The organism is Mesorhizobium sp. J428 (assembly GCF_024699925.1).
Classification (GTDB): Bacteria; Pseudomonadota; Alphaproteobacteria; order Rhizobiales; family Rhizobiaceae; genus Mesorhizobium_A.
Window position 1 is genome coordinate 112,506 of record NZ_JAJOMX010000001.1, and the last position, 225,153, is coordinate 337,658.

205 protein-coding genes, 1 tRNA gene and 15 pseudogenes (1 of these 221 cut by a window edge) are annotated in these 225,153 nt (G+C 65.7%); 101 read left to right on the forward strand and 120 right to left on the reverse strand.

What is annotated here, in order from left to right; genetic code table 11:
- Positions 1-25: 25 nt before the first annotated feature.
- Together LRS09_RS00580 and LRS09_RS00585 are read right to left on the reverse strand one after the other, a co-directional pair.
- Positions 26-241, reverse strand: a complete 216-nt coding sequence (locus LRS09_RS00580; RefSeq protein WP_257803621.1) for a hypothetical protein — start codon at positions 239-241, stop codon at positions 26-28.
- Positions 242-363: 122 nt separating this feature from the next.
- Complete coding sequence (locus LRS09_RS00585) at positions 364-885, reverse strand: winged helix DNA-binding protein (RefSeq protein ID WP_257803622.1); 522 nt, start codon at positions 883-885, stop codon at positions 364-366.
- Positions 886-983: 98 nt separating this feature from the next.
- Between LRS09_RS00585 and LRS09_RS00590 the strand changes: the two genes are divergently transcribed.
- On the forward strand, positions 984-4,637 hold the full coding sequence (locus LRS09_RS00590; RefSeq protein WP_257803623.1) for a hydantoinase B/oxoprolinase family protein: 3,654 nt from the start codon (positions 984-986) through the stop codon (positions 4,635-4,637).
- Positions 4,638-4,643: 6 nt separating this feature from the next.
- Here the strand turns inward: LRS09_RS00590 and LRS09_RS00595 are convergent, their stop codons facing one another.
- Genes LRS09_RS00595 through LRS09_RS00605 form a run of 3 tightly spaced genes read right to left on the reverse strand, consistent with a single transcriptional unit; the run spans position 4,644 to position 5,902 of the window.
- Positions 4,644-5,033, reverse strand: coding sequence for a cupin domain-containing protein (locus tag LRS09_RS00595; protein WP_257803624.1), 390 nt, complete (start codon positions 5,031-5,033; stop codon positions 4,644-4,646).
- Positions 5,034-5,093: 60 nt separating this feature from the next.
- A complete protein-coding gene (locus LRS09_RS00600; RefSeq protein ID WP_257803625.1) occupies positions 5,094-5,573 on the reverse strand; it encodes an SRPBCC domain-containing protein in 480 nt (159 codons plus the stop codon).
- A complete protein-coding gene (locus LRS09_RS00605; RefSeq protein WP_257803626.1) occupies positions 5,570-5,902 on the reverse strand; it encodes a helix-turn-helix transcriptional regulator in 333 nt (110 codons plus the stop codon). Before LRS09_RS00605 ends, LRS09_RS00600 begins: the two co-directional genes overlap by 4 nt.
- Before the next feature lie 158 nt (positions 5,903-6,060).
- Here LRS09_RS00605 and LRS09_RS00610 point away from each other — a divergent pair.
- Both LRS09_RS00610 and LRS09_RS00615 read left to right on the forward strand, forming a co-directional pair.
- A pseudogene (locus tag LRS09_RS00610) lies at positions 6,061-7,303 on the forward strand (DUF3419 family protein).
- Between the two features lies 1 nt (position 7,304).
- The gene (locus LRS09_RS00615) at positions 7,305-7,961 is read left to right on the forward strand and encodes a class I SAM-dependent methyltransferase (RefSeq protein WP_257803627.1); all 657 of its coding nucleotides are present in this window, start codon (positions 7,305-7,307) and stop codon (positions 7,959-7,961) included.
- A gap of 8 nt (positions 7,962-7,969) precedes the next feature.
- Here LRS09_RS00615 and LRS09_RS00620 read toward each other — a convergent pair whose 3' ends face one another.
- Entirely contained in the window at positions 7,970-9,349 is a 1,380-nt protein-coding gene (locus tag LRS09_RS00620; RefSeq protein ID WP_257803628.1) for a serine hydrolase, read from the reverse strand.
- Between the two features lie 198 nt (positions 9,350-9,547).
- On the opposite strand from LRS09_RS00620, the gene LRS09_RS00625 reads away from it, so the two are divergent.
- The 4 genes from LRS09_RS00625 to LRS09_RS00640 are packed head-to-tail and all read left to right on the forward strand — an operon-like array spanning position 9,548 to position 12,726.
- Complete coding sequence (locus LRS09_RS00625; RefSeq protein ID WP_257803629.1) at positions 9,548-10,339, forward strand: glycoside hydrolase family 25 protein; 792 nt, start codon at positions 9,548-9,550, stop codon at positions 10,337-10,339.
- A 20-nt stretch (positions 10,340-10,359) separates the two neighbouring features.
- Entirely contained in the window at positions 10,360-11,583 is a 1,224-nt protein-coding gene (locus tag LRS09_RS00630; RefSeq protein WP_374684892.1) for a lytic murein transglycosylase, read from the forward strand.
- A 10-nt stretch (positions 11,584-11,593) separates the two neighbouring features.
- Positions 11,594-12,010, forward strand: coding sequence for a CidA/LrgA family protein (locus tag LRS09_RS00635; RefSeq protein WP_257803631.1), 417 nt, complete (start codon positions 11,594-11,596; stop codon positions 12,008-12,010).
- Positions 12,007-12,726, forward strand: coding sequence for an LrgB family protein (locus LRS09_RS00640; RefSeq protein ID WP_257803633.1), 720 nt, complete (start codon positions 12,007-12,009; stop codon positions 12,724-12,726). Before LRS09_RS00635 ends, LRS09_RS00640 begins: the two co-directional genes overlap by 4 nt.
- Before the next feature lie 3 nt (positions 12,727-12,729).
- Here LRS09_RS00640 and LRS09_RS00645 read toward each other — a convergent pair whose 3' ends face one another.
- From LRS09_RS00645 to LRS09_RS00665, 5 genes are all read right to left on the reverse strand, one after another.
- The gene (locus LRS09_RS00645) at positions 12,730-13,134 is read right to left on the reverse strand and encodes a hypothetical protein (RefSeq protein ID WP_257803634.1); all 405 of its coding nucleotides are present in this window, start codon (positions 13,132-13,134) and stop codon (positions 12,730-12,732) included.
- Positions 13,109-13,702 (reverse strand): hypothetical protein, encoded by a 594-nt coding sequence (locus LRS09_RS00650; RefSeq protein ID WP_257810092.1) that lies wholly within the window; start codon positions 13,700-13,702, stop codon positions 13,109-13,111. The genes LRS09_RS00645 and LRS09_RS00650 overlap by 26 nt, the downstream gene beginning before the upstream one ends.
- A 346-nt stretch (positions 13,703-14,048) precedes the next feature.
- On the reverse strand, positions 14,049-15,260 hold the full coding sequence (locus LRS09_RS00655; protein ID WP_257803635.1) for a YeeE/YedE family protein: 1,212 nt from the start codon (positions 15,258-15,260) through the stop codon (positions 14,049-14,051).
- 87 nt (positions 15,261-15,347) lie between these two features.
- Positions 15,348-16,268, reverse strand: coding sequence for a sulfurtransferase (locus LRS09_RS00660; protein ID WP_257803637.1), 921 nt, complete (start codon positions 16,266-16,268; stop codon positions 15,348-15,350).
- Between the two features lie 180 nt (positions 16,269-16,448).
- A complete protein-coding gene (locus tag LRS09_RS00665; protein ID WP_257803638.1) occupies positions 16,449-17,672 on the reverse strand; it encodes an alanine racemase in 1,224 nt (407 codons plus the stop codon).
- A gap of 136 nt (positions 17,673-17,808) precedes the next feature.
- Between LRS09_RS00665 and LRS09_RS00670 the strand changes: the two genes are divergently transcribed.
- Positions 17,809-18,747, forward strand: a complete 939-nt coding sequence (locus tag LRS09_RS00670) for a DMT family transporter (RefSeq protein WP_257803639.1) — start codon at positions 17,809-17,811, stop codon at positions 18,745-18,747.
- A 377-nt stretch (positions 18,748-19,124) separates the two neighbouring features.
- Here the strand turns inward: LRS09_RS00670 and metF are convergent, their stop codons facing one another.
- Both metF and LRS09_RS00680 read right to left on the reverse strand, forming a co-directional pair.
- Positions 19,125-20,045: a methylenetetrahydrofolate reductase [NAD(P)H] gene (gene metF / locus LRS09_RS00675; protein WP_257803640.1), complete on the reverse strand. Its 921-nt coding sequence runs from the start codon at positions 20,043-20,045 to the stop codon at positions 19,125-19,127.
- Positions 20,045-21,027, reverse strand: a pseudogene (locus tag LRS09_RS00680) (ArsR/SmtB family transcription factor). The gene metF and the pseudogene LRS09_RS00680 overlap by 1 nt, the downstream one beginning before the upstream one ends.
- 112 nt (positions 21,028-21,139) lie before the next feature.
- On the opposite strand from LRS09_RS00680, the gene tsaA reads away from it, so the two are divergent.
- Together tsaA and LRS09_RS00690 are read left to right on the forward strand one after the other, a co-directional pair.
- The gene (gene tsaA, locus LRS09_RS00685) at positions 21,140-21,667 is read left to right on the forward strand and encodes a tRNA (N6-threonylcarbamoyladenosine(37)-N6)-methyltransferase TrmO (RefSeq protein ID WP_257803641.1); all 528 of its coding nucleotides are present in this window, start codon (positions 21,140-21,142) and stop codon (positions 21,665-21,667) included.
- Positions 21,667-21,990 (forward strand): DUF2293 domain-containing protein, encoded by a 324-nt coding sequence (locus LRS09_RS00690; protein ID WP_257803642.1) that lies wholly within the window; start codon positions 21,667-21,669, stop codon positions 21,988-21,990. The genes tsaA and LRS09_RS00690 overlap by 1 nt, the downstream gene beginning before the upstream one ends.
- A gap of 30 nt (positions 21,991-22,020) precedes the next feature.
- On the opposite strand, the gene LRS09_RS00695 is transcribed toward LRS09_RS00690, so the two are convergent.
- From LRS09_RS00695 to ettA, 6 genes are all read right to left on the reverse strand, one after another.
- On the reverse strand, positions 22,021-22,650 hold the full coding sequence (locus tag LRS09_RS00695; protein WP_257803644.1) for an MOSC domain-containing protein: 630 nt from the start codon (positions 22,648-22,650) through the stop codon (positions 22,021-22,023).
- 47 nt (positions 22,651-22,697) lie between these two features.
- A complete protein-coding gene (locus LRS09_RS00700) occupies positions 22,698-23,822 on the reverse strand; it encodes a beta-ketoacyl-ACP synthase III (protein ID WP_257803645.1) in 1,125 nt (374 codons plus the stop codon).
- A 245-nt stretch (positions 23,823-24,067) separates the two neighbouring features.
- Positions 24,068-24,844 carry a trans-aconitate 2-methyltransferase gene (gene tam / locus LRS09_RS00705; RefSeq protein ID WP_257803646.1) on the reverse strand — a complete coding sequence of 259 codons (777 nt, stop codon included), beginning with the start codon at positions 24,842-24,844 and terminating at the stop codon, positions 24,068-24,070.
- A 15-nt stretch (positions 24,845-24,859) separates the two neighbouring features.
- Positions 24,860-25,126, reverse strand: a complete 267-nt coding sequence (locus tag LRS09_RS00710; RefSeq protein ID WP_257803647.1) for a type II toxin-antitoxin system RelE/ParE family toxin — start codon at positions 25,124-25,126, stop codon at positions 24,860-24,862.
- Between the two features lie 2 nt (positions 25,127-25,128).
- Positions 25,129-25,359: a DUF6290 family protein gene (locus tag LRS09_RS00715; RefSeq protein ID WP_257803648.1), complete on the reverse strand. Its 231-nt coding sequence runs from the start codon at positions 25,357-25,359 to the stop codon at positions 25,129-25,131.
- 62 nt (positions 25,360-25,421) lie between these two features.
- Positions 25,422-27,071, reverse strand: coding sequence for an energy-dependent translational throttle protein EttA (ettA, locus tag LRS09_RS00720; RefSeq protein WP_257803649.1), 1,650 nt, complete (start codon positions 27,069-27,071; stop codon positions 25,422-25,424).
- A gap of 188 nt (positions 27,072-27,259) precedes the next feature.
- On the opposite strand from ettA, the gene LRS09_RS00725 reads away from it, so the two are divergent.
- Positions 27,260-28,480: an MFS transporter gene (locus tag LRS09_RS00725; RefSeq protein ID WP_257803650.1), complete on the forward strand. Its 1,221-nt coding sequence runs from the start codon at positions 27,260-27,262 to the stop codon at positions 28,478-28,480.
- A gap of 13 nt (positions 28,481-28,493) precedes the next feature.
- Here LRS09_RS00725 and LRS09_RS00730 read toward each other — a convergent pair whose 3' ends face one another.
- The 3 genes from LRS09_RS00730 to LRS09_RS00740 are packed head-to-tail and all read right to left on the reverse strand — an operon-like array spanning position 28,494 to position 32,044.
- Positions 28,494-30,032 carry an AMP-binding protein gene (locus tag LRS09_RS00730; RefSeq protein WP_257803652.1) on the reverse strand — a complete coding sequence of 513 codons (1,539 nt, stop codon included), beginning with the start codon at positions 30,030-30,032 and terminating at the stop codon, positions 28,494-28,496.
- Between the two features lie 52 nt (positions 30,033-30,084).
- The gene (locus LRS09_RS00735) at positions 30,085-31,206 is read right to left on the reverse strand and encodes a DUF5938 domain-containing protein (protein ID WP_257803654.1); all 1,122 of its coding nucleotides are present in this window, start codon (positions 31,204-31,206) and stop codon (positions 30,085-30,087) included.
- A 34-nt stretch (positions 31,207-31,240) separates the two neighbouring features.
- On the reverse strand, positions 31,241-32,044 hold the full coding sequence (locus tag LRS09_RS00740) for an SDR family NAD(P)-dependent oxidoreductase (protein ID WP_257803655.1): 804 nt from the start codon (positions 32,042-32,044) through the stop codon (positions 31,241-31,243).
- A gap of 309 nt (positions 32,045-32,353) precedes the next feature.
- Here LRS09_RS00740 and LRS09_RS00745 point away from each other — a divergent pair, with 309 nt between their 5' ends.
- Positions 32,354-33,007 carry a TetR/AcrR family transcriptional regulator gene (locus tag LRS09_RS00745; protein ID WP_257803656.1) on the forward strand — a complete coding sequence of 218 codons (654 nt, stop codon included), beginning with the start codon at positions 32,354-32,356 and terminating at the stop codon, positions 33,005-33,007.
- Positions 33,008-33,136: 129 nt separating this feature from the next.
- A complete protein-coding gene (locus LRS09_RS00750; protein ID WP_257803657.1) occupies positions 33,137-34,408 on the forward strand; it encodes a diguanylate cyclase in 1,272 nt (423 codons plus the stop codon).
- A gap of 7 nt (positions 34,409-34,415) precedes the next feature.
- On the opposite strand, the gene LRS09_RS00755 is transcribed toward LRS09_RS00750, so the two are convergent.
- The 3 genes from LRS09_RS00755 to LRS09_RS00765 all read right to left on the reverse strand — a co-directional run bounded on the left by LRS09_RS00755 (position 34,416) and on the right by LRS09_RS00765 (position 37,189).
- Complete coding sequence (locus LRS09_RS00755; RefSeq protein ID WP_257803659.1) at positions 34,416-35,201, reverse strand: ABC transporter permease; 786 nt, start codon at positions 35,199-35,201, stop codon at positions 34,416-34,418.
- The gene (locus LRS09_RS00760) at positions 35,198-35,986 is read right to left on the reverse strand and encodes an ABC transporter ATP-binding protein (RefSeq protein ID WP_257803660.1); all 789 of its coding nucleotides are present in this window, start codon (positions 35,984-35,986) and stop codon (positions 35,198-35,200) included. The genes LRS09_RS00755 and LRS09_RS00760 overlap by 4 nt, the downstream gene beginning before the upstream one ends.
- Before the next feature lie 177 nt (positions 35,987-36,163).
- Positions 36,164-37,189, reverse strand: coding sequence for an ABC transporter substrate-binding protein (locus LRS09_RS00765; RefSeq protein WP_257803661.1), 1,026 nt, complete (start codon positions 37,187-37,189; stop codon positions 36,164-36,166).
- Between the two features lie 206 nt (positions 37,190-37,395).
- On the opposite strand from LRS09_RS00765, the gene LRS09_RS00770 reads away from it, so the two are divergent.
- A complete protein-coding gene (locus LRS09_RS00770) occupies positions 37,396-38,325 on the forward strand; it encodes an alpha/beta fold hydrolase (protein ID WP_257803662.1) in 930 nt (309 codons plus the stop codon).
- Between the two features lie 53 nt (positions 38,326-38,378).
- Here LRS09_RS00770 and LRS09_RS00775 read toward each other — a convergent pair whose 3' ends face one another.
- Entirely contained in the window at positions 38,379-38,555 is a 177-nt protein-coding gene (locus tag LRS09_RS00775) for a hypothetical protein (RefSeq protein ID WP_257803664.1), read from the reverse strand.
- Positions 38,556-38,704: 149 nt separating this feature from the next.
- Between LRS09_RS00775 and LRS09_RS00780 the strand changes: the two genes are divergently transcribed.
- Genes LRS09_RS00780 through LRS09_RS00790 form a run of 3 tightly spaced genes read left to right on the forward strand, consistent with a single transcriptional unit; the run spans position 38,705 to position 42,195 of the window.
- Positions 38,705-39,889 carry a CaiB/BaiF CoA-transferase family protein gene (locus tag LRS09_RS00780; protein ID WP_257803665.1) on the forward strand — a complete coding sequence of 395 codons (1,185 nt, stop codon included), beginning with the start codon at positions 38,705-38,707 and terminating at the stop codon, positions 39,887-39,889.
- Positions 39,886-40,518 (forward strand): LysE family translocator, encoded by a 633-nt coding sequence (locus LRS09_RS00785; protein ID WP_257803666.1) that lies wholly within the window; start codon positions 39,886-39,888, stop codon positions 40,516-40,518. Before LRS09_RS00780 ends, LRS09_RS00785 begins: the two co-directional genes overlap by 4 nt.
- Positions 40,519-40,545: 27 nt before the next feature.
- The gene (locus LRS09_RS00790; RefSeq protein ID WP_257803667.1) at positions 40,546-42,195 is read left to right on the forward strand and encodes a thiamine pyrophosphate-binding protein; all 1,650 of its coding nucleotides are present in this window, start codon (positions 40,546-40,548) and stop codon (positions 42,193-42,195) included.
- Positions 42,196-42,234: 39 nt separating this feature from the next.
- On the opposite strand, the gene LRS09_RS00795 is transcribed toward LRS09_RS00790, so the two are convergent.
- Positions 42,235-43,170 (reverse strand): helix-turn-helix domain-containing protein, encoded by a 936-nt coding sequence (locus LRS09_RS00795; protein ID WP_257803668.1) that lies wholly within the window; start codon positions 43,168-43,170, stop codon positions 42,235-42,237.
- A 50-nt stretch (positions 43,171-43,220) separates the two neighbouring features.
- On the opposite strand from LRS09_RS00795, the gene pobA reads away from it, so the two are divergent.
- The 5 genes and pseudogenes from pobA to LRS09_RS00820 all read left to right on the forward strand — a co-directional run bounded on the left by pobA (position 43,221) and on the right by LRS09_RS00820 (position 47,262).
- A complete protein-coding gene (gene pobA, locus LRS09_RS00800) occupies positions 43,221-44,393 on the forward strand; it encodes a 4-hydroxybenzoate 3-monooxygenase (RefSeq protein WP_257803669.1) in 1,173 nt (390 codons plus the stop codon).
- 21 nt (positions 44,394-44,414) lie between these two features.
- On the forward strand, positions 44,415-44,813 hold the full coding sequence (pcaC, locus tag LRS09_RS00805; protein WP_257803670.1) for a 4-carboxymuconolactone decarboxylase: 399 nt from the start codon (positions 44,415-44,417) through the stop codon (positions 44,811-44,813).
- 10 nt (positions 44,814-44,823) lie between these two features.
- Positions 44,824-45,565 (forward strand): annotated as a pseudogene (gene pcaH, locus LRS09_RS00810) (protocatechuate 3,4-dioxygenase subunit beta).
- 1 nt (position 45,566) lies between these two features.
- Positions 45,567-46,181 carry a protocatechuate 3,4-dioxygenase subunit alpha gene (pcaG, locus tag LRS09_RS00815; protein WP_257803671.1) on the forward strand — a complete coding sequence of 205 codons (615 nt, stop codon included), beginning with the start codon at positions 45,567-45,569 and terminating at the stop codon, positions 46,179-46,181.
- 19 nt (positions 46,182-46,200) lie between these two features.
- Entirely contained in the window at positions 46,201-47,262 is a 1,062-nt protein-coding gene (locus tag LRS09_RS00820; RefSeq protein WP_257803672.1) for a 3-carboxy-cis,cis-muconate cycloisomerase, read from the forward strand.
- Positions 47,263-47,268: 6 nt separating this feature from the next.
- Here LRS09_RS00820 and LRS09_RS00825 read toward each other — a convergent pair whose 3' ends face one another.
- Complete coding sequence (locus tag LRS09_RS00825) at positions 47,269-47,397, reverse strand: hypothetical protein (protein WP_257803674.1); 129 nt, start codon at positions 47,395-47,397, stop codon at positions 47,269-47,271.
- 123 nt (positions 47,398-47,520) lie between these two features.
- A pseudogene (locus LRS09_RS00830) lies at positions 47,521-47,926 on the reverse strand (CHRD domain-containing protein).
- Here LRS09_RS00830 and LRS09_RS00835 point away from each other — a divergent pair.
- Entirely contained in the window at positions 47,820-48,155 is a 336-nt protein-coding gene (locus LRS09_RS00835; RefSeq protein WP_257810326.1) for a hypothetical protein, read from the forward strand. The pseudogene LRS09_RS00830 and the gene LRS09_RS00835 overlap by 107 nt on opposite strands.
- Here LRS09_RS00835 and LRS09_RS00840 read toward each other — a convergent pair.
- From LRS09_RS00840 to LRS09_RS00855, 4 genes are all read right to left on the reverse strand, one after another.
- Positions 48,148-49,119 (reverse strand): ABC transporter substrate-binding protein, encoded by a 972-nt coding sequence (locus LRS09_RS00840; protein ID WP_257803675.1) that lies wholly within the window; start codon positions 49,117-49,119, stop codon positions 48,148-48,150. The two genes, LRS09_RS00835 and LRS09_RS00840, sit on opposite strands and share 8 nt — an antisense overlap.
- 22 nt (positions 49,120-49,141) lie before the next feature.
- Positions 49,142-50,296, reverse strand: coding sequence for an ABC transporter permease (locus LRS09_RS00845; RefSeq protein WP_257803676.1), 1,155 nt, complete (start codon positions 50,294-50,296; stop codon positions 49,142-49,144).
- On the reverse strand, positions 50,293-51,171 hold the full coding sequence (locus tag LRS09_RS00850) for an ABC transporter permease (protein WP_257803678.1): 879 nt from the start codon (positions 51,169-51,171) through the stop codon (positions 50,293-50,295). Before LRS09_RS00850 ends, LRS09_RS00845 begins: the two co-directional genes overlap by 4 nt.
- A 72-nt stretch (positions 51,172-51,243) precedes the next feature.
- Positions 51,244-52,023: an ABC transporter ATP-binding protein gene (locus LRS09_RS00855; RefSeq protein ID WP_257803679.1), complete on the reverse strand. Its 780-nt coding sequence runs from the start codon at positions 52,021-52,023 to the stop codon at positions 51,244-51,246.
- Positions 52,024-52,212: 189 nt separating this feature from the next.
- Between LRS09_RS00855 and LRS09_RS00860 the strand changes: the two genes are divergently transcribed.
- Positions 52,213-52,623: a cupin domain-containing protein gene (locus LRS09_RS00860; RefSeq protein WP_257803682.1), complete on the forward strand. Its 411-nt coding sequence runs from the start codon at positions 52,213-52,215 to the stop codon at positions 52,621-52,623.
- Positions 52,624-52,626: 3 nt separating this feature from the next.
- On the opposite strand, the gene LRS09_RS00865 is transcribed toward LRS09_RS00860, so the two are convergent.
- The 7 genes from LRS09_RS00865 to LRS09_RS00895 all read right to left on the reverse strand — a co-directional run bounded on the left by LRS09_RS00865 (position 52,627) and on the right by LRS09_RS00895 (position 58,950).
- Positions 52,627-53,013 (reverse strand): hypothetical protein, encoded by a 387-nt coding sequence (locus LRS09_RS00865; RefSeq protein WP_257803683.1) that lies wholly within the window; start codon positions 53,011-53,013, stop codon positions 52,627-52,629.
- Entirely contained in the window at positions 53,010-54,461 is a 1,452-nt protein-coding gene (gene hydA / locus LRS09_RS00870; protein WP_257803685.1) for a dihydropyrimidinase, read from the reverse strand. The genes LRS09_RS00865 and hydA overlap by 4 nt, the downstream gene beginning before the upstream one ends.
- Before the next feature lie 79 nt (positions 54,462-54,540).
- Complete coding sequence (locus tag LRS09_RS00875) at positions 54,541-55,431, reverse strand: hypothetical protein (RefSeq protein ID WP_257803686.1); 891 nt, start codon at positions 55,429-55,431, stop codon at positions 54,541-54,543.
- The gene (locus LRS09_RS00880) at positions 55,432-56,067 is read right to left on the reverse strand and encodes a LysE family translocator (RefSeq protein ID WP_257803689.1); all 636 of its coding nucleotides are present in this window, start codon (positions 56,065-56,067) and stop codon (positions 55,432-55,434) included.
- 4 nt (positions 56,068-56,071) lie between these two features.
- On the reverse strand, positions 56,072-57,322 hold the full coding sequence (locus tag LRS09_RS00885; RefSeq protein WP_257803690.1) for a Zn-dependent hydrolase: 1,251 nt from the start codon (positions 57,320-57,322) through the stop codon (positions 56,072-56,074).
- Positions 57,323-57,331: 9 nt separating this feature from the next.
- Positions 57,332-57,628 (reverse strand): cupin domain-containing protein, encoded by a 297-nt coding sequence (locus LRS09_RS00890; RefSeq protein ID WP_257803691.1) that lies wholly within the window; start codon positions 57,626-57,628, stop codon positions 57,332-57,334.
- A complete protein-coding gene (locus tag LRS09_RS00895) occupies positions 57,625-58,950 on the reverse strand; it encodes an aspartate aminotransferase family protein (RefSeq protein WP_257803692.1) in 1,326 nt (441 codons plus the stop codon). Before LRS09_RS00895 ends, LRS09_RS00890 begins: the two co-directional genes overlap by 4 nt.
- A 241-nt stretch (positions 58,951-59,191) precedes the next feature.
- Between LRS09_RS00895 and LRS09_RS00900 the strand changes: the two genes are divergently transcribed.
- From LRS09_RS00900 to LRS09_RS00910, 3 genes are all read left to right on the forward strand, one after another.
- Positions 59,192-59,851, forward strand: a complete 660-nt coding sequence (locus LRS09_RS00900) for a TetR family transcriptional regulator C-terminal domain-containing protein (protein WP_257803693.1) — start codon at positions 59,192-59,194, stop codon at positions 59,849-59,851.
- 52 nt (positions 59,852-59,903) lie between these two features.
- Complete coding sequence (locus LRS09_RS00905; RefSeq protein WP_257803695.1) at positions 59,904-60,881, forward strand: TAXI family TRAP transporter solute-binding subunit; 978 nt, start codon at positions 59,904-59,906, stop codon at positions 60,879-60,881.
- Between the two features lie 99 nt (positions 60,882-60,980).
- Complete coding sequence (locus LRS09_RS00910) at positions 60,981-63,059, forward strand: TRAP transporter permease (protein WP_257803696.1); 2,079 nt, start codon at positions 60,981-60,983, stop codon at positions 63,057-63,059.
- A 24-nt stretch (positions 63,060-63,083) separates the two neighbouring features.
- On the opposite strand, the gene LRS09_RS00915 is transcribed toward LRS09_RS00910, so the two are convergent.
- The 4 genes and pseudogenes from LRS09_RS00915 to LRS09_RS00930 form a co-directional block, all read right to left on the reverse strand.
- Positions 63,084-63,539, reverse strand: a complete 456-nt coding sequence (locus LRS09_RS00915) for an META domain-containing protein (protein WP_257803697.1) — start codon at positions 63,537-63,539, stop codon at positions 63,084-63,086.
- 78 nt (positions 63,540-63,617) lie between these two features.
- Complete coding sequence (locus tag LRS09_RS00920) at positions 63,618-64,535, reverse strand: DMT family transporter (protein WP_257803698.1); 918 nt, start codon at positions 64,533-64,535, stop codon at positions 63,618-63,620.
- 22 nt (positions 64,536-64,557) lie between these two features.
- Positions 64,558-65,889, reverse strand: a complete 1,332-nt coding sequence (gene preA, locus LRS09_RS00925) for an NAD-dependent dihydropyrimidine dehydrogenase subunit PreA (RefSeq protein WP_257803699.1) — start codon at positions 65,887-65,889, stop codon at positions 64,558-64,560.
- A 338-nt stretch (positions 65,890-66,227) separates the two neighbouring features.
- Positions 66,228-67,584, reverse strand: a pseudogene (locus LRS09_RS00930) (NAD(P)-dependent oxidoreductase).
- A 227-nt stretch (positions 67,585-67,811) separates the two neighbouring features.
- Between LRS09_RS00930 and LRS09_RS00935 the strand changes: the two are divergent.
- Positions 67,812-68,378, forward strand: a complete 567-nt coding sequence (locus LRS09_RS00935; RefSeq protein ID WP_257803700.1) for a hypothetical protein — start codon at positions 67,812-67,814, stop codon at positions 68,376-68,378.
- A gap of 3 nt (positions 68,379-68,381) precedes the next feature.
- Here the strand turns inward: LRS09_RS00935 and LRS09_RS00940 are convergent, their stop codons facing one another.
- The 6 genes from LRS09_RS00940 to LRS09_RS00965 form a co-directional block, all read right to left on the reverse strand.
- Entirely contained in the window at positions 68,382-70,499 is a 2,118-nt protein-coding gene (locus tag LRS09_RS00940) for an ABC transporter ATP-binding protein (protein WP_257803701.1), read from the reverse strand.
- A gap of 10 nt (positions 70,500-70,509) precedes the next feature.
- Entirely contained in the window at positions 70,510-71,709 is a 1,200-nt protein-coding gene (locus LRS09_RS00945; RefSeq protein WP_257803703.1) for an ABC transporter permease, read from the reverse strand.
- A 12-nt stretch (positions 71,710-71,721) separates the two neighbouring features.
- Positions 71,722-72,759: an ABC transporter permease gene (locus LRS09_RS00950; protein WP_257803704.1), complete on the reverse strand. Its 1,038-nt coding sequence runs from the start codon at positions 72,757-72,759 to the stop codon at positions 71,722-71,724.
- 90 nt (positions 72,760-72,849) lie between these two features.
- Entirely contained in the window at positions 72,850-74,451 is a 1,602-nt protein-coding gene (locus LRS09_RS00955) for an ABC transporter substrate-binding protein (protein WP_257803705.1), read from the reverse strand.
- Between the two features lie 266 nt (positions 74,452-74,717).
- A complete protein-coding gene (locus LRS09_RS00960; protein ID WP_257803706.1) occupies positions 74,718-78,878 on the reverse strand; it encodes a translocation/assembly module TamB domain-containing protein in 4,161 nt (1,386 codons plus the stop codon).
- Positions 78,879-78,906: 28 nt separating this feature from the next.
- Positions 78,907-80,820, reverse strand: a complete 1,914-nt coding sequence (locus tag LRS09_RS00965) for an autotransporter assembly complex family protein (protein WP_308240262.1) — start codon at positions 80,818-80,820, stop codon at positions 78,907-78,909.
- A 349-nt stretch (positions 80,821-81,169) separates the two neighbouring features.
- Here LRS09_RS00965 and LRS09_RS00970 point away from each other — a divergent pair, with 349 nt between their 5' ends.
- Positions 81,170-86,641 (forward strand): alpha-2-macroglobulin family protein, encoded by a 5,472-nt coding sequence (locus LRS09_RS00970; protein ID WP_257803708.1) that lies wholly within the window; start codon positions 81,170-81,172, stop codon positions 86,639-86,641.
- Positions 86,638-88,721 (forward strand): annotated as a pseudogene (gene pbpC, locus LRS09_RS00975) (penicillin-binding protein 1C). The gene LRS09_RS00970 and the pseudogene pbpC overlap by 4 nt, the downstream one beginning before the upstream one ends.
- Positions 88,722-88,788: 67 nt before the next feature.
- Here the strand turns inward: pbpC and LRS09_RS00980 are convergent.
- Positions 88,789-89,583 (reverse strand): creatininase family protein, encoded by a 795-nt coding sequence (locus LRS09_RS00980; RefSeq protein ID WP_257803709.1) that lies wholly within the window; start codon positions 89,581-89,583, stop codon positions 88,789-88,791.
- Between the two features lie 34 nt (positions 89,584-89,617).
- Positions 89,618-90,001: a RidA family protein gene (locus tag LRS09_RS00985; RefSeq protein ID WP_257803712.1), complete on the reverse strand. Its 384-nt coding sequence runs from the start codon at positions 89,999-90,001 to the stop codon at positions 89,618-89,620.
- A gap of 286 nt (positions 90,002-90,287) precedes the next feature.
- On the opposite strand from LRS09_RS00985, the pseudogene LRS09_RS00990 reads away from it, so the two are divergent.
- The 8 genes and pseudogenes from LRS09_RS00990 (at position 90,288) to LRS09_RS01025 (ending at position 98,131) form a co-directional block, all read left to right on the forward strand.
- Positions 90,288-91,276: pseudogene (locus tag LRS09_RS00990) on the forward strand (ABC transporter substrate-binding protein).
- A gap of 6 nt (positions 91,277-91,282) precedes the next feature.
- On the forward strand, positions 91,283-92,095 hold the full coding sequence (locus tag LRS09_RS00995) for an ABC transporter ATP-binding protein (protein WP_257803713.1): 813 nt from the start codon (positions 91,283-91,285) through the stop codon (positions 92,093-92,095).
- Positions 92,082-92,936, forward strand: coding sequence for an ABC transporter permease (locus tag LRS09_RS01000; protein WP_257803714.1), 855 nt, complete (start codon positions 92,082-92,084; stop codon positions 92,934-92,936). Before LRS09_RS00995 ends, LRS09_RS01000 begins: the two co-directional genes overlap by 14 nt.
- A 7-nt stretch (positions 92,937-92,943) precedes the next feature.
- Positions 92,944-94,260, forward strand: coding sequence for a cytosine deaminase (locus tag LRS09_RS01005; protein WP_257803716.1), 1,317 nt, complete (start codon positions 92,944-92,946; stop codon positions 94,258-94,260).
- Entirely contained in the window at positions 94,260-95,657 is a 1,398-nt protein-coding gene (locus tag LRS09_RS01010) for an FAD-binding oxidoreductase (RefSeq protein WP_257803718.1), read from the forward strand. The genes LRS09_RS01005 and LRS09_RS01010 overlap by 1 nt, the downstream gene beginning before the upstream one ends.
- An 8-nt stretch (positions 95,658-95,665) precedes the next feature.
- The gene (locus tag LRS09_RS01015; protein ID WP_257803719.1) at positions 95,666-96,247 is read left to right on the forward strand and encodes an NAD(P)H-dependent oxidoreductase; all 582 of its coding nucleotides are present in this window, start codon (positions 95,666-95,668) and stop codon (positions 96,245-96,247) included.
- A 7-nt stretch (positions 96,248-96,254) separates the two neighbouring features.
- A complete protein-coding gene (locus LRS09_RS01020) occupies positions 96,255-96,842 on the forward strand; it encodes an NAD(P)H-dependent oxidoreductase (RefSeq protein ID WP_257803720.1) in 588 nt (195 codons plus the stop codon).
- A gap of 92 nt (positions 96,843-96,934) precedes the next feature.
- On the forward strand, positions 96,935-98,131 hold the full coding sequence (locus tag LRS09_RS01025) for a winged helix-turn-helix domain-containing protein (protein WP_257803721.1): 1,197 nt from the start codon (positions 96,935-96,937) through the stop codon (positions 98,129-98,131).
- Positions 98,132-98,137: 6 nt separating this feature from the next.
- Here LRS09_RS01025 and LRS09_RS01030 read toward each other — a convergent pair whose 3' ends face one another.
- The 5 genes from LRS09_RS01030 to LRS09_RS01050 form a co-directional block, all read right to left on the reverse strand.
- On the reverse strand, positions 98,138-100,186 hold the full coding sequence (locus LRS09_RS01030) for an NADH:flavin oxidoreductase (RefSeq protein WP_257803722.1): 2,049 nt from the start codon (positions 100,184-100,186) through the stop codon (positions 98,138-98,140).
- A 213-nt stretch (positions 100,187-100,399) separates the two neighbouring features.
- Entirely contained in the window at positions 100,400-100,549 is a 150-nt protein-coding gene (locus LRS09_RS01035; protein WP_257803723.1) for a type II toxin-antitoxin system RelE/ParE family toxin, read from the reverse strand.
- On the reverse strand, positions 100,546-100,776 hold the full coding sequence (locus LRS09_RS01040) for a hypothetical protein (protein WP_257803725.1): 231 nt from the start codon (positions 100,774-100,776) through the stop codon (positions 100,546-100,548). Before LRS09_RS01040 ends, LRS09_RS01035 begins: the two co-directional genes overlap by 4 nt.
- A 40-nt stretch (positions 100,777-100,816) precedes the next feature.
- On the reverse strand, positions 100,817-101,275 hold the full coding sequence (locus LRS09_RS01045) for a YbjP/YqhG family protein (RefSeq protein ID WP_257803726.1): 459 nt from the start codon (positions 101,273-101,275) through the stop codon (positions 100,817-100,819).
- A 22-nt stretch (positions 101,276-101,297) separates the two neighbouring features.
- Entirely contained in the window at positions 101,298-102,851 is a 1,554-nt protein-coding gene (locus LRS09_RS01050) for a trimethylamine methyltransferase family protein (protein ID WP_257803727.1), read from the reverse strand.
- Positions 102,852-103,042: 191 nt separating this feature from the next.
- Between LRS09_RS01050 and LRS09_RS01055 the strand changes: the two genes are divergently transcribed.
- Positions 103,043-103,417 (forward strand): DUF305 domain-containing protein, encoded by a 375-nt coding sequence (locus LRS09_RS01055; RefSeq protein WP_257803728.1) that lies wholly within the window; start codon positions 103,043-103,045, stop codon positions 103,415-103,417.
- Between the two features lie 2 nt (positions 103,418-103,419).
- Here the strand turns inward: LRS09_RS01055 and LRS09_RS01060 are convergent, their stop codons facing one another.
- The 3 genes from LRS09_RS01060 to LRS09_RS01070 are packed head-to-tail and all read right to left on the reverse strand — an operon-like array spanning position 103,420 to position 105,209.
- Positions 103,420-103,851, reverse strand: coding sequence for a DUF6691 family protein (locus tag LRS09_RS01060; protein ID WP_257803729.1), 432 nt, complete (start codon positions 103,849-103,851; stop codon positions 103,420-103,422).
- Positions 103,852-103,853: 2 nt separating this feature from the next.
- The gene (locus tag LRS09_RS01065) at positions 103,854-104,282 is read right to left on the reverse strand and encodes a YeeE/YedE family protein (protein ID WP_257803730.1); all 429 of its coding nucleotides are present in this window, start codon (positions 104,280-104,282) and stop codon (positions 103,854-103,856) included.
- A 39-nt stretch (positions 104,283-104,321) separates the two neighbouring features.
- Complete coding sequence (locus LRS09_RS01070; RefSeq protein WP_257803731.1) at positions 104,322-105,209, reverse strand: MBL fold metallo-hydrolase; 888 nt, start codon at positions 105,207-105,209, stop codon at positions 104,322-104,324.
- A gap of 170 nt (positions 105,210-105,379) precedes the next feature.
- Here LRS09_RS01070 and otsB point away from each other — a divergent pair, with 170 nt between their 5' ends.
- From otsB to otsA, 4 genes and pseudogenes are all read left to right on the forward strand, one after another.
- Complete coding sequence (otsB, locus tag LRS09_RS01075; protein ID WP_257803732.1) at positions 105,380-106,165, forward strand: trehalose-phosphatase; 786 nt, start codon at positions 105,380-105,382, stop codon at positions 106,163-106,165.
- Positions 106,162-106,629, forward strand: a complete 468-nt coding sequence (locus tag LRS09_RS29930; RefSeq protein ID WP_308240263.1) for a trehalase-like domain-containing protein — start codon at positions 106,162-106,164, stop codon at positions 106,627-106,629. The genes otsB and LRS09_RS29930 overlap by 4 nt, the downstream gene beginning before the upstream one ends.
- A complete protein-coding gene (locus LRS09_RS01080) occupies positions 106,550-107,965 on the forward strand; it encodes a glycoside hydrolase family 15 protein (protein ID WP_308240264.1) in 1,416 nt (471 codons plus the stop codon). Before LRS09_RS29930 ends, LRS09_RS01080 begins: the two co-directional genes overlap by 80 nt.
- Positions 107,962-109,351: pseudogene (gene otsA / locus LRS09_RS01085) on the forward strand (alpha,alpha-trehalose-phosphate synthase (UDP-forming)). The gene LRS09_RS01080 and the pseudogene otsA overlap by 4 nt, the downstream one beginning before the upstream one ends.
- A 7-nt stretch (positions 109,352-109,358) precedes the next feature.
- Here the strand turns inward: otsA and LRS09_RS01090 are convergent.
- From LRS09_RS01090 to LRS09_RS29940, 9 genes and pseudogenes are all read right to left on the reverse strand, one after another.
- Positions 109,359-109,988: a helix-turn-helix domain-containing protein gene (locus LRS09_RS01090; protein WP_257803734.1), complete on the reverse strand. Its 630-nt coding sequence runs from the start codon at positions 109,986-109,988 to the stop codon at positions 109,359-109,361.
- 97 nt (positions 109,989-110,085) lie between these two features.
- On the reverse strand, positions 110,086-110,424 hold the full coding sequence (locus tag LRS09_RS01095; protein WP_257803735.1) for a hypothetical protein: 339 nt from the start codon (positions 110,422-110,424) through the stop codon (positions 110,086-110,088).
- 113 nt (positions 110,425-110,537) lie between these two features.
- Entirely contained in the window at positions 110,538-111,146 is a 609-nt protein-coding gene (gene fixJ / locus LRS09_RS01100) for a response regulator FixJ (protein ID WP_257810093.1), read from the reverse strand.
- Entirely contained in the window at positions 111,139-112,659 is a 1,521-nt protein-coding gene (locus tag LRS09_RS01105; RefSeq protein ID WP_374684799.1) for a PAS domain S-box protein, read from the reverse strand. Before LRS09_RS01105 ends, fixJ begins: the two co-directional genes overlap by 8 nt.
- 113 nt (positions 112,660-112,772) lie before the next feature.
- The gene (locus tag LRS09_RS01110) at positions 112,773-113,969 is read right to left on the reverse strand and encodes an efflux RND transporter periplasmic adaptor subunit (protein WP_257803736.1); all 1,197 of its coding nucleotides are present in this window, start codon (positions 113,967-113,969) and stop codon (positions 112,773-112,775) included.
- A gap of 3 nt (positions 113,970-113,972) precedes the next feature.
- Entirely contained in the window at positions 113,973-116,336 is a 2,364-nt protein-coding gene (locus LRS09_RS01115) for an ABC transporter permease (RefSeq protein ID WP_257803738.1), read from the reverse strand.
- A gap of 1 nt (position 116,337) precedes the next feature.
- A complete protein-coding gene (locus LRS09_RS01120; RefSeq protein ID WP_257803739.1) occupies positions 116,338-117,045 on the reverse strand; it encodes an ABC transporter ATP-binding protein in 708 nt (235 codons plus the stop codon).
- 73 nt (positions 117,046-117,118) lie between these two features.
- The gene (locus tag LRS09_RS29935) at positions 117,119-117,397 is read right to left on the reverse strand and encodes a hypothetical protein (RefSeq protein ID WP_308240373.1); all 279 of its coding nucleotides are present in this window, start codon (positions 117,395-117,397) and stop codon (positions 117,119-117,121) included.
- Positions 117,398-117,455: 58 nt separating this feature from the next.
- Positions 117,456-117,806, reverse strand: a pseudogene (locus LRS09_RS29940) (phosphoribosyltransferase family protein); the annotation flags it as partial.
- 267 nt (positions 117,807-118,073) lie between these two features.
- Here LRS09_RS29940 and LRS09_RS01130 point away from each other — a divergent pair.
- The 4 genes from LRS09_RS01130 to LRS09_RS01145 are packed head-to-tail and all read left to right on the forward strand — an operon-like array spanning position 118,074 to position 119,776.
- Positions 118,074-118,256: a hypothetical protein gene (locus tag LRS09_RS01130; RefSeq protein ID WP_257803740.1), complete on the forward strand. Its 183-nt coding sequence runs from the start codon at positions 118,074-118,076 to the stop codon at positions 118,254-118,256.
- A 9-nt stretch (positions 118,257-118,265) separates the two neighbouring features.
- Positions 118,266-118,661 carry a hypothetical protein gene (locus LRS09_RS01135; RefSeq protein ID WP_257803741.1) on the forward strand — a complete coding sequence of 132 codons (396 nt, stop codon included), beginning with the start codon at positions 118,266-118,268 and terminating at the stop codon, positions 118,659-118,661.
- Positions 118,662-118,675: 14 nt separating this feature from the next.
- Positions 118,676-118,834, forward strand: a complete 159-nt coding sequence (locus LRS09_RS01140; protein ID WP_257803742.1) for a hypothetical protein — start codon at positions 118,676-118,678, stop codon at positions 118,832-118,834.
- A 45-nt stretch (positions 118,835-118,879) separates the two neighbouring features.
- On the forward strand, positions 118,880-119,776 hold the full coding sequence (locus tag LRS09_RS01145; RefSeq protein ID WP_257803743.1) for an LLM class flavin-dependent oxidoreductase: 897 nt from the start codon (positions 118,880-118,882) through the stop codon (positions 119,774-119,776).
- On the opposite strand, the gene LRS09_RS01150 is transcribed toward LRS09_RS01145, so the two are convergent.
- The 3 genes from LRS09_RS01150 to LRS09_RS01160 all read right to left on the reverse strand — a co-directional run bounded on the left by LRS09_RS01150 (position 119,733) and on the right by LRS09_RS01160 (position 121,911).
- On the reverse strand, positions 119,733-121,127 hold the full coding sequence (locus LRS09_RS01150) for an FAD/NAD(P)-binding protein (protein WP_257803744.1): 1,395 nt from the start codon (positions 121,125-121,127) through the stop codon (positions 119,733-119,735). The two genes, LRS09_RS01145 and LRS09_RS01150, sit on opposite strands and share 44 nt — an antisense overlap.
- A gap of 25 nt (positions 121,128-121,152) precedes the next feature.
- Complete coding sequence (locus LRS09_RS01155) at positions 121,153-121,602, reverse strand: Rrf2 family transcriptional regulator (RefSeq protein ID WP_257803745.1); 450 nt, start codon at positions 121,600-121,602, stop codon at positions 121,153-121,155.
- Between the two features lie 153 nt (positions 121,603-121,755).
- Complete coding sequence (locus tag LRS09_RS01160; RefSeq protein ID WP_257803746.1) at positions 121,756-121,911, reverse strand: hypothetical protein; 156 nt, start codon at positions 121,909-121,911, stop codon at positions 121,756-121,758.
- A gap of 344 nt (positions 121,912-122,255) precedes the next feature.
- Here LRS09_RS01160 and LRS09_RS01165 point away from each other — a divergent pair, with 344 nt between their 5' ends.
- The 5 genes from LRS09_RS01165 to LRS09_RS01185 are packed head-to-tail and all read left to right on the forward strand — an operon-like array spanning position 122,256 to position 127,023.
- Positions 122,256-123,209, forward strand: a complete 954-nt coding sequence (locus tag LRS09_RS01165) for a sulfonate ABC transporter substrate-binding protein (protein WP_257803747.1) — start codon at positions 122,256-122,258, stop codon at positions 123,207-123,209.
- 28 nt (positions 123,210-123,237) lie between these two features.
- On the forward strand, positions 123,238-124,203 hold the full coding sequence (locus LRS09_RS01170) for an aliphatic sulfonate ABC transporter substrate-binding protein (protein WP_257803748.1): 966 nt from the start codon (positions 123,238-123,240) through the stop codon (positions 124,201-124,203).
- Between the two features lie 32 nt (positions 124,204-124,235).
- On the forward strand, positions 124,236-125,408 hold the full coding sequence (gene ssuD, locus LRS09_RS01175; RefSeq protein WP_257803749.1) for an FMNH2-dependent alkanesulfonate monooxygenase: 1,173 nt from the start codon (positions 124,236-124,238) through the stop codon (positions 125,406-125,408).
- Positions 125,405-126,184, forward strand: coding sequence for an ABC transporter permease subunit (locus LRS09_RS01180; RefSeq protein WP_257803750.1), 780 nt, complete (start codon positions 125,405-125,407; stop codon positions 126,182-126,184). The genes ssuD and LRS09_RS01180 overlap by 4 nt, the downstream gene beginning before the upstream one ends.
- An 11-nt stretch (positions 126,185-126,195) precedes the next feature.
- Positions 126,196-127,023 carry an ATP-binding cassette domain-containing protein gene (locus LRS09_RS01185; RefSeq protein WP_257803751.1) on the forward strand — a complete coding sequence of 276 codons (828 nt, stop codon included), beginning with the start codon at positions 126,196-126,198 and terminating at the stop codon, positions 127,021-127,023.
- Between the two features lie 91 nt (positions 127,024-127,114).
- Here the strand turns inward: LRS09_RS01185 and LRS09_RS01190 are convergent, their stop codons facing one another.
- Entirely contained in the window at positions 127,115-128,011 is an 897-nt protein-coding gene (locus tag LRS09_RS01190) for a right-handed parallel beta-helix repeat-containing protein (protein WP_257803752.1), read from the reverse strand.
- A gap of 364 nt (positions 128,012-128,375) precedes the next feature.
- Positions 128,376-128,451, reverse strand: a tRNA-Ile gene (locus LRS09_RS01195).
- A 123-nt stretch (positions 128,452-128,574) separates the two neighbouring features.
- Here LRS09_RS01195 and LRS09_RS01200 point away from each other — a divergent pair.
- Entirely contained in the window at positions 128,575-129,300 is a 726-nt protein-coding gene (locus tag LRS09_RS01200; RefSeq protein ID WP_257803753.1) for an SIMPL domain-containing protein, read from the forward strand.
- A gap of 69 nt (positions 129,301-129,369) precedes the next feature.
- Here the strand turns inward: LRS09_RS01200 and LRS09_RS01205 are convergent, their stop codons facing one another.
- Together LRS09_RS01205 and LRS09_RS01210 are read right to left on the reverse strand one after the other, a co-directional pair.
- Positions 129,370-129,753 carry a hypothetical protein gene (locus LRS09_RS01205; protein WP_257803754.1) on the reverse strand — a complete coding sequence of 128 codons (384 nt, stop codon included), beginning with the start codon at positions 129,751-129,753 and terminating at the stop codon, positions 129,370-129,372.
- A 165-nt stretch (positions 129,754-129,918) separates the two neighbouring features.
- Positions 129,919-130,363, reverse strand: a pseudogene (locus LRS09_RS01210) (YcgN family cysteine cluster protein).
- 173 nt (positions 130,364-130,536) lie between these two features.
- Between LRS09_RS01210 and LRS09_RS01215 the strand changes: the two are divergent.
- The 5 genes from LRS09_RS01215 (at position 130,537) to LRS09_RS01235 (ending at position 136,182) form a co-directional block, all read left to right on the forward strand.
- Complete coding sequence (locus LRS09_RS01215; RefSeq protein ID WP_257803755.1) at positions 130,537-132,753, forward strand: OmpA family protein; 2,217 nt, start codon at positions 130,537-130,539, stop codon at positions 132,751-132,753.
- Positions 132,754-132,896: 143 nt separating this feature from the next.
- Positions 132,897-133,424: a TIGR00645 family protein gene (locus LRS09_RS01220; protein ID WP_257803756.1), complete on the forward strand. Its 528-nt coding sequence runs from the start codon at positions 132,897-132,899 to the stop codon at positions 133,422-133,424.
- A gap of 65 nt (positions 133,425-133,489) precedes the next feature.
- The gene (locus LRS09_RS01225; RefSeq protein WP_257803757.1) at positions 133,490-135,607 is read left to right on the forward strand and encodes a DUF294 nucleotidyltransferase-like domain-containing protein; all 2,118 of its coding nucleotides are present in this window, start codon (positions 133,490-133,492) and stop codon (positions 135,605-135,607) included.
- Positions 135,608-135,655: 48 nt separating this feature from the next.
- Positions 135,656-135,892 carry a type II toxin-antitoxin system ParD family antitoxin gene (locus LRS09_RS01230; RefSeq protein WP_257803759.1) on the forward strand — a complete coding sequence of 79 codons (237 nt, stop codon included), beginning with the start codon at positions 135,656-135,658 and terminating at the stop codon, positions 135,890-135,892.
- Complete coding sequence (locus LRS09_RS01235) at positions 135,889-136,182, forward strand: type II toxin-antitoxin system RelE/ParE family toxin (protein WP_257803760.1); 294 nt, start codon at positions 135,889-135,891, stop codon at positions 136,180-136,182. Before LRS09_RS01230 ends, LRS09_RS01235 begins: the two co-directional genes overlap by 4 nt.
- Before the next feature lies 1 nt (position 136,183).
- Here the strand turns inward: LRS09_RS01235 and LRS09_RS01240 are convergent, their stop codons facing one another.
- The 4 genes from LRS09_RS01240 to LRS09_RS01255 all read right to left on the reverse strand — a co-directional run bounded on the left by LRS09_RS01240 (position 136,184) and on the right by LRS09_RS01255 (position 138,115).
- Entirely contained in the window at positions 136,184-137,056 is an 873-nt protein-coding gene (locus LRS09_RS01240; RefSeq protein ID WP_257803761.1) for an NAD(P)-dependent oxidoreductase, read from the reverse strand.
- A gap of 55 nt (positions 137,057-137,111) precedes the next feature.
- Positions 137,112-137,507 carry a cupin domain-containing protein gene (locus tag LRS09_RS01245; protein WP_257803762.1) on the reverse strand — a complete coding sequence of 132 codons (396 nt, stop codon included), beginning with the start codon at positions 137,505-137,507 and terminating at the stop codon, positions 137,112-137,114.
- 16 nt (positions 137,508-137,523) lie between these two features.
- Positions 137,524-137,808, reverse strand: a complete 285-nt coding sequence (locus tag LRS09_RS01250; protein WP_257803763.1) for an HlyU family transcriptional regulator — start codon at positions 137,806-137,808, stop codon at positions 137,524-137,526.
- Positions 137,809-137,890: 82 nt separating this feature from the next.
- A complete protein-coding gene (locus tag LRS09_RS01255; RefSeq protein ID WP_257810327.1) occupies positions 137,891-138,115 on the reverse strand; it encodes a hypothetical protein in 225 nt (74 codons plus the stop codon).
- 178 nt (positions 138,116-138,293) lie between these two features.
- Between LRS09_RS01255 and LRS09_RS01260 the strand changes: the two genes are divergently transcribed.
- Positions 138,294-138,632: a hypothetical protein gene (locus tag LRS09_RS01260; RefSeq protein WP_257803764.1), complete on the forward strand. Its 339-nt coding sequence runs from the start codon at positions 138,294-138,296 to the stop codon at positions 138,630-138,632.
- A gap of 150 nt (positions 138,633-138,782) precedes the next feature.
- On the opposite strand, the gene LRS09_RS01265 is transcribed toward LRS09_RS01260, so the two are convergent.
- Entirely contained in the window at positions 138,783-139,208 is a 426-nt protein-coding gene (locus LRS09_RS01265) for a VOC family protein (RefSeq protein WP_257803765.1), read from the reverse strand.
- Positions 139,209-139,279: 71 nt separating this feature from the next.
- Here LRS09_RS01265 and LRS09_RS01270 point away from each other — a divergent pair, with 71 nt between their 5' ends.
- On the forward strand, positions 139,280-139,870 hold the full coding sequence (locus LRS09_RS01270) for a TetR/AcrR family transcriptional regulator (RefSeq protein ID WP_257803766.1): 591 nt from the start codon (positions 139,280-139,282) through the stop codon (positions 139,868-139,870).
- Positions 139,871-139,878: 8 nt separating this feature from the next.
- Here LRS09_RS01270 and LRS09_RS01275 read toward each other — a convergent pair whose 3' ends face one another.
- From LRS09_RS01275 to LRS09_RS01305, 7 genes are all read right to left on the reverse strand, one after another.
- A complete protein-coding gene (locus LRS09_RS01275) occupies positions 139,879-140,178 on the reverse strand; it encodes an XRE family transcriptional regulator (protein WP_257803767.1) in 300 nt (99 codons plus the stop codon).
- A gap of 67 nt (positions 140,179-140,245) precedes the next feature.
- Positions 140,246-140,668 (reverse strand): secondary thiamine-phosphate synthase enzyme YjbQ, encoded by a 423-nt coding sequence (locus LRS09_RS01280; RefSeq protein WP_257803768.1) that lies wholly within the window; start codon positions 140,666-140,668, stop codon positions 140,246-140,248.
- Positions 140,665-141,285, reverse strand: a complete 621-nt coding sequence (locus LRS09_RS01285; RefSeq protein ID WP_257803769.1) for a GyrI-like domain-containing protein — start codon at positions 141,283-141,285, stop codon at positions 140,665-140,667. The genes LRS09_RS01280 and LRS09_RS01285 overlap by 4 nt, the downstream gene beginning before the upstream one ends.
- 122 nt (positions 141,286-141,407) lie before the next feature.
- Complete coding sequence (locus tag LRS09_RS01290; protein WP_257803770.1) at positions 141,408-142,676, reverse strand: TRAP transporter large permease; 1,269 nt, start codon at positions 142,674-142,676, stop codon at positions 141,408-141,410.
- Position 142,677: 1 nt separating this feature from the next.
- Positions 142,678-143,163 carry a TRAP transporter small permease gene (locus LRS09_RS01295; RefSeq protein WP_257803771.1) on the reverse strand — a complete coding sequence of 162 codons (486 nt, stop codon included), beginning with the start codon at positions 143,161-143,163 and terminating at the stop codon, positions 142,678-142,680.
- An 18-nt stretch (positions 143,164-143,181) separates the two neighbouring features.
- The gene (locus tag LRS09_RS01300) at positions 143,182-144,171 is read right to left on the reverse strand and encodes a TRAP transporter substrate-binding protein (RefSeq protein WP_257803772.1); all 990 of its coding nucleotides are present in this window, start codon (positions 144,169-144,171) and stop codon (positions 143,182-143,184) included.
- A 50-nt stretch (positions 144,172-144,221) separates the two neighbouring features.
- Complete coding sequence (locus LRS09_RS01305) at positions 144,222-145,355, reverse strand: Xaa-Pro peptidase family protein (RefSeq protein WP_257803773.1); 1,134 nt, start codon at positions 145,353-145,355, stop codon at positions 144,222-144,224.
- A 373-nt stretch (positions 145,356-145,728) separates the two neighbouring features.
- Here LRS09_RS01305 and LRS09_RS01310 point away from each other — a divergent pair, with 373 nt between their 5' ends.
- Positions 145,729-146,100: a winged helix DNA-binding protein gene (locus tag LRS09_RS01310; RefSeq protein WP_257803774.1), complete on the forward strand. Its 372-nt coding sequence runs from the start codon at positions 145,729-145,731 to the stop codon at positions 146,098-146,100.
- 36 nt (positions 146,101-146,136) lie between these two features.
- Here the strand turns inward: LRS09_RS01310 and LRS09_RS01315 are convergent, their stop codons facing one another.
- Positions 146,137-147,225 carry a citrate synthase/methylcitrate synthase gene (locus LRS09_RS01315; RefSeq protein ID WP_257803775.1) on the reverse strand — a complete coding sequence of 363 codons (1,089 nt, stop codon included), beginning with the start codon at positions 147,223-147,225 and terminating at the stop codon, positions 146,137-146,139.
- Positions 147,226-147,300: 75 nt separating this feature from the next.
- Here LRS09_RS01315 and LRS09_RS01320 point away from each other — a divergent pair, with 75 nt between their 5' ends.
- Positions 147,301-148,509, forward strand: a complete 1,209-nt coding sequence (locus LRS09_RS01320) for a citrate synthase family protein (RefSeq protein WP_257803776.1) — start codon at positions 147,301-147,303, stop codon at positions 148,507-148,509.
- Here LRS09_RS01320 and LRS09_RS01325 read toward each other — a convergent pair.
- Complete coding sequence (locus tag LRS09_RS01325; protein ID WP_257803778.1) at positions 148,506-148,829, reverse strand: helix-turn-helix domain-containing protein; 324 nt, start codon at positions 148,827-148,829, stop codon at positions 148,506-148,508. The two genes, LRS09_RS01320 and LRS09_RS01325, sit on opposite strands and share 4 nt — an antisense overlap.
- Before the next feature lie 95 nt (positions 148,830-148,924).
- On the opposite strand from LRS09_RS01325, the gene LRS09_RS01330 reads away from it, so the two are divergent.
- Positions 148,925-149,323, forward strand: a complete 399-nt coding sequence (locus LRS09_RS01330) for a hypothetical protein (protein ID WP_257803779.1) — start codon at positions 148,925-148,927, stop codon at positions 149,321-149,323.
- A 64-nt stretch (positions 149,324-149,387) separates the two neighbouring features.
- Here LRS09_RS01330 and rpoD read toward each other — a convergent pair.
- Positions 149,388-151,411 (reverse strand): annotated as a pseudogene (rpoD, locus tag LRS09_RS01335) (RNA polymerase sigma factor RpoD).
- A gap of 375 nt (positions 151,412-151,786) precedes the next feature.
- On the reverse strand, positions 151,787-153,697 hold the full coding sequence (gene dnaG / locus LRS09_RS01340) for a DNA primase (protein WP_257803781.1): 1,911 nt from the start codon (positions 153,695-153,697) through the stop codon (positions 151,787-151,789).
- A gap of 209 nt (positions 153,698-153,906) precedes the next feature.
- Here dnaG and LRS09_RS01345 point away from each other — a divergent pair, with 209 nt between their 5' ends.
- Positions 153,907-155,091, forward strand: a complete 1,185-nt coding sequence (locus LRS09_RS01345) for an MFS transporter (RefSeq protein ID WP_257803782.1) — start codon at positions 153,907-153,909, stop codon at positions 155,089-155,091.
- 52 nt (positions 155,092-155,143) lie between these two features.
- Here LRS09_RS01345 and LRS09_RS01350 read toward each other — a convergent pair whose 3' ends face one another.
- The gene (locus LRS09_RS01350; RefSeq protein ID WP_257803783.1) at positions 155,144-155,485 is read right to left on the reverse strand and encodes an RcnB family protein; all 342 of its coding nucleotides are present in this window, start codon (positions 155,483-155,485) and stop codon (positions 155,144-155,146) included.
- A gap of 292 nt (positions 155,486-155,777) precedes the next feature.
- Here LRS09_RS01350 and LRS09_RS01355 point away from each other — a divergent pair, with 292 nt between their 5' ends.
- Positions 155,778-157,436, forward strand: coding sequence for a Na/Pi cotransporter family protein (locus LRS09_RS01355; protein WP_257803785.1), 1,659 nt, complete (start codon positions 155,778-155,780; stop codon positions 157,434-157,436).
- 217 nt (positions 157,437-157,653) lie between these two features.
- On the opposite strand, the gene LRS09_RS01360 is transcribed toward LRS09_RS01355, so the two are convergent.
- Entirely contained in the window at positions 157,654-159,042 is a 1,389-nt protein-coding gene (locus LRS09_RS01360; RefSeq protein WP_257803786.1) for a PLP-dependent aminotransferase family protein, read from the reverse strand.
- A gap of 111 nt (positions 159,043-159,153) precedes the next feature.
- Here LRS09_RS01360 and LRS09_RS01365 point away from each other — a divergent pair, with 111 nt between their 5' ends.
- The 6 genes from LRS09_RS01365 (at position 159,154) to LRS09_RS01390 (ending at position 161,538) form a co-directional block, all read left to right on the forward strand.
- A complete protein-coding gene (locus LRS09_RS01365; protein ID WP_257803787.1) occupies positions 159,154-159,540 on the forward strand; it encodes a DUF983 domain-containing protein in 387 nt (128 codons plus the stop codon).
- 104 nt (positions 159,541-159,644) lie between these two features.
- Entirely contained in the window at positions 159,645-159,968 is a 324-nt protein-coding gene (locus LRS09_RS01370) for a helix-turn-helix transcriptional regulator (protein WP_257803788.1), read from the forward strand.
- Positions 159,965-160,375, forward strand: a complete 411-nt coding sequence (locus LRS09_RS01375) for an SRPBCC domain-containing protein (protein WP_257803789.1) — start codon at positions 159,965-159,967, stop codon at positions 160,373-160,375. The genes LRS09_RS01370 and LRS09_RS01375 overlap by 4 nt, the downstream gene beginning before the upstream one ends.
- A gap of 44 nt (positions 160,376-160,419) precedes the next feature.
- The gene (locus LRS09_RS01380; RefSeq protein ID WP_257803790.1) at positions 160,420-160,629 is read left to right on the forward strand and encodes a hypothetical protein; all 210 of its coding nucleotides are present in this window, start codon (positions 160,420-160,422) and stop codon (positions 160,627-160,629) included.
- A 10-nt stretch (positions 160,630-160,639) separates the two neighbouring features.
- Positions 160,640-161,098, forward strand: a complete 459-nt coding sequence (locus LRS09_RS01385) for a DUF1801 domain-containing protein (RefSeq protein WP_257803791.1) — start codon at positions 160,640-160,642, stop codon at positions 161,096-161,098.
- An 11-nt stretch (positions 161,099-161,109) separates the two neighbouring features.
- Positions 161,110-161,538: a DUF1801 domain-containing protein gene (locus LRS09_RS01390; protein WP_257803792.1), complete on the forward strand. Its 429-nt coding sequence runs from the start codon at positions 161,110-161,112 to the stop codon at positions 161,536-161,538.
- Between the two features lie 46 nt (positions 161,539-161,584).
- On the opposite strand, the gene LRS09_RS01395 is transcribed toward LRS09_RS01390, so the two are convergent.
- Positions 161,585-162,034, reverse strand: a complete 450-nt coding sequence (locus LRS09_RS01395) for a GatB/YqeY domain-containing protein (RefSeq protein WP_257803793.1) — start codon at positions 162,032-162,034, stop codon at positions 161,585-161,587.
- A 285-nt stretch (positions 162,035-162,319) separates the two neighbouring features.
- Between LRS09_RS01395 and carA the strand changes: the two genes are divergently transcribed.
- The gene (gene carA / locus LRS09_RS01400; RefSeq protein ID WP_257803795.1) at positions 162,320-163,522 is read left to right on the forward strand and encodes a glutamine-hydrolyzing carbamoyl-phosphate synthase small subunit; all 1,203 of its coding nucleotides are present in this window, start codon (positions 162,320-162,322) and stop codon (positions 163,520-163,522) included.
- Positions 163,523-163,592: 70 nt separating this feature from the next.
- Here carA and LRS09_RS01405 read toward each other — a convergent pair.
- The 3 genes and pseudogenes from LRS09_RS01405 to LRS09_RS01415 form a co-directional block, all read right to left on the reverse strand.
- Positions 163,593-164,515 (reverse strand): annotated as a pseudogene (locus tag LRS09_RS01405) (neutral zinc metallopeptidase).
- A gap of 155 nt (positions 164,516-164,670) precedes the next feature.
- Positions 164,671-167,310 (reverse strand): EAL domain-containing protein, encoded by a 2,640-nt coding sequence (locus LRS09_RS01410; protein WP_257803796.1) that lies wholly within the window; start codon positions 167,308-167,310, stop codon positions 164,671-164,673.
- Positions 167,311-167,508: 198 nt separating this feature from the next.
- A complete protein-coding gene (locus LRS09_RS01415; protein WP_257803797.1) occupies positions 167,509-167,694 on the reverse strand; it encodes a hypothetical protein in 186 nt (61 codons plus the stop codon).
- A 144-nt stretch (positions 167,695-167,838) separates the two neighbouring features.
- Between LRS09_RS01415 and LRS09_RS01420 the strand changes: the two genes are divergently transcribed.
- Both LRS09_RS01420 and LRS09_RS01425 read left to right on the forward strand, forming a co-directional pair.
- Positions 167,839-172,110, forward strand: coding sequence for a caspase family protein (locus tag LRS09_RS01420; RefSeq protein ID WP_257803799.1), 4,272 nt, complete (start codon positions 167,839-167,841; stop codon positions 172,108-172,110).
- A gap of 5 nt (positions 172,111-172,115) precedes the next feature.
- Positions 172,116-174,959, forward strand: coding sequence for a caspase family protein (locus LRS09_RS01425; RefSeq protein ID WP_257803800.1), 2,844 nt, complete (start codon positions 172,116-172,118; stop codon positions 174,957-174,959).
- A 9-nt stretch (positions 174,960-174,968) separates the two neighbouring features.
- Here LRS09_RS01425 and LRS09_RS01430 read toward each other — a convergent pair whose 3' ends face one another.
- Together LRS09_RS01430 and LRS09_RS01435 are read right to left on the reverse strand one after the other, a co-directional pair.
- On the reverse strand, positions 174,969-176,453 hold the full coding sequence (locus tag LRS09_RS01430; protein WP_257803801.1) for a hypothetical protein: 1,485 nt from the start codon (positions 176,451-176,453) through the stop codon (positions 174,969-174,971).
- 2 nt (positions 176,454-176,455) lie between these two features.
- Positions 176,456-177,868 (reverse strand): MBOAT family protein, encoded by a 1,413-nt coding sequence (locus LRS09_RS01435; protein ID WP_257803802.1) that lies wholly within the window; start codon positions 177,866-177,868, stop codon positions 176,456-176,458.
- A gap of 244 nt (positions 177,869-178,112) precedes the next feature.
- Here LRS09_RS01435 and carB point away from each other — a divergent pair, with 244 nt between their 5' ends.
- The gene (gene carB, locus LRS09_RS01440) at positions 178,113-181,607 is read left to right on the forward strand and encodes a carbamoyl-phosphate synthase large subunit (protein WP_257803803.1); all 3,495 of its coding nucleotides are present in this window, start codon (positions 178,113-178,115) and stop codon (positions 181,605-181,607) included.
- 217 nt (positions 181,608-181,824) lie between these two features.
- On the opposite strand, the pseudogene LRS09_RS01445 reads toward carB, so the two are convergent.
- Positions 181,825-183,162: pseudogene (locus LRS09_RS01445) on the reverse strand (TIR domain-containing anti-phage reverse transcriptase); the annotation flags it as partial.
- 297 nt (positions 183,163-183,459) lie between these two features.
- Here LRS09_RS01445 and LRS09_RS01450 point away from each other — a divergent pair.
- From LRS09_RS01450 to LRS09_RS01465, 4 genes and pseudogenes are all read left to right on the forward strand, one after another.
- A pseudogene (locus LRS09_RS01450) lies at positions 183,460-184,568 on the forward strand (IS3 family transposase).
- 497 nt (positions 184,569-185,065) lie between these two features.
- Positions 185,066-185,464 carry a hypothetical protein gene (locus LRS09_RS01455; protein WP_257803805.1) on the forward strand — a complete coding sequence of 133 codons (399 nt, stop codon included), beginning with the start codon at positions 185,066-185,068 and terminating at the stop codon, positions 185,462-185,464.
- Between the two features lie 208 nt (positions 185,465-185,672).
- Entirely contained in the window at positions 185,673-186,083 is a 411-nt protein-coding gene (locus LRS09_RS01460; RefSeq protein ID WP_308240265.1) for a hypothetical protein, read from the forward strand.
- 43 nt (positions 186,084-186,126) lie between these two features.
- Complete coding sequence (locus LRS09_RS01465; protein WP_257803806.1) at positions 186,127-186,456, forward strand: hypothetical protein; 330 nt, start codon at positions 186,127-186,129, stop codon at positions 186,454-186,456.
- Between the two features lie 14 nt (positions 186,457-186,470).
- On the opposite strand, the gene LRS09_RS01470 is transcribed toward LRS09_RS01465, so the two are convergent.
- On the reverse strand, positions 186,471-186,989 hold the full coding sequence (locus LRS09_RS01470) for a hypothetical protein (RefSeq protein WP_257803807.1): 519 nt from the start codon (positions 186,987-186,989) through the stop codon (positions 186,471-186,473).
- 72 nt (positions 186,990-187,061) lie between these two features.
- Entirely contained in the window at positions 187,062-187,805 is a 744-nt protein-coding gene (locus tag LRS09_RS01475) for a lytic transglycosylase domain-containing protein (RefSeq protein ID WP_257803808.1), read from the reverse strand.
- Between the two features lie 544 nt (positions 187,806-188,349).
- Here LRS09_RS01475 and LRS09_RS30175 point away from each other — a divergent pair.
- Complete coding sequence (locus tag LRS09_RS30175; protein WP_374684800.1) at positions 188,350-188,607, forward strand: methylated-DNA--[protein]-cysteine S-methyltransferase; 258 nt, start codon at positions 188,350-188,352, stop codon at positions 188,605-188,607.
- A gap of 139 nt (positions 188,608-188,746) precedes the next feature.
- Here the strand turns inward: LRS09_RS30175 and LRS09_RS01485 are convergent, their stop codons facing one another.
- The 9 genes and pseudogenes from LRS09_RS01485 to LRS09_RS01525 form a co-directional block, all read right to left on the reverse strand.
- Positions 188,747-189,055: a hypothetical protein gene (locus LRS09_RS01485; protein ID WP_257803809.1), complete on the reverse strand. Its 309-nt coding sequence runs from the start codon at positions 189,053-189,055 to the stop codon at positions 188,747-188,749.
- Positions 189,056-189,414: 359 nt separating this feature from the next.
- The gene (locus LRS09_RS01490; RefSeq protein WP_257803811.1) at positions 189,415-190,437 is read right to left on the reverse strand and encodes a sensor histidine kinase; all 1,023 of its coding nucleotides are present in this window, start codon (positions 190,435-190,437) and stop codon (positions 189,415-189,417) included.
- Between the two features lie 70 nt (positions 190,438-190,507).
- A pseudogene (locus tag LRS09_RS01495) lies at positions 190,508-191,571 on the reverse strand (sn-glycerol-3-phosphate import ATP-binding protein UgpC).
- 8 nt (positions 191,572-191,579) lie between these two features.
- Entirely contained in the window at positions 191,580-192,428 is an 849-nt protein-coding gene (gene ugpE / locus LRS09_RS01500) for a sn-glycerol-3-phosphate ABC transporter permease UgpE (RefSeq protein ID WP_257810099.1), read from the reverse strand.
- A 73-nt stretch (positions 192,429-192,501) separates the two neighbouring features.
- Positions 192,502-193,389: a sn-glycerol-3-phosphate ABC transporter permease UgpA gene (ugpA, locus tag LRS09_RS01505; protein WP_257803812.1), complete on the reverse strand. Its 888-nt coding sequence runs from the start codon at positions 193,387-193,389 to the stop codon at positions 192,502-192,504.
- A gap of 64 nt (positions 193,390-193,453) precedes the next feature.
- Positions 193,454-194,767, reverse strand: coding sequence for a sn-glycerol-3-phosphate ABC transporter substrate-binding protein UgpB (gene ugpB, locus LRS09_RS01510; RefSeq protein WP_374684801.1), 1,314 nt, complete (start codon positions 194,765-194,767; stop codon positions 193,454-193,456).
- A gap of 141 nt (positions 194,768-194,908) precedes the next feature.
- On the reverse strand, positions 194,909-195,544 hold the full coding sequence (locus LRS09_RS01515) for a glutathione S-transferase family protein (protein WP_257803814.1): 636 nt from the start codon (positions 195,542-195,544) through the stop codon (positions 194,909-194,911).
- A gap of 94 nt (positions 195,545-195,638) precedes the next feature.
- Entirely contained in the window at positions 195,639-196,490 is an 852-nt protein-coding gene (locus LRS09_RS01520) for an EAL domain-containing protein (protein WP_257803815.1), read from the reverse strand.
- Positions 196,491-196,594: 104 nt separating this feature from the next.
- Entirely contained in the window at positions 196,595-197,422 is an 828-nt protein-coding gene (locus LRS09_RS01525) for an EAL domain-containing protein (RefSeq protein ID WP_308240266.1), read from the reverse strand.
- 235 nt (positions 197,423-197,657) lie between these two features.
- Between LRS09_RS01525 and LRS09_RS01530 the strand changes: the two genes are divergently transcribed.
- The 6 genes from LRS09_RS01530 (at position 197,658) to LRS09_RS01555 (ending at position 205,653) form a co-directional block, all read left to right on the forward strand.
- Complete coding sequence (locus LRS09_RS01530) at positions 197,658-198,857, forward strand: pyridoxal phosphate-dependent aminotransferase (protein ID WP_257803816.1); 1,200 nt, start codon at positions 197,658-197,660, stop codon at positions 198,855-198,857.
- 151 nt (positions 198,858-199,008) lie between these two features.
- Complete coding sequence (locus tag LRS09_RS01535; RefSeq protein ID WP_257803818.1) at positions 199,009-199,266, forward strand: SemiSWEET family sugar transporter; 258 nt, start codon at positions 199,009-199,011, stop codon at positions 199,264-199,266.
- Between the two features lie 72 nt (positions 199,267-199,338).
- Positions 199,339-201,525: a caspase family protein gene (locus LRS09_RS01540; protein WP_257803819.1), complete on the forward strand. Its 2,187-nt coding sequence runs from the start codon at positions 199,339-199,341 to the stop codon at positions 201,523-201,525.
- The gene (locus LRS09_RS01545; protein WP_257803820.1) at positions 201,522-202,211 is read left to right on the forward strand and encodes a tetratricopeptide repeat protein; all 690 of its coding nucleotides are present in this window, start codon (positions 201,522-201,524) and stop codon (positions 202,209-202,211) included. The genes LRS09_RS01540 and LRS09_RS01545 overlap by 4 nt, the downstream gene beginning before the upstream one ends.
- A 43-nt stretch (positions 202,212-202,254) precedes the next feature.
- Entirely contained in the window at positions 202,255-204,885 is a 2,631-nt protein-coding gene (locus tag LRS09_RS01550) for a caspase family protein (protein ID WP_257803821.1), read from the forward strand.
- 138 nt (positions 204,886-205,023) lie between these two features.
- Positions 205,024-205,653: a hypothetical protein gene (locus LRS09_RS01555; RefSeq protein WP_257803822.1), complete on the forward strand. Its 630-nt coding sequence runs from the start codon at positions 205,024-205,026 to the stop codon at positions 205,651-205,653.
- Positions 205,654-205,713: 60 nt separating this feature from the next.
- Here the strand turns inward: LRS09_RS01555 and LRS09_RS01560 are convergent, their stop codons facing one another.
- Entirely contained in the window at positions 205,714-207,288 is a 1,575-nt protein-coding gene (locus tag LRS09_RS01560) for a hypothetical protein (RefSeq protein ID WP_257803823.1), read from the reverse strand.
- Between the two features lie 184 nt (positions 207,289-207,472).
- Here LRS09_RS01560 and uvrB point away from each other — a divergent pair, with 184 nt between their 5' ends.
- From uvrB to LRS09_RS01610, 10 genes are all read left to right on the forward strand, one after another.
- Entirely contained in the window at positions 207,473-210,460 is a 2,988-nt protein-coding gene (uvrB, locus tag LRS09_RS01565; RefSeq protein WP_257803824.1) for an excinuclease ABC subunit UvrB, read from the forward strand.
- A 6-nt stretch (positions 210,461-210,466) separates the two neighbouring features.
- A complete protein-coding gene (locus LRS09_RS01570) occupies positions 210,467-211,066 on the forward strand; it encodes a YdeI family protein (protein WP_257803825.1) in 600 nt (199 codons plus the stop codon).
- Positions 211,067-211,074: 8 nt separating this feature from the next.
- Positions 211,075-211,671, forward strand: a complete 597-nt coding sequence (locus tag LRS09_RS01575) for a DUF922 domain-containing Zn-dependent protease (RefSeq protein ID WP_257803826.1) — start codon at positions 211,075-211,077, stop codon at positions 211,669-211,671.
- Positions 211,672-211,709: 38 nt separating this feature from the next.
- On the forward strand, positions 211,710-212,051 hold the full coding sequence (locus tag LRS09_RS01580) for a hypothetical protein (protein ID WP_257803827.1): 342 nt from the start codon (positions 211,710-211,712) through the stop codon (positions 212,049-212,051).
- A gap of 43 nt (positions 212,052-212,094) precedes the next feature.
- The gene (locus LRS09_RS01585; RefSeq protein ID WP_257803828.1) at positions 212,095-212,781 is read left to right on the forward strand and encodes a spermidine synthase; all 687 of its coding nucleotides are present in this window, start codon (positions 212,095-212,097) and stop codon (positions 212,779-212,781) included.
- Between the two features lie 37 nt (positions 212,782-212,818).
- Positions 212,819-214,012 carry a DNA methyltransferase gene (locus LRS09_RS01590; RefSeq protein ID WP_257803829.1) on the forward strand — a complete coding sequence of 398 codons (1,194 nt, stop codon included), beginning with the start codon at positions 212,819-212,821 and terminating at the stop codon, positions 214,010-214,012.
- A 217-nt stretch (positions 214,013-214,229) separates the two neighbouring features.
- Positions 214,230-214,442 carry a cold-shock protein gene (locus LRS09_RS01595; RefSeq protein WP_257803830.1) on the forward strand — a complete coding sequence of 71 codons (213 nt, stop codon included), beginning with the start codon at positions 214,230-214,232 and terminating at the stop codon, positions 214,440-214,442.
- A gap of 166 nt (positions 214,443-214,608) precedes the next feature.
- Positions 214,609-215,046: a hypothetical protein gene (locus LRS09_RS01600; protein WP_257803831.1), complete on the forward strand. Its 438-nt coding sequence runs from the start codon at positions 214,609-214,611 to the stop codon at positions 215,044-215,046.
- A 299-nt stretch (positions 215,047-215,345) separates the two neighbouring features.
- Positions 215,346-215,552 carry a cold-shock protein gene (locus tag LRS09_RS01605; RefSeq protein ID WP_257810100.1) on the forward strand — a complete coding sequence of 69 codons (207 nt, stop codon included), beginning with the start codon at positions 215,346-215,348 and terminating at the stop codon, positions 215,550-215,552.
- Between the two features lie 116 nt (positions 215,553-215,668).
- On the forward strand, positions 215,669-215,965 hold the full coding sequence (locus LRS09_RS01610) for a hypothetical protein (protein WP_257803832.1): 297 nt from the start codon (positions 215,669-215,671) through the stop codon (positions 215,963-215,965).
- Between the two features lie 6 nt (positions 215,966-215,971).
- Here LRS09_RS01610 and LRS09_RS01615 read toward each other — a convergent pair whose 3' ends face one another.
- The 3 genes from LRS09_RS01615 to LRS09_RS01625 form a co-directional block, all read right to left on the reverse strand.
- Positions 215,972-216,610: an MBL fold metallo-hydrolase gene (locus LRS09_RS01615; RefSeq protein WP_257803833.1), complete on the reverse strand. Its 639-nt coding sequence runs from the start codon at positions 216,608-216,610 to the stop codon at positions 215,972-215,974.
- 124 nt (positions 216,611-216,734) lie between these two features.
- Positions 216,735-217,031 (reverse strand): hypothetical protein, encoded by a 297-nt coding sequence (locus LRS09_RS01620; RefSeq protein WP_257803834.1) that lies wholly within the window; start codon positions 217,029-217,031, stop codon positions 216,735-216,737.
- 153 nt (positions 217,032-217,184) lie between these two features.
- Positions 217,185-218,078: a branched-chain amino acid aminotransferase gene (locus LRS09_RS01625; RefSeq protein WP_085466018.1), complete on the reverse strand. Its 894-nt coding sequence runs from the start codon at positions 218,076-218,078 to the stop codon at positions 217,185-217,187.
- 248 nt (positions 218,079-218,326) lie between these two features.
- Between LRS09_RS01625 and LRS09_RS01630 the strand changes: the two genes are divergently transcribed.
- The 3 genes from LRS09_RS01630 to LRS09_RS01640 all read left to right on the forward strand — a co-directional run bounded on the left by LRS09_RS01630 (position 218,327) and on the right by LRS09_RS01640 (position 220,994).
- Positions 218,327-218,851, forward strand: a complete 525-nt coding sequence (locus LRS09_RS01630) for a MarR family winged helix-turn-helix transcriptional regulator (protein WP_257803835.1) — start codon at positions 218,327-218,329, stop codon at positions 218,849-218,851.
- Positions 218,852-218,855: 4 nt separating this feature from the next.
- Positions 218,856-219,563, forward strand: a complete 708-nt coding sequence (locus tag LRS09_RS01635; protein WP_257803836.1) for a response regulator — start codon at positions 218,856-218,858, stop codon at positions 219,561-219,563.
- 135 nt (positions 219,564-219,698) lie between these two features.
- Entirely contained in the window at positions 219,699-220,994 is a 1,296-nt protein-coding gene (locus LRS09_RS01640; protein ID WP_257810101.1) for an ATP-binding protein, read from the forward strand.
- Between the two features lie 19 nt (positions 220,995-221,013).
- Here the strand turns inward: LRS09_RS01640 and LRS09_RS01645 are convergent, their stop codons facing one another.
- The 3 genes from LRS09_RS01645 to LRS09_RS01655 all read right to left on the reverse strand — a co-directional run bounded on the left by LRS09_RS01645 (position 221,014) and on the right by LRS09_RS01655 (position 222,489).
- Positions 221,014-221,364: a tRNA-binding protein gene (locus LRS09_RS01645; RefSeq protein WP_257803837.1), complete on the reverse strand. Its 351-nt coding sequence runs from the start codon at positions 221,362-221,364 to the stop codon at positions 221,014-221,016.
- Positions 221,365-221,368: 4 nt separating this feature from the next.
- Positions 221,369-221,869, reverse strand: a complete 501-nt coding sequence (locus LRS09_RS01650) for a YbjN domain-containing protein (protein WP_085466023.1) — start codon at positions 221,867-221,869, stop codon at positions 221,369-221,371.
- 314 nt (positions 221,870-222,183) lie between these two features.
- Positions 222,184-222,489, reverse strand: a complete 306-nt coding sequence (locus LRS09_RS01655; protein ID WP_257803838.1) for an accessory factor UbiK family protein — start codon at positions 222,487-222,489, stop codon at positions 222,184-222,186.
- 133 nt (positions 222,490-222,622) lie between these two features.
- Here LRS09_RS01655 and lgt point away from each other — a divergent pair, with 133 nt between their 5' ends.
- Positions 222,623-223,462, forward strand: a complete 840-nt coding sequence (gene lgt, locus LRS09_RS01660; RefSeq protein ID WP_257803839.1) for a prolipoprotein diacylglyceryl transferase — start codon at positions 222,623-222,625, stop codon at positions 223,460-223,462.
- On the forward strand, positions 223,459-224,550 hold the full coding sequence (locus LRS09_RS01665; RefSeq protein ID WP_257803840.1) for a class I SAM-dependent methyltransferase: 1,092 nt from the start codon (positions 223,459-223,461) through the stop codon (positions 224,548-224,550). The genes lgt and LRS09_RS01665 overlap by 4 nt, the downstream gene beginning before the upstream one ends.
- On the opposite strand, the gene LRS09_RS01670 is transcribed toward LRS09_RS01665, so the two are convergent.
- Positions 224,540-225,153: the 3' portion of a hypothetical protein gene (locus LRS09_RS01670; RefSeq protein WP_257803841.1), read on the reverse strand. Its footprint extends 277 nt past the window's final position; only the last 614 of its 891 coding nucleotides appear in the window; its start codon lies off the right edge, out of view; it ends in the stop codon at positions 224,540-224,542. The genes LRS09_RS01665 and LRS09_RS01670 overlap by 11 nt on opposite strands.

Genomic DNA, 225,153 nt, shown 5'->3' on the forward strand with positions numbered 1-225,153 from the left:
GCCCTGTCGGTCATGGCGCCCGCCGTTACTCGCTCGGAGCGGGCGTAGTGGGCGTCGCAGGCTGCATCTCTTCAGCAGGTGCCTGCGGAGCCGGTGTCGGCGTTGCAGCCGGATCGGACGGAGCCGGGGTGGTCTGCGCCGGCGGATCGACGCTCTGCGTCGTCGTGGTGTCGGTATCGCTGCAGGCGGCAACGCCGAACAGGGCGACAGCGGCGGCGGAAGCAAGGATCAGTTTCTTCATCGTCCATCTCCTTCAGAAAACGACTTTCTTTCGGTGAGACGCCCCTTCGGGCAGTCGAGATGGGAACGCCGGCCTCGGAACGAGGTTTCGTAACGTTGTGTGACGGATGGTAACGTTTGTCGTCACATGCTGGAGGCGGCGCGGGCAGCCTGGTCATACTGCCCGGACAGCGCGCGCATCAGCGCCGCAATCGCGGAGAGTTCGCCGCCGTCGAAATTGAGCCGCTGGACGCTGTCGACCAGAAGCGCCTCGCGGATGTCGCGGTAGCGGCGGCAGGTCTCGGCGCCGGCCGGCGTGACCTTGGCCGTCCGCTCTTTGCCCCGCCTGCCGCCGGCGACGAGGCCGAGGCCCTCGAGCTTCTTCAGCGCATAGGCGACGATGTGGGTGTCCTCGATGTTGAACATCATGCACAGGTCCGCGAGCGTCTTCTCGCGGTCGCGATGGTTGACAGCGTGCAGGATCAAGACCTCGATCGGCGTCAGTCCCGGCACGCCGGCAGCGGCCATGCCGCGGACCATCCAGCGCTGGAACGCGTTGGAGACGATGGTCAGCGCAAATTCGACCTCGGAGAGCGGCGGCAGCGCGCCATCCGCGAGATGCGCCGCCGAAACAACGGGACCGATTGTCTGCTTGCCTGCTGTCATTCGAGTCTCACATTCATAAGATGTCGATAAAATATCGATGACATGACCATATTCTCGCGATATGACGATGGCAAGCGTGACCGAGGGAGAATACCGCCATGCAGGAGAGCTGGGATTTCTGGATCGACCGCGGCGGCACGTTCACCGACGTCATCGGCCGGGCGCCCGACGGCTCGCTGCACCCGCGCAAGCTGCTGTCCGAGAACCCCGAGGCCTATCGCGACGCCGCCGTGCAGGGCATCCGCGACCTGCTTGGTCTGAAGCCCGGAGAAGCGATCCCCGCCGGCTTGATCGGCGACGTCAAGATGGGCACGACGGTCGCCACCAACGCGCTTCTGGAGCGCAAGGGCGACCGCGTGCTCCTGCTCGTCACCAAGGGCTTCCGCGACGCGCTGCGCATCGCCTACCAGGCCAGGCCCGACATCTTCGCCAAGCAGATCATCCTGCCCGAGCAGCTCTACGAGCGCGTCGTCGAGGTGCCCGAGCGGGTGCGCGTCGACGGGACACTGGAAACAGCGCTCGATCTCGATGCGGTACGCGACGAGGTCGCCGCCGCGAAAGCCGACGGCATCGACGCCGTCGCCATCGTCTTCATGCATGCGTGGAAATATCCCAACCACGAAAGCCGCGCCGAGGCGCTCTGCCACGACATCGGCTTCAGCCAGATATCGGTCAGCCACAAGGTCTCGCCGCTGATCAAGCTGGTCGGCCGGGGCGATACGGCCGTCGTCGACGCCTACCTGTCGCCGATCCTGTCGCGCTACGTGCAGAGGGTGGCGGGGGAGCTTGGCACGACGTCAATCTCCCTCCTTGAGGGGGAGATTGGCCAACCACAATCCCCTCGCCTCATGTTCATGATGTCCTCCGGCGGCCTGACCGCCGCCGACATGTTCCAGGGCAAGGACGCGCTGTTGTCCGGCCCGGCTGGCGGTGTGGTCGGCATGGTCGAGACGGCCAGGCTCGCCGGCTTCGACAGGGTCATCGGCTTCGACATGGGCGGCACCTCGACCGACGTCGCGCATTACGACGGCGAGTATGAGCGCGCCTTCGACACCGAGGTGGCGGGCGTCAGGGTGCGCGCGCCGATGATGCGCATCCATACGGTTGCAGCCGGTGGCGGCTCGATCCTCCACTATGCCGACGGGCGCTTCCAGGCAGGCCCGGATTCGGCCGGCGCCAATCCCGGCCCTGCCTGCTATCGCCGCGGCGGCCCGCTCGCCGTCACCGACGCCAACGTCATGCTCGGCAAGCTGCAGCCGGATTTCTTTCCGGCGATCTTCGGCCCGGACCAGAACGAACCGCTCGACACGGACGTGGTGCGGGCGAAGTTCGCCGACCTGGCCGCCAGAATCGGCGACGGCCGCACGCCGGAAGCGGTGGCCGAGGGCTTCATCACCATCGCGGTCGAGAACATGGCGAACGCGATCAAGAAGATCTCGGTCCAGCGCGGCTACGACGTCACCGAATATCTGCTCAACTGCTTCGGCGGCGCGGGTGGCCAGCACGCCTGCCTTGTCGCGGATGCGCTCGGCATGGAGGCAGTGCTGGTGCATCCATTCTCCGGCCTGCTGTCAGCCTACGGCATCGGCCTCGCCTCCGTGTTCGCCTCGCGCCAGCAGGCGCTGATCAAGCCACTGACGCAGGACTCGGTGGCGGAGATCGATGCGCTTATCGGGAGCCTCGGCGAGATGGTGTTCGAGGAACTGCGGGCGCAGGGCGTCCCGGACGACGCCATCGCTTGGCGGCCCGTCCTAATGATCCGCTACGACGGCACCGACACCGCGCTGCCGATCAACTTCGCGGAGCGCTCGGTCGAGAAGGCCCGCGCCGACTTCGAGGTGGCGCACAAGGCGCAGTTCGGCTTCGTCTACGACAACAAGCCGATGATCGTGGAATCGATCGACCTGCAGGGGCATGATGGCCGCGTGGCCGGCCGGGACGAGACCGCGCGCGAGATCGTGGACGAGACCCTCGCCGCCCGCCTCACCCGGCCGGTCTTCGCGGAAGGCGAATGGCGCGACGCCGGCATCTTCCGCCGCGACGAGCTGAAACCCGGCAACCGCGTCGCCGGGCCGGCGCTGATGATCGAGAGCCACCAGACCATCGTGATCGAGCCCGGCTGGCAGGCCGAGATCACCGCGCAGGACCACGTGCTCCTGCGGCGCACGATCAAAAAGCGCCGCAAGGCCGCACTCGGCACCGAGGCCGATCCGGTGATGCTGGAAGTGTTCAACAACCTGTTCATGGCAATCGCCGAGCAGATGGGCGTCACGCTCCAGAACACCGCCTATTCGGTGAACATCAAGGAGCGGCTCGACTTCTCCTGCGCCGTGTTCGACCGCACGGGCGCTCTGGTGGCGAACGCGCCCCACATGCCGGTGCACCTCGGCTCGATGGACCGCTCGGTCGAGACGATCATCCGGCTGAACGAGGGCGACATCCATCCGGGCGACGTCTTCGCGCTGAACGCGCCCTACAATGGCGGCACGCACCTGCCCGACATCACGGTGGTGACGCCGGTGTTCGACCCGGCCGGCGAGGAGATCCTCTTCTTTACCGCCTCGCGCGGCCACCACGCCGACGTCGGCGGCACAGCCCCCGGCTCCATGACGCCGCTCGCCACGACCGTGGACGAGGAAGGCGCGTTGTTCGACAATTTCCGCATCGTCGACCGCGGCCGCTTCCGCGAGAAGGAGCTGCACACCCTCCTGACAGACCACCCTTACCCGGCCCGCAATCCGCATCAGAACATCGCCGACCTGAAGGCCCAGATCGCCGCCAACGAGAAGGGCGTGGCGGAGCTGCGCAAGATGGTCGAGCATTTCGGGCTCGACGTGGTGGAGGCCTATATGGGCCATGTGCAGGACAATGCCGCCGAGAGCGTGCGCCGCGTGCTGCTGTCGCTGCCGGACGAGTCGACCTACGACTATCCGACGGACACCGGCCAGACGATCAAAGTGAGGATCACGGTCGACCGCGACAAGCGCGAGGCGACAGTTGACTTCACCGGCACCTCGCCGGTGATGAAGAACAACTTCAACGCACCGGAGCCGGTCGCGCGCGCGGCCGTGCTTTACGCCTTCCGCGTCATGGTCGAGGCCAACATCCCGATGAATGCCGGGTGCCTGCGGCCGATCAACATCATCATCCCTGATGGCTGCATGCTGCGCCCGACCTACCCGGCCGCCGTGGTGGCCGGCAATGTCGAGACCTCGCAGCACGTCACCAATGCGATGTTCGGCGCCATGGGCGCGCTGGCCAATGCGCAAGGGACGATGAACAACCTGACCTACGGCAACGAGACGTATCAATATTACGAGACGATCTGCTCCGGCTCGCCGGCCGGCCGCTTCAACGACGGCACGGGCTTCCACGGCACGTCGGGCGTGCACACGCATATGACGAATTCTCGTCTGACCGACCCGGAAATCCTCGAACTGCGCTTCCCGGTCCTGCTGGAGGACTTCCACATCCGCAAGGAGTCCGGCGGCAAGGGCAACTGGAACGCCGGCGACGGCACCAGGCGCACCATCCGCTTCCTGGAGACGATGGAATGCGCGATCCTCTCCTCGCACCGCGGCGCGCCCCCACGTGGCGTGGCGGGCGGCGGCGACGGCCAGGTCGGCAAGACAGAGGTTCGGCGCCTCGACGGCCGGATCGAAACGCTGCGCGCCTGCGACCAGACGGTGCTGGAAGCCGGCGAGGCCGTCATCGTCACCACGCCGACGCCGGGGGGATTTGGATCAGTTTGACCGACCCTACTCCAGATTGGTCTGGATCCACCTCGGCGAGTGGTGGATATCGATCGTCTGCAACCGCCCCGGGCCGAGGTTGACGAAGCGGTGCGGCACGCCGGCGGGCCCGAGCACCGTATCGCCGGCCGCGGCGTCGATCACCTGGTCGCCGACGAAGAAGCGGGCCCGGCCCTGCGTGATGACGAACACCTCGTCATAAGGGTGGATGTGAAGGACCGGACCGAGGCCCGGTTCGTCATTGCCATAGGTCAACACGGTCACTGCCGCGCCGAGGGCCTCGCCGTTCACCGAACCGCGATACGGACCGACCTGCGTGCCGTCAAACAGGCGCGCCTTGGCGGGCGGGCGACCGTCGGGCGTGACGGTCGCGGGGTCGAAGTCGCGTCGAACCATTTGTTCCTCCTGTCAGAACGGGAGGATGGTCGAGACCTTGCGTGGACGCAAGGCGGACGCCTACGCCGGGGCGCCCGCCAGCATCTCCTCCATCCGCGCATAGCTTGCCTCCATGCCGTGTTCCATGCCGGAGGCGAGCATCGCGGCTCGGGCTTCGGCATCGGGCAGTGTCATACGCATGGTGAGCAGGGTGCCCTGTCCGTCGGCCTTGAAGTCGGTCTCTACATGGTTGTCGGGGGTCGGGTCGGGCAGGAACATCCGCTCGACATGGACGGTGCGGCTGTAGGGCTCGACGGCGATGTATTCGCCGGTCAGGTAAAAGCCGCCGCCCTTGCCGTCGCTCCACTCGCAGCGGATCCTCCCGCCAGGCTTCGGCTCGCTGATGCAGACCGGCATGGTCCAGCCCTCCGGCCCGAGCATCCATTTCTGCATCAACTCTGCCTCGGTGTGTGCCCGGAACACGGCCTTCGGCGCGGCTGCGAAGCGGCGGGTGACGACGACATGGGTGTCGCCCTCGATCTTTAAACTCAGTCTGCTCATCTCTCTCCCTTTCCGTCATCCATCGTTGCCAGAAGCGCGTCGAGCCGCGCGTAGTTCCTCGAAAGCGTGTCGCGCAGCCCGATCAGCCAGCGATCGAGTTCATCGATCGCCTCGGGCGCGATGCGGCAGTGCCGCTTCGTGCCCTCCGCCCGGCGCATCACCAGGCCGGCCTCCTCCAGCACCTTGATGTGCCGCGAGATCGCCGGCTGGCTCATCGCGAAGGGCTTCGCCAGTTCCATCACCGTCACCTCCCCGCTCGCCAGCCGGGCGAGGATCGCCCGCCGGGTCGGGTCGGCGAGTGCCGCAAACCCCGCATCGAGATCCCTCATCCATTACGTCTCCTTTATATAAACAACTTGTTATATAGAAGATCGCCTATCGTCAAGCGGTTTTCGACAACGCCGTCATCGTCGCGTCATCGAGGCGTCAACCGCGCGTCATCAGACCTTCATAGGCACGGGATCACCGCTCAGCAGGGATTCGCGCCATGACCGACATTTCCGCAGGTTCCGGCATCGCCACGCGGCGCCATGTCGGCCGCGCCGTCTACCAGCACAAGGCACTCAGCAAGGACGGCCTGTCGGAGCGCCTGTTCGCGCTGCTCTTCTCCGGCCTGGTCTATCCGCAGATCTGGGAGGATCCCGAGATCGACATGGAGGCGATGGAGCTCGGTGCCGGCCATCGCGTCGTCACGATCGCCTCGGGCGGCTGCAACATGCTCGCCTATCTCACCGCCTCGCCGGCGCGCATCGACGTGGTCGACCTCAATGCCGCCCATGTCGCGCTGAACCGGCTGAAGCTCGCCGCCGCCCGGCATCTGCCCGGCCAGCAGGATTTCGCCCGCTTCTTCGGCGCCTCGGGCGCGGACCACAACGCGCTCGCCTACGACCGCTTCGTCGCGCCGCATCTGGACGCCGCGAGCCGCGCCTACTGGGAGAAGCGCGATCTGCTCGGCCGCCGCCGCATCTCGGTGTTCGACCGCAACTTCTACCGCACCGGCCTGCTCGGCTTCTGTATCGCACTCGGCCATCGCGCGGCGAAGCTGCACGGCGTCGACCCGGCCGGCCTGATGCAGGCCAAGACGGTTGCCGACCAGAAACGCTTCTTCCGCGAGCAGCTCGCGCCGCTGTTCGACCGGCGGCTGATCCGCATGGCAACGGCGCGAAAGGCCTCGCTGTTCGGCCTCGGCATTCCGCCGGCGCAAGTACGACGCACTGGTGACGGCGGGCAAAGACGGCATGGCCGGCGTGCTGCGCGACCGGCTGGAGAAGCTCGCCTGCCACTTCCCGCTCGCCGACAACTACTTCGCCTGGCAGGCCTTCGCCCGCCGCTATCCGGCGCAGGGCGAGGCTGCCCTGCCCCGCTATCTCGAGCCGCGCCATTTCGCGGCGATCCGCGCCAATACCGAACGCGTCACGGTCCACCACGCCAACTATATCGACCTGCTCGCCGGCAAGCCGGCCGCCAGCGTCGACCGCTACATCCTGCTCGACGCGCAGGACTGGATGACGGATGCCCAGCTCAATGCGCTGTGGAGCGAGATCACCCGGACCGCGGCACCCGGCGCCCGCGTCATCTTCCGCACGGCGGCCGCGCCGACGCTGCTGCCGGGCCGCGTCTCGTCCGCGATTCTCGACCAGTGGGACTATCGCGAAGAGCAGTCGCGCGAGCTTTCCGCACGCGACCGCTCGGCGATCTATGGCGGCTTCCACCTCTATGCGAAACGCTGACATGGCCGTGACCGAGACCCACGCCGCGCTGATGGACGACGTCTATCGCTGGCAGCGGCACGTCTACGACCTGACCCGCAAATACTACCTGCTCGGCCGCGACAGAATGATCGATCGGCTCGACGCCGGGCCAGGCACCACGGTGCTGGAGCTTGGCTGCGGCACCGGCCGCAATCTCGCGCTCGCCACGCGCCGGCACCGCCAGGCGCAGCTCTTCGGCCTCGACATTTCGGCGCAGATGCTTGAGACGGCGCAGGCCTCGCTTACCCGCGCCGGCCTCGGCGACAAGGTGCGCCTCGCCGAGGCGGACGCGACGGACTTCGATCCGCAGGCGCTGTTCGGCCGCGCCGCCTTCGACCGCGTCTATATCTCCTATTCGCTGTCGATGATCCCCGACTGGAAGCGCTGCGTCAGCCAGGCGATGCGGGTCCTCGCGCCGGGCGGTTCGCTGCATATCGTCGACTTCGGCCGGCAGGAACGCCTGCCGGGATGGTTCCGCGCCGCACTTCGCGCGTGGCTCGCCAGATTCCACGTCGCCCCGCGCGACGACCTGCGCGAAGTGCTTGAATCGATCTCGCGGCAAACCGGCGCAAGCCTCGAATATGAATCGCTATTCCGCGGCTATGCAGTGCATGCGATCGTGGGCCTACCCCGCTGACCGTATGCCTAAGGCAAAGCCTTGACCAGCGCTGCCAAAATCGCCTGCGACTTATAGCCGAGCTTCGAGGGCGTGAGCCCCAGCCGCACGACGACGAGTTGTTTCGACGGCACGATTGCCATCGACTGTCCGTCATGGCCGAGCGCCCAGACGGTATCGGCCGGCAGGTCGAAACCGGCATCGGGGTCCTGGCCGTCCGGCGTTCCGGCCGAGGGACCGTTCAGCCACATCTGGCCCTGGGTGTATTCCGCCGGCGCAGCGCTCGACGGCGCGCGCATCATCGCGGCGTAACCGGCCGGCAGGACCGCCTCGCCGTTCCACAGCCCGTCCTGCAGCAGTAACTGGCCGAAGCGGGCCCAGTCGCGCGCGGTGGCGTAGAGGTAGGACGAGCCGACAAAAGTGCCGCGCGCATCGGCCTCCAGCACGGCGCTGCGCATGCCGATCGGATCGAACAGCTCGCGCCGCGGCCAGGCGAGCGCATCGGCGCCGGCCGCGTTCTGCCAGATGCGCGACAGCATCACCGTGGTGCCGCTGGAATAGGAGAATACCTTGCCGACCTCGTGCGCCAGCGGCTTGGCGGCGGCGAAGGCGGCCATGTCCGGCTCGAGATAAAGCATGCGCGTGACGTCGGTCACGTCGCCATAGTCCTCATTGAACTCCAGCCCGCTCGACATCGACATCAGGTCGCGCAGCTTGATCGCGCCGCGGCCGTCAGCCTTCCAGGCCTCGAACAGGCCGGTGTCGTCGAGGCTCAGTTTTCCCTCGCGCACCAGCGTGCCGATAATGGCCGCCGTCACCGTCTTGGTCATCGACCAGCCGAGCAGAGGCGTGGTCTCCGAGAAGCCCTCGCCATAGCGCTCACCGACAATCCGTCCGTTCTTGACTACAACTACGGCGCGCAAGCCCGGCCCCATCATGCCGGGATCGTCGAGGATCGCCGTGACGGCAGGATCCTGCGACGGCTCGACCGTCTCGCCTTCCGGCCACAGCGCCTGCGAGGCCTCGCCCGCCGCGGCCGGCACGGGCGCCAGCTTCGCCGCGGCCTCGTCGCCATCCGGCACCGAGGCACAGCCGGCACCTTCGCGCGCCACGGCAAGTCCGCCGCCGAACATGCCGAGAAGGCTCGCATGTGCGCTCTTGGCCTCGCGATCGACATTCATCGCGATGAGGCCGAGAATCGGATGGCCAGGCGCCTGCACGTCGACCTTCAGCACCTCGTGCTGGTCGCGGTCGGCGATGAAGACGTTGGAGCAGACGATCTTGGCGGAATAGCCCGCCGCCACCTGGATCAGCGCGGGAGGCGCAACGTAGAGCCAGCCGGCAAAGACCACCACGATCACCGCCGCCAGGATCGCCAGCCATTTGAGCAGCTTGCCGATCAGCCTCATATCCCGCCCCCTGCCTTGGATTTGCCGAACTCGCGCCCGATCCGTGGCGGCAAGTCTTGGGCGCGGCACGGGGAAAAATCAATGGCGTGCGGATCGGGCCAATCGGCCGAAGTCCTTCCGGCCAGTTTCGCACAATCCCGGCTATCCATTGTGTTGGCCGCTGCGGCCGATCCGCGGCTGCCTCGCCTCGGAGTATCCATGCGCCGTCTCGCGGCCCTCTTCGTCATTGCAACGCTCGCTGCCTGCTCGGGCGGCGGACTGCAGGATCTTGCGCCCGGTTCAGCGGACACGCCGGTCGTGTCCGGCCCGCGCTTCGGCGACCGCGACCCACATGACTGGCAGGCGCGCAAGCCCTGGGACTACGCGGTCCACGGCACGGACGTCTCCAAATACCAGAACAAGGTCGACTGGCACTCCGCCAAGGGAAAGGGCATCTCCTTCGCCTTCGTGAAGGCGACCGAGGGCGGCGACCGCGTCGACGACAAGTTCCAGGAGCACTGGGCGAATGCGCGCGCGGCCGGCGTGCCCCGCGGCGCCTATCATTTCTTCTATTTCTGCCGCCCGGCCTCCGAACAGGCCGAATGGTTCATCCGCAACGTGCCGAAGGAGCGCGGCGCGCTGCCTCCGGTGCTCGACATGGAGTGGAACCACCTCTCGCCCACCTGCCGGCTGCGGCCGCCGCCCGAGACGGTGCGCGCGGAGATGCGCGTCTTCCTCGACATGGTGCAGAAGCACTACGGCAAGCGGCCGATCATCTACACCGACCCCGCCTTCTTTGACCGCAACGGCCTGTCGGCCTTCCGCGGCTATCCATTCTGGCTGCGCTCCACCGCCGGCCATCCGACCGAGAAATACGGCGACCACCCCTTCGTCTTCTGGCAGTATACCGGCACGGGCACCGTACCCGGCATCCCGGGAGACGCCGACATCAACGTCTTCAACGGTTCTGCTTCGTCCTGGCGCAAATGGCTCCAGGAGAATGCGCATTGATTGGCGGCCATGCCGCATTTATGCCCGGACCGCATGCTGTCACGCACGCAGCAACCCGGAGACGACCCATGATGAGACACGCCCTCGCGGCTGCCACGGCCCTTACGCTGCTTGCCGGCCCCGCCTTCGCCCAGACCTGCGGCGGCGACTTCAACGCCTGGCTGGACGGGATGCGCGCGGAAGCGCAAACGGCGGGCGTCGGCGAACGCGGGCTCGAGGCCCTTGCCGGAGTGCAGATGGACACGAGAGTCCTCTCACGCGACCGCGCGCAGGGAGTGTTCGCTCAGAATTTCATCGAGTTCTCCAGCCGCATGGTCTCGGGCTACCGCCTGAAACAGGGTGCCGCGAACCTGAAGAAATATGCCGATGTCTTCGCCCGCGCCGAGGCCGAATACGGCGTGCCCGGCCCGGTCATCGCCGCCTTCTGGGCGCTGGAGACGGATTTCGGCGCCGTGCAGGGCGACTTCCACACGCTGAGCGCACTCGCGACACTTGCGCATGACTGCCGCCGGCCCGAACTCTTCCGCCCGCAGATCGTGCCGCTCTTGACCCTGATCGACCGCGGCGTGCTGCCGGCCGACGTGCAGGGCGCCTGGGCCGGCGAGCTCGGCCAAACGCAGATCCTGCCCTCCGACTACCTCGAGAAGGGCCGCGACGGCGACGGCGACGGGCTCGTCGACCTGCGCAACGACCCCGCCGACGTGATCATGACCACGGCCAACTTCCTCAAGTCGATGGGCTGGCGCGCGGGCGAGCCCTGGATGCAGGAAGTGCGCGTCCCAGCCGAGATGGACTGGGCCGACAGCGGCCGCGAGAACCAGCATCCGCGCTCGCACTGGGCCGCGGCCGGCGTCACCGCCCGCGATGGCTCGCCGCTGCCGGCCGACGCCCAGCCGTCGAGCCTCGTCCTGCCGATGGGGCGGAAGGGTCCGGCCTTCCTGATCTATCCGAACTTCGACGTCTATCTCGAATGGAACCAGTCCTTCGTCTACACGCTGACGGCCGGCCATCTCGCCGCCCGCTTCGCCGGCGAACCCGCCTACGACAAGCGCAATCCGGACCGGGCGCTGACCATCGAGGAGATGAAGCACTTGCAGGAGAAGCTTGCCGCGCGCGGCCACGACGTCGGCAAGATCGACGGCGTGCTGGGCACTGGCACGCGCACCGCGCTGCAGAAGGTCCAGGCCGAGCTCGGCCTGCCCGCCGACGGCTGGCCGACGCAGCAGCTCCTCGTCATTCTCTGAGAACGGCGCGATGACCGCCGGCGGCGATCCCTCTCCTCCTCCCGCCGCGCCGCTCAACCTTCCCCGCGCGATCCTCGCGCTGCTTGTGTGCCAGCTGGCCGGCGAGACGATCGTTCTGGTCGCCCGCTCGGTCTATCCGGCAATCGCCTTTCCCGGCCCGGTCGTGGGCATGGCGCTGATGTTCGTCCTCCTCGTCTGGCGCAAGGGACCGGACGACGGGCTGGACGCAGCATCGGGCGCGATCCTGCGCAACCTGTCGCTGCTCTTCGTGCCGGCGGCGGTCGGCATCGTGCAATACGGCCCGGTGCTGCGCGATTTCGGCCTCACGCTCGCCGTCGCCCTGATCGCGTCGACCGTGCTGACGCTGCTGGTCACGGTCGGCGTCTTCCTCCTCGTCGCCCGGCTGCAGGGGAAGGATGCGGAATGAGGCCAGACATCGTCTCGATCTGGGTCTATCTTTCCGCCTCGCCGCTGACCTGGCTGACGGCGACGCTCGCGGCCTATGTCGCGGCCGACTGGATTGCGGCGCGCCTCGGCAGGCGTCCGATCGCCAATCCGGTCGTGATCGCGGCGGCGATCCTCGCCGTACTCCTGATCGCCACCGGAACCGACTACGCCACCTACTTCGAGGGCGCGCAGTTCGTGCATTTCCTGCTCGGCCCGGCGACGGTGGCGCTTGCGATCCCGCTCTGGCGCAACCTCGCCATGGTCCGCCGTGCATTGCTGCCGATGGCCGCGGCACTCCTCGCCGGTTCGGTGACGGCGGCCGTAAGCGCGGTCGCCATAGCCTGGACGTTGGGCGCGCCGGCCGACGTGCTCGCCTCGCTCGCACCGAAATCGACGACAGCGCCGATCGCGATGGAACTGTCGAAGAGCCTCGGCGGCATTCCGGCGCTGACCGCCGTGCTCGTCGTGATGACCGGCATCATCGGCGCCGTCGTCGTGACACCCTTGATGAACGCGCTGAAGATCACGAACTACGCCGCGCGCGGCTTCGCCGTCGGCGTGGCCTCGCACGGCATCGGCACGGCGCGCGCCTTCCAGGTGTCGGAGATCGCCGGCACTTTCGCCGGCATCGCCATGGGTCTCAACGGCGCGCTGACCAGCCTTCTGGTGCTGGTCTGGCTGGCGCTGCTCGGCTGAGCCTCAGTCGGCGTCGCATTCCCATTCCATCTCGGACACGAACACGCTTTCGGTGACGACGTCGCCGCTCGGATCGATCAGGTCGCCGATCAGGTAATAGTCGCCGTCCTCCCCCTGCTCCTCGCCGATAAGATCGAGCGACCAGGAAAGCCCGATCCGGCTGCCGTCGCTCCAGTCGGGATGGATGTCCTCATAGTCCGGCGACGCGAGGATTCGCGCGCTGCTGGAGATCGGCGAACAGGTGGCGGAAGTGCGGGCGACGCGGCGAAGGCGAGCAGGACGGCAAGGGCCAGGCGCATGGGCACTCCAGGGGTTTGCGGCCGCGCTGCGGCGACCAGACAGGCGGGTGCAGGATAGATCGCCGTGCGGCGGGATTGAGGCGTCAGGCCGCCGCAGGCTGAAAGACAAACTCCGACGTCACTTCCAGCGCGTGGTCCTGGCGGGCAGGCGTGTCATCCTGGGGCCGATGGCCCGAGATCGCCGCATCCCGCGCATGGATCAGGTCCGCGATCCGCTCCTCGTGCGCAACGAACATCGCGGTCAGCCAGTGGTTGACGAGATAAGACGGCCTCGGCATCTGCACGTCGAAGCGCGACAGCAGCGCGATCGTGGGTTCCGCGTCCAGCCAGTCGTCGCCGACCACCCACTGGTTGACGGTAAAGATCCGCAGTGGCCTTCCGTAGGCATCCACGCCGATCGCCGCGAGATGATGGATCGGACCGCCAACGCCATCAGGGCGCACAAAACAATGGAAGTGGCCGTGCTCAGCGGCGCCCTCCTCGGCGGGATGGCAATGATAGAACCACTGCGACCCCGTCGCGGGATCGAACACGTCGCCCGGCGGATAGTGCTCCCATGCCGTGATGCCGTCGACCTCGCGGAACGTTTCCGACAGGACGTTCAGGCCCGCCTTGGCGAGCACCCCCTCGCAGAAGGCGATCTCGGCCAGCGCCCGGTCCCGCGCCTCGGCACTCATCCGGATGTTCCCGGCGGCTGGACGCCCGGCGGCGGCGGAGGCGGCAGTTTCTTCGCCGGCGGCGGAGGTGGAGCGAGCTTCTTGGCCGGTGGCGGCGGCGGTGCGAGCTTTGCCGGCTGGGCGGCGGAACATGGCGCGCCCGCCGCACAGGGCGCTGCTGCAGGAGCTGCAGCCGGCGCGGACGGTGCGGCGGCGGCGCACGGTGCGCCGGCAGCACAGGGAGCCGCGCCCGAACTCGCGGCAGCGGGAACGGCAGCGCGCTGGACCGGATGGTTATAGTGATCGACCGCCACCGCAGCGGTCGCTGCTGCGAGTGCCGCGCCGAACAGGATCGTGTTGCGCCCGCTCATTTGCGGAACCCGTCGAGGCCGAAGGCGGGGCGCAGCCACACGCCCACCAGAGATCCGCCGAAGGCGGCCGCGAACCACACCCAGCCATGCACGCTGCCCGAGGCGATGCCGCTGAACAGCGCGCCGATGTTGCAGCCGAAGGAGAGCCGAGCGCCATAGCCCATCAGCAAGCCGCCGATGATCGCCGCCATCAGCGAGCCAATTGGCAGCTTGGCCTGCGGTGCGAAGCTTCCGGCAAGGCTTGCGGCAAGGCCGGCACCAAGGATGATGCCGAAATCCATCACCGAGGTGACGTCGTCCAGCACGCTGGAATTCAACGCCTTCTGCGGCCCGGGCCAGTTCCAGAACGCCCAGGTCTCGACCGGTATGCCGATGCCCTGCGCGATCTTGGCGCCCCACAGGCCGAAGCCGAACGTCACCGACCAGGGATGGCCGGCGAGCAGCAGCGTCACGATATTGAGGATCGCCAGTGCGAGACCGGCGCCGACCAGCGGCCACGGGCCGTGCACCAGCCACGTCCAGCCAGGCCGCTTCGGCGCAGGCTCGCGCTCGATGTCGCCATGCATGCGCCGCTCGACCAGCGCCGAGACCAGCGCGACAAGGCCGAGTCCCACCAGCGTCATCAGCACCGCCGTCGCGACACCGAAGGTTTGGCCGAGGCTGATCGCAGGCCAGGACGGCAGTTCCAGCCACCACGGCAGGTGCGCGGTGCCGATCACGGCGCCGATGACGAAGAAGGCAAGCGTGACCAGCATCCGCGCCGACCCGCCGCCCACCGTAAACAGCGTGCCCGAGCCGCAACCACCGCCGAGTTGCATGCCGAGGCCGAAGATCGCCGCTCCCACCAGCACCGAGACGCCGACCGGCGCCAGCGCGCCGACCAGCGGCTGCCCGCCGAGGCTGCCGGCCGACAGGAGCGGGATCATCGCCACGGTGGTCACTGCGATCATCAGCATCTGCGCACGGATCGCCCTGCCCCGGCCCTCGACGACGAAGCGGCGCCAGCCGCCGGTGAAGCCGAACGACCCGTGATACAGCGCCACGCCCAGGCCCCCGCCAACGAGGAACAGCGCGGCCTGTCGCAGGTCGACCAGCCAGGCGATGGCGAGGAAGCCGACGACGAAGGCGGCCCCCGCCACTTTGGCCGGCGCGCCGTCGATCGTGACGGGCGGAAGATACTTGGGCGGCGCGGCCGCGATGTCGGTCATGCGATACAATCCACGTCAAACGAAGGATGCCCGGATCGCTCCGGACATCCTTTCCTTATCGTCGGGAATGAAGTGCGGGCAAGTCGCTCAGGAGCCGGTCTTGTCCTCAAGCGGACGCGCCGGGTCCGAGGCCCACTCGGCCATAGAGCCGTCATACATGCGGGTGTTCTTGTTACCGAGGATCTCGCTCAGGCCGAACCACGCCACCGAGGCCCAGTGGCCGGTGTTGCAAAACACGATGTTCTCCTGGTCCTTGGCCAGGCCAACCGCTTCCGACAACGCCTTGATCGTCTCAGGCGTCGCATATTCCGCGTTCTCGGCGCTGTAGAAGTCGCTGTGCTTGATGTTCACGGCGCCTGGCAGCGTGCCTTCGGCGCGCACGATCGGGCTCTTCGACTTTCCCTCGTACTGCTCGGTCGGGCGGCCGTCGATCAGCTTGGTGCCGGCCTTGAGGGCGGCCTCCACATCGGCGGTGGTGGCGCGGATCTTGTCGTTCAACGACACGGTGAACGTGGCGGCCTCGGGCTTCGCGGCTTCCGCCACGCGCTCGCCGCCGGCGGCGTCATACTGGCGCCAGCCGCCGTCGAGGATCGAGACCTCTTCATGGCCGAGATATTTGAACGTCCAGTAGACGCGGGTCGCGCCGCCGAACTCGGTCGAATCGGTGCCCCACGGCACGATCACCACATGGTCGTCATTGTCAATGCCGAGATCGCCGATCAGCTTGGCGAGGTTCTCGACCGGCGGCAGCATGCCGGGGATGCCCTGCACCTCGGTGCGCCAGCCGGCCGTGGCGTAGGGAGCGACGACCGCGTTCGCCAGATATGGCTTGTCGCCGAGCTCCGTCTCCGCGACCTTGTCGCGGATGTCGATGATGACGACGTTGTCCTTGCCCGAATGTTCCTTGACCCAGGCGGCGTCAACGAGAGGCGTGATCGCCTCCTGGGCAAGGGCGGGCGCGGCAGCGCCCAACAGGGCGAGTGCGACGGTGGCGAATACGAGGCGCATGACGGGACTCCCAATGGAATACGACCGGGGTTCTATCACGTGCAGAAAGAGGCCTCACGGCACGAGCGACCGCACCGCTACAATGTATGGAGAAAAATGTTCCCGCTTAGAGTCGGCGGATAGATTGTCATTCCGGAATGTCGGAAACAAGACATTCCGGACACCCGTTTTATCCTGTTGTCAGCTCGCAGCCATCGTCTCAAGGCTGGCAAAACCTTCCGGCTTGCCGCCCTCGTGGAACGGCGTCGCGACCTCGACAAAGGTGTCGGGATAAAAGCCGTTGAAGCGGGTGCGCAGCGACAGAGAATAGGCGCCGATGTGGCCGATCTCGATCCAGTCGCCGGTGTCGACGGTCTCCGGCAGCCAGAACGGACGCGACAGGATGTCGACGGAATCGCAGGTCGCCCCGCAGACCTTGAACGGCACGATGTTCGACACGTCGCCGTTGCGGCTGCGGATCGCGGGATCGGGGATGAAGCGGGCGGGCAGCGTGATCTTGCCGGTCCACGAATCCGACAGCGACGCCCAGATGCCGTCGTTGATATAGAGCCGCCGGCCCTTCCTCAACAGCACGCGGACGATCAGCGAGAACGCGCGGGCGACGATCACGCGCCCGGGCTCGGCCACCAGCGGCGTGTCGCCGAACCCCCATTCGCGCAAGTCGCCGCGGAAGCGCGACATCAGTTGCGACAGCGACGGCATGCTGGGCGCCTTGCGGTTCGGATCGTGGCCGTATTCGGCCGGAAAGCCGCCGCCGACGTCGAGCCCGCACAACTCGACGCCGGCGCGGTTGCGCACCCAGTCGGCGGTCTTCAGCGCCCGGTCGTAGGTGTCAGGGTCCTCGATCTGGCTGCCGACATGGAAGCAGATGCCGACCTTGTATCCGGTGCGCGCCAGTCGCTGCAGCAACTCTACCGCCTGTGCTGGCCCCGCGCCGAATTTCTTCGACAGCTCGTAGGCCGCATGTCCCTTGGTCTGGATGCGGACATAAACCTCGACAGAGCCCGGGTCGATATCGAGCGCGCGCACGATGCGCGTCAGCTTGACGATCTCGTCCTCGTGGTCGACCGCGATCACGCGGATGCCATAGGTCTCCAGCGCCAGCCGGATGTCCGACTGCGCCTTGACCGGGTGCATGTAGAGCATCTCCGCCTCGGGCGCGACGGCGCGCACGGCGGCGAACTCGCCCGGCGAGGCGACGTCGAACGCCTTCACGCCGGCTTCGGCCAGCGTCTTGAGGACGATCGGTTCGCCGTTCGTCTTGACCGCATAGGCGGTCTTGCCCGGGAACATCGCCATGAAGTCGCGCGCATCGGTCTTCAGCACGTCCGGATGGAAGCAGTAGACCGGCTCATCCGGACGCAGTTCCAGCGCGGCGGCCTTGGCGGTCTCGAATCTCTGCATCGGCGGTCCCCGTTTTCGCGCGAAGCTATCAGCGGCGCGTGGCAGGCGAAAGCGGTGCCCGGTCCGAAGGTTCCGGAAACGGGTGGCGAAGGTCGTGGAACCGGACTATCGATGCCTGCCCATCTTGGATATCCGCATGAGTCTTGCCTCGCCTGCCGCACCGCAGAACCCCTCAATGACAGCCCGCATGTGGGCCCTACTCTTCCTTCTCGGCATCATCTGGGGCGGCTCCTTTTTCAGCGTCTCCATCGCCGTCAAGGAAATCCCGCCGCTGACGCTCGTTCTGCTCCGCGTGGCGATCGCAGCGACGGCGCTTCACCTCTATCTGCTGGCCCGCGGCCCCTCCTTCGCGCTCGCCCTCCCCTATGCGGGCTGGTTTGTGCTGCTTGCGCTACTCAACAATGTCGTGCCGTTCTCGCTGATGTTCATCGGCCAGACGGCGATCGGTGCCGGCCTCGCCTCGGTGTTGAATGCGACAACGCCGTTCTGGACGCTGATCCTGGTCGGTCTCGTCTTCCGCATGGAGAAGCCCGGCCTGAACAAACTAGTGGGCGTCGTGATCGGTATTGCCGGCACCGCCGTGATGATCGGCCCGGGACTCGCGGCCGGCATCGGCGGCCCGGTCTGGGCGAAGCTCGCCCTGATCGGCACCGCGCTGTCCTACGCCTTCTCGTTCATCGTATCCCGCCGCTTCGCCGCCTTGCCGCCGATCCTGGTCGCGACCGGCCAGCTGACGGCCTCGACGGTGATGATGATCCCGATCGCGCTCTATTCGGACGGGCTCGATGGCTTCCTGCATGCCGGCGCCGGTGCATGGACGGCTACGCTCGCGCTCGCACTGGTCGCGACCGCCTTCGCCTATCTGATCTTCTTCGAGCTGATCCGGACGGCGGGCCAGTCGAACACCTCGCTGGTGACCATGATCACGCCGGTCAGCGCAGTGCTCCTCGGCGCGATCTTCCTCGGCGAACGGCTGGAATTGTTCGAACTGGCTGGCATGGCCCTGATCGGGCTTGGCCTCGTCACCATCGACGGGCGGCTGTTTTCGCGTCGCAAGGCGGCCACACCGGCCTGAATTGGGCGCCCGGACGCCACCCGGCGAAAAAATGTCGAACTGAAGGCATCGACGAAAGCGGAAGCGTTTTCCTAGGTTTGAGCCGTTCGAAGGCACCGTTTTTGCACAGCCTGTTGCGGCGCAGCAACAAAACCCCTTGTCACTGGCTCAGATACGCATACACTTCTGGCATAGTCCGCAGAGGAGGTACACCTATGGGACTGACACGGCCGATCAATACGATTGTGATTTGTGCTGCGTTCGCCTTTATCGGCGCCATGATCCTGGGAGTGCTGCCATAGGCAGATGAGGGACCCCGGGGGCATTCCTCCAACCTGAGACGACAGATGCAAAAAGGCCGGGTCAACCCGGCCTTTTTCATTGCCTGCGACAGGCGGTCAGGCAGCCGACGCGCTGACCATGGGCGCTTCCTCCGTCGCGCGAATGCCGATCATGTGGCAGATCGCGAAGGCAAGGTCGGCTCGGTTCATCGTGTAGAAATGGAAGTCGCCCACGCCACGCTCGACCAGATCGAGCACCTGCTCGGCCGCGACCGCCGCTGCCACCAGCGCATGCGTCTGCGGGTCGCCCTGCAGTCCGTCGAACCGCTCCGCGAGCCAGGCCGGCACATGCGCACCGCAGCGGCTCGCGAAGTTCGCGACTGCGGTGAAGCTGTGCACGGGAAGGATGCCCGGCACGATCGGGATATAGATGCCCGCTCGCCGCGCCCGCTCGACATACCGCTCGTAGACGTCGTTGTCGAAGAAGAACTGGGTGATGGCGCGGGTCGCGCCATTGTCCACCTTGCGCTTCAGCATCTCGATGTCGGTCGCGAAATCCGGGCTTTCAGGATGCTTCTCGGGATAGGCGGACACGGAAATGTCCTGCGCGCCCTGGGCGGCCAGGGCGGCGACCAGTTCGGCGCCGTTCGAATAGCCGTGCGGATGCGGCCGGTAGCGCGAGCCGACGCCCTCGGCCGGATCGCCGCGCAGCGCAACGAAACGCTTCACGCCCATCGAGAGAAAATCGGAAATCACCGCATCGGACTGTTCGCGGCTCGCATCGACGCAGGTAAGATGCGCCGCGGGCGAAAGAGAGGTCTCGTTCAGGATGCGGCGTACCGTGCGCGCGGTCCGCTCCCGCGTCGAGCCGCCGGCGCCGTATGTGACGGAGACGAAGCTCGGCCGCAGCGGCTCGAGCCGCTTCACCGTCTCCCACAGCCGAGCTTCCATGTCGTCGGACTTGGGCGGGAAGAATTCGAACGAGACGCGGACCTTGTCGCCGATGTCGGGACGTCGGGAAAGCCGGAACTGGGACATTACGCGGTCTCCGTGGCGAGGCGTCGTTCGTGGGTAGGATGGGCAAGCAGGATCCGGCGATCGCGGCCGGACCAGAGCTTCACGGTGAGCCCGCCCTCCACCGACGGAGCGAAGGCCACCGTTTCCTCCTGCTCGAGGCCGGCCTCTTTCATCCACTCGGCAATCTGCCGGTCGGAGAAGCCGAGGCGCGCGTGCGCCTGCTCCTCGCGCAGGAACTCGAAGTCGTGCGGCGCGAAATCGACGATCGCCAGCCGCCCGCCGGGACGCAGCGTCCTGGCCGCCTCTGCGACGGCGAAGCCGGGATTGTCGAGATAATGCAGCACCTGGTGGATCGTCACGAGGTCGAAGGCGTCACGGTCGACCGGCGGCGCATAGACATCGCCCTGCCGCACCTGGGCGTGCGCGACGCCGGCCTTGTCGAGGTTGGCGCGCGCGACGGACAGCATCTCGCGCGACATGTCGATGCCGACGGCGCGCCGGTGCACCAGGGCGCGAAAATCTCCAGCAGGCGACCGGTGCCCGTCCCGAGGTCGAGCATGGCGTTGAACGGCGTCCCGCCGGCGAGCTTCAGCAGCGCCGCCTCGACCGCGTGGTCCGGCACATGCAGGGCCCGCAACTGGTCCCACTGCGCTGCATTGGCGCTGAAATACTCTGCCGCCCGCTCGCGGTTCTTGCGCTTGACGGCCTCCAGCCGCTCCATGTCGCGCAGCACCTGCGGATCGGCCGCGTCGACGCGTCCGACCAGGCCGAGCACGAACTCGCGCGCGGCATCGTTGTCGGACAGGCGGAAGAAGGCCCAGGAACCCTCCTGGTAGCGGCCGATCAGCCCGGCTTCGAGAAGCAGCTTCAGGTGCCGCGAGACGCGCGGCTGCGACTGGTTAAGGATCGAGGTCAGGTCGGAAACTGTAAGGTCGCCGCGCGACAGCAGCACGAGGATACGGAAACGGCTGGATTCTCCCGCCGCCTTGAGCGTATCGACCATCCGGTTCAGATTGACTTTCGGCTGCGCCACGTTCGACCTCGAAGAGACATAAAGATATGTTTATGTGAGGAGCGGCGGGGACGCAAGCGGAATGTCGCACACGGGAAAGAAAATGGCGCTTCCATTCAACGACCGGCCGGAATTCGAGGTGCGCGAAGGCGAAGTGCGCCTTGAGGTCGATCCTACGAGCCTGACGCCCGATGCAGGGCTCGTCTTCATCGGCCGCGTCTCCTCGCCCTGGACCGAGCGATCGCAGTGCCCGAAGAACATGCGCGAGGCGCGCGAGAAAGGCGGCGGTGCCCGGATCACGCTCGATCCGGCCTATCGCGACGGCCTGCGCGGCCTTGGCCAGTGCAGCCACGCCATCCTGCTCTCCTGGTTCAACCGCTCGCCCCGCGACCTGATCGTGCAGAAGCCGCGCCACGCCGAGGCCGCCAAGGGCACCTTCGCGCTGCGCTCGCCGGTCAGGCCCAATCCGGTCGGCGTCCATGTCGTGCGGCTGCTCGCCGTAAATGAGCAGGCCGGAACGGTCGAGCTGGAGGCGATAGACCTCCTCGACGGCACGCCGCTGATCGACATCAAGCCCTATTTTGCCTCGACCGATTCGGTGCCCGACGCGACGCGGCAGGCCGGCACCTGATGGCCGGAACGCAACGCCAGAAGGAGATCGCCAAGGGCCTCACCCTCTTGATCCCGCTCGCGCCATGGGCGGATGCGGAGGCGATCCGCGAAGCGGCCGGCCAGAAGCACCTGAAGGCTCTGCCGCCTTCGGTCGCGCTGTGGCTCGCGACTGTCGCGCATGTCCGCCACCAGCATACCTCCTACGACGCGCTGCTCGCCGACGGCTACGACCGCGACTCTGCGCGCTTCTTCGTCGTTGACGAGATCAACGAGGTGCTGACGCGGTGGCGCGCGAGCCGGCTGCTCGATCCGGACGGGGACGAGGAAGCCGTCAGCGGTTAGGCCGGAAGGCCCTGCTCTCAGGGACGGCGCTCAGGCGCGATAGATCCACTGCTCGGGAACGCGCACCGAAATCTCCTCGCCTTTCGTGATCCGGCCCGGCTTCTCCACCCAGGCGACCAGTCCGCGCAGCCGCTTCGCAGCCTTCGGAAACAAAAGCGCGCCCGCCTCGCGGTCCTCGATGCCGCCCCGCTCCGCAACGCGCCGTCCGGCGAAGCGGCAGGGCGCGTTCTGGCCATCGACCTTCAGCGTCACCCCACCCTTGAAGAACAGCATCGTGCCGGCCGGGAGGAAGGAGAGCATCGGCAGCCCGTCGATCAGCAGGTTTGCACCGACCCATTCCGGGCGGAGGACCGGCAGGTCCATGTTGCGGGCGATGCGCGCAAGCTCGTCCGGCGCCACGATCGAAACCTGCCGCTCGTTCCTGATCTCGGTGCCGCGCGCATACCACGGCTCGCGCCCGCCGGACCGGCGCGTGGAACCGTGGTGATAGTCGCCCGGGATGCCGTCAAAGCCGAGGTCGAGGAACTCGACCTGCCGCGTTTCGAAATCGTCGCCCGCAGCAGCGTAGAGACCGGCGACGCGGGCGGACAGCTTTCGTGCCGGAACGATGTCCGGGTCGGGATCGAGCGGATGGCCGAAGGGCAATGTCGCCTCGCGCATGCGAATTCTCCAGTCAGGGGCGGCCAAGGTCCTGCCCTGAGCGTCGGCTACATCTTGCGGAGAATCGCTCCGCCGATCGAATAGCCGGCACCGAAGGCGCACAGCATGCCGAACTGCCCGGCTTCCATGTCCTCGTGATACTGCTTCAGTGCAACCACCGCGCCGGCGGCGGCCGTGTTGCCGAGCTTCTCCAACACCATCGGGGCGCGGTCGGCATCCGCCTCGTAGCCGAGCGCGAGCTTCATGATCATCGCGTTCATGCGGCCGTTGGCCTGGTGCAGCCAATAGCGCCGCACGTCCTCGACCGTCATGCCGTGGTCGGCCAGGAAGGCGGAGATGAAACGGTGGGCGGCGACCGTGACTTCCTTGAAGACCTTGTTGCCAACCTGCTTGATCATGTTTCCTTCCATGTTGACCACGGAAGTGTCTTCCTGCCCGGCCCGGATCAGGAAGCCGAAGTTCGAGCGAATGTTGTTCGAGAACTGCGTCCAGTTGCGCGTGTCGAGCACCTCGAAGCGGCCGGGCCTCGTCTCACCCTCGCCGATTGCCTCGACCACCATCGTGGCGGAGGCGTCGCCGAAGATGAAATGCGTCTGCCGGTCGCGGAAATTGAGATGCGCGGTGATGATCTCGGGCGAGACCACCAGCACGCGCTTCTGTGCCCCGGTGCGCACAAGATTGGTGGCGATATGCAGTCCGGCAGCGGCGGAAGAGCAGCCGAGATTCATGTCGAAGGCCGCGCCCGAGGCGCCGAGCGCCTTCTGGATCTCCACCGCGACCGCGGGATAGGGCCGCTGCTGGTGCGAGGCGGCGCAGATGACCATGTCCACCGTCGACGGGTCCGTCACGCCCGCATGTTCAAGCGCCCGCTTCGCCGACACCACACCAAACTCGGCCATCACCGACAGCTCGTCATCGCCGCGCGGCGGGATGCGCGGCGTCATCCGCGTCACGTCGAGTATGCCCTCGCGCGTATGCACATGGCGGTTCTTCACTCCCGACGCATAGACGATGAAGTCGGTGTCCGATTTCGCCAGCGGCGGCTCACCGGAGGCAGCGCGCCTGACGTTTTCCAGGTCCACCCATTCGTTGAACGAGGCGACCAATTCTTCGTTCGTGATGGTGGATTCCGGTATCTCGACGCCGATACCGCTGATGATGACACGCTGCATGCTGGTGGTTGTCCTCGACGCCCCGGCCGACGTCGCGACGCACCCTTGGGCGCGTACGGCAAACTAGCCATTGCGCCGAGCCGAATACGCCAAAAGCCGGTTGCTGCCAAGGATCAGACGCGGTCCGCCTACAATTTTGGTTTCCAACGGAAACCATCCGGCACTACCGGGCAAACGCGCTGCTCAAAACCGATCGGAGAGACGCCCGCGACGCCATACAGGGCAGTCGGGTCAATGCCGGCCTGTCAGGCGTCGAGCGGCTTCTGCGCCACCATGAACAGGCGCGGGAAACGCAGCAGCACCTTGCCGTCGGCCGCGGGCGGATAGGCTGCCGCGATCTTCGCCTGATAGCTGGCGAGGAAATCCTGCTGCTCCGCTGGATCAAGCGGATCGAGGAACGGCTTGAGTCCCGTGGACTTGACCCACTCGACGATCGCCGCGGCGTCCGCCAGCGGATGGTTGTAGTGGGTGTGCCAGATGTCCACCCGCGCGGCATGCGGTGTCAGGAGGTCGTAATAGAACGCCACCGGCGGCAGCGGCTGGCGCGCGGCATTGGCCAGCTTTGTCGCGAATCGGTCCTCGGCGGCGACCTCGCGCATCAGGCGATGCGACGGTTCGGCAATGTTGTCCGGCATCTGCACCGCCAGCACACCGCCTGGCGCAAGCTGGCCCATCAGCCGCACCAGCACCGCCGGATGGTCCGGCAGCCACTGGAACACTGCATTGGCGAAGATCACGTCGACCGGCTCGGCCGGAGTCCAGCCGGCCGCATCCTCAAGCGTGAAGGAGAGGCCCGGAAGCCGCTTGCGCGCCTTGTCGATCATGTCGGGCGATGTGTCGAACCCCGACACCTGCGCATCCGGCCAGCGCTCGGCCAGAAGCTCGGTCGAATTGCCCGGCCCGCAGCCGACATCCATCACCCGGCGCGGAGCCTGAAGCGGCACCTGCGCCAAGAGATCGCGCGACGGGCGCGTCCGCTCATCCTCGAACTTGAGATACTGCGCGGCGGACCAGTCAGGCATCAAACACCTTGAGCTTCAGCGATAGATTTCGCGTCGATTGCCGATGCGGACGACCAGAACCGTCACGGTCGCGTCGTCGATCGATGCGATCACCCGGAAATCCCCGACGCGGTATTTCCAATAGTGGCCAAGCGGGCCGTGCAACGCTTCTCCAACTTCACGCGGATCCTCCCGGGCGGCGATCCGGTCGTGGATAAAGCGGGCTATCCGAACACGATCGACAGAGCCGAGACGTTCGAGATCCTTTTCCGCACGCCGTTCAAAGCGCACCTGCCAAGGCATGGCTATGCCTCGTCAGGATTGCCCAGATCGATATCAAGCTTCTGAAGCACCTCATTAAAGCTGATGAACTGCGGGTTGTCCCGCATCCGCTGCTCCGCGAGATACAGGTCCTCCAGGTCGTCGAGATGCTCGAGAATCGCCTCTCGAGCATAGTAGCTCTTCGTCCGGCCCGTCTTGCGGGCCAGATCGTCGAGCCGGTCTTCAATCTCTTTCGGCAATCGCAGTGCGAGCATGACATCCAACCTCTGCTATACATGTATAGCGAAAGCTGGACGCATGCAACGGTGGAGGTCTATTACCGCGTCAGCCGCTTGTGCGCCATGCGATGCGGCACCAGAGCCTCGGGGCCGAGGCGGCGGGCCTTGTCCTTCTCGTATTCCTCGAAGTTGCCCTCGAACCACTCGACATGCGCGTCACCCTCGAAGGCGAGCATGTGGGTGGCCATGCGGTCGAGGAACATGCGATCGTGCGAGATGATGACGGCGCAGCCGGCATAGGCTTCGAGCGCATCTTCCAGCGCGCCCAGCGTCTCGGTGTCGAGGTCGTTGGTCGGTTCGTCGAGCAGCAGCACGTTGCCGCCGTTCTTCAGCATCTTGGCCAGGTGCACGCGGTTGCGCTGGCCACCCGACAGGTTGCCAACCTTCTGCTGCTGGTCGCCGCCGCGGAAGTTGAACGACGAGCAGTAGGCGCGGGAGTTGACCTCGTGCTTGCCGAGCTTGATCACCTCGGCGCCGCCGGAGATCTCCTCCCAAACGGTCTTGTTCGGGTCGAGCGCGTCGCGGCTCTGGTCGACATAGCCGAGCCGCACCGTCTCGCCGAGGCGGATCGTGCCGGCAGTCGGCTGCTCCTGGCCGGTGATCATGCGGAACAGCGTCGTCTTGCCGGCGCCGTTGGGGCCGATGACGCCGACGATGCCGCCGGGCGGCAGGCGGAACGACAGGTCTTCGATCAGCACCTCGTCGGTATAGGCCTTGCTGAGGTTCTCGACCTCGATGACGACGTTGCCCAGGCGCTCGCTCGACGGGATGACGATCTGCGTGTCGGTCGGCTTGCGGTTCTGCGCCTGCTCGAGCAATTCCTCATAGGCCTTGATGCGTGCCTTGGACTTGGTCTGGCGGGCCTTGGGCGAGGATGCGATCCACTCGCGTTCGCGCCAGATCGACTTCTGGCGGGCGTCGTCCTCACGGCCCTCCTGGATCAGGCGCTTGGCCTTGGCGTCGAGATATTTGGTGTAGTTGCCCTCGTAGGGAATGCCGCGGCCGCGGTCGAGCTCGAGGATCCAACCGGTGACGTTGTCGAGGAAGTAGCGGTCGTGGGTGATGATCAGCACCGAGCCCGGATAGTCGCGCAGGTGCTTTTCAAGCCAGCCTGTCGTCTCGGCGTCGAGATGGTTGGTCGGCTCGTCAAGCAGCAGCAGGTCCGGCTGTTCGAGAAGCAGGCGGCAGAGTGCGACGCGGCGGCGCTCGCCGCCCGAGAGGTTGTTGACGTCGGCATCCGGTGGCGGACACTGCAGTGCGTCCATCGCCATCTCGACCTGCTGGTCGAGGTCCCACAGGTTGAGGCGGTCCATCTCGTCCTGCAGGCGGGCGCCCTCGTCCGCCGTCTCGTCCGAGTAGTTCATCATCAGTTCGTTGTAGCGCTCGATGATCGCCGTCTTCTTGGCGACGCCGTCCATGACGTTCTCGCGCACGGTCTTGGCCGGGTCGAGCTGCGGCTCCTGCGCCAGGTAGCCGACGGTGGCGCCCTCCGCGAGCCAGGCCTCGCCCTGGTGCTCCTTGTCGAGGCCCGCCATGATGCGCAGGATCGTCGACTTGCCCGAGCCGTTCGGGCCCAGGATGCCGATCTTGGCGTCCGGGTAGAAGGACAGATGGACGTTATCGAGCACCTTCTTGGCGCCGTAGGCCTTGGAGAGGCCCGACATGTGATAGATGAACTGGCGTGCCACGCGCGCGATCCCTGATCAACGAGTGTTGGAAGTTGCGCGCTATGTAGGCGAACGGGCCGCAAAGGGCAATGTGGCGCACACACTTCCGTGTGCTGGTGCTGGCGCGGTTGCGCCCCACCCGGGAAAATCCTAACTGCACCAGACTTGATTTCGCGACTCGGGAGGTGACGCGACTAGGAGAACCGGACATGACCAGCGCGCTCGACGACCCCATTCGGCCGTCCTCCCTCCCCCTCGAAGGCGCGCCTGCGGTCAATCCCGGCCTGGTCATGCTGGCGCTCGCTATGGGCGGCTTCGCGATCGGCACGACCGAATTCGCGGCGATGAGCCTGCTTCCCTATTTCTCCGCCGGCCTCGGCGTCGACGAACCGACTGCCGCACATGCCATCAGCGCATATGCGCTCGGTGTCGTCGTCGGCGCGCCCATCATCGCGGTCCTCTCCGCCCGGGTTCCAAGGCGCACCCTGCTGATGGTGCTGATGGCGGTGTTCGGCGTGGCCAACTGCCTCAGCGCCATGTCGCCCTCCTACAACTGGCTGCTGGCGTTCCGCTTCATGAGCGGTCTGCCACACGGCGCCTATTTCGGCGTGGCGGCCCTCGTCGCGGCGTCGCTCGTGCCGCAGAACAGACGCGCATCGGCGGTCGCGAAGGTGATGCTTGGCCTCACCGTCGCGACAATCATTGGCGTGCCGGTGGCGACCTGGCTCGGCCAGGCCTTCGGATGGCGCTGGGGCTTTGCTGTCACCGGCCTCCTCGCGCTGATGACCTTCGTCATGGTCGCGGCCTTCGCACCGAAGGACCAGCCCGACGCAGACGCAAGTCCGCTGCGCGAACTCGGCGCCTTCGCCAACCGGCAGGTGCTGCTCACGCTTGCCACCGCGGTCGTCGGCTTCGGCGGGCTGTTCGCCGTCTACTCCTACACCGCCTCGACGCTGCTGGAGGTGACGCAGGTCGAGCCCTGGGTGGTGCCGATCGTGATCGGCCTGTTCGGCGTCGGCATGACGCTCGGCACGATCTTCGCGGCCTGGGCGGCGGACAAGGCACTGCGTGCCACCGCGACCGGCATTATCATCGCCAGCGCGCTGACGCTTTTCGCCTTTCCGTTCTCGGTCGGTAATGTCTGGACGATCTCGCTGGTGGTCTTCCTGATCGGCTGCGCGTCGAGCCTCGGCGTCGTGATCCAGACCTATCTCATGGACGTCGCCAAGGACGCCCAGACGCTGGCGGCGGCCGCCAACCACAGTGCCTTCAATGCGGCCAACGCGCTCGGGCCATGGCTGGCTGGCCTGGCGATCTCCGCCGGCTACGGCTTCCCGTCCTCCGGTTTCGTCGGCTGCGGACTGGCCATCCTTGGCCTTGTCATGTGGCTCGTGACGCTGGCCGACGCACGGCGTTCGCGGCCGAACTGAGGCGGTCCGGCCGTCAGCCGCCGGCGTCCTCGACCAGCTTGGCACGGATGTCGGACTTCAGCACCTTGCCGACCTTGGACCGCGGCAGGTCGGGCCACACCTCGACCTGCTTGGGCGTCTTGACGCTGCCGATCCGGCGCTTAACGAAATCGGTGACCTCGGCGACGTCGATCGCCTTGCCGGCGCGCGACTGCAGCACGGCGACAATCCGTTCGCCCCACTTCTCGTCGGGCAGGCCGATCACCGCGCAATCCTGCACCGCCTCATGCGCCTGCAGCGCCTGCTCGACCTCGACCGAGTAGACGTTGAAGCCGCCGGTGATGATCATGTCCTTGGCCCGGTCGACGATGTAGAGGAAGTTGTCCTCGTCCAGGTAGCCGATGTCGCCGGTGTGATGCCAGCCATACGCCGACGCCTCAGCGGTCGCCTCCGGGTTCTTGTAGTAACCCGCCATAACGAGCGATCCCCGGACGACGATCTCGCCGCGCTCGCCCTGCGGCAGCAGTTCGCCCTCGGAGTTCATGATGCCGACGCTGACGAGTGGCGCGACCCGGCCGGCCGAGGACAGGCGCGCGGTGGCGACCGAGCCGTCCGGCGCGTAATGGTCCGCCGGCCGCATCATCGAGATCATCATAGGCGCCTCTGTCTGGCCGAACAGCTGCGCCATCGGCCCGATGCGCCTCAGCGCCTCCTCCAGCCTGACGGCCGAGATCGGCGCAGCACCATACCAGAAGCATTGCAGCGAACTGAGGTCCGCCGCGTCCAGCCCTGCATGGTCGAGCAGCATGTAGATCACCGTCGGCGGCAGGAATGTGTGCGTGACCCGGTAGTGCTCGATCAGCCGCAGGAACTCGCCGATGTCGGGATGGTGCATGATGACGATCCGGCCACCGAGCGCCATGATCGGAAAGCACAGCACGCCGGCGGCATGCGTCAGCGGCGCGAGTGCGAGATAGGTCGGCCGCCCCTCGAAGGGGTATCCCATCAAGGTCAGCGCGGTCATCGTCTCGATGTTGCGCCCGGTCAGCATCACACCCTTCGGCTTGCCCGTCGTGCCGCCGGTTCCCGGGATCATGGCGAGATCGTCCGGCGGCGCGCGCTCGAAGACGCGACCGTCGATGCCCTCCAGCCAGGTGTCGAAGGACTCCGCGAAAGGCAGTTCCCTGTCGAGGCAGACCAGCACTCTGAGCTTGGGCAGGTTCGCGCGGATACGCTCGACCATCCCGGCGAAGCTGGAGTTGAACAGCAGCAGGCCGCAATCGAAATTGTCGAGGATGAACTGGTTCTCGGCCGCCTCGTTGCGCGGATTGATCGGGCACCAGACCGCGCCCGCGCGTGAGATGCCGAAGACGCAGGAGAAGGCGACTGGATCGTTGCCGGACAGGATCGCGACCTTGTCGCCGGGCGCGATGCCGGAACGGGCGAGGCCCGCCGCGATCCTGTAGCTCAGTGTCTGCACGTCGGCATAGCTGAGATCCGCATCGTCCATCGTCAGGCATGGGCGGCCGGCGCCGAGGGAGGCGCCCTTGTCAAGGTAATCGACCAGTCGCATCGCGTTGCTCCCGTAAGGTGGCCGGGCAGCGGCAAGCCGCCGCCCGCTCAGGTCAAGTGTGGACCGTCAGGATCGGATTCATCACCAGGCCGAAGCTGCGCAGCTGCCCGAGCAACTCGCGATGACCGAAAGCCTGGCAGGCCGAGGCAAAGCCGACGCGCTTCGGCGGCTGCTGCAAAAGCGAGAAGGCGGCATAGGCCTGCAGCATACCGGTCTGCTTGTAGTTGCAGTTGCCGTGGATGACGCAGTGCGCCCGCCCGAGCGGCCCCGACGCGTAGACGGAATCGATCGAGGTGTTGATGCGCGGGTTCTCGCGCGGCGGCATCGTCGCCTGCAGGCTCGCGGCGATGTCGCCGAGCGCCTTCTCCTGCTGGTCAGGCGGCAGCGGCTTGATCTGCTCCTTGACCATCTGCGTGGTCTGGACGACGCCCTCCATCACGGGCCTCGCCAGCACACCGCCCATGACGCGGCAGTTGGAGACGCGCGGGTCGCTCTTGAACCAGACCGGATGCGCGGTGCCGCCCCACGGCACCGCAATCGCGGTCTCGTGCTGGCCCGGCACCGCGACGTCAGCGCGTGCGGTCACGTCCCACTCGACGAACTTGTTCTGCTCCAGATAATACCAGTTCGCCTTGAGGATGGTGAAGATCGTCTGGGTCGAGGCGTAGGTCGGAAAACCCTTCCAGAACACCAGGATGTCAAGCGTGTCGAGCCCGGGTGTCTCCAGGCAGATGTTCGCTGCGATCTCGCCGGTCGTGTACATCTGGGCGTTGTTGGGCGCGAGCAGCAGGCCCTTCTTGGCGAACGCCTCGCCCCAGGTCTTCTGGCAATGCAGCACCCAGTCCTGTTCGCCGGTCGTGTCGGTGTAATGGCAGCCGGCCGCCAGCGCCGCCTCGACCACTTCCGAACCGTATTTGATGAAAGGTCCGACCATGTTCGACACGACCCTGCTACCCTTGAACAGCTTGGTCAGCGCCTCGACCGTATGCTCCACCTCGACCACTTCGTAGTCGGCGGTCTCGATGCCCGGGATCTTGTCGACCACGGCCTGCACCTTGGCCTTGTCGCGCCCGGCGGCGATGAAGGGGATGTTGTATTCCCTGAGATATTCGCAGACCAGGCGTCCGGTGTAGCCGGAGACGCCGTAGACCACGACGGGTCGCTTGTCGCTCATCTGAAATCCTCCCTGTATTCTTGGATGATTGCCGTCACATGCCCATGCCGCCGTCGACCGGCAGGCCGGCGCCGGTGACGAAGCGCGAGGCGTCCGAGCACAGGAACACCGCGGCATCCGCGATGTCCGACACCTCGGCCAGCCGCGCCAGCGGCGTCTGCTCGACCACCATCGCCACGGCGGCGTTGATGTCGGCGGCAAGGCCGACCGAGACCATGTCGGCAGCGAGCTTCATGCCCATCTCGGTCGGCGCGAGGCCCGGATAGAGGCAGTTGACGCGCACCCCATAGCCGAGCTTTCCCGCCTCCATGGCCGCCACGCGGGTCATCCGGTCCACCGCCGACTTGGTGCCCGAGTAGCCGACGATGGCCGGGAAGGCGATCGTCGCGGCGACCGAGGCGATGTTGAGGACCGAGCCGCCCTTGCCGGCCGCACCGCCCGGCCGCATCGCGCGGAAGGCATGCTTCATGCCGAGCGCCACGCCGACAATGTTGACGTCGCACATGCGCCGCAGGTCTTCCGGCTTCACGTCGACGACCAGCGAGGTGATCTCGATGCCGGCATTGTTGACCAGGATATCGAAGCCGCCCAGTTCCGACACGGTCGCCGCGACCGCCTTTTCCCACTGCGCCTCGTCGGTGACGTCGAGCTGCGCGAAGCCGCTCTTCACGCCCGACTTCGCCAGCGTCGCGGCCGTCTCTCGTCCGACATCGGCGAGGATATCGCCGATCATTACCGACGCCCCCTGGGCCGCGAGCGCCTGCGCGATCGCCGCGCCGATGCCCCTTGCCCCACCCGTCACCAGGGCCGTCCGGCCCGTCAGGTTCTTTTCAGCCATGTCTTCCTCCCTGTTTTGCTCGATGCCGGACAAGGCTCCGCCCTCCGGGCCAAACGGCCCGGTGGCGCCAAGCGCGCGAAACACTGTCCAGGTTCGGCATTCCTCCCTGCGCCCGCCCCGACCGTCGGTGCGAGTGCGATACTTTTGACAGATGGCCAAAAATATCATGACAAGCGTCAAACAAAATCTTGACGCTTGTCAAGCGACAAATCTTGACGACTGTCCAGGAAATTGCTTTCGCCTATATGGAATGGCATTGTGCGGTGCCGGCCCGGCGTTCGGCCGGATCGGAAAGCGGAAAGAGGCGACATGGCGCTGCAGGAAATCGAGGCGAGACCAACAGTCACCGGAAAGGCGAGCAGCGGACGGGTGGACCGTCTGCGCGTGGACAAGTTCGCCGCGCGCCGCGTTGAGCTTGCCGAGGCCGCGCTGGAGGCGCTCGGAGAGCTCGGCTACGCCCGCACCAGCCTGCGCGAGATCGCCCAGAAGTCGGAGTTCACGCATGGCGTGCTGCACTACTATTTCACCGACAAGGTCGATCTGATCTGCTGCTGCGTGCGGCACTACAAGGCGAAGTGCGTCACGCGCTACGACCAGGTGACCGCAACGGCGCCGACGCGCGAGGCGCTGCTGGAAGGGTTCCTCGCCAAACTCGGCGAGACCATGAGCACCGAGGCCCCGATGCACCGCCTCTGGTGCGACCTGCGCTCACAGGCGCTGTTCGAAGACGTCTTTCGCGACGACGTCATCGCCATCGACAAGAGTCTCGAGGACATGATCTGGCGGATCGCGTCCCGTTATGCGGAACTCGGCGGAAAGGCGCCGTCAATGCCACGCGGGCCGCTCTATTCGGTGTTCGACGGGCTGTTCCAGAAGCATCTGCTGCGCCACTTGGCTGGCGACGCCGACGCGATTCCGCAGATGCTGGACGACGTCCGCCGCCTGCTGCCGCTGATCGCCTGAGGATCAGCGACCGGGACGACCCTACCGCGATAGCGCAGAGATCTTCGAAACATGCGCTTAACGGTTACGGCCCTATAACAGCTTCGGAAAGGCGGCGACACGCTCGCCGCACAATCGGGTTGTCGTAGCGTGACGAACGCACTCCTGCTCCTTGTCGAAGCGCTCGGCTATTTCGGCCTGATGGCAGTACTGTTCGCCCTGCGCGGCCGTATCGGCCTCGGCGTCTTCATGACGGCGCTGGCCGGCATGCATTTCCTCGAAACCTACCTCGCCAGCGTCTTCTACGTCGCGGCGCCTCTCGGCATTCTCTCGCCCGGTTCGACCGTGCTGTTTTCCGGCAAGCTGGTCATGCTGCTGCTGCTCTACATGAAGGAAGACGCGGCGACCGTGCGCCAGCCGATCTACGGCCTGCTCGTCGGCAATCTGCTGACGCTTGCGCTGGTCGGTGTGCTCCGCTTCCACAGCGTCGAGCCGCTGCCCGGCGGGGCCATGCCGGACATGTCCTTCATCGACGACATGGGCTGGCTAATGGCCTGGGGCACCACCCTTCTGTTCATCGACGCCATTCTCATCATCCTGCTCTACGAGGCGCTTGGACGCGTCCTGCGCGCGAGCCTCTTCCTGAGGATTCTGGCCTCGGTCGCAACGATCCTGAGCCTTGACCAGATCGGCTTCTTCACCGTCCTGCACCTCCTGACTGATGCTCCCTGGTCCGCGTTTTTCGGTGGGTGGGCCGGCAAGATGGCGGCAGCGCTGGTCTACAGCACGCTGACGCTCGCCTATCTGCGCTGGTTCGAGCGCGGCGAGTTGCCGGTGCCGCGCGGCGTCTCCGATGTCTTCGAGGCGCTGACCTACCGCGAGCGCTACAATGCGCTGGTCGAGCACGCCGGGCGCGACGCGTTGACCGGCCTGATGCATCGCGGCCGCTTCAACGAACTGGGGGCGCAGGCGGTCGCAGCGAGCCAAAGCAGCGGCCGGCCGCTGACGCTGCTGATCATAGACGTCGACCATTTCAAGTCGATCAACGACCACCACGGCCACGCCGAGGGCGACCGTGTCCTGCAGACCATCGCCGCCACGCTGGTCAGCCAGGTGGGGCCGAAGGACACGGTCTTCCGTATCGGCGGCGAGGAGTTCGCGGTTCTTTGCCCCTACCCGCATGCGCTGGGGCGGCTTCTCGGCGAGACGATCCGGCAGGTGATCTGCCTTGAGGACGGCAGCGCGCCGCGCTGCACGGTAAGCGTCGGTGTCGCGACGACCGGGCCATCGGTGCAAAGCCTCGAGGAGCTCTTCGCGCTCGCGGACCGGCGCCTCTACATGGCCAAGGACGGCGGCCGCAACCGCGTCGTCGGTGAAGGCCCGGCCGAAGGCTGGACGGGCTCTACCGCGATCTCCTTCTGAGCTTCGCCTACTGCGACATCTGGCCGCGATGCGCCCAGCCGGTGGTGCGCCGCTCGATCCAGGCCATCAGCGCATACATCGCGATGCCTTCAACCGCGAGCATGATCAGGCCGGCGAAGACAAGCGGCACGTTGAACTGCGACTGCGCCGCAGACATCATCTGGCCGAGCCCGGAGTTGGACGCCACCGTCTCCGACACGACCGAGCCGACGAAGGCAAGCGTGATCGCCACCTTCAGAGAGCCGAAGAAATACGGCATCGAGCGCGGGATACCGACCTTCAGCATGATGTCCATCTTCTTCGCGCCGAGCGCCCTCAGCACGTCCTCCGTCTCCGGCTCGATCGTGGCGAGACCGGTCGCGACGTTGACCACGATTGGGAAGAACGAGATCAGGAAGGCGGTAAGCACGGCCGGGATCGTGCCGATACCGAACCAGATGACGAGGATCGGCACGATCGCGACCTTGGGAATGGCGTTGAAGCCGACCATGATCGGATAGAGGCCGGCATAGATCGTCTTCGACCAGCCGACCAACAGGCCGAGCGCCAGCCCGCCGACGACGGCAAGCAGGAAGCCGACGCTGGTCGTGTAGAGCGTCTGCAGCGAGTTCTTCCAGATCGCCGGCCAGAACTCGATGATCGCGTTGAGGATAACGCTCGGCGCGGGCAGCACATAGGGCGCGATGCCGAAGATGCGGACCGCCAGCTCCCACACCACGAACAGACCGATCGTGTAGAGCCAAGGAGCGGCGCCTTGCCAGTCGACACCCTTGCGCGTGCTCGTCTCGCTCATGCCGCGCTCCTTGCTTCCGCGATTGCGCCGCGCAGTTCGTGCACCATGTCGTTGAAGGCCGGTTCGTAGAGCAGATCCAGCTCGCGCGGCCGCGGGAACGGCACCCGCCGCTCCTGCAGGATGCGGCCCGGCCGCGAGCTCATGACGAAGATCTTGTCGGCAAGGAAAGTCGCCTCGCGCAGGTCGTGCGTGACGAGGATGATCGTCACCCCCTGCGCCGCATGCAGGTCGCGAATGACGCACCAGAGTTCTTCGCGGGTGAAAGAATCGAGTGCGCCGAACGGCTCGTCCAGCATCAGCAGCTCCGGCTCGTGGATCAGCGCCCGGCAGAGATTGGCGCGCTGCTGCATGCCGCCCGAGAGCTGCCACGGGAATTTCTGACCGAAACCCTTGAGCCCGACCGTTTCCAGCAGCTTCTCGGCCTTGGCGACATATTCCGCCTTGTTGGCGCGCAGCCGCTTGCGATGCTTCTCGACGATCTCCAGCGGCAACAGGATGTTGTCGAGCGTCGTGCGCCACGGCAGCATGGTCGGGTTCTGGAACGCCATGCCGACGATCGACACCGGCTTGGTCACCCGCTCGCCATTGACGGTGACCGTGCCAGCCTGCGGCATGTGCAGGCCGGTCACCAGCTTCATCAGCGTGGACTTGCCACAGCCGGACGGTCCGACCACGGCCGCGAACTCACCCTTGCCGACATCGAGCGTCAGGTCCTTGACGGCCAGGGTGCCGCCTGCCCCGCCATAGCGCATGTCGACATTGGCGATGGTGACGAGAGGGGTCATCCGAAATACTCGAAGGTTCGCGTTCCTTCACGCCCCCTCTGATCTGCCGGCCATCTCCCCCACGAGTCGGGGGAGATCGGCAGTTCCGAGGAAGCATGTAATCTCCCCCCGTGTGGGGGAGATGGCCGGCAGATCAGAGGGGGGCGCCGCAGAACGCGACGCCGCCTGACCTGCGCCTTACGGCAGCATCCGCTCTTCCTTCGGCGGCAGGAACGAGGCGTCGAAGATCTGGTCGGCCTTCACATTGCCGGCGAGCTTCATCGAGACGGTCAGATACTCGATCGACTTGGTGAGCTTGCCCATGTCCAGACCGCCGAAGCCGTTCTCGACGACGTAGGGCGTCTTGATGTTGAGATCGTTCGCCATCTTGAGTCGCTCGATCTCGATGTCCTTCTTCAAGACCTCGTTGCGCGCCATCACGGCGGCGACGCCTGCTTCCGGATCGGCGACCGCGTCGGCAAAGCCCTTGGCCAGCGCCTTGAGGAAGCCCTTCACCGCATCGGGATTCGCCGCCGCAAAGTCGGTGTTGACCAGGATCGAGTTGCCGTAGAGATCCAGCCCGTGCTCGGCCATCAGGATCATCGAGATGTCGTCCGCGGCCACCCCTTGCGCCTTCAGGTTCAGCACCGAGGAGAAGGCGAAACCGAAGATGCCGTCGACCTGGCCCTGCGCCAACATCGGCTCGCGCACCGGGAATCCGACGCTCTCGATCGTCACCTTGGAAGCGTCGATGCCGGCGGCCTGCACGAAGGCCGGCCACTGCGCGAAGGCGCCGTCCGGCGGCGGCGCGCCGAGCTTGTGGCCTTCGACCGACTTCGGATCTTCAGTGATGCCGAGGCTCTTGCGGCCGATGATCGAGAACGGCGGCCGCTCGTAGATCACCATCACCGCCTTGATCTTCTGGGTCGGGTCGGTGTCGAGGAACTTGATCAGCGAATTGATGTCGCCGAAGCCCATCTGATAGGCGCCCGTAGCTACCCGCGGGATCGCCTCCACCGAACCGTTGCCTGTGTCGATGGTGACGTTGAGTCCCGCTTCCTTGAAATAGCCCTTGTCCATCGCGAGGAAGAAACCGGCCGCCGGCCCCTCGAACTTCCAGTCCAGCGTGAACTTGATGTCTGTCTCGGCCGCAGCCGGCGCGGCGAAGGCCACGGCTCCGGCCAATGCGGCGGCAGCGAGCGAGAACGCTCTGCGATTGATCATGCTTCGACACTCCCCAACGTTTGTCAGAACGGCATCAAACAGGGGCCGGACGGGCTTGGCAAGGCAAATTCTGCACAGACATTCATCACCTGTCGCCCCTGACCGTTTCGTAAGCATTCAACGCCCGGTTGCTCCTGCAACGGGCGTCGCTTGACGAATTTGTCGGCAAAGCGCCAAGTCACCCTGCGGTCGCGCGGGAGGAAAACATGGCTTTCGACAGAACGATCAGCGTCGCCTCGCCGACAGGCGCCACGCTCAACGCCTATGTCCGCCTCGCCGAGGGGTCTCCGCGCGGCGTGGTGCAGATCAACCACGGCCTCGCGGAACACGCCGCGCGCTATGCCCGCTTCGCCGATTTCCTCGCCGCGCGCGGCTTCCATGTCTATGCGCACGACCATCGCGGCCATGGCGCGACGATAGCCCCGGACGCCCCGCCCCGCATCTTCGCGAGGCAGGACGGCGCGGCAAAGGTCGTCGCCGACATCGACGCGATGCACGACCGCATCGCGGCCGACCACCCCGGCCTGCCGGTCGTCCTGTTCGGCCATTCGATGGGCGGCCTGTCGGGTATGAATCACGTGTTGAAGCACTCCGCCCGGCTGCATGCGGCGGTGATCTGCAACGCCAACTTCTCCGCGGGCCTGCCCGGCCGCCTCGCTCAGGCGGTGCTCGCCTTCGAGCGCTTCCGGCTCGGTTCCGACGTGTCTTCGCGCATCCTGCCGAAGCTGACTTTCCAGGCTTGGGCGAAGCAGATCAAGGACCGCCGCACCGAATTCGATTGGCTGTCACGCGACCCGGCCGAGGTCGACAAATACGTCGCCGACCCGCTCTGCGGCTGGGACGCGTCGGTATCGATGTGGCGGGACGTGTTCGACTTCATCTTCGCCGGCGCCGACGACCGCAATTATGCTCCCATTCACCGCGACCTGCCGCTCTATCTGGTCGGCGGAGAACACGATCCCGCGACCGACGGCGGCAAGGCGGTGCGCCACCACGCCGAACGACTGAGGCGAATGGGTTTTTCGAATCTGGTTTCAACGATTTACCCGCAGACCCGCCACGAAAGCCTGAACGAAGTAAACCGCGACCAGGTGATGACAGACTTCGCGGCGTGGCTGGCGCGGATCGTCGCCTGACCACCGAAATCGCTGGTCCCATCCCTGTCGCGCCCTAGTTTATCGTTATGACTTCAGGAGTATCCATCGCCGTCGGGATCGCGCTCGGCGTGGCCATCGGTCTGGCGCTCGACAATATTGCCATGGGAATCGGCATCGGGCTCGCGCTCGGGATAGCCATTGGGCTGATAAGCAAACGGCGCTGAGCCGTCCAATCTCAAACCGATTGTTCGTCCGTCCGCAGCAGCCACGCCTGCACGCCGAGCCTGGCGAAGCCGACCGGCTCCAGGCAGGCCACGTTCCTGCTCCGCCAGAGGGGCACGTGCCGTGTGGCACAAGGCAGGCCCGTGACATCGCTTCCGGCCGCTGCTAGTCAGCCGGCAATCGGAGTCTCTCACGCATGTCCAAGCCACCGCTCTCCGGCATCCGCGTCATCGAGTTGGCCCGCATCCTCGCCGGCCCCTGGGCCGGACAGGTGCTTGCCGACCTCGGCGCGGACGTGATCAAGGTGGAGAATCCGGACGGCGGTGACGACACCCGCAAATGGGGCCCGCCCTTCGTGACGGCCAAGGACGGCGCCAACCTGTCGGCCGCCTATTACCATTCGACCAACCGCGGCAAACGCTCGATCGGCATCGACTTCACCACGCCCGAGGGCGCCGAGACGCTCAGGAAGCTGATTGCCGACGCCGACGTGCTGATCGAGAACTTCAAGGTCGGCGGCCTGAAGAAATACGGCTTCGACTACGACAGCGTGAAGGCACTCAACCCGCGCCTTGTCTACTGCTCCATCACCGGCTTCGGCCAGACCGGCCCCTACGCGCCGCGCGCCGGCTACGACTTCATCATCCAGGGAATGTCCGGCATGATGTCGATCACCGGCGAGGCAGGCCGCGAGCCGCAGAAGGCGGGCGTCGCGATCTCCGACATCTTCACCGGCCTCTATTCCGTCATCGCCATCCAGGCGGCCCTTCGCCATGCCGAAGCGACCGGCGAGGGCCAGCACATAGATATGGCACTCTACGACACGCAGATCTCGGTGCTCGGCAACCAGAACCTCAACTATCTCGTCTCCGGCAAAGCGCCGATCCAGATGGGCAACGCTCACATGAACATCGCGCCCTACGAGGTACTGCCGCTGGCCGATGGCCACTTCATCCTCGCGGCGGGTAATGACGGGCAGTTCCAGCGCTTCTGCAAGGTTGTCGGCCTCGACGAACTGCCCGCCGATCCCGATTTCGCGACCAATCCTGCGCGCGTGGTCAACCGCGCCCGCCTGCGCGAAAAGCTGGTCGCCGCGCTCGCCTCGTGGACCCGCGCCGACCTGCTGCCGAAGCTTGACGCGGCCGCGGTGCCGGCGAGCCCGATCAACAACATCGCCGAGAGCTTCGCCGACCCGCAGGCGATCGCGCGCGGCATGCGGATTGACCTCCCCGACGGCCACGGCGAGACGTTGCCCGGGGTGCGCGCGCCGATGCTGTTCTCGGCGACCCCGATCGAATACTCTCGCCCCTCGCCGAGGCTCGGAGAGCACACGGCGGAAATCCTGGCTGAACTCGACCAAAGCAAGGAACGCGATCGATGAGCGTCTGGACTCTCCTGGCCTTCTCCGCCGTCGCCTTCATCGCCATTGCCACGCCCGGCCCGACGGTGCTGCTGGCGCTTGCCAACGGGTCGCGCTTCGGCTTCCGCCGCGCGGCATGGGGAATGGCCGGGGCCGCGACGTCGGACTTCGTTCTGGTCGGCGCGGCGGCAATCGGCCTCGGTGCGCTGCTCGCCGCATCCGAGTTCTGGTTCGCGGTCGTCAAATGGGTCGGCGTTGCCTACCTCGCCTGGCTCGGCATCCAGCTTCTGCGGTCGCGCGGCAGCCTCGATCCCGCGGCCCTCGCCTCGACAGACCAGCTTCGCGGGTCGCCGCGCGCGCTGTTCGGGAAGAGCTTCTTTGTCGCGGTGACGAACCCCAAGGGATACCTCTTCGTCTCGGCTTTCCTGCCGCAGTTCGTGTCCGCCTCTGGCCCTCAGCTTCCCCAATATGCGGTCCTGGCCATCCTCTTCGCTGCGATCGACGTGGCGGTGATGGCCATGTACGCGGGCTTCGGCGCGCAGGCGGTGCGCGTGCTGACGCGCGGCGGCCTGGTCTGGCTCGACCGCGCCTGCGGCGGTGCGCTTCTGGCGCTTGCCGGCTCCCTCGCCTTCTATCGCAAGGCGGCCTGATATCCGAACCGACCGAGAGGACATCGCATGAAGACCGGCGGACAGCTCATCGTCGACTGCCTCGAAGCCAACGGCGTCGAACGCATCTATTCGGTACCCGGCGAGAGTTATCTCGCCGTGCTGGACGCGCTGCATGACTCGAAGATCGCGAACATCGTCTGCCGCCAGGAAGGCGGGGCCGCGATGATGGCGGATTGCGAAGGCCGCCTGACCGGAAAACCGGGCATCTGCTTCGTCACCCGCGGCCCCGGCGCCACCAACGCATCGGCCGGGATCCACATATCGCGGCAAGATTCCAATCCGGTCGTCATGTTCGTCGGCCAGGTCGCACGCGGCAATCTCGAGCGCGAGGCGTTTCAGGAGGTCGACTACCGGGCCTTCTTCGGCTCGATGGCCAAATGGGTGGTCGAGATCGACGACGCCCGCCGTATTCCCGAACTCGTCACCCGCGCCTTCGCCGTCGCCACCTCCGGACGCCCGGGCCCGGTGATCGTTGCCCTGCCGGAAGATATGCTGACCGACGAGGTGGAAGCGCCGGTGCCCCTGCCCTTCGTGCCGGTGGACAGCGCGCCCGGCGAGGCGGAGATGGCCGCCACCGTCGCCCTGCTGGAAAAGGCCGAGCGGCCCTTCGTCATCCTCGGCGGCACGCGTTGGACAGCCGACGCGGTCAAGGCCATGTGCGGCGCGCTGGAGCGGTGGAAGCTTCCCGCCGGCTGCTCCTTCCGCCGCCAGGCGCTCTGCGACCAGCTTCACGTCTCCTACGCGGGCGACATCGGTATCGGCATCAACCCGAAGCTCGGCGACTATATCAAGAAGTCCGACCTGATCCTGCTCGTCGGCTGCCGCTTCGGTGAAATGCCGTCCGCCGACTACACATTGATGAAGAGCCCCTATCCCGACCAGAAGCTGGTTCACATCTATCCCGACCCGCACGAACTCGGCCGCGTCTATCGCCCGACCGTCGCGATCAACGCCACGCCGGCAGCGTTTGCCCACGCCCTGGCCAGGACTACACCGCGAGCCACGCCGGTCTGGGCGAACCGAACTGCCGAGATGCATGAAGACTACCTCGCATGGTCGACGCCGCCGGCCGACGGCCCCGGTCCGGTCAAGATCGGTCCGATCATGGCCTGGCTGGAGGAACACCTGCCGAAGGATGCGATCATCGCCAACGGCGCCGGCAACTTCGCCACCTGGATTCACAGGTTCCACCGCTTCCGCAGCTTCAACTCGCAGGCCGCCCCCACCTCGGGCTCCATGGGCTACGGCGTGCCGGGCGGCGTCGCCGCCAAGCTGACGTTTCCCGAACGCGAGGTCATTGTCTGGGCCGGCGACGGCGACTTCCTGATGAACGGCCAGGAGTTCGCAACAGCAATCCAGTATGGCGCACCGATCATCGTCGTGATCCTCAACAACGGCATCTACGGCACGATCCGCATGCATCAGGAGCGCGAATATCCCGGCCGCGTCTCCGGCACGACATTGCAGAATCCGGACTTCGCGGCCCTCGCCCGCGCCTATGGCGGCCACGGCGAAACGGTGGCGAAGACGGACGAATTCGCGCCCGCCTTCGAGCGGGCCCGCGCCAGCGGCAAGCCGTCGATTATCGAGATCAAGCTCGACCCCGAAGCGATCACGCCGACGCGCACGCTGACCCAGATTCGCGAAGGAAAGTAGGCGACGCCTTGCGCGCCCCGGGACGCAGGCCGCGCCGGCTCAAGCCGACTCGGGCGGCGCAAGCCGTCCCCTCTCCGTCGCGCGATACGCTCCCGGTGTCAGTCCCGTCTGCCGCCGGAAGAAACGGTTGAAATAGGCTGGATCGGCAAATCCGAGCGATTCCGCGATGCGGTTCACCGGCGTCGGCGTGAAGACGAGGTCGCGGCAGGCCGCCTCGGTGACGCGCCGCACGATCAGCCCCTGCAATGTCTGTCCCGTGACCGCGCGCGCGATGCGGTTGAGCTGGGAGACGGAGACACCCATCCGCTCGGCATAGAACGCCGCCGGCAGGCCGTGACGGTAATGCGCGGCCACCAGCGTCTCCAGCATCTGCGCGCGCGAACTCTGGATGTCGGGCGCCGCTGCGTCGTCGGAGCGCTCGGCAGCCCAGATCCGCGCTAGGCCGACCACAGCGAGCGCCGTCAGTGCCTCCAGCGCCGCCGCGCGTCCGACCGGCCGGTCGCGCATCTCCGAGTCGATGCGCAGGAGGATGTCGTCGATACCATCCGCGACGGAAAGGACACGCACCGCATCCGCAAAGGCTGCGATGTGCCTGTCCGCTGAAGCCAGCGAGACCAGCCGGTCCGCCAGAGCCGTCACGACGATGCCGCCCACCGACGGCGAGAAGCGGAAGCCGTGCACCGCCCCGGAAGGGATGAAGAGAATGCAGGGCGCTGCAAGCCGCGTCACCGAGCGGCCGTCGAGTACCTCACCCTCGCCCTCTGTCACCAGGAACATCTGGAACAGCGACGGGTGTCGGTGCGTGGCGATCTCGAAGCGGTGCAGCCGCGAGCGTTCCGGCAGCGGTTCGCAATGGATCCAGAAGTCGGCCGCCTCCTCGCGCGCCTCGCGATAGAGCCGGTATTCGGGAACGTCGTTGGGAGCTTTCCGGACATCCATGCGCGGATTGTGCAGTCTTATGCCCGAAATGTCCATTGTTTGGCCTTCTGCGTGCGTTCAACGTGCAAGCACCAAGGGAGGAATACTTGCGAACCCAGGTCGCCATCATCGGCTCTGGCCCGTCAGGGCTGCTTCTCGGTCAACTGCTCTCTGATGCGGGCATCGACAACGTCATCCTCGAACGCTCGTCGAAGGCGCACGTCCTTGAGCGCATCCGTGCCGGCGTTCTCGAAGAAGGCACCTGCGATCTACTCGACCGCGCCGGCGCCGGCGAACGCATGCGCCGCGAGGGATTGCCGCATGACGGCTTCGACCTGACCTTCGACGGCAAGCGCCACCGCATCGACCTGCACGACCTGACGGGCGGCAGGCGGGTCATGGTCTATGGCCAGACCGAGGTGACGAAAGACCTGATGGACCGCCGCGAGGCGACCGGCGGCAAGACCTTTTACGAAGCGGCCGATGTCGAGCCCCGCGACTTCGCCGGCGAGCGCCCCTACCTGACATTCAGGCACGGCGGCGTCGAGCACCGTCTTAACTGCGATTTCATCGCCGGCTGCGACGGCTATCACGGCGCCTCCCGCAAGGCCGTGCCGGCGGATGCGATCCAGCTCTTCGAGCGGGTCTATCCGTTCGGCTGGCTGGGCATCATCGCCGAGGTGCCGCCGGTCAATCACGAGCTGATCTACGCCAATCACCCGCGTGGCTTCGCGCTCTGCTCGATGCGCTCGCACACCCGCTCGCGCTACTATGTCCAGGTCGCCTCCGACGAAAAGGTCGAGAACTGGTCGGATGAACGCTTCTGGGACGAGATACGGCGACGGCTGCCGCCTGCGACGGCCGATGCGATGACCATAGGCCCGTCGATCGAGAAGTCGGTCGCGCCGCTGCGCTCCTTCGTCGCCGAGCCGATGCGCTTCGGGAAGATGTTCCTCGTCGGAGACGCCGCCCACATCGTGCCGCCGACCGGCGCCAAGGGCTTGAATCTCGCCGCGAGCGATGTCCATTATCTCTTTGAAGGACTTCGGGAATTCTATCTCGACAAATCGACCGCCGGCGTCGACGCCTACTCGGCACGCGCCCTGTCACGCGTCTGGAAGGCGGAGCGGTTCTCCTGGTGGATGACCTCGCTGATGCATCTCTTGCCGGACAACGGCCCCTTCGGCCAGCGCATCCAGGAGGCGGAACTCGGCTATCTGGCGAATTCCCGCGCGGCATCGACGGCCCTTGCGGAGAACTATGTCGGTCTGCCCTACTAGGCAGCTCGTAGGGAGGAATACATGAGCAATGAGGACGGCAAGGAGGATCGGATCGAAACGGGCATGAAGACCCGCCGTTTGGTGCTGGGTGACGCCTGGGTCGACGCGGCGAATGCGCGCCGCACCGAGTTCGATTCCGACTTCCAGGACTATATCACCGGCATGGCCTGGAACGACGTCTGGTCGCGCCCCGGCCTGACGAAACGCGAGCGCTCGATGATCACCATCGCGCTGCTGGCCGGCCTCGGCCAGTGGGACGAGGTTGCCATGCATACCAGGGCAACGCTGAACACCGGCGCCAGCCGCGACGACCTGCGCGAGGTGATGTTCCACGTTGCCGTCTATGCTGGCGTGCCCGCGGCCAATCATGCGATCAAGGTCATGAAGCAGGTCTTTGCCGAGATCGACGCAAAAGTCTGAGGAGGAACCCATGTCCAACAACCGCCCGGAGACCGGCTCTTTCTTCGCCCGCGACCGCGAATGGCAGCCTCCGGCCTTCACGCCCTGGCTACAAGACTTCGGTGCTGCGTTCGCCGCAAAGGGCGATGATCTCGCTCGACAACACGATTTCAGAGATCACCGGGCCGGTCTTCGGCCACAACATGCTGGGCGCACTCGACGACGACCTGATCCACAATTTCGCCAGCCCGGGCGAAAGCGCCATCGGCCAGCGCGTCATCGTCTACGGCCGCGTGCTAGACGAGCGAGGCAAGGGTGTTCCCGGCGCTTTGCTGGAGTTCTGGCAGGCCAACGCCGGCGGTCGCTACCGCCACAAGAAGGAAACCTACCTCGCGCCACTCGATCCCAATTTCGGTGGCTGCGGCCGCACCATCACCGACGAGGACGGCGCCTACGCCTTCCGGACCATCAAGCCAGGCCCCTACCCCTGGCCGAACGGCCCCAACGACTGGCGGCCTGCCCACATCCACTTCTCGATCTTCGGCCACGGCTTCGCCCAGCGGCTGATCACGCAGATGTATTTCGAGGGCGACCCGCTGATCTGGAAATGCCCGATCGTCAGGACCATCCCCGACAAGGCCGCGATCGAACAGTTGATCGCACCGCTCGACATGGAGGCGACCATCCCGATGGATGCCCGCGCCTACAAGTTCGACATCGTCCTGCGCGGCCGCCGCTCGACCATGTTCGAGAACCGGTTGGAGGGAAACTAGGATGGCCCAGTCGCTCAACCGCCTCAAGGAATCCGCCTCGCAGACCGCCGGGCCATACGTCCATATCGGTCTGACCCCGAATTTCGCCGAGATCACCGGTGTCTATTCCGAGGATCTCGGCATCTCCATGGTCAACGAAAGGACCAGGGGCGAGCGCATTACGGTCAAGGTGCGCGTCATAGACGGCGCCGATACGCCACTGAAGGACGCGCTGGTCGAGATCTGGCAGGCAGATGCCGCCGGCCTCTACAACTCGCCGTCGGAAATGCGTGGCGCCGCCGATCCGAACTTCACCGGCTGGGGCCGTAAAGCCACCGACATGACCACCGGCGAATGCGTCTTCGAGACGATCAAGCCCGGTCGCGTGCCGTTCCGTGACGGCCGCCCGCAGGCGCCGCACATCACCTTCTGGGTCGTCGCGCGCGGCATCAACATCGGCCTACACACCCGGATGTATTTCGCCGACGAGGAAAAGGCCAACGCCGAGGACCCGATCTTCCAGCGCATCGAGCACAAGAACCGCATCCCGACGCTGATCGCGCCGCGGGACGGGAACACCTACACCTTCGACATCCGCTTGCAGGGCGAGAAGGAAACCATCTTCTTCGACATCTGAGCCCGTGCGATAAGGCCGCATGACCGTCTCGCCCTTCGACCACCCGATCCTGTCCGGCTTGCTCGGGGACGCCGAGCTTGCCGGCTTCTTCTCGACCGAGGCCGAACTCGACGCGATGCTTCGCTTCGAGGCGACCCTTGCCGAGGCCGAGGGTGCGGAGGGCATCATCCCGGCCGACGCTGCCAAAGCGATCGCCGCCGTCCTGCCGCGGGCAGCGCTTCACCACGCCGCGCTCCGCGAGGCGACGCAGCGCGACGGTGTGATCGTTCCGGAACTCGTGCGTCAACTGCGTATTGCGGCCGGCCAGGAGCATGGCGTGCATGTTCATGCCGGCGCGACAAGCCAGGACGTCATCGACACCGGCCTCGCGCTGCGGCTTGTCGGCATCCTTTCGATCCTCGATGCAAGACTCGCGGGACTGATCGCGACGCTCGACGCGCTCGGCGCCCGCGACGGCGGGATCGAGACCATGGGCCATACCCGCATGCAGGCTGCGATCCCCGTTCCGGCCGCGCGCAAGATCCTGAGCTGGCGCGACCCTCTGATACGCCATCGCGAACGCCTCGCAGCCGTGCGTGCCGATCTCGAGATCGCGCATTTCGGCGGCGCGGCCGGCACGCTGGAAAAACTCGGCGACAAGGGAGAAGCCGTCGGCCGCCGCCTCGCTGCCGCGCTCGGCCTCGCTTACGTTCCTCGCCCGCGCCACAGCGAGCGCGACGGCATCGCAGCGTTGGCGTCCTGGCTGTCGCTGGTCACCGGCAGCCTCGGCAAGATGGGGCAGGACGTGGCGCTGCTGGCGCAGAGCGAGGTCGCGGAGGTGAGGCTCGCGGGCGGCGGCGGCTCTTCCGCCATGCCGCATAAGGTCAATCCGGTCGGCGCGGAAGTGCTCGTCACGCTTGCCCGCTTCAACGCCACCCTTCTGTCGGGCATGCATCAGGCGCTGGTGCACGAGAACGAGCGCTCGGGCACCGCCTGGACGCTGGAATGGATGCTGCTGCCGCAGATGGTCCTCGCGGCGGGTGCCGCCCTGCGAACGGCGACGACGCTGGTCGATGGCCTGACCTTCGTCCCAAAGGAGTGACCGCCCTTACAGCCCCGCCATCCTGAGCAGGCGGTTCACCTCGGCAATGACCGCATTTGTCATGTGCCAGTTGTTGTACAGCTGCTCGTAGAGGATGTAGAACGTCACGACGACGACGGCGATGACGATGCGCATGGGTGAGGCTCTCCGGTTCCTGGCAGTGAACCTATGCTCACTTTCCTTGCGCGAATGTTTCGCCGTGCCACCAAATGAAAAGGGGCGGTCGCCCGCCCCTTCAGCCGCTGGTTGCGCGCGGGACTACATCGCCGCCTTCGTCACCTGGCCGCGGATTTCGCCGCCCTTGTTCGCCGCCGTATGCAGGTTGATGTAGTATTTTCCTGCCATCAGGTCGGCGGCCTGCGCCTCGGTCAGCGTGGCCGATCCCTTGATCGGGCTGGCGAGATCGCCCTCGAACGGCACCGCGACACCGGCATTGGCGCCCGCATCCGCCGGACCGTGGAAATGTCCCGCGGCGGCAGGACCGCTGAGGCCGGAATATTCGATCGTCCAGTCGAGCTTCCTGGTGTCGGTGTCGAAGGTGAGTTCCGCGGTGCCCCTTGCCATCGGTCGTCACCGGCGGCGATTGCTGCGCGCCGTCGAGCGTTGCCGCCATCTTCACCATTTCGGCGAGCGACGCGGTTCCGGACAGGAGCAGCGCGGTCACCGCGAGCCCGGCCAGGTTCATCGGAAATGTCGAGTGTGTCATGGATGCTTCCTCTACCTTGGCGCGCTTCGAGCGAGGCGCCGCGACGACGCTGCAGGTGCCGTCAGGAAGACAAACGAAATCCGCCAGGCCTGCTTCCCGACCAACTGAAATAATCCGCCCGACAAAAGAAAAAGGGGCGGTTGCCCCGCCCCTTTCGCAGTCGGATCTGTTGCAGATCGTTACTTGATCGCCGCGTCTGTGATTTCCTTCGTCCAGGCGCCCGACGGCTCCTTGGTCAGGATCTTCTGGTCGAGCAGCGCCTTGGCGGTGCGGTCGTAGGCCGCCTCGATCAGCTTGCCATCGGCATTGTCGATCAGCTTGGCGACCTCGCCCATCATGCGCTTCTGGTGGTTCTCGTCCTGGCCGCCGTTCTCGACCACGATGTCGGCCGCCTCGTCGGGGTTCTTCACCGCGTAGTCCCAGCCCTTCATCGAGGCGCGGACGAACTTGACCATCTTCTCCTTGAAGGCCGGGTCCTTCAGCTTGTCCTCGAGCGCGTAGAGCCCGTCCTCGAGCAGGTCGACGCCCATGGCCGTGTAGTTGAACACGATCAGGTCTTCCGGCTTGTAGCCGGCGTCGATGAGCTGCCAGTATTCGTTGTATGTCATCACCGAGATGCAGTCCGCCTGCTTCTGGATCAGCGGCTGCACGTCGAACGACTGCTTCAGCACCGTCACGCCGTCAGCGCCACCTTCGGTCGGGATGCCGAGCTTGTTCATCCAGGCGTAGAACGGATACTCGTTGCCGAAGAACCAGACGCCGAGCGTGTGGCCCTTGAAGTCGGCTTCGGTCTTGATCGGGCCGTCCTTCGGGCAGACGAGTTCCATGCCGGCCTTCTTGAACGGCTGGGCGATGTTGACGAGGCCGACGCCCTTTTCACGGGCCGCCAGTGCGCCGCCCATCCAGTCGACGATCACGTCGGCGCCGCCGCCGGCGATCACCTGTTCGGGCGCGATGTCCGGGCCGCCCGGCTTGATCGTGACGTCGAGGCCTTCCTCGTCGTAGAAGCCCTTGTCCTTGGCGACGTAGTAGCCGGCAAACTGGGCCTGCGTCACCCATTTGAGCTGCAGCGTCACCGCGTCGGCCGCCTGGGCCTGCACGGCGGCCAGCGACACGCCGCCGGCCAGCATTGCGAAGATGAGTTTTTTCATTCTTGTTCCCTCTGAAGAGCGTCTATCCACCACGGACAGACGGATGCCAGAACGTCACGGCCCTCTCGATAAGGGCCAGCAAGCCGTAGAAGATCGACCCAGCCAGCGCCGCCACCGCGATCTCCGCCCAGACCATGTCGACATTCATCCTGCCGACTTCGGTCGAGATGCGGAAACCCATGCCGACCACCGGCGTGCCGAAGAATTCCGCGACGATAGCGCCAATCAAAGCCAGTGTTGAGTTGATTTTCAAGGCGTTGAAGATGAAAGGCGCGGCGGCCGGAAGCCGCAGCTTGAGAAGTGTCTGCCAATAATCGGCGGCATAGGTTCGCATCAGGTCGCGTTCCATATGTCCGGCGGCCGCCAGACCTGCGACCGTGTTCACCAGCATCGGGAAGAAGGTCATGATCACCACGACCGCGGCCTTGGAATGCCAGTCGAAGCCGAACCACATCACCATGATCGGAGCGACGCCGATGATCGGCAGCGCCGAGACCATGTTGCCGATGGGCATGAGCCCGCGCCGGAGGAACAGGAACCGGTCGGCGAGGATCGCGACGGCGAAGCCGGCAGCGCAGCCGATCGTGTAGCCGATCAGCACGGACTTGAAGATTGTCTGGCGCACGTCTGCCATCAGCGTCGGCAGCGAGGCGGCGAACTTCGCACCGATCGCGGACGGCGGCGGCAGGAGGATGAACGGGATTCCCGCGCCGCGCGTGATCGCCTCCCAGATGATCAAGAGCCAGGCGCCGAACAGCGCGGGCACCAGGAGCCGCACCACGGTCGCCATCGTCCGGTCGGCGATCTTCATGGACGAGAGAACGGTCGCCAGCCTCCAGGCACACAGCCATAGCGCAACGAGCATGAACCAGAACCCCGGCAGCGCCTGTCCTTCGGCCCCCGCGATGCCGCTCAGGAGCAGCCAGGTCGCGACATGCACGAGGACGAGAAGCAGAACCGCCTCGATCCACGGCTTCGGCCGCAGGAGCGTTGTCAACACGGACAGGAACGCCAGGCCGAGAATCAGCGGGCCCGTCAGTTGATAGGGATAAGGCGGACCGGACTCCCCGGCCGACAAGGCCTGTATTTCGCTCGTCGTCCAGCCCGGCGCGAACCAGGCCAGCAACACCAGCACAAGGGCGACAGCCGCCTGCCAGGGGACACGCGCGATGCTCATGCCGGGCGCGCCCCCATCAGGCGCTCGGTCACCTTGCCGGCGATGCCGACAAGCGTGACGAGCAGCATCGCGACGACGGAGCCGGCGACGAGGGCAGCGAACATGTCGATCGTCTGGCTGTAATAGGAGCCGCTGAGCAGCTTGGCGCCGATGCCCGCGACCGCCCCCGTCGGCAATTCGCCGACGATCGCGCCGACCAGGCTGGCGGCGACGGCCACCTTCATCGACGTGAACAGGTAAGGCACCGAGGCCGGCACACGCAGCTTCCAGAACACCTGCGATTTCGAGGCATTGTAGGTGTGCATCAGGTCGAGATGGGTGAATTCCGGCGAGCGCAGCCCCTTCACCATGCCCACGGCGACCGGGAAGAAGGACAGATAGGTCGAGATCAGCGATTTCGGGATCAGCCCGGTGATCCCGACCGCCGCCAGCACCACAATGATCATCGGCGCCAGCGCCAGGATCGGAATCGTCTGCGAGGCAATAATCCACGGCATCAGCGAGCGGTCGAGCGTCGTCACATGCACGATACCGACGGCAATCAGGATGCCGAGCACGGTCCCGAAGGCGAAGCCCATGAGCGTCGCCGACAGCGTCACCCAGGCGTGGTAGACCAGACTGCGGTTGGACGTGACCTTCCTGAGGAAAGTGTTCTCGAAGAAATTCTGCGCCACCTGATGCGGCGCCGGCAGTGTCGGCTTCGGCTGCGTCATCGTCTTGACGACGAACTCCCACGTCGTCGGCGTCTCGCCCGCCCGCCGGTCGAGATCGCGCTGGAACGGGGCGTTGAGCGCGTATGAGCCGATGTACCACGCGGCTACGATCAGCGCGAGGATGACGAGAACGGGGAAAGATCGTTCGGCGAAAGATTTCATCTGCGACCCTCACCAAGTCCCCCTCCCCCTTGTGGGGAGGGGTTAGGGGTGGGGATGACCTTTCTAAAGTCCTCAATCCTCATAGCTGTGCCCTGCCCTCAACCCCTCCCGCACCCGCGCGGCGATGGCGAGGAATTCCGGCGTTTCGCGGATGTCGAGCGGGCGCTCCTTGGGCAGCGTCGACTCGATGATGTCGGTGACGCGGCCCGGCCGCGGGCTCATCACCACGATCTTGGTCGAGAGGTAGACGGCCTCGGGGATCGAGTGCGTCACGAAGCAGATCGTCTTGTTCGTCCGCGCCCATAGTTCCAGCAATTGCTCGTTCAGATGGTCGCGCACGATCTCGTCCAGCGCGCCGAACGGCTCGTCCATCAAAAGCAGGTCGGCGTCGAAGGCGAGTGCGCGCGCGATCGAGGCGCGCTGCTGCATGCCGCCCGACAACTGCCATGGGAACTTCTTCTCGAAGCCCGTGAGGTTGACCAGCGCCAAAGTCCGCCTGATCCGGTCAGCCTGCTCGGCTCTCGAAATCCCCATGATTTCCAGCGGCAGTGCGATGTTCTTCTCGATCGTCCGCCACGGATAAAGCGCCGCCGCCTGGAAAACGTAACCGTAGGCCCGCGCCTCGCGCGCCTTCTCGGGCGTCATGCCGTTGACCGTGATCGTGCCGCCGGTCGGCTTTTCGAGGTCGGCGATGACGCGCAGGAAGGTCGTCTTGCCGCAGCCGGATGGGCCGATGAAGGAAACGAATTCGCCCTTGCCGATCTCGAGATTGACGTCGTTCAGCGCATGCACCGGACCGTCGGCGGTCTGAAAGACCAGATCGAGATTACGGGCGGAAATGATTGATTGCATTCAGGTGCCGGGCCGGATTGCGAGGTGCCGAAAGCGCGACGATAGATCGCCGCACTGCAAACACAAGTGGATTCGCAGCCGCTTTCCCCGGCCCAGACGCCGCAGTCTCGCCGCCTTGCGCAACGAACGGGCGCGGTGTTCAATCCGCGTCGCCGGGATTCGCCGCCCGGCCTTCCGGAAGGCTTGTCCATGACCGAGGTGCCCAGACCGACCTGCCGTGTGGTTCGTCCCGCCGATGCCTATGGCGGCAAGCAGGGGCTGAACTATTTCGCCGGAATCGCGGCCGAGACCGTCGGCTCGAAGGGCCTGTGCATGCATGTCGTCACCATTCCGCCCGGCGCCCGCGCCAGGGCGCATCTGCACGAAGCGCATGAATCGGCCGTCTACGTGCTCTCCGGCACGGCACGCACCTGGTATGGCGAGCGACTGGAGCACTATGCCGACATGGGGCCCGGCGAGATGATGTATATCCCGGCCGGCGTCCCTCACCTGCCTGCCAACCTCGGCACCGAGCCCTGCACCGCGATCATCGCCCGCACCGATCCGAACGAACAGGAAAGCGTCGTGCTCTTGCCGGACCTCGATGCGCTGGCGAAGTAAGCGTCACGGACATTTCCGCACCTCGCCCCAGACGTCGCCCGTCGATTGGCTGATGCGCACGAGCGTGGGATCGGCGTGATCCTTCTCTACAATGTAAGTCTCGACGGTCTGATAGCCCTCGCCTTCGTGGCCGCACAGCCCGGTCACGACCTGGGTGCCGTTCGACGCGGTCGATACCTGGACCCATTCGCACAGCGTGACATAGCTCTCGATGCCGCCTGGCTTGAGCAGTATCATGTCATCGTTTTCGTAGAGCCCGTCCTTGGCATATTTGCACCCGGTCGCATTGCCCCAGGTGCCCTCGAGCGTGAGCGTCGCCTCGGCCCTGGCCGCAACCGGCGCGAGCCCGATGAGTACCAGGGCGACGAGCGACAGAGGGCGCACGCTCACACGCCACTCGCGGGGATGCCCGACCGCTCGACCTTGCGCGGCGCGACGAGCTCCTTCCAGGTCGACAGCGCGCGGTTGACGGCGCCCTTCGGCTCGCGGCCGACGAACTGGCCGTGGCCCGGCTTCGCCTCGACCTTGCCGTCGTTCACCGCAAGCTCCCCGCGGGTGAAGACGTAGCGCGGCAGGCCGGTGACCTCGTAGCCTTCGAACACGTTGTAGTCGATCACCGACTGCTGGCTCTTGGCCGCGATGGTCTTCTTCTTCTTTGGATCCCACACGATCACGTCGGCGTCGGCCCCCTCCACGATCGCGCCCTTCTGCGGATACATGTTGAGGATCTTGGCGATGTTGGTGGAGGTCACCGCGACGAACTCGTTCGGCGTCAGCCGACCCGTGTTGACGCCCGCCGTCCACAACACCGGCAGCCGGTCCTCCAGCCCGCCCGTGCCGTTCGGGATCTTGGTGAAATCGCCGACGCCATAACGCTTCTGGTCGGTGGTGAAGGCGCAGTGGTCCGTCGCCACGCACTGCAGCGAGCCTGCCTGCAGCCCGGCCCAGAGCGAATCCTGGTGCAGCTTATTGCGGAAGGGCGGGCTCATCACGCGCCGTGCCGCATGGTCCCAGTCCTTGTCGAAATACTCTGTCTCGTCGAGCACGAGATGCTGGATCAGCGGCTCGCCATAGACGCGCATGCCCTTCTGGCGCGCCCGGCGGATTGCCTCGTGACTCTGCTCGCAGGAGGTGTGCACGACATAGAGCGGCACGCCGGCCATGTCGGCGATCATGATGGCGCGGTTGGTCGCCTCGCCCTCGACCTCGGGCGGGCGCGAATAGGCGTGCGCCTCGGGGCCGTTGTTGCCTTCGGCGAGCAGCTTTTGCGATAGCGCCGCCACCACGTCGCCATTCTCGGCATGCACCAACGGCAGCGCGCCGAGCTCGGCGCAACGCTGGAAGGAGGCCAGCATCTCGTCGTCGTTGACCATCAGCGAGCCCTTGTAGGCCATGAAGTGCTTGAACGAGGTGATGCCCTTGTCGACGACGGTCTGCATCTCGTCGAACACCTGCTTGCCCCACCAAGTGATCGCCATGTGGAAGGAATAATCGCAGGCCGCCTTCGAGGTCTTGTTGTCCCACATCTGCAGCGCTTCGAGCAGCGACTGGTTGGGCGACGGCAGGCAGAAGTCCACCACCATGGTCGTGCCGCCGGCGAGTGCTGCCCTCGTGCCGCTTTCGAAGTCGTCGGCCGAATAGGTGCCCATGAAGGGCATTTCGAGGTGGGTGTGCGGATCGATGCCGCCGGGCATCACGTAGCAGCCGGTCGCATCGTATTCATGGTCGCCATGCAGGTCCGGACCGATCGCCTCGATCTTGCCGTGCCGGATCAGCACGTCCGCCTTCCAGGTGCGGTCGGCGGTGACGATGGTGCCGTTCTTGATGACTTTGGACATTGTGTTCCCCATTTATCAGCCTCGTTCCGGGCGCGGATCGCGAGATTATCGGCCTCTCGCCGGCGCCTTTCAACATTCGTTATGCCCGACGCGCCCGCCCGCGCGCCCGGCGCTCGCGCCAGCGCCGTAGCTCGTCCATCATTTCGTCGAGCGTACCGAAGATCGGCACCAGCACGGCGAAATGCGCCGGCTTCAGGTCGTGCGAGGGCTTGCAGGCCTCGGCGATCCGCCGCTGGTATTCCTGCGGCGCCCAGATGCGCGAGAATTCGAGGAACTGAACGATGACGTCGTGGCGGATCGCGGTGATACGCTCGAAGTTCGCGCGAAACAGTCCGAACGCGGTGTAGAACGCCGTCAGGATCGACAGACCGATGATGGCCATCAGGATGTTCAGGTCGCCCGAATAATTGCCGAACACAAGTGCCACCACCAGGACAATCACGGAGAAAAGCACGAAGGTCTTGGCGATCCGGTAGGCGGTCGCCATTCCCTCGGTTTCCTCGGCGAATTTCTGCTCGATCGCCTCCTCGATCTCGCGCAGCTTTTTCTTGAACTGGTAGAGCCGCTGGTTCTCCTCGTCGGTGTGTTCCTCGCCGCGCGCCTCGCGCAGGATGTCGAAACCGGCGAGCGTCACGTCGTCGTTCGCCTCCCAACCTGACAGTGGGATGATCGCAGGCGGCAGATACTCGCCGACCCGGTCGAACAGGACGTAGATGATGTGGATCGTCGTCAGAAATACGAACAGGATGAGCAAAAGCGCGAAGTCCGACACGCCGAGCACGTCGAAGATGTTTTGGTAGTTCTGCACGATCTCGTTGAGCAGGTCGGCATTGGGCAGGAAGCCCTCGCTGGCCGAGCCGACATCGGTGAAACCCGACGCGACGTAGAACACGACGCCTGCCACCAAGAGGCGCGACGTCATGAAGTTCGAGAAGCGGATGACGCTCTGGAGAAGCCCTTCGACGTCCATCTAGGCCCTCAGCGTCGCAAGCTTGATCCCGAAGCCGACGAACACCGCGCCGGTCAATCCTTTGACGACGCGCTGTACCCGGCCGCTGCGCGCAATCCGCGAGAGCCGGTCGAACAGCAACACCATCGGCCCGAACCAGGCCATGTTCAGCAAAGCATGCACCGCGACAAGCAAAAATGCGGCCGCAGGAGTGGCGCTGTCGTGCGGGATGAACTGAGGAAATGCTGCGATGTAGAACATCGCCACTTTCGGATTCAGCGCATTGGTGAGGAACCCCTCGCCGAATGCCTTCGCCAGCGATCGTCTGTTCCGCGCCGGCGTCACCTCGATAAGCTCTGTGGGCGCGCCGCGAAACGCTCCGATCAGCGCCTTGACGCCGATCCAGATCAGATACGCCGCACCGGCAAGCTTTACGACAAGGAACAGATTGGCCGACTGGAGAAGCAGCACCGAGAAGCCGAAGGTCGCGAAGGCCCCATGAACGAAGAACGCTACCGCGAAACCGGCAATATTGGCGAACCCGGCGGCCTTGCCCGACGTCGGAACGGTCTTGGCGATCAATACCCCATTGGGACCGGGTGACATGATCAGCAATGCCGCCATCGCGGCGAAGGCCAGGACCGTCGCGACTGTCAAGCTCTCACCCCACGATCTCCGCCGTCTCGACCACCGCATGGAACAGCACGTCCGCCCCCGCGGCCGCCCATTCCTTTGAAATCTCCTCGGCCTCGTTGTGCGATAGGCCGTCGACGCAGGGGCACATCACCATGGCGGTCGGCGCCACCCGGTTGATCCAGCAGGCGTCGTGCCCCGCACCGGAGACGATATTGCGGTGCGTGTAACCGAGGCGTGTCGCCGCGTCGCGGATCGCCTTGACGCAGCCCTCGTCGAAGGTGACCGGGTCGAAATGGCCGACCTGCTCGATCTCATATTTAATGTCGAGCGCCTCGCAGATCAGGTCGACGCCCGCCCTGATCCGATGGTCCATTTCGTCCAGCACGGCTTTGTCCGGCGAGCGGATGTCAATGGTGAAGACGCAACGCCCCGCGATGATGTTGCGCGAATTCGGATAGACCTCCATGTGGCCGATCGCGCCGACCGCATCGGGCTGATAGTCCATCGCCACCTCGTGCACCATCTCGGTCACGCGCGCCATGCCGAGCCCAGCGTTGCGGCGCTTGGGCATCGGCGTCGAGCCGGTATGCGCCTCCTTGCCGGTCAGCGTCACCTGCAGCCATTTCAGCCCTTGGCCGTGGGTCACGACGCCGATGTCGATGCCCTCGTCTTCCAGGATCGGCCCCTGCTCGATATGCAGTTCGAAGAAGGCCTTCATCTTGCGCTGGCCGACTTCCTCGTCGCCCTTCCAGCCGATCCGCTCCAGCTCGTCGCCGAAGCGCTTGCCCTTGGCGTCCTTGCGGTCGTAGGCCCAGTCCTGTTCGTGCACGCCGGCGAACACGCCCGACGCCAGCATGGCCGGCGCAAAGCGCGTGCCTTCCTCGTTGGTCCAGTTGGTCACGACGATCGGGTGCTTCGTCTTGATGCCGAGGTCGTTGAGCGTGCGGATAACTTCCAGTCCGCCGAGCACGCCCAGCACGCCGTCGAACTTGCCGCCGGTCGGCTGGGTATCGAGATGCGAGCCGACATAGACCGGCAGCGCGTCCGGATCCGTCCCCTCGCGCCGCGCGAACATCGTGCCCATCTGGTCGACGCCCATGGTCAGCCCGGCATCGTCGCACCAGCGCTTGAACAGATGCCGCCCCTCGCCGTCCTCGTCGGTCAGCGTCTGGCGATTGTTGCCGCCGGCCACTCCCGGCCCGATCTTCGCCATCTCCATCAGGCTGTCCCACAGCCTGTCCGGATTGATGCGCAGATTTTCGCCGGGTGCCGCCATGCAATGCTCCTATTTCAATTCGACTTCGACGAACGCCATCGGTTCGGATCCGCCATTGACGACGTTGTGCTCGACGCCCTCGTCGCGCCGGTATGCGATGCCGGGTTCCATCTCGACGCGCCGTGAGCCGCCGCCGGGTTCTTCCAGCAGGAATTCGCAGCGCGTGATCGTCGTCACGACATAGTCCATCCCATGACGATGCCATCCGGTCTCCGCGCCGGGCGCGAAGTCCCAGCGCGTGACGCGCACCTTGTCGTCATCGATCAGGACGGTCGAGGTTGCGACCTCGCGCGCCCGGAACGTCAATCCACCATCCTCAGGACTTCGCGGACATGATCGATCAACTCGTTAATCTGGCCCTTGGTGATGATCAGCGGCGGCGACAGCGCGATGATGTCACCGGTGGTGCGGATCAGCGCGCCGCGCTCGAACGCCTTCACGAAGGCCTGGAAGGCCCGCTTGGTCGGCTGCCCGGCGATCGGTTCCAGCTCGATCGCGCCGACGAGGCCAATGTTGCGGATGTCGATCACGTGCGGCTCGCCCTTGAGCGAATGCAGCGCCTCTTCCCAATACGGCGCGAGTTCCTCGCCGCGTGTGAGCAGGCCCTCTTCCTTGTAGGTGTCGAGCGTGGCGATGCCGGCCGCACAGGCGATCGGATTGCCCGAATAGGTGTAGCCGTGGAAGAACTCGATCACATGCTCCGGCCCGTTCATGAAGGCGTCGTGGATCTCCTTCTTCACGAACACCGCGCCCATCGGAATCACGCCGTTAGTGATGCCCTTGGCCGTCGTGATGATGTCCGGCGTGACGCCGAAATAGTCAGCCGCGAACGGCGCGCCGAGACGGCCGAAGCCGGTGATGACCTCGTCGAAGATCAGCAGGATGCCGTGCTTGTCGCAGATCGCGCGCAGCTTCTGCAGATAGCCCTTCGGCGGGATCAGCACGCCGGTCGAACCGGCGACCGGCTCCACGATCACCGCGGCGACGGTCGAGGCATCGTGCAGGGTGACGATGCGCTCCAGCTCGGTCGCAATGTCGGCGCCGTGTTCCGGCTCGCCCTTAGTGAAGCTGTTCTGTCCCGGCAGATGCGTGTGCGGCATATGATCGACGCCGGTGAGCAGCGTGCCGAACATCTTGCGGTTGGTGACGATGCCGCCGACGGAGATGCCGCCGAAATTGACGCCGTGATAGCCGCGCTCGCGGCCGATCAGGCGGAAGCGCGAGCCCTCACCGCGCGCGCGGTGATAAGCGATGGCGATCTTGAGCGCCGTGTCGACCGATTCAGAGCCGGAATTGGTGAAGAACACATGTTCCATGCCCTTCGGCGCGATCTCGACCAGCCGGTTGGCGAATTCGAAGGCCAGCGGATGGCCCATCTGGAAGGCTGGCGCATAGTCGAGCTCGCCCGCCTGCTCGCGGATCGCCTCGGTGATCTTCGGCCGGCAGTGGCCGGCATTGACGCACCACAGGCCAGCCGTGCCGTCGAGCACCTTGCGGCCGTCGGTAGTGGTGAAATGCATGTCCTTCGCCGACACGAACATGCGTGGCGACTGCTTGAACTGCCGGTTCGCGGTGAACGGCATCCAGAAGGCGTTGAGGTCGTTCGGAACGACGCGCGAATGATACATGACCAAGCTTTCCCCTTGTTCTGCTGCCCGGGCAGACGTGCCAACGCTTGGTTATTCGGGCGCAGTCGTGCTACGCAGTTTTTGACCGAACGGACAAAGGTTAGCACCGCCTGTCGGGCGGTCAAGCGCTTGATAGACGATATGGCAGGCCCGATGCGCGCTCCACGGCGTCAAAGTAACTGGTCCAGTCCGTTGGTCCAGATCATTCCGCGGTCCGCGGTGATCCGGGCCCTTAACTGACATGGAAGGCTCTGCCGCCCGTCCCCGCACCCGCATCCAGGCGGAGAAGCGCGAAACGATCCTCGAAGCCGCGCTGGAGGTCTTCTCCACCCACGGGTTCCGCGGTTCCACGATCGACCAGATCGCCGCGGCCGCCGGCATGTCGAAGCCAAACCTGCTCTATTATTTCCGGCGCAAGGAAGACATCTTCACCACGCTGATCCAGCGCCTTCTCGACACCTGGCTCGCGCCGCTGCGCGAGCTGGACGAAGAGGGCGACCCGACGACGGAGCTGCGCAGCTACATCCGCCGCAAGATCGAGATGGCGCGCGACTTCCCGCGCGAGAGCCGCATCTTCGCCAACGAGATCCTGCAGGGCGCACCGCGCATCCTGCCGATGCTGGAGGGCGAGCTGAAACAGCTCGTCGACGAGAAGGCAGTGATCGTCCGTGGCTGGATGCGCTCCGGCCGCATCGCCCGCACCGATCCCTATCACCTGATCTTTTCGATCTGGGCGACGACCCAGCACTATGCCGATTTCGACGTCCAGGTCCGCGCCGTGCTCGGACCCGATCGCGGCGGCGACGGCCGCTTCGAGGACGCCGCCCGTTTTCTGGAGCAGCTTTTTGTCGACGGGCTGAAGCCCAAGACGAATACCCCCGGCGAGCCCCAGCGAGGTTGACAAGCAGTTCGTGGGTTTCCAATCTCGCTGGCCTAACCGGGAGAAAAACAAAATGACCCTCACGATCACCCGCCGCGGCCTCGCCATCGGCGCGGCGTTGCTCATCGCCGGAGGAACCGCCTTCGCACAGCAGACCTTTTTCCGGATCGGGACCGGCGGAACGTCGGGCACCTACTATCCGATCGGCGGCTTGATAGCCAACGCGATCTCCGCCACCGGCGAGAACGGCGTCGAAGGCCTCGTTGCCACCGCCGTCTCGTCGAACGGCTCTGTCGCCAACATCAACGCGATCCAGAGCGGCGCCAGCGAATCCGGCTTCTCGCAGTCCGACGTCGCCTACTGGGCGCATTCGGGCACCGGCCTCTACGACGGCAAGCCGAAGGTGGAGGATCTGCGCCTGATCGCGACCCTCTATCCGGAGACGCTGCACATCGTCGCCCGCGCCGATGCCGGCATCAAGTCGGTGGCCGACCTCAAGGGCAAGCGCGTCTCGATCGACGAGCCCGGCTCGGGAACGATCGTCGACGCCCGCCTCGTCCTTGCCGCCTATGGTCTATCGGAAAAGGACATCACGCCAGAATATCTGAAGCCCGGCCCGTCTGGTGAAAAGATGCGCGATGGCGCGCTCGACGCGTTTTTCTTCGTCGGCGGCTTCCCGGCCGGCGCGATCACGGAACTCGCCGCCTCGACTGCCATCACCCTCGTCCCGGTCTCAGGCCCGGAGGCCGAGAAGCTGATCGCCGACAACCAGTTCTTCGCCGTCAATACTGTGCCGGCCGAGACCTACAAGGGCGTCGGCGAAATGCAGACGATCTCGGTCGCCGCCCAATGGGTGACCAGCGCCAAGCAGCCCGACGATCTGGTCTACAATATCACCAAGGCTCTCTGGAGCGACGGCACCCGCAAGGCGCTCGACGCCGGGCACGCCAAGGGCAAGCAGATCACGCTGGAGAACGCCGTGAGCAGCGCCGGTATCCCGTTCCATCCCGGCGCCGAGAAGTTCTACAAGGAAGCGGGCGTCCTGAAGTAGGCCCGTGCTCATCAGAACAGACTGGAGGCGGGAAGCATGCTTCCCGCCTCTGTTCATATCCAAGGGCCGTAAGAACGGCGCCGTGATCGGACGGAACACATGACGCGACCAGACGGCACCGACGGTGAACTTGAGGACGTTCGGCTCGCGCCGATGGAATTGAACGAGGAGGAGGCGCGCGAACTCGAGGAGAAGTTCGATTCCGAGATGCGCTTCCGCAAGCTTTCGCCGGCAACCGCCTGGCTGGTCGGCTCGGCATTGGTCACGCTGTCGCTGTTCCACTACTACACCGCCGGCTTCGGCCTACTGCACGAGATGGTCCACCGCGGCATCCATCTCTCTTTTGTCCTCGCGCTCGTCTTCCTGGTCTTCCCGTTCTGGAAAAGCGGCTACGACCGTCCCGCGACATCGACGCTTCTCACCCCCCTGGGAATCCCGCTCTACGACTGGATTCTGGCCATCGCCGCAGTCGTCGCCGTCGCGCATGTGCCGCTCATCCCGCTGGACGAACTGGCGTTCCGCGTCGGCAACCCGACCCGGACGGACGTGGCGCTCGGCCTGACGTTGATCGTCGTGCTGCTCGAGGCGACCCGCCGCTCGGTCGGCTGGCCGCTTCCGATCATCGCGCTTCTGTTCATGGCCTACGCGCTCTTCGGCCCTTGGATGCCGAGCATCCTGGTTCATCCGGGCAACACGGTCGCGCAGCTCGTCGACCATCTCTATCTGACCACGCAGGGTATCTACGGCATCGCGCTTGGCGTCGTGGCGACCTACGTTTTCCACTTCGTCCTGTTCGGTGTGTTCGCGACCCGCATCGGCCTCGGCCAGCTCTTTCTCGACTGCGCCGCCTGGGTGGCCGGACGCTATGCCGGCGGCCCTGCGAAAGTGTCCATCTTCGGCTCGGCGCTGTTCGGCATGATCTCGGGATCCTCGGTTGCCAACACCGTCACGGTGGGTTCGCTGACCATCCCGGCGATGATCCGCCTCGGCTACAGACGGCCGTTCGCCGCCGCCGTCGAAGCGGCGTCCTCGACGGGCGGGCAGATCACCCCGCCGATCATGGGAGCGGCCGCCTTCCTGATGATCGAGTTCCTCGAACTGCCCTATACGACGATCATCCTGGCCGCGATCGTGCCGGCCTTCATGCATTTCTTCGGCGTGCTCATGCAGGTCCATTTCGAGGCCAAGCGCAGCGGACTGCGCGGCATGCGGCCGGACGAAATGCCGGACCTGTCGGCTGCATTGAAGCGCGACTGGCCTACCATCATCCCGCTCATCGCGCTGATCGGTGTCCTGCTCGCCGGCTATACGCCCTATCTCGCCGCCTTCTGGGGCATCACGCTGTGCATCGTCGTCGGCCTGCTCAATCCACGTCGCCGCATGACGTTCCTTGAGGTGTTCGAAGGGCTGCGTGACGGCGCGAAATACGCTCTGGCCGTCGGCGCCGCGGCGGCGACCGTCGGCATCGTCGTCGGCGTCGTCACCCTCACCGGCGTCGGCTTCAAGGTGTCCTACATAGTCACCTCGACAGCCGCCGAGATGGCAGCCTTCGTCGGCACGATCCTGCCGGTTGACTGGTTCGCGCCGACCACGCTGACGCTTCTCTTCACGCTGCTTATGACGGGCGTGGTTTGCATCCTGATGGGATGCGGCATCCCGACGACCGCCAATTACATCATCATGGTGACGATCGCCGCCCCATCGCTGGTCATGCTGGGCGTCGAACCCATCGTCGCCCACTTCTTCGTCTTCTACTACGGTGTCCTGGCCGACATCACGCCTCCGGTGGCGCTCGCCGCCTACGCCGCCGCCGGCATGGCCGGGGCCGACCCGTTCAAGACCGGCAACCTTGCCTTCCGCCTTGGACTCGGCAAGGTGCTCGTGCCGTTCGTCTTCGTCTTCTCGCCCTCTCTTCTGCTCGTGACGAAGGACTTCACCTGGTCCAGCTTCATCCTCGCCTTCGGCGGCTGCGCATTCGGCATTGTCTGCCTAAGCGCGGCCCTGTCGCGCTACATGCTGGTTCCCACCAGAGCATGGGAGAACATCTTGCTTGTCGTCGCTGCCATGCTAATGATCGCGCCTGAAGGATATTCCACCGCGATAGGAGCAATCCTGGTCCTGCCGGTGCTCTTGCGCCAGTTCGCCGCCTTCAGGGCACCCCCTGCCCTGGCGAGTTAGTCGTCTGCCAACGGGCAGGCAGTCTCAGCGCCCGATCAGCATCAGCGGCTTGCCGGTCGCGTCGAGGAAGACGACGTTCGTGCCGCGCGTCTCGTATCCGGCGACCTTCTGGATTGCATCGGTGAGCTTCTGCTCGGCGTCGCCGATCTCGCCGGGGCATGCCATCTCCGTCGCCATGCCCGGCGCGAAGGTGACGGCGTTGCCCTCGCCCGGCACGATCTGGGTGCCGATGCGGTTACAGCCGACCGAGAGCGAGACGCGCAATTCCTTGTCGACTTCGAAGGTGAGCTTCGCCGCCGCCGGCAAGGGCTGCAGCGCCCCGTCGGGGCCGGCGAGTTCCATCCGCGTCCAGGCGCCCGACCAGTCGAGGCTCGATTGCGCGGCGGAACTCGTCATCAGCGGGGTCTCCGGCTCGTCTGCGAAGGCGGGCAAGGGTGCGGCGACGATGAATGCTGCGAACATCATTGCAAATCGCGACATGGACGCCTCCTGATCTTGATCAGAAGCCGATCATTCCGGCGAATTGCAGCGCGAGTAAGGCTCCGCCGCGATCGCAGCCTAGTCGCCGGCGAAAGCCATGACGAGGAGGCCGAGCACGATGACGCTCGCGCCGGCCACCACCGGCGCGCTCGCCCATCCATGTCCCATCAGACCCTCGTAGAGGATGATGAACACCGGCGTCAGATAGCTGTAGGCGAGCACCTTGGCCGCAGGCAGCCGCATGGAAGCATATTGGGTGAGAAAGAAGGAACCGCCGCTGGTGAAGGTGGCGAGATAGAGGATGGTCACCCAGACTTCGGTCGGCAGGCTCATCCAGTCCGTGGCGACGATGTCGCGCAGCCCCCACGCCGCCAGGCAGAGACCGGTCGCCGCGACCGTCCATAGCGTGAAGACGACCCCTTCCTCTCCCCGGTTGAAGCGCCGGATCAGCGGCCCGTAGGCCGCGTGGCACAACACGCCGGCAAAGAAGATCAGCTCTCCCCTGCCGACCTCGAAGCGCGCGGCCGCCGCGAGGTCGCCCCGGAAGACGACCCACAGCGACCCGACCGCCGCCAAGACAATGCTCACGACGACCGTGCCGCGCGGCACCTGTCCCAGGAGCAGCCAGCCGAAGCCGGCACTGGCGATCGGCATCAAGGTGAACACCGCTCCGCTCGAGACGGGATCGGTGAACCGGAGCGCGACGAACATGGTGACGAAGAACGCCGCCATCAGTGCGCCGAGCACGCCATAGCGCCAGACCGCGCGCGGCCACTCGATGTGCCCGCCCGTCAATGCCATCGCCACCCCCGTCATGACGCCGGTGCCGATCGCGAAACGCACCGCGTTGAGCGCGGCGGGTGCGACATGTGGCGCAGCAATCGCGCCGAACGAGAAAGATCCCGCCACGAAGGCCGCGAATCCGATCATCGCCAGATGGCCCAGCAGCTTCTGCCGGCCGGTGGCGAAAAGCGTATGCCTTGGCGCGACGCTCATCCGTCCGCGGCCGGTGCGCCAGCTACTCCGCCGGCTCGGCCACCTTGGCGGGAGCCTTGGACATCGGGTTGTTCGGGTGCTGCGTCCAGTTGGCATAGTTCGGCTGGACGATCTTGCCCGTCCGCTGGTCGAGCGCCCCCGCCGCAAGCGGCACCATGTCGATGCAGCCTTCGACTGGGCAGACATTGACGCACAGGTTGCAGCCCACGCACTCGTCCTCCATCACCTCGAAATGCCGCACGCCATCAACCATCGAGGTGATCGCCTGGTGCGAGGTGTCCTCGCAGGCGATGTGGCAGCGGCCGCACTTGATGCAGAGATCCTGGTCGATGTGCGCCTTGGTGATGTAGTTGAGGTTGAGATACTGCCAGTCGGTGACGTTCGGCGTGGCGCGGCCGATGATGTCGTCGAGGCTCCGATGGCCCTTCTCGTCCATCCAGTTCTCCAGCCCCGCGATCATCTCCTGCACGATCTTGAAGCCGTAGGTCATCGCCGCCGTGCAGACCTGCACATTGCCGGCGCCGAGCGCCAGGAACTCAGCCGCGTCGCGCCAGGTGGTCACGCCGCCGATGCCGGAGATCGGCAGGCCGCGCGTCTGCGGGTCGCGCGCGATCTCCGCCACCATGTTGAGCGCGATCGGCTTCACCGCCGGCCCGCAATAGCCGCCGTGGCTGCCCTTGCCGTCGATCGACGGCTCGGGCGAGAACGTGTCGAGATTGACCGCGGTGATCGACGAGATCGTGTTGATCAGCGACACCGCGTCAGCCCCGCCCTTGTGCGCCGCGCGCGCCGGATAGCGGATGTCGGTGATGTTGGGCGTCAGCTTCACGATCACCGGCATGCGGGTGTACTGCTTGCACCAGCGCGCCACCATCTCGATGTATTCGGGCACCTGACCAACGGCCGAGCCCATGCCGCGCTCGCTCATGCCGTGCGGGCAGCCGAAATTGAGCTCGATGCCGTCGCACTCGGTCTCCTCGACCAGCGGCAGGATCGCCTTCCAGGACGCCTCCTCGCACGGCACCATGATCGAGGCGACGAGCGCGCGGTCGGGCCAGTTCTTCTTGACCTGCTTGATCTCCTGCAGGTTGAGCTGCAGGGCGCGGTCGGTGATGAGCTCGATATTGTTGAGGCCGAGCAGCCGCCTGTCCGCGCCCCAGATCGCGCCGTAACGCGGGCCGTTGACGTTGACGACCGGCGGACCTTCCTCGCCCAGGGTCTTCCACACCACGCCGCCCCAGCCCGCCTTGAAGGCGCGCTCGACATTGTAGGCCTTGTCGGTCGGCGGCGCGGAAGCCAGCCAGAACGGGTTCGGGCTCTTGATGCCGACGAAATTGTTACGGATATCAGCCATGGCTCTACCTCAGTTGGCGTCGCTAGCTTTGAACGTAGTCGCGCGGTCTATCTGAATGGCTTGGCCTGTCGCACGTATAATGACCCGACAGAGTTCATCCCAAAGCCCTTGCCGATCGATCTCGCGATCCGACCTAGTCGCGAGTTGTTCTGCGACCTCGTCGCATAGGTCCCCCATCGTGATGAGGGGAAGCCTTGTCGACGAGGCGATAGAGACGCGAAAATGCGCATCTATTGCGTCGATCAAATCGTCATCGTCCCCATCTCCAACGAGATAGAGACTGTTTCTCCGCCCGGTCGCTTCAGCCCAGACCTCTTTCAGTCGACCGAGCAAGCTGGTTACCCCACCAACACCCGGTGAATGCTCTCCGCCGCATCGCGGCCGGCCGCGACGGCGGCCACCGTCAGGTCCTCGCGCGCATCGGCGACACAGTCGCCTCCGGCCCAGACCTTGGGATTGGAGGTCCGCCCCTCGGCGTCCACCTTGATGCGACCCCTGTCCATCGCGATGGTCGCACCCGACCCGTTCAGCGGCGCGGCGTCGAAGGATTGGCCGATCGCCTTGAACACCTGGTCGGCTGCAAGCACCACCGTCTCGCCGGTGCCTGCCAGCCTGCCATCCGTCTCCGCGGTGTATTCCAGCTCGATGCCGGCGACCTTGCCGTTTGCGGCGATCACACGCTTCGGCTGCAGCCAGTGCCGGATGGTCACCCCGTTGGCGGCGGCCAGATCCTGCTCGAACTCGGACGCATTCATCTGCTCCTTGCCGCGGCGGTAGGCGACCGTCACCTCTTCCGCGCCCAGCAGCTTCGACTGCACGGCCGCGTCGATCGCAGTCATGCCGCCGCCGATCACCACGACGCGGCGCCCCACCGGCAAGCCGCCGAGGTCGGAGGCCTGACGCAGCTCGGCGATGAAATCGACCGCGTTGTCGACGCCGACTGCCGTCTCGCCTTCCGCCCGCAGCGCATTGACGCCGCCGAGGCCCATGCCGAGAAATACCGCGTCGTGCCGACGCGGTCAGGTCGGCGAGATGATAGTCGCGGCCCAGCGCCTTGCCGTTCTCGATGGTGATGCCGCCGATCGCGGTAACGTAGTCGACCTCCGCCTGCGCGAAACCGTCGACGCTCTTGTAGGCGGCAATCCCGTATTCGTTGAGCCCGCCCGACTTCGGCTTTGCCTCGAGGATGGTGACGTCGTGTCCCTTGACCGCCAGACGATGTGCGGCCGCGAGGCCCGCCGGGCCCGCACCGACGACGGCGATCCTGCGACCGGTCGGCTCGGCACGGTGGTAGAACTGCTTGCCCTGCCCCATCGCGACATCGGTCGCATAACGCTGCAGCCGGCCGATCTGCACCGGCTTGCCCTCGGCGGTCTCGCGCACGCAGGCCTCCTCGCACAACGTTTCCGTCGGGCAGACGCGGGCGCACATGCCGCCGAGGATGTTCTGGTCGAAGATGGTCTTCGCAGATCCGAGCGGGTTGCCGGTCGCGATCTGGCGGATGAAGAGCGGGATGTCGATGGAGGTCGGGCACGCCTGCATGCAGGGCGCGTCATAGCAGAAGTAGCAGCGATCAGCCTCGACCAGCGCCTCGTGATGGTCGAGCGGCGGATGCAGGTCCGAGAAATTGTCGGCGTATTCGGCTGGCGACAGACGGCCCGCGACGATGCCGTCCCTTAGCTGGCCTGTGGCCATTTCAGCAGTTCCCCTTGTTGTTCGTTGGGAAGATGCTAGCACAGGCAATAATTTTATCAATCGGTCAAAAAATCGGCCAAGCCATTGAATTTCCATCCTAAAAACTTGATAATAATACTCATCTTTAGCCAAAGATCGGCATTAGCAATCCATTAACGATCCTTGCAAACGCGGCCTTCACCTTTCGGGGCGAGAACTGCGGCATGGTTCGCGGGCATTTGACTAAAATGGTCCTTGTCGCCCTGGCGCTCGGCCTGTCGGGCTGCGCCACGCGTCCGCACAGCATCAACAATGTCTGCGCCGTCTTCGAGCAACAGGATGGCTGGATCACCAACTGGCAGCGTTCGGCCAAGGCTGCAGAGCGCCAGCATGGTATTCCGATGGCCATCCTCATGGCCACAATCCGCAAGGAATCCGGCTTCCAGTCCAATGCGCGCCCGCCGCGCACGAAGCTTCTCGGCTTCATCCCGTGGAAGCGCCAGTCGAGCGCCTATGGCTATGCCCAGGCGCTGGACGGCACATGGGAGCAGCATAAGCGCGAGCGCGGCGGCTTCTCCGCCAGCCGCTCCAAGTTCGCCGATGCCGTCGATTTCGTCGGCTGGTACCACGGCAAGACAGTCTCGACTTACGGCGTCGCGCCGAACGACGCGCACAGCCTCTATCTCGCTTACTACTCCGGCTGGTCTGCCTTCGGAAAAGGAAGCTGGCGCTCAAACGCCTCGCTCAAACGCACCGCCCGCGACACCGCCCTCATGGCGCAGAGCTACGAGCGGCAGATGGCCAACTGCCGTTAGCGGTCAGGCGGCCTCGCCTTCCGGCGCGAAGGAGATGACGTTCTCCATGCCGGCGAACACCTCGGCCGGCAGATGGCACTTGACTTGGTGGCCGTCGCCGAGATCGCGCACCGGCGGCACCTCGCGCTCGCACAGTCCGCCCGGCACCAGTTTCTTGTAGTTGCACCGCGTCTGGAATGGGCAGCCGGAGGGCGGGTTCATTGCCGAGGGAATGTCGCCTTCCAGCACGACATGCTTCTTCACCACGCTGGTGTCCGCGATCGGGATCGCCGACAGCAGCGCCTCCGTATAGGGGTGGTAGGGCGGCTGGAAGATCTGGTCGGTCGTCCCCTGCTCGACGATATGGCCGAGATACATGACCACCACGCGGTCGGCGATGTAGCGCACCACCGACAGGTCGTGGCTGATGAACAGCATCGTCGTCTTGTTCTTGCGCTGGATGTCCATCAGAAGTTCGGTGACGGCCGCCTGCACCGACACATCGAGCGCAGACACCGGCTCGTCGGCCACCACTACCTTCGCCATGCCGGCAAAGGCGCGCGCCACGCCGATGCGCTGCTTCTGCCCGCCGGAGAGCTGGCGCGGCATGCGGGTCTCAAAGGCGCGGGGAAGCTTCACCAGATCGAGCAGTTCCAGCATCCGCTGCCGTCGCTCCGCCACCGTCTTGCCGACGCCAAACTTCTCCAGCGTGCGGATGATCTGCGACCCGACAGAATGGCTGGGATTGAGCGTGTCAAATGGGTTCTGGAACACCATCTGGATCGACGAGATGGTCTCGACGTCGCGCTTCTCGATCGACGTGTTGGCGATCTGACGATTGCCGAGCGTCACGCCGCCCTCAGTCGCGGTCTCCAGTCCGAGCAGGATCTTGGCGAGGGTCGACTTGCCGCAGCCGGATTCGCCCACGATCGCCACCGTCTCGCTCTCGCGCGCCATGAACGAGATAGTCTCGTTCGCCTTGACCGTCTTCGCCTCCGCACCACCAAATATCTCGTTGGCGGCGACCTTGTAGTATTTCTTCAGCTCCTCGATCTTCAGCATCGGCGCGCCCGGCTTCACCGGCTCCTTCGCCGCCGTCGCGTTGGGCGGCAGCGCCTCCCAGTCGATCTCGTTGAAGCGCACGCAGCGGCTGTAGTGGCCGTCGTGGCCCGCGACCTCGATCATCGGGATCTCGGCGGCGTTGCAGAGCCCTTCGACGAAGTGGTGGCAGCGCGGCCCGAAATTGCAGCCCTTCGGCCGCTCGTGCGGCAGCGGCAGCTGGCCAGGAATCGCCACCAGCGGCCGCGAATTCTTGTCCGCGCCCGGCAGCGGGATCGAGCGGAACAAGCCTTGGGTATAGGGATGCCGCATCCGGTCGAACACATCCCTGATATTGCCGGTCTCGACCGCCTCGCCCGAATACATCACCGTGATGCGGTCGCAGGTTTCGAGGATCAGGCCGAGATTGTGCGACACGAAGATCATCGACGTGCCGAACTGCTCGCCAAGCCCTTTCACCAGCTCGACGATGCCGGCCTCCACCGTCACGTCCAGCGCCGTCGTCGGCTCGTCCAGAAGCAGTAGCGCCGGCTTCGACAAGAGCGCCATGGCGATGACGATGCGCTGCTGCTGGCCGCCCGAGAGCTGGTGCGGATAGGAGTTCATCATCCGCGGCGGATCCGGCAGGCGCACCGCCTTCAGCATCGCCAGCGAGCGCTCGTAGGCCTCCTCCTTCGACACCTTCTCGTGGATGATCGGCACTTCCATCAGCTGCTGGCCGATCTTCATCGCCGGGTTCAGCGAGGCCATCGGCTCCTGATAGATCATCGCGATCTTGTTGCCGCGGATCGAGCGCAGCTCGGCCTCGGACATGTCGCCCATGTCCTTGCCCTGGAATTTTATCCGCCCGCCGACGATCTTCCCGACATTGGACAGGTCGCGCATGATGCCGAGCGACACGGTCGACTTGCCGCAGCCGCTCTCGCCGACGATGCCCATCGCCTCGCCGGGCATCACTGTGCAGGAGAAGTCCATCACGGCGGGAATCTCGCCGCGCTTGGTGAAGAAGGAGATCGACAGGTTCTCGATCTCGATGATCGGCTTGGCGTCTGCGATGGTCGTGGCTTTGACGGCTTCGTTCATCGTCTGCCTCTCAATCTTTCAGTGATTGTTCACGCAGGGCATCGGCCAGCAGGTTGAGCCCCAGGACGAAGCTCATCAGCGCGATCGTCGGCGGGAGCGCGGGATGGATGAAGGAACGCAGCAGCCGGGAGGCGTCCTTGATCGCGGTGCCCCAGTCCGGGCTTTCCGGCGCCAGCCCCAGGCCGAAATAGCCGAGCGTGCCGAGCAGGATCGTGGTGTAGCCGACGCGCAGGCAGGCATCGACGATCAGCGGGCCGCGCGCATTGGGCAGGATTTCCCAAATCATGATGTACCAGGGGCTCTCGCCGCGCGTCTGCGCCGCCGCCACATAGTCGCGCGTCTTGATGTCCATGACCAAGCCGCGCACGATGCGGAACACGCCCGGCGACGAGGCGAACACGACCGCAACAAAGATGTTCAGCGTCGAGGGTTCTATCGAGATCAGGCCGAGCGGGTCGGCGGAGAAGACGAGGCCGAGATAGATCCAGCCGCCGATCAGGATCGTCAGTCCGAGCTGGATCCACAGCCGGTCCGGGCGGTTCTTGAACCGCGTCCAGAACAGCGTGCAGAAGAACACCACCGGGAACAGAAAGAAGAACGCAGCCATCCCGCGCGGGATTGAGACGCCGATACCGGTTGTCTGGCTGAACCAGTTGTCGAAGGTGAGATTGCGGATCTCCGGCGTCACCAGCAGGTAGAACAGCAGGATCACCGGGAAGGCCAGGACGAGGTTGGCGAGGAAGGACAGGACCGAGTCGATTCGGCCACCGTAATAGCCGGCGGGCAGGCCCAGCGTGATGCCGACCATCAGCGCGAACATCGTCGCGAACGGCGCGATCACCAGCACGATCTGGCTGCCGTAGATCATGCGGGAGAAGACGTCCCGCGCGAGCTTGTCGCCGCCGAAATAGTAGACGTCGCTGGTGTTCGGCACGACGGTGCCCGGCATCGCATCCTTCATCACCGCAAGCTGTGTCAGAGGATCAAAGGGCGCGATCACAGGCGCGAAGATCGCCGTGAACAGCCAGAACAGGCAGATGAACACGCCTGCGATCCCGACGGAATTCGAGAACAGCTCGCCGTAGAGACCGAGCCGCTTGCGATAGAAAAAACTCGCCCCCATCACGATCGCCAGCGCCAGCCAGACCGGCCAGAAGCGGCCGATCACCCCGATGAGAACCTGAAACCAGCCGATGTTGTCGAACTGCATCCTGCGTCCCCCTTACTGCACGCGGATGCGCGGATTGAGATAGGCGTAGCCGATGTCCGAGATGAGCTGCGTGAACAGCACGACGAACACGGAGACGAGCGAGCAGCCGAGCAAGAGGTCGATGTCGTTGTTGCCGGCGGCCTCGACCAGCGTGAAACCGAAACCCTGGTAGCGGAACATCGTCTCGACGATGACGACGCCGGTGAGCAACCACGGGAACTGCAGCATGATCACGGTGAACGGCGCGATGAGCGCGTTGCGCAGCGCATGCTTGATGATGACCGTCCTGAAGCTCAGCCCCTTCAGCCGCGCCGTGCGGATATATTGTTGCGTCATCACCTCGACCATCGAGGCCCGGGTCATTCTCGCAATATAGCCGATGCCGTAGACCGCCATCGTCATCACCGGCAGCGTGAAGTTGTAGAAATTGACACCCTGCGAGGTCGCGGACGCGGCGGAGCCGTTCAGCCAGCCCAGCCAGGAGGCGAAGATGACGGTGAAGATGACGCCCGAGACGTATTCGGGTGTGGCGGTGGTCGCGATCGACAGCACCGACAGCGTCCGGTCCGTCCTAGACCCTTCACGCATGCCGGCAAGGATGCCGATCATGAGCGAGATCGGCACCATCGTCACCATCACCCAGAACATCAGCACGCCGGTGGCGCCGAGCGCCGGCCACAGCTTGGCCGCGACGGTGGTCTTGAACTTGGTCGAACAGCCGAAATCGCCCTGCAGGATGCCACCATAATAGGGCTCAGCTGGCTGCTGGCAGGCCTTGTAGCGCAACACCGGGCGCCCGGTTGCCGTATCGACCTCCGGCACGCGCTTCACCACGCCCAGCCATTGGCCGTAGCGAACGAAGAAGTTCTCGCGGAACCCGTTCTTCACCAGCCACTGCTCGATGTGCTCGTCCGACGAGCGCATGTCGAGCTGGCTGATCGACAGCTTTCTCAGGTTCGGCTCGAGATTGACCATGTAGAAGACGACCATGGTCAGGCAGAGCATGGTGATGACCATGGTGCCGAGTCGCCTGATGATGAATGCAAACATGCAAGCCCCTGCCATCTAGGTTGGGGTCACGAAGTCACCCGTCGAAACGTAGGAGGGGCGCACGCGCCCCTCCCGATTTTCCTGCGATGGTCAGGCTTCTTCCAGCCAGACTTTTCCGTAGTCGTGCTCGAAGGTCGGATGCATGCCGTGGTTCTTCACGGCCGGCACCGACGAATTGTAGAGCTTGCGCCAGTAGGGCTGGATAAGGATGCCCGAGTCCTGGATGATCTGCTCGATGTCCTTCATGGCGACCTTGCGCTTCTCGGCATCTGCGATGCCCAGCGCCTCGCCGATCTTGGCGTCGAGATCGGGATTCGAGTAGGCCGCCTCGTTCCACGCCTCGCCGGTGCGATAGGCGATGGCGACGACCTGGATGCCCAGCGGGCGCATGTTCCAGTTCGTCATCGAGTACGGATACTTCGTCCAGTCGTTCCAGAAGGTCGAGCCCGGCAGAACCGTGCGCTTGACCTTGATGCCGGCCTCGCGCAGCTGCGCGGCGATCGCGTCGCCGGTGTTCTTGTGCCAGTCCTCGTCGACCGTGATCAGGTCGTGCTCGTAGTCGGCCTGGCCGGCCTCGGCCAGCAGCGCCTTCGCCTTCGCCGGATCGCGCGCCACCTTCGGCAGCTCGACATATTCGGGATGGATGGGGCAGACGTGGTGGTTTTCGGCCGGCGTGCCGGCATTGCCGTAGCCGAGCTGCAGCACGATCGCATTGTCGACCGCGAGCTGCAGCGCCTGGCGTACCTTCTGGTCGTCGTAAGGCTTGTTGGCGACGTTGGTGCGCGCCACGATCGTGGAGGCGGTGACGACTTCCGACGTGACGCAGCCAACGCCCTCGAGGATCGACACGTAGTCGGCCGAGGTCTCGTGGTTGGTGTGCACTTCGCCGGCCTCGAAGGCCGACACCATCGCCGACGGGTCAGTGCCGTAGTCGATGAACTCGACGCCGTCTAGATAGGCCTCGCCGCCCCACCACTTGCCATCCTCGCGGCGCTTGTAGACCACCTTCTGGCCGACATCGTAGGAGACGAGCTGGAAGGGGCCGGTGCCGATCGGGTCCTTGGCGAAGTTCGCGCCCGTCTCGTCGAAGGAGCGGTGAACGATCAGCGCCGGATAGTCGCACAGGCTCGGGATGAGCGCGATGTCGGGCTTGGTCAGGCTGATCTTCACGGTCATGTCGTCGACCTTGGTCAGCGAGCCCTCGCGCAGCTTGCCCGTGGCCTCGTCGACGATCGTGCCCAGGCGTCCCGGCATCGAGTTGCCCTCGGCCGACTTGTCGGCCCAGCGCGTGAAATTGTAGATCACGTCATCGGCGTTGAACGCGTCGCCATTGGTCCAAGTCACGCCCGGACGGACCTTGAGCGTGTACTCGGTGGCGTCGTCGTTCACCTCCCAGCTCTCCAGCAGGTAGGGCTCGAACGTGTAGTCCTTGGTGTATTTCACCAGCGGCTCGAGCGTCTGGCGCTCGGCATTGGCGATCTCCGACCAGTCGGCCGTGCGCGGATCCTTCGGGTCCTTGATCCACATCGCGACCTTGAGCACGCCGCCCTTCTTGGGCTCCTGCGCGACGGCGGGCGTGGGCGCGGCCAGCCCGATCATGCCGTAGGCCATTGCGGTCGATGCGCCGAACGCGCTGGCGAGCGCCAGGAATTCGCGACGATCGACGCCGCTTTCCCGAACCGATTTCGCCATCTTAACAATGTGATCGGGAACCCGGTCACCATTGCTCCTACATTGTCATGTTGACTCTCCCATTGAGCATTGAGTGGCGTTCTGCCGTTGAGCATTCCGCATCCGGCCACCTTTGTCAAAAAGGGCGACAGGCGCGAAAGTTGGATGACAGTCTGCAACGGGACGTGAGGGAGAGAAGGCGCGATTGCGACAATATTGACGCTATTTTTGCAATCGCGGCGAAAATCAGACTTTTTTAACAATCGGGCGCCGGGCACGGCGAGCGGTTAGTATTCGCGCTCGAAGAAGATGCCGCCCTTTGTCTCGCCGCTGTCCGTCGCCTCGCCGCGCAGCTTCACGCCGCGGCCTACATTGAGGTCGATCGCCGCCTTGCCCGATCCCGGCTGCGAGCCTTTCTCGATCGAGAGATAAGTCCGGTCGTTGAGATATTTGCCGACCGAAACGGACGTGTCGCCCGTCTCCTCGTCGGTCTTCACGTCGATGTCGTCGACCCCGAGCTGACCCTGCAGGTTGTCGAGCAGCGAGGTCGAGCCGCCGACGCCGGCGAGCACGGCCGCCGCCTGGGCGAGCTGTGCGATCTGGACCGCCGACAGGCTGCCCATGGCGCGGCCGAAGACGAGCTGTGCCAGCACCTCGTCCTCCGGCATCGAGCTGGACGACGAGAAGCTGAACTTCGGGTTGGTCGCTTCGCCGCTCACGGTGACCGTGGTGGTCGCGCTGTTGACCGCAGACGTCGCGGTGAAGTCGAGGGTCGGCACGAGCGAGCCCGAGAAGCCGATCGAGCCTTCCGAGAAATCCAGCCGCCGGCCAAGGATGCCGAGACGGCCGCGCCTCAGCGTGAACAGGCCAGTCGCCGACGGCGACGAGGCCGGACCGGTCAGCTTGATCGTCCCGCCGAGTTCCGCATTGAGGCCCCTGCCCTGCACGAACAGCTGGTTCGGTGCATTGACCGACAGATCGAGCATCAGCCCGCCGCCTCCGCCGGAGGAGGTTGCCGGCTTCAGCGCCTCGGCCTGCGCCTTCACCTCGCCGCTCGCATTGCGATGCTGGACGTTGAGGCGCGACAGCGACGGCGACAGCTTCTCCGGGATGGTGATGACGGTGCGCCCGAGATTGATCGTGCCGCCCAGCGTCGGCGCGGAGGTGAGCGGCCCCTTGACCGCGATGTCGCCGCCGAAGTTGGCCGTCACCACGCGGCCGTCGGTGTAGCGCCCGTCTGTCACCTTCACCGACAGGTCGGCCGGGAAGCCCGCCGCCGCGTCGAGACCGACTGTGCCGCTGGCCGAAACCGAGCCGCCGGTCGAGATAGTCCCGGTGAAGCTTCGCAAGGTTGCGCGGCCCGCACCGAGCGCGATGTCGGCATTGATGCCGTCGATGGCGATCCCAGAGCCCGCGTCGACGAAGCGCGCGCCGGACGTCCGCACCGTGCCGCCGATCACCGGCGAACTGGTCGAGCCTGTGACGGCGAGCGAGATGTCCGCCGCCCCGTCGAGCGCCAGCCCCTGCGCGGCCAGACGGCGGGTAAGAAAGCCGAACGGCACCCGGCCGGCGAAGTTCACGTCGAGCGCGCGCGAGCCGCCGGTCTGCACCGTGCCGCCGCCCATCATAGACAGGCCGCCGCCCTCGCCGACATTGGCCTGGAACCGCAGCGTGCCGCCGGCGAAGGTGCCGGTCGAGGCGATCGTCATTGCGCCGAACCCGGCCGAGCGGGTCTGGCTCGTCTCCGCGCCTGCCAGGCGCAGGTCGTAGCCGATCGACGGCGCAGCCGGTGCGCCGGTCACGCGCACGGTTCCGGACACCGTTCCGGCAGCGCCCAGCCCCGGCGAGAAGCCGTTTGCCATCGAGGCGGGAACGCCCGCGAGTTGCACGTTGAGGTCGAGCGCATCGACCGCCGTGCCGTTGATCGTCGCCGTGCCGCCCGAAAGCCCCAGCGCCAGGTTGGTGATCCGCGTCACGCCGCCCGCGTTCACGATGGTCGAAGGCTTCGCGATCGTCGCCGCCACGCCCTGCACCGTCGCACCGCCGCGCGTAAGCTCCACCGTCGCCTCGCCGTTTTCGTATTTGGCACGGCCGGTAGCCTTGGCCGGAATGTCGTTGACGGTCGCGCCGCCGTCGAAGGCCGTCCACACCCCGTCGCGCGACAGCGTCACGTCGACCGCGGTGATCGCAGCGCCCGCATTGACCGCGCCCGCGCGGATGCGGCCGGACACGGCAGGCGCCGCGACGTAGTTGGCGATCTGCGCCTCGATCGAAATGTCCTTGCCGCTCACCGTGTCGCGGGAGAAGGAGGGCACCCTTGCATCGATACGAGCTGACGGGCCTGCTGCGCCCGTATCGAAGGTGATATTGCCCGACGCGCTGCCCGACACCTGCTGCAGCGCAAGGGCGGCCAGCGGCGCGATGTCCGGCAGTTCGAAGGCGATGCTGCCCTTGGGCAGGAAGGCGTCGTCGAGGTCGAGGTCTCCGCTGATGCGGTTCTGCCCCAGCGAGATGTTGAGGCCCGAGAGCGTGCGCCGGCCCGCCGCACTCGACAGTTTCGCGCTGCCGGTGAGCGTCTCGTCGCCGACCTTGCCCGACAGGCTGACATCGGCCGCGGGATTTACCATGTCCGCCTTGCCCGACGCCTTCAGTTGCAGCCCTGTGATGGCGCGGCCACCGCTCTCGATCCGCTCGCTCGACAGCGTCACGGAGAGATCGGGCCCGAACAGCGGCCCGCTGGCAGACAACTCGAAGGACACGGCGCCGGCAACGTCGGCCGCGAGCCGCGACAGGTCGGAAAGTGCGCCATCGAGATCGGCGGTAACCTTGCCGTCGGCAATGCGGATCGACCCCTCGGTCGTCAGCGGCCCGGACGCCACCTTGAGGCCGGAGGCATCGATCGCCCGGTCGGCGTCACGCGTGATGCGGCCGGCAAGCGTAACGCGTTCGCCCAGCACCGCATGTGCCCCCTGAGGCAGCGCGGAACGCGCGACATCGGCGTTCAGGTCGAACCGAGCCTGGCCGTCGACACGGGAAAGCGTTCCGGCGACGGAAGCCTTGAGCACGTCGTTTTCGAGCGATGCCGCGCGCACGTCGATTGCGTCGGCCCCGATCTCGGTGTCGGCCGCCAGTGCGATCTGGCCCACCAGGAACGGCACGAGCGGAGCGATGAGGGTTTCGGCCGCCCCAACCCGGCCGCGCACCATCACGGGTCCGGTGCGGGTGGCCAGGTCGAAGCCGGGCGATGAAAGATCAACTCCGATGTCGCGCAGGGTCGCCTGCGGATGGACCAGCGAGGCAAGCGAGACGGTGGCATCGAGGCTCGGCTTCGCACCGGTTCCCGCGATGCTGCCCTCGGCGCTGCGGATCGCCACCGAGACGAGGTTCTCTCCCTCGCTGAAGGACAGCGCAACCGGCTCGCCTCTTGCCTGGATGTTGAAGGTGAGGTCGCTCACGCCTTGCGGATCCAGGCTGCCGGACGCGTTGCCGGTCAGAGCCGACGAGGCGATCGAGGCCTGCTCGATGGCGATGGCTCCGTCGGTCTTCAGCGTGCCCGCGAAGCTGATATTCGACTGCCCCTCTCCCAGCGTGCGGACGATTTCCGGCAGGAACTGCGCGAATTCTCCATCCGCATTGAGCTCGATGCGGCTGCCGCCCTCGACGAACTGGTGCCGGCCGGTGAACTTCGCCGCGACCGCCTCGTTGACGGCCACGGCGCCCTGGCCGCGCCAGTCGGAGGCCGGGCCGCTGCCCTCGATCGCGATCGACACGGGCGGCGCGCCCGGCAGTCTGAGCAGGTTGGCGACAACGCCGCCCTGGGGTTCGTGCCCCTCGACCTTCACGTCCAGCCGGTTTTCATCCGGCGCGAAGACGAGCGACAGATCGAGGTCGCCCTGCCGCTGGTCGGTGCGCGCGACTTGCGCCCGCGTCTCGATCCTGAGCGGCGAGGCCGTCGCGACGACCTTGGACGTCGCACTCAGCGTCGCTGCCTCGCCTGCCAGGTCGGCACCAAGCGCGATTTCCGGCAGGTCGATCCTGCGGATGTCGATGTCGACCGGAAGCTGGAAGGAGCCGGTCGAGCTATCGTTGGACACAGGTGCGGGCAGAGGTCGCCGCGCGACCTCGATGCGGCCGACACGCAGTGTGTCGGCGCTGACCTTCATCGAGATCAGGTCGAGATAGGAAATGTCGGTGCTGAGATCGCGCAGCGCAAGCCAGGGGCCGTTGGCGTCCTCCACGGTCACGGCGTCGACCGAAAGCGGTCCCGTCCAGATGCCGCGTATGCCCGAAATCGTCACCGTGCGTCCCTCGCCCGAGGCGAGGCTCGACGCGATGGACGCCAGCATGCCGCGGCCGGGCGGCGTCAGCGTCAGCAGGCCGACAGCCACGAGCACGATGGCCAGAAGCGTCAGGATGACGTTTCGAATGATCCGCAGGCTGCGCGGCAATTGACCCCTCCGGGAATCGGCTCTCGGATCAGAATGCCTGACCGATTCCCGCATATATACCGAATGAGGCGTCACCGGGACGCCGGTTGAGCGGCACGGCCGCGTCGACGCGCAGCGGTCCGAACGGAGTGATATAGCGCACGCCGACGCCTGCGCCGACGCGCACGTCGCTGAAGTCGGGGAACTGGTCTTCCGACACCGTGCCGGCGTCGATGAACGGCACCACGCCGAAGCTCTCGGTGACCTGCACGCGCAGCTCCGCCGACGCTTCGGCATACGAGCGCCCGCCGGTCGGCAGGAACTTGTTCGGATTCGCGGGGTCCGGCACGCGTGGGCCGATCGCCTGATAGGCATAGCCGCGCACGGAGCCGCCGCCGCCGGAATAGAAGCGCCGGTCGGCAGGGATGTCGCTCAGCGAAGCGCCGACGATCGAACCGAGCGCGGCGCGCCCCGCCGCGACGACGCGTCCGTTGCCGTCCAGCGCCTGGTAGACCGAGCCCTCGCCCTTGAGCTTGACGAAGGTCGCGCCCGACAGGGCGTCGTAGGTCGGCTCGACATAGGCAAGCGCCCGCCAGCCCTTCTTCGGATTGAGCTTGTCGTCGCGCGCGTCATAGACATATTCGATCGGCGTCGAGATCAGCAGGTATTTCTTGCCGTCCGGATGCAGCGGCTCGTAGCTGATGTCGGTGTATTCGACGCGAAGCTGGCCCGACAGCGTCTGCTTCTTCGTGATCTCGTAGGAAATGCCGGCACCCGTCGAGAACGAGAAGCGGTCGTAGGCTTCAGGGTGCTCCGACACGAGCTTGATGTCGTAGGTGAACTTCGATGCAGGCCCGACCAGCCCCGGCTTCTCGAACAGCAGCGCCGCCTTGTAGTCGAGGTCCTTATAGTCGGCCGTCTCGCCGATCCGGCTGATCGAGCCTTCCAGCCTCAGCTTCTCGGCGCGCCCGAACAGGTTGCGGTGGCCCCAATAGCCCTCGATGCCCGCGCCGTCCGTGCTGGACACCGTCGCGCCGACGCCGAAATAGCGGAACTTGCGCTCGCTCACCCTCACGTCGACCGGGATCGAGCCGTCGGCAGCCAGTTTGTCCTGCTCCCTCACCGTCACGGAATCGAACACGCCGAGCGCCAGGAGCCGCTCCCGCGCCTCCTCGACGTCCTCCGGCGAGTAGGTCTTGCCGCGCTCGATGTCGGCCATATAGGCGGTGAATTCCGCATCGACCGCCTCTGTGCCGTCGACAAGCGTGTCGCCGAATTGTGCGATCGGCCCCGACGCAAAGGCCATCATCACGTCGAGCGTCTTGGTCGCATGGTCGGCGATCACCTCGCGGTCCGCCACGGCCGCGAGCGGCCTGCCCTCTTCCTTCAGCGCGCGGATGATCTGGGTCTCGGCCCGCAGGATCGCGGTCGAACTGGCGTCGCCGCCGGTCACCAGGCCGAAGCTCTCCGGCGAAATGCCGCCGACATCGCCGCGCACGACGACGTCGCCGAGCGTGAACTTGTCTCCGGAACGGACCGCCACCGTGATCGGCACCGGCCGCGACGTGTCGAACACCGCGTCCGGTTCCAGCGTATCGAGCGAGCGCCCGTCGATGGTGATCTCGACCGTGCCGTCGTAGCGCGCCTCCTGATAGAGTGCGGCCACCAAGAGCTCGCGTTCGTTGCGCGCCTTGGCGAGGATACCGAGCGAACCCGACACCGGCCGCTCCTCGTCGGCCACCAGCGTCGAGGCCTTTTCGAGCCGGCTGTGGATGGATTCGTCGGCCTGGCTGAGGTCGAGGCTGACCGTGTAGTGGACGGGGTCGACGATGTCGGCGTCCTCGTCCTTGCCACCGAACAGCTTCATGCCGAAAAGCTCGAAGGCCTGCGCCGGCGCGGGTGCGGCGGCCGCAAGCGCCAGAATGCTCGCCGCCAGCGACAGGCGCAGGCCATCGCGCGCCAACGCGCCGGCCCTCCGCACTCTCGCTACGCAACACAACATGGCCGGGACCCTAGCTCCAATCGTTAAAATTGCGGTGTACGTCGAGAGCTTTTGTTATCCATGCTCGCCGGGACGGCACGGGGCGGATACAAAGGGTGCTTAACACGCGGTCGGAAGCAGCGGCAAATTGAATGCGCCCCAGGGAGGCTCACGCCTTGGACACGTTCATTAAGATTTTGTTATTCCCAACAGAATCCCGCCACGATTCTGGAAAAGCTTACGTAACTGGAACTGAAAGCCCAAGGATCGGCCCGGACGCATCATGATGCACCGGACGCACCGACCGCATTCCACTTCGGGGGAGCATCACATGGCGAAGAGATTTCTGGCGCGCGCCTTCGCGGCGATCGGTCTGATCGCGGGTCTTGCGGGCGGCGCCGCGGCGCAGATGGACACCCGGTCGATCGAAAGGAGCCAGAACTCCGACTATTTCGGCTTCGACCTGCGCACCGTCCAGAACGTCCCGCTTGACCAGTGCGAGGCGGCCTGCCTCGGCGATTCGCAGTGCCGGGCCTTCACCTACAACACGAAGGTGAAGTGGTGTTTCCTGAAGTCCGACTACAACAAGCTCAACGCCTTCGCGGGCGCGGTCGCCGGCAAGGTCGTCACCCGCTCTTCCGATCCCGACATCGGCGCGGCGGAAGCGCTCTCCTTCGTGCCGGCCTATATGCTCGATGAGGCCGTCCGCTACCGTGCCGGCATCGAAAGCGCCACCCAGCCGCCGGAGCGCGGCCTCGCCGGCCTCGTCGAGAGCGCCCAGAACATGGCTGCCGGCGGCGATCCGCGCGGAGCCGCCGCCGCATGGGCCGCCGCAATTTCCATCTCCAAGACCGATCCGGCTCTGTGGCTCGGCCTGACCGACGCCGCAATGGGCATCGTCTCGCTGAACCAGAACGATTCCTGGACCTGGCGCCAGAACGCCACCTCGGCCGGCGTCGTCGCCTACCAGTTGACCCGCACCACCGCGAGCCGCGCCCAGGCGCTCGCCACGCTGGCGAGGGCGCTGGAGGCACGCAGCAACCCGCGTCCCGCGCTCGAAGCCTACAAGGCGAGCCTCGCGTTCGTGGCCGATGCGGGCGTGCAGTCCGCCTTCGATAGTCTCTACGAAAAATACGGCTTCCGCGTCGTCGACCACACCATTGATTCCGACAACCGCACACCGCGCGTCTGCGTCCAGTTCTCCGAGGCGCTGGTGAAGTCGGGCGTCGACTACGCCAACTTCGTCACCGTCGACGGCCAGGACAAGCCGGCCATCGTGCCCGGCGACCGCGAGATCTGCGCCGAGGGCCTGGAGCATGGCAAGAACTACACGATCAGCGTGCGCCAGGGCCTGCCGGCCGCGATCGGCGAGGTGATCGAGCGCCCCGTCACGCTCAACGTCTACATCCGCGACCGTGCACCGTCGGCCCGCTTCACAGGCGAGAACTTCGTCCTGCCGTCGACCGCGCGCCGCGGCATCCCGCTCGTCACCGTCAATGCGCAGTCGGCCAAGCTGTCGCTCTACCGCATCGGCGACCGCGGCCTGGCGGACGCGATCTCCAACGAGCGCTTCCTGCGCCAGATGGACGGCTATGACGCCCAGCGCATCGCCGACGAGACCGGCGAGCCGATCTGGTCCGGCACGATCGACATCCAGTCGAAGCTGAACGAGGAGGTCACCACCTCCTTCCCGGTCGACGAGGCCCTGCCCGAGCGCAAGCCCGGCGTCTACGTCCTCGTCGCCGAGCCGGTGAAGGGCGTGGACGAGGACGACTGGTCGACCAAGGCAACGCAGTGGTTTGTCGTCTCCGACATCGGGCTCGCCACCTATACCGGCGAGGACGGGCTGACCGTCTTCGCCCGCTCGCTCTCCACCGCCAAGCCGCTGGCGAACGTCGAGCTGCAGCTGCTCGCCCGCAACAACGAGGTCCTCGGCAAGGCGACCACGGATGCGGAAGGCCGCGCCACCTTCACGCCGGGCCTGGTGCGCGGCGAAGGCGGGCTGACCCCTGCCCTCGTCGCCGCGCAGGCCGCCGAAGATTTCGTCTTCCTCGACATGACGCGTGCCGGCTTCGACCTGTCCGATCGCGGCGTCGAAGGCCGCGAGACGCCCGGCGCCATCGACGTCTACGCCTGGACCGAGCGCGGCATCTACCGCGCCGGCGAGACCGTCCACGTGCAGGCACTCGCCCGCGACGACCGCGCCAAGGCCATCGCGGACCTCCCGCTCACGGTCATCTTCTCCCGCCCCGACGGCGTCGAGAACAGCCGCGAGGTCACGACCGGCGCCGAGCTCGGCGGCCATCACGCCGCACTCGCGCTGACCGACAACGCCATGCGCGGCACCTGGACCGCGCGCGTCTACACCGATCCCAAGGCCTCGCCGCTGTCGGAAATCTCCTTCCTGGTCGAGGACTTCACGCCCGATCGGATCGAGTTCGACATGTCGAGCGAGCAGGAAGAGGTCGCGGTTGGCGAGCCCGCCACGATCGACATCGACGGCCGCTATCTCTACGGCGCGCCCGCTGCCGGCCTGTCGATGGAGGGCGAGGTCAATGTCTCGACCACCCGCGAAAGGGACGGCTTTGCCGGCTTCCAGTTCGGCCTCGCCGACGAGGAAGGCGACGACGAGCAGTCGACGCGCGTCGATCTCGACGAACTTCCGCTCACGGACGAGGACGGCAAGGCCTCCTTCGAGGTGACGGTCGACGAAGTTCCCTCGACCACCCGGCTGCTCGTCGGCGAAGTGGTCGTGCGGATGCGCGAGGGCGGCGGCCGTGCCGTCGAGCGCAAGCTCGATCTCGGCATCCGCGGCGACGGGCCCGTCATCGGCATCAAGCCGGAATTCGAGGGCGACTCGGCACCCGAAGGCTCGACCGCCAATTTCAAGATCATCGCCGTGAACCCCGAAGGCGAACGCCAGGATCTCGCCGGCATGGACTGGTCGCTGGTCAAGGTCGAACGGAACTATCAGTGGTATCGCTCGAACGACGCCTGGGCCTACGAGCCGGTGACCTTCACCACGAAGGTTGCCGACGGCAAGCTCAACGCGAAGGCAGGCGAGGAAGCCTCACTGGCGCTTCCCGTCAACTGGGGCCGCTACCGCCTCGAGATCACCGCGCCAGACGCGTCGGGGCCTGCCACCAGCGTCGAGTTCGACGCCGGCTGGTATGTCTCCGCCACCTCGACCGAGACGCCCGACGGCCTCGAGGTCGCGCTCGACAAGCCGGCCTACGCGCCGGGCGAAACCGCGCGCCTCAACATCTCCTCGCGCTTCGCGGGCGAGGTGCTGGTGACAGTCGGCGCCGACCGGCTGCTCGCCACCTACACCGCGACCGTGCCGGAAGGCGGCACGACCGTCGACATCCCCGTCAGCGCCGACTGGGGTGCCGGGGCGTATGTCACGGCCGCGCTCTACCGGCCGGGCGATGCTCAGGAATCGCGCATGCCGATGCGCGCCATCGGCCTCAAATGGCTGCAGGTCGACCCGGCCTCGCGCACCATCGGCGTCTCGCTCGAAACGCCGCAGAAGATGGAGCCGCGCGGTCCGCTGGTCATCCCGGTCGCGCTCTCCAACGTGCCGGCCGGCGAGAAGGCCTATGTCACGGTCGCGGCCGTCGACGTCGGCATCCTCAACCTCACCTCCTACACGCCGCCCGATGCTGGCAAGTGGTATTACGGCCAGCGCAAGCTCGGCATCGAGATGCGTGACATCTACGGCCGGCTGATCGACGGTTCGCTGGGGGCGGCGGGCCGGCTGCGCACCGGCGGCGACGGCGGCATGCAGACCACCGGCAACCCGCCGACGGAGAAGCTGGTCGCCTTCTTCTCCGGCATCGTCGAGGTCGGACCCGACGGCCGCGCCTCGGTCTCCTTCGACATCCCGCAGTTCAACGGCACGGCCCGCGTCATGGCGGTCGCCTGGTCGGGCTCGGCACTCGGCCGCGCCCAGGCCGACGTCATCATCCGCGATCCCGTCGTGGTGACGGCCTCGATGCCGAAGTTCCTCACGCCAGGCGACCGGGCGGAGCTCAGGCTCGACATCGCCAACACGGATGGCCCGGCCGGCGACTACAAGCTCGCCCTCAAGGGCACCGGCCTGATCCTCGACGGCGGCGACGAAACGCTGAACCTTGCCGCCGGCAAGAGTCAGACCGTCACCGTGCCGCTCGTCGCCGGCGACGCGGAATTCGCCACGATCGACGTGTCGCTCACCCATGCGAGCGGCCTGACGGTCGAGCAGGCCCTGTCGGCCCCGGTCCGTCCGGCCGTGCTGCCGGTCACGACGCGCCACGTCGTCACACTCGCCCCGAACACTGGCAGCATCACCGTCGACGGCGGTCTGCTGGCCGAGAGCGTCCGGCAGGGCGCAACCGTCTCGGTCGGCGTCTCCCGCTCGGCCGCGCTCGACATCCCGGCCATGCTGATGACGCTCGACCGCTACCCCTATGGCTGCGCCGAGCAGACAACGAGCCGCGCGCTGCCGCTGCTCTACCTGTCCGAACTGTCGGCGGAGGCCGGCATGGAGGACGATCCGGACGTGCGCAAGCGCGTGCAGGATGCCATCGTGCGCGTCCTGTCCTACCAGTCGTCGTCCGGCTCGTTCGGCCTCTGGGGCCCCGGCTACGGCGACCTCTGGCTCGACTCCTACGTCACAGACTTCCTGACCCGCGCGCGGGAGCAGAAATACGACGTGCCGTCCGAAGGCATCGACCAGGCGCTGCGCAATCTCCAGAACGCGCTCTCCTACGACGTCAACATCGAGGAGAAGGGCAACGAGATCGCCTATGCGCTCTACGTGCTCGCCCGCAACAAGAAGGCCTCGGTCGGCGACCTGCGCTACTATTCCGACACGCAGATCGGCCAGTTCCGCACGCCGCTGGCGCGTGCCCACCTTGCGGCCGGCCTCGCGCTCTACGGCGACGCCATCCGCTCGGAAGCCGCCTTCGGTTCGGCCTTCCAGCTGGCGCAGGCAACCGAGGGCAAGTCGCTCGACCGCTCCGACTACGGCTCGGCACTGCGTGACGGCGCCGCAATGCTGGCGCTCGCCGCCGAATCCCGCCCGGCGCCGGCGCTGATCCCGTCCATGGTCCAGCTCGTCTCACAGGAGCGCAACCAGTCGCGCTGGACCTCCACGCAGGAGGAAGCCTGGATGCTGCTTGCCGCCCGCGCCATCAAGGCCGGCAGCAACGACATCCGGCTGAACGTCAACGGCCAGCCGCACACCGGCAACTTCTCGGTGCGCAAGACCTCCGACGACCTCGACGCGGCGCCCGTCGTCATCTCCAACGCGTCGAACGAGCCCTTGGAGGCGGTGCTGACGACGGTCGCGGCTCCCCTCGATCCGCTTCCGGCTGGCGGCGACGGCTTCGCCATCGAGCGCACGTACTACACGCTCGACGGCGAGGAGGCGAACATCACCGAGGCGGCGCAGAACGAGCGCTACGTCGTGGTGCTGAAGGTCACGGAGAAGAACTCGTGGCCGTCGCGCGTGCTGGTCAGCGACCTGCTACCGGCAGGCTTCCAGATCGACAATCCGTCGATCGTCGGCAGTGCCGCGCTCGTCAACTTCGACTGGCTGGGCGACATCGAGCCGGCCCATGTCGAGTTCCGCAACGACCGCTTCATCGCCGCGTTCAACCGCGACGGCTCGTCCGACCGCGAGTTCAACCTCGCCTACGTCGTGCGTGCCGTGACCCCGGGCGACTATGCGCACCCGGCCGCGACGGTGGAGGACATGTACCGTCCGCAGTTCTCGGCGCGCACCGCGACCGGCCGCATGCAGGTGCTGGCAGCGCAATGACGCGCCGCCTGCGCCGAACGCTCTATGCCGCCGCCGGGGCCTGTGCCCTGGCGGTGGCCTGCGCATTCGGCCTCGACCGCCTCGACAAAGCCTACCCGCCGCCGCTGGAAGCGGCGATGGAGCGTTCGGCCGAAGTGGTCGACCGCGACGGCCTGCTGCTGCGCGCCTTCGCCACCAGGGAAGGCCGGTGGCGGCTGGAGCCCGATATGGCCGATGTCGACCGGCGTTTCGTCGACATGCTCACTGCCTTCGAGGACCGGCGCTTCCGCGAGCATTCCGGCGTCGATCTCAGGGCGCTCGCCCGCGCCGCGGTCCAGTTCGCCGCCAATGGCCGCATCATTTCCGGCGGTTCGACGCTCTCCATGCAGCTCGCCCGCCTGATCGAGCCGCGCGAACGCCGCTCGATCACCGCCAAGGTCATGCAGATCGCCCGCGCGGTCCAGATTGAGCGGCGGCTGTCGAAGGACGAGATCCTGCGCCTCTACCTGACGCTCGCGCCCTATGGCGGCAATCTCGAAGGCATTCGCGCCGCCTCGCTTGCCTGGTTCGGCAAGGAGCCGCGCCGGCTGACGCTCGCCGAATCCGCCCTGCTGGTCGCGATCCCGCAGCTGCCTGAACTGCGCCGCCCTGACCGCAACCTCGAAGCCGCGAAAGCCGCCCGCGCTCGCGTGCTTGCCCGTGCAGTCGAGGCCGGAATCGTCGGCGAAGGCGAGGCGAGGCTGGCAGGGCTCGAGCCCATGCCCTCCGTCCGCCAGGCCCTGCCCTCGCTCGCGCCGCATCTCGCCGAAACGGTGAAGCGCACCGAGCCGAACGAGCGCCGCCACGTCGTGACCTTGTCCCGCCCCGTGCAGCAGGGGTTGGAGACGGCTGCGAACGCCGCCGCCCGCACGCTCGGCCCGAAGCTCTCCGTGGCGATGGTGATGGCCGATGCGCAGACGGGAGAGATCCTCGGCGAGGTCGGCTCGGCCTCCTATCTCGACCGCGCCCGCCAGGGCTATGTCGACATGACCCGCGCCGTGCGCTCGCCGGGGTCGACGCTGAAGCCCTTCATCTATGGTCTCGCCTTCGAGGATGGCCGCATTGCGCAGCAGACCGTAATCGAGGACCGGCCGGCCAATTTCGCCGGCTATCGGCCGCGCAACTTCGACATGGAATATCAGGGAGACGTGTCGATCCGCGCAGCCCTGCAGATGTCGCTCAACGTGCCGGCCATCCGCCTGCTCGACGCCGTCGGACCGCACCGCCTGATGGCGCGCTTCCGTGACGCCGGCATCAGTGCGAAAATGCCGAGCGGCAAGGCGGCGGGTCTGGCGATCGGCCTCGGCGGCATCGGGCTCACCTTGCGCGATCTGGTCCAGCTCTACACCGGCCTCTCCAATCGCGGCCAGGCGACGACGCTCTCCAACCGTCCGCGCAAGGAAGGCGAAACGCCGCGCCGGGCGCAGATCCTGCCGGCCATCGCCGCGTGGCAGATCGCCGACATCCTGTCGGGCGTCAATCCGCCGAAGGGCGCCACCCAGCGCGGCATCGCCTACAAGACCGGCACCAGCTACGGCTACCGCGACGCCTGGGCGATCGGCTTCGACGGTCGCCATGTGCTGGGCGTCTGGGTCGGCCGGGCAGACGGGTCCGCCGTGCCCGGCATCTCCGGCTTCGGCACCGCAGCCCCCTTCTCTTCGACGCCTTCGTGAAATCCGGTCTGCCCGTCACGCCGCTGCCCCGCGCCCCGACCGGCGCGCTGCGCCAGGCTTTTTCCGAACTGCCCGTCACGCTGCGCCGCTTCGAGAGCACCGCATCGGAGACGAAGCTGCGCGGTGTCGCCGATGCTGCTCCCCAGATCGTCTTCCCGCCTCAGGGCGCCCGCGTCTCGCTCGCCGACGGCAGCGACGGCTTCTCGCCGCTGGTGCTGAAACTCCAGGGCGGCCGCGCGCCGTTCCGCTGGCTGTCGAACGGCAAGCCCTGGCCCGAAGCCGAACGCCGCCGCACCGCCCGCTGGCAACCCGACGGCGCCGGCCAGCAGACGCTGACCGTGATCGACGCGGCGGGGCGAGCTGCGAGCGTTAGGGTGTTCGTGGAGTAATCACGGGAACAGGCATGCCCGCTCACCGTCTCAGGCTTCATGCGAACGCGCACCCAAGCCGTAAAAACTACGCCAGCCATTCCTCCAGCGCCGCCTGCCTCACATCTTCCAGCAGCCGCACGAAGCCGTCCGCCTGGTGCTCGGCCGTCAGCCGGCCCTTCTCCGCCGTCGCCTTCGAGGCTTCGCCCACCACGCCGTTCGGATTGAGGTCGCTGGCGATCCAGGCGAAGGCGTGCGTGCCGGTGTGGCGCAGCAGCGAGAAGCTCTCCTCGGCCGCCTCCACGCGCGAGACGAAATCCTGCGCCTTGCGCATGTCGACCAGGTCCGGCCGGAAATGCAGCATCAGCGAGGTCTCGACATCGCCGCCATGAATGCCATAGCGGCCTTCGATATTCGAATAGAGCCCGTCCGGCTTGCCGAAGCGCATCCAGCTCGTCTTCACCGACATCATGCCGAACCGCACCCGCAGCTCGCGGCTGACGATCCCCATGATCTCCTCGTTGCCGCCGTGCGAGTTGACGATGACGATCTTGCGCACGCCCGCGCGGGCGACCGAGGCGCCCAGCTCCGTCCACGCCTCGATCAGCGCCGTCGCCGGCAGCGTCAAAGTGCCCGGTGCGTGAAGATGCTCGTTCGACTTGCCGACCGCCTGCACCGGCAGGATACGCACGTCGAGCGCCGCTGGCAGCCGGTCAATGACGGTGGCCAGCATGCCGTTCATGATCGACGTGTCGGTCGACACCGGCAGGTGCGGCCCGTGCTGCTCGATCGCCGCCACCGGCAGCACCGCGATGGTGCCCTCCGGATCGATCGAGGCATATTCCGTCGTGGGGAAATCGCCCCACCAGACGCGGCGCGCCATCTCGCTCTCCTTCTCTGCGGGTCTCGCGCAGGCTTTACGCCGCCGCGATCACCTCGATCTCGACCTTGAATTCCGGCCGCGTGAAGCCGCCGACGATCATCAGTGTGGACGCCGGCGGCGGATCGGCAACCACCCGGTCCCTCACCGTCATATAAGGCCTCATATAGGCACGGTGTGTGACATAGGCGTTGATGCGCACGATGTCGGCCAGCCCCATGCCGGCCTCTCCAAGGATAGCCTCGATATTGGCGAAACAGATCTCCGCCTGCTCCTCGACGCTCTCCGGCACCGTGTCGTCCGCCCTCACGCCGAGCTGCCCCGACACCGCGACGATCCGCTTGCCGGCCGCCACTTCGACGCCATGGCTGTAGCGGGCGAAAGGAGCCCTGATCGTCGGCGGATTGAGCGGGCGGTGCATCGGCGTATCCTGTTGTCGCGGCCAGCTATGCCCCGCGTCCGACGCACATTCAACAATCAACTGTTGGCGACCTGCGACGGCGATGGACAGCGGCCCAATATTTGAGCATCGTGCCCGCCGCAGCACCAGCCCGGGCCGTACCGCCGGCGGCAATCCACCGATCCGCGACCGCATTGGTCGCCAGCGGACCTTGGCATGGGCTTTGCATTTTGATTCTCTGGATTCAGGCCGGCGCATATCGCGGACGGGCTCAACAAAGGGTGGTGTCATGAAGACGAAACTGTTCATGTCGGTCGCTGCGCTGACGGTCCTGGCGGGTTCCGCCGGCCTCGCCGCGGCCCAGGAAAAGGTCACCTTCCAGACCAACTGGTTCGCCCAGGCCGAGCATGGCGGCTACTACCAGTCGGTGGCCGATGGGTACTTATAAGGCTTGCGGCCTCGACGTGACGATCGCCATGGGCGGCCCGCAGGTCTCTGGCCGTCCGCTGCTGCTCGCCGGCAAGATTGATTTCTACATGGGCGGCAACATGTTGCAGGCCTTCTCGGCGGTGCAGGAGAACATCCCGGTCGTCATCGTCGCCGCCTCCTTCCAGAAGGAGCCGCAGGTGCTGATGAGCCATCCGGGCGAAGGCCTCGACACCTGGGAGAGCCTGAAGGGCGCCGAGCAGTACATCCTCGCCGACGAGGGCTTCCAGTCCTACTTCCAGTGGATGATCACCGAGTTCGGCTTCGATGCGTCGAAGCGCATCCCCTACACCTTCAATCCGGCTCCCTTCATCGCCAACAAGAAGTCCGTCCAGCAGGGTTACGTCACCTCCGAGCCTTATGCCGTGGAAAAGGAAGGCGGCTTCGTGCCGAACCAGTTCTTGCTTGCCGACTATGGCTTCGACACCTACGCCACGACGATCGAAACCATGCGCGATACGATCGACAAGCGCCCCGAAGTCGTGAAGTGCTTCGTCGACGGCTCGGCCAAGGGCTGGGCATAACTACCTCTACGGCGACAACAAGGCCGCCAACGAGCTGATCAAGAAGGACAATCCGGAGATCACCGACGAGCAGATCGCGTTTTCGATCGACCAGATGAAGAAGTTCGGCATCGTCGATTCGGGCGACACCGAGAAGCTCGGCATCGGTGCCATGACCGACGAGCGGATGAAGAGCTTCTACGACAAGATGGTCGCGGCCAAGGTCTTGCCTGCCGGCATCGACGTCAAGAAGGCCTACACGCTTGACTTCGTCAACAAGGGCGTCGGCCTCGACCTCAAGAAGTGAGCCATCTTGCCTGACGTGACCAAGCCCGGCGGCGCGCCGCTTCTCATCCTGCGCGCCGTCGGAAAGACCTTTTCCAACGGCGTCACTGCTCTGGACCGTGTCGACCTCACACTGCGCGAGGGCGATTTCCTGAGCCTGCTCGGGCCGTCCGGCTGCGGCAAGTCGACGGCACTGCGGATCATCGCAGGCCTGTCATCGCCCACGACCGGCGTGCTCGACTGGCGCGGCACGCCGATGGGCAAGACCGACATCGGCTTCGTCTTCCAAGAGCCGACGCTGATGCCCTGGGCCAGCGTTTTCGACAATGTGTGGCTGCCGCTGCGCCTCAAGGGCATATCGCGCCGGCAGGCGGAGCCGGCGATCGCGGAGATGCTGGAGCGGGTCCACTTGACGGGCTTCGAGAACGCGGTCCCGCGCGAGCTCTCCGGCGGCATGAAGATGCGCGTGTCGATCGCGCGCGGCCTCGTCACGCGCCCGCGCGTTCTCCTCATGGACGAGCCCTTCGCCGCGCTGGACGAGATCACCCGCTTCAAGCTCAACAACGACCTGCTCGAACTATGGCAGGATCAGCGCTTCACCGTTGTCTTCGTCACCCACAGCGTGTTCGAGAGCGTCTTCCTGTCGAACCGCATCGTCGTCATGGCCGCGCGCCCGGGTCGCGTTTTCGAGGAGGTCGACGTCGACGTGCCCTACCCGCGCAACGAGACGTTCCGAACCTCGCCGGAATACGCGGCACTCTGCCGGAAGACCTCCGACGTCCTGGTCGGCGCGATCAACAGTACCGCGGCATCGAAAGGCGTGCTTGATGGCGTCCTTTGAAGAATCGGCGCCTGTGCCGCTCGACGCCGAGGAGATGCGCCGCCTGCGCGTCGCGCGACTGGAGCGGATCGGAAAATGGGTGCTGCCGATCGCCATCATGTGCGTGGCGATCTTCCTGTGGGACCGCATCGTCGTCTGGAACGAGATTCCGCACTACATCCTGCCGCGCCCAGTCGACGTGCTCCAGGCGCTGATCGACGACCGCGCCCTGCTCTTCTCCTCGCTTCTCACCACGCTGCGCATCACCGGCCTCGGCCTGCTGTTCGCCGTCGTGGGCGGCGTCGGCCTCGCTGTGCTCTTCGCCCAGTCGAAATGGGTGGAGATGTCGTTTTTCCCCTTTGCGATCGTGCTCCAGGTCACGCCCATTGTCGCGATCTTCCCGCTGATCAACATCTATGTCGACAACCAGACGGCCAAGCTGCTGCTCTGCGCCTGGATCGTCGCCTTCTTCCCGATCCTCTCCAACACCACGCTCGGCCTCAACTCGGTCGACCGCAATCTGCGCGACCTGTTCAAGCTGAACGGCGCGACCCGCTGGCAGGAGCTCTGGCACCTCAGACTTCCCGCAGCCATGCCTTACTTCCTCGGCGGCCTGAAGATCGCCGGCGGCCTGGCGCTGATCGGAGCGGTTGTCGCCGAGTTCGTCGCCGGCTCGGCGGGCCAATCCTCGGGTCTCGCCTCGCGCATCATCGAGAGCGGTTATCGTCTGCGCACGGCGCGGCTCTTCGCCGCTTTGATCCTGATCTCGCTCACCGGCATCGTCATCTTCATGACGCTCACCTGGATCTCGCACATGATGCTGCGCCGCTGGCACGAAAGCGCGCTGAAGCAGGAACGGTGAGGTCGACATGACTGCCCTCCCTATCCCCACGAGCGGCTGGTGCGTGCTTGCCGACGCCCGCCTGCACGTCTCGACGGTCGAGCCGCTCTCCGCCCAGCCCGACCGCGACGGCTTCGTCCGCTGCGACATCTCGATCGCCGACGGCAGGATCAAGGCGATCGCTCCCCGCAACGGCCGTCCCCTGCCGCCGCGCGCGGTCGACCTCAAGGGTCGTATCGTCCTGCCCGCCTTCGTCGACTGCCACACCCATCTCGACAAGGGTCACATCTGGCCGCGCATGCCCAATCCGGACGGCTCCTTCATGGGCGCGCTGACCGCCGTCGGCACCGACCGGATGGCATTCTGGAACGCAAAGGACGTCGAACGGCGCATGGATTTCGCCCTGCGCACCGCCTATGCCCACGGCACCCGCGCGATCCGTACCCATCTCGATTCCATCTCGCCGCAGGAGACGATTTCCTGGGACGTGTTCACCGCGATGCGCGAGCGCTGGGCCGGACGCATCGACCTCCAGGCCGCATCGCTCACCGGCGTCGAGACGATCCGCGACGGCGAATGGTTCTCCCGCCTCGCCGACCGGGTCGCCCGTTCGGGCGGCGTGCTGGGCGCGGTCACCTATATGGTTCCCGACGTCGTCGAGATGATCGACCGCGTCTTTTCGACGGCGATGGAACGCGGCCTCGAGCTCGACTTCCATGCCGACGAAACCGACGACGTTGAAGCTGTATCGCTGCGCCTGATCGCGGAGGCGGCCATCCGCCACGGCTTCACGGGCAGGATCCTTGTCGGCCATTGCTGCTCGCTGGCCCGCCAGCCGGATGCGGACGTGCTGCGCACGCTCGACCTCGTGGCGAAGGCCGGCCTGTCGATCGTGTCGCTGCCGATGTGCAACATGTATCTGCAGGACCGCCGCCACGACCAGACCACGCCGCGTTGGCGCGGCGTCACGCTGCTGCACGAGATGAAGGCGCGCGGCATCAACGTCGCCGTCGCCTCCGACAACACCCGCGATCCGTTCTACGCCTATGGCGACCTCGACATGCTGGAGGTCTACCGCATGGCGACCCGCATCCTCCAGTTCGACCATCCGGTGGCCGACTGGCCGCGCACGGTCGGCGCCTTCCCGGCGAAGGCGATGGGGCTGGACGACGCCGGCATGCTCAGGGCCGGCGCGGGTGCGGATCTCGTCATCTTCCGTGGCCGCTCCTGGACCGAATTGCTCTCCCGGCCGGAAAGCGACCGCACAGTGGTGCGCGCGGGCGCTACCATCGATCGCATCATTCCCGATTATTCCGAACTCGACGACGTGGTGGGACAACCCTGATGGACATCGCTGCGCTGAAGGCCGATCTCGCCGGCATCAAGGTCGAGGACAACCCGGCCATCGTCCAGCAGAAGAGCCGCGACTTCTACTGGTACAGCCCCGTCCTGAAGGGACAGCTCGAACACGTCACCGGCGACCTCGTCGTCTCGCCGAAGACGGAAGCCGAGCTGATCCGCGTGCTGAAGGCCTGCTATCGCCTCGGCATCCCCGTCACGCCGCGCGGCACCGGCACCGGCAATTACGGCCAGGCAATGCCGCTTTCCGGCGGCGTTGTTCTGTCGCTCGCCGACATGAGCGAGATCAGGCTGATCGCGCCCGGCCGCGTCGTCACCGGCCCCGGCGCCGTCATTTCGGAGATCGACAAGGCCGCGCGGGCTCATTCCGCGCAGGAACTTCGTATCCACCCCTCCACCTACCATACCGCCTCGATCGGCGGCTTCATCGCCGGCGGCTCCGGCGGCGTCGGCTCGATCAACTGGGGCGGCCTGCGCGACTTCGGCAACATCATCCGGTTACGTGTGGTGACGATGGAGGAGGAGCCACGAATCCTTGAGCTGACGGGGGAAGATCTGCACAAGGTGACACATGCCTACGGCACCAACGGCATCATCTCCGAAGTGGAGATGCCGCTGACAGCCGCGTACGACTGGGTCGACGTCATCGTCGGCTTCGACACATTCATGGACGCGGCCCGCTACGGCAATGCGCTCGGCCTGCAGGACGGTTTGCTCACCAAGCTGATTTCGCCGATCGCGTCTCCCGCCCCCTTCACCTATTTCAAGCGCCACCAGAAGTTCTTCCGCGAAGGCCAGAGCATCTGCCTCGTCACGGTCGCGCCGCACTCGCTCGATGCCTTCCTTGCGTTTACCCGCCGCTGGGGCGCCGAGATCGTCTTCAACGCCGCGACCGAGACCGACCTCAAGGGTCTGCCGCCCAACTTCGAGCTGTCCTGGAACCACACGACGCTGCGGGCGCTCCGTGTCGATCCGGCGATCACCTATCTGCAGGTGCTCTACCCCTTCCCCCACCAGATCGAGCGGATCGAAAAGATCCACGCGCTGATCGGCGACGAGATGATCGGCCATCTCGAATACGTCCGCTTCGACGGCAACGTCACCTGCTTCGGCCTGCCGATGATCCGCTACACTACTCAGGAGCGGCTGGAGGAAATCATCCGCCTGCACGAGGAGAACGGCTGCCCGATCTTCAACCCGCACCGCTACACGCTGGAGGAAGGCGGCATGAAGCAGACCGACGAGATCCAGCTCGCCTTCAAGCGCGAGGCCGACCCGAAAGGCCTGCTCAACCCCGGCAAGATGATCGCCTGGGAGAATCCGGCCTACGACTACAAGTCCGGCAAGCTGTTTCTCTTCAAGGGCTTGCAGCAGGCAGGTTGAATCGGAACATGAGAGCCCTCGTCCTCCACGCCCATCCTGTCGAGACGAGCTACAATGCCGCCCTCCACCGGCTGATCATCGAGCGCCTGTCCGCGCGCGGCTACGAGATCGATGACTGCGACCTCTACGCCGAAGGCTTCGACCCGCGGCTCACCCGCGAGGAACGGCTTGCCTATCACGACATCGGGCCCAATCTCGCCGGCGTATCGGACTATGTCGAACGCCTGCGCCGCGCCGAGGCGCTCATACTTTCCTTTCCGGTCTGGAATTTCGGCTACCCGGCGATCCTGAAGGGCTTCTTCGACCGCGTCTTCGTGCCCGGCGTGGCCTTCCGCATGGTCGACGGAAAGGTCGAGACCTGCCTCGACACGATCCGCAAGGTCGGCACCGTCACCACCTATGGCGGGCCGCGCTGGCGTGCCTTCGTCATGGGCGATCCGCCGCGCAAGCTCGTCACCCGGCTCCTGCGCGCCACGGTGAAGCCCGGCGCGCCCTTCACCTATCTCGCCCATTACGACATGAACCGCTCCACGGACGCGACCCGCGCCACCTTCATGCGCAAGGTCTCAGCCGCGATGGACCGCTTCTGACCGACGCATGCGCATCCTGCTCGTCTACTGCCACCCGGTTCCCGAGAGCTTCGCCGCCTCGATCCGCGACGAGGCGATCGCGTCGCTCGAAGCGCGCGGCCACGAGGTCCGCCTGCTCGACCTCTATGCCATCGGCTTCGATCCGGTGATGGGAGCCGAAGAGCGCCGCCGCTACAACCACCTGCCGGCGGAGCATCACCCACTGCCGGAGCACATCGCGCATCTGCGGTGGGCCGAGGGCCTGGTCTTCGTCTACCCGACCTGGTGGTACGGTCTGCCGGCCATGCTCAAGGGCTGGCTCGACCGCGTCTGGGCGCCTGGCGTCGCCTTCTCGATGCCGGAGCCGAACGCCAAGATCGGCCCGCTCATGACCCATATCCGCCTGCTCGGCGTCATCACCACCTGCGGCGCGCCGATGTGGTGGTCCTATGTCGTCGGCCATCCCGGCCGCCGCACTATCACGCGCGGCATCCGTGCGCTGTGCGCCCGCCGCTGCCGCACCTTCTTCATGGCGCACTACCTGATGGATTCGTCCACCGATACGACGCGGCGGAACTTTCTGGCGAAGGTGCGCAAGAAACTCGCGAAGGTCTGAGCCTGCGGCCTGTAAGCAGTATTTTCAGTCCGGCGCTTTTCGGGTTGCCGCCTGTCGCGCTTTCCTGAAAATCTCTGCCTTCAGGAGATTCCATGCGCGAAAAGCTTTCTCTTGCCACCGCCCGCCGTGTCGCGCTCGCAGCCCAGGGCTTCGCCGAGCCGCGCCCTGACGGCAGCCTCACCCGCCGGCATTTCAACAAGGTTCTCCACCGCCTCGGCCAGTTCCAGATCGATTCCGTCTCGGTTGCCGTCCGCGCGCACTATATGCCGCTGTTCTCCCGTCTCGGCGCCTATCCGATGGCGATGCTGGAGGGCGCAGCGACACCGAAACAGCGGCTGCTCTTCGAATACTGGGCGCATGAAGCGTCTTTCCTGCCGGTCGACGCGTGGCCGCTCTGGCAATGGCAGATGCGCCGGGCCGAGCGCGGCGAGAGCATCTACACGGGCCTCGCGAAGTTTGGCCGCGAGCGCGCCGACCTGATCGCCGAAATGGAGCGCCGCGTCGCAACCGATGGACCGCTCGCCGCCTCCGACATCGAAGGTCAACGCGGCCAGGGCGGCTGGTGGGGCTGGAGCGACGCCAAGGCCGCGCTTGAATGGCTGTTCTGGGCTGGCCGCATAACCGCCCGCGAGCGCAAGCCGAGTTTCGAGCGCGTCTACGACCTGCCCGATCGCGTTATCCCGCAGGCGGTTCGCGACCTGCCGGTGCCCGATGAGGAAGAGGCGCACCGGCAACTGACCCGCATGGCCGCTTCGGCGCTTGGCGTCGCAACGGCCGGCGACCTGCGCGACTACTTCCGCCTCCCCGCCCCGAACTACAAGGATCGCCTCGCCGAACTGGTCGAGGCCGGTCATCTCCTTCCTGTTAAGGTCGAGGGCTGGTCGCAGCCGACCTATCTCTCGCCCGACGCCCGCTTCCCCCGCCGCGTCGAAGCCCGGGCCCTGCTCTCGCCCTTCGACCCGCTGGTGTGGGAGCGCTCCCGCGCCGAGCGCCTGTTCGACTTCCGCTACCGCATCGAGATCTACACACCGGCGGAGAAGCGCATCTACGGCTATTACGTCCTGCCCTTCCTGCTCGGCGAGCGCATCGTCGCCCGCGTCGACCTCAAGGCCGACCGAGCGGCCTCGGTCCTGCGCGTCCAGGCCGCCCACGCCGAACCGCTCGCGCCGCCAGAGACCCCTGCAGAACTGATGGCCGAGTTGAAGCTCATGGCCGAGTGGCTCGGCTTGGAACGTGTCGGGATTGCCGGCGCCGGCGACCTCGCCCCGGCGCTCGCGGCGGTCGGATGAACGCCCTTAGATCCTGATCCCGAAGCGGATTCCGTCATACACTGCCGCATGAATGTTGCGGCTCGCCACAGCGTCTCCGATCCTCAGCAGCTTGAAGGCCGAACCAGCCTCCCTCTCCGGAAACACCTCACCACCCGCGACGAGCCGCTCATAGTCCACCTCGCCCCGGTTCCGCGACAGCGGCTTCAGCGCGAAATAGAGCTCGTCCAGCGGCAGCGTGCCGTGCTCGACCACCACCTGGTCGGCCCGCCGCTCCTCGGCAAAACCCTCGGCGAAGTCTGAGGCGAGCACCGCCACCAGCTTATTGCCTTCGCGCCGCACGGCCTTCAAACGCGTGTTGATGGTGATGCGCACGCCCGTCTCATGGAACGCCTTCATGTAAGGCACGTGGTTCATGCCGCCCATTTCCGGCGCGAAGAAACGCTCAGGCGAGACGAGTTCCACCGCAGCCCCCGCCCGCGCGGCCATCTCCGCCGCCGTCATCCCGGCATGACTGCCGTTGTCGTCGTAGAGCAGCATGCTCTCGGCCGGCTTCACCGCGCCCGACACGATATCCCAGCTCGACGTGACGAGGTCGCCGCCCGCCTCCAGCGGCGGGTTCTGCGGCAGCCCGCCGGTGGCGACGATCACCATGTCGGGGCTAAGCGCTGTCACGTCGCCCGCTTCCGCCCAGGTGTCGTAGCGCATCTCGACTCCCAGCCGCTCCAATTCCGCCACGCGCCAGTCGACGATGCCGATCAGTTCCTTCCGCCGCGGGTTCTGCGCCGCGAGCCGCACCTGCCCGCCGGCCAGGCTCGTCGCCTCAAGCACGGTCACCTTGTGCCCGCGCTCGGCCGTCACCCGCGCCGCCTCCAGCCCCGCCGGCCCGGCGCCGACCACGACGACGTGCTTCAGCGGCCCGTCGGTTCGCGCAATCACGTGGGGGATTGTCGCCTCCCGCCCCGTCGCCGCATTGTGGATGCACAGCGCTTCGCCGCCCTCGTAGATCCGATCGAGGCAGTAGGTGGCGCCGACGCAGGGGCGGATGCGGTGCTCCTCGCCGCCCATCACCTTGCGCATGATATGCGGCTCGGCGATGTGCGCCCGCGTCATGCCGACCATGTCGAGCTTGCCGGTCGCGACGGCATGCCTTGCCGTCGCCACGTCCTGGATGCGCGCCGCGTGGAACACCGGAAACTTCGTCGCCGCCCTCACCTCGCCGGCGAAATCGAGATGCGGTGCCGAGCGCATGCCGGTGATCGGGATCACCCTGGTGAGCGCCGCATCCGTCTCGATCGAGCCGCGGATGATGTTCAAAAAGTCGACCTTGCCGCCCGCCGCCAGTCGCCGCGCGATCTCGACGCCCTCGTCCCGCCCGAGCCCCGATGCAAGATCCTCATCCGCCACCATCCGTATGCCGACGATGAAGTCCGGCCCGACCGCCTTGCGCACCGCATCCAGCACGCGGTTGGAGAACCGCAGCCGGTTGTCCAGCGAACCGCCATACTCGTCGTCGCGCGTGTTCGTCGCCGGCGACCAGAACTGGTCCATCAGGTGCCCGTAGGCCTCGAACTCGATCCCGTCGAGCCCCGCCTCCTGCATGCGCTGCGCGGCCGAGGCATAGTCGGCCACGATCCGGTCGATGTCCCAGTCCTCGGCCGTCTTGGGGAAGGCGCGATGCGCCGGCTCGCGCACCGGCGACGGCGCCAGCACCGGCAGCCAGTCGGCCTTGTTCCAGCCGGTGCGTCGCCCGAGATGGGTGAGCTGGATCATCACCTTGCAGTCGTGCTCGTGGCAGGCGTCCACCAGTTCCCGCATCCAGCGCACGATCTCGTCGCGATAGGCCAGCAGGTTGCCGAAGGCGGCCGGGCTGTCGCGCGAAACGATCGCCGAACCCGCCGTCATCGTCATCGCCATGCCGCCCCTGGCCTTCTCGGCATGATAGAGCCGGTAGCGCGCCTTCGGCATGCCGTCCTCCGAATAGGCCGGCTCGTGGCTGGTCGACATGACGCGGTTCTTGAGCGTCAGGTGCTTGAGTCGGAACGGCTGGAGGAGAGGATCGTTGCTGGCGGTCATGGCTGGCTCCGTATGGCGCACCAGCGTCACCCTCGCGGCAGAAACGCGCAAGCGCCCGCAGCGGCAAATCATTGGATCAGAGCGTCATCTCAGCGTGGACGGGCCGGCATGGAGCGCGGGTTGCGGGCGCCATGGCGGATGGCGACGATTTCGATCTTCTGTCCACGACGCCGGAGGAATATCAGATACGGGAACGGGTGGGTGTTCAGTATTCTAAATCTGGGTCGCGAGCAGTTGCCCGAGGATCTCCGAGAAACGAGCACGGAACTTCTCCGCCGCTTGCGGCGACACGCCCCTCAGATAAGTGAGTGTTCGATCAAGATCGCTCGCGCCTTGCGGTGTGACGCGAACGGTGAAGCTCATGCACGATACTTGTTCAGGATCGCGTTCAACTCGTCTTCGGTAACGAATTCACCCCGATCGGCTTCCGCAAGGCCGGTTTTGATCGCGGCCAGATCCTTCTCGGAAAGCACATAGACATCTTCCTCGCCTCCGTGCACGATCTCCAGGATCGTGCGGGCAAGCTCATCCTGCTCTTCCGGCGAAAGCTGCTTCGCCTCTTCAAATGCAAGTTCGAGAAGCTTGGTCATACGTAGAATTTAGCACGACAGCCGCAATCGGCCTAGCATTCTACCCCTCCGGCAAACACTCCAGCTCGGAAAGCTTCCAGCCGCTCGACACCGATACGATGTCGGCGATCTTCCAAGTCCCGCCTTCCTTCGTCAGCAGCCACTGCATCTCGCGCGTGGCGTCGTCTCCTTCCGGAAACAGCGTGAAGCGCGCCGTCACCGTGGCTTGGTCGCCCTGCACGTCCTCCGACAGCTTCAGCGTCTTCTTGATCGTGTCGTCGTTATAGTCCTGCGCGTCGATGCCCGGGCCGAAGTCGATGCAGCCGATCTCGCCCTCGGGCATCTTGTCGTTGAGGTCGAACAGCTTCTTCGCCGGCCCGGTGAAGCGGTCGCGGAAGTCCGGATCGGCCTCCCACTTCACCGGCACGTAGAAGAAGCGCACCGCGTCCGAAGCCGGGCCGGCGATGGCGGGCAGAGCGTGGAAAGCAAGGATGGCAACGAGAGCGGTCTTGCGGAACATGGCGAATCCTCCGTTTCGGCCCTCAATACCACGCATCGTCCATCGATGCCTTCCTGCGAGCAATGAAATCCCGAAGCGCTTCGTCTATCCCCTCATCCAGCGGCGGCGCCTCGTACTCGGCCAGCATCTTCTTCCATTTGCCGTTGGCGCGCGTCGCAGCGTCGACGCTGCCCGCCGCCTCCCACTTCTCGAACGGCTCGTTGTCGGCCATCTCCGAATCCCAGAAGGCCGTCTCGTAATTCGCCAGCGTGTGCTGCGAACCGAAGAAATGGCTCCCGGGCCCGACCTCGCGGAAAGCGTCGAGCGCGAGCTGGTTGTCGTCGACCCTCACCCCGTCGAGATAGGTGTGCAGTGCGCCGCAGAAGTCGGCATCCATCACGAATTTCTCGTAGGACATCGACAACAGCCCATCGAGGAAACCTGCCGAATGCAGGATGAAGTTGGCGCCGCAGTGCACCGCCGCCAGCATCGACATCGTGCCCTCGTTCATCGCATGCGCGTCGGGCAGCTTGGACGTGGTGAAATTACCCGAGCAGCGCAGCGGCAGACCGAGCCGCCTCGCGAGCTGCCCCACCACCATTGAGCCGATCGCCGGTTCCGGCGTGCCGAAGGTCGGCGAGCCTGAGCGCAGCGACATGGATGAGAGGAAGTTGCCGTAGATCACCGGGCAGCCCTTGCGTTCGAGCTGCGTCAGCGCACAGCCGGCCATGGTCTCGGCATGCGCCTGCGCGATCGCGCCGGCATTCGTCACCGGTCCCATCGCCCCGCCGAGGATGAACGGCACGACCACCGCCGCCTGGTTGGCCCGCGCATAGGCGCGCAGCGCCGTGGTCATCGTCGCGTCCCAGACCAGCGGCGAATTGACGTTGACATTGCCGAGGATGACGCAGTTCCCGTCGACGAAGTCACGGCCGAACACGAGCCGCGCCATCTCGATCGAATCCTCCGCCCGGCTCTCTGCCGTCACCGAGCCCATGAAGGCGCGGTCGGAGTAGCGTATATGGCTGTAGACCATGTCGAGATGGCGCTTGTTTACCGGCACGTCCACCGGCTCGCAGATCGTCCCGCCCGAGTGATGCAGCCAGGGCGAGGCCTGCGCCAGCTTCACGAAATTGCGGAAGTCTTCGATCGTGCCGTAACGGCGGCCTTTGTCCATATCCATCACGAAGGGCGAGCCATAGGCCGGCGAAAACACCACCGATTTTCCGCCGATCTCGACAGAGCGGGCCGGGTTTCGCGCGTGCTGGATGAAGCTCGCGGGCGCGCTCTTCAGGATCTCCCGCAGCATGCCCGGCTCGAACTTCACCAGCACACCGTCGATACTCGCGCCTGCCCGCTTCCAGTGATCGAGCGCGATGGGATCGTCGCGGAACTCGATGCCGATCTCGGCGAGAATCCGGTCGGCCGTCTCCTCGACGCGGATCAAGCTCTCCTCGCCGAGAATGTCATAGGTCGGGATGTTGCGGACGATGTAGGGTCGGCCAAGGCCGCGCGGCCCATGCGCGCGCTGCTCGCGCCGCGCGCCCCGCCCCGCCCGCTCGCGCCTGGGCTGTACCATCTGGTCGAGTGCGTCCATGAGCACCTCCCGTCTTTTGGCAACAGTAGCGTGGCCGCGCGGTTGGCCGAAAGCAGGCGTTGCGTCACCGGCTGGCGCATCTGCGTCTCGACGCGTTGCTCGGAACGAAACGCGCCGGCGGTGCGTTTCGGGTGTTGACCTTCCACCGGCTGGAAGGACTAGCGGTCCTCCATCACGAAAGGAGATCAACCATGTCCACCCCAGCAAACCGCTCCGCCACCCTGGCGCTCGCCGTCGCGCTCGCAGCGCTTTCCCTGCCCGCCCTCGCCCAGATGGATCACTCCAAGATGGCGCATCAGATGAGCTCGGCATCCACCGCCTACATGGACGCGATGGCGAAGATGGATACCGATATGAAGGCGATGCAGATGACCGGCAAGCCCGGCGCCGACTTCGCCATGATGATGATCCCGCACCACCAGAGCGCCATCGACATGGCCAAGGCCTATCTGGAAAGCGGCGAGAACGATCCCGAGCTCACCAAGCTTTCGCAGGACATCATCGCTGCCCAGGAGAAGGAGATCGCCTTCCTCAAGGGCTGGCTCGAAAAGAACGCCGACAAGTAGCCCTACGTCGCGATCAGGCTCGCCGGCCGCGTGCCGGCCAGCCTCGCGGCCCACATGCCGACGAACATCGCCGGCACGAAGACCAGCGTGCCGGGCGCTGCGAGCCCGATCGCCGTCAGCGCCGGGCCGGGACAGAAGCCGGACAGGCCCCAGCCGAAGCCGAAGATTGCCGGACCGACGAAGATTCTTGGCTCGAGATCCGTCCGGCCCGGAATGTGGAACCTCGACCCGACGACGGGCCGGTCGCGCTTCAGCACCAGCCTGTAGCCGAAGAACGCCACGACAACCGCGCCGCCCATCACGAAGGCGAGCGACGGGTCCCATGTCCCGGCGAGGTCGAGGAAGTTCAGCACCTTGGTGGGATCGGACATGCCCGAGATCACCAGCCCGATGCCGAAGAGCAGCCCGAGCGCGAGATTGACGACGAAGGTCATCTTCAGCCTCCGATCAAGTGGCGGGTGACGAAGACGGTGACGAACGCCACGGCCATGAACACGCCCGTCGCCACGGCCGAGCGCAGCGACAGCCGCGACATGCCGCACACGCCGTGCCCGCTGGTGCAGCCATAGCCCCAGACCGAGCCGAACCCGACGATCAGCCCTGCCGCCGCCATCAGCGGCAGGTTGCCGGACACGGTCTGCGTCAACGGCTCGCCCGTCACCGCCTGCATGACGAAGGGCGCCGCGACGAGGCCGATCACGAAGCCCAGACGCGACAGGAACGCGCCGTCGCGATAGGGCGGCAGCAGCCGGCTCGCGATCGTGCTGATGCCTGCGATCCGGCCCTCATAGGCCATGAGGAGGACCGCCGAGAGCCCGATCAGCGCCCCGCCGATAAACGAGGCAAGTGGGGTGAATTCCGTCACGTTCCGTCTCCTTTCAGGCCCGCCCGGCTTCCGGAAGCGTCAGCCCCAGGGACCGCCGGTCAGCAGGTCGAGCGGGATCTTGAGATAGCGCTTCCCGCTCGCCTCCGGCTCCGGCAGCCGCCCGCCGTTGATGTTCACCTGCAACGCATGAAGGATGAGCTTCGGCATCGGCAGCGTCCGGTCGCGCGCATCGCGCACCTCGCAATAGTCTGCCTCGGACTTCGCCTTGGAGATATGGGAGTTCTTTGCTTTTTGTTCGGCAACCGTGGATTCCCATTGCGGTTCACGGCCTCCGGGCTGGTAATCATGTCCGGTAAACAGCCGCGTCTCGTCCGGCAGGGCCAGGATATCCTGGATTGAGCGCCACAGCCGCTTGGAACTGCCGCCTGGAAAATCCGCCCGCGCCGTGCCGGAATCCGGCATGAAAAGTGTGTCGTGCACGAAAGCCGCGTCGCCGATCACATAGGTGATAGAGGCGAGCGTGTGGCCGGGCGAGAACATCACGCGGCCCTTCAGTTCGCCGATCGAGAACGCCTCGCCCTCCGCAAACAGCTTGTCCCACTGCGACCCGTCTGCAGGGAAGTCGGGCCAATTGTAGAAGTCCTTCCAGAGCTTCTGCACCTCGACGATATGGTCGCCTATGGCCGTCGGCGCGCCCGTCTTGGCCTTCAGATACTGCGCGGCGGAGAAATGGTCGGCATGCGGATGCGTGTCGAGGATCCACTCAACCGTCAGCCCCTTCTCGGCGACGTAGTCGAGGATCTTGTCCGCGTTCCAGGTCGCGGTTTGGCCCGACTTCTCGTCATAGTCGAACACCGGATCGACGATCGCACAGCGCTTCGTCGCCGGGTCCGACACGACGTACTGGATCGAGAAGGTTCGTTTGTCGAAGAAGGCTGCGACATCGGGTTTGGCAGTGCTGGTCATGGTGGGTCCTGGTTTGGGCCGGGCTCAACGTCTCCACATTGGCGGCCGCGGAAGAGGGCGATTCCTGCATATTGGCGAAAAAGCGATCCTGCAATCGATGCCGATATGAAATCCTATTCCGAAGCGCATCAGCGGTTGCCATGAGGCTCTCACCGACTATGTTCGGTTCCATGACGGACTTGCAGGCAACGCCAGCGGCGCCCGCCACCCATGCCCCGCGCCACAGGTACGGCGATCTCCCGGCGAGCGTCGAAGGCCGCGCCCTCTTCCTCGACGTCGACGGCACACTTCTCGACATCGCCGACCGGCCCGAGGATGTCCAGGTTCCGCCGCACCTGCTGGACAGTCTCGCACTGCTCTCGGCCCGCCTCGAGGGAGCGCTCGCGCTGGTTTCGGGCCGCAGCCTGGCGCGTCTCAAGCAGTTCTTTCCCGATCTTTCCTGCGGCCTCGCCGGCCTGCACGGCGCGGAAATCGCCTATCCGAACGGAACTCATGCTGCAGTGCAGCGTTCGCCTGAGCTGCAAGGCGCGATCGAGGCGCTGTCGCGCGTTGCGACGACCTGGCCCGGCGTCGAGATCGAGGACAAGGGCGGCGCCTTTGCCGCTCACTATCGCCTCGCACCGCAATTCGCGGCGGCGGTCGAGGTCGAGATGGAACGGTTGGCACGCCGGCTGGGGGATCAGGTGGTGGTGCAGAAAGGGAAATGCGTGATCGAGATCAGGCCGGCGGGGCATGACAAGGGGACGGCGCTGCTGGAATTCATGTCGCAGCCACCTTTCGCGGGCCGCACGCCTGTCGCGGTCGGCGACGACTTGACCGACGAGGCAATGTTCCGGGCCGCCAACGAACTCGGCGGCTTGTCGGTGAAGGTCGGGGCGCAGGGCGACACCCTCGCTCGCGGCATCGTCTCCTCCCCCGGCGACGTCAGGGCCTGGATCGCGGACGTCGCCCGATGAACCCGAAGATGTCTCTCGATCTCGGCGTGATCGGCAATGCCGCCGCGGCAGCGCTCGTCGACCGTGCTGGTTCTATCGTGTGGATGTGCGCGCCACGTATGGATGGCGACCCGGTCTTCTGTAGGCTGCTCGGCGGCGAGGACGGAACGGCGGCCGGCGAAACCGGCGACTGGTCGATCCGGATCGAGCGTATGGCGTCGAGCCGCCAGTCCTATGTGCGCAACACCGCGATCCTGGAGACCGTGCTGGAGGACGAGGACGGCAATGGCCTGCGCATCACCGATTTCGCGCCCCGCTTCAAGTCGGTCGGGCGCATGTTCCGGCCGCTCACCCTCATCCGCATCATCGAGCCGCTGAAGGGCGCCCCCCGCGTGTCGGGCACTCATGCGGCCGAGGTGGAACTACGGCGCGCATGCGCCCGAGACGACGCGCGGCTCGAACCATATCCGCTTTATCCTGGGTGAGCAGGTGCTGCGGCTGACGACGAACGCGCCGGTCGAGTTCGTCCAGCGCGGCACACCCTTTCTCGTCGACCGTGCCTACGCCTTCGTCTTCGGCCCGGACGAACGGCTCGCCGCGCATCCGCTCGACACGGCGCATTCCCTCCTCCGGGAAACGCGTGACTACTGGATCGACTGGGTCCGCAGCCTGCATCTGCCCGCCGACTGGCAGGACGTCGTGATCCGCTCCGCGATAACCCTCAAGCTGTGTTCGTACGAGGAGACGGGCGGCATCGTCGCGGCGCTCACCACGTCCATCCCCGAATATGGCGCGACCGGCCGCACCTGGGATTACCGCTTCTGCTGGCTGCGCGATTCCTTCTTCACCGTGAAGGCGCTCAACGCGCTCGGCGCCACGCGGACGATGGAGGACTATCTCGGCTATGTCTCCAACATCGCCGCCGCCTCGCCGCAGGGCTATCTGCAGCCCTTGTTCGGCATCGGCCTGGAGCGGCGGATCGACGAGGAGATCGCCGGCTCGCTCGACGGCTACCGCGGCCTCGGGCCCGTGCGCCGCGGCAACGCCGCCTATACCCAGGTGCAGAACGACGGCTACGGCTCGGTCATCCTCTCGGTCATCCAGTATTTCTTCGACGAGCGCCTTCCCGGCATGGGCGAGGAATCGCTGTTCCGCCGGCTGGAGCCGCTGGGCGAGCAGGCCTTTGCCCGCTGGGACGTGCCGGACGCCGGCCTGTGGGAATTCCGCACCCGCAATTCGGTGCACACCCATTCCAGCCTGATGTGCTGGGCGGCCTGCGACCGGCTCGCGCGCATCGCTGCAAAGGTCGGCCTTGCCGACCGCGTCGACTACTGGCGCGGCCGGGCCGACACGATCCGCGAGGGCATCCTCGCCCGAGCATGGAACGAGGAACTGAAAGCCTTCGTCTCGACCTTCGAGGGCAGCGATCTCGACGCGAGCCTGCTGCTCATCCCCGAGATCGGCCTCCTGCCCGCTGACGACCCCCGCTTCCTGTCGACGCTCGCGGCCATCGAGAAGCATCTGCGCTTCGGGCATCATCTCTACCGATACCGCACGCCGGACGATTTCGGCGAACCGGAGACGGCTTTCACCGCCTGCACCTTCTGGCTGATCGACGCGCTTGCCCGCGTCGGCAGGGCCGACGACGCGCGCGCCATCTTCGAGGACGTGCTCGCGCACCGCAACCATCTCGGCCTTCTGTCGGAAGGCATCCACGTCGACACGGGCGAACTCTGGGGCAACTATCCCCAGACCTATTCGATGGTCGGCCTCATCAACGCCGCCATGCGTCTGTCGCGGCGCTGGGAGGACATGCTGTGAGCCGGCTCGTCGTCGTCTCGAACCGAGTCCCCATGCCCGGCAAGGGCAAGGTGCATGCCGGCGGCCTCGCGGTCGCTCTCGAGGCTGCCCTTAACGCCAGGGGCGGGCTTTGGATGGGCTGGTCGGGCTCCTCTAGCGGTGCGCGCGAGCCGGGTGCCATGACGATCCGGCAGGAAGGGCCGATCACTTACGCCCTGACCGACCTCAGCAGGAAGGACATAGACGAATATTACGCCGGCTTCGCCAATTCGACGCTCTGGCCGCTCTGCCACTACCGTCTCGACATCACCGACTATGCGCGCAAGGACATGGCGGGATACTTCCGCGTGAATCGCTTCTTCGCCCGCCAGCTCGGCCCTCAATTGGCCGCCGAGGACGTCGTGTGGATCCACGACTACCACCTCATACCGCTTGCGGCCGAACTGCGCCGGATGGGGGTGAAGAACCGCATCGGTTTTTTCCTGCACATTCCGTTCCCGCCGCCCGACGTGTTCTTCGCTCTTCCCGTCTACGCAACTATTCTCGAGACGCTGGCGGACTATGACGTGGTCGGTTTCCAGACGCGGCACGACGCCGATAATTTTACTGCCTGCATCGAGCGCGAAGGCATCGGCCGTCAGATCGAGCGGGGCGTGATCGAGACGCGGAGCGGCTTCCGCTTCAGGGCCGGCGTATTCCCGATCGGCATTGACACCCGCGGCTTCGAGAAGATGGCGGCTGAGTCGGTCGCCAATCCGGCCGTGCGCAAGATCGCCCGCTCACTGCGCGATCGCGAAGTAGTCGTCGGTGTGGACCGGCTCGATTATTCCAAGGGCATACCGCAGCGCATGCAGGCATTTGACCGCTTCCTGCGCGACAATCCGGCGTACTAAAGGCCGCGCGACATTGCTGCAGGTGACGCCTAAGTCCCGTTCGGATGTGCCGCATTACCTCGAGATGCAGCGCGAGGTCGCCGAACTCGCAGGCCGCGTCAATGGCGAGCTCGCCACGCTCGACTGGACCCCGATCCGCTACGTCAATTCCTCGATCAACCACAGCATCCTGGCCGGTCTCTACAGGCTGGCCAAGGTCGGTCTTGTCACGCCGATGCGCGACGGCATGAACCTTGTCGCGAAGGAATACATCGCGGCCCAGGATCCGGCCGATCCGGGGGTTCTCGTACTTTCCCGCTTCGCCGGCGCCGCGCGCGAGATGCAGTCGGCGATCCTGGTCAATCCGTACGATACGGAGGCTGTTTCGCAAGCCATCGCGCAGGCATTGTCCCTGCCGCTTCCCGCGCGCATCGAGCGGCATGCCGCGATGCTCAATCACCTGCGGCGCCACGATATCAGCGCCTGGTGCAGCGCCTTCCTCGACGCCCTGCGGGACAGCAGACCGGCCGGCTGACGCTGCCCTATTCGCAGAGCGCGCGCAGCACCGCCGGCTTCTTGATCTCCACCGTGCGCAGGCTGACCAGCTTGATGACGCCCTGCGCGCGCAGCTTGGAGAACACGCGGGAGACGGTTTCGATCGTGAGGCCGAGATAGTCGCCGATGTCGGTGCGCGACATCGGCAGATCGAACTGCTCCAGCCCGCCCTGCCGTTCGGCCATGTCGAGCAGGAATGCACCGATCCGCTCCACTGCGTTCTGGCGTCCGACCACCAACAGATGTTCCTGGGTGCGCACGAGGCAGCGGACCGCGAACTCCATCACCTCCGGCGTGACGCTGCCGGCGCTGGCGCGCGGCAGGACGCGCAGGCCTGTCGCACCGACCGCATCGGCAAAGAAATGATGCACGCCGTCGGCCTGGAACCCGAAGACTTCACCCGGCAGGTGGAAGGCCGAGATTTGCCTGCGGCCGTCGGCCAGCAGCCTGTAGACGCGCACGGCGCCGAACTCCACGCGGTAGAGCCGGTCCGCCCTGTCGCCCTGGGCGTAGATTTCCTCGCCGGAGGCAAAGAGAACCGGTGCGGGAACCGTGGCGGGGCCGCCCGGAACGGAACCGTGAGCGGGAGAAATCAGGAAGATCGGAGCGGTGGTCATCGCGGTTCCCTCTTGGAGTGACGGGAACATCAATCGCTCAAAACGCGCTGCCGCAGAATCCGGTTACCTCCCTACGGGTTACTACGTAGAGGTCGCGTTATAGAAGGGCGTCGCGGACGGCCTGGACGAGATTCTGGCCGAGGAACGGCTTTTCGACGGTATGGATGGTCAGGTTCACGGGGAGCTCCCGGGTCCGGTCGCACAGCAGGACGATCGCGTCAGCGACGGTCCCGAGACGGTCCCATGCGTCCGGCTCGCCGACGGTCGCATCCTCGTCGACGACCGCGCAGCGCGGATGCGCCGTTCCCGTCGCGTCAGACAGGGGTACGGCCTCATGCGCGCTGACGTCATCCCCTTCCGCTTCCAGCAGAAAGGCGATCGAACGCCGCAGTTCCTTGTCGGGTGCGATGACGAGCACTTTCGCGTCGATTCTCAAGCTCGGTTCCTCGGTGCCACAGACATGGCAGCGATGTGACAACGAGCGAACCTACCGTCGCAGCGCGGACGCCTCCTTGCGGCAAATCAATTCGGGGCTTGCCGATCCCGGGATCACTGGTCGAGGACCCCGGCGGCGATCGCCATGCGCACCAGTTCGGCGAGGCTTCTCGCTTCCATCTTCGACATGATGTTCGCACGGTGCACCTCGACAGTGCGCGGCGAGATGTCGAGGTCGTAGCCTATGGTCTTGTTCGGCAGGCCTGCGACGATGCCCGACAGTACCTCGCGCTCGCGCTCGGTCAGCGTGGCGAGCCGGCTTGAGATCGACTGGACGTCGTTGGACGCCACCTTCTCGATCTCCTCGGCCGCGCGCTTGATGCTGTCGATCAGGATCTGGTCCTCGAACGGCTTCTCGATGAAATCCAGCGCGCCCGCCTTCATCGCCGCGACCGCCATCGGCACGTCGCCGTGGCCGGTTATGACGATCGCCGGGATCCTCCTCCCCTGCTCGCGCAGCCGGCGCAGCAGTTCGACGCCGTCGATATCCGGCATGCGCAGGTCCGTGACCAGGCAGGCATTGCGTATGTCGGGCGCGACCCTGAGAAACGCCGTCGCCGATTCGTGCAGCCGCACCGTGAAGCCCTCGATCGTCAGCAGGAACGCCAGCGACTTCCGCACCGGCTCCTCGTCGTCCACGATGTGAACGACGTAGTCACCTATCGTCATTGCTCTGCGTCTCCCTGTATGCAGGCAGCGTGAAGCGGAACGTCGCGCCGCCATGTTCATTGCGGGCGACGGAAATCTCGCCGCCATGCGCCTCGATGATCCGCCGCGAGATGGACAGGCCGATGCCCATGCCGCCCGACTTGGTGGTCACGAACGGCTTGAACAGCCGCTCGGCGATCTCCTCCGAAATGCCGGGTCCGGTGTCCGCCACCTCGATGACCGCGAAGCGATCGTCCGGATAAGTGCGCACCGTGAGCTCCTTGCGCTCGCTCTCGCGCATCGCCTCGGTGGCATTGCGCATCAAATTGGTCAGCACCTGCTGGATCTGCACCCGATCGGCAAAGACGAAGTCGGCGCCGGTATCGAACTGGAACACGACCCGAACGCCCTGCTCGCGCGACCCCACCAGTGCCAGCGCGCCGGCCTCCTCGACCAGCTTGCGGATGTCCTCGCGCGTCTGCTCAGTCTCCCCGCGCATCACGAATTCGCGCAGGTGCCTGATGATCTGCCCTGCCCGCAGCGATTGGGCTGCGACTTCCTCCAGCGCCTCGCGCAGGCGCATCGCGATTGCATCCGGCGCATCGCGCAGCATGCGCACACATCCCTGCGAATAGTTCGCGATGGTCGACAGCGGCTGGTTCAGCTCGTGCGCGAGCGTGGACGCCATCTCGCCGAGCTCGTTCAGGCGGGCGAGCCGCGCCAGCTCCGACTGCACCTCGCGCAGCCGCGCCTCGGATTCCTCGCGTTCCGTCAGGTCGCGGATGAAGCCCGTGAAGAACAGGCTGTCGCCCGAGCGCATCTCGCCGACCGCGAGCTTCATCGGAAAGGTCGATCCGTCCTTGCGGGATCCGACCACCACGCGGTCGATGCCGATGATGCGCCGCTCGCCCGTGTCCATGTAGCGGTTGATGTAGCCGTCATGCTCGCGCTGATAGGGCTCCGGCATCAGCATGCGCACGTTGCGGCCGACCACCTCGCTCTCGCTGTAGCCGAACTGCCGTACGGCGGCTGCGTTGAACGAGACGATGGTGCCCTTCCGGTCGATCACCACCGTCGCATCGGGCACGGTGTCGAGCACGGAACTCAGATGCGCCTCGCGCAGCCTGAGCTGCCTCTCGGTGTCTGCCATCTCCGCATAGGCGGCGCGCAGCACCTCGCCAAGCCAGGCGATAATTCCGCCGGCTACGGCAAAGATGCCGAGGCCGAGCCAAGGGGCCTCTGCGAATTGCGGCGAGAGATTGATAAGGACATAGGCGCTGGCAAGCGAGGCGGCGACGCTGAACAGGCCGGGGCCCAGCCCACCAACGATCGAGGCGAGCACGATCGCGGGCGCGAAGACGATGAACAGCAGTGGCCCGTTCCAGACCTTCTGGACGAAGACCTGCAGCGCGAACGTCAGCAGGACTGCGACGACCGCGATCACATAGCGCGCGAGCGGGCGATTCTCCCGCGCGAACAAATCCGCCAACAGCCTACCGCTCCGGGAGGCGACGGGCATCAGTTTCATCTATGGACTCTGGCGAGGGCCGTTGGTCTTGCTTGGTTCAGGTGTGACGAATACACCACACTCCGCGCTTTGCGAAGCGCTGATGGAGCGCTACCGGCAGCCGATGCTTCGGTTCAATGTCGCGCCACGGCCGGCGACCCGTCGGCCAGCACGTCCGAGGGGTGCACCACCACCACGTCACCCGGAGAAAGCCCTCTCAGCACCTGGGCTGTCTCGTCGTTCATCCTGCCGATTTCCACCGCGATCTCCGACAGCCGACCCTCGGCCAGCCGGAACACCCGCCACGTATCGCCGGAGCGGAACAATGCGCTGATCGGCACCTGGAGGCAGGAAGGGCAGTCCCAGATCGCGAGCTCCGCCACCACTCGGAAACCGTGCCCCAGCCCAGGAGCGCCCTTGTCCAGATCGAAAACGACGTTGACCCGTTGTTCCTCGATGCCGAGCGCGGACACCTTGGTGAACGCCGCCGGATCAATCTTCCGTACCGTGGCCGACAGCGCCCCCTCGCCTCCCCATTCCAGGATGTCAGCCTTCGTCCCCGGCGCGATCCGCATCGCATCGGCTGACAGAAGGTCCACCACGATCTCCAGCTTCGACGTGTCGCCGATCTCGGCCACGACCGCGCCGGCGGCCACGGCCTGCTCGCTGCGCGTGTGCACGGCCAGCACCGTGCCGTCGATCGGCGCCAGCAGCGTCACGCAGCAGTCTGCCGCATTGCGGCTTGCGCTGTTCGGCTGGAGCAGCCGCGCCTCTGCGCTGGCGAGCTCCGCCTGCCGGTAGCCCACCGTCGCGCGCGCGGCATCGACCGCGGCCCGCTGCAGCGCGACTTCGTTTCTGTTTCGCTGGAGTGTGCTTTCCGAGATCACGCCGGGCCCGAACAGCTTGAGCGCTCGCTCCAGCTCTTCCTCGGCCAACTTGAGCGACGTCTCGGCGCGGCCGAGTTCGCTGGTTGCGATGCCGACACCGGAACGCGCCGCGTCGCGGGCGGCCAGCAGCTCCGCCTCTGTCCGGCGGTCGATCAGCGGCGGGTCGAGCGGATGGATAGCGGCCACGATCGTCTTGCCGGCGACGACACTGTCGCCCTCCTCCAGCACCGTCCGCGACATATGGCCGGCGATCGGAGTCGAGACGGCATAGACGTCGCGGACCCTGGCGATCCCCTCCTCGCGGATGGTCACGCGCATCGACCGCTCCGTCACCGTCGCCACGTCGACCTGCGCCGGCTGCTCGCGCAGCGCCCACCAGGCCGCGCCCGCCACGGCGAGGGCCGCGGCTGCATAGCCCGCTCGTCTCGGCCAGGATCGTTTCATGTCTCAATCCCTCGTTTTCAAAACCCGCACGAGATCGAGCCGATCGATGCGCCGGCGCACGATCAGGGCGGACAGGGTGGCAATAGTAATGACGACCAGGCTGGCGACAGCGAAGGTCGACCGCTCGATCACGAACGGGATGCGGAAGAGATCGCTCTCGAAGCCACGCACCACGGACCACGAAAGGGCCGTGCCAAGTCCCCAGCCCAGCGGCTGGGCGAGCGCCACGATCAGCGCGAGTTCCACGAGAAGGACGCTGGAGACCTCGCCGCTGGTGAAGCCGAGGACGCGCAGGCTCGCCAGCTCCCGCGCCCGCTCGGAGAGCTGGATGCGTGCCGAATTGTAGACGACCCCGAAGGTGATGATCACGGCGAGCGAGATGTAGACGCTGGTCATGATGGTTATGTTCTGTTGGATCGTTTCGCGGAAATGGACCCTCGAAACGGCTTGGAGCGCTATGCCGCCGATCGCCGGCGTCGACTTGACCGCGTCATAGAGCTCGTTGAGCCGTGCATGGTCCAGCGCGACGCGAACGCCGGCGACACGCCGTCCGTCGCCGATGAGGCGGTCGAGCGCGTCCGGATGCATGTAGACCGCGAGCCCGACATAGCTCTGCACGACCGCCGTCACCACGGCGCGCGTTAACCTGCCGCCATATTCGAGCAGTTCGACCTCGACGACGTCGCCCGCGCGGACATCGAGCAGGCGGGCCAGCCGTTCGGGGATGAGCAGTCCCGCCGGCGGCATGGTGACTGGCGCGAGGTCGGTGTCGAGCACCCGCGTCAGGTCCGTGTCGTCGGAGACCGTGGAGATCGACACCCGCCGCTCGCGATGCCCGTGGCGCAGCACGATCTGCGCGGCGCGAAAGCTCTCCGCCCGCGTGACGCCCGGCAGGCGACCAGCCGACTGCAGCGCATCCGTCGCGCGTGGATTGGCGAAGACCAGCGTCGCGTCCTGCCGCTCGGCGCGGAAGAAGACCGTATCGACCATGTAGGCAACAGAATCGTAGGAAAAGAGCGCCGTTATCAGGAGGGCCACCGCCAGCGAGGTTCCGAAGGTGGTGAGCAGCGCTCGAACCGGCCAGCGCACCAGATGGCGCAACGCCATCAGCGTCAGCTGCGATATGTGCCGCGTGATCCCTTCCCGGCCGAGCGCCAGCGACCGGTAGAGCGTCGGTGCGGGAGGCTGCATCGCCACCGCCGGCGGCAGCCGCACCACGCCCATGATCGCACGCACGCTGCCCGCCAACGCCGCCACCGCGCTGATCGCGCCGGCCACGACATAGAGGTCGGCGCTCTGCCGGAACACCAGGAAGGGGAAGGAGAAGAAGTCGCCGTAGATATGCGTGAGCCCGCGGCCGAGATAATAGCCAACGACCGACCCGACGGCCGTGCCGATCGCCGCGATCACCAGCGTGAGCTTCGCGTAGTGCCAGGCGATGGCGAAGGAACCGTAGCCGACGGCCTTCATCAGCCCGACCTGCTCGCGCTCCAGCGAGATCAGCCGCGTCAGGATCATGTTGATCAGGAAGGCCGAAACGAAGAGGAACACCGGCGGAATGACGGCGGCCATCGCCCTCAGCTGGATGAGTTCGTTGTCGAGGAAGGCATGCGAGATCTGGTCCTTGCGCTCGACCGCGCCCGTGCCCCCATACGGCTTCAGCAGGCGGTCGACCGCGTCGATCACGTCGGCCAGGCGCGCGTCGCCCTTGGTGCGGATGACGAGGTCGTTGAACGCCCCTTCCATGTCGAACAAGCCCTCGAGTGCGGTGCGGGGCATGAACATCACGCCGAACCGGCGCTGGTCGGGCACCATGTCGCCCGGCCCGATGGCGTAGACGAATTCCGGCGACAGGACGATCGCAGTGATCGTCAGCACGCGCTTGCTGCCGTTCATGATGGTCGAGAAGCGGTCGCCCGGCTCCATGCCATGCGCCTTGGCGAAGCTCTCGAGCACGGCGACCTCGCCGTGGCGCGCAGCATCGGGCCATTGTCCCTTGCGCAGGTAGAGCCTGTTCACTGCCGGCTCACCCGCATCCGGTATCGAGACCATGACGCCGGCCGCCGGCTCCGCCATACCCTCGATGTCGAGGACAACCGACTTCGACACCCGCAGCTCGACCCCGCTGACGCCGCCGATCCGCGTCAGTTGCTCGCGCAGGCTGAGCGGCGCGCGGGTCGCCCCGGCGAACACCGTGCCGAAGCGGTATCGCTCGTAGAAGGCCGAACGCGTCTCGTCGAGCGAGCGGTAGGCCCCGACCGCGGTGACGATCGTCGCGACGCCGCACGCCATCACCAGCGCGATGGCCAGCACCTGCGCCCACATGCGCAGGAGATCGCGGAAGAGCTTGCGGTCGAGTACCGGCATCCTACCAGCTCACGTCCGAGGGCTGGAGCTTATGGTCGTTCCGCACCGCTTCGACGATGGCGCCGTCGCGGAACGTCACCACTCGGTCGGCGATCTGCCGGATGCCCGCATTGTGGGTGATGATCGCCATCGTCGTGCCGAGGTCGCGGTTGATACGCGACAGGGCTTCGAGCACCAGCACGCCGGTCTTGGAGTCGAGCGCCCCGGTCGGCTCGTCGCAGAGCATCAGCTCCGGCTTCTTGGCAATCGCGCGGGCGATCGCGACGCGCTGTTGCTCACCGCCCGACATCTGGGCCGGGAAATGCTCCATGCGGTCCTGGAGTCCGACCATCGCCAGCGCCTCTTCCGGCGGCATCGGATCGGGCGCGATCTCGGTGACCAGCGCGACGTTCTCCCAGGCGGTGAGGCTCGGGATGAGGTTGTAGAACTGGAAGATGAAGCCGACGTGCTCGCGCCGGAAGCGCGTCAGCTGCCCCTCGGTGCATGCCGTGAGTTCGAGGTCGCGGAACCAGGCCTTGCCGGACGTGGCGCGGTCGAGCCCGCCCAGTATGTTGAGCAGCGTCGACTTGCCGCTTCCGGACGGGCCGAGCAGCACCGTCATCTCGCCGCGGTAGAGTTCGAGGTCGACGCCGCGCAGCGCGAAGATGTCGACCTCTCCGGACCGGTAGATCTTCGTCAGTTGCTGCGCGTGCAGGATCCGTTCGGACACGTCGGTAGCCTCGATACGACATCCTTCCTACCGGATGGACCGCCCCATACCTTGACGCGCGTCAAACGTGCGATCATGCGCGATCGACCGGGCCGGACGACCTGTCCCTGGCCTTCCGCTGCCGCGCGGCCGCCTTCGCCAGAAGGTCGAGCACCTCTGCGTCGTCCAGTTGATGGAACTCGCGGTAATGATAGCCGAGCGCCCTGAAATGCGGCGGCTGCGCCAGGCACACGACACGGTCGGCCTCGTGCGACAGTTCCATCACGGCCTCTTCCGAGGCCACCGGCAGGGCGACAATGATTTCCGCCGGCGAACGCCGCCGCAGCGCGCGCACCGCCACCTTCATGGTCATGCCCCGTCGCTGCGCCGTCATCGACCAGGATCACCGTCTTGCCGCTCACGGACACCGGCCGGCGCGTGCCGAGATAGGCGGCCCGTCGGCGCTCGAGTTCCGGCCTCTCCTGCGCTATCAGCCCGGCCAGTTCCTCTTCCTGCAGGTTGTAGGCCTCGACGATCTCGCGGTTGAGCACCACGTCCGGCGGGTTGCCGTCCACGATCGCTGCTACCGCCAGTTCGCGATTGCCGGGCGCGCCCACCTTGCGCACGATGACGAGATCGAGCCGCGCCCCAAGAGCCCGCGCCACTTCGTCGGCGACAGGCACCCCGCCGCGCGGCAGCGCGAGCACCACCGGCTCTCGCGGGGCGAGCGCTACGACTTCGGCGGCGAGCAGTTCGCCAGCCTCCTTGCGGTCCCGGAACATCGCCTCAGTGCACCGGCCGACGCCGGAGCGGCGCGGCACGGACCCGGTCGCATAGATGCCTCATCTCGCACCTCGTCGGTCACGATCGAAAACGATGCAAGGATTTCCGGTCGCCCGCGGTTCCGCCTTGATACGGATCAAGAGGCTGCCAAAGGCCACCACTGCGGGACTCGGGCTGTCCACGGCTATATTCTACAAACTTAGTAGACATTATTGACATTACGGATCTTTGACGCATACTCACCCTGCACGAGTCAGGAGGTTGAAATGAGGATTTTTTCCTGGCCCCCGTTCCGGGCGCTGACGTCAGCCCTCTTCCCTCGGTTCGAGGAACCGAAGGAGCTTTCGCACATTGCCAGGTCGGACCGTGGCGACCGGGCATCCAGCGAGCGCGAGCCGGAGCGGCTCGACGGCTTCTACTGGACCTGGTCCATGCACGGCCATTGGTAGACGACGGAAATGATCGAGGCGGCCGCTCTTTCGGGACGGCCACGACCTGAGGAGATCGTCATGACGCGTTTGCTTCCCCCGCTGTACGAAGGCCATGCGCCGATTTTCCTGCACCTTGCCTTCGAAGAGGCTCTCGAAGCCTATGACGAATGGGGCCTTGCCCTGCCCGAACCCACCGTGGAATTCGAGGGCCTGCAGGTGCCGATCAGCTCGCTGTTCGGCCGGATGCGCTCCTGTACCGACATCCTGCCCGCCCGGGTGCTCGACCGCGTGAGCGAGCTTCTCGGCCCCGGTTCCATCACCGGTTCCAACCCCACCTATGCCGAGGCGGCGGTCGCCATGCGCGCGGTCTCCGTCGAGCGGCTCAAGGGCGGCGTGCCGCTACGCCTTGCGATGTCGAATTGACGGAGAGAACAGTCATGTCCGTGATTGATCGATCCGACAACCCGCCCCGCAGCCGCCCCGGCCAGCGGACCATTGCCGAGCGCGCCCTGCCGGCAGCCGTCGGCACTGTGCCCTATCTCATGTTCCTTGTGTCGATCGGCTTTGCGGCCGGCATCACCCTGGGTCTCTTCTGAATCTGTAAAGCCGGCGCCACCCCACCCTGAAGGGAGGAGTATGCAATGGAAGCGGAATTCACCTATGTCGACGCGTCCTCGGCCGGACGCGACGTCGCTGACCACACCGGCCGGCTGCTCCACGTCATTGAGGGCGCCGGTTTCGTGAAGGTCATGCCCGCCCCCGGAACAGTGGTCGGCACGACGAGCCCCCTGATCGAGCGCCTGCTCGCCGGGCACGGCGAGGCCATCGCCGGATGGACGCACAGGCCGAATGCCCTCGATCCGATCTGTGCTGCCCGCGACATCGCGGCGATCGACGCGATGAGCGGCGGCCATGTCGAGTTGCGAGTCGAGGCCCATTTCGGCGAGGCGGCCGACCGGTTCGGCCTCGCCAGCCACGTCGCCCGGATGCAGTTCCTCGACGAGTATCTGGTGCTCCTCAAGCGGCTCTGGTCGAACGACAGGCCGTTCGAGCACCAGGGCCGCTATTTCGGCTTCAGCTGCGGCTATGTCCCGCACAAGGGTCCGCGCGGCTCGGCGATCCCGTTGCGTCTCAGTGGCATGACGGGAGCAGCCATCCGCGTCGCCGCTCGCCATGCGAGCGTGGTCGAGATCGCGCCCGTCGCGCCGGATCACGCGCGCCGGCACATCGCCCGCATCCGGGAGATCGCATCGCATTTCGGCAGGGCGAACCGGATCAGGTTCGCACTTCCGGTCTCGCTCGCGGCGCAGGCCGACATCGATGCCGTGCCGCTGTCCGGCAAGCCCGAGGACATCGCCCTCAAGCTGCTCGAATATGCCGATGCCGGCGTCTCCGAGTTCATGATCTCGGGCCTTGGGAATGAGGAGGCGATCGCCGCATTTGGCGGCACGGTCCGGCCGATCGTCGCCAATTCGCTTCGCCGCCTGGCTGCCCCTACGGCGCCGGCCGCGCCTGTGCGCCGGGAGGCGCTGCCGTAGCAGGCTCCGCCAGCCGGCGCGCAAGGGCCGCGCATTGCTGGCGGATTTCCTGGATCGCATCCACCTCGAAGAAGGCGCCGCGCGTCGGCGGACCGGCCGCGAAGATGCGGTCGGACGCGCGGCCGTCGGCGGAAATCAGCGCGCATTCCGCCGTCACGTCGAGCCCGAGCCGCAGCGGATCCGGCCGCGCGAGACCGCGCTCGACCAGGTTGCGGATCACCGGCGACGAGCTCTGCGTGATGTCCCGGATGATGCCGGTGCAGTCGAACACGCGGTCGAAGGCGTCCTCTTCCGTCTGGCGCGCGCCGCGGCGGCGGAAGCGAAGGCGCTTGCGCCCCTCCTGCTCCTCCAGTTCCACGACACGGCCGGCGATCAGCTCAAGCGACCCGTCGCCCAGCGCCTTTTCCGCCCGGTTGCGGATATCCTGCGGGATACGGTGGCGGTGGATGTCCCACCATGCCTTGTAGTGCTGGAGAAAGCGCCTTCTGGCGCTCACCGGCCAGTCCATCCAGATGCGCTGGTTGAAGGGGCGCACGCCGTCGATCACGTCGCGCCAGTTCCGGCCCGTGGCCTCCGCTTCGCTGATCAGCCGCGTGAACCAGCGCACGAAATAGGAGAACTCCGTGCCGAGCGGAATGTCGGCCAGGTCGAGCTGCAGCGGCCGCCTTTCGGCGCTGTGCGGATGCGGCAGCAGGCCGCGGCGCGACAGAACGACGATCCTGCCCCGGTGCCCGCGGCTCGCCAGCGTCAGCCATGCGTCGATCATGCTGAGGCCGGTGCCGAGGATCAGCACGTCGTCATCAGGCTCGGCTTCGAGCTCGTCGGCGATGCAGGGCCGCGCCGCGAAGCCGAACTGCGGCCCCGGTTCCGGATCGTGGCCGACCGCGAGCACAGCGACGTGGCTCGGCAGGCTCACGCCGCTTTCGAGCTGCACGCTGACGCCCGACAGGGTCGGCGTCACACCGATGCAATTGTCCTGCACCACCCGCAGCCGCGCCTTGGCCGTGCCATCGCCGGCCGCCTCGCCGACCAGTTCCGCCAGGTAGCGGCCGTACAGGTGACGCGGCAGGAAGTCGGTGGAGGATTGGCCGCCATCGAGGCCGTTGTTCACGATCCAGTTCCAGAAATGGTCCGGCTGGTCGGTAAAGGCGCCCATGCGCCCGGCGGCGACGTTGAGCAGATGGAGGTCAGTCGAGGTGGAATAGGCCAGCCCCTTCCCGGGGTCGGGTCGCCGTTCGACGAGCGTGACGCGCAGGTCCTCGCGCGTGGATCGCAGAAGATGCAGCGCAAGCAGCGATCCGGTCGCGCCGCCGCCGATGATGGCAATCGAGGTCCGGGCCTGGCCGCTCATCGGCCCTGCCCCGGCTTAGATCGGATCAGGCGAGGATCTGCAGCGCCTGCGGCAGGTCGTCGTTGGCCGCGTCCCGCATCTCGGCGAGGCTGCGTTTGTCCAGCACCTCGGCGATCGCCTGGCGAACGTCGAGCATTATGTGACGGACTTGGCATGTGGCCTCGTCACAATCGTCGCAGGGCTGGTATTGCGTGCGGCTGGCGCAAGGGATCGGCGCGAGCGGGCCGTCGAGGACGCGCACCACATGGCCGACCTTGATCTCGGTCGCGGGGCGCGCGAGGCGGTAGCCGCCGTCCTTGCCCTTCCGGCTCTGGACGAAACCGGCATTGCGCAGCTCGCTGAGTATGGCGTCCAGGAACTTCTTCGGAATATTCTGGTCGCTGGCGATCTCGTTGACGAATGCCAGATCCCCGACCGGCAGCTTCGCGAGATACACGAGCGCCTTGAGGCCGTATTTGCCTTTTCTGGTGAGCATTTCCGATGCTTTTCTACTGCTCGCCGCCCAACGTGGTGCGGTCTGACCGGCGCCTTCGTCCGACGAATCCCAGCCGCGCGCGAAGACGAGCGAGAGATAAATTCTACTGACTTTATATACAAGCCCGGAAACATTGATTTTCCGTTGTTTCTTTTATGTCTTTTGCATGAAGCGCGCAGAAAAATCGGCCCGCCGGCGCAAGGCGACGCTGGGACACGAGATGGCTTCAGCGATACGTCCCGACCTCGACGGGCGCTGCGTGTCCGGCGCAAAGGCCACCGCGAACAGCTTGCGATCGATCGAACCCATCAGCGCATCTCCTCATCAATGTCTATTAGATTAATAGACTATAAGGAGATTGAAAGGGTTTTCTTTTCCACAGCGCCCGGCTTGGGAAAACGCCGCGGATTCCCACGGATCTGCGATGGGCGAATCCCGCTCCCTCGGATCGCCGAACCAACCGCAGCGACCGAGCGACTGATTTCCTCCCTTGGGCGGCTTGGTGAAAGAGAAATCCGAATAGGGGCGATTTCAGCTCAGATTGAGAAATCTCATCCTCAAACCGGCCAAACAAGGAAACTTTTTAACTCTATAGATTCTGTAGATTAACCTAGCTTACGTCTATCGACTTGGCTCGTTCAGTAGAGGGACATATGAGCAGGATCACACGCAGGGCGTTCTCGGCCGCCCTTCTCGCAGCGAGCGCGCTCTGGGGCCTGTCCGGCCCGGCCGCAGCCCTCAGCGAATTGAAGATCGGCTACCAGAAGACCGGGCTTCCCGTCATCGCCCGCCAGCAGAAGCTGATCGAGAAGGCGCTGGAGCCCAAGGGCGTCTCCGTCACCTGGGTCGAGTTCACCGCCGGCCCGCCGCTCGTCGAGGCGCTGAACGTCGGCGCGATCAATGTCGGCTGGGTCGGCGACGCGCCCCCCATCTTCGGCCAGTCCGCGGGTGCCGCGATCGTCTATGTCGCGGCCCTGCCCGGCAATCTCGACGGCGAGGCAATCATCACGAAGGAGGCGTCCGGCATCGCCTCTGTGAAGGATCTCAAGGGCAAGAAGGTCGCCGTTGGCAAAGGTACCAGCGCCCACAACCTGCTGATCGCCGCGCTCGAGGCCAATGGCTTGCAGTTCTCCGACATCGAGGCGGTCTACCTGCCGCCGGCCGATGCGGCCGCCGCCTTCGCCAGCGACAAGGTGGACGCCTGGTCCATTTGGGATCCTTTCCTCGCCATCGCCGAGACCAACTACAAGCCGAAGGCGCTCAGCCGCTCACCGGAGGTGCTGAAGGTCAACACATACTTCCTCGCCAACCGTGACTTCGCCGACGGCAATCCCGAGGTGGTGACTACGGTCGTCAATCAGTTGAAGGAGGCCGCCGCCTGGGCAGACGCCAATCGCGACAAGGTCGCAGCGGCGCTTCACGAGGTGACCGGCGTGCCGCTGGAGGCACAGACGCTGGCCGCCAACCGCGCCAAGTTCGGCGTGTTCCCGATCACCGAGGAAATCGTGGCCAACCAGCAGGCGACGGCCGACCGCTTCTTCAAGCTCGGGCTGATCCCGAACGCGATCAAGGTCTCGGACGCCGTCTGGTCCGCTCCCGGCAACTGATCCGTCTTCCAGAAGGAAAGGCACAGCCATGTTCACGCGACGCATCTTTCTCAACGGACTTTTCGGCGCAGCCCTCGTCACGGGCGCCCTCACCGGCTCCGCAACGCTGGCTGCCGACAGCCCGAAGGAATTCAGGGTCGGCTACCAGAAGGCGAGCGCTATCCTGGTAATCGCCAAACAGCAGGAAGTGTTCGAGAAGCGGCTCAAGCAGCTCGGGGTCGAGAACGTTAAGTGGGTAGAGTTCCAGTTCGGCCCGCCACTGCTGGAGGCGTTGGGAGCAGGTGCCGTCGACATCGGCTTCGTCGGCGACACGCCGCCGATCTTCGCTCAGGCGGCGGGGGCGAACCTCGTCTACGTCGCCAGCGCGCCTGCATCCGCCTCCGCGATCCTGGTGCCGCAGGATTCGACGATCAAGTCGGTCGCCGATCTGAAGGGCAAGAAGGTGGCGATCGCCAAGGGATCGAGCGCCCACAATCTGACAATCCAGGCGCTGGCGCTGAGTGGCCTCGCCTTCAAGGATATCGAGCCCGTCTACCTCGCGCCGGCCGATGCGGTGGCGGCCTTCTCGACGGGCCGGGTAGACGCTTGGACGGTGTGGGACCCCTACTTTGCGATCGCCGAGAACAAGCACAATGCGCGCATCGTCGTCACGACCGACGAGAAGGGGCTGGAGAGCAATTCGTTCTACCTTGCCAACAAGACTTTCGCGACGACTCACCCGGACGTGTTGAAGGCGGTGCTCGAAGAGATTTCGGGCGTGTCGAAATGGGCCTCGGACAATCGCGACAAGCTGGCGCAGATCGCCGCCGACGTGACCGGCGTCGACGTGCAGTCACAGACGATCGCTGCGAACCGCTACGTCATCGAAGTGCAGCCGATCGGTGATGCGGTGATCGCCAAACAGCAGAAGATCGCCGACACCTTCGCCGAACTCGGCCTGATCCCGAAGAAGATCAATGTCCGCGAGATCGTCTGGTCGGCGCCGACCAACTGATTGCCAAACGTCCGTCCACAGGAGGCCGTGACATGACCCTGACCGTCGTTTCCCCCGAGAAGCCGCTCGACTTCTTCTGGTTCATCCCGACCCATGGTGACGGCCGCTATCTCGGCTCGTCCGACCAGCAGCGGCCGCAGGACTTCCGCTATTTCCGCGAGATCGCCCAGGCGGTCGACCGGCTTGGCTTTCCGGGCGTGCTTCTGCCCACCGGGCAGAACTGCGAGGATTCCTGGATCACCGCCGCCGGCCTCGCGCCCTTCACCGAAAAACTGAAATTCCTGGTGGCGCTGCGGCCAGGCGTCGTCTCCCCCGCCTTCGCCGCGAGGCAGACCGCTGCGCTCGACCGCCTCTCCAACGGTCGCCTGTTGCTGAACGTGGTGGTCGGCGGCAATCCGGTCGAACTCGCCGGCGACGGCGTCTTCACGCCGCACGACGAGCGCTACGCCCAGGCCGGCGAATTCTTGGACATCTGGCGCAGGCTCGTGTCCGGCGAGGACGTCACGTTCCACGGCAAGTACTATCGCGTCGAGGGCGGCCGGCTCGACATACTGCCGGTGCAGAAGCCCGTACCGCCGGTCTATTTCGGCGGCTCCTCCGACGCCGGGCAGGACCTCGCTGCCGAACAGGTCGACAAATATCTCACCTGGGGCGAGCCGGTGCACCTCGTCGCCGAGAAGCTGCAGCGTGCGAAGGCGCGCGCGGCGGCACGCGGCCGAAAACTCTCCTTCGGCATCCGCCTGCATTTCATCGTGCGCGAGACAGAGGCCGATGCCTGGGCCGCGGCGGATCGGCTGATCGCCCACGTCACCGACGCCCAGATCGAGAACGCCCAGCAGCGCTTCCTCAAGGAGATGGATTCGGTCGGCCAGCGCCGCATGTCGGAACTGCACGGCGGCCGCCGCGACAAGCTTGTAGTCGCCCCGAACCTGTGGGCCGGCGTCGGCCTTGTGCGCGGCGGCGCCGGCACAGCGCTCGTCGGCACACCGGACCAGGTGGCCGAGCGACTCCGCGAATATCAGGCGGTCGGCATCGACACGGTCATCGGCTCCGGCTACCCGCATCTCGAAGAGGCCTACCGCGTCGCCGAACTGCTGTTCCCGAAGCTCGGCCTCGGCACCGCCAGCCACGCGGTCGGCGAGCACATCGCCAATGAATTCGCCGTCGGCAACCACGGCGCCCGGCGACTGCAGGCCTCGTCGTGAGCGGCATCGCCTCGCGCATCGGCCGCGACAGCATCGGCTGGGCGCTGCCCGCCGCCATCATCGTGGTGTGGGAGCTCGCCTCCCGCGCCGGGCTGATCGCGCCGAACGTGCTGCCCGCGCCGTCGGCCGTGCTCGCCGCCTTCTGGAAGCTGCTCTTGTCCGGCGAGCTGGTGCGCAACATCGGCGTCAGCGCCGCTCGCGCCTTCGCCGGCTTTGCCATCGGCGGCTCGATCGGCTTCGCGCTCGGCCTCGCCAATGGCGTCTCGGCGCTGTCGCGTGGCATCACCGACACGACGCTGCAGATGGTCCGCAACATCCCGCACCTCGCGCTGATCCCCCTGGTTATCCTGTGGTTCGGCATCGACGAGGAGGCAAAGCTCTTCCTCGTGGCCCTCGGCGTCTTCTTCCCGATTTACGTCAACACGCTGCTCGGCATCCAGAGCGTCGACCCGCAACTGATCGAGATGGGCCGCATCTACGGCATGAGCCGAACACAGCTCTTCCTGCGCGTCATCCTGCCCGGCGCCCTGCCCGCGATCTTCGTCGGCCTGCGCTATGCGCTCGGCATCATGTGGCTGACGCTCATCGTGGCGGAAACGATTTCCGCCTCATCCGGCCTCGGCTACATGGCGATGCAGGCGCGCGAGTTCCTGCTCATCGACGTCGTCGTGCTGTCCATCCTCATCTACGCACTGCTCGGCAAGCTGGCGGACAGTTCCGCCCGCTTCCTCGAACGGCTTTCCCTGCAGTGGCATCCCGCCTTTCAGACCAAGTGAGCGAGACGACCATGACCGCGGCAACGATCCTCGAACGACGAACCTTCGACTTCCCGGCTGCCCCCGCGAACCGGCCGAGCCACTCCCCTTCGGCCAGTGCCTTCAGCTTCCGCGGCATCCACAAGCGCTTCGGCGACAAGGAGGTGCTGAAGGGCATCGACCTCAGCCTCGCCAGGGGCCAGTTCCTGGCGGTCATCGGCAAGAGCGGCTGCGGCAAGAGCACGCTGCTGCGCCTTCTCGCCGGGCTCGACCGGCCGACCTCCGGCGTGCTCGACCACGGCCATGGCGTCACCGACCACTCCCGCACCCGCATCATGTTCCAGGAGCCGCGCCTGCTGCCCTGGGCACGCGTCGTCGACAACGTCGCGGTCGGCCTCACCGGCATCGTCGCGGGCAAGGAGGCGAAGGCGCGGGCGCTCGACATGCTGAAGGAGGTCGGCCTCGCCGACCGCGCCGGCGAATGGCCCTCGGTCCTCTCCGGCGGCCAGCGGCAGCGCGTGGCGCTGGCCCGCGCGCTCGTCGGCAGCCCGCAGATCCTCGCCCTGGACGAGCCGCTCGGTGCGCTCGATGCGCTCACCCGCATCGAAATGCAGGCGCTTCTGGAGCGCATCTGGCTGAAACAGGGGTTTACGGCCGTCCTCGTCACCCACGACGTCGCAGAGGCCGTCGCGCTCGCCGACCGCGTGGTGGTGATCGACGCGGGCCGCATCGCGCTCGACCTCGACATTCCGCTTCCCCGCCCGCGCCGCCACGGCTCCGCCGAACTGGCAAGACTGGAAGGCCTCATCCTCGACCAGCTCTTCGGCGGCCAGAAGGACGAGGCGGCGCAGCGGGCATAAGAGCTCCTGCAGGCGCCTGGCATTTGCAAATTCAGGCGCCGCGCCGTGGGCGCGACGCCTGTCGAGCAAGCAGAGTGCTTGCGTTATCCCGTCACAGCGGGTTGACGTAGTCGCCCGAGACGGACGTGCAGTTCAGCAGGCCGAGCGCCGTGCCCAGAAGGCCGGTTCCCAGGATGGTGTTGTCGCGCGACGCGCCGTTGAGGATGAGGCCGTCGCCGCAGCGCAGCCCGGCCTCGCCCGCGACCAGGTTTCCGTCCATCACGATGGTGTTGCCAAAGATGGTGTTGTGGGCGCCGTTCTGGTTCCAGATGCCGCGCCGGGCACCGCTGCCGGCCTTTGCGAGGTTGCGGACGATGTTGCCGCCGACCGTGCTCGCGCTCGAGTTCTCGGTGCGGATGCCATAGGCGTTGCCGTTGGTGGTCGCGGTGGCGATGACACCGTCGACCAGATTGCCGTCGACGTCGACGTCGCCGCTGACATTGATGCCGTGGAAATCCGTCAGGGCGGGAATCGTGCTGCCGCCCGTCGAGATGACCTCGTTGTTGCGGACGGCCGAGCCGTCGCCACTGACGAAGATGCCGGTCTGCCTGTTGAAGTCCAGCACGTTGTTTTCGACCCTATAGGCGCCGTCCGAGAGCTGCACGCCGGTGCGCCAGCCGCGGATACCGCAGTTGCGAACTATGAGATTGTTCCGTCCGGTCGCACTTATCCCGACGGCGGTGCTGCTCGCGCCGGACGCGAGATTGCCGAGCTTGAAGTTGTTGCAGTCGATGGTGACGTTGTTGACGGTAACCGTGATGCCGGTGCCCGATGCGAGGTTCGTGGGCAGATGCTGCTTCAGGCAATATACGCCCTGAGTGCTGATCGTCATCGGAACCGACGTGATGTTGGTACACTCGGTGATCTCAGCCACCGCAGGTGGGACGTAGATGATCCAAACAACAGCGCCGAAACCGATCAAATTTCGTATGTATGCAAACATTTTCATTTCAGTACTCCTCCCAGAGCAAGCTTACTTTGATTCCCTCCGTCCGTTCCCGTAGCAAAATTATATTGCCATTTATTGCTGATGGATGCGAGAGAAACGTTAGATTTAAATACCATTAACTTAGAATATTATTAACCTCTGTTAACGACAGCGAGGAATCGACCTCCGGCAGGCTCGTTGGCCGCACAACCGGTCAGTCGCCCTGGAAGATGAAATAGCCCCGCACGGCAGCGTCATTTGCCGGCGCCGCGGCCGGCGCCATGTAGAGGGAGAACGTCACGACTTGGCCGCCTGGCGACGCACACGGGCGACAACCGCCCCAAGTCGGGCAGCCCGACAAATCGTCGGCCAATTGATTTGATTTTGGTGGGCCCGGAGGGACTCGAACCCCCAACCAAGCGGTTATGAGCCGCCGGCTCTAACCATTGAGCTACAGGCCCCACGGCGGCTGGATTAGTGGCTTTTGCCGTTTCGCACAAGGCGGCCCGAGGCAGCGCCGCAGATTTGCCTTAGAACCGCGCGAACACCCAGCCGCATAGGGCAGAAACGACCACGGAGCCATCATGAAGAAATCCACTCTCAAGGCCGCGCTTGCGGCCCTTGCGCTGCCGGCATTCGCGCATTCGGCCGCTTTCGCCCAGGAGGCGCCGCGGCCCGCGCCGCGAATCATCGTCACCGGCCAGGGCGAGGCGGCGATCGCTCCCGACATGGCGGTGCTGACCCTGGGGGTTATGCGACAGGCCGACACGGCGCGCGCGGCCCTGGACGCCGCGAACGCGGCGATGGCCGAGGTCACCGCGGCGATGAAGGCCGAGGGCATCGCCGATCGCGACCTGCAGACGTCCAACTTCTCGATCTCGCCGGTCTATGTCTACCCATCCTCCGACCAGCAGGGCCAGCCGCCGAAGATCACCGGCTATGAGGTCAACAACACGCTCACGGTCCGCCTGCGCGAGATCGCCAAGGTCGGCGCGGTGCTCGACAAGGCGGTGACGCTCGGCGTCAACCAGGGCGGCGGCATCTCTTTCACCAATGACGATCCGTCCGCAGCCCTCACCGAGGCGCGCGTCAAGGCGGTCAAGGATGCGACGGCCAAGGCCAAGACCCTTGCCGAGGCGGCAGGTGTCGGACTTGGCAAGGTGATCGAGATCTCGGAACAGAGCTACATGCCCCAACCTGTCCCCTATGCGATGAAGGCCCGCGACGCCGCGGCCGCGAGCGTTCCGGTCGAGGCGGGCGAGAACGCCTACCGGGTCGACGTCAACGTCACCTTCGAACTCGGCCAGTAATCGCCGGACACCGCGCATGAAAAAGGCCGGAGGGGTGACCCTCCGGCCTTTTTCATTTCAGCTTGCGGATCAGTAGATCAGCGGGCAGCCCGGGGCGCGGGCGAAGGACACGCGCACGCGCTCGCCATACTTGCGGCCGCGCACGTCGACCGAGCGGCGATCGATGTCGACCACGCGGGCACGGCGAATGCCCATGCGTTCGGCCTTGTAGAGCGCCTCGCCGGCCGAACAGCCGCGCCGGTGCTCCCAGCGCCGGTCGTGACGCCGGTCATGGCGGCGATCGTAACGGCGGTAGGAATGGTCGTTGTCGCCGAACCAGACGCCGACGCTCGGGCCGTGATGGCCGCCGCCGAGACCAAGATAGACGCCCGACTGGGCGGAAGCCGGTGCCGCGCCGAGCGCGCCGAGGCCGATGAGAGCGGAAAGGACTGCTGTCTTGAGGAGGTTGGCCATGGAAATTCTCCGTTTGCTGGCGCTTCGCTGAATTTCGATCGCCGAAGCGATTGCACGAAGATGCGCCGGCCGGCCTGAACGGCAGCGGAATCCGCTGTTCATCTGTCATTCATGGATTATCCAACTGATTTTATAAGGTTTTTTCCGCACGGCCGCGCCGGAAGCTCACGGCTCGTCGGCGAGCATGTGGTCGAAATAGTCCTCCGGCTCGGCCAGATCGCTCTCGTTGGCGGTGACTTTGCCCCGCACGGAGATCCCGGCCTCGTGCACCGTGTCGGCGCGGCCGGAGACAAGCGGATGCCACCAGGCAAGGTCCTGCCCGCTTGCCACCAGCCGGTACGCGCAGGTCGACGGCAGCCAGGGGATCACGCACGTTCTGCGGCGTAAGCTGCACGCAGTCTTCCACTTTCTTCTGCCGGTGGGCGTAGTCGTTGCAGCGGCACGTGCCGGCGTCAAACAGGCGGCAGCCGACGGAGGTGAAGTAGATCTCCCCCGTATCCTCGTCCTCAAGCTTGGACAGACAGCACTTGCCGCAGCCGTCGCACAGAGATTCCCACTGCGCGGCAGTCATCTCCTCGAGGGGAACGGTCTTCCAGAACGGTTGCGACATGGCGCGCATGTGTCCCTTGCCGTCGTCCGGGTCAAGGCCGCCGCCGCAATTCCGGCATGCCCCGCCACATCCTCTCCCACAATTCGCCCCGGTTGGGTGGTGGAAGGAACCAAAGCCCCAGCAGAGGGTTTGCGTGCCGAAGGGCCGTCCATTACGGAAATAAGGAGTCTGCCTTGAACAAGCTCAAAACAAGAATCGCCGCGGCGACCGCGCTTGGCCTCTTGATGGCCGAAGCGGCACCCGTGGCTTTCGCCGCGCAGGCCGGCGGGGAGAACGCCTCTATCGACCGCATCGTCACCGGCCCGGTTCCCCAGGGCACCATTCTTCTCGCGCAGGGTGCGGCTGGACGCTCCGAAGAGAGCGAGCAACTCCCGCCCCGCCAGCGCCAGGAACGCCAGAACCAGAAAGCCCGGCAGGCCGAGCCCGAGCAGGCGGCGGAGGAACCTGCGCCGCGCCGCAGGGGTCAGCAGCAAGACAGCGAGCAGCCGGCGCGCCGTGCCCAGCCGCAGGAAGAGCCTGCCGACCGTCCGGCGCGCCGCGAGGCGCAGCAGCCCGCGGAAGACGCTCAGCCGCGCAACAATCGCCGCGCCCAGCAGCCTGCTGAGCAGCAGGAAGAGCCGGTGATCCGCCGCGCCCAGCCTGAACAGCCTGCCGAGGCGCCGCCGCGCCGCGAGGCGCAGCCCGCGGAAGAGACGCAGCCGCGCAACAACCGCAGGGCGCAGCAGCCCGCCGAACAGGCGGAAGAGCCCGCTGCCCGTCCCGCCAAGCCTGAACAGCGCGCCCAGCCGGAACAGCCGGCAGCGAATGAGGGCGAAGGACAGGCTTCGCGCGAGGAGCGTCTGCGCCAGCGCCGCGAGGCGCTGCAGAAGCTTCAACAAGGTCAGGACAACGGCGCCGATACGGGAAGCTCCGAACAGAAGCCGCCGCAGAGCGCCGAACCTGCCCAGCCCGCGCAACCGGCCCAGCCTTCGCAGGAGGCTGAGCCTCCGCGTCAGGCCCAGCCCGCGCAGCCGGCCGAACCGGCCGAGCCCCCGCGCCAGGCGCAACCGGCCGAGCCGCCGGCCGCCACGCCCGGCACCGGCGAAGCTGAGCAGGCCAGGCCCAACGAGACCGACCGCGAGCGCCGCCTGCGCGAACGCCGCGAGGCGCTGCGCAAGCTGCAGGGCGACCAGCCGGCAGCCGAGGGCAGCACGGTCGAAGGCGGCCCTGCCCGCCAGCCCGGTGCCACGGAGCCCCCGCCCCAGCAGGCAGGCCAGCCCGGCGCCATCGAGGGCGCGCCCGAAAATGCCGCTCCGATTCTCGACAGCCAGAAGCCGCGTCGCCGCGGCGATGGCCGCCGCGATGTCGGTCAGGGCAACGAACCCGTTGCGCCGCCGATCGCGCGTTCGCCGACGCCGCCGCCGGCCAACGACGAGGATGCGCAGGCCAATGCGCCGCGTGTGGACGATCTTCCGTCCGTCCGCGACGAACAGGGCCGTCGCGTCGAGGGCCGTCCGCGTCGCTACGAGCGGCCGGAAGGCGCGGACGTGCTGAAGGAAATCGGCAGCCGCGTCATCTTTGAGCTCGGCAACCAGATCCTGATCGAGAACAACGATCGTTCCCGTCTGACCCGCGACTCGCGCGACGTCTACTATGAGGAACTGCCGCGCGGCCGCACCCGTGAGACGATCGTGCGACCCAACGGCGTGACGATCGTCACCATCCGCGACCGCTACGGCGAGATCATCCGCCGCTCGCGCATCATGCCGGATGGCCGCGAATATGTGCTGGTCTATGTCGACGAGGATCGCCTCGATCGGGGTGGCCGCGGCGAGTGGCGCGATCCGGGCGACGACCTGCCGCCGCTGGTCATCACAATGCCCTACGAGGAGTATGTCTTCGACGCGGAGCGGGTCGATTACAACGACGACGAGGCCTACTACGAGTTCCTCGAACAGCCTCCGGTCGAGAAGGTCGAGCGCCTTTACTCTGTGGACGAGGTGAAGCGGTCGGCCCGCGTGCGCGACAGCGTGCGGCGTATCGACCTCGACACGATCACCTTCGACACGGGCTCGGCTCTCATCGACGACAGCCAGGTGGAGAAGCTGGACGGCGTGGCGAACGCGATGCTGCGCCTCCTGGAGAAGAACCCCGCGGAGACCTTCCTCATCGAAGGCCACACCGACGCGGTCGGCTCCGATCTGTCGAACCTGACGCTCTCCGACGAGCGCGCCGAGGCCGTTGCCTCCGCCCTCACCGAGGTGTTCCAGGTCCCGGCGGAGAATCTCACTACCCAGGGCTATGGCGAGCAGTATCTGAAGATCGATACGCCGGCGGCCGAACGCGAAAACCGTCGCGTCGCGATCCGCCGCATCACCCCGCTGGTCGCCCCGGTGGCGAGCGCGCAGTAACGGGTCCCTGCCCCGTCCCCCTTGAGGTGGACAGGACACCTGCCCGGCCGGCATCCACCGGCCGGGCTTTTTATGTCCAGAATGCTTGAAAGTCTGATGGTGCGACGCAACATGTGCCCGCAGATTCGGGAAGAGCGCGCCGCATGAAACGTCTGGAACTGGTTATCGAGAGCGTCATCCTGGCCTCGCGCTGGCTGCTCGTGGTCTTCTATCTCGGCCTGACGCTGGCGCTCGCCGTCTATGCCGTCTCCTTTGGCGCGAAGCTGTTCTCGTTCATGACCGACATCCTGACCCTCAACGAGACCGACACGATCCTCAAGATGCTCGGCCTCATCGACGCTGCCCTCGTCGCGAGCCTGGTCGTGATGGTGATCATTTCGGGCTACGAGAATTTCGTCAGCCGCTTCGACGACAATGACGGCAAGGTCCACTGGCTCGGCACGATCGACGCCGGTTCGCTCAAGGTCAAGGTCGCCTCCACCATCGTCGCCATCTCCTCGATCCACCTGCTGCAGATCTTCCTCAACCACTCGCAGTACACGCCGGTGCAGCTGATGTGGCTGACCATCATGCACCTCGCCTTCGTCGTCTCGGCACTGTTCCTGGCCTGGATCGACAAGATCTCAGGCAAAGGCAAGGGTGAGGCGAAGGACGACAGTCCCAGCATCTAGCTGCAGCGCATAGCAGGCTTCTTTCCGGCCGCGCCTTTGGCTACTCTCTCCCGAGGGAGGCGCAGATGAGGCCGACGACGGGCGCCACGCCGCTAGCCGCGCTCGACGCGGTGGCGATAGACACTGAGACATCGAGCCTCGACACGTCGGTAGCGCGCGTGATCGAGATCGCCGGGGTGAGGCTTGCCGACGGCGAGGAATTCGCGACGCTGGTGGACCCTGTAGCCGCCATACCCACAGCCTCTTCCGCCATCCACGGTATCAGCGCCGAGACGGTGGCCGGCGCGCCGCCTTTCCGGGAAGCGTATGCCGCCTTTGCCGACTTTGCCGGATCACGCGTCTTGATCGGCCATTCGATCGGCTATGACCTCGCCGTCCTCGAACGCGAGGCGGCCCGCGCCGGCTTGTCCTGGAAGAAGCCGCGCTCATTGTGCGTGCGGCTTTTGTCCGCCCTCGCAAACCCGTCCCTTCCCGATTACTCGCTGGATATGATCGCGACCTGGCTCGGCGTAACCATCGAGGGCCGCCATCGTGCATTGGGCGACGCGAAGGCCACCGCTGCGGTCTTTGCAGCCCTTCTCCCCAGGCTCGCCGATCGCGGCATCCGCACCCTCGCCGAGGCCGAGCGCGCCTGCCTGTCGCTACCGGCCGAGCTCGAGACACATCACCGCGCCGGATGGGCCGAGCCCGTCACCCGGCCCGGCGAGGCATCGACCTCGCTGCGCGCCGTGGACCCCTACGCCTACCGTCACCGTATCGCCGACATCATGTCCGCGCCGCCGATCGTGATGGCATCGGCGGATACGCTGCGCGACGCCATCGCGATCATGTCGGAGCGGCGCATCAGCTCGATCTTCGTCGCGGAGCATCTCCGCAGCGACGCGGCGATCGGGGACTACGGCATCGTGACCGAGCGCGACGTGATGCGCCGCGTTGCCCGCGACGGCGCGGCCGCGCTCGATCACAAGGCCGGAGAGATCGCCACGCGGCCGCTGGTCTCCATACGCGAAGGCGCGTTCGTCTATCGCGCCATCGGTCGCATGTCCCGGTTGAAGATCCGCCATCTCGCCGTCCGCACCGAGGACGGGCAGCTCGCCGGCATCGTTTCGGCGCGAGATCTGCTCAAGCTGCGGGCCAGCGCCGCCGTCAATCTCGACGACGCGATCGAGGACGCGAAGACCTCGGGACAGTTGGCGGCCGCCTGGGCGATGCTGCCGGCGGTCGCCGAAGCGCTCATCGACGAAGAGATCGACGCGCGCCAGATTTCCGGCGTCGTCAGCGAAGAGCTTCGCGCGATGACGAGGCGCGCGGCGGCTATCGCCGAGACCTCGATGGCCACGGAGGGATTGGGCCTGCCGCCCTGCGCGCATACGATCCTCGTCCTCGGATCCGGCGGTCGCGGCGAGAGCCTCCTCGCCGCCGACCAGGACAATGCGATCATCTTCGCCGAAGGCGAACCGCACGGGGCCGAAGACCGCTGGTTCGCAGAGCTCGGCGCGCGCATGGCCGCGTTGCTCGACCAGGCCGGAATACCACTCTGCAAGGGCGGGGTGATGGCCAAGAACCCGCCATGGCGCGGATCGCTCTCGACCTGGCGCGAGCGCGTCCGCGACTGGGTGTCCCGCTCGCGCCCGGAAGACCTGCTCAACGTCGACATCTTCTACGACCTGAAGGCCGTCTCAGGAGATGTCAGCCTCGCCAACGAGATGGTTGACTTCGCCTACACTGAGGGCCACGCGGCGACGGCCTTCGCGAAGCTGCTCGGCGAACAGCTCGACGCGCTCGGCTCGCCCTTCGGCTTCCTCGGCAATCTGCAGTCGGAGGACGGCCGCATCGATCTCAAGAAGTTCGGCCTGTCCCCGATCGTCTCGGGCGCCCGCACGCTCGCGATCCGCCACGACGTCCGCGGCCGCAGCACGCGCGAGCGATTGGAGGGCCTGATCGCCCGCGACGTCGGCGCAGAGGCGGATCTGCGCGCCCTGATCGACGCGCATGGCCTGCTGCTGAGGCTGATGCTCGCTCAGCAGAGCCGCGATCTCCATTCCGGCATCCAGGTCTCCAACCGGGTCGAACTCGCGCGCCTGTCGCGTGAGGAGTCCACCGCCCTTAAGGCGGCCCTAAAGCGGATCCAGTCCGTTCCGGCTATGGTCCGCGACCTTATGTTCAGCGACCGCCATTCTTGACTTCGGCTTTCGTCCGGATACCATCTATTGGTAATTCAGGAGCCGACCATGACGAAGAACACCTCCATCTCCCTCGGCGCGCCCTATCTCGAATTCATCGACCGCCAGATCGCGAGAGGCCGCTTCGCCACCGCCAGCGAAGCCGTGCGCGCCGGCCTGCGCCTGCTCGAAGAGCAGGAAATCGCACTGGAAAAGCTGCGCGCAGCGATCGACGAGGGATATAGTTCCGGCGCACCCGAGCCGTTCGACGTCGAGGATTTCCTAACTGAAATGAACGTTGAATGAAGCGGGCGCTACGCCTCCGGCCCGCGGCCAGGAAGGATATTCGCGAAATCTGGGACTACACGTCTAGAACGTGGAGCCGCGCCAAGGCGAATGAATATGTGAGGATGCTTACCGGCTCATTGAACATGGTCGACGTCAATCCCGGTCTGGCGCGGCCGGCCGGTGTCGGCGACGTGGGCCTGCGCAAGTTCGTCGCCGGATCGCATGTGCTTTATTTTCACATCGAGCCGGAGAGCATCGACGTGGTTCGCATCCTTCATGGCAGCATGGATCCGAAACTCCACCTCTAACCTACCCCGGCAGTGCCCTTGCCACCTTAGTCGGGCTCTTTGCGAACGCCTCGTCCGGCACGAAGAAATCGCCCGCCAGAGGCCCCTTCGCGCCCGGCGCATAGGCCGAGAAGTCGGTTACCCCCTCTTCGCGCAGCACCAGTTCGTCGATGAAGAAATTGCCGGTGCAGTCGCGCGACGGTCTGGTCAGGATCGCATGCGCCGCATCCGCCATGATCGTCGGCAGCCGGCTCATCGAGGCCACCGCCTCGCCGCCGAGCAGGTTACGCACCGCTGCCGTGTCGATCGCGGTCAGCGGCCAGAGCGAATTCACCGCAATGCCGTCCTTCGCGAATTCCGCGCTCATGCCGAGCGTGCACATCGACATGCCGAACTTCGCCATCGTGTAGGCGACGTGGTTCTTGAACCATTTCGCCGCCATGTCCAGCGGCGGCGACAGGTTCAGGATATGCGGATTCTGCGCCTTCTTCAGGTGCGGGATGCAGGTCTTGGAGACGAGGAACGTGCCGCGCGCATTGATCCCGTTCATCAGGTCGTAGCGCTTCATGTCGGTCTCGAGCGTCCCGGTGAGCTGGATCGCGCTCGCATTGTTGATGCAGATATCGATGCCACCGAAGCGCTCGACGGTTTTCTCCACCGCCGCGGCCACCTGCGCCTCCTCGCGGATGTCGCACAGCACCGGCAGCGCCTGGCCGCCTGCCGCCTCGATCTCCTCTGCCGCCGTGTAGATCGTGCCGGGCAGCTTCGGATGCGGCTCCGCGGTCTTCGCCGCGATCGTCACGTTGGCACCGTCCTGTGCCGCCCGCAGCGCTATGGCCAGCCCGATCCCGCGCGACCCACCCGAGATGAAAATCGTCTTGCCTTTCAGCGACATGCCGCCCTCCCCCGATTCTGTCCGCGAACGCCCTGATTCAACGCTTCAAGCTGGCTCAGCCGCCATATTGCACATCCGTCACCGGCTCCAGCCAGTCGACATGCACGCCATCAAGCGTCTCGTGGATAGCGATATGCGCCATCCGTGTCGTGGGCGCTGCGCCGTGCCAGTGCTTCTCCCCCGGCGGAATCCACACCGTATCGCCGGCCTTGATCTCCCGGATCGGCTCTCCCCACACCTGTGCGAGCCCCGCACCGGTCACGACATGCAGCGTCTGGCCGAGCGGATGCGTGTGCCAGTTGGTCCGTGCGCCGGGCTCGAACGTCACGAGCGCTGCGCGCACGCGCGCCGGCTCCGGCGCCTCGACGATCGGCTCCTGCCAAACCGTGCCGGTGAAATAGTCCGCCGGCGGCTTCTTGGATGCGGACGCGCCGCAAGGTGTGATCTTCATGGCTCTGTCCCGCCTCTCAGTCGAACATCCGGTCGCCCTGTTGGTCGATGATCTGCCGGCCTTTGACGATTGCGTGCTCGGCCGCCATGTCCTGCGAGGGAAAGCGGTCGGCGCGGATGAAGCGGTGCTCGCGCACCGTGCCGTCGATCTCGCGGGTAACGATGCCGCTCGTCTGCCACTGCCCATTCTCCTGGAAAGGCGTGGCGCGGATCAGGTAGCCCGCATGCTCCACCTCCTTCGCAGGCGCAGCGGGTGCAGCCGTGCCGCCTCCGCCGCCGAACAATCTCTTCAGAAACGACATGCCCTGTTCCTCGCACGTTTGCTGTGGCGCAAACATAGGGCGGATCGCTGGCAGGCGCGAGTGCCGGAGCGGGCTTCACCGTCTATTTGGATGCGACAGGCTTCTTTCTCACCTTGTCGGGCTCACCGCTCTTGATCGTCGGGCTCGCTACCGCGACCGGGTCGCTTGCTGGAAAACTGTCTTCAAGGCCGCGCTCCAGCTTCTCCTCGGTGGTCTTCTTGCCTTCACGGCGCTGTTCGGCCTGCTCTTTCCGCAGCGACTTCACTGCGGGCGATTTCTCGGTCTTCTTCATCTCGGCGTTCATCATGTCCGGGCCTCCTTCGGACAAACGAAACGGCCGGGCAGGTCGCAGGTTCCTGCCGCGGGTTGACGTAAGGTGAACTCCCGATGAATGCGTGGTTCGAAACCGGTTCAGGCTCGCCGCTCCATACCGTCCTCACTGCCCGGCGAATGGTTCGCAAGGCAGCCAACCAAAGGAGGACTACATGTTCAGCAAGACCAAGACCCTCGCTCTCTCCGCTCTGATCGCGTTCTCGGCCATCGCCGCCGCTCCGTCCGCGGCCAATGCCGGCGACATCAAGATCGACGTCCATTTCGGCACCGGCTTCGGTCCCGGGTTCGGCTACGGGCCGGGCTATGGATACGGCTACAAGCACTGCACGCCCAGCAAGGCCCTCTACAAGGCCAAGTCGATGGGCCTCAAGAAAGCCTATGTCTCCAAGGCCAACTGGAATGGCGTGATCGTGAAGGGCAAGAAGTTCGGCCAGAAGAAGGTCGTCGCCTTCGGCAAGTCGGCGTCCTGCCCGGTCAAATACTGGCAGTAACCACCCCGGCGGTGGTCAATGGGCAAAACTGCCGCCAAGCCCCCGAGGCGCCTGCGCCTGGGGGCTTTGACGTGTCTCGGCGCATCGTCAGATCAAGCCTCAGACGCTGATTGATGATCCGAAGCCGACAGAGAAGCGGCCTTCGCGCCATCAGGAGGGCAACGCCTCGCCGGCATACTGCGCCTCGAACTCAGCGCTCGGCGGGATCGGCTTGATGACGTCGATCAGCACGCCGTTCGGGTCGCGCGTGATGAAATGGCGCTGACCGAACGGTTCGTCGCGCAGCGAGCGCAGGATCGGCAGCCCCGCCGCGACCACGCGCTCGTAGACCGCGTCGGGATCCCTCACTTCGAAATTGATCAGGAGGCCGGATGCCTTGCCCCGGCCCTCCGGCGGCACGGTCTCATGGTCGCCCGCGACGATACCGAGGTTCACGCGCCTGTCGCGGGCCGACTGCAGGTGCACATACCAGTCGCTCTCGAACAGCGGCCGGAAATCGAAATGCTCGACATAGAAGGCGGCCGTGCCGGGCACGTCGTCCGTCATCAGAACCGGATAATAGCTTGTCGTCTTCATCGCTCTTCCCTTTCCCAGTCAACATACATACAATCTGTATGTGGATTTCAATTAACATACAGGCTGTATGTATGCAACATGAGAATGCACGACGCTCGAATGCCGAACGCAGCGAGACGATGCGTGCAACGCTGATCGAGGCGGCCCGCAGGCTCTTCACGGGAAAAGGCTATGCCGCCACCGGAACGCCGGAACTGGTCGAGGCGGCGGGGGTGACGCGCGGCGCGCTCTACCACCACTTCGCCGACAAGCAGGCGCTGTTCGCCGCCGTCGCCGAGGCCGAAAGTGCCGCCGTGGCCGCAGAGATCGAGGCGGCTGCCCCCTCTTCCCTCAAGCCTGTCGACGCACTGGTCGAAGGCTCGATAGCCTATCTGCACACCATGCGTGCGCCCGGCCGCACCCGCCTGCTTTTGCTCGACGGACCGGCAGTGCTCGGGCGCAGCGCGATGGACGAGATCGATGCCCGGCACGGCAACCGGACGCTCCGCGAAGGCCTTGCCGCCGCCATGCGCGCAGGCGCCATCCGCAGGTTGCCGCTTGGGCCCCTCACCTCGATGCTGGGGGCCATGCTCGACCGCGCGGCGCTCGATTGCGAGAATGGCGTCAACGAGCAGGAAGCAAGGCAGGTCGTTGAAGCGCTGTTCGCTGGCCTCGCCGCCTGACCGGGGCGTTATGGCACGTCGTCGTCCGCCGCGATCCCGCCCTCGCTTTCGAGAACCGACAGCCGCCTCGTCTCGGACCGGGTGAACTTCAGGCGCACGCCGGCGCCACCGCCATTCTCCGGAATGAACACCGCGCCGGCAGCTTCGAGCCCTGCTTGCAGCCCTGCCTTCTGCCGCGCGTCGAGCTCTCCCAGGCCCCGCTCGAAGGCGCGGATCGCCTCTGCATCGAGCCCGCACTGCGTGGCAAGCTGCTCGCGGGTCAGTTCGACGAGGGCGCGCGCGGCGCGCGACAAGGGTCCGGTGAGCATCATCCTGCCTCCTGCGGTGTCAGCCCAGTGAGACACAAGGCGGCCGGCATGAAAAGCCCCCTGATGCTCAGGCAGACAGGTGCAGCACGATCTCGCGACGATGCGGCCGGTCGCGGTGCTCGAACAGGTAGATGCCCTGCCAGGTGCCCAGCGCCAGCCGCCCGTCCGTGACAGGGATGGAGATCGACACCGCCGTCAGCGCGGCCTTGATGTGGGCCGGCATGTCGTCCGGTCCTTCCGTCGTATGGACGATCCAACGCATGGACGGATCGTCCGATGGCGGCACGAGACGGCGGAAGAACGCGTCGAGATCGTGCCGCACGTCCGGATCGGCGTTCTCCTGGATCAGCAGCGAGCAGGAGGTGTGACGCACGAACAGCGTCAGCAGTCCCGTCTCGACGCCTGCCTCGCGCACGAAGTCCGCAGCCTCGCGGGTGAACTCGTAGAGTCCCTGCCCGCTGGTCGCGATGAAGATCGTCCGCTGCCTCATGACAGGCGCCGCACCGGCTGCCGCAGGATGGTACGCAGCTTTTCCGGCGCCATCTTGCGCGGATCGCCGAGATAGATCTCGTGATGGTGACCGGTCTCCTTCAGGCCGTGCTGCGGCAGGTATTCGCCATGCAGCTTCGCCAGCACCGGCCCCTCGTCGTCATAGGAGCCTATATGCATGGTTTGCACGCACAGCCCCTCCTCAAGTCGCTCCAGCCGCAGGCTCGCCGGCCGCGGGCCGAGCTTGGCGCTCGCCTTGGCGGCGGCCGCGTCGACCATCTCCGTCGTGATCCAGTCCGGCTGCAGGATCATCATCGTCCACGACCACTTGTCCTTCGCCCGCGTCAGGAAGGTCGACATGTCGTCGGCCCACCACAGTCCTTCCAGCGGCATGACGGCGTAGTCGCGGCCGAGCTCCTTCTTCGAGGCGAACTTGAGCGGATAGCTGACCGAATAGAGCCATTCGACCGCCGACTTGTAGGACGTAGCCGTGTTGGGATCGCCCGCGCCGTCGATCATCAGGTAGGACAGCGGCGGCACATCCACCTCGACGAAGCGCCCGACCGGCGGCGCATAGAGCGCCTTCATGCTCTTCTTGAAATCGATCTTGTCGGCCATCAGGTCCACCCGCGCCACGTCGCTCCCTGCTCGCCACGCGGCTGCGGCTCGGACAAGCACGGGGAGAGGAACGCGACCGCCGGCCCATGCCCCTGGGCCGGCGGTCCTGGTGTGTCATCTCCCTACATGATGACGCCTGGCAGCCAGGTCACGAGACCGGGCAGGAACACGATCGCGATGACCACGAGCAGCATGATCCAGATGAACGGCCAGATATCGACCTTGAAGGCCGAGATCTTCGCGATGTCCGCTGCGATGAAGAGCTGCAGCCCCACCGGCGGGCTGATCGTGCCGAGCAGCAGCGTGATGATGACGATGATCGCGAACTGCAGCTCGTCGACATGGAACGTCTGCACCATCGGCATGAACAGCGGCACGAAGATCAGCATCGCGGCGACGCCTTCGACGGCCAGTCCGACCAGCATGAAAATCGTCACCACCACGAGCAGGAAGCTGGTCGGCCCGGTGATGAATCCCATCAGCCATTCCTGCACCAGCATGCCGAAGCCCGACATGGTCAGCGCGAAGCCGAACACCGAGCTCGCCGCGATAATGTAGACGGGCACCGCCGTCGCCTCGACGGTCTCGACCAGCAGCGGGCCGATATCCTTGAGCTTGAGTTCGCCGTAGACGAAGAAGCCGAGGATCAGGCCGTAGAGACAGGCCACGACGCCCGCTTCCGTCGGGGTCGTCACGCCGGAGAAGATGCCGCCAAGGATGATGACCGGGGCGAGCAGCGCGGGAAGTGCGACGACGATCGGCTTCCATCGCTCCTTCCACGGCATGTATGCGCGCCGGGGATAGCCGCGCCGCGTCGCAAGGATCGCCACCATCACCATGAGCGCCAGGCCGATCAAAAGCCCGGGCACGACGCCGCCGAGGAACAGCGCGCCGACGGAGATGTTCGTCACCCCGCCATAGATCACCATGGTGATCGAAGGCGGAATGATCGCGCCGATCGTCGCGGAGGAGGAGTTCACGCCGGCCGCGAAACCGGGATCGTAGCCTTCCTTGATCATGTGCGGGATCAGGATACGGCCCTGCGAGGCGGCATCCGCAGTAGCGGAACCTGACATGCCTGCGAAGAACACGCTCGCCAGCACGTCGATCTGCGCCGTGCCGCCGCGAAAATGGCCGACGAAGGCGGCCGCAACGTCGAGCAGCCGGTCCGTAAGACCGCCGCGGTTCATGATAACGGCCGCGAAGATGAAGAACGGCACCGCGAGCAGCGTGTAGGAATTGATGCCCGAGAGCATCAGTTCTCCCATCACCGTCAGCGGCATCTTGTTAAGCAGCAGCGAAAGGAATGCGGACAGGATCATCGCGGCTGCCACCGACGTGCCAAGCAGCAGGAGGAAGACGAAGGAAATCAGGAGGGCGGCGAGCTCCATCTCACGCCTCCCGCGAAACGCGCTTCAGCGAACGCACCAGCCAGCGCAGGACGTAGAACAGCCCCAAAGCGGAACCTATCGGCACGGCCAGGTAGAAGACAACCTGCGGCACGTCCGGCATCGTGTAGAACATGTTGTTGCGGTGCCGCCACGCGACGATGATGCCGGAATAGACCAGCACGCCCACCGAGATCGCCTCGAAGAAATGGCGCGCGGGGTTCACGATTGGCATCCACTTGTGGCCGAACTGGTCAATCAGGTCGACGCGGATATGGGAGTTGTGGGCGTAGGCGATCGCCGCGCCGAGGAAGGTGATCCATACGAACAGGTAGCGTCCCACCTCCTCCGCCCAGGATTGCGGGTTGTTGAAGAAATAGCGCAGGACGACCTGCAGCAAGGTGAGGGTCACGGTCGCCGCGACCATCAGGCTGGCGACGATGGTGAGGATCCGGAGTCCGGGGCCCTGGGGCCCCGGTGCCGGCTGCATCAAGGGCCCCTGCTCCATTTACTTGCCCAGCAGCTCGAAGAACTTGTCGGAGCCCGGATTGCGCTCCGCGATCTCCTTTTTCAGCGGGTCGAGCACGGCGCGCCACTCGTCCGGATTTGCCGGCTCGACGATCTTGATGCCCGCCTGCTCGAGCTTGCCGTAGGCGGCCTTCTCGGCCGGGATGTTGACCTCGAGGTCGACATAGTCGCCGGTCGCAGCGGCGATCTTGCGCATCATCTCCTGCTTCTCCGGCGACAGCGCGTCGAACTTGGTCTTGCTCATCGCGAACAGCATCGAGCCGAACATGTGCTGCGTCTTCAGAAGCGAGTTCGTCACCTCGTTGAACTTCATGTCGATCGCGGCCGCCGCCGACGTGTCGAAACCCTGCGCCACGCCGGTTTGCATGGCGGTGTAGACCTCGCCCCAGGTGACCGGAGTGGGCTTCGCGCCCATCAGCTCAAACATGCGGATCCAGACGAAGTTCTCGGGCGAGCGCATCCGCAGGCCGTTCATGCCGGCCAGCGTCGTAGGCGCGTCGCCCTTGAACATCAGGTCGCGGAAGCCGAGGTGGATGAAGCCGAGCACCTCGACGTCGCTGTTCTCGCGCACGCCGGCGATGAGCCCCTGGCCGTGCTCGCCCTTGTAGACGCTGCGGGCATGCTCCCAGCCCTTGAACACGCCCGGCGCCGAGGTCGTCGCCATCGGCGGATAAAGCTTGTCCAGGATCGGGGTCGACGTAATCGAGATGTCGATCGCGCCCTGGTTGACGAGGTCCAGCGCCTCTCGCTCCTGCCCAAGCTGCGCGCCCGGGAAGACCATTACGGTGATCTCGCCGTTGGAGAGCTCCTTGGCGAATTCGGCGAACTTCTTCGCCGCGGTGTCCACCTGCCCGCCCACCGCATGGTGGTGGGCGAGCCGGAAGGTCTCGGCGAGTGCAGCGCTGCCAAAGGCGCATACTGAACTCAGGACGGCAATTGCGGTTGTAGCAACGATTGAACGCAGTTTCATGAAGTAGCTCCTAGTGTTCCCTTGTTGTTGTGACCCCTCCCAAGGTCGGGTCAGTAATTGATCGTCTGCCCGATCACTGGCAGTTCCTCCGGTGCCAGCCCGAGCGTCAGCAACCGGTAGCCGGTCTCGGTGACGAGCACGAGGTCTTCCGTGTGGTAGGTCCCGGTCGCATGCTTCACCATCGGCTCGATGTTGATCACCATGCCGGCCATGAGCGGCGTCTTGTCGCCGGGCCTCAGCATCGGGTTCTCGTGCAGCTCGACCCCGAAGCTGTGCCCGATATGCGGCATCGTGAACGGCAGGCCGTGCTTGGCGTAGAGATCCTTGCAGAGGAAGAAGAGGTCTTCGGCCAGCACGCCCGGCTTCACCGCTTCGATCGTCTCGCGCTGGATGCGGATGAGTTTTGCATAGACGTCCTTCTGCTCCTCGCTCGGCCGGCCGGCGGAATAAGTGCGCGCAAAATCGCTGGCAAAGGCGCCATAGGTTCCACCCACGTCGAAGCGGATGATGTCGCCCGGTCTCGGCAGGACGTCCGACTGGGCGGTCGTGTGCGGATGCTTGGTCCGCTCGCCCGACGCAAACGCCATGAACAGCGTGCCGTCGGCGCCGTAGTTGATGATGTTGTTGGCGATCTTCTGGGCCATGTCCGCCTCGGAATCGCCCTGGTTGCTGGCCTCCATCGCGTCGAGCACGGCCTTGTGCGTCTGCCGGGTGGCCGCCTCGATGAGCGCGACTTCGCTCTCTCCCTTGATCACCCGAACCCCGGTGACAGTCTCGGTCGTGTTGACGAATTCGGCGTCCGGCAACGCGGCCGTGAGCGCCTCGTAGGCCGACACCGGCAGGTAATCGAGGTCGATGCCCAACTTGCCGCTATCCAGACCTTCCTTCTTGAGTTCGCGTGCCAGCACCTCGACTGGAATTTCTGCGAACTCGGTGTAGGTGCGCACGTCCGGAATCCAGCTCTCCGACCGCGTCAGGCTCTCCTCGATCGAGCACACGATGTTGAAAGGCTCGCCCTTGGCAGGGAACACGGCGTAGGCGTGGCGCGGGCGGATCAGCCGCACGGTCGAGATGTAGGCGCCGGAGGCGTAGGCGAAATTCTCCGGGCTCATCGCGACGATCGCCACGAGGCCTTCCTTGGCCGGAAGGGCCTTGAGCGCTTCCATGTTGGGCTTGAACTGCATGTCGGTACCACCTCTCCACGATCGCATGACGGTCGAAGGGAGGCCGCGGCCGTCAGCCGCGCACTGTTCTTTTCCCCTCAACTTGCCAACAGATTGTCATCATTTTATCGTCACTTCAACGGTCTTTTTTTAGGCTATGGCGCGACGATATGCCGACGAAATAGGCAGCGGAGTTGCCCGGAACATCACGCCGGGCTACATGGGAATCACAGGTGTTTCGAGGATGGGTGAGTGAATAAGACGCTTGAGGAGAAAGACGTGAGCCAGACAGTCGAAAGGCTCGCGCCACTTATGACCCAGTTCGAACTGGCCATGATTGTCGCGCGCAACGCGCAGGAACAGTGGGGCATTTCGTTGTGCCGCCGCGGCCGGAATGAAAGGCTATTCGACGACGGATCTGCTCGTGCTTCACATGGTCGGATACGGCCCGAAGCGGCTCGCCGACATCTGCTTCAGCCTCAATATCGAGGACACGCATATCGTCTCATATGCGCTCAAGAAGCTGCAGCGGGCCAAGCTGGTCGAAAGCTCTCGCATCGGCAAGGATACGTTCTTCGCCCCGTCCGAGGACGGCCAGAAATTCGTTGACGACTACAAGGCCATGCGCAAGCGGTTCCTGATCCGGGCACTCGCAAAGTTCTCCAGCGGGGAGCTCGATCTTGAGCAGCTCGCCGAGATGCTGCGCGTCCTGTCAGGCCTCTACGAGCAGGCGGCGCGCAGCGCGGAGAATTCGATGGCGGTGTGACGCGCCGCGGCCTGCCGCGCCGCGCCAACTTGTCCGTCAGCTAGGCATCGCACCCGTATAGATCGAGCTCGGCCTCAGGAGCCGTCCCGTCCGCTGCTGTTCGAGCGCGTGCGCCGTCCAGCCGGCGGTGCGGCCCACCGCGAAAATCGGCGTGAAGGCGCGCCGGGGGATCTTCAGCGCGTCGAGCAGGATCGCAGTGTAGAACTCGACATTGGTGTCGAGCCTGCGGTCGGGCTTTGCCGCCTCCAGCGCGCGCCGCGCATAGGCCTCCACCTCCGCGGCGAAGCCGAGGTCGGTGCCGCGCCCGCCCAGCCGCTCGACCGCGCGCTTCAGCACGTCGGCGCGCGGGTCGCGCACCTTGTAGATACGGTGGCCGAAGCCCATCAGACGCTCGCCGCGCGACAACGCCTCGTCGATCCAGCCGGCGATGCGGTCCTTGGTGGCGATCGCGTCCAGCATGTCGAGCACCGGCTCCGGCGCGCCGCCATGCAGCGGCCCGGTCAGCGCGCAGTAGCCCGCCGTCACCGCCATGAACAGGTTCGCCTGCGTCGATGCCACCACACGCGCGGCGAAGGTCGAGGCATTCATGCCGTGGTCGGCGACGGTGACTAGATAGGCGTCGAGCGCCTTCGCCTCCTCCGCGCCCGCCGTCTCGCCGCGCATCATCCTGAGCAGATCAGCGGCATGCCCGAGCGCCGGGTCCGGAGCCACGGGCGCCTTGCCTTCCGCCTGCCGCACCAGCGCCGCCGCAAGCACCGGCATGGCGCCGACGATCACCGTCTCCGGGGCAAGCCACTCGACCGGCGCGATTGCGGCCACGGCCACGCGGAAGGCGTCGATCATCGGCAGGCCCGCAGTCGCGGGAAGGATCGCCGGCAGGCGCCGGAACGCTGCCACCCGACCTTCTCCCAGCCGCTGCCTCGCTTCCGCCGGGTCGATCTCGCGCGCCGTCGCTGCACCCCACAGCCGCGCCGCCAGCTCTTCGAAATCCGTATGCTGTGCAAGCTCGCCGATCCGCATGCCGGCGACGATCAGCTCGCCCTTCTCGCCATCGACATGCGACAGCGCCGTTACCGCGGCGGCGACGCCGTCGAGACCGGCGGCCGGATTGGAATGGATCGTCATGGTCGTCTCTCCTGCTGCACTGCAAAAAGAGTAGGCCTCTTCCATCATTGATCAATCTTGATTAGCATGATCAATATGAAAACCGGTTCCTCTCCCGCCTTCCTCACCGCCCGCGAGGCCGCGGCCGAACTGTCGGTCTCGCTTGCCACCCTCTACGCCTATGTCAGCCGTGGCCTCGTCCGCTCGGAGCCGGTCGGCGATGGCCGCGCGCGGCGCTACAGGGCGGACGACATCCGCGCGCTGCGCCAGCGCCGCCGCACTTCGGGCGCGGTGCAGCCCTCCGCCGAGGCCGCGATCCCGGTGCTCGACACGACCGTGGCCACCATCACCGAGGCCGGTCCGATCTATCGCGGCGTGCCGGTGGTGGCGCTCGCCGAGGCCGCAACCGTCGAACAGGCCGCCACGCTCCTCTGGGACGCGCGCCGCGCCGATCCCTTCGAGCCCACCAACATGCCGGTCGTGGACGCTCCGATGCAGGCGATTTTCGAGGCCGCCCGCGAGGCCAAGCCGCTGCCACGCGCGATCGCGGTGCTGGCGCTTGCCAGCGACGCGGACCCGCGCGCCCACAACCGCTCCGCCGAGGGCCGTGCCGCGGCCGGCGCGCGGGTGACGCGGCTGGTCACGGCCGCGGTCCTCGGCGCTGCCCCCTCGCCCTTGCCGATCCACCGCCAGGTGGCGCAGGCCTGGGCGAACGACCACCCTGCAGCGGAAGACCTTTTGCGCCGCGCACTGGTGTTGCTCGCCGACCACGAGCTCAATGCCTCGACCTGGACCGCGCGCTGCGCGGCCTCCACCGGCCTCAACCTCTACGATGCTGCAATTGCCGGCCTCGCCGCGCTGAAAGGTCCGCGCCACGGCGGCGCCGGCCCGCTCGCCGCCCGCATGGTCGCCGAGCTCGGCGACGGCGACATCGCAGCGGCGATAACGGACCGTGTCGCACTCGGCGAGCCGATCCCCGGTTTCGGCCACACCGTCTACGTCGATGGCGATCCCCGCGCCGACGTGCTCCTGCGCGCGCTCGCCGCCGCGGGCGCCGACCCGCGCCTGGCGGTCGAATTGCCCCGCCTCGTTACCGAGGCAACGGGGCTCTACGCGAACATCGACTATGCGCTGGCGGTGCTGATGCGCACGCTGAACCTGCCCGTCGGCCACGAAACCGCGCTCTTCGCCATCGCCCGCACCTCCGGCTGGATGGCGCATGCGATCGAGCAGTTGCAGTCGGGCGCGCTGATCCGCCCCCGCGCGCGCTATGTCGGGCCGGAAGCGGGACGTGCGGCCGGCTAGGCGCCAACTCTCGACGGCAGTCCTGCGCCGAACGTCGCTAGCGCTTCAATAACCGGAAGCATCCGATGCCCCGCCGAAGTCAGTTCATACTCGGTCTTGGGTGGCACCGTCGGATATGTCGTCTTTTCGACGAGACCTTGTTCCTCGAGCATCTGCAGCCGCATGGCGAGCATGCGTGGACTGATACCGGCAAGCGACCTTTGCAGTTCCGAGTAGCGCTTTCTTCCCGACAGAAGGTCGCGAACGATGAGCGAAGTCCACTTGCCCGACAAGACGTCGCTGGCACGGGCCACCGGACATTCGGGATCGCAGACATCCATACGTGGCATTGCTATCACTATAAAAAATGTAACTACTTCACTTTGTATAGTATGACGGTTACCGTTTGGCAACCTGTCGAAAAGAGCCTCTCATCATGACACGGTTGACAGTGCTGCTCATCGTCGTTGCCATTTCTCAATTTGTGCTGGGCGCCTTCACGCTGCTGGCACCGGGACCCTTTTTCCACTGGATGGGACTGACCCCTCCACCGCCGGACAACGGCTATATCATCGGCATGCTCGCCGCGCGCTTCATCGCTTACGGCATTGGCATGACTGCACTTGCTCGCGCGGAACGGCCGGATCCGTTCTGGATCCGGAACATGGCACTCATTCAGGCCATCGATTTTGCGGTCGGCGCATTCTACGTCTCGTCGGGGACGATAGCGTTCGCCGTGGCAGCATTTCCGATGTTCAATGCATTGGTTTTCGGCGCCCTGCTCTGGTTCTGGACGCCTCGCGCTCCACAGCCTGCAGCAAACCGACCGGTCTGACCGGTGCGACGAAAAAGGGCGGTGCCTCTCGGCACCGCCCTTTTCAATTGTCCCAAACCGAGCCTCAACTGTCCAGGAAGCTCCTCAGCTTCCTCGATCGGCTCGGATGCTTCAGCTTCCTGAGCGCCTTTGCTTCGATCTGGCGGATGCGCTCGCGCGTCACCGAGAACTGCTGTCCGACCTCTTCCAGCGTATGGTCGGTGTTCATGCCGATGCCGAAGCGCATGCGCAGCACGCGCTCCTCGCGCGGGGTGAGCGAGGCGAGCACGCGCGTCGTCGTCTCGCGCAGGTTCGCCTGGATCGCCGCGTCGATCGGCAGGATCGCGTTCTTGTCCTCGATGAAATCGCCGAGGTGCAGAATCCTCTTCGTCGCCGACGGGCGTCTCGAGCGAGATCGGCTCCTTGGCGATCTTCAGCACCTTGCGCACCTTTTCGAGCGGCATGGCGAGCTTTTCGGCCAGCTCCTCCGGGGTCGGCTCGCGGCCGATCTCGTGCAGCATCTGGCGCGATGTCCGGACGATCTTGTTGATCGTCTCGATCATGTGCACCGGGATGCGGATGGTGCGGGCCTGGTCGGCGATTGAACGGGTGATCGCCTGCCGGATCCACCACGTCGCGTAGGTGGAGAACTTGTAGCCGCGGCGATACTCGAACTTGTCCACCGCCTTCATCAGGCCGATGTTGCCCTCCTGGATCAGGTCCAGGAACTGCAGGCCGCGGTTGGTGTATTTCTTGGCGATCGAAATCACCAGGCGCAGGTTCGCCTCGACCATTTCCTTCTTGGCAATCGCGGCTTCCCGCTCGCCCTTCTGGACCTGATTGACGATCTTGCGGAACTCGCCGATCGAGATCGCGGTCTCGGTCGCGAGATTCTGGATCTCGGCCCTGAGGTCGCGGATCGCGTCGCGCTCGTTCTTGGTGAATTCCTTCCAGCCGCGCGAGGTCAGGTTGGCGATCGACCTGATCCAGTTGGGATCGAGCTCGGAGCCGTGGTATTCGCGCAGGAACTCCTCGCGGCGCACGCCGTAGCTCTCGGCCAGCCGCAGAAGCTTGCCCTCGTTCTGCACCAGGCGCTTGTTGATGTCGTAGAGCTGCTCCACCAGCGCCTCGATGCGGGCCTGGTTGAGCGAGAGGCTCTTCACCGCCGTGATCAACTCGTCCTTGAGCTGCTTGTAGCGGCGCTCCTGGCCGGACGACAGGTTGCCCTGCGCGGCGAGCCGCTGCTCGACCTGCTGGTCCTGCAGCTTGCGCAGCTTCTTGTAGGTGTCGGCGATGACGTCGAGCGTCGCCATGACCTGCGGGCGGAGTTCCGCCTCCATCGCGGCCAGCGACAGGTTCTGCTCGTCCTCGTCTTCTTCCTCGTCCTCGACGCGGTTCTCGCCGCCGACATTTGTGATGTCGTCCTCGTCGTCGCCGCGGCCGCGGCGCGCCTGGCGCGGGTCGTCCTTCGGTTTGGCGTCTTCGTCGACGCGCTCGACCACGGGCGCCTGCTTGGCCTCAGGGCCGGCATAGGTCGCCTCGAGATCGATGATCTCGCGCAGCAGAATCTTGCCTTCGTTCAGCTCGTCGCGCCAGATGATGATCGCCTGGAAGGTCAGCGGGCTCTCGCACAGGCCCGCGATCATCGTCTCGCGGCCGGCCTCGATGCGCTTGGCGATCGCGATCTCGCCCTCGCGGGAGAGAAGCTCCACCGAGCCCATCTCGCGCAGATACATGCGCACCGGGTCGTCGGTGCGGTCGGTCGGCTCTTTCTTGGTGACGGCGGCAACGGCCGTGCCGGTCTGCTCGGCCAGCTCGTTCGCCTCTTCCTCGCCGTCGGAACCCGAATCCGCGTCGGCCTCGTCGTTCTCGCCGTCCTCGACGACGTTGATGCCCATGTCGCTCAGCATGGCATTGACGTCTTCGATCCGGTCGGGATCCGTCTCCTCGGAGGGGAGCACGGCATTGAGCTCGTCAAGGGTGACATAGCCGCGCTTCTTCGCGAGCTTGATCATCTTCTTGACGGCGTCGTCGGACAGGTCGAGCAGAGGCCCGTCGGGGGGCGCCTTCGCGTTCGGTCTCCGCCTCTTCCTTTTCCTTTGTCGCCATTCCTTGCATCTCCAAACGCAGGCCGCCTGCTTCCGTCCCTACTAGATAGGGCGCGTATTGCATCTTGCCGAGGATCGGGTACGGATACGGTCTGATTCCGCTCCCTTCGGAGCAGCTATCCAGGTTCCGCTTAATGTCCGATTAACCCTGTTACCGGGAACGGGAGATATTATCCCGTCAGCGGCCAGCGCTCCGTCCTGTTCCTCGGCCTTCCGGCCAGTCCATCGTCTCGCGGTTTCCCGCTGATCAGCCAGTGTTGAACCGTCGTGATTCCGACAATTATGCCCGAACGTCAAGCGGCTCAAACCTGATTCGGGGCGAAAAAGCGAATCAAATTCGCACCTTCGCCCGATTCGCTGGTTCGATACGCGACGTTCAGTTTCTGCCAGCCCGTCCCGACTGCACGCCGAAGCCTTCGATCAGCGCTTCGGTCGCCTGCATGTCGCGGAACTGGGACTGTATGTCGAGAAGTCGCATGAAATTCTCTTCCGTCGATTCCGACGCGAGCGCGATTTCTGCTGCCTTCAGTTCCTTATGTAGAGTGCGCTGGCTGCGGTGCAAGTGGAGCGCCTGCGCGAAGGCGTCGCGGGCGTCGTCCAGTGCCGCGTCCTCCAGCGCCGTCCAGTCGCGCACCCGCCGCACCAGCTCCGTCGCCTCCTGCCAGACCGGCTCCAGGCCAGCCTCGCGCACCACGCCGAGCAGGCTGTCGCGATCGCCGGCCACATCGTGCGCCAGCGCGTCAAGCAGCGCGGCGTGCAGTTGCACCAGCCGCGGGTTGCTCAGGTCCAGCATCTCGATCAGGTCGTAATTCTCCTCGATCAGCGCCGGATGGCTGATCAGCGCCACCATGATCGCCGCCTCGCGGATCGGCATCGCCCCGCCCTTCACCATGGCCGAACGCGTCAGGCTGTCGCTGAACGCCATCCGACCCTCGCCTGGTCCGCCGCGCCGCTGCTGTCCGCCCTTGCGGAAATCGCCGCGCTCGCCGCGTGCCGCCCGGGCCGAGCCGAAGAACACCTGCACCCGCTCGCGCATTTCTTGGCTGTAGTGGAAGCGCACGGTCTCGTCCCTGATGCGCGACGTCACCTCGCGCAGCGTCTTTTCCAGGTCCGCCCGCTTCTCGGGCGTGTCGAACACCCCGCCCGACGTCTCTCGCAACCAGATCACGTCGGCCAGCGGTCGCGCCTCGGCGAGCACGCGCGCGAAGGCGTCGGCCCCTTCGGTGCGAACGAGGTCATCGGGATCCTTGCCCTCGCTCAGCAGAGCAAAACGCACCGTCTTGCCGGCCTGCACCAGCGGCAGGGCGAGGTCCGCCGCGCGCCACGCCGCCTTCAGCCCCGCCTTGTCGCCGTCGAAACACAGCACCGGCTCGCCGGTCATCCGCCACAACAGCTCAAGCTGGTTTTCGGTCAGCGCCGCACCGAGCGGTGCCACCACATTCTCGAAACCCGCCTGCGACAAAGCGATGGCGTCCATGTAGCCTTCGACGGCGATGATCGTGCCCTCGCGCCCCTGCGCCTTGCGCGCCTTGGCAAAATTGTAGAGCACGTTGCCCTTGTGGAAGAGCTCGGTGTCCGGCGAGTTCATGTATTTCGCCAGCGCATCCGAGCTCAACGCCCGCCCGCCGAAGGCGATCACCCTTCCCTGCCGGTCCTCGATCGGGAACATGATCCGGTCGCGAAAATAGTCGTAGGAGACGGCGATGTCGTCGCCGTGCCGCACCAGCCCGCAGGCTTCGATCTGGTCCTTGGTGATGCCTTTCGAGGCGAGAAACTCCTTCAACGCATTGCGGCTCTCGGGTGCGTAGCCGAGCCGGAACGTCTGCTGCGTCACCGAGGTGAGCCCGCGGTCGCGCAGATAGGCCCTCGCCTTGGCGCCCTCCGGCCCTTGCAGCCGCTCCTGGAACCAGCGCGTCGCCATCTCCATCACGTCGGTCAGGCTGGCGCGCTGCTGCTCGCGGCGCTCCTGGACCTCATCCCGCGCGGGCATCGCCACGCCCGCCATCCCGGCGATGCGTTCGACCGCCTCAGGGAAGGACAGGCCCTCCAGCTCGGTCAGGAAGCGGAAATGATCGCCCGACACCCCGCAGCCGAAGCAGTGATAGCGGCCCTTACGGTCCTCGCAATGGAAGGATGGGCTCTTCTCGCCGTGGAACGGGCAACAGGCCCAGTAGTCGCCCTTCGACGCGTTCGTCTTCTTCCTGTCCCACGAGACCCGGCTCGCGATGACCGAGGATATCGGCACACGGTCGCGGATCTCATCGAGGAAGGCGGGCGGAAAGCGCATCGGACCCTGTAATGTTCAACAACAGGCAGATAGGTCAAGCGGCGGCCCCGCGCCACCGCCAAGCTCTCCAAGTGCCCGGGATTCACAGGCCCCGGCCGCCCGGCATCGGGAAACAGTCCAGAAAAACTGCACCCCTCTCGCGCAGAACTCGATTGCGGCGCGCAGCGATTCGTGGTGCTAGGGGCGCCATTTCCAGCCGGGTCGCCGTCATGCCGCTTCCGATTATCGCGCTCTTCATAACTGCCTTTGCCTTCGGCACCACCGAATTCGTCATCGCCGGCATCCTGCCGCAGCTGGCCGACGGCCTTGGCGTCTCCGTTCCAGCCGCCGGCTATCTCGTCTCCGGCTATGCGCTGGCGATCGCCATCGGCGGACCGGCGCTAACCCTCCTCACCACGGCTGTGCCGCGCAAAACGCTGCTGATCTGCCTGTCCCTGGTCTTCGTCGCCGGCCAGCTGGCCTGCGCGCTGGCGCCGGGCTTTGCCTCGATGCTGCTGTTCCGCGTCATCGTCGCCGGGGCGCACGGCGTCTATTTCGGCGTCGCCATGGTCGTGGCCATCGGCCTCGTCCCGCCGGAGCGGCGCGGCATGGCCGTCGCCGTCGTTCTCGCCGGCCTCACCGTCTCCAACATCGTCGGCGTGCCGATAGGTGCTGCCATCGGCAACGCCTTCGGCTGGCGCGCGACCTTCTGGGCGATGTTCGGCCTCGGCATCCTCACGCTCGCGGCGATCCTGGCGCTGCTGCCCAACCAGAAAGGCCCCCGCGCCGAGCCGCCCCACCTGTCGCAGGAAATCGGCGTGCTCGGTCGCCAGCAGGTCTGGACCACGCTCATCATCATGCTCATGCTGATGATGTGCCAGTATGTGCCCTTCACCTACATCTCGCCCTTCCTGCAGGAGGTGACGCGGCTCGACGCAGCCACCATTCCCTGGATCCTGCTCATCAACGGCCTCGGCGCGACGCTCGGCGTCTATCTCGGCGGCAGGCTCGCCGACTGGAAGCTGATGCCTTCCCTCATCGCGCTGCTGGTCATCCAGTCGGTGGTGGCCGCTCTTCTCTATCTGCTCAGTCCATGGCCGCTGGCGATGGTGATCCTCGTCCCGCTCTGGGGCTGCATCAACTTCTCGATCGGCACGCCGCTGCAGACCCGCATCCTCTCATGGACCGCGGATGCGCCCAACCTCGCCTCCTCGCTCATCCCGGCCGGCTTCAACCTCGGCATCGCGATCGCCGCCTTCGTCGGCGGGCTGATCATCACCAGCGGCCTCGGCTACCGCGCGCTGCCGCTGGTCGGCGTCGCCTCGATGCTGATCGCGGCCGCCGTCGCCGCGCGGTCCTGGTCGGTGGAAAAGCAGAGCGGCGCACTGCCTCCGCTGCGCGCTGCCGAGGCTTGACTGGCTGGGGCGACTGTCGGGCCGCCCCATCCTCGGACCTCTCCCCCAGTCCTCACCGTCCGGCGATCACGCCCGCGATAATGCCGCTGGCGATTGTGATCAGCAGGTAGTCGTTGTCGACCCGGATCCAGCGTTGGCCGTGGCCAGGCTTGCGCAGCCCGTGCCGCTTCCAGTCGCGCGACTCGTAGTGCTTCCAGTTGGTGAAACGCTGGCCGCGCTCGTAGCGGTGGTGCCTCTCCATCTTGCGGTGCACGGAATGGCCGTGGCTGGCGCCCGGACGACCCCTCTGGTCCTCGATGCGCGGCTCGTAGCTGCGGGTCGACGCGGCCTGCGCCTGGGCCATCGGTGCGGCGAGGATCGCGAGTGCCAGTGCGGAAAGAACGATGCGTTTCATCTCTGTCTCCTTGTGATCGACACGGCGACCCTAGGGTGGCGCGGATGAACGAGCGATGAACCATCAATTACAATTCTGTAATGATTTCATGAAGTTATTACATTTATGTAATGTCCGCCTCCTCTGCGACAACGCGCGCAGCATCCTGATCCCGACACCGGGCGTCGGCGACACACGCTGGAAACCGCGGCCCGCCATACTATTATCCGGCTAATCTGTTTAATGGACGAATCAGCTTCGCAAGCGAAGGAATTCACGGACATGGCTCCCCGGAAGATGGTCTAGCTCCGCGATGAGCGGCACCATCGTTCTCCTCAACCTCGCCGGTGCGGTCGCGCTGCTCTTGTGGGCGACGCGGATGGTCAAGACGGGTGTGGAGCGCGCCTATGGCGATGCGCTGCGCGGCCGGCTGCGTTCCACGCTCGGCAATCCCCTGCTTGCCGTGATCGCCGGCGCGGGCCTCGCCATTGCCTTTCAGAGCTCTACGGCGGTCACCCTACTGATCGCATCCTTCGCGGGTTCCGGCGTGGTCGGCGGCATGGCGGGCCAGCTGGCGGTGCGTGGCGCCGAGGTCGGCTCGGCCCTGCTCGTCAAGCTCCTGTCCTTCGATCTCAGACTGCTGGTCCCGCTCTGCCTCGTCGCCGGAACGAGCTTCTTCATGGCGACCGAGCGGCGCGAATGGCGCCAGCTCGGCCGCATCCTCGTCGGCATCGGCCTGATGATCCTGTCGCTGGAGATGATCGGCGCAGCCGCCGAGCCCCTGCGCGACTCGAAACTGCTGCCTGTCATCATCGGCTACTTCTCGGGCGATCCGGTCACCGCCTTCCTGATCGCGGCGCTGATGACCTGGCTGTTCCATTCCAGCATCGCCGCCGTGCTGTTGCTTGTCGCGCTCGCCGGGCGCGGCCTGATCCCGGCCGAGCTCGGCGTCGTCCTGGTGTTGGGGGTCAACCTCGGCAGTTCGGTGATCGCGCCCCTTTTGACGCGCGGTGCGGCCCCTGCCGTCCGGGTCGTGCCGATCGGCAATCTCCTGATGCGCGGCGCGGGCTCCCTGGTCGTGCTGACCTTGCTGCTCACGTTCAAGCCTCCGCTCGCCCTGCTCGGCACGACGGTGCCAGACCAGATCGTCCACGCGCACATTCTGTTCAACTGCGTGATCCTGCTTGCCGGCATTCCGCTGGCGGGTCTGGTCTATCGCGCCTCGAAGGCGCTCGTGGCCCTCAGCAGCCCGACCGTGCCGGAAGTCGCGCCGGCCGAACGCAGCGCGCTGGAGGAAGACGCGCTGGACAGGCCCTCGCAGGCGCTCGCCAACGCCACCCGCGAGGTGGTGCGCATCTGCGAGACGATCGAGATCATGCTGGTGGAGATCATGGAACTCTACCGCACCCCGGACAAGGCGCGCATCGACCATCTCGCGGCCCTCGACGACCGCGTCGACCGCTGGCACGCGGCGATCAAGATCTATCTGGCCAAGGTCACCGCGCACCAGCTCAGCGAATCCGAGGCCATGCGCTGCCAGGAGCTGATCGGCGCCTGCATCAAGCTCGAGCAGGTTGGCGACATCATCGTGCGCAACATGCTGGTCCATGTCCGCAAGAAGATGGACCGCAAGCTCGAATTCACCGAGGACGGCTGGCGCGAACTCACCGCCTTCCACGCTTCGGTGCTGGCCAATGCGCGGCTTGCCTTCAACGTCCTGGTCAGCCGCGACCGCGAGACCGCCCTCCAGCTCGTTCAGGAGAAAGATCGGCTGCGCGACCGCGAGAAGTCCTCGACGCAGGGCCATTTCGAGCGCCTGCGCGCCGGCACCGCCCGCAGCGTCGAGACGAGTTCCATCCACCTCGACACGATCCGTGACCTGAAACAGATCAACTCCCTCCTCGCCTCGATCGCCTATCCGGTGCTCGAGGAACAGGGCCTGCTGCGCGGCTCGCGACTGCGGGCGTCGTGAGAAAAACCTTCCCTGCCGTCAATTTGCCGGAATCCCGGCATGATCGGGCCGAATTGCATCACTATCCGTCTCCTCGAAGGGGATAGTCATGCATACGTTCAAGTCCGATCTGTTTCTGTTTGCCGCCGGGGTGGTCGCCGTGGTCTCGGTCGTCGGCGTCGACACAACCGGGCTGGTGAACGCTCTCCACGCGCTGTTCGCGTAGTCGGCAGGCCCTTCAGACGGGCAGGCCCACGCGGTCGCTGCTCTCCGACAGGATCGACACGAGGCTTCGCAAGCCTTCCCTGAGCCGTTCGCGGCTGGCGGCCGCGCCGAGCGCGATGCGCACGGCGTTCGCGGCACTTCCGCGCACGGCGAACTCCTCGCCCGGGCTGATCGCCAGCCCGCGCCGCCGCGCCAGCCGCACCAGTTCCTCCGCGCCGATCGCATCCTTGAGCGGCAGCCAGATATTCAGGCTCGCCTCCTGCGTCGCCGCGCCAGCCGGCAGCATGCCGGCGGCGATACGCTGCCGCTCGACCGCTTCTGCGCGCACCGCGGCGGCGATCTCTCCCGCCGTGCCGCTCCGGATCCATTCGGCGGCGAGGCCCGTCATCAGCGGCGGAGCCATCTGCGTGATACCGCGAAGCGCCACAGCGATGCGCTCGGCCGTCTCAGCCTCTGGCGCGACGAGGAAGGCGGTGCGCAGGAAGGGCGATATGCATTTCGCCAGCGTCGCCACGTGGATCGTCATGTCGGGCGCGAGCGCCAGCAGGCTCGGCGGCGCGTCCGGCAGGAGCCTGCTGTAGGGATCGTCCTCGATAATCGTCAGCCCCAGACGCCGCGCCTCCGTCACCAGGTCTTCCCGCCGCGCCTGCGGCATGACCAGCGTCGTCGGATTGTGCAGCGTCGGGTTGAGATAGACCAGCCGCGCCGAACAGTGCCGTGCCTGCATCTCCAGCGCATCCGGCAGCATGCCGTCGGCGTCGCCTGGCACGCCGACCAGCCCGCGTCCCAGCGCGCGCGTCAGCGAGATCAGCCCGGGATAGGTGCACATGTCGGTGAGGATCACGTCGCCCTCCCGGCTGTGCGCCAGCACGGCGGCGGCAAGCAGCGCCTGCGCGCCCGAGCCGACCGCCATCCGCGCGACCGCCGGCCTTTCGCCCTCGCCCACGATCCACTGCGACCCTGCCGCCCGTTCGGACGCCGAGCCCGGTCCCGGATGGTAGGACAAAAGCGCCTCGGCGCTGGAACGCCTCAGCAATCCGTCGATCCCGCTCCTGATCAGTGCCGGCAGGTTGATGCCAAGCGGCGGCGGCGGAATGTTCATGCTGAGATCGAGGACCGGCTCGTCGGAACCCCCGGGTGTGACGAACGTGCCCCGCCCGGGTGCCGCCTCGATCAGGTTCCGCCGCCGCGCCTCCATGAAGGCGCGCGTCACCGTCGTCAGGTCCACGCCGAGAGCCTGCGCCAGGTCGCGCTGCGGCGGCAACCGGTCGCCCGGCTGCAGCAGGCCGCTGGCGCGTGCCTCGGCGAGCGCCTCGACGATCCTCAGATAGATCGGCCCGCCTCCGGCACCCACGGGCGCCAGCCAGGAGAGATCGGAAATCGCATGCGCGCTGTCTTGCATATCGCCTCAAGCCATACAATTTGTCGCATTGTATGCATTCAAGATTTAAACATATATGGATCGCGACCGGAAGCATAGCGCGAAACCATGCCGGTCGCACGGAGTGACGTCATGCACGACCATGCCACCTACCCCCCGCTCGAACCCTGGAGAGTCGGCATCCGCGGCCGCTGTCCGCGCTGCGGCGAAGGCCACCTGTTCGACGGCTTCCTCAAGCTCGCCCCGCGCTGCGAGGTCTGCGGCCTCGACTATTCCTTCGCCGATCCCGCCGACGGCCCCGCCTTCTTCGTCATCTGCTTCGCCTGCATTCCCTCGGTCTGGTTCGCCGTCTGGGCGCAGATCTCTTTCGAACCGTCGATGTGGTTCCACATCTTCGTCTCGCTCCCGATCGTCTTCGCCACCTGCATACCGCCGCTGCGGCCGTTGAAGGGCTGGCTCGTCGCGAGCCAGTTCTACCACAAGGCTGAGGAAGGCCGTCTCGCGCGCCCGGGCGAGTAACCCGGCCGCCGCCCACCGATGCCTTCCCTTTTTCGCCGCCGCCTTGACCAATCCATAGCTACCCGGTTATACGACGATCAATAGCCAACGGGTTATTGGTTGCGATGATCGACGCTCACGACATGCTCTTCCGAACGCTCGCCGACCCGACCCGGCGCGCGATCTTCGAGCGGCTGTGCCGCGAGGGCGAGCAGACCGTCGGCGCCCTGACCGCGCAGGCCGGCGTCTCGCAGCCCGCCGTCTCGAAGCATCTCGGCGTGCTCAAGCAGGCCGGCCTGGTGCGCGACCGCCACGCGGGCCGCCAGACGCATTACAGCGCCCATGTCGGCGCCCTCGCCCCGCTTATCGACTGGACGAACCGCATGTCCGGCTTCTGGCAGAGCCGGTTCGACAGCCTCGAAGACCTTCTGAAAAGGATGGACCAGTGACCCTGCCATTGGCCGAAACGCGTTCCGTCGTCGTCGAACGCGACATCCCCTTTCCGCCCGAGAAGATCTGGCGCGCGCTCACTCAACCTCACCTGATCGAGGAGTGGCTGATGAAGAACGAATTCAGGCCCGTCGTCGGCCACCGCTTCGAGCTCCGCGCGGAATGGGGCGTCGTCCAATGCGAGGTCCGGTCCGTCGAGCAGCACCGGACGCTGTCCTATTCCTGGGGCGATCACGATCTCGAAAGCGTCGTCACCTGGACGCTCGTCCCGACGGAAACGGGCACGCGACTGCGCATGGAGCAGACCGGATTCCGCCCTGACCAGCCGCGCTATTTCGGCGGCGCCCGGGCCGGTTGGCCGCGTTTCCTCGATCACCTGGAACAGGTCGTGGCCCGGATGGATTGACGTCCAGACCCCGCCGCATCGACACATTTTAGAGGAGGTCCCCCTTGAACTGGAGCAAATGGATTCGACAGGTCCACCGCTGGCTGTCCATCGCCTTCACGCTGGCGGTCGTCGCCAACTTCGTCGCGATGGCGCTGGGCGAGCCGCCAGCCTGGGTGGTCTACTCGCCACTGCCTCCGCTCTTTCTACTGCTCGCCACCGGCCTCTACATGTTCGCGCTGCCTTATGCGCTGCGGCGGCGCGCCGGCGCATAGGAGCGATCGGATGGCGGGAAAGACGCCAGTCAGGCCAGCGAAAGCCGCAACGAAGACCGACGGTCCGGTCCTACTCTCCGGCGGCAATCCCCAGATCGCCAAGGGCTACGGCAACGCGCCGGTGCAGGCCTATATCGCCGCCATGCCCGGCTGGAAGAGCGATCTCGGCCGCAGGCTGGACGCAATTCTCACGCGCACCGTCCCCGACGTACGCAAGGCCGTCAAATGGAACTCGCCTTTCTACGGCGCGCCGGATGCGGACGGCACCTGGTTCCTCTCCTTCCACGTTTTCGCGAAATACGTGAAGGTCGCGTTCTTCAAGGGCGTGGCGCTCGAGCCGCTGCCTCCCGGCACTTCGAAGCAGAAGGACGTGCGCTATCTCGACATCCGCGAGGACGATCCCCTCGACGAGGTGCAGTTCGCTGATTGGGTGAGGCAGGCAAGCCGCCTGCCGGGTGAGAAGATGTGAGGACGACGACCATGGCTGCAAGCAAGAGCGATCCGGAGACGGACACCCCTTCCCGTCTGATCGACCAGAGGGTCGCCGAACTCGGCGACTGGCGCGGCGAAACACTCGCCCGCGTCCGCGGCCTCATCAGGCAGGCAGATCCCGAAATCGTCGAGGAATGGAAATGGCGAGGCGTTCCCGTCTGGTCGCACGACGGCATTATCTGCACCGGCGAAACGTATAAGGCTGTCGTGAAGCTGACCTTCGCCAAGGGCGCGTCACTGCCGGATCCCAAGCCGCTGTTCAATTCGAGCCTCGACGGCAACACCCGCCGCGCCATCGACATCCGCGAGGGCGAGGAGATCGACGCCGACGCCCTGAAGGCCCTGATCCGCGCCGCCGTGGCGTTGAACGCCTCGACGGCAAAAGCTCGAGCGCGGAAGGCGTCCAAAAACAGCTGAGCCCGGCTCTCGCCGGGCTCGCCGTCGTCGCTGCAACCGCTTGCGGCTACTGCAACAGGGTCTTCACCACCCCGCTCGCCTTGCCGAAGTCCATCTGGCCCGGATAGCGCTCCTTCAGCGCGGCCATGCACTTGCCCATGTCGCGCAGTCCGTCGGCGCCGACGTCGGCGATCACGGCGGCGCAGAGCTGCCTGACCTCCTCCTCGCCAAGCTGCTTGGGCAGGAAGGACTTGATCACCTCGATCTCCTCGCGCTCCTGCTGCGCGAGTTCGAGGCGGTTCGCCTCCTCGTAGATGCGGGCCGATTCGTCGCGCTGCTTCACCATCTTGGCGAGGATCTGCATGATCTCCTCGTCGTTGACCGCGCCCTTGCCGGCGCCGCGGGCCGCGATGTCGCGGTCCTTGATGGCGGCCTGGATCAGGCGGATGGTGGAGATGCGGCGCTTGTCGCCACCCCTCATTGCGTCTTTCAACTGTGCGGCGAGAATCTCGCGCATGATGTCACTCCTGTGGCGAGGTACGAGGATAGCGACGGCTACAACGCCGCGCAATTCGTTTCCGACCGCATAACCCCTTGATTTTTCGAGGGAAGCAATTCGCGGTGCGAAACCCGGGCGGTTGTTGACCGCTCCTCGTCGTTCGCTTATTGTCCGCGCCTCAAGACACGGATGTTGTGTTGCGCACAAGGATGGCTGCCGCCGCCCTTGTGTTTTGTCACGCGTCATATGGCCCCTATATGGACCGTATGCAAGGCTGGCCGCAGCCGGCGAAGGAGAAGCCCGATGGCCGACAAGACCGCCCCCTGGACCAAAGAAGTTCCGACCGCCTGCCTCGTGCTTGCAGATGGCACGGTGATCCGCGGCCGAGGCCTGGGCGCCACGGGCTCCGCGGTTGCCGAGGTGGTTTTCAACACGGCGCTGACCGGCTATGAGGAGATCCTGACGGACCCGTCCTATGCCGGCCAGATCGTCACCTTCACCTTCCCGCACATCGGCAACATCGGCACCAATGTCGAGGACATCGAGGATCTCAATCCGGCGGCGCGCTCCGGCGCGGTCGGCGCGATCTTCAAGGCCGACGTCACCAACCCGTCCAGCTACCGCGCCTCCGAGCATCTCGACCAGTGGCTGAAGCGGCGCGGCGTCATCGCCATGAGCGGCATCGACACCCGCGCGCTGACCGCCCTCATCCGCGAGAAGGGCGCGCCCAACGCCGTCATCGCCCATGCACCGGACGGCAAGTTCGACATCGAGGACCTGAAACGCCAGGCGCGCGAATGGTCGGGTCTCGTCGGCCTCGACCTCGCCAAGGAGGTCACCTCCGGCCAGTCCTCCGTCTGGACCGAGACGCCCTGGGTCTGGAGCGAAGGCTATGCGGAACAGCACGCCCCGACCATGCACGTCGTCGCAGTAGACTATGGTGTAAAGCGCAACATCCTGCGCCTGCTCGCCGGCCTCGGCGCCAAGGTCACCGTCGTGCCGGCCAAGACCGGCGCCGACGAGATTCTGGCGATGAAGCCCGACGGCATCTTCCTCTCGAACGGCCCGGGCGATCCGGCCGCGACCGGCGAATATGCCGTGCCGGTTATCAAGGACCTGCTTGAGACCGGCATCCCGATCTTCGGCATCTGCCTCGGCCACCAGATGCTGGCGCTCGCCGTCGGCGCGAAGACGGTGAAGATGCACCAGGGGCACCACGGCGCCAACCATCCGGTGAAGGACCACACCACCGGCAAGGTCGAGATCGTCTCAATGAACCACGGCTTCGCGGTGGATTCGAAGAGCCTGCCTCAAGGCGTTGAGGAGACTCACGTTTCGCTGTTCGACGGCTCGAACTGCGGCATCTCGCTGGCCGGCAAGCCGGTCTTCTCGGTCCAGCACCACCCCGAGGCCTCCCCCGGCCCGCAGGACTCGCACTACCTCTTCCGGCGTTTCGTCAACCTCATCCGCGAGCAGCACAGCGAGCCGGCGCTGGCCGAACGGTGAGAATCCCTCCAGGCTGAACGCAAACGGCGCGCCCCTGGCGCGCCGTTTTCATGTCCGCGTGGCCGCAGCCTCAGATTGGGTTGTTGAACGTATCGCAGTCCGACAGCTTGCCCGACTTGAAGCCGCGCGCGAACCAGGTCTGGCGCTGCTGGGATGTGCCGTGGTTGAAGCTCTCCGGCACGACATAGCCCTGCGTCTTGCGCTGCAGCGTGTCGTCGCCGATCTGCTGGGCAGCGTTCAGCGCCTCCTCGATGTCGCCCTCTTCGAGCAGCCCCTTCTGGTCCGTGAAGTGGCCCCACACGCCCGCGAAGCAGTCGGCCTGCAACTCGACCCGCATCGACATCTGATTCTGCTCGGCTTGGCTCATCGTCTGGCGCATCTGGTTGAAGCGCGGCAGCACGCCGATCAGGTTCTGCACGTGATGGCCGACCTCGTGCGCCAGCACATAGGCCTGCGCGAAATCTCCGGCCGCGCCGAACTGGCGGGCGAGCTGGTCGTAGAAGGCGAGGTCGATATACACCTTGCGGTCGCCGGGGCAGTAGAACGGACCGGAGGCCGCCGAGGCGAAGCCGCAGGCCGAGCGCATCCCTGATCCGAGAACATCACCAGCGTTGGCTTCTGGTAAGTCTGCCCTTCAGCCTGGAAGATGCCGGTCCAAACGTCCTCGGTCTCGGCAAGCACGGTCGCCACGAACTGGCCCATCTCGTCGCTCGGCTGCGCCGTCTGGCCGCCTGGCTGCGAAGGTTGCACCTGCGTCTGGCCGGGTAGACCTCCACCCTCCAGCATCGCCAGCGGATCGATACCGCAGGCGCGCAGCGCGAAGAACAGCACGACCAGGATGACGATCGTCGACAGGCTGAATCCGCCGCTGCGTGCACCGCCGACCGGGATGCGGAAACCACCGCCGCGTCCGGTCCCGCCGCCGAAGCCACCTCCGCCGGAGCCGCGCAGATCCTCGATGTTGTCGCTCTGACGACGGCCTCTCCAGCGCATATGCTTCCTCGAATCCGGTTTCGACCCTTGCGCCGGTCAGCCGGCACGAGACAACCCACAATTAGCCTAAGGGTTGCACCGAGTCATTGCGGATTTTGTGGCGGACGTACGGGCACGAACGGGCGTTGCTTGCCGGGACTCCGTTCCGCTCGTTCTCAGGAGGCTTTCTGTTTCCCGTGCGTGCGGGCAAAGTGCTCCAGATCGTGCGCGCTCATCGGCTTCGCAAAGGCGTAGCCCTGCAGGTAATGGCAGCCGATGTCCTTCAGGATCGCGGCGTGCTGCATCGTCTCGACGCCCTCCGCGACGATCTCGATGTCAAGTGACTTCCCGATCTCGATGATCGATTCGATCAGCTTCCGCTGCTTCACGGAAGAGACGATCGGCATCACGAGCTGCCTGTCGATCTTCAGCCGCCGCGGCTTCAGCTTCTGCAGGCTGACGATCGAGGCGTAGCCGGTGCCGAAATCGTCGATTTCGACGTCGATGCCGAGCTCCTTCACCTGGTTCACGTTCCAGGTGATCAGGTCGTCATTGTCGTCGAGGAAGATCGATTCCACCAGTTCGAACGACACCGCGTTGCGCGGGATGTCGAGTTGCCGCAGCGCGCTGATCAGCTCCCCGTCCTGCAAGCGGCGGGCCGAGACGTTGACCGAGATGCGCGGGATCGGCAGACCACGCTCCTTCCAGCCGCGGAAATCCGCCAGCGCTTCCTCGAGGATCAGCCGGTCGATGCTCGACACGACGTTCAGTTCTTCCGCCGTCTTGAGGAAGTAGCCGGGCGACAGCAGGCCGCGGCGCGGATGCTTCCAGCGCGCCAGCGCCTCGACGCCCGCAATCTCGAACGTCCGCGCATCGACCTGCGGCTGGTAATAGGCGATGAACTCGTGCCGTTCGAGTCCGCTCAGGATCTCGTCGGCCATCCGCTTCGTGCCGACGATCTCGGCCTGCAGCGCCTCGGTGAAGAATTCGTGCCGGCTGCGGCCGCGGCTCTTGGCGCGGTAGAGGGCGATGTCGGCGTTGACCATCAGCCGCTTGGGATCAGCCTCCTCCCCCTGCTCAACCGCGATGCCGATGCTGACCCCGAAGCGACACTGGTGGCCGTCATACGACACCGGCTTCCGCATCTCGTCGATGATCCTGCCAGCCAGGCCGGAGAGATCGGCATTCGTTGGCGACGCCAGGCACAGCACCACGAACTCGTCCCCGCCGACACGGGCGACGAAGTCCGTCTTGCGGACGTTTGTTTCCAGCACCCTGGCAGCGTGAACCAGCATCGCGTCGCCGGCGCTGTGGCCAAGCGTATCGTTGATCTGTTTGAAGCGATCGAGGTCGATGTGCAGCAGCGCGGCGTCGCTGCCCTCGCCCGCCGCCGCAAGGTTCTCCAGCACCTGGTCCAGGTAGCGCCTGTTGGGCAGGCCGGTCAGCGGATCGTGCAGCGCATTGTGCTCGATGCGCCCCTTGGCCGCCTCGAGCTCGACATTGCGCATCTCCGCCAGAAAGCGGGCCCGCTCGAGGTCATTGTGCAGCCGCACGTCCTCGGTCACATCCCATTCGGTGCCGATCAGCCGCGGCTCGTCCCCGTCGCCCTCGATGAACTTCGCCTTGGTGCGCACATAGCGCAGGGTGCCGTCCGGCAGCAGGAGCCGGTGCTCGGACGCGTAATCCGAATGGCGCTCCACCGCCAGTTCGAAGTCCCGGCGGGCCCGGTCGGCGTCGTCGGGATGGATCGCGCTCGCCCAGTCGTCATAGCCGCGAACCTTGCCGTCCTTCGGCAGGCCGCACAATTCGTTGACCCGGTCATCCCAGACGAGCTCGTTGGTTGCTACATTGTGCTCCCAGACGCCAATCTTGGACGCATCAAGCGCGAGGCTGAGGCGCTGCGACAGGCGTGCGAGCTCCTGCTCGCGCTCTGCGAGCTTCGCGAACGATCGCTCCCGCTCGCCATAGAGCCGGCCGGCGAAGAAAGTAGGCAACACGATCGCCAGCAGCGCGAGCGCAAGCAGGGTCCGGAACAGCGCCGCATTGTCGGGCGTATACTCCCAGCCACCGGCCGGCACTGCCGCGATATGCCAAGAACCCGACGGCAGGATCACATCGGCTGTCACCGGCTTCTCGCCGGTAAGATCACGGTCGCCCATGAAGCGCGCTCCGGTTCCCCCTGTGGCGTCCTTGCCGGAGATCATGATGTCGAGACCGAGGTCCGGGTCTCTCAGGCCGCTGTCGCGGTAGAGCTTGTCAACGTCGATGACAGCCGACAGGATGCCCCAGAACCGGTCCGGCTCCCCCTCGGTCCTGAGAAAGATCGGAAAGCGCCCGATGAAGCCCGTCCCCCCCTGCCGCAGCGCAACCGGACCGGCCAGCACGAGTTGCCGGGTGTCGCGGGCACGCAGCGCCGCCTCGCTCTGGTCGGGGGCGGCTCGGTAGTCGAGGCCGATCGCCCTCTCGTTGCCCTCCATCGGATACATTAGCGAGATGACGAGACCCGGTGCGCCCGCGATGTTGCGCAGCTGGCTTTGCTCGCGGAACAGGTTGCGCGCGAGCGCGGCAAAGCGCGCCTGGTCCATGTTCGGCTCGGTCTCGATCGTCGCTGCAAGGCCGCGCACGAGCTGGATGTTGGAGTTGATGTTGCCTTCGAGCTTGGCACGGATCAGGTTGATCTTGGTCTGCACCTCCGCGCGCATCGACTGCTCATGCAGCGACCGGTTGAGATAGCCGGCATAGACGCTGGCAATGAGCACGATCACGAAAGCAAGGCCCGCGGGCACATAGGCCGAGCCGAAGGCTCTGCGCAGCATGCGAACGACCGTCGATCCCTGATCGGTCAAGCGCCCGGCCTTTCGCGGTTTTGGACCAGATTTGCCGACTATAACGCGAAGTGTTTAAAGCAAGCTTTCGCTCCCGCTTTGAAAGTCATGACGCAAAGGAAAACGGTCGCCATGGGGCGAACTTGTTCAAGCGTCGGCAGATTCTTGCACAGACACTCTGCGGCGTGATTACATCTGTTTGGTTCCGGCGCTCTTCCCGTCGGAGCTCCTCGACCGTTCCTCGAAGCGTTTCTCGCCTTTCTTGAGGTCGCGGCCGGTCCTGGCCTCCACCTTTTTCTCGTCCTTGGCGGCAGCTTGCCGCAGTCCCTTTGCCGCTGCCTTGCCCTTCGGCGCGGGTGCATTCTCTACAGCCATCTTGTTCCTCCCTCGGCCGTTATTCGGCCAAGGGTAGTAACGCGGATATGGCCGGTAGGTTCCGGTCGGCCGGGACTTGTCATTTGCCGCCATTTTGACGCCATATGTCTGGCGACACTTCACCTAGGGTTAGGGCTTGGTCCGGTGGGCGTTCGGAAAGGCTTCATTGCTGCCGTTCTGGCGTGCCTTGTCGGCGCGCTGGCCTTGCTGTGCGCGGCCGGCCCCTTGCTGGCCGCCACCGACAAGCCCCTGCGCGGCGTGGCGCTGATCATCGGCAACGGCGACTACGAGCATCTGGCAAAGCTCGCCAACCCGCCCGAAGACGCCCGCGCCATCGAGGACCTGTTCGACGAGCTCGGCTTCGAGACCTCCTCCGTGCGCGATGCCGACGCGAAGAAGCTGAGGCGCGCCGTCGAACGCTTCGTCGAGGATGCCGAGGGCGCCGACGCGGCCGTCGTCTACTATGCGGGCCACGGCATCGAGGCGGCCGGCGAGAACTGGCTGATCCCCACCGACGCCGCCCTCTCCTCGCTCGACAATGCCGCCGAGACGCTCGTGCCGCTCTCGCGCCTCATACAGGATCTCGGCAAGGTCGTCCCTCTCACCATCGTGTTGCTCGACGCCTGCCGCGACAATCCCTTCCCGCCCGGCACCACCGTCAGGACGGCCCCGGACGCGGAACCCGCTCCCGTCTCTGCCGCCGGCCTCGGCGAAACGCGCTCAGTCGGCCGCTTCGGCGCCACGTCGGCCGGCGCCGCGCAGGAGAATTTCGGCGCGCTGATCGGCTTCGCCGCAGAGCCGGGCAAGGTCGCCCTCGACGGCGAGGCCGGCGCCAACAGCCCCTATGCGGGCGCGGTCCTGCGCCACGTCTCGGCCATGACCGGCGAGGAATTCGGCACCGTCATGCGCATGGTCGCCGAGGAGGTCTATTTGAAGACCGGCGGCCGCCAGCGTCCCTGGGTCAACGAGAGCCTGCGCCGCCTGCTCTATTTCGGCTCCGCTCCCGATCCCGTCGAAGGCGAGGAAGGCGACATCCTCAAGGAGCGCCGCCAGCTCCTCCTTACCATCGCCGCCCTGCCCGATGCCGAACGCCGGCAGGTCGAGTCCGTTGCACGCGAGGGCGGGGTGCCGATGGATGCGGTATACGGCATGCTGCGCGCGCTGGGTCAGGATGCGCCGAAAGATCCCGCCGAATTGACGAGCCTGCTTAGGGAGCAGACCGCCAAGATCGCCGAGATGCGCAAGGAGCGCGCGGTCATCGCAAACAGTGATCCGGAAATTCTCCGCCTGTCGGAACTCGCCGCGCGCGCCATTTCCGAAGGCGCGCTGGAGACCGCCATCGGGCTGCACGAGCAGGCCAAGGCACGCGTGCGCGAGATCGAGGATACCGTCGAGACCGTCGAGGCCGAGATCAAGGCCCGACGCATCGAGTTCGCCGACGTTTATGCCCGCAGCGGCGAGACCAGCTTCATGACCTTCGACTACGAACAGTCGGCGAGCGATTATGAAAAGGCTTTCGAGCAAGTCGAACGCTGGGACGACTGGGCAGCGTGGTCGCACCGGGGAAATCAGGCTGTCGCACTGCAGGCCTCCGGCTGGCGCGGTGGAAAGACCGAACATCTGCGCCAGGCGGCTGTGCTCGCGCGGGAGATCGTGCAGCGCGCTGAACGATTGCCTGATCGTGCCGATTGGGCAACGAGCCAGACATTCCTCGGCAACACGCTGGTTACGCTCGGCCAGCGCGAAAACGATGTCGCGATGCTGAAAGAAGCGGCGGCCGCCTACGAGGCGGCCCTTACGGTCTACGCCGAAGGCGCCGGCTTCGACGACATGCGCACCGACGTGCTCCACAATCTCGCCGGCACCCTGTTCCAGATCGGGGCCAAGCAGAACGACGCAGCCGTGCTGCGGACAGCGATCGACCGGTTCACCGAACTGGCGCGGATGGTTCCGCGCGCTCAGGATGCTGAGGTCTGGGCGCGAACGGTGTCCGTCCAGGCCTCCGCCATGACGGACCTGGCTCGCCTCGGGCGAGACGAGACGCTTCTCGACGAGGCGCTTTCGCTCTACCGGCAGGCGCTGGAAATACGGCGGCAGGACGTGGCGCCCGAGCAGTGGGCGGAAACCGCACATCGCATGGCGGTTGCCATGTCGGACCTTGGAGCGCTCCGCGAGGATGTCGGCCTCATGCGGGAAGCCGATACAGTGTTCCTGTCGGTGATTGCGGCCGTCGATCGCGCCAAAAGTCCGGTCAACTGGTCCGACGCTCTCCAGAGCGCCGGCGCAAATGCGCATTCCCTCGCCATCGAGTCCGGCGACACTGCCGGCCTGGAGCGTGCCGTGGCCTTCTACCGCCAGGCGCTCGAGGTCCGCACACGCGACACGTTGCCCGATCTCTGGGCCGACACGATGACCTCCATGGGCGGTGCGCTCTGCGACCTCGGCAGGCTGCGCAAGGATCTGCGCGTTCTGCAGGAAGGCATCGCCGCTCACCGCCATGCGGCCGAGGTGATGACCCGACAGGCCGCTCCTGGCGAATGGTCGCGCATCCAATCGTTCATCGGCGATGCCATGCGTGTCATGGGAGACATTGAGCACTCCATCCCGCGCATTGCCGGTTCGATGGAGGTTCAGGCTGCGGCGCTCTCCGCGGCCGTCGCCGCGGGTGATGCGGCCAGAGCCGATAGCGCCCGAACCGGCATTGTGAACGCCGCGCTCTCGATTGAACGTATGGAAGAGGCTGACGGCGAGGCTGTCATGACGGCCCTCTACAAGGCTGCGGCGTTGCTCTCCGACGGACAATCGGCTGGCGCGCTGGCTTCGGTTGATGCAGCGATCGGCCGCGTCCTTTACGCTCGGGCCGTTTCGGCGTCCGATCCGGTCCTGTTCGAGAAGAGCATCGGAGCCTACCGCAAGGCTCTCGTTCCCGAGGCGCGTGTCGAGCCCCATCGCACATGGTCCAACACGCAGGCGAACCTTGCCCTTGCGCTGCGCGAGTTCGCTCGCCTTCCGGGCCGCGAGCACCTTCGCGCCGAGGCCGTCGAAGCGTGGCGCAGGGCGCAGGACGAACAGACCGACGACGCGCTCTGGGTCGACAACCAGCGCTCTCTCGCCACGCTGCTCGACGAACTCGGCGCATCCGGAGATGTCGGCCGCCTGCGCGAAGCGGCTGACGCCTGGGGTGCCCTCGCCGAACGGCTGCCCCAATCCGATCGGACCGGCCGCGCATCCGCGGTGGAGAGTCGCGGTCTTGCACTGCAGAATGCCGCCTACTATACGCCCGGCGGCGACGAGGCAGCTCTGGAGAGCGCCGCAATTGCCTACCGCGCGGCGCTTGCCGGCTACGACATGGCGACCAACGCTGAAGACTGGCGGCGCGTTACCGTCAATCTGGCGGAACTTCGGCTGAGCGTCGGTCTGTCCCGCAATGACGCGGCCGCCCTTGAAGAGGCCGCGGGTCTTTTCCGTGCGCTTGACGGGCCGGCCCGGCGCGGCGGGCAGCCGCTGGAGGCGGAGCGTTTTCGAGCCAAGCTTGCGTCGGCGCTCTCCGCGCGCGCCGCGATCTCCGGCGATTCTGCCCTCCTGAACGAAGCGATCGGCATCTTCCGCGGCGTATTCAGTCCGGATCCCGGCGCCATCATCAGCCAGGACTGGTCGTTGGGCGTCACGTTCGCGCAGGCGTTGCGGAGCATGGGGCAGAGCGCCGCCGATGCGTCGGCATTCCAGGAATCGGCAACGCTGCTGGAGTCCGTCGCGCGTCTGCCGCCGACCGCACTCGACGCCCAGAATCGGGCCTTCGTGCGCTTGAATGAAGGCGACACCCTTCTTGCGCTGGGCGATCTTACGGAAGATGCCGCTTCGTTGCGCCGCGCGGTCGCGGCCTATCGCGAAGCCGACGCTTTCTATACGCCCGAAGCCTTTCCGGCCTTCTGGCGCGAGACCAGGGGAGCGCTTGCCAACGCATTGCTGACGCTCGGCACCAAGGCAGGAGACACAGGCGCACTTTCTGAGGCGGCCGGTATCTATCGTGCCCTTCTTGCTGCCACCGCGCGCGAGGGAGAGGCTGCGATGTGGGCCGGCTTCGCCAACGGCCTGGCATGGGGGCTGACCCAGCAGGCACGCCATGGCGACCCAGTGGCGGATGCACAGGAGGCCGCCCGCTACGCGCGCGAGGCTCTCGACGTCTTCCGCGGCGCAACCCTGCCACTCGAGGCCGCGCAGGCGCAGGACACACTGTGTGGCGCGATGACCGAACTCGGCCGCGTGCGGCGCGATCCGGCCCTGGCCGAGGAAGCGCTCGCCGCCTGCGATGCCGCCCTTGCCGTGTTCCGTGAGCGGAAACTGACGACCCTTGTGCGCTATGGCGAAGAGAGCCGGGCCCGTGCGGCTGCCTTGCGCACCGAATTGGGGCGGTAGGCGGCGTGGCGAGGCATTCTGCCGTTCGTTGTGACGCGCAGGCGGCGCTTGGCGACCTCGCCCCGATCCCGTTGATGCTCCGCGCGGTCTGCCGGGAAGCGGTGGCGCAGAGAGTGCGCCCGGCGCGCGAATGGCGCAGGGAGCATCGCGCTTCCCGCATCACTGCCTTCCTCGCCCTAACCCTGATGCTTGCCCTCTGCGGCCCGACGCTGGCTGAAAAACCCCTGCGCGGCGTGGCGCTGGTCATCGGCCAGTCCGACTACGAGCATCTCGCAAAACTGCCCAACACGGCCAACGACGCCGACGCGGTCGACGGCCTGTTGGACGACATGGGCTTCGAGACCTCCGCCTCCACTGACCGCGACGCCCGCCGCCTGAAGCGCGATCTCGACCTCTTCGTCGAGGATGCTGTGGGGGCCGACCTCGCCGTGGTCTATTATGCCGGCCATGCCGTCGAGGTCGCTGGCGAGAACTATCTGGTGCCGACCGACGCGGGCAGCGACTCCGAAAAGCTCGCCGACAGCCTCGTGCCCGTCTCCGACTTCATCGCCAGCCTGCGGAAATCGGCGAGGATCGTCGTCGTCCTGCTCGACGCCTGCCGCGACAATCCCTTCCCGCCGGGGTTGACCCTCCGCCTCGGCGATGCCGACGCGCCGCAGCCGGTCACGGTCAGCGGCGCCGCCGCCCGCAGCGTCCAGCGCTTTGCGCCAACCGGCGCCGCAGGCGCGGACGGCCTCGGCACCGTCATTGCCTTCGCCGCCGAGCCCGGCAAGGTCGCGCTCGACGGCGAGTCCGGCGGCAACAGTCCCTATGCGGCGGCACTGGTCCGCCACATCGCCGCGATGTCGGGCGAAGAGTTCGGAACCGTCATGCGCATGGTCGGCGAGGAGGTCTATCTCAAGACCGGTGGAAGGCAGCGCCCCTGGGTCAACGAAAGCCTGCGCCGCCTGCTCTATCTCGGCGCCGCCTCCGCTCCGGTCGAGGGCGAGGAAGGCGCGATCCTGTCCGAGCGCCGCCAGTTGCTGCTCACCATCGCTGCCCTGCCCGAGATCGGCCGACGTCAGGTCGAGCGCGTCGCGGCCGACGGAGGCGTGCCGATGGATGCGCTCTACGGCATGCTGCGGGTCCTCGGCACGGAAGCGCCGAAGGACCCTTCCCGCCTCGACGCGCTGTTGCGCGACCAGAGCAGGCGCCTGTCAGAGATCATGGCCGAGCGCGCCCGCCTGAAGCAGACCGACCCCGAAATCATCCGCCTCGCGTCCCTTGCCGGCGAAGCGATCAACGAAGGCGCGCTCGCCACGGCCACCTCGATCTACGAACGCGCCAAGGCACGCGTCGCCTCGCTGTCGCGCGACCTCGATGCGGTTGAATCCGCCATCCGCGACCGCCGCATCGAATATGCCCGCGTCTACGCCGAGAGCGCTGCCGCCTACGAGCTCGCCTTCGATTTCGCCGCCGCGGCCAGCGACTACGAACGCGCATTCGCCGAAGTCGAGCGCTGGGACGACCAGCTCGCCTGGGACTACCGCCGCCGCGCCGTCATCGCCGGCTACCGCCACGGCGAATACAAGGGCGACGCCGCCTCGCTTGAACGCATCGTTGCCCAACGCGACGAGATCATGCGCCTCGCCGCCCGCCTCCCCTCCAATCTGCCGCACGCCGAGGCGGAACTGCAGATCGGCAACGCGCTCAACGTGCTCGGCCGCCAGCGCGCGGATGCGAAGGTGCTGGAAGACGCCGTCGCCGCCTATCGCGAGGCCATCCCGGTCTTCGAGGCGGCGAACGACCTCACCGGCCTTTCCCGCGCCCGCAACAACCTCGCCAGCGCGCTCACCTCGCTCGGCGCTAACGACGCCGGCACGGCGCGCCTCGACGAGGCCATCGCCATCCACCGCCAGCTCGTCGCCGACGCCCCTTTCGAGGCCGACACGCTCGAATGGATGACCGCCCGCCTCAACCTCGCTTCTGCCCTGTCCCGGCTCGGCGAGCGCTCCGGCTCCACCGCCACGGCGCGCGAGGCCATGGAGCTCCTGTCGGAGATCGTCACCCGCACCAGCCCAGACGCCGACCCGATCCCTTGGGCCCTCGCCAAGTTCAACCTCGCCGGCACCATGCTCTTCGTCGGCGAGCGCGAGGGCAATCCGAAGATGCTGGCCGATTCGACCAAGGCCGGCGAGGATGTGCTGAAAATCTGGACCCGCGACGCCTTCCCGCTCTACTGGGCCTCCGTCCATAACAATATCGGCAACGCCTATCAGGCGCTCGGCTTCGGCATGGCCGACGACACCTTCTTCCGCGCCGCCGAATACGAATACCGCGACGCGCTGGAGGAGTGGCGCAAGGACCGCGTGCCGGACGACTGGGCCAAGGCCACCAACAACCTCGCCAACGTGCTGAAGAAGCTCGGCGCATCCACCGGCGAGGAGACGAAGCTGGAACAGGCCATCGCCGCCTACCGCGCCTGCATGGACGTCTGGACCCGCCCCGACAAACCGCTCTCCTGGGCCTCTGCCCAGAACAACATGGGCGACGCGCTGACGATCCTCGGCACAAAGCGCAGGGACGCCCCCCTCTTACGCTCTGCCATCGAAGCCTTCGACCTCGCGCTTGCCGAATGGACCCGCGACCGTCTCCCCTACGACTGGTCCGTCGCCACCAACAACCGCGGCGGCGCCCTGGTCGCACTCGGCGAAATCACGTCAAGCGCCGACCTGATCCGTCAGGGGATCACCGCCATCGAAGCCGCCTGGGCCTATGACAGGAAAACGGGCGAGACGGACTACGACGACTACTACCGCAAACGCATCGAGACGGCGCAAAAGGCATTGGACGGCCTGAAGGCCCGTTAGGGCCTGCGGCTATTGTGACGCAGCGGTCGCGAGCGGCGGCAACGAGCCTGTCTGTATCGTCAGCTTGGACACCCGTCCATTGGCGCCAATCGGATCGATCCGCAAGACGGTGCCTTTGAAATCCTCGGGGAGAATGATCCCGAAGTCGCGCGGTCCCGGAGCATCCGTAAGCGGCAGGGAGAACCCTTCGAAATACGCGCCGTTCTGATTGGCCGGCTTCTGGATGGGCAGGAAGACTGAGCCCTTTTGCCTGACCGTCGTCTCGAACGAGATTCGGACACATGGCCTGCCCTGGTCGGGTAGTTTTATGTATATCTGCGGATCTATTCCCGCCTCGAAATCCCCGGCTTTAAGTTCGGTCATGTTTTTAAGTCTGAGGCTGTCTTTCCCCGCGTCCGACACCGCGCATTCCCGGGCGGCACTGGCGTTCACGTCCAGAATCGCCGCGCCGACACCGCGTGCCCATGAAATCTGCCGCCCGAGCACGCGCGGAAACAGCTCTCGCTCTACCGAATTCACCAGAACATAGCCTGGTCTTTCCGCGAAGGCCGCTTTGACTTGCGCATCAAAATCCGTTGCGCGGAATGACAGGAATTTCGGATTAAGGAAGACGCCTCTCAGAAAAGGCACAGCCGATCCATAGAAGGAATCATGCACGATAAGAGTTGAAGGGAGCCTATCTCCTGAAATTTTATCAAGTTCACTCATGAATCCTCGATAAGATTGGTAATCTTCTTGGTATGATACTCGTAAGATATTTTTTGTTATATCTGTCTCCCTGAAGACCACACTTGATGGAGCCGACGGAGCGCTCAAATCCTCGCCAAGGTATATCTTCGCGATTTGCGAAATCGATAGGATCTTCCCCAATTCATTCCAGTGGGTATCCGTCTTAAAATAGAGCAGATCGTCCGTATACCGGTGTCCGAGGACCTTGAGGTGATCGATCACGCTCGAGCCGCTAGCTTCTGCAAGCTCTCGCCACCTGCGCGAAGACCGGATCTTGCAACCTGCGGCAGCTTCGGCGGCTGGTCCAAGCCTCTCTGGATAGACGACTTCCTTGTCCGGCGAGACAGACACACGAAAGTCGGTGCCTACCGCCCCAGCGAGCGCGCGCATTGCCTCGATCCGCGCCAGACCAACACTGATGTCGCGATCCGAAAGGCATGCCCCGTTTTGGAAACCAGGCTTGTAGAACAGCCATCCACCTTCCCCGGAAATTGCCTGCAAGGTATTGACGAAGCCGAACACCTTGAAATCCATGGTATTCTTGACTCGGATGGCGTCCATGCCGATGGGAGAGTTGGTCACGAGCCGCCGCGACAAGTCGTTGCGGTACCTATCGTCCGGCATTAGCAATTTGGCGGAGGTAAGTTCCACCACTGATACCGCTTTCTCGGCCGCTGGGTCGAGCCCCATAACCGCAAGGCTTCCTAGTGGCGCCGCCAGGAACACGGCGAAGACGGCGGCGGTGACGAGATTGGCGAGCTTCATCCTCAGAACCTGAAATAGAGGAAGGGCGAGAACGACTGCGGAATGACGTAGATCGTGCACACGGTGACCGCAGCGACGACGAAGGCCAGACGGCCGTATCGCGCGAGTTCGCCGCTCGCGCCTGCGACGACCACGCCCGCCGGCCGGAACTCACCTTGCATCAGGATGAGCAGGCAGGCGAGCAGCATCGTCGCCGTCGCCTGCGGGGAGAGCGCAAGCTGCACGCCTCCTGGAATCGTCCACGCCCCCTCGGCGAGCGGCGAGGCCATGGCCCGCAGATGGCTGACGAAGGCGGGCAGGTCAGGCGCCCTGAACATCACCCAGCCGACGATCACCACCGGGAAGAAGTAGATCAGCCGCAGCGCCTGCGAGGCGACCGCCCTGCCGCCCAGCAGCAGCCGCTCCCCGATCAGGAACGCGCCGTGATAGATGCCCCACAGCACGAAGGTCCACGCCGCCCCGTGCCAGACGCCGGTGGCGAGGAAGACGATCATCAGGTTGACATAGGTGCGCACCGGTCCCGCCCGGTTGCCGCCGAGCGGAATGTAGAGATAGTCGCGGAACCAGGTCGATAGCGACATGTGCCAGCGCCGCCAGAACTCGGTCACCGTCGCCGCCGCGTAAGGATGGTTGAAGTTCTCCCGGAAGCGGATGCCGAACATCATGGCCAGCCCGATCGCCATGTCGGAATAGCCGGAGAAGTCGAAATAGATCTGGATCGAATAGGCGATGGCGCCGAGCCAGGCCGATGCGAAGGTCTGGTCTGCGCCCGCCAGCGCGAAGGACGCGTCCGCCACGCCTGCGACGCTGTCGGCGATCAGCACCTTCTTGCACAGGCCGACCATGAACCGTGCGGCACCCGCGGCGAAGATGTCGGTGTCCAGCTCGGGATGGTGGAAATCCTTCTCGACATCCTTGTATCGCACGATCGGACCGGCGATCAGCTGCGGGAAGAACGCCTTGTAGGCCGCGAACAGCACGATGTTGCGCTCGGCCTTCACCTCACGGCGCCACACGTCGATGACGTAGGAGATGCCCTGGAAGGTGAAGAAGGAGATGCCGATCGGCAGCACGATCGCCTCGGCGAAGGCCTTGAGCGGCTCCGAGCCGAAGAAGCCGACGCTGCCCAGCAGGAAGGCGGTGTATTTGTAATAGCACAGGATCAGCACGTTGAGGCCGATCACCGCCGCCACGACGCTCCTGCGATGCCACCGCTCCACCGCGAGCGCGCCGGCATAGTTCAGCACGATGCTGACGAGCAGCAGGAAGACGTAGAGGCCCGACGACCAGTAGAAGAAGATCAGGCTCGACAGCAGGATGAACGGAGAGAACAGTCTCGTGCCGTTCAGGATCACTCCCAACAGCAGCGTGACCGGCAGATACAGGTAGAGAAAAGCCTGGTCCGAGAATACCATCTATCTGCCGGAAGAAATGACTGTGCTGTCGCAGATCGCAGATGAACGCTTCGGAGTCAATTCGCGCCGCGAGCGACGGACTGCTCGGGCGAACCGCAAGGCCGCAATCCACCTCTCCCTTGCCGATAGGGGGTTACATCGCTCCCGCTTCTCCCCTATAGAGCCCGCCTAGCCTTACATCGGAATCGATCGGCCGCCGGCGGACCTGCCCGCACCGGCGGCTTGCGCACACGCCGGGACCACCATGCCGAAACGCACAGACATCAAGTCGATCCTCATCGTCGGCGCCGGGCCGATCATCATCGGCCAGGCCTGCGAGTTCGACTATTCCGGCACCCAGGCCTGCAAGGCGCTGAAGGAGGAGGGCTTTCGCGTCATCCTGGTCAACTCCAACCCGGCCACCATCATGACCGACCCGGAGCTGGCCGACGCCACCTATATCGAGCCGATCACACCCGAGGTGGTCGCCAAGATCATCGCCAAGGAGCGGCCGGACGCCATCCTGCCCACCATGGGCGGCCAGACCGCGCTCAACACCGCTTTGTCGCTGCGCCGCATGGGCGTGCTCGACCGCTACGGCGTCGAGATGATCGGCGCGAATGCCGAGGCCATAGACATGGCCGAGGACCGCTCGCTGTTCCGCGAGGCGATGGCCCGCATTGGGCTGGAGACGCCGCGCTCGATGCTCGCCAACGCATCCGAGGTGAAGGATGCCGACAAGCGGAAGCATGAGGCCCGCCGCGCCGAGCTCAAGGCCGCCAATCCGCCCGACCTCGACGCCGCCCTCGACGCGCTCGAGACCGAGTGGAACCTCGGCGAAGGCGACCGCAAGCAGCGCTACGTGTCGCATGCCATGGGCGTCGCCGCCCAGGCGCTCGACCATGTCGGCCTGCCGGCCATCATCCGCCCCTCCTTCACCATGGGCGGCACCGGCGGCGGCATCGCCTACAACCGCGCCGAGTTCTTCGAGATCATCGGCTCCGGCCTCGACGCCTCCCCCACCACCGAGGTGCTGATCGAGGAATCGGTGCTCGGCTGGAAGGAATACGAGATGGAGGTCGTGCGCGACCGCGCCGACAACTGCATCATCGTCTGCTCGATCGAGAACCTCGACCCGATGGGCGTCCACACCGGCGATTCGATCACCGTCGCGCCCGCGCTGACCTTGACCGACAAGGAATACCAGATCATGCGCAACGCCTCGATCGCGGTGCTGCGCGAGATCGGCGTCGAGACGGGCGGCTCCAACGTCCAGTTCGCCGTCAACCCCAAGGACGGCCGCCTCGTCGTCATCGAGATGAACCCGCGCGTCTCGCGCTCCTCGGCGCTTGCCTCCAAGGCCACCGGCTTCCCGATCGCCAAGGTCGCTGCCAAGCTCGCCGTAGGCTATACGATGGACGAACTCGACAACGACATCACCGGCGGCGCCACGCCTGCCTCCTTCGAGCCGTCGATCGACTACGTCGTCACCAAGATCCCGCGCTTCGCCTTCGAAAAATTCCCCGGCGCCTCGCCGGTGCTCACCACCGCGATGAAATCGGTCGGCGAGGTCATGGCCATCGGCCGCACCTTCCAGGAGAGCTTGCAGAAGGCTCTGCGCGGTCTCGAAACCGGCCTCACCGGCCTCGACGAGATCGAGATCCCCGGCTTCTCGCCCGCCGGCGACGCGTCCGAAAACCGCAACGCCATCCGCGCAGCACTCGGCACGCCGACGCCCGACCGGCTGCGCATGGTCGCACAGGCGCTGCGCATGGGCACCTCGACGGAAGAGGTGCACGCCATGTGCGCCATCGACCCGTGGTTCCTCGAGCAGATCGAGAGCATCGTCCAGATGGAGGCCCGCATCCGCGAGCACGGCCTGCCCGACGACGCCGAGAACCTGCGCATGCTCAAGGGCATGGGCTTCTCCGACCAGCGGCTCGCCTCGCTCACCCGCCGCGAGGCCTCGGACGTGGCGGCGCTGCGCAAGAAGCTCGACGTCCACCCGGTCTACAAGCGCATCGACACCTGTGCCGCCGAGTTCGCCTCGCCGACCGCCTACATGTATTCGACCTACGAGGTGCCCTTCGACGGCGCGCCGCGCTCCGAGGCGCAGGTGTCCGACGCCAGGAAGGTGGTCATCCTCGGCGGCGGCCCGAACCGCATCGGCCAGGGCATCGAGTTCGACTACTGCTGCTGCCACGCCGCCTATGCGCTGCGCGAGGCGGGCTATGAATCCATCATGGTCAACTGCAATCCCGAGACCGTGTCGACCGACTACGACACCTCCGACCGGCTCTATTTCGAGCCGCTCACCCCGGAGGACGTGCTGGAAATCCTTCTCGCCGAGCAAGCGGCCGGCACGCTTGTCGGCGTCATCGTCCAGTTCGGCGGCCAGACGCCGCTGAAGCTCGCCGATGCGCTGGAAAAGGCGGGCATCCCGATCCTCGGCACCTCGCCAGACGCGATCGATCTGGCGGAAGACCGCGACCGCTTCAAGAAGCTGCTCGACCGGCTCGGTCTGCGCCAGCCGAAGAACGGCATCGCCTGGTCGGTCGAGCAGGCGCGCACCGTCGCCTCCGAGCTTGGCTTCCCGCTGGTCGTGCGCCCGTCCTATGTGCTGGGCGGCCGCGCCATGCAGATCATCCACGACGAGGGCCAGCTCCAGACCTACCTGCTCGACACGGTGCCCGGCCTCGTGCCGGAGGACATCAAGCAGAAATATCCCAACGACAAGACCGGCCAGATCAACACGCTGCTGGGAAAAAACCCGCTGCTGTTCGACACCTATCTTGCGGGTGCGATCGAGATCGACGTCGACTGCCTGTCGGACGGCAAGGGCACCTATGTGGCCGGCGTCATGCAGCACATCGAGGAGGCCGGCATCCATTCGGGCGACTCGGCCTGCTCGCTGCCGGCCTACACGCTCGACCGCGCCACGATCGACGAGCTGGAGCGCCAGACCGCCGCGATGGCGCTGGCGCTCAAGGTCGGCGGCCTGATGAACGTCCAGTTCGCGTTGAAGGACGGCGACATCTACATCCTGGAGGTCAACCCGCGCGCCTCGCGCACCGTGCCCTTCGTGGCGAAAACCATCGGCCGCCCGGTCGCCAAGATCGCCGCGCGCATCATGGCCGGCGAAAGCCTCGACGGCGCCTTCGCGCATTACGGCAAGAAGATCGACCCGAACGCGATCGCCCACATCGCGGTCAAGGAAGCCGTCTTCCCCTTCGCCCGCTTCCCCGGCGTCGACACGCTGCTCGGCCCCGAGATGAAGTCGACCGGCGAGGTCATGGGCCTCGACACCGACTTCGCGCTCGCCTTTGCCAAGAGCCAGCTCGGCGCGGGCGTCGACCTGCCGCGCTCGGGCGCCGTGTTCGTATCGGTGCGCGACGAGGACAAGGAGGCCGTCCTGCCGGCCGTGCAGAGGCTGTCCGACCTCGGCTTCCGTGTGCTCGCGACCTCCGGCACTGCCCGCTTCCTGGCCGGCCACGGCATCGCGGCCGAAAAGGTCAACAAGGTGCTGGAAGGTCGCCCCCACATCGAGGACGCCATCCGCAACCGCCAGGTCCAGCTCGTCTTCAACACCACCGACGGCCAGAAGGCCGTCTCCGACTCCAAGTCGCTCCGCCGCGCCACGCTGATGAACAAGGTGCCCTACTACACCACCCTCGCCGGCATGGACGCCGCCGCGCAGGCCATCGCTGCGCTGAAGGCGGGCAGTTTGGAAGTCAGGCCGTTGCAGAGTTATTTCGACTGAGCGACCGAGCGCGGCGCCCCTGTCTCCCCCCGCGAGGGGAGAAAGCAATTTCAGCACCTTAGCGAGCCGCCGAAGGCGATAGCTCGCTAAGTGCTAGAAATCGCAAGAGAGGGGGGTGAGAGCCCGGTTCGCCGAAGGCGAAGTCACTAGGCTCGTCTAAAAAGTCGGCGTAAGGCTGGTCGGGGTAACCGCAGGCAGCGCTCAGGCACCTGTGCCTCTACGCATCCTTTTTCTCGACAAGAGCCAGTATTGCGTCCGCAACACCATCGATAAATTCTTCCTCTTTTCCTGAATCGTCAGGCCATTTCTTGTATAACGTCTCTGCCAGTAGAGGATAATTTTCGTCTACAGAGAAATCAGAGTCGACGATCGGCAATATTCTTCCCTTTCTATCAATATTCATTGAAATCGCACTGTTAAGTTCTTTATTAGTCCACCCCTTCTTCGAAAATCTATTTGATAGAAAAGGAACAAAGTAGGTCGACTTAAGAAGACCATGGTTTATCTTCTCTACAATTGAATCTCCCCATACAATACTGCTTTCGTCAAAGAATACCTTTACGCCAAGACTTTCCAGTCTCTCCTTAAGTTTCCTTATCTTATCTTTATCTTCGCTTGCGTGCGAAAGGAATACATCAAATTCACGCACCATATCGGCCATTTTAATCACCCATTCAGGACTTTTCAGCCCCGCAACAACAGCTTCTTTGCATAGCTTTGCGAGCACCGGGTCATTAGTGCCGCGAACTTGTCGAATGAAGGATAGCTGACCGGATATATGACTCCACATCATACCATCATCCGCATTTGCACCAATCCAAATTTTCGCTGCCGATGACGCTCCGAATCGCTTGATTGAGTAGATTTTCATCCTCAATCGCGAGATATCACGACGCCAGACATTGGCCCTTCGATTTACTATCAGGCCGGTAACCTCCTGACGCTCATACTGAAATAGAAGTCTGGTCTTTGACTGGTTAATCTCAAATCCAGAATGCTTGAACGCATCATTAATAGATCGCCCAATCTGAACGACACGATTGCCAAATGCCGGCTCCCAGCTTTGAACTATATCTGCCGGTACATTTCTCTTACTAGACGATATGGTTATATCGTCAGCGTACCGTGTATACTTAAGCTGCTCTTTCGCCGCGAGCTCGACAAGCCGCTTGTCTAAGTTGTGAGCAATAATATTCGCCAGCACAGGTGACGTTGTAGCACCCTGGGGTAATCCGTTGTTGTAAGTCGTAATACGGGCAAGTATGGTTGCAACACGCTCATTGAATCCAAAATAAGGTGAAATAAATAAACCTCTAATTCTAGCAAAACCAATTGATGGGTAAAAATCCTTTACATCAATATTAAGAACCCACCTTTGCCTCTCGTGATACTGAGCATTAGTTAAGAAGGATTGCCCTTTCACATATCCTCTCACAAAAATCTTCGGTTTGTAGTGCGCAACAAGCACTCTAGCAAGCCTATTCTGCGAGAACGCCAGCCCCTTCTTTGGCGCTGAGATGTTACGAACACCCCCGCGTTTCTTTGGTATCGTGAATTCTCGATAGTAAACGTCCCATCAGAAGCATGCTGTACAACATAAAAAAATCTCTCTGGGTCAAGACCCAGCGCATGGGCTACGTCTTTCACAGAATGGGCCATCTGCAATCTGAACAGCGGCCCGCCAAAGCTTTCTTGAGTGGGGGTATCGACGGCTTGGCCCTCGCTCTTTACCTTTCAGCGTGTTGCCGGTGGATCATTCCGGCCGGCGCGGCGTTGTGTAGTAACGTTTCAGCTGACGTTGCCCCCTGGAATGCCCTCGGTTTGAACTGGACTCCGTCGAAAGGAGACGGAGATGAAGAGAAGCCGGTTCACGGAAGACCAGATCATCGGCGTGCTGAAGGAGCACCAGGCGGGAATCCCGACGGCAGAGCTGTGCCGCAAACACGGGATCTCGGAGGCGACCTTCTACAACTGGCGTAATCGCTATGGCGGCATGGAAGTGTCGGACGCCCGGCGGCTGAGGAGCCTCGAGGACGAGAACCGGCGGCTGAAGAAGCTACTAGCGGAATCTATGCTGGACGTCGCGACGCTGAAGGAAGCACTGGGAAAGTTCTGACGCCCAGGACAAGGAAGCGCTTCGTGGCCTGGGCGATCGAAGAGAAGTGCTACTCGCAGCGGCGTGCCTGCAGTCTGGTCGGGCTCGACCCGAAGACCTATCGCTATGCGTCGCGGCGACCGGACGATGCCGCGGTGCGGGCGCGGCTGAAAGAGCTGGCGCTTGAGCGGCGTCGGTTCGGCTATCGGCGGCTGCTCATCCTTCTGCGGCGCGAGGGCATCGAACTGAACCACAAGAAGCTGTTCCGGCTATACCGGGAGGAGCGGCTGACGGTGAAGAAGCGCGGCGGCCGCAAGCGGGCGCTGGGCACGCGGGCGCCGATGACGCTGCCGCAGGGAGCAAACCAACGATGGAGCCTGGACTTCGTATCCGACATGCTCGCCGATGGCAGACGCTTCCGCGTCCTGGTGGTGGTCGACGACTTCACTCGGGAGTGCCTGGCACTCGTGGTCGACACGTCACTGTCGGGCATGCGGGTGGCGCGGGAACTGGACGCCATCGTCGAGACGCGCGGCCGACCGCTGATGATCGTCTCCGACAACGGCACCGAGCTGACGTCGCGGGCGATCCTGCAGTGGCAGGAGGACAACCGCGTCGAGTGGCACTACATCGCGCCGGGCAAGCCGACCCAGAACGGCTTCGTCGAAAGCCTGAACGGCCGCTTGCGCGACGAATGCCTCAACGAGCACCTGTTCCGCGGCATGGCAGCGGCACGCCGCATCATTGAAGAGTGGAGGATCGACTACAACGAGCACCGGCCACACACGAGCCTGCGTGGCCTCACCCCGAACGAGTTTGCAAACCGGTCCAGATCGGACCACAAGGAGAACAGAGTCCAGTTATGAATGAGGGCTGATCGGGGGCAACGTCACAGCGAGTAGCCGTGGATTCAACAGCTCCAACTAGAGGGCCAAGCCAAGTGTAGGCTATTTCCGACCCCTCTTGGTTGTCAACGCTCGACATCTAGATGGCCGGCAGCGAAGCGAAAGTCGCCAACCGCGTACTATGCGGTTGTGATGTTTAAAATTCACGTGCGCCCTGATACGCACTTGAACCTTGTTGGCAATCTGTTCATGGGATGCCTCTCCAGATTGCAATACCGGAGCCAATTCGCGCGGCTGGCAAATGGCTTAAGCAAGGGCCACCCTGTGGACAGTCTACGTCCCTTCCGCGGAAAATCGCGCCAGCGGCAAGGCTGGGCGCGGGCAGGAAAACTAAGCCGTTCCAGACACTTACACGTCGGACCACCCACCTCCGCCTCCCCAAATCCCACCCTCTCCCTCACAAAATCCATCCCACACTTCGCCCCTCGCCCCATACTGAGCGTGGAAAGGAGGCCGGGATGGGCGGGGAGATGGACAGGAAGGCGCTGCGGCGCATTGTGGCGCGGTTGTTGTCGCTGGCCGATCTCGCGGAGCGCGCCGGCGGCCGCTGCCGCATCGTCTGCTGTCTCGTCCTGTGGATCCTGCGCCCTGCCGAGGCGGCCGCGCAGGACTATCTCTTCGATCTGACCGGCTGCGACCTCCCCGCCAGCATGCCGGGCCGCTTCGAGGGCGCCGCCGAGGCCATGCGCCTTGCGCGCAGTTTTCGCGCGCTCGCCGCCGCCCTTGCCGCGCTGCTGGAAGGGGCCTGCGAACAGTGGCAGGCCGTCATTCCGCCCGGGCGCTGCCCCGCCGGTCCCGCGATCGCCGTTCCCGCCGCGCTGCTTGCGCTGGCCGTCGAGCGCCTCGACACCTCCTGAACTTCAACCGCCGCAGACCTCTTCCCGGCCCCCCCGCGACGTGCGCTTGCGCCCGCGCAACGCCTCCGCGCGCCCTCCATCCGCCGACCCGCCGCCTGCCAGAACCTCCCCGCATCGTACCGCCGGGTAAATCGCCCTTCCCGCTTGCGCGATGGCCGCGCCTCCGCTAGAGGCGCGGATGGGTGGCTGGGCAGAGCATGGAGTATCGATGCCGTTCGCTCGATCTGCGGCCGCGCCGCGCGCCGCCGTCCGTCCCCTCGCCTTTTCCGCCGTGAAACGCGCCGTGCCGGCAGCCGCCTGCCTGCTGGCGTTGGCAATCGCCGGGTGCACGACGTCGCCGGCGCAATACGCCGCCTCGCTCCCGCAGCACGACCCGAAGTTCCACTCGCTGCAATGTGTCGAGATGCGCGCGCGGGCGGCGAACTACGAGGCCGGCCGCAAGCCGCCGATGAGCTGGGCCACCGGCGCGCTGATGGGTCCCTATGGCCTGGCGATCGCGGCCGCGAGCAAGGAGCACCAGGCAAAGCAGCGCAGACTGTTCGCCCGCGACATGCACCTCGCCTGTTCGAGCGCGCCCCTGCCGAGGAACTTGCAGGTGGAACCGGAGCGGCCGGCCTAGCCGGCGGCTGGATCTTGCGGCCGGCCGGCCCTATCTCGCCCGCATGGACGAGATCGACTTCACCCCGCCGGACATCGTCGCGCAGAACGCCGCGCGCGGCCTCGAATGGCGCGCCCGTTTCGGGCGCGGCGGCACGGAGGTCGGCGCAGCACGCGCCCGCGAGCTCGTCGCGCGCCGCCCGCTCACGCCAGACACGATCTGGCGCATGGTCAGCTACTTTGCCCGCCATGAGGTCGACAAGCGCGGCCGCAACTTCTTCGACGACGAGAAACCCTCGGCCGGCCGCATCGCCTGGCTGTTGTGGGGCGGCGACGAGGGCCGCGCCTGGGCGCTCGACCTCAAGCGTCGCATCGGCAAGGGCGGCGATATCTGAGCGGCGCGCGGCGGCTAGTGTCCGCCGGCGGGCTTCTCGCCATGGCCGCCCGCGGCCGGCGCGCCGCCGCCTTCGGCCTTCACCTCGGCGCGGTCGATCTCGGCCAGCATCCGGTCGCACGAGGCTTCCGTCACCGTGCCGGCCCGGCGAAGTGCTGCCAGCCACGACATCTGCACCAGCAACCCGTCATGCGCCGCTTCCGCGTCGCTCGCCTCCTTCAGCGCCGCGACGTTGAGCGCGCCGCAGCGGCCCTTCAGGATCTGCGACAGGGCGAAATTGTAGGTGGCCGAGGTCTCGGCAGCCGCTTCCGCCTTCAGCGCCGCCACCTTCTGCGGATCCACCCCGTCATGCCTCTCTTCCTCGACATGCTGCTCGGGCGCGGGCGCCATCAGATAGGCCCAGGCGCCATAGCCGCCCCCGCCCAGCGCCGCGAGCCCGACCAGGGCGCCCAGCGCGAGCTTCACCATCGAGCGCTTCTTCGGCGCGTCGGCAGACGGCGCCTGCGCCGGTATCTTTGCTTTCTTCTTGAACATGCCCCCGTTCTAAGCACGAAGGCGTTAAATCGGCGTAATCGCAGGACCCGGGAGAGGCAGCAAACCTACTGCCTACTGCCTGCGCTTCCGCACCCGGTCCCGCCCGAGACCCGTCTCGTCCAGCAGCCCGGCCCGCTTGGCGTGGTAATAGTAGCCCGACTGGTAGAGCCGGTCGGCCTGGCGCTCGTCGCCGCCCGCCACGAGATAGGCCCCGCGCAGATATTTCACCGAATAGATCAGGTTGGTCTCGGCGTCGAACAGCCCCTCGGCCGAGCCGCGATAGCCCATCCCGCGCGCCGTCTGGTGCTTGATCTGCATCAGCCCCCAGTGGCCGCGATTGTAGGCCTTCGGGTTGAAGTTGCTCTCGCGCTTGACCACGCGCCGCACGAACGCCTCCGGCAGCTCGTAGTGGCGGGCATATTTGGCGATCAGCGCATCGACCGGCGCGCCGGAGGAGCGCGGCGGCAAGGACGCGAACGCCGCCACCTTCACTTCATCGGCGGATGGCTGTTCGGGCACAGCGGCCGCGATCGCTGCGGCGGCATTGTTCTGCGGAGCGGCGAGCGCCACCTGCGACAGCCGCTCGGGCGAAGGCTGCTGCGCCACGAGGCGGTCCCCCTTGGGTGCGGCACCTTCCGGCATGGCGGCGGCAACGGCCGGGACAGCGGGCGCAAGCGGCAGGCCGGCGAAGTCCTCCGCCGCCGCATCGATGTCGGCCACGGCGAGCGACGAGGCCGCCTCCTGCGGCTGGAGGGAAGGTTGCGGCGCGAGCGAAGCCAGATCGCCCGAGACGCAGCCCGTCACAAGTCCGGCCATGCAGGCGATCGAGAAGAGACGGCGGACGGACAGCGCGGAACTCCAGGGTCGTTGGCGTTTGTCCCGATTGCAGCCGATTTCTGGCGGGAATGAGACAAAGGTCGCGAATCGTAATCCACGCGGTGCCCTTTCCGCAACCCGGCGCAAGTCGCGGCTTCTTGCCGGGCAAATGTTCACGGATTGTTCGGGCCGGAGACTCGCTGTAGACTGATTGCCCGTTTCATGGAGCGGACCATGGATACCTCTTCACCCCTGTTCCACACCGTGCTGGACACGGTGCTCGGTCCGATCGGGCTTGCCTGGCGTGCCGAGGCGAACCGCGCTCCTGTCGTGCGGCTGCAATTGCCGGCGGGCGACGCGGCCGAGACCGAGAAGGCGCTGACACGGCGGCTCACCTCGACGCGCGCGGCAAAGCTCCCGCCCGAGATCGCGAAGCTCGCGGCCAGGATCGAGGCCTACGCGAAGGGCGAGCAGGTCGACTTCTCGGCCGTACCCGGTCGATTTCGGCCCGGTCGAGCCGTTGCGCCGCGCGATCTATGCAGCGTTGAGGAAGCTCCGCCATGGCGAGACGCTCACCTATGGCGAACTCGCCGAACGCGCCGGCTTCCCCGGCCAGGCGCAGGCGGTCGGCCAGGCAATGGGCAAGAACCCGGTTCCGCTCGTCGTGCCCTGCCACCGCGTGCTGGCGGCCGGCGGCAAGATCGGCGGCTTCTCCGCGCCCGGAGGCGCTGCGACCAAGGAAAAGATGCTCCGCCTCGAAGGCGCCATCGCCACGCCCGCGCAGGGGGATCTGTTTGGGTGAGGCAGTAGGCAGTAGGCAGTAGGCAGTAGGCAGTAGGCAGTAGGCAGTAGGCAGTAGGAAAAGAACTCGACACGGCAGCCCAGAGCAATCGGGAAGCCGGAGAGATCTTCTCTACTGCCTACTGCCTACTGCCTAACGCCTACTCATCGAACGGATAATACGTCCTCTGCATGCACTTCAGCACGCGGCAGCGGTTGGTGTCGGAAGTCGGCACCACTTCCAGCTTGGCGTATTCGCCACGCTCGCAGTAGCCGTCGTGGGCGACGTAGCGGTCGTAGAGCGGCAACGAGGGATCGCGGGCCGAGCGGTAGCGCAGGATCACCGCCCCCTCCTCCTTGATCCGGCTCTGCGCCTCGCCGCAGGACATCTGCATCGAATTGTAGCGCGAGATCGCATGCGCCGGCAGAACGGTCGCGACGAGCGTGAGCGCGATGAGTGCGGTTCGCATGAAAACCTCCTGAACCTGCGGCGGTGGGCGTGATTGAAGCACGTCAATCATGACCGAGATAGGGCGCACGATCCGGCCGCGAAGGGCCCGGCCTTGCAAAATCAGCCCTGCCCACCCATATCCCGTCCAACGGCGCCCGAAGGATCTCTCCTTCCTTCCGGGTGCTGGGCGCTACCGCGGAGGCCGATGCTGGCCGGAGCGGTGCGCCGGCCCTGGCGGCCTCTCCGGGCGCGCGGCGAACCACGGTTCGCACGCTTTCTGCAAGTCACGGATGCTGACGGCGGAGCGCGACGCGCGCCCCTGCTGCCGTTCGATCGCCCCAGCGATCCGGCAGCAGGCGGAGACGGCGGCCGGGCAAGCTATTCCCGATCGGATGCAGCCACAGTCTCCATCGGCGCAGTCAGCGTCCAGGTCACCGTCCCCCCTTCCCGCTTCATCGTCGCATGTCCGCCGAGCGACTGCGGCGTCACCCGCTGCAGCACCACTGTGCCGAACCCCTTGCGCGACGGATCGGAGCGCCGCTCTCCCGGAAGCGGCGGAAAGGTCTCGTTCCATATCAGTTGCAGATCGCTCAGGCCCTCCTCGCGCGCTGCAATCTGCCAGGTCACCTCGAGCCGGCCCGCGTCGGACGACAGCGCTCCGTATTTGGCGGAGTTGGTGCCGAGTTCGTGGAAAGCCATGCCGAGATTCTGCACGGCGTTGGAGCTCAGCCGGAGCGCGGGCCCCTCGATCCTGATCTGGTTCTCGCGACCGAACGGCTTCAGGTGCTCCTCGACGAGTTCGGCCAGCGACGCCCCCACCCAATCCGAATTGACCAGAAGATCGTGCGAGCGCGACAGAGCCATGATTCGGTCGCGCACCCGCTGTTCGAACTCCTGCGGATCGCTGGTGCGGCGGCCGGTCTCGCGCACCATCGACAGGATGACGGCGAACTGATTCTTCACGCGGTGGTTCACCTCGCGCATCAGCAGGCGGATGCGCCGCTCGCTCTCCTTGGTGGCGGTGATGTCCCGCGCAATCTTCGAAGCTCCCACGATCCGCCCGGACGGATTGCGGATCGGCGAGACGGTCAGCGAGACGGGCACCATCGAGCCGTCCTTGCGCTTGCGGATCGTCTCGAAGCTCGGCATCGGCTCGCCGCGCCGTATGCGGGCGATGATCTCGACCTCTTCCTGCCGACGGTCGTCCGGGATAAGCATCATCACCGAGCGCCCGATAGCCTCTTCGGCCGTATAGCCGAACAGCCGCTCCGCTGCCTTGTTCCAGCTTGTGATGATGCTGTTCAGATCCTTGCTGACGATCGCGTCGAAGGATGAGTCCACGATCGCCGCGAGATGGGCGTCTGCCGTTGCGGAAGCTAAAAGATCATCGTCGCTGGTCATGCCCGCTGGTTAGCCCCTGCCGAAACCGGCGGCAACTAAATATGACAGGTCCCGACGACACCAGTCGGCGTCATATGCGCCGGCCGCTCGACGCATCGAAGAGATGCGCCGCACCCGGCTCGATGGCAAGTGGTATGGTCTCGCCGACCGCCACCAGCCTTGCGCCCGGCAACCGCACGACGAAGTCATTTTCGCCGGCAATCCGCCCGTGCGCCAACGTGTCGGCCCCCAGCGTCTCGACCGCCGCGACCGTCAGGCTGAAATCCGCCTCCGACGGCGCCACCGCTCGGACATGTTCGGGCCGGAGCCCAAGCAGCACCTTGCGGCCATCGTCGGGAACAACGGTCTCACGCAGCCTGACGCTGCTTCCCGCCGGAAACGAGACTGCCCCGCCCGACACCTCGCCTGCCATTAGATTCATCGCCGGCGAGCCGATAAAGCCGGCTACGAACGTCGTCGCAGGGCGCGCTACACCTCCATCGGCGTCGCGATTTGCTCGGCCACGCCTTCGTTCATCACCACCAGCCGGTCGGCCAGCGTCATCGCCTCCACCTGATCGTGTGTCACGTAGAGCGAGGTCGTGCCGACATTGCGCTGCAGCGTCTTGATCTCGAGCCGCATCTGCACCCGCAGCTTGGCATCGAGATTGGAAAGAGGCTCGTCGAATAGAAAGGCTGCCGGCTCGCGCACCAGCGCGCGTCCCATAGCCACACGCTGGCGCTGCCCGCCGGAGAGCTGCTTCGGCTTGCGGTCAAGATAGGGCTCCAGCCGCAACATCGACGCTGCCTTGCCGACCCTCGCCTTGATCTCGTCGCGCGACAGGCCTGCGATCTTCAGGCCGTAGGCCATGTTGTCGAAGACCGACATGTGCGGGTAGAGCGCATAGTTCTGGAACACCATCGCGATGTTGCGCTGGCGCGGCTCGAGCTCGTTGACGACCCTGCCGTCGATCCAGATCTGGCCGCTTGTTATGCGTTCCAGCCCGGCCACCATACGCAGCAGCGTGGACTTGCCGCAGCCCGACGGTCCGACGATGACGATGAACTCGCGGTCCTTGACGTCGAGGTCGACGCCATGGATGACCTCCTGGTTGCCATAGTTCTTGCGGACGTCCTTCAGCGCGACGGTCGCCATGGGCTCTCCTATTTCTCGGTCTCGACCAGGCCCTTCACAAACCAGCGCTGCATCAGGACGACGACCAGGATCGGCGGCAGGATGGCAAGCACGCAGGTCACCATCACCAGATGCCACTCGGTGTCGGCGTCGGCGAAGGAGATCATCTTCCTGAGCGCGATGACGATCGTGTTCATCTGGTTGTCGTTGGTGACGAGAAGCGGCCACAGATATTGCGTCCAGCCGTAGATGAAGAGGATGACGAAGAGAGCCGCGATGTTGGTCCGGCTGAGTGGCAGCAGGATATCCTTGAAGAACCGCCACGGCCCCGCGCCGTCGACGCGTGCAGCCTCCACCAGCTCGCCCGGAATGGTCAGGAAGAACTGCCGGAACAAGAGCGTCGCGGTGGCCGACGCCATCAGTGGCAGGGTGAGGCCGGTATAGGTGTCGATCAGGCCGAGATCCACCATCACCTTGTAGGTCGGCAGGATGCGCACCTCGACCGGCAGCATCAGCGTGATGAAGATCAGCCAGAAGAAGGTCATGCGGAACGGGAAGCGGAAGAACACGATCGCATAGGCCGACAGGATCGAGATGAAGATCTTGCCGATGGCGATCGCCAACGCAACGACTGTCGTGTTGAAGAGCAGCGTGCCGACGGGAACACCGCCGATACGACCGACGCCTCCGAACAGTGCCTCGTAGTAGTTGTTGAAGAATTCCTTGCCCGGCAGCAGGGGAAGCGGCGGACGCAGGATCGTCTGCAGCGAATGGGTGGAAGCGACGAACGTGTAGTATATCGGGAATGCGACGATCAGGATGCCAACGATCAGAATCGTGTGCGCGGTGTAGCGCGAGGTGCGGCTGAGGCCGACCATCGAGCCCTCCTCCTGCCGTCCAAGATACGCCGCCGTGGACATCGCTGCTGACGGCTCCTTCGCGGCGGCGGACTCAGCCATAGTGCACCTTCTTTTCCACGTAGCGGAACTGGAAGGCCGTCAGCGCGATCACGATGACCATGAGGATCACGGATTGCGCAGCGGAGTCGCCGAGGATGAGGTTCACGAAGCCATCGTTGTAGACCTTGTAGACCAGCGTCTCGGTCGCCTTGCCCGGCCCCCCGCCCGTGACGGCGTGGATGATGCCGAATGTGTCGAAGAAGGCGTAAGTGGTGTTGATCACCAGCAGGAAGAAGGTCGTCGGAGCCAGCAGCGGAAAGACGATTGTCCAGAACCGCTTGCTCTCGCCCGCGCCGTCTATCGCCGCCGCCTCGATCAACGATTTCGGGATCGATTGAAGCCCTGCGACGAAGAACAGGAAGTTGTAGCTGATCTGCTTCCAGGCCGCCGCCGCGATGATGAGCACCATCGCCTGGTTGCCGTTGAGCAGCGGATCCCAATTGTAGCCGGTGGCCCTCAACATGTATGCGAAGGTGCCCATCGTCGGATTGAACATGAAAAGCCAGAGCATGCCCGCGATCGCAGGCGCCACGGCGTAAGGCCAGATCATCAGCGTGCGGTAGATGCCCCGGCCGCGGATCACCTTGTCGGCCATCACGGCGAGCAGCAGCGCGACCACCATGGCAAGGACGGCGGTGGCCACCGAGAAGATGACCGTTACCTGCAGCGAACCGATGTAGTTGGGATTACTGAGGACGCGGCGGAAGTTGGCCAGCCCAACGAACTGGCTCTGCAGGCCGAACGGGTCTTCGCGCAGAAACGACTGTTGCAGCGCCTGGCTCGCCGGCCAGTAGAAGAAGACCAAGGTGATCGCCAGCTGCGGCGCGAGCAGCAGGTACGGCAATACCTTGTTCGGGAATGTGACGCGAGTTGCGGACAAAGCGGGATCCAGCCGGAGAGAGTCCGGACGCCGCGAAAGGCCGCAGCGCCCGGATGTTCGGTTATCAGTTGCCGATCGCCTGCTGGATCGCCTCGTTGCCGCGCTTGACGGCATTGTCGAGCGCCTGCTGCGCGGTCTGTTCGCCGGCAAGCATCTTTTCGAACTCCTCGTTCTGGATGTCGCGAACCTGCGGCAGGTTGACGAGACGCACACCCTTCGAGTTCGCGGTCGGGGCCTTGCCCATCATCTGCTGGATCGGGATCTCGCGGCCCGGGTTCTGCTCGTAGAAGCCGGACGACTTCGTAGCTTCATAGGCAGCCATGGTGACGGGCAGGTAGCCCGACTTCTGGTGCAGCCGCGCCTGGATCTCCGTCTGCGACAGGAAGTCGAAGAACGCAGCCACGCCCTTGTATTCCTCGTCGGACTTGCCGGCGAAGACCCACAGCGAGGCGCCCCCGGGAATCGTGTTCTGCGGCGCGCCTTCCAGGTCCGGATAGTAGGGCAACTGGCCGAGGCCGTATTTGATGCCCGACTTGATCACGTCGCCCAGGCCCCCGGAGGATTCGGTGAAGATGCCGCACTCCTGCGACAGGAAGAGCTGCTTGGCCTCGGAGGTGCGGCCGCCGTAGCGGAACACGCCTTCCTTGGCGAGGTCGGCGATCGTCTGGAAGTGCTTGACGTAGGGCTCGGTGTTGAAGGTGAGTTCCACGTCGGTCGAGGCGAGGCCGTTCTCGTTCGTGCCGTACTGCAGGTTGTTCCAGGCGGTGAAATTCTCGAGGCCGATCCAGGTCAGCCAGGTCGAGGTATAGCCGCAGGCCGCAGCGCCCGAGGTCTTGATCTTGCGCGCCGCCTCGAACACTTCGGGCCAGGTCTTCGGCGGGGTCTCCGGGTCGAGGCCGGCCTTCTGGAAGATGTCCTTGTTGTAGTAGAGGATCGGCGAGGACGAATTGTAGGGGAACGAGAGCATCGTCCCGTCCGGCTTCGAATAGTAGGCGACGATGCCCGGCAGATACTGGCTCTTGTCGAAGGCCTTGCCGCCCATCGACAGGATCTCGGCGACGGGCTTCACCGCGCCCTCTGCGGCCATCATCACGCCGGTGCCGACGTCGAAGACCTGGATGATGTGCGGCGGCTGCTTGGCGCGGAAGGCGGCGATGCCGGCGTTCAGCGTCTCCGGATAGGTGCCCTTGAAGACGGGCGTCACCTTGTATTCGGTCTGCTTCTCGTTGAATTCCTTGGACAGCGTCTCGACGACTTCATTGTTGGCGCCGGTCATCGCGTGCCACCAAGTGATTTCCGTCACGGCGAAGGCCGAGCCGGACATGAACGGCAGCGCAGTGAGCGCGGTTGCAAGCGAAAGCAGTGTGGGGACTCTCATCATTCTCTCCCGTAAGATAGCCGGTTGATCACCGGTCGTATTTGGTCATGCTTTATTACGGGGGGATGACAACATGCACGGCCGCGCATGTCTATATCAAAAGTTCGCTCCTCTTTCGCTCCTGCTTCGCCTGTTTTCCAATCAGCCGCCGAACGCGGAATGTTGTGCCGGCTTCCAATCAAGATCGACATAGCCCGGTGCAGCCCTCACCCGGTCGAGCCAGCGGACGACGCCTGGAAAGCGCGCCATGTCATAGCCGGCAATATCGGCGTGTTGCGTGTAGGCGAAGAGCGCGATGTCGGCCACGCCGATCTCGTCGCCGACAAGCCATGGCTCGACCGCCAGCCGGGTCTCCATGACGCCGAGCGCCTTGTGGCCGCCGTCGAGAAGGCTCGCCATCCGCTCCGGCGTCGCCAGCGCGGCGCGCTCCGGATAGAGGACCAGCGACCGGCGCACGGCGATCAGCGGTTCGTGGCTGTACTGCTCGAAGAACAGCCATTGATAGACCAGAGCGCGTTCGTAGGGGTCGGACGGGACGAAGCGCGAGCCCTCCCCGAGATAGAGCAGGATCGCGTTCGATTCGGCCAGGAACCGGCCGTCCTCCAGCTCCAGCAGCGGCACCTTTCCGTTGGCGTTCTTGGCGAGGAAGGCCGGCGAGCGTGTGGTGCCGTCGCGCGAACTGGTTTCGACATGCTCGAAGGGTTGCCCGAGCATCGCCAGCAGGAGCCGCGGCTTGTAGCAGTTGCCGCTGTCGGCCATTCCGTAGATGCGGATCATCGTCGTTTCCCTTGCTGATCTCCACGACTGTGCCTCGCCGGCCCTCGGCAGACCAGCCAGAAATAGTGAGAGAAGGATCAGCGCCGCTGATGGATCAGCTGGCGGCGTAGAGCGGCACGACGCGGTCGCCGAGGCCGGTGAAATGCTCGATCCGCCATGGCCTGTCGTCGAAATGCGATCCGGCGAGTTCCGGCTTGCCGAGGAGAAAGCCCTGCAGATAGTCCGCGCCGGTTTCGATCCCGGTCACGAGCTGGGACGGCGTCTCCAGCCCCTCGAAGATCACCAGCGCTCCGGCCGCCTTGAGGCTGTTCGACAGCCGGGAAAGCAGGTGCAGCGCGGCCGGCTCCTCCATCACGCGGCGCAGGAAGGCGCCGTCGAACTTGACGAATTCGGGCGCGACGGCCCTGACATGGTCGAGCGTGGCATTGGCCACCCCAAAGCCGTCGATGGCGAGCCTCATGCCGAGGCGACGGATCTCGGCCGCCAGGCGCACGAATGTGTCGCGATCCACCGTGTCAGCCTGCGTTATCTCGCAGACGAGCAGCCCTGCGTCCACGCCGAGGCGTCCAAGGCGTTCCGCCATCTCGTCGAGCTGAGCGACCGACCTGTCGAGATCGGTGTTCACCCCGGGGTCGTAGTTGAAGAACAGCTCGACGCCGGAAGCGCCGATATTTGGATAATTCTCAAGGTGGAGCGTCTGACACAGCCACTCGACGTAGAACCTCTCCTCCGGCGCGACCTGAGCCAGGAATTCGACCGCCGGCACGGCGACGCCCTCCCGAAACACGCGTGCGAACGCCTCGACGGACCGCGCGCGCAGCACGCCGTCGCGGAAACGCCAGACCGGCTGATAGGCGGACTTGATGTGGACGTCACGATACCGCGCTGTGCGCAGGCCGATCTCGTCAACCAGAATTTCGTTGTCGAAGATCAATCGACCGGTCAATTACCCCTCCGCACGCGGCCACTGCGCCAACCGGCGATTGCCGCGGGCGAATATCCCGACGATTTCTTTGCAAGCCGTGAATTTCGATGTTGCAATCCTAGGTATTAACCGGGAGTGGAACCTCGACGGCCGAACGAGGGTGCCCGTCGTGGCAGTGCGGCCGGCGCCGCTGCCGAAGGGTGGGCTTTGGCCTCGCCGCGCTCGACCACAGCGACTTCAGGCGAGGGAAAAGGAAAGACAGCAGGGACGGTCTCGGGATAGGCGATCGCATAGCCCTGCACCATCGACACGCCGCTCTTCTCGGCGAGCTCGAGCTGCCAGCCGTGCTCGATGCCCTCGAAGACCGTGCGGATGCCCTGCCGCGTGAAGGACTCGACCATGCCGGCGAGCAGCGCGTAGCCTGGGCCGGAGTTCATCAGCCAGTTGATCCAGTGCGCGTCGAACTTGACGACGTCGGGCTTCAGACGCTCGATCCGGTGGATGTCGGAATCCTCCGCGCCGAAATCGTCGACGGCGATGCTGAATCCGTGCTTGCGCAGCGCCTCGACGAAGGAGAACAGCGTGGATTGAGAGGCCGTCCGCTGCTCCGTCACCTCGCAGACGATTCTCTCCGGCGCGACCTCCGCCTCGTGGAGCACGAGCCGCATGTCGCGCAGCGCAGCTTCTGTCAGTTCCCTGTCGCTGAACACCGACGGATCGAAATTGATGAACACCCTCGCCGACGGATGCAGAAACTTGCCGGCGTTGAGGAGATGCAGCGTCCGCGACAACGTCTCGACATGCATCCGGTCGATCGGCGGGATCAGGCCGAAGAAGACGCCGGGCGCAGCCGCCGCACCGTTTCGCGATGGCCTCAGCAGCCCCTCGAAGGCGACAGGAACGAGTTTTCCGTTCACGAAGGAAAAGATCGGCTGGAACGCGCTGCGAAGCACATAGTACCCCACACCCCGACATAGCTTCCGTCAGGATGGGCGGTCACATGGGCGAGGCCGACGCTGCGCGCCATGGCGTGGATCTCTGCTGGTACTGTCGGCGCGCAGGCTAACGACCAAGATTTTACCACTCGTTAACGCGGGCGGGGCGGATCGATACTTGCGCCCGCTGCCGTCTTGCGACATGAGGAGCCCGCGCGAAACCGCGCTGAGATCCTCAAGGAGACTTTCCGTCATGGCGTTCCTGGCCGACGTCCTTTCCCGTGTGAAGCCTTCCGCGACCATCGCGGTGACCCAGAAGGCCCGGGAACTGAAAGCGAAAGGCCGGGACGTGATTTCGCTCGGTGCGGGCGAGCCGGATTTCGACACGCCGGACAACGTCAAGAACGCGGCGATCGAGGCGATCCGCCGCGGCGAGACGAAGTATCCGCCGGTGTCCGGCATCGTCCCGCTGCGCGAGGCGATCGCCGCCAAGTTCAAGCGCGAGAACAATCTCGACTACAAGCCGGAGCAGACCATCGTCGGCACCGGCGGCAAGCAGATTCTGTTCAACGCCTTCATGGCGACGCTGAACCCCGGCGACGAGGTGGTGATCCCGACACCCTACTGGGTGAGCTATCCGGAGATGGTGGCGATCTGCGGCGGCACGCCCGTGTTTGCGCCGACGACGATCGACAACGGCTTCAAGCTCACCGCCGCCGCGCTGGAGAAGGCGATCACGCCGAAGACGAAATGGCTGGTGATGAACTCACCGTCCAACCCGTCGGGTGCCGCCTACACGCGTGACGAACTCAGGGCGCTTGCCGACGTGCTGCTCAAGCATCCGCATGTGTGGACGCTGACGGACGACATGTACGAGCACCTGACCTATGGCGATTTCGTCTTCACGACGCTCGCCGAGGTGGAACCGGCGCTCTACGACCGCACCCTGACGATGAACGGCGTGTCGAAGGCCTATGCCATGACCGGCTGGCGCATCGGCTACGCGGCCGGCCCCGTGCAGCTCATCAAGGCGATGGACATGATCCAGGGCCAGCAGACCTCGGGCGCCTGCACCATCGCGCAGTGGGCCTCGGTCGAGGCGCTGAACGGGCCGCAGGACTTCGTGCACAAGAACAAGGCGATCTTCCAGGCGCGCCGCGACCTCGTCGTGTCGATGCTGAACCAGGCCCGCGGCATCAACTGCCCGGTGCCGGAAGGTGCCTTCTACGTCTACCCCTCCTGCGAGGGCGTGATCGGCAAGAAGGGTCCGTCGGGCAAGGTGATCGCGACCGACGAGGACTTCGTCTCCGAGCTGCTCGAGGCGGAAGGCGTGGCGGTGGTGCACGGCTCGGCCTTCGGCCTCGGCCCCAACTTCCGCATCTCCTACGCAGCGTCGGAGAAGACGCTCGAAGAGGCCTGCATCCGCATCCAGCGTTTCACCAACTCGCTGTGATTCGCGAACCGGCCGGCGGCATCTCCACGCCGCCGGCCCCTTCCCGATATCGTCTCGGGACATCCGGCTGCGACGAAGCCGTCATTGACAGGCGGCGAGGTGGCGGCGTATCGCCCCGCCCGCATTTCAGGCATTCCCCGGAGAACGCTGGATGAACCTCCCCGTCGAACTGATCGGCAGCGCGGCCGCCGTCATCACCTCGCTCTGCTGGGTGCCGCAGATGGTGAAGATGTTCCGCGAGCGGCAGACGGCCGGCGTGTCGCTGATCGCCAACGGCGCCTTCGCCTCCGGCGTTTTCCTTTGGCTAGTCTATGGCATCCTGATCGGCTCCTGGCCGTTGATCGGCGCCAATCTGGTGACGCTCGCCTGTGCGTTGAGCATCGTGGCTTTGAAGCTCCGTTACGGTTGAGGCCGCCATCGGATTGCCATCAAGGCGCAATCATGTAGCTTCCGCTGCGGAAATACGAACGGGTTGGAGATGATGGCACGCTGGAGGAACCTGCTGGCGCGTTGGACGGTCCTTGCGATTTTCCTGGTCCTGTCGACTGCCGGTCTTGCGCAGGACAAGCCGTTGAAGGGTGTGGCGCTGGTCGTCGGCCAGTCCCGCTACGCATCGCTGGCGCCGCTCCCTAACCCGGCCAACGACGCCCGCCAGATCGCAGCGATGCTCGAAAAGCTCGGCTTCGAAGTCGAGACGCTGATGGACGCCGACGCGCGAGGCCTCTCAGGCGCGCTCGGCGGCTTCGAGGAGCGCGCCCGCGGCGCGGACGTCGCGCTGGTCTACTATTCGGGCCATGGCGTGGAGGCCGGCGGCGAGAACTTCCTCGTGCCCGTCGACGCGCTCCCATCCGAACCCAAGGGGTTCGCTTCCGCGACGAAGCTCCTGGAACGACTCCAGAAATCCGTTCCCGTCACCATCGTCCTGCTCGATGCCTGCCGCAACAACCCATTTCCGGCGGGAACCACCCTCCTCGACGACAACGGCAGGCCGCAGCCGATCGCGGCGACGGGCTTGGGCGCGAGCCGCGGCGTCACGCCCTTTGCCTCCGATCCCGGCAAGCCGGATTCGGTCGGCGCCATCGTCGGCTTCGCGGCCGAGCCCGGCAAGGTGGCGCTCGACGGCGAGCCGGGCGGTACCAGCCCTTACGCCACCGCCCTGCTCAAGCACCTGTCGGCGCAGGGCCTGCACTTCGCCGACATCATGACGCTCGTCGCCGAGGAGGTCTATCTCGACTCTGACGGCCGCCAGGTTCCCTGGACCAATGCGAGCCTGCGCCGCCAGCTCTACTTCGGTGGCTCGGCCGAGCCGGCGGCCGACGAGCGCACGCCGATCAGGACCGAACGTCGCGGCCTGCTCCTCACCATCGCATCGCTCAGTTCCGTCGACCGGGCGCAGGTCGCCGCCGTCGCGCGCGAAAAGAGCGTGCCGATGGGCCTGCTGTTCGCAGCGCTACGCGCCGCCGGCGACCACGCGCCCAAAGCGCCGGACGAGTTCGACCGGTTGCTGCGGGCGCAGGGAGAGTTCGCCCAGGAACGCCTCGCCGCTTCCGGCGCAAAACTGAGCGACCCGGACCTCGCGCGCCTCGCCGCTCTCGCCGACGAGGCCGTGCGCGAGGGCGCGCTCGATGCCGCGACCGAATTCCATCGCCAAGCGCGCGCGCGCATGGATGCGCTGTCGGACGGCCTGGCCGCCGTCGAGACCGGTGCTGCCGAGCTGCGCAAGGAGCGCGCCTCGGTCTACGCCGCCTCCGCTGCGACCTGGCTCCTGAAATTCGAGCACGCCAAGGCGGCGGACGACTTCGCCCGCGCCTTCGCGGAGGTCGAGCGCGTCGATGACGGCCTCGCCGTCCGCTACAAGCTCGCGCAGGCCAAGGCCCTTGCCGACCAGGGCTATTACGGCGCGGACAATGCAGCGCTCGACGCCGGCATCGAGGCGTTCCGCGACGCGGCCGACCTCGCGCCACTGCGCCGCAACCCCGTCGACTGGCTGAAAGCGCAGGCGGGCCTCGGCAACGCGCTCGCGACAAGGGGCGACCGGGAGGCCGATAGCGAGCGCCTGACCGAGGCGGTCGAAACCTTGCGCGACGCGATCACCGCGGCACCCGCGGACACGCCCGTCGACCTGCAGGTCGATCTCAAGTCGGAGCTCGCCTACGCGCTGCTTCTCTCCGGCATGCGCCAACCGGGCATAGATCAGCTCGACCAGGCGTCGATGGTCCTCGGCGAGACGACGGCGCAGGTGCCGCTCGACAGGCAGCCGGCCCTGTGGGGCCGGCTGATGCACCGCATGGGCGCGATCCAGTACGAAATCGGCCGACGCCTGGCCGATCCCACCACGCTCGAAGCCGCCCTCGGCGCGGTCGATGCGGCGCTGCAGGTGCGTACCCGCGACACCGTCCCGCTCGACTGGATGACCAGCGAAAACAACCGCGCCATCATCCTGTCCGAGCTCGCCGCGCGCGGCGCAGGCAACGAGCGTATCCATGAGGCGATCGAAGCCTATCAGGCTGTACTTGAAGTCGGCACGCGCGAGCGCGGTCCGCTTCTGTGGGCGGAGACGGTTGCAAACCTCGGGACCGCGCAGGCGCTGCTTGCCGAGCGGACAGGCGAAGAAGGAAGGATCTCGACGCGGCCCTTGCCTCCTTTCGGCTCGCCGCGGAAGAGATGACCCGCGAGCGTGCGCCGCTGCGCTGGGCGGCGTTGCAGGACAATATCGGCATTGCGCTGCGCCGGCAGGGCGAGAAGACGCGCGACGCCACGATGCTGAACGAAGCCGTCGCGGCGTTTCGTCTGGCACTCGAGGAGCGGCGTCGCGGCGTGGTTCCGGCCGACTGGGCAGCCACCAGCGGCCATCTCGCCAGCGCGTACTGGAACCTCGCGCAGGTATCGAAGGACGCCGACGCCCTGGAGCGCGCCATTGCCGCGGGCCGCGACGCCGTCGAGGGAACGCCGCGCGACACGCTTCCCCGCGACTGGGCGATGCTGCGCAACAATCTCGGCGGCATGCTCGCCGAACTGGCGGCGATGAAGAGCGACGCGGCCCTCTACGTCCAAGCCGTCGGCGAATATCGCCAGGCGCTCGAAGTGTTCAATCCCAACGAGGCCGCCTTTGACTGGGCGCGCACCACCGGGGCACTCGGCGAGACGCTCCTCGAAGCCGGCAAGCTCGGCAAGGACCCGGCCCTTCTCCAGCAGGCCAAAGAAACGCTCGACCAGACAGTGGAGATCTGGAAGGTGTTCGGCGACGAGAAGCGCACCCGCGCGGCCGAACTGCTCGCCGGCGAAGCGCAACTGGCGCTGCTGTCGCTCGACGTGGAGAATAAGCTGAAGGACGCCAAGAGCACTGCCAACTAACCAAGCCGCGGCGGCCTTGCCGCGCGGCCATCGGAATGCCACGATGCGTTCCGCAGATAAGCGCGAGTTTCGTGTGAACGTGGGCGGCCGCATGGCGACGGCATCGCTCCCAATGCGGCGCATGATCGTCCGGCAGGCGCTCGCTGCGCTTGCGGCATGCCTGATCGTTTTCGTCGCGACGGCAGCCGAGGCGCAGGACAAGGCGCTGAAGGGCATCGCCCTCGTCATCGGCCAGTCGAGCTACGCCGCCTTACCCCCGCTCGCCAACCCCGCGAACGACGCCCGGCTGATCTCTGGCCTGCTCGGCGATCTCGGCTTCGAGGTGTCGACCGTGCTCGATGCCGACCACACCCGGCTCTCGCGGGCATTGCGCCGCTTCGCCGAGGATGCCGAGGGCTCCGACGTCGCCCTCCTCTATTTTGCCGGCCACGGCATCGAGGCGGGCGGCGAGAATTTCCTCGTGCCCGTCGACACGGCGCCGGATGACCCGCAGGGCCTCGTCGCCCTCTCCCCTCTCCTGTCCGAACTGCAGGCGGCCGTACCTGTCACGATCATGTTGCTGGACGCCTGCCGGACGAATCCTTTCCCGCCCGGTGCAATGATCGCGGCTGATGGGAGCTCTCCTGCGCCGGTGGCGACGGCCGGGCTTGGCGCGCTGCGCGGCGTCGTGCCGATGAAGAAAGCAGGCGGCACAGACCCCGACACACTTGGCGTCGTCATCGGCTTCGCGGCAGAGCCGGGCAAGGCCGCTCTGGACGGCGCCGGCGGATCGAGCCCTTACGCCGCAGCACTCGCCAAGCATCTGCCCGCCGCCGGCTTCGCCTTTGGCGACGTGATGACAATGGTGACGGAAGAAGTCTACCTCGCCACCGCCGCCCGACAACTGCCATGGACGAATGCGAGCCTGCGCCGACAGCTCTTCTTCGGCCTCGCGCCGGAGGAGGCGAAGGGCGACGAGGCGCAAATCCGCGGCGAGCGGCGCAAGCTGCTGCTCACCATCGCCGCGACGCCGCTGCCGACTCGCCATCTCGTCGAACAGGTCGCCAGCACCCATGGCGTGCAGATGGACGAACTCTACGGCATGCTCGACGTGCTGGGCGTTGATGTGGCGAAGAGGGACGCCGACCTCGGCTCGCAGCTCGAAGAGGGCGCGCGGCGGCTGAAGGAGATCATTGCTTCCCGCGATCTCCAGGCCCGGACCGACCCCGAGATCGTGCGGCTGGGCTCGCTCGCCGATCAGGCAGAGGCGGAAGGCGCAATCCGGTTGGCGCTTTCCCTGCGCGAGCGGGCAAGCACGCGTGCCGCCGAAATCGACAGGGCGCTCGACGAGGCCGAAGCCGACATCAGGAAGCGGCGGTCCGAGTTGTCACGGACGTTTCAGGACCACGCCGAGACCGCGCTGCTCAACTTCGATTTCGAGACGGCGGCGCTGCGTTATGCCGACGCCTTCGGTCAGATCGAGCGCTACGATGTCGGTCGCTCCTATTTCCTAAAGGTCTCGGAGGCCGACGCATGGGCTGATTTCGGCAAGCGCTATGCGAACAGCGACGGCCTGCAGCGTTCATTGGCGGCGTATGAAACGGCCTGGCAGGTCGGTCGTGCGGCGCCCAACGCTCGCCGTGATGCGGCGCTGCGCGGCAACATGGCGATCGTGATGACCCAACTCGGCGAGCGGACGATGGACGCGGTCTGGCTGCAGCGCGCCGCCGACATCTACCAGGCCATCCTGAAAGAGCAGCCCCGCGAGCGCCTACCTGAGGACTGGGCCTACACCCAGCTCAACCTCGGATCGCTCTACCACATCATCGGCGAGCGAACTGGCGACCGCGAGGCGCTGGCCAACGCGGTGCGCTCCTTCGAGGGTGCGGCCGGGATCATGACTCGCGAGGTTGCCCCCGAGCAATGGGCCGGTCTGCAGATGAATCTCGGTAACGTTCACTACACGATCGCCAATATGGACAACGACGCAAAGGAGTTCGAAAAATCCTACAAGGCGATCGAGCGCACGCTGACGATCTGGACCAAGGAGAAGACGCCCCACCTCTGGGCCACGGCCCAGTCCAACCTCGGCGGCTCCTATAGCGCCTATGGCGTGACCACGGGAGACACCAAGTTCATCTACCGCGGCATCGCCGCACACGAGGCGGCAATGACGGTGGCGACCCGCGAAAAATCGCCTGACACCTGGGCGCAGGCGCAGAGCAACATCTCGTCCGCCTACATCGGGCTCGGTGACCTCACCGGCGATCCGGCCTTCTATCGCAGCGCCGTCAGCGCCAATCGCGCAGCACGGCAAGTCTACACGCTTGAGAACGACGCCGCCGCCTACGCCGCCTCCTACTACAACGAGGGCCGGGTGCTGCTCAGGATCGGCCGGGCGGAGAACGGCCTGCCGGCGCTACGCGCGGCGGAGGAGGCGCTCGCCATCGCCCTGCGCCACGTCGACCGCGTGCAGATCCCGATCCAGTGGGCGCGTATCCGCTCGGTCACCGGCGAGGTGCTGCGCGAACTTGGTGAGCGCGGCATGGATCGCGACGCGCTCATCGGCGCCCGAGCCGCTTTCGAGGACGCCCGCACCACCTTTCGGGAGAATGGAATGGGCAGATCCGGTCAGGGCTTCTGGGAAAAGCAGATCGCCGCGATCGACGCGCAGCTGGCATTGCCGAAGCCCTGAAAGCCGCCCGGGCTCAAGCCGCCCTCACGACAAGTTGTTCTCCTCGTCGCCTTTTCGACGCGACGGCCGCGATACGTATGCGTTCGTATGTGCGGTGCCGTGCGACGGTAGCCCGAACACGACAGAGGAGGATAGTCCATGAAACGTCTGCTGATCGTCTCCGCGGCCCTGGCCGGCGCGATGCTTGTTCCTGCGCAGGCGCAGGACACGTCGATGAGCTTTTTCATCACCAGCGTCGGCAGCGGCAAGGGCGCCGACCTGGGCGGGCTGGAAGGCGCCGACGCACATTGCGCGCAGCTTGCCGAGGCGGCCGGCGTGACCGGCAAGACCTGGCGGGCCTATCTGTCGACCGACCAGGTGAACGCGAAGGACCGCATCGGTTCCGGCCCGTGGTTCAACGCCAAGGGCGAGAAGATCGCCGACGACGTCGCCTCCCTGCACAGCGACGCCAACGGCATCACCAAGGAAACCGGCCTGACCGAAAAGGGAGAAGTCGTGAAGGGGCGCGGTGATCAACCGAACGAACACGACATCCTGACCGGCACCAAGGCGGACGGCACGGTGGACGGGACGAACACCTGCTCCAACTGGACAACCAGCGGCGCGGAGGGTGCGGCCATGCTCGGCCATCACGATCGCAAAGGGCCGGACACGCTGCCGACCGCGACATCCTGGAATGCGGCGCATGCCTCGCGTGGCGGATGTAGCCAGGACGCGCTGAAGGGCACCGGCGGCGCTGGCCTGTTCTACTGCTTCGCGGCGAACTGAGTTCGGACGGCAGGAGAGCGACAGGCACTCGTGGCAGCGGCGCGGGGAGACGCGCCGGTGCTACTGGACCGCGACCGCATGACGGCGCAGTGTCCAAGACGTGCCATCGAACAGCAGCCGCACGTCGCCGCTGGACGAACTTGCCCCACCTTCCACCGGGGCAATCACGCTCTTGACGTCGCGAACCTTCGCTTCCTGCGGCTGGCAGGTGAACAGCAGGCTCACATTCCTCCGGTCCAGAGCCATGTTCTCGATGAACTTCGAGAATTCAGGCGTGGGGCGCACCTCGTCGTTGGTCGCGTGCGAAAGCAGCAGGTAGGTAACCGACCCCTGGGCGGGAAATCCGGCATCCAGCAGGCACCGGTAGAAATGCGAATTGTAGCCGGCGTGGTGCGCGACCTGCACGACATTCAATGTCGACAGTTCCTTCAGCAGATCGGGGAAATACGGATCGTTGCGTCCATGCCTGAAGTCGACGCACCCCGCATCACCGCTGATCAGGATCCGTTCCTGACCATGCTCCACGACCATGACATAGCTTAGCTGGTTGCTGGCAGTGATCGGCTTGATGGGAATGCGCGTCTCGAAAAGCATCGCATAGACGCCGACGGGCAGCTTCTCGGCATATTTCTGCACAAGGCTGTCCGACGGCCCGAGCAGCACGATGGATGGGCCCTTGTCGCCAGCCGCCAGTGGCGAGAATCGCTTGGCGGACCCGTCCCAGCCGAAGCGCCGCGGCGTGCCATCCGGAATCGTGCTGCAGCGGATGGGCACTCTCTTCTTGCGAAGCGCCGTCACGACCTTGTTGAGCCAAGCGGCATTGATCGCGTCCTTTGCCGCCGCCTTCCGAATGGCGGCAAGCGTGACGAGTTGCGAGGCGTTGGCGGGAACTGCCTCCCACGATTGAAACTCCAGATCGAAATCCAGCGCAATCGGCCTGCGCTTGCCTCCACGCGCGCGTTTTCCCAGTGCTTGCAGGCGCTCCGTGAGCTCCCACGGATTCTCCATCCGATCATCCCCGTGCCCGTGAAGGACCCTGCCTGTGTCGCGAGCCCGGGTCACGGATTCGACCGTCGATTCCGCGTCGGACAGATGACGAGCGAACACGCCCTCTACGGCCTCGATAGCCTCCGCCGAAAACCCTTCTCTCCCCCGCCAGGGTCGAGGTAGGTCGTCGTCCATCGACCACCGGCGCTTGACCTCTCGCAGTCTGTCGACAGACCGCTCCATCCCGCCAAGGCGAAGACAAACTCTCTCTTTGCTATCCAGATAGTCCGCGAGAACCTGGCTGCCGTCCGGCCGGGCAAACTGCAGCGCGAGCAGGTTTCGATCCGGGATCGGCTCTCCGGCCATCTGCAACACTGTGTCGTTGGCGACCGGAGGCAACCAGGCTTCGCCGATGCTCACCGCCGGATTCTCGATGATGGCGATGAGGCCTTCGAGATGATCCCTGTCGTAATGCGTGCCAATCATCAGATCGATATGGATCGCCTGCCCGCCGAAATCTGAAACGGCCTTCGGCAGACGGGAATTCACATCGTGCCTGCCGTCTCCAGCATCGGCGAGGATACGGACGATGCCTCCATCCGTCTCGAGTTGGATGAGCAGTGCGGCTCCCAACTCGACGGCGAACATGTCCAGTTGAACTTTCATCGTAGCCTCCCTGCAACCAAGACAATATCCCACACTTACTGGTTGAAGTCGAGGATTATGCAGCAAATGCGAGTGCTGACAGCGCTTTGTCAGGAGAAGCCGTCAACGTAACCAGCAAATCGCCTCCGCCCTTCCCTTCGCGGGGGACTCCGCCCATATTTGGGACATGGCCAAATCCTCCGACCGCAACGCCATGCGTAAGCGTGGCAGCCAGATGACCGACTTCCACGATGCATCCGAGCCGCTGGAGCCGCGCGGCTTCGCCGAGGCGCCACAGGCGGAGTTCGAAGGCGCACCTCTTTCCGGCAGCGTCGCGGACTGGGTGCGCGACCTGGAGAAGGCCGCCGAGGCCGAGGGGCGCAGGTCGGAGACCCGCGCCATCCGCTCGGCCGCCGGCACACACCGCGTCATGGCCGAACGCGGCGAGGCTGGCGCTCCCGCGAAGCCCGGCAAGAAAATTCCCGAACGGTCGTCTGCGCCGACGCGCTCCGGCCGCGGCACGTCGATGGGCGGCGCCGCGAGCGCCAAGGATCGCGCGGCCGCCGGACTGAACCCCGTCGCCGGGCTGGACATCAACCTGGAGGATGTTGGCTCGCTGGCTTCGTCGAGCGTGACCGCCACCGTCAAGGCGCTGGCGGACCTGATCGAGAGCGGCAATCCGCTGCACAAAAACGGCGAATTATGGGTGCCGCACCGCCCGGCGCGGCCCGAAAAGTCGGAAGGCGGCATCGCGATCCAGATGGAGACCGAATACAAGCCGTCCGGCGACCAGCCGACCGCGATCAAGGATCTGGTCGAGGGCGTCGACAATGCCGACCGCACCCAGGTCCTGCTCGGCGTCACCGGCTCCGGCAAGACCTTCACCATGGCCAAGGTGATCGAGGAGACGCAGCGCCCGGCGCTGATCCTGGCGCCGAACAAGACGCTGGCCGCCCAGCTCTACGGCGAGTTCAAGAAATTCTTCCCGAACAACGCGGTCGAGTATTTCGTCTCGTACTACGACTACTACCAGCCGGAGGCCTACGTCCCGCGCACGGACACCTATATCGAGAAGGAATCGTCGATCAACGAGCAGATCGACCGCATGCGCCACTCCGCGACCCGGTCGCTCCTGGAGCGCGACGATGTCATTATCGTCGCCTCGGTGTCGTGCATCTACGGTATCGGCTCGGTCGAGACCTATACGGCGATGACCTTCCAGATGACGGTCGGCGACCGGCTGGACCAGCGCCAGCTTCTCGCCGACCTCGTGGCGCAGCATAAGCGTCAGGAGATCAACTTCACCCGCGGCTCGTTCCGCGTGCGCGGCGACACGATCGAGCTGTTCCCCGCCCACCTTGAGGATCGCGCCTGGCGCATCTCGATGTTCGGCGACGAGATCGACTCCATCATGGAGTTCGACCCGCTGACCGGCCAGAAAACCGGCGACCTCAAGTCGGTCAAGATCTACGCCAATTCGCACTACGTCACGCCACGTCCGACGTTGAATCAGGCCATCAAGTCGATCAAGGAAGAGCTGCAGCACCGGCTACAGGAGCTTGAAAAGGCTGGGCGATTGCTCGAGGCGCAGCGGCTGGAGCAACGCACGCGCTACGATCTGGAAATGCTCGAGGCGACCGGCTCCTGTGCCGGTATCGAGAACTATTCGCGCTATCTCACCGGCCGCCGGCCGGGCGATCCGCCGCCCACCCTGTTCGAATACATTCCCGACAACGCGATCGTCTTCATCGACGAGAGCCACGTCACGGTGCCGCAGATCGGCGGCATGTATCGCGGCGACTTCCGCCGCAAGGCGACACTGGCCGAATATGGCTTCCGTCTGCCCTCCTGCATGGACAACCGGCCGCTGCGCTTCGAGGAATGGGATGCCATGCGCCCGACCACGATCGCCGTCTCGGCGACGCCGGGCAACTGGGAGATGGAAGAGGCCGGCGGTGTATTCGCTGAGCAGGTCATCCGTCCGACCGGCCTGATCGACCCGCCCGTCGAGGTTCGCCCGGCCAAGAGCCAGGTCGACGACGTGCTGGGCGAGATCCGCGATACGGCGCGGAAGGGTTACCGGACGCTCTGCACCGTGCTCACCAAGCGCATGGCCGAGGACCTGACCGAGTACCTGCACGAGCAAGGCATCCGCGTCCGCTACATGCACTCCGACATCGACACGCTGGAGCGCATCGAGATCATCCGTGATCTGCGCCTCGGCGCCTTCGACTGCCTCGTCGGTATCAACCTGCTGCGCGAGGGTCTCGACATCCCCGAATGCGGCTTCGTCGCCATTCTGGACGCCGACAAGGAAGGTTTCCTGCGTTCGGAAACCTCGCTGATCCAGACCATCGGCCGCGCCGCGCGCAACGTCGACGGCAAGGTCATCCTCTATGCCGACCAAATCACCGGCTCGATGGAACGAGCGATGGCGGAAACCGAGCGGCGCCGTGAGAAGCAGCTCGAATACAACGCCGCCCACGGCATCACGCCGGAGAGCGTGAAGTCGCGCATCGCCGACATCCTCGATTCGGTCTACGAGAAGGACCATGTCCGCGCAGAGCTTCCTTCCGGCGGCAGCGGTGGCGTCAACAACCTCGTCGGCAACAATCTCAAGGCGCATCTGGAACATCTCGAAAAGGAGATGCGCGATTCCGCCGCCGACCTCGACTTCGAGCGCGCTGCCCGCCTGCGCGACGAAATCAAGCGCCTGCGCGAGGCCGAGCTTGCGGTGGCCGACGATCCGCTGGCGCGTGATGTTGCGATTGAAAACACGCAGCAGTCGCGCAAAGACGCCGCACGCGGCAAGCCGAAGGCAACGACGGCATCGCTCTTCGCCAAGCCAGCCCTCGACGAGATGGGCACGTCCGGCGACCATGCGACGCCGGCCGGCGCTATCGACCGCTCGCTGTTCAGGAAGCAGACCGCCAGCGAGGCACACGGCTCCGACTACGGGACTCCGAACGACGGTCGCGGCCTGTTCCGCAAGAACACGCTGGACGAAATGACGGTGCGGCGCACCGAGAAGCCGGTCGAAGGCGCAAAGCCGGTAAAGCCGGACGACGTCAAGCCGGTGGTGCGCGGCAAGGTGGGAGTGGGTTCCTACGAAGACCCCGCCGACGAAAAGCGTCAGAAGCGCCGCCCAGGCAAGACCGGACGTCCGGGGCAGTAAGACGTCGTGGCGCCCGTCAAAGTCGACCCCGCCAACGTCCGTGAGTTCTCAAGCGCCGACGCCTTTTACGCGTGGCTCGGCGAGAACCATGATTGCGCCGACGAGATCTGGATCCGCATCTTCAAGGTCGTGTCGGGTGTCCCGTCGATCACGCCGAAGCAGGCGATCGATGTCTGCCTGTGCTGGGGGTGGATCGACGCCATCAAGAAGAGCCTCGACGAGAAGAGCTTTCTCCAGCGCTACACGCCGCGTGGCCGCAAGAGCGTCTGGAGCAGGATCAATGTCGACAATGTCGGCCGCCTGGTCGAGGAAGGCCGAATGACCGAGCATGGCCTCAGACACGTCGAGGCAGCTAAGGCCGACGGTCGCTGGGACCGCGCCTATGGTGGCTCGAAAGACATGACCATCCCGCCCGACCTCCAGGCGGCCATCGATGCCGAACCGGACGCCAAGGCGATGCTCCCGAGGCTTTCGGCACAGAACCGCTTCGCCCTCGCCTTCCGCCTGCACAACCTCAAGACCGAGGCCGCGCGGCAGAGGCGCATCGCTGCCTTCGTCGAGATGCTCAAGCGCGGCGAGACGATCTATCCTCAGGGCAAGACATGACACGAAGAGTGCGTCGCTCTTTCCTCGGGGCAGCCGTTGCCACGACGCTGGCGGCCTCCCTTTCGGCCCATGCCGCCGACTGGCAGGCGACCGAGGTCGTCAAGACCTATGCCATCTCCGGCACGACAGGCCCGGAGCTCTATACGTCGATCGGTGAGAAGGGACCGACGATCGGCCCGACGCGGACGATCGCGGTCACGAACTACGACCTCAAATGGCGCCGCAACTACGTGCCGGAGGGCACGTCATGCCGTCTCGTATCGGCCAAGCCGTTCCTGACGATCACCTACACGCTGCCGAAGCCGTCTTCACAGCTGCCCGCATCGGCCGAGAGGGTCTGGAAAAGCTTCATCGACGGCATCCGGGCACATGAGAAGGTGCATGGCGACTACATCCGTCAGATGACCCAGGACATCCTCGACACCACCGTCGGCATGGTGGTCGAGAACGATCCCGGCTGCCGTGAGATCAAGGAACGGGTGAAGAAGCCGATCCTCGACGCCGGCCTCGCCTACAAGGCGAAGAACAGCGCCTTCGAAAGGGCCGAGATGGCGAAGGACGGCAACGTCCACCGACTCATCCTGGCGCTGGTCAACGGCGGGTGAACGCGATACGAATCCCTGTCCTTGCGGGGGGAACGACCATGAAAACGCTGACGACGTGGACGGCCGCTGCCGTCCTTCTTGCCTGTTCAGCCGGGGCCGATGAGCCGCCCAAACCCGATTTCGGTCGCGACTGCGGCCACTACTACCGGCAGGGGCTCGATGCCGACGTCTCGCCGGACAAGGCAGACCCCTATTGTTCTTGTCTCGCCGGCGAATTCGCCAAGGCAGGGCTCGGCGAGGATGCGCTCGCCTTCTTCGGCAGGACCTATTCCGAAGACCTGACCACCTTCATCCACGAATATCCGAAGGGCGATGCCTGGATGGAGCAAAGCTTCAAGGCCGAGCCGATCTGCAAGGCCGAGATCGGCGTGGCGAAGTGAGCGCGGTATTGTCACCCGTCGCCCGGTTCAAGATTCGTCTCACATGATTCCCTGGGTGCATCTGGCCAGCGCCGCCGTGCCCGACGGCGTCGGCGAACTGCGGCTGAAGCGTCGGGGCGCCGAGTTCTCGATCATGTCGGGAACGATCGAGTTGATGAACTCGCGGCTCTCCGGCTCCGAAGAGGCGCTCGCCACGCTCGTGGCACAGCGTCTCGCCGGGCGAAAGGCGCCGTCCGTGCTGATCGGCGGCCTCGGCATGGGCTACACCTTGCGGGCGGCCCTGGCCGCCTTCGGACCGGACGCGCGCATCACGGTCGCCGAACTCGTGCCAGAAGTGGTCGATTGGGCACGCGGGCCGATGGCGGAGCTGTCTGCCGGGTGTCTGGACGACCCGCGGGTGACGGTAGAGATCGCCGACGTCGCCGCCTTGATCCGACCGGAAACCGACCGCGGTCAGGCGCCGCGGTGGGACGCCGTTCTGCTCGACGTGGACAACGGCCCGGAAGGGCTGACCCGTCGCGTCAACGACAGGCTCTATGACCACGCGGGGCTCGCCGCCGCGCGCGCAGCGCTGACGCCGGGCGGCGTGCTGGCCGTGTGGTCGCAAGGGCCGGACCGCGCGTTTTCGAAGCGCCTGCGCGATGCCGGATTCGCCGTCGAGGAGGTTATGGTGCGCGCACATCGCGGAAGGAAGGGCGCGCGCCATGTTGTCTGGCTGGCGACGAGATAACTCGCCGAATCGTGCGTTAGCGGCTACCGTTACGTCGATGACCGCGCATCCGAACCTTTCTTCCGGGATCACGGAATCTCTGGCGGCGTTTTCGGGATTCGGGCGCCCGACGGAAATCGTCGCACGCGACGGTCTCACCTACTTCGTCAACGAGTTCTGGACCGCGCGCCAGCGCCAGTCATCCAGCCTGCACGAGATCTCCTACCGCGCGTGCTTCAAGGCGGAACTGCCGCGCTTTTTCATCGAACGGCTTACCGAGCCCGGCGACCTCGTCTACGACCCGTTCATGGGACGCGGCACGACGCCGCTGGAGGCCGCCCTGCTCGGGCGGCGCGCCGCGGGCAACGACGTGAACCCGCTGTCGGCGATGCTGGTCGGCCCGCGCCTTTCGCCGCCGGCGCTTGAGGAGGTCGGGGAAGCCCTCGCCACTATCGACCTCGACGTCGAAGCGGAGTCCGATCCAGACCTGCTCGCGTTCTACCATCCCGACACGCTGCGCCAGCTTGCGGCGCTGCGTGCCTGGCTGCTCGCGCGGGCCGACCGGCTGACGCGGGCCGAGAAGTGGATCCGCATGGTGGCGATCAACCGGCTCACCGGTCACTCCTCCGGCTTCTTCTCCGTCTACACCCTGCCGCCAAACCAGGCCGTGTCGGTCGCCTCACAGCGCAGGATCAACACGAAGCGGGGCCAGACGCCTCCCCGGCGCGACATCGCCGCCATCATCCTGCGCAAATCCGCGAGCCTGCTTGCCGGTCCCCTCCCCCCACCGGCCGAGCCACCGCTCCTGATGACCGGCCGCGCCTCGCACACGCCGGCCCTTGCCGATGCGTCCGTAGCGCTCGCCATCACCTCGCCGCCCTTCCTCGACGTGGTCGACTATGCCGGCGACAACTGGCTGCGCTGCTGGTTTGCGGGTATCGACCCGAAGACCGTCGCCATCGACCACCACAGGACGGTGGCGGAATGGACCGCCTTCGTGCGCGCGGCTCTGTCGGAACTGGCCCGCGTCGTGCGCCCCGGAGGGCATGTCGCCTTCGAGGTCGGGGAGGTGCGAGGAGGCAGGATCCTGCTCGAACGGCATGTGGCGGAGGCAGCCGAAGGCCTGCCGCTGGACTTCATCGGCGTCATCGTCAACGATCAGGCGTTCACCAAGACCGCGAACTGCTGGGGCGTCGGCAACAATAGCCGTGGTACCAACACAAACCGCATCTGCCTGTTCCGCCGACGGTAGAACTTTGAGGCTTCAATACTGAGTCGATGCCTTGCCGGTCCGCGACATCTTGTCAATCAGCCAGCCTTCTGCCATAGCTTGTGATGTTCGGGCACTGACTGACCCGGAGACTGGATGAGTTTTGGACCGCCTTTCCCCGACATCGTGACGATCCGACGCCGCGACCCTGTGCAAACCGCGCAGACGCTTATGACCCACGGGAAAAGGAGATTCCCCATTGTCGCAGACCGGTGCCGTTAAATTCTTCAACGCAACCAAGGGCTTCGGCTTCATCACGCCGGATGGCGGCGCGAAGGACGTCTTCGTGCACATCTCGGCCATCGAGAAGTCGGGCATGCGCACGCTCGTCGACGGGCAGAAAGTTTCTTTCGACGTCGAGCCGGACCGCATGGGCAAGGGCCCGAAGGCGGTCAACCTCCGTCCGGCCTGATCCGCTTCCGTCGGATCGATTTCGGGACACGATAGCGCGGCGCCTCAGGCGCCGCGCTTTTTTGTTTCCAGGTCTTAACCGACGCCATGCTTCGGACTTTGCTGACGATTGCTTTCATGCGATGTTTTCCGCCTCGGCATGGGCCCGAAGGCTGGAGGAACAAGACATGCGTTTCGTGAAGATCGCCGCCGCACTCGCGTTGTCGATAGCGTCGGCCGCACCGCTGACGGCGAGCGCCGCACAGCCGGGCCAGTCTCCTGCCCTGTCCGAAGGGTTGATCGTCAACGTCTCGGGCTGCCACCGCGATGTCGAGCGGCATTACGTTCCGGAATTCGGCCGCCGCGCCTGGCACTATCACCGCGGCCGCAGTTGCCGCCCTGTTCGCGTCGACGGCCCCGGCGGCGGGCCCGGCTTTATCCCCGGACCTCCCCGCCCGCCGGTCGACTGCCATCGCGACGCCCGCCGTCACTATCTGCCCGAATATGGCGGTTCTGTCGTCCACCGGCACGTCGGAGACAGTTGCCGACCGCGTATCCTTCGGCGCGCCGAAAGCTTCCGTCCCGGCGCCTGCGTAAGCATCGGCCCGGTCACCTTCTGCGACTGACGCCATCTGCCTCCCCCCGGCCTCCAGTCGGAGGCTGGGCCACCACGAAAGTTTCGCTTGCTCCAGCGGCGATTTTGTTGACTATTCGGGCTTCGGGTAATTGCCGGCCCGGAGAGTGTGTCTGCTTGCCTGCGTTCAGCGTGCGCTTTTCGCAGGCGGATCGCCGAAAGAGTGAGCCGTGGGGACGGCTCCGCTGCGATCGTGCGAATTGCATCTCCTCCAGTAACCAACCGAACGCGCCGGGGTTAAGGAAAGGCGCGGCATGTCAGTGACTGAAAAGGGAGCATGCAATGGGCCAAATGCAAGGCACCGTCAAATTCTTCAACCATGCCAAGGGTTTCGGGTTCATCACGCCCGATGGCGGCGCCAAGGACATCTTCGTGCACATCTCCGCCGTGCAGGCGTCCGGCCTGACCGGCCTGCAGGATGGTCAGAAGGTTTCCTTCGACACGGAGCCGGACAAGCGCGGCAAGGGGCCGAAGGCGGTCAACCTGACCGTCGGCTGACACCCCGCGCGGGCGGGGCGAACGCGGCCTGAACCGGTCATTCAGCCACGGTTCAGGCGGAACGGGCGAGATTTGCGGCGCGTACGGCCATGACGGTCGTATGCGCGGAGGCTGATATGTTGTCGATTTCCCGCGTTCTTCTGGCCGTTGCCGCCATTGCCGGCTCAGGCGCATCGGTCTGTCACGCCGCCGGCAACGGCGCGATCGAAAGGCCTGCCCCACAGCTTGCCGACCTACCGGGCAAGCCGGTTGAGTTGCGCCCGAACTTCAATCTCGCCGCGACGCTGAACGCCATCATCGCCGCCCAGATCGCGGCGCAGAACGGCGCACAGATGGATGGCGACAACCCTTATCGCCAGCCGCGCCCGCGGCCGGATCGCGAGCAACTCGTGGGAATGGCGAAGGGCGGATAGCCCCTCTCAGGCCAGAAACGGATTTGAGCGCCGTTCGTCGCCGAAGCGGCTTCCGGGCCCATGCCCGCAGATGAAGCCGATGTCGTCGCCGAGCGGGAGGAGCTTTTCCTTGATCGAGCGGATCAGCGCGGCATGGTCCCCGCCCGGCAGGTCGGTCCGCCCGACAGAACCGTTGAACAGCACGTCGCCGACATGCGCGAAGCGGGCCGCGCGGTTGAAATAGACGACATGGCCGGGCGCGTGGCCGGGACAGTGGAGCACCTCGAAGACATGTTCGCCGAAGGAGACGGTATCTCCCTCGGCAAGATAACGGTCCGTCGTGCAATTGCGCACGCCGGTGACACCGAAGCGCATCGCCTGGTTCTCTATATTGGCGAGCAGCGGCGCGTCGGCGATGTGCGGACCGACGATCTCCACACCCAGCCGCTCCTTCAGCTCCATGGCGCCGCCGGCGTGGTCGAGATGGCCGTGGGTGATCCAGATCTGCCCGATCTTGAAGCCGTTGTCCTCGATCGCCTTGACGAGCACGTCCACGTCGCCGCCCGGATCGACGATCACGCCGGCCTTCGTGTCGTCGTCGAACAGGATCGTGCAATTCTGCTGGAACGGCGTGACCTGGATAATTCCGGCATTCAATCGACCCATCGTCGGCCTTTCCTGCTGTCGTGGAAGCTGCGCAGGGATTAGCGGCAGGGCGGCAAGGCGTCCACCCAAAAGAAACGGGCGGCGCTTCGGCCGCCCGTCGGAAGCAGGGCGAGGGCCGTCCCGCTTACTTCTTCATCGCGTTCATGATGGCGCCGACGATGGCGGTCAGGATCGCACCGCCGCCAGCACCACCCACGATGTTCTCGAGGTTGAGCGAACTCGCGAGACCGCCGGCCGCCGCCGGATCGACCGCACCACCCAGCAGGCTGCCAAGGATGGCAGCACCGCCGACGCCGCCGAGCGCACCGCTGATGATCTTGGGGAGCTGGCCCATTGCCGCCTGCTTGATCGCAGCGCCTACCGCCTGGCCGCCGATGATACCCGTGACGATCTGAATGATGATCGGAAGAAGTGCTTCCATGTGCCTGTCCTTTCCCCTCCAAGGTAGGCGTGGCCGCCTATCAGCCAAGCCTGCGACAATGAGAGCCTGAATAATACGAAAGTCAAATGACTCACGCGCAAAGAAAACGGGCGGTCGATGACCGCCCGTTTTCAGCATCCGAAAAACCCGCCTCTACTCTGCGGCGATCGCCCGTTTGGGCTGCACTTCGGCAGAATAGTCGTTCATGAGATTGCGCGAGATTTCCCCGGGCGTGAAGCGATACGGTCCCACTTCCGAAACCGGCGTGACCTCGGCCGCGGTGCCGGTCAGGAAGCACTCCGAGAATCCTGTGAGTTCCTCGGGCATGATGGCGCGTTCGACCACGCTGTAGCCCCGGCGCTTGGCCAGATCGATCACGGTGCGGCGGGTGATTCCATCGAGGAAGCAGTCCGGCTTCGGCGTGTGCAGCACGCCGTCCTTGACGAAGAAGATGTTGGCGCCGGTCGCCTCCGCAACCTGGCCGCGCCAGTCGAGCATCATCGCGTCGGCATAGCCCTTCGCCTCGGCATTGTGCTTGGAGATGGTGCAGATCATGTAGAGGCCCGCAGCCTTCGACTTCGACGGCGCGGTACGCGGATCCGGGCGGCGATACTCGGCAATGTCGAGGCGGATCCCCTTCAGCTTCTGCTCGGGATCGAAGTAGCTCGGCCACTGCCAGATGGCGACCGCGCAATTGATGCGATTGTTCTGCGCCGACACGCCCATCATCTCCGAGCCGCGCCAGGCGATCGGGCGGACATAAGCGTCGCTGAAACCCTGCCTGCGCAGCACCTCGCGGCATGCATCATCGATCTCGGCGACCGAATAGGGGATCTTGAAGCCAAGGATACGCGCGGATTCGTGCAGGCGCTCGGTGTGCTCGGTGAGCTTGAAGATCTCTCCACCATAAGCGCGTTCGCCCTCGAACACGGCGCTCGCATAGTGCAGACCGTGCGTGAGCACATGAATCTTGGCGTCCGCCCATTTGACGAATTCGCCGTTCATCCAGATGTAACCATCGAGCTTGTCGAAGGGAACCGATGCCATGTCACACTCCTTGGCCGTGCCGGCCTCATTGTTCGCCGTCTTCCAATCATAAGCCGCATGGCAGCGAATCGCCACCGCAGGCCGGAGGTCCGGGAAACGGAACCATCCGTGAGAAGGAAGTTACGGGAAAAGCGTTCATCCCTTGGCTTTTCAGTCGCCAAGCGCCGAAAAGCTTGGCAAAAATTACCAGCCGCACTAATTTATGTCAACAAGGCTGACATAAAATTCAAAATGGCCTACGAGGACCGATGCAGGCACGTATCAAGACGACCCCGGAACCGATCCGAACCGCGCTGACCCGCGAGGCCGGGATCGATTTCGCGATCATCGAACTCATCTACTTCGCGTATCGGGATTTCACCTCCGATCCGGACCAGATCCTGGAGAAATACGGCTTCGGCCGGGCGCATCACCGTGTCGTCCATTTCGTCAACCGCAGACCGGGCCTGACGGTGGCCGAGCTTCTCGACGTGCTGCAGATCACCAAGCAGAGCCTTGCGCGCGTGTTGAAACAGCTGGTCGACACGGGCTACATTGTCCAGGTGCAAGGGCTCAAGGACCGAAGGCAGCGCGAGCTCTATCCGACCGCCAAGGGCCGGGAACTGGCTCTGGTGCTCGCCACGCCACAGTCCCGCCGCATCGCGGAGGCAATCCGGGACTACAGCCCCGCCGAGCGGGAGGCGATCGAAGGTTTCCTGCGCGGCATGGTCAAACCCGAGCTGAGGGTCCAGGTTGATGAACTTCCAGGCTCGAAATCCGCCGAGAGGGGATGAGGAGATGACCGAGGAAAACCGGACGCCCCCGGGAGACGACGCGCCCCACCTTCTGGTGATCGATGACGACACGCGCATCCGCAATCTCTTGAAGCAGTTCCTCACGAGCAACGGCTTCCGCGTCACCGTGGCAGGCACGGCGGCCGAAGCGCGGCGCCATCTGGAAGGCCTGGACTTCGATCTTCTGGTGCTCGACGTGATGATGCCCGGCGAAACCGGCGTCGAACTCACCAAGGCGCTCCGCGTCGACAAGAACATGCCGATCCTGATGCTGACCGCGCTTTCCGAGACCGACAGCCGCATCGCCGGCCTCGAGGCCGGCGCCGATGACTATCTGCCGAAGCCCTTCGACCCGCGCGAGCTGATCCTGCGCATCAACAACATTCTGCGCCGTGGCGGCCCGCCGCCAACGCCGAAGGTCGAGCAGATCGTCTTCGGCCCCTACACGTTCCAGATCGCGCGTCGCGAGCTCAAGAAGGGCGGCGAGACGATCAAGCTGACCGACCGGGAACAGGACATCCTGTCGGTCTTCGCCGGCCGCATCGGCGAGACCATTCCCCGGCACGAACTGGTCGGCGGCGAGGCCGAAGTCGGCGAGCGTACCATCGACGTGCAGATCAACCGCCTGCGCCGCAAGATCGAGCGCGATCCGGCCAATCCCGTGTGGTTGCAGACCGTGCGCGGGGTGGGCTACAGGCTGAGCGTCGAATAGGCGCGGCCGAGGGCGGACATGGCGGCGACCGATCCCACCGACGTCCGGCCCGGCGGCATCGAGGCCTTCCTGCGACGATGGCGGCCGCGCGGGCCGCTGATCTGGCGCAAGGCGTGGCGGCGCGTATCCCACTACATGCCCAAGGGCCTGTATGCCCGCTCGCTCATCATCGTCATCGCGCCGATGATCCTGCTGCAGGGCGTGGTGGCCTTCGTCTTCATGGAGCGCCACTGGCAGCTCGTCACCCAACGCCTGTCGACGGCCGTCGTCCGCGATATCGCGGCGATCATCGACATGATAGAGACCTACCCGCCGGGCGACAACTACGCCGACGTCATCCGCATCGCGCAGGAGCGTCTGGCGCTCAAGATCGACCTCCTGCCGCCGGATCCCCTGCCCGCCCCCGGGCCGAAGCCGTTCTTCTCGATCCTCGATGGCATCTTGTCGACCGAGATCACCCGCCAGATCAACCGTCCGTTCTGGATCGACACGGTGGGCAATTCGAGCATCGTCGAGGTCAGGATCCAGCTTGAAAACAAGGTGCTCAGGGTGTTTGCCCGGCGAAGCCAGGCCTACGCCTCCAACAGCCACATCTTCGTGGTCTGGATGGTTGTCACCTCGCTGGTTCTGCTCACCATCGCCATCCTGTTCCTGCGCAACCAGATCCGCCCGATCCAGAAGCTGGCCGAGGCGGCCGACCTGTTCGGCAAGGGCCGCTCGCCGCCTGCCGACTTCCAGCCGCGTGGCGCCGAGGAGGTGCGGCGCGCCGGCCTCGCCTTCATCCAGATGCGCGAGCGCATCGAGCGCCAGATCGAGCAGCGCACCGCCATGCTGACGGGCGTCAGCCACGACCTGCGCACCATCCTGACGCGGTTTCGCCTCCAGCTGGCGCTGACCGGCTCCAAGGCCGACGTCGCCGCGCTCGACCAGGACATCGACGACATGCAGTCCATGCTCGAGGGCTATCTCGCCTTCGCGCGCGGCGAGGCCTCGGAGGATACCGGCACGCTCGACCTCAACGCTTTGTTCGACCGCCTCAAGGAAGAGGCGAACCTGCGCAAGAGGACGCTGAAGATCGCGCTCGTCGGCGAGCCGCAGGTGCATGTGCGCCCGCACGCCTTCACGCGGCTCGCCACCAACCTCGTCGGCAACGCATTCCGCTACGCAAAGAACGTCTCCGTCACGGCGACGCATCGCCGGGGCTCGCTGACGATGATCGTGGACGACGACGGCCCCGGAATCCCGCTCGACCGGCGCGAGGACGTCTTCAAGCCCTTCGTCCGGCTGGACGAAGCGCGCAATCAGGATGCCAGCGGCACGGGTCTCGGCCTCTCCATCGCCCGCGACATCGCGCGCAGCCATGGCGGCGACATCTCGCTCGACGACAGCCCGATGGGCGGCCTGCGCGCCGTGGTGAGAGTGCCGGCCTAAGGAAATCGGGGCTGTCTGGTCAGAACAGCCGTCCGCCGTCCGGCACCTTGCGGTCGATCGCGCCAAGCACGACCGCGCCTTCCTCGTCGGGAAAGCCCAGCGTCAGCACCTCGGACATGAACTTGCCGATTTGGCGCGGCGGGAAATTGACCACCGCGAATACCTGCCGGCCGACCAGCGTTTCCGGCGCGTAGTATTTGGTGATCTGTGCCGAGGAACGCTTCACGCCGATCTCCGGGCCGAAATCGATCCTGAGCTTGATCGCCGGCTTCCTGGCCTCCGGATAAGGTTCGGCCTCGACGATCGTGCCGGCACGGATGTCGACACGCTCGAAGTCCTCGTAGGTGATCGGCGGCCTAGGCGAACTCATCGCGTCAGGCGTTGCCCTGCGTCTCGAACAGGGCGCTGTTGAGCGCATCGCGCGCGCTCGTGCCCGACCAGACGACGAACTGGAAGGCCTGGAAATAGGTCTCGCATGCCTCGAGCGCCGAATTGAGCAGCACCTCGACCTGCTGGCTGGTCGGGTCCGCGCCACCGCAGAGAAGCAGGGCCTGGCGGAACATGATCGCGCCCTCCTGCTCCCACAGGTCGAAATGGCCGAACAGCATCTGCTCGTTGATGATCGACAGCAACCGCATCACCTCGAGTACGCGGTTCTCGGGAACCTTGATGTCGAAGGCGCAGGCGAGATGCAGCGCCTCGAAATCCTCCATCCAGGAGAATGAGACGTGGTAGTCGGTCCAGTCCCCGGCGACGGCGATGGCGATCTCGTCGTCGCCAGTTCGCTCGAAGGCCCAGTCGTTCGCATGCGCGACCTGTTCGATCATGTCGACCGGGTGCGGGTTTCTGGAGAGATCGAGTTCAAGCAGGCTCATCGTAGGCTTCCTGTCGTTACGGGAGCGCCACCGCACGCTCCACCGGGAGAGGCACGCGCGACTGGTGAACGCACTACGGCTGAGCGGAAGGAACAAACTACCCCTGCCGGACCGCCCCGGACCGGCGCATGTTCGGTGTTCCGAATCATGCAACAATTTCAGTCTATTGATGGAGAGTCGGCGCGCTAGTCCCTTTTTGCAGGAAGCTTGCGCGAGGATGTGGAAAGCCGGCTTGCAGCAGATTCAGCGTTACCGGTAAGCGATTCAGCCGCAACGCTTTTCGCATTGCGGCTGCCTGTGGACAGAGATCCGAATTATTTCTTGGCAGCGGGCCTTTTCCGGCTCGCTGCCGGGGCCTCCGCACCTTCCAAGACCGCGATGCGGGCTTCGAGTGCATCGATGCGCTTCAGGAGGGAAGCGTTCTCCGCCCGCGCCCGCGCCGCAAGCTCCTTCACCGCCTCGAATTCCTCCCGCTGCGGGATCTCCATCGAGTTGAACCATTTTTCCGCCTGCGAGCGGAAGGCAGTCTCCACCTCGCGGCGGACGCCCTGTGCGGCGCCGGCCGCGTCGGTCATCAGCTTGGCGAACTCGTCGAGGATGCGGTTGGGTCCGTTGGACATGGGAAAACCTCGTTGCTGAAAAGCAATTAGGAGGCCGCGCCGCCGTTTGCAAGGCGACGCACCGCCGCCTTGACCTCGCCCGGAGCCTCGGCCAAGGTCCGCCGCGCTTCGCAACCGGTTCGACAGGCTTTCCGTGACCGAACTTCTCCTGCCGCTTGCGGCCCTTCCCTTCCCCGACATCGATCCGGTGCTGATCTCGATCGGGCCGCTCGCCATCCACTGGTACGGGCTCGGCTATGTCGTCGGCATCCTGTTCGCCTGGTGGTATTCGCGCAAGCTCGCCTCCACGCCGCGTCTGTGGGCGAACGGCACGCCGGCCATGACGCCCGAGCACCTCGACGATTTCGTCGTATGGGCCGCCGTCGGTGTCGTCGCCGGCGGGCGCATCGGCTACATCCTCTTCTACGATTTCGCCCGCTACATCGCCAATCCGCTCGATATGCTGGCGATCTGGGAGGGCGGCATGTCTTTCCATGGGGGCCTGCTCGGCGTGATCCTGGCGATGATCCTGTTCTCTCACCGTCGAGGGATCAACACCTGGAGCCTGTTCGACGTGGTCGCCGCCGGCGTGCCGGTCGGGCTGGGGCTGGTGCGCGTCACGAATTTCATCAACTCGGAGCTCTGGGGTCGCCCGTCCGACGTGCCCTGGGCGTTCGTCTTCCCCAATGGCGGCCCGGAGCCGCGCCATCCGAGTCAGCTCTACGAAGCGGGCCTGGAAGGCATCGTCCTCTTCCTCGTGCTCGTCTGGCTGGTCTGGAGGCCGAAGAAGCTGAAGACGCCGGGTTTCGTCGGCGGCGCCTTCATCTGCGGCTACGGCCTGTCGCGCATCACGGTCGAATTCTTCCGCGTGCCGGACCCGCAGCTCGGCTATCTGCTCGGCGGCTGGCTCACCATGGGCATGGTCCTGTCGCTGCCGATGGTGCTCGCCGGTATCTGGGCGATGGTGACGGCAAAGCAGCCCGCCGCCAGATGACGCCGCTCGCCCGGCGCCTCGCCGAACAGATCGCGGCGCATGGCCCGGTCTCGGTCGCCGAATACATGGCGATGTGCCTCTTTGATCCCCAGGACGGCTATTATACGACCCGCGAGCCGTTCGGCGCGGACGGAGACTTCACCACGGCTCCGGAAATCAGCCAGATGTTCGGCGAGATCGTCGGCGTGTGGCTGGTCGCGGCCTGGCAGGCGCTCGGACGCCCCCTGCCCGCCGCGATCGCCGAGATCGGCCCCGGCCGCGGCACGCTGATGAAGGATTTGCTGCGTACAATCAGGCGCTTGGCGCCGGAGCTTGAATCCGGATCGCAGATCGCCCTCGTCGAGGCGAGCCCGCGGCTGGCCGAGGTACAGCGCCGGACGCTCGGCGAGGCGTCGCCGCGCACCTCCTGGCTAAGGACGGTGGACGAGCTGCCGCCGCATCCCCTGTTCATCGTCGGCAACGAGCTGTTCGACGCGGTTCCCGTCCGGCAGTTCGTGAAGACTCAGGCCGGCTGGCGCGAGCGCATGGTGGGTCTCGACGAGGCGGGAACCCTCGCCTTCTTCGCCGGCATGGCGTCGCTGGACGACACGCTCCTGCCGCCGGGATCGGCGGATGCGCCGGAGGGCTCGATCTTCGAGATCGCGCCCGCCCGTGGCGCAGTGATGGCCGGGATCGCGGAACGCATCGCGAGCGACGGCGGCGCTGGCCTGTTCTTCGACTACGGCCATCTCGCCTCCGGCCTCGGCGATACGCTGCAAGCGGTGCGCCACCATGCCTACGACCCCGTGCTCGACCATCCGGGCGGGGCGGACCTTACCTCGCACGTCGATTTCGAGGCGCTGGCGCGCGAGGCCGAACGCCACGGACTGAAGACGGCCGCAATGCCGCAGGGCGAATTCCTGCTCGCCATGGGCGTGTTGGAACGTGCCGGCAGCCTTGGCGCCAACGCCGACGAGACAAGGCGCGAGGAGATCCGCAACGAGGTCGAGCGGCTGGCGGCACCTGACCAGATGGGCGAGCTGTTCAAGGTTCTGGCCATCAGCAGCCAGCCCCTGAAGATCGCGCCTTTCTCCTCTCCTAGGGGCTGACGAGCGGCCGCTGTCCGGGAAGGTATTTCGTCCACAGGAAGTCCGCGAAGGCCTTCCGCCGGTCTGCCGTCGCCAGGTCGGCCCGGCACGAGGCCGCGCCGATGTGGTTGAAGCGGCCGTCCAGCACCTGCATCTGCTCGACCGGCGCACCTTCGCCCGCCGCCAGCATCTCGCTTCCCGCCTCGCGAACCGAGGCACGGTCGACCACCGAATAGACCGGACGCCAATTTTTGCCGCCGGTGTCCGCGCCCCATTCGTAGGCATGCTTGAAATCGATCGGTCGCCCGGAAGTCAGGCCATAGCGGAAAAAGCCGAAGCCGGCCCAGAAATACCAGATCGACGGATCGCGGGTGGCGGTCCAGATCCTGCCGTATAGCGACCTGCCCTCGAGCCTTTCCGTGACACTCACCGGCACGATCGGAAAGCAGTCGTGGTCGATGAAGCCGAAGATGTCCGGCTTCAGCCGGTCGACGAGGTTGTAGTAGATCCAGTTCATAGCGATGGCATGCGACCGGTTGGGATGCCACTCGCGGTTACGCGGCAGCTCGACATAGGCGATGCCGCGCTCGCGGCAGATCTGCGCATGCGCCTGCCGCGCGGCGG

What these genes read in the sequence shown, in the direction of transcription:
- LRS09_RS00580 (WP_257803621.1), bottom strand. Translation starts at nt 241, where the DNA reads ATGAAGAAACTGATCCTTGCTTCCGCCGCCGCTGTCGCCCTGTTCGGC.
- LRS09_RS00585 (WP_257803622.1), bottom strand. Translation starts at nt 885, where the DNA reads ATGACAGCAGGCAAGCAGACAATCGGTCCCGTTGTTTCGGCGGCGCAT.
- LRS09_RS00590 (WP_257803623.1), top strand. Translation starts at nt 984, where the DNA reads ATGCAGGAGAGCTGGGATTTCTGGATCGACCGCGGCGGCACGTTCACC.
- LRS09_RS00595 (WP_257803624.1), bottom strand. Translation starts at nt 5,033, where the DNA reads ATGGTTCGACGCGACTTCGACCCCGCGACCGTCACGCCCGACGGTCGC.
- LRS09_RS00600 (WP_257803625.1), bottom strand. Translation starts at nt 5,573, where the DNA reads ATGAGCAGACTGAGTTTAAAGATCGAGGGCGACACCCATGTCGTCGTC.
- LRS09_RS00605 (WP_257803626.1), bottom strand. Translation starts at nt 5,902, where the DNA reads ATGAGGGATCTCGATGCGGGGTTTGCGGCACTCGCCGACCCGACCCGG.
- LRS09_RS00615 (WP_257803627.1), top strand. Translation starts at nt 7,305, where the DNA reads ATGGCCGTGACCGAGACCCACGCCGCGCTGATGGACGACGTCTATCGC.
- LRS09_RS00620 (WP_257803628.1), bottom strand. Translation starts at nt 9,349, where the DNA reads ATGAGGCTGATCGGCAAGCTGCTCAAATGGCTGGCGATCCTGGCGGCG.
- LRS09_RS00625 (WP_257803629.1), top strand. Translation starts at nt 9,548, where the DNA reads ATGCGCCGTCTCGCGGCCCTCTTCGTCATTGCAACGCTCGCTGCCTGC.
- LRS09_RS00630 (WP_374684892.1), top strand. Translation starts at nt 10,360, where the DNA reads ATGCCCGGACCGCATGCTGTCACGCACGCAGCAACCCGGAGACGACCC.
- LRS09_RS00635 (WP_257803631.1), top strand. Translation starts at nt 11,594, where the DNA reads ATGACCGCCGGCGGCGATCCCTCTCCTCCTCCCGCCGCGCCGCTCAAC.
- LRS09_RS00640 (WP_257803633.1), top strand. Translation starts at nt 12,007, where the DNA reads ATGAGGCCAGACATCGTCTCGATCTGGGTCTATCTTTCCGCCTCGCCG.
- LRS09_RS00650 (WP_257810092.1), bottom strand. Translation starts at nt 13,702, where the DNA reads ATGAGTGCCGAGGCGCGGGACCGGGCGCTGGCCGAGATCGCCTTCTGC.
- LRS09_RS00655 (WP_257803635.1), bottom strand. Translation starts at nt 15,260, where the DNA reads ATGACCGACATCGCGGCCGCGCCGCCCAAGTATCTTCCGCCCGTCACG.
- LRS09_RS00660 (WP_257803637.1), bottom strand. Translation starts at nt 16,268, where the DNA reads ATGCGCCTCGTATTCGCCACCGTCGCACTCGCCCTGTTGGGCGCTGCC.
- LRS09_RS00665 (WP_257803638.1), bottom strand. Translation starts at nt 17,672, where the DNA reads ATGCAGAGATTCGAGACCGCCAAGGCCGCCGCGCTGGAACTGCGTCCG.
- LRS09_RS00670 (WP_257803639.1), top strand. Translation starts at nt 17,809, where the DNA reads ATGAGTCTTGCCTCGCCTGCCGCACCGCAGAACCCCTCAATGACAGCC.
- metF (WP_257803640.1), bottom strand. Translation starts at nt 20,045, where the DNA reads ATGTCCCAGTTCCGGCTTTCCCGACGTCCCGACATCGGCGACAAGGTC.
- tsaA (WP_257803641.1), top strand. Translation starts at nt 21,140, where the DNA reads ATGGCGCTTCCATTCAACGACCGGCCGGAATTCGAGGTGCGCGAAGGC.
- LRS09_RS00690 (WP_257803642.1), top strand. Translation starts at nt 21,667, where the DNA reads ATGGCCGGAACGCAACGCCAGAAGGAGATCGCCAAGGGCCTCACCCTC.
- LRS09_RS00695 (WP_257803644.1), bottom strand. Translation starts at nt 22,650, where the DNA reads ATGCGCGAGGCGACATTGCCCTTCGGCCATCCGCTCGATCCCGACCCG.
- LRS09_RS00700 (WP_257803645.1), bottom strand. Translation starts at nt 23,822, where the DNA reads ATGCAGCGTGTCATCATCAGCGGTATCGGCGTCGAGATACCGGAATCC.
- tam (WP_257803646.1), bottom strand. Translation starts at nt 24,844, where the DNA reads ATGCCTGACTGGTCCGCCGCGCAGTATCTCAAGTTCGAGGATGAGCGG.
- LRS09_RS00710 (WP_257803647.1), bottom strand. Translation starts at nt 25,126, where the DNA reads ATGCCTTGGCAGGTGCGCTTTGAACGGCGTGCGGAAAAGGATCTCGAA.
- LRS09_RS00715 (WP_257803648.1), bottom strand. Translation starts at nt 25,359, where the DNA reads ATGCTCGCACTGCGATTGCCGAAAGAGATTGAAGACCGGCTCGACGAT.
- LRS09_RS00725 (WP_257803650.1), top strand. Translation starts at nt 27,260, where the DNA reads ATGACCAGCGCGCTCGACGACCCCATTCGGCCGTCCTCCCTCCCCCTC.
- LRS09_RS00730 (WP_257803652.1), bottom strand. Translation starts at nt 30,032, where the DNA reads ATGCGACTGGTCGATTACCTTGACAAGGGCGCCTCCCTCGGCGCCGGC.
- LRS09_RS00735 (WP_257803654.1), bottom strand. Translation starts at nt 31,206, where the DNA reads ATGAGCGACAAGCGACCCGTCGTGGTCTACGGCGTCTCCGGCTACACC.
- LRS09_RS00740 (WP_257803655.1), bottom strand. Translation starts at nt 32,044, where the DNA reads ATGGCTGAAAAGAACCTGACGGGCCGGACGGCCCTGGTGACGGGTGGG.
- LRS09_RS00745 (WP_257803656.1), top strand. Translation starts at nt 32,354, where the DNA reads ATGGCGCTGCAGGAAATCGAGGCGAGACCAACAGTCACCGGAAAGGCG.
- LRS09_RS00755 (WP_257803659.1), bottom strand. Translation starts at nt 35,201, where the DNA reads ATGAGCGAGACGAGCACGCGCAAGGGTGTCGACTGGCAAGGCGCCGCT.
- LRS09_RS00760 (WP_257803660.1), bottom strand. Translation starts at nt 35,986, where the DNA reads ATGACCCCTCTCGTCACCATCGCCAATGTCGACATGCGCTATGGCGGG.
- LRS09_RS00765 (WP_257803661.1), bottom strand. Translation starts at nt 37,189, where the DNA reads ATGATCAATCGCAGAGCGTTCTCGCTCGCTGCCGCCGCATTGGCCGGA.
- LRS09_RS00770 (WP_257803662.1), top strand. Translation starts at nt 37,396, where the DNA reads ATGGCTTTCGACAGAACGATCAGCGTCGCCTCGCCGACAGGCGCCACG.
- LRS09_RS00780 (WP_257803665.1), top strand. Translation starts at nt 38,705, where the DNA reads ATGTCCAAGCCACCGCTCTCCGGCATCCGCGTCATCGAGTTGGCCCGC.
- LRS09_RS00785 (WP_257803666.1), top strand. Translation starts at nt 39,886, where the DNA reads ATGAGCGTCTGGACTCTCCTGGCCTTCTCCGCCGTCGCCTTCATCGCC.
- LRS09_RS00790 (WP_257803667.1), top strand. Translation starts at nt 40,546, where the DNA reads ATGAAGACCGGCGGACAGCTCATCGTCGACTGCCTCGAAGCCAACGGC.
- LRS09_RS00795 (WP_257803668.1), bottom strand. Translation starts at nt 43,170, where the DNA reads ATGGACATTTCGGGCATAAGACTGCACAATCCGCGCATGGATGTCCGG.
- pcaC (WP_257803670.1), top strand. Translation starts at nt 44,415, where the DNA reads ATGAGCAATGAGGACGGCAAGGAGGATCGGATCGAAACGGGCATGAAG.
- pcaG (WP_257803671.1), top strand. Translation starts at nt 45,567, where the DNA reads ATGGCCCAGTCGCTCAACCGCCTCAAGGAATCCGCCTCGCAGACCGCC.
- LRS09_RS00820 (WP_257803672.1), top strand. Translation starts at nt 46,201, where the DNA reads ATGACCGTCTCGCCCTTCGACCACCCGATCCTGTCCGGCTTGCTCGGG.
- LRS09_RS00825 (WP_257803674.1), bottom strand. Translation starts at nt 47,397, where the DNA reads ATGCGCATCGTCATCGCCGTCGTCGTCGTGACGTTCTACATCCTCTAC.
- LRS09_RS00840 (WP_257803675.1), bottom strand. Translation starts at nt 49,119, where the DNA reads ATGAAAAAACTCATCTTCGCAATGCTGGCCGGCGGCGTGTCGCTGGCC.
- LRS09_RS00845 (WP_257803676.1), bottom strand. Translation starts at nt 50,296, where the DNA reads ATGAGCATCGCGCGTGTCCCCTGGCAGGCGGCTGTCGCCCTTGTGCTG.
- LRS09_RS00850 (WP_257803678.1), bottom strand. Translation starts at nt 51,171, where the DNA reads ATGAAATCTTTCGCCGAACGATCTTTCCCCGTTCTCGTCATCCTCGCG.
- LRS09_RS00855 (WP_257803679.1), bottom strand. Translation starts at nt 52,023, where the DNA reads ATGCAATCAATCATTTCCGCCCGTAATCTCGATCTGGTCTTTCAGACC.
- LRS09_RS00860 (WP_257803682.1), top strand. Translation starts at nt 52,213, where the DNA reads ATGACCGAGGTGCCCAGACCGACCTGCCGTGTGGTTCGTCCCGCCGAT.
- hydA (WP_257803685.1), bottom strand. Translation starts at nt 54,461, where the DNA reads ATGTCCAAAGTCATCAAGAACGGCACCATCGTCACCGCCGACCGCACC.
- LRS09_RS00875 (WP_257803686.1), bottom strand. Translation starts at nt 55,431, where the DNA reads ATGGACGTCGAAGGGCTTCTCCAGAGCGTCATCCGCTTCTCGAACTTC.
- LRS09_RS00885 (WP_257803690.1), bottom strand. Translation starts at nt 57,322, where the DNA reads ATGGCGGCACCCGGCGAAAATCTGCGCATCAATCCGGACAGGCTGTGG.
- LRS09_RS00895 (WP_257803692.1), bottom strand. Translation starts at nt 58,950, where the DNA reads ATGTATCATTCGCGCGTCGTTCCGAACGACCTCAACGCCTTCTGGATG.
- LRS09_RS00900 (WP_257803693.1), top strand. Translation starts at nt 59,192, where the DNA reads ATGGAAGGCTCTGCCGCCCGTCCCCGCACCCGCATCCAGGCGGAGAAG.
- LRS09_RS00905 (WP_257803695.1), top strand. Translation starts at nt 59,904, where the DNA reads ATGACCCTCACGATCACCCGCCGCGGCCTCGCCATCGGCGCGGCGTTG.
- LRS09_RS00910 (WP_257803696.1), top strand. Translation starts at nt 60,981, where the DNA reads ATGACGCGACCAGACGGCACCGACGGTGAACTTGAGGACGTTCGGCTC.
- LRS09_RS00915 (WP_257803697.1), bottom strand. Translation starts at nt 63,539, where the DNA reads ATGTCGCGATTTGCAATGATGTTCGCAGCATTCATCGTCGCCGCACCC.
- LRS09_RS00920 (WP_257803698.1), bottom strand. Translation starts at nt 64,535, where the DNA reads ATGAGCGTCGCGCCAAGGCATACGCTTTTCGCCACCGGCCGGCAGAAG.
- preA (WP_257803699.1), bottom strand. Translation starts at nt 65,889, where the DNA reads ATGGCTGATATCCGTAACAATTTCGTCGGCATCAAGAGCCCGAACCCG.
- LRS09_RS00935 (WP_257803700.1), top strand. Translation starts at nt 67,812, where the DNA reads ATGGTCCTTGTCGCCCTGGCGCTCGGCCTGTCGGGCTGCGCCACGCGT.
- LRS09_RS00940 (WP_257803701.1), bottom strand. Translation starts at nt 70,499, where the DNA reads ATGAACGAAGCCGTCAAAGCCACGACCATCGCAGACGCCAAGCCGATC.
- LRS09_RS00945 (WP_257803703.1), bottom strand. Translation starts at nt 71,709, where the DNA reads ATGCAGTTCGACAACATCGGCTGGTTTCAGGTTCTCATCGGGGTGATC.
- LRS09_RS00950 (WP_257803704.1), bottom strand. Translation starts at nt 72,759, where the DNA reads ATGTTTGCATTCATCATCAGGCGACTCGGCACCATGGTCATCACCATG.
- LRS09_RS00955 (WP_257803705.1), bottom strand. Translation starts at nt 74,451, where the DNA reads ATGGCGAAATCGGTTCGGGAAAGCGGCGTCGATCGTCGCGAATTCCTG.
- LRS09_RS00970 (WP_257803708.1), top strand. Translation starts at nt 81,170, where the DNA reads ATGGCGAAGAGATTTCTGGCGCGCGCCTTCGCGGCGATCGGTCTGATC.
- LRS09_RS00980 (WP_257803709.1), bottom strand. Translation starts at nt 89,583, where the DNA reads ATGGCGCGCCGCGTCTGGTGGGGCGATTTCCCCACGACGGAATATGCC.
- LRS09_RS00985 (WP_257803712.1), bottom strand. Translation starts at nt 90,001, where the DNA reads ATGCACCGCCCGCTCAATCCGCCGACGATCAGGGCTCCTTTCGCCCGC.
- LRS09_RS01000 (WP_257803714.1), top strand. Translation starts at nt 92,082, where the DNA reads ATGGCGTCCTTTGAAGAATCGGCGCCTGTGCCGCTCGACGCCGAGGAG.
- LRS09_RS01005 (WP_257803716.1), top strand. Translation starts at nt 92,944, where the DNA reads ATGACTGCCCTCCCTATCCCCACGAGCGGCTGGTGCGTGCTTGCCGAC.
- LRS09_RS01010 (WP_257803718.1), top strand. Translation starts at nt 94,260, where the DNA reads ATGGACATCGCTGCGCTGAAGGCCGATCTCGCCGGCATCAAGGTCGAG.
- LRS09_RS01015 (WP_257803719.1), top strand. Translation starts at nt 95,666, where the DNA reads ATGAGAGCCCTCGTCCTCCACGCCCATCCTGTCGAGACGAGCTACAAT.
- LRS09_RS01020 (WP_257803720.1), top strand. Translation starts at nt 96,255, where the DNA reads ATGCGCATCCTGCTCGTCTACTGCCACCCGGTTCCCGAGAGCTTCGCC.
- LRS09_RS01025 (WP_257803721.1), top strand. Translation starts at nt 96,935, where the DNA reads ATGCGCGAAAAGCTTTCTCTTGCCACCGCCCGCCGTGTCGCGCTCGCA.
- LRS09_RS01030 (WP_257803722.1), bottom strand. Translation starts at nt 100,186, where the DNA reads ATGACCGCCAGCAACGATCCTCTCCTCCAGCCGTTCCGACTCAAGCAC.
- LRS09_RS01035 (WP_257803723.1), bottom strand. Translation starts at nt 100,549, where the DNA reads ATGAGCTTCACCGTTCGCGTCACACCGCAAGGCGCGAGCGATCTTGAT.
- LRS09_RS01040 (WP_257803725.1), bottom strand. Translation starts at nt 100,776, where the DNA reads ATGACCAAGCTTCTCGAACTTGCATTTGAAGAGGCGAAGCAGCTTTCG.
- LRS09_RS01045 (WP_257803726.1), bottom strand. Translation starts at nt 101,275, where the DNA reads ATGTTCCGCAAGACCGCTCTCGTTGCCATCCTTGCTTTCCACGCTCTG.
- LRS09_RS01050 (WP_257803727.1), bottom strand. Translation starts at nt 102,851, where the DNA reads ATGGACGCACTCGACCAGATGGTACAGCCCAGGCGCGAGCGGGCGGGG.
- LRS09_RS01055 (WP_257803728.1), top strand. Translation starts at nt 103,043, where the DNA reads ATGTCCACCCCAGCAAACCGCTCCGCCACCCTGGCGCTCGCCGTCGCG.
- LRS09_RS01060 (WP_257803729.1), bottom strand. Translation starts at nt 103,851, where the DNA reads ATGACCTTCGTCGTCAATCTCGCGCTCGGGCTGCTCTTCGGCATCGGG.
- LRS09_RS01070 (WP_257803731.1), bottom strand. Translation starts at nt 105,209, where the DNA reads ATGACCAGCACTGCCAAACCCGATGTCGCAGCCTTCTTCGACAAACGA.
- otsB (WP_257803732.1), top strand. Translation starts at nt 105,380, where the DNA reads ATGACGGACTTGCAGGCAACGCCAGCGGCGCCCGCCACCCATGCCCCG.
- LRS09_RS29930 (WP_308240263.1), top strand. Translation starts at nt 106,162, where the DNA reads ATGAACCCGAAGATGTCTCTCGATCTCGGCGTGATCGGCAATGCCGCC.
- LRS09_RS01080 (WP_308240264.1), top strand. Translation starts at nt 106,550, where the DNA reads ATGCGGCCGAGGTGGAACTACGGCGCGCATGCGCCCGAGACGACGCGC.
- LRS09_RS01090 (WP_257803734.1), bottom strand. Translation starts at nt 109,988, where the DNA reads ATGACCACCGCTCCGATCTTCCTGATTTCTCCCGCTCACGGTTCCGTT.
- LRS09_RS01105 (WP_374684799.1), bottom strand. Translation starts at nt 112,659, where the DNA reads ATGAAACTGATGCCCGTCGCCTCCCGGAGCGGTAGGCTGTTGGCGGAT.
- LRS09_RS01110 (WP_257803736.1), bottom strand. Translation starts at nt 113,969, where the DNA reads ATGAAACGATCCTGGCCGAGACGAGCGGGCTATGCAGCCGCGGCCCTC.
- LRS09_RS01115 (WP_257803738.1), bottom strand. Translation starts at nt 116,336, where the DNA reads ATGCCGGTACTCGACCGCAAGCTCTTCCGCGATCTCCTGCGCATGTGG.
- LRS09_RS29935 (WP_308240373.1), bottom strand. Translation starts at nt 117,397, where the DNA reads ATGACCATGAAGGTGGCGGTGCGCGCGCTGCGGCGGCGTTCGCCGGCG.
- LRS09_RS01130 (WP_257803740.1), top strand. Translation starts at nt 118,074, where the DNA reads ATGAGGATTTTTTCCTGGCCCCCGTTCCGGGCGCTGACGTCAGCCCTC.
- LRS09_RS01135 (WP_257803741.1), top strand. Translation starts at nt 118,266, where the DNA reads ATGATCGAGGCGGCCGCTCTTTCGGGACGGCCACGACCTGAGGAGATC.
- LRS09_RS01140 (WP_257803742.1), top strand. Translation starts at nt 118,676, where the DNA reads ATGTCCGTGATTGATCGATCCGACAACCCGCCCCGCAGCCGCCCCGGC.
- LRS09_RS01145 (WP_257803743.1), top strand. Translation starts at nt 118,880, where the DNA reads ATGGAAGCGGAATTCACCTATGTCGACGCGTCCTCGGCCGGACGCGAC.
- LRS09_RS01150 (WP_257803744.1), bottom strand. Translation starts at nt 121,127, where the DNA reads ATGAGCGGCCAGGCCCGGACCTCGATTGCCATCATCGGCGGCGGCGCG.
- LRS09_RS01155 (WP_257803745.1), bottom strand. Translation starts at nt 121,602, where the DNA reads ATGCTCACCAGAAAAGGCAAATACGGCCTCAAGGCGCTCGTGTATCTC.
- LRS09_RS01160 (WP_257803746.1), bottom strand. Translation starts at nt 121,911, where the DNA reads ATGGGTTCGATCGATCGCAAGCTGTTCGCGGTGGCCTTTGCGCCGGAC.
- LRS09_RS01165 (WP_257803747.1), top strand. Translation starts at nt 122,256, where the DNA reads ATGAGCAGGATCACACGCAGGGCGTTCTCGGCCGCCCTTCTCGCAGCG.
- LRS09_RS01170 (WP_257803748.1), top strand. Translation starts at nt 123,238, where the DNA reads ATGTTCACGCGACGCATCTTTCTCAACGGACTTTTCGGCGCAGCCCTC.
- ssuD (WP_257803749.1), top strand. Translation starts at nt 124,236, where the DNA reads ATGACCCTGACCGTCGTTTCCCCCGAGAAGCCGCTCGACTTCTTCTGG.
- LRS09_RS01185 (WP_257803751.1), top strand. Translation starts at nt 126,196, where the DNA reads ATGACCGCGGCAACGATCCTCGAACGACGAACCTTCGACTTCCCGGCT.
- LRS09_RS01190 (WP_257803752.1), bottom strand. Translation starts at nt 128,011, where the DNA reads ATGAAAATGTTTGCATACATACGAAATTTGATCGGTTTCGGCGCTGTT.
- LRS09_RS01200 (WP_257803753.1), top strand. Translation starts at nt 128,575, where the DNA reads ATGAAGAAATCCACTCTCAAGGCCGCGCTTGCGGCCCTTGCGCTGCCG.
- LRS09_RS01205 (WP_257803754.1), bottom strand. Translation starts at nt 129,753, where the DNA reads ATGGCCAACCTCCTCAAGACAGCAGTCCTTTCCGCTCTCATCGGCCTC.
- LRS09_RS01220 (WP_257803756.1), top strand. Translation starts at nt 132,897, where the DNA reads ATGAAACGTCTGGAACTGGTTATCGAGAGCGTCATCCTGGCCTCGCGC.
- LRS09_RS01225 (WP_257803757.1), top strand. Translation starts at nt 133,490, where the DNA reads ATGAGGCCGACGACGGGCGCCACGCCGCTAGCCGCGCTCGACGCGGTG.
- LRS09_RS01230 (WP_257803759.1), top strand. Translation starts at nt 135,656, where the DNA reads ATGACGAAGAACACCTCCATCTCCCTCGGCGCGCCCTATCTCGAATTC.
- LRS09_RS01235 (WP_257803760.1), top strand. Translation starts at nt 135,889, where the DNA reads ATGAAGCGGGCGCTACGCCTCCGGCCCGCGGCCAGGAAGGATATTCGC.
- LRS09_RS01240 (WP_257803761.1), bottom strand. Translation starts at nt 137,056, where the DNA reads ATGTCGCTGAAAGGCAAGACGATTTTCATCTCGGGTGGGTCGCGCGGG.
- LRS09_RS01245 (WP_257803762.1), bottom strand. Translation starts at nt 137,507, where the DNA reads ATGAAGATCACACCTTGCGGCGCGTCCGCATCCAAGAAGCCGCCGGCG.
- LRS09_RS01250 (WP_257803763.1), bottom strand. Translation starts at nt 137,808, where the DNA reads ATGTCGTTTCTGAAGAGATTGTTCGGCGGCGGAGGCGGCACGGCTGCA.
- LRS09_RS01255 (WP_257810327.1), bottom strand. Translation starts at nt 138,115, where the DNA reads ATGATGAACGCCGAGATGAAGAAGACCGAGAAATCGCCCGCAGTGAAG.
- LRS09_RS01260 (WP_257803764.1), top strand. Translation starts at nt 138,294, where the DNA reads ATGTTCAGCAAGACCAAGACCCTCGCTCTCTCCGCTCTGATCGCGTTC.
- LRS09_RS01265 (WP_257803765.1), bottom strand. Translation starts at nt 139,208, where the DNA reads ATGAAGACGACAAGCTATTATCCGGTTCTGATGACGGACGACGTGCCC.
- LRS09_RS01270 (WP_257803766.1), top strand. Translation starts at nt 139,280, where the DNA reads ATGCAACATGAGAATGCACGACGCTCGAATGCCGAACGCAGCGAGACG.
- LRS09_RS01275 (WP_257803767.1), bottom strand. Translation starts at nt 140,178, where the DNA reads ATGCTCACCGGACCCTTGTCGCGCGCCGCGCGCGCCCTCGTCGAACTG.
- LRS09_RS01280 (WP_257803768.1), bottom strand. Translation starts at nt 140,668, where the DNA reads ATGAGGCAGCGGACGATCTTCATCGCGACCAGCGGGCAGGGACTCTAC.
- LRS09_RS01285 (WP_257803769.1), bottom strand. Translation starts at nt 141,285, where the DNA reads ATGGCCGACAAGATCGATTTCAAGAAGAGCATGAAGGCGCTCTATGCG.
- LRS09_RS01290 (WP_257803770.1), bottom strand. Translation starts at nt 142,676, where the DNA reads ATGGAGCTCGCCGCCCTCCTGATTTCCTTCGTCTTCCTCCTGCTGCTT.
- LRS09_RS01295 (WP_257803771.1), bottom strand. Translation starts at nt 143,163, where the DNA reads ATGCAGCCGGCACCGGGGCCCCAGGGCCCCGGACTCCGGATCCTCACC.
- LRS09_RS01300 (WP_257803772.1), bottom strand. Translation starts at nt 144,171, where the DNA reads ATGAAACTGCGTTCAATCGTTGCTACAACCGCAATTGCCGTCCTGAGT.
- LRS09_RS01305 (WP_257803773.1), bottom strand. Translation starts at nt 145,355, where the DNA reads ATGCAGTTCAAGCCCAACATGGAAGCGCTCAAGGCCCTTCCGGCCAAG.
- LRS09_RS01310 (WP_257803774.1), top strand. Translation starts at nt 145,729, where the DNA reads ATGAAAGGCTATTCGACGACGGATCTGCTCGTGCTTCACATGGTCGGA.
- LRS09_RS01315 (WP_257803775.1), bottom strand. Translation starts at nt 147,225, where the DNA reads ATGACGATCCATTCCAATCCGGCCGCCGGTCTCGACGGCGTCGCCGCC.
- LRS09_RS01320 (WP_257803776.1), top strand. Translation starts at nt 147,301, where the DNA reads ATGAAAACCGGTTCCTCTCCCGCCTTCCTCACCGCCCGCGAGGCCGCG.
- LRS09_RS01325 (WP_257803778.1), bottom strand. Translation starts at nt 148,829, where the DNA reads ATGGATGTCTGCGATCCCGAATGTCCGGTGGCCCGTGCCAGCGACGTC.
- LRS09_RS01330 (WP_257803779.1), top strand. Translation starts at nt 148,925, where the DNA reads ATGACACGGTTGACAGTGCTGCTCATCGTCGTTGCCATTTCTCAATTT.
- dnaG (WP_257803781.1), bottom strand. Translation starts at nt 153,697, where the DNA reads ATGCGCTTTCCGCCCGCCTTCCTCGATGAGATCCGCGACCGTGTGCCG.
- LRS09_RS01345 (WP_257803782.1), top strand. Translation starts at nt 153,907, where the DNA reads ATGCCGCTTCCGATTATCGCGCTCTTCATAACTGCCTTTGCCTTCGGC.
- LRS09_RS01350 (WP_257803783.1), bottom strand. Translation starts at nt 155,485, where the DNA reads ATGAAACGCATCGTTCTTTCCGCACTGGCACTCGCGATCCTCGCCGCA.
- LRS09_RS01355 (WP_257803785.1), top strand. Translation starts at nt 155,778, where the DNA reads ATGAGCGGCACCATCGTTCTCCTCAACCTCGCCGGTGCGGTCGCGCTG.
- LRS09_RS01360 (WP_257803786.1), bottom strand. Translation starts at nt 159,042, where the DNA reads ATGCAAGACAGCGCGCATGCGATTTCCGATCTCTCCTGGCTGGCGCCC.
- LRS09_RS01365 (WP_257803787.1), top strand. Translation starts at nt 159,154, where the DNA reads ATGCACGACCATGCCACCTACCCCCCGCTCGAACCCTGGAGAGTCGGC.
- LRS09_RS01370 (WP_257803788.1), top strand. Translation starts at nt 159,645, where the DNA reads ATGATCGACGCTCACGACATGCTCTTCCGAACGCTCGCCGACCCGACC.
- LRS09_RS01385 (WP_257803791.1), top strand. Translation starts at nt 160,640, where the DNA reads ATGGCGGGAAAGACGCCAGTCAGGCCAGCGAAAGCCGCAACGAAGACC.
- LRS09_RS01390 (WP_257803792.1), top strand. Translation starts at nt 161,110, where the DNA reads ATGGCTGCAAGCAAGAGCGATCCGGAGACGGACACCCCTTCCCGTCTG.
- LRS09_RS01395 (WP_257803793.1), bottom strand. Translation starts at nt 162,034, where the DNA reads ATGCGCGAGATTCTCGCCGCACAGTTGAAAGACGCAATGAGGGGTGGC.
- carA (WP_257803795.1), top strand. Translation starts at nt 162,320, where the DNA reads ATGGCCGACAAGACCGCCCCCTGGACCAAAGAAGTTCCGACCGCCTGC.
- LRS09_RS01410 (WP_257803796.1), bottom strand. Translation starts at nt 167,310, where the DNA reads ATGCTGCGCAGAGCCTTCGGCTCGGCCTATGTGCCCGCGGGCCTTGCT.
- LRS09_RS01415 (WP_257803797.1), bottom strand. Translation starts at nt 167,694, where the DNA reads ATGGCTGTAGAGAATGCACCCGCGCCGAAGGGCAAGGCAGCGGCAAAG.
- LRS09_RS01430 (WP_257803801.1), bottom strand. Translation starts at nt 176,453, where the DNA reads ATGAAGCTCGCCAATCTCGTCACCGCCGCCGTCTTCGCCGTGTTCCTG.
- LRS09_RS01435 (WP_257803802.1), bottom strand. Translation starts at nt 177,868, where the DNA reads ATGGTATTCTCGGACCAGGCTTTTCTCTACCTGTATCTGCCGGTCACG.
- carB (WP_257803803.1), top strand. Translation starts at nt 178,113, where the DNA reads ATGCCGAAACGCACAGACATCAAGTCGATCCTCATCGTCGGCGCCGGG.
- LRS09_RS01455 (WP_257803805.1), top strand. Translation starts at nt 185,066, where the DNA reads ATGGGCGGGGAGATGGACAGGAAGGCGCTGCGGCGCATTGTGGCGCGG.
- LRS09_RS01460 (WP_308240265.1), top strand. Translation starts at nt 185,673, where the DNA reads ATGCCGTTCGCTCGATCTGCGGCCGCGCCGCGCGCCGCCGTCCGTCCC.
- LRS09_RS01465 (WP_257803806.1), top strand. Translation starts at nt 186,127, where the DNA reads ATGGACGAGATCGACTTCACCCCGCCGGACATCGTCGCGCAGAACGCC.
- LRS09_RS01470 (WP_257803807.1), bottom strand. Translation starts at nt 186,989, where the DNA reads ATGTTCAAGAAGAAAGCAAAGATACCGGCGCAGGCGCCGTCTGCCGAC.
- LRS09_RS01475 (WP_257803808.1), bottom strand. Translation starts at nt 187,805, where the DNA reads ATGGCCGGACTTGTGACGGGCTGCGTCTCGGGCGATCTGGCTTCGCTC.
- LRS09_RS01485 (WP_257803809.1), bottom strand. Translation starts at nt 189,055, where the DNA reads ATGCGAACCGCACTCATCGCGCTCACGCTCGTCGCGACCGTTCTGCCG.
- LRS09_RS01490 (WP_257803811.1), bottom strand. Translation starts at nt 190,437, where the DNA reads ATGACCAGCGACGATGATCTTTTAGCTTCCGCAACGGCAGACGCCCAT.
- ugpE (WP_257810099.1), bottom strand. Translation starts at nt 192,428, where the DNA reads ATGGTCGGCCTCAGCCGCACCTCGCGCTACACCGCGCACACGATTCTG.
- ugpB (WP_374684801.1), bottom strand. Translation starts at nt 194,767, where the DNA reads ATGAGAGTCCCCACACTGCTTTCGCTTGCAACCGCGCTCACTGCGCTG.
- LRS09_RS01515 (WP_257803814.1), bottom strand. Translation starts at nt 195,544, where the DNA reads ATGATCCGCATCTACGGAATGGCCGACAGCGGCAACTGCTACAAGCCG.
- LRS09_RS01530 (WP_257803816.1), top strand. Translation starts at nt 197,658, where the DNA reads ATGGCGTTCCTGGCCGACGTCCTTTCCCGTGTGAAGCCTTCCGCGACC.
- LRS09_RS01535 (WP_257803818.1), top strand. Translation starts at nt 199,009, where the DNA reads ATGAACCTCCCCGTCGAACTGATCGGCAGCGCGGCCGCCGTCATCACC.
- LRS09_RS01540 (WP_257803819.1), top strand. Translation starts at nt 199,339, where the DNA reads ATGGCACGCTGGAGGAACCTGCTGGCGCGTTGGACGGTCCTTGCGATT.
- LRS09_RS01545 (WP_257803820.1), top strand. Translation starts at nt 201,522, where the DNA reads ATGACCCGCGAGCGTGCGCCGCTGCGCTGGGCGGCGTTGCAGGACAAT.
- LRS09_RS01550 (WP_257803821.1), top strand. Translation starts at nt 202,255, where the DNA reads ATGCGTTCCGCAGATAAGCGCGAGTTTCGTGTGAACGTGGGCGGCCGC.
- LRS09_RS01555 (WP_257803822.1), top strand. Translation starts at nt 205,024, where the DNA reads ATGAAACGTCTGCTGATCGTCTCCGCGGCCCTGGCCGGCGCGATGCTT.
- LRS09_RS01560 (WP_257803823.1), bottom strand. Translation starts at nt 207,288, where the DNA reads ATGTTCGCCGTCGAGTTGGGAGCCGCACTGCTCATCCAACTCGAGACG.
- uvrB (WP_257803824.1), top strand. Translation starts at nt 207,473, where the DNA reads ATGGCCAAATCCTCCGACCGCAACGCCATGCGTAAGCGTGGCAGCCAG.
- LRS09_RS01580 (WP_257803827.1), top strand. Translation starts at nt 211,710, where the DNA reads ATGAAAACGCTGACGACGTGGACGGCCGCTGCCGTCCTTCTTGCCTGT.
- LRS09_RS01585 (WP_257803828.1), top strand. Translation starts at nt 212,095, where the DNA reads ATGATTCCCTGGGTGCATCTGGCCAGCGCCGCCGTGCCCGACGGCGTC.
- LRS09_RS01590 (WP_257803829.1), top strand. Translation starts at nt 212,819, where the DNA reads ATGACCGCGCATCCGAACCTTTCTTCCGGGATCACGGAATCTCTGGCG.
- LRS09_RS01600 (WP_257803831.1), top strand. Translation starts at nt 214,609, where the DNA reads ATGCGTTTCGTGAAGATCGCCGCCGCACTCGCGTTGTCGATAGCGTCG.
- LRS09_RS01605 (WP_257810100.1), top strand. Translation starts at nt 215,346, where the DNA reads ATGCAAGGCACCGTCAAATTCTTCAACCATGCCAAGGGTTTCGGGTTC.
- LRS09_RS01610 (WP_257803832.1), top strand. Translation starts at nt 215,669, where the DNA reads ATGTTGTCGATTTCCCGCGTTCTTCTGGCCGTTGCCGCCATTGCCGGC.
- LRS09_RS01615 (WP_257803833.1), bottom strand. Translation starts at nt 216,610, where the DNA reads ATGGGTCGATTGAATGCCGGAATTATCCAGGTCACGCCGTTCCAGCAG.
- LRS09_RS01620 (WP_257803834.1), bottom strand. Translation starts at nt 217,031, where the DNA reads ATGGAAGCACTTCTTCCGATCATCATTCAGATCGTCACGGGTATCATC.
- LRS09_RS01625 (WP_085466018.1), bottom strand. Translation starts at nt 218,078, where the DNA reads ATGGCATCGGTTCCCTTCGACAAGCTCGATGGTTACATCTGGATGAAC.
- LRS09_RS01630 (WP_257803835.1), top strand. Translation starts at nt 218,327, where the DNA reads ATGCAGGCACGTATCAAGACGACCCCGGAACCGATCCGAACCGCGCTG.
- LRS09_RS01635 (WP_257803836.1), top strand. Translation starts at nt 218,856, where the DNA reads ATGACCGAGGAAAACCGGACGCCCCCGGGAGACGACGCGCCCCACCTT.
- LRS09_RS01640 (WP_257810101.1), top strand. Translation starts at nt 219,699, where the DNA reads ATGCCCAAGGGCCTGTATGCCCGCTCGCTCATCATCGTCATCGCGCCG.
- LRS09_RS01645 (WP_257803837.1), bottom strand. Translation starts at nt 221,364, where the DNA reads ATGAGTTCGCCTAGGCCGCCGATCACCTACGAGGACTTCGAGCGTGTC.
- LRS09_RS01650 (WP_085466023.1), bottom strand. Translation starts at nt 221,869, where the DNA reads ATGAGCCTGCTTGAACTCGATCTCTCCAGAAACCCGCACCCGGTCGAC.
- LRS09_RS01655 (WP_257803838.1), bottom strand. Translation starts at nt 222,489, where the DNA reads ATGTCCAACGGACCCAACCGCATCCTCGACGAGTTCGCCAAGCTGATG.
- LRS09_RS01665 (WP_257803840.1), top strand. Translation starts at nt 223,459, where the DNA reads ATGACGCCGCTCGCCCGGCGCCTCGCCGAACAGATCGCGGCGCATGGC.